At 29.2% G+C, this 200,088-nt stretch carries 183 protein-coding genes and 1 tRNA gene; 67 read left to right on the top strand and 117 right to left on the bottom strand.

Annotated features, from left to right (window positions below):
• Positions 1-248: 248 nt before the first annotated feature.
• The 24 genes from KI686_RS12715 to nadC all read right to left on the bottom strand — a co-directional run bounded on the left by KI686_RS12715 (position 249) and on the right by nadC (position 22,373).
• Positions 249-515, bottom strand: a complete 267-nt coding sequence (locus KI686_RS12715) for a hypothetical protein (protein WP_237589701.1) — start codon at positions 513-515, stop codon at positions 249-251.
• A gap of 203 nt (positions 516-718) precedes the next feature.
• On the bottom strand, positions 719-1,000 hold the full coding sequence (locus KI686_RS12710) for a hypothetical protein (RefSeq protein WP_237589700.1): 282 nt from the start codon (positions 998-1,000) through the stop codon (positions 719-721).
• A gap of 315 nt (positions 1,001-1,315) precedes the next feature.
• The gene (locus KI686_RS12705; protein WP_237589699.1) at positions 1,316-2,038 is read right to left on the bottom strand and encodes a LytR/AlgR family response regulator transcription factor; all 723 of its coding nucleotides are present in this window, start codon (positions 2,036-2,038) and stop codon (positions 1,316-1,318) included.
• 5 nt (positions 2,039-2,043) lie between these two features.
• Positions 2,044-2,361: an Hpt domain-containing protein gene (locus tag KI686_RS12700; RefSeq protein ID WP_237589698.1), complete on the bottom strand. Its 318-nt coding sequence runs from the start codon at positions 2,359-2,361 to the stop codon at positions 2,044-2,046.
• Positions 2,343-3,407, bottom strand: coding sequence for a sensor histidine kinase (locus KI686_RS12695; protein ID WP_237589697.1), 1,065 nt, complete (start codon positions 3,405-3,407; stop codon positions 2,343-2,345). The genes KI686_RS12700 and KI686_RS12695 overlap by 19 nt, the downstream gene beginning before the upstream one ends.
• Positions 3,407-4,540 carry an FIST signal transduction protein gene (locus KI686_RS12690; RefSeq protein ID WP_237589696.1) on the bottom strand — a complete coding sequence of 378 codons (1,134 nt, stop codon included), beginning with the start codon at positions 4,538-4,540 and terminating at the stop codon, positions 3,407-3,409. Before KI686_RS12690 ends, KI686_RS12695 begins: the two co-directional genes overlap by 1 nt.
• Before the next feature lie 8 nt (positions 4,541-4,548).
• Entirely contained in the window at positions 4,549-6,894 is a 2,346-nt protein-coding gene (locus KI686_RS12685) for a PAS domain-containing sensor histidine kinase (RefSeq protein WP_237589695.1), read from the bottom strand.
• Entirely contained in the window at positions 6,894-7,433 is a 540-nt protein-coding gene (locus tag KI686_RS12680; RefSeq protein WP_237589694.1) for a heme NO-binding domain-containing protein, read from the bottom strand. Before KI686_RS12680 ends, KI686_RS12685 begins: the two co-directional genes overlap by 1 nt.
• 18 nt (positions 7,434-7,451) lie before the next feature.
• The gene (locus KI686_RS12675) at positions 7,452-7,865 is read right to left on the bottom strand and encodes a response regulator (RefSeq protein WP_237589693.1); all 414 of its coding nucleotides are present in this window, start codon (positions 7,863-7,865) and stop codon (positions 7,452-7,454) included.
• A 149-nt stretch (positions 7,866-8,014) separates the two neighbouring features.
• Positions 8,015-8,485, bottom strand: a complete 471-nt coding sequence (locus KI686_RS12670; protein WP_237589692.1) for a DUF6495 family protein — start codon at positions 8,483-8,485, stop codon at positions 8,015-8,017.
• Between the two features lie 68 nt (positions 8,486-8,553).
• Positions 8,554-11,703 (bottom strand): TonB-dependent receptor, encoded by a 3,150-nt coding sequence (locus tag KI686_RS12665; RefSeq protein WP_237589691.1) that lies wholly within the window; start codon positions 11,701-11,703, stop codon positions 8,554-8,556.
• Between the two features lie 99 nt (positions 11,704-11,802).
• Positions 11,803-12,249: a 50S ribosomal protein L9 gene (gene rplI, locus KI686_RS12660; RefSeq protein WP_237589690.1), complete on the bottom strand. Its 447-nt coding sequence runs from the start codon at positions 12,247-12,249 to the stop codon at positions 11,803-11,805.
• A 15-nt stretch (positions 12,250-12,264) separates the two neighbouring features.
• On the bottom strand, positions 12,265-12,561 hold the full coding sequence (rpsR, locus tag KI686_RS12655; protein ID WP_237589689.1) for a 30S ribosomal protein S18: 297 nt from the start codon (positions 12,559-12,561) through the stop codon (positions 12,265-12,267).
• 3 nt (positions 12,562-12,564) lie between these two features.
• Positions 12,565-12,906: a 30S ribosomal protein S6 gene (gene rpsF, locus KI686_RS12650; RefSeq protein ID WP_237589688.1), complete on the bottom strand. Its 342-nt coding sequence runs from the start codon at positions 12,904-12,906 to the stop codon at positions 12,565-12,567.
• Between the two features lie 218 nt (positions 12,907-13,124).
• Positions 13,125-14,207, bottom strand: coding sequence for an alanine dehydrogenase (gene ald / locus KI686_RS12645; RefSeq protein WP_237589687.1), 1,083 nt, complete (start codon positions 14,205-14,207; stop codon positions 13,125-13,127).
• 215 nt (positions 14,208-14,422) lie between these two features.
• Complete coding sequence (locus tag KI686_RS12640; protein WP_237589686.1) at positions 14,423-15,547, bottom strand: hypothetical protein; 1,125 nt, start codon at positions 15,545-15,547, stop codon at positions 14,423-14,425.
• A 55-nt stretch (positions 15,548-15,602) separates the two neighbouring features.
• Positions 15,603-16,412, bottom strand: a complete 810-nt coding sequence (locus tag KI686_RS12635) for a hypothetical protein (protein WP_237589685.1) — start codon at positions 16,410-16,412, stop codon at positions 15,603-15,605.
• Positions 16,399-16,959 (bottom strand): RNA polymerase sigma factor, encoded by a 561-nt coding sequence (locus KI686_RS12630; RefSeq protein ID WP_237589684.1) that lies wholly within the window; start codon positions 16,957-16,959, stop codon positions 16,399-16,401. Before KI686_RS12630 ends, KI686_RS12635 begins: the two co-directional genes overlap by 14 nt.
• A 277-nt stretch (positions 16,960-17,236) precedes the next feature.
• A complete protein-coding gene (gene folE, locus KI686_RS12625) occupies positions 17,237-17,926 on the bottom strand; it encodes a GTP cyclohydrolase I FolE (protein ID WP_237589705.1) in 690 nt (229 codons plus the stop codon).
• A gap of 88 nt (positions 17,927-18,014) precedes the next feature.
• On the bottom strand, positions 18,015-19,382 hold the full coding sequence (gene hisS / locus KI686_RS12620; protein WP_237589683.1) for a histidine--tRNA ligase: 1,368 nt from the start codon (positions 19,380-19,382) through the stop codon (positions 18,015-18,017).
• 105 nt (positions 19,383-19,487) lie between these two features.
• Positions 19,488-20,432, bottom strand: a complete 945-nt coding sequence (locus KI686_RS12615) for a YihY/virulence factor BrkB family protein (RefSeq protein WP_237589682.1) — start codon at positions 20,430-20,432, stop codon at positions 19,488-19,490.
• Between the two features lie 133 nt (positions 20,433-20,565).
• Entirely contained in the window at positions 20,566-21,138 is a 573-nt protein-coding gene (locus KI686_RS12610) for a pentapeptide repeat-containing protein (protein ID WP_237589681.1), read from the bottom strand.
• Between the two features lie 11 nt (positions 21,139-21,149).
• Entirely contained in the window at positions 21,150-21,515 is a 366-nt protein-coding gene (locus KI686_RS12605; RefSeq protein ID WP_237589680.1) for a copper resistance protein NlpE, read from the bottom strand.
• Entirely contained in the window at positions 21,516-22,373 is an 858-nt protein-coding gene (gene nadC, locus KI686_RS12600) for a carboxylating nicotinate-nucleotide diphosphorylase (protein WP_237589679.1), read from the bottom strand.
• A 60-nt stretch (positions 22,374-22,433) separates the two neighbouring features.
• Between nadC and rlmH the strand changes: the two genes are divergently transcribed.
• Positions 22,434-22,907, top strand: coding sequence for a 23S rRNA (pseudouridine(1915)-N(3))-methyltransferase RlmH (gene rlmH / locus KI686_RS12595; RefSeq protein ID WP_237589678.1), 474 nt, complete (start codon positions 22,434-22,436; stop codon positions 22,905-22,907).
• A 24-nt stretch (positions 22,908-22,931) separates the two neighbouring features.
• On the opposite strand, the gene KI686_RS12590 is transcribed toward rlmH, so the two are convergent.
• The gene (locus tag KI686_RS12590; RefSeq protein WP_237589677.1) at positions 22,932-23,753 is read right to left on the bottom strand and encodes a helix-turn-helix domain-containing protein; all 822 of its coding nucleotides are present in this window, start codon (positions 23,751-23,753) and stop codon (positions 22,932-22,934) included.
• A gap of 202 nt (positions 23,754-23,955) precedes the next feature.
• Between KI686_RS12590 and KI686_RS12585 the strand changes: the two genes are divergently transcribed.
• The 7 genes from KI686_RS12585 (at position 23,956) to KI686_RS12555 (ending at position 29,978) form a co-directional block, all read left to right on the top strand.
• A complete protein-coding gene (locus tag KI686_RS12585; RefSeq protein WP_237589676.1) occupies positions 23,956-24,537 on the top strand; it encodes a non-canonical purine NTP diphosphatase in 582 nt (193 codons plus the stop codon).
• A 30-nt stretch (positions 24,538-24,567) separates the two neighbouring features.
• Entirely contained in the window at positions 24,568-25,596 is a 1,029-nt protein-coding gene (locus KI686_RS12580) for a FecCD family ABC transporter permease (protein WP_237589675.1), read from the top strand.
• A complete protein-coding gene (locus tag KI686_RS12575) occupies positions 25,597-26,394 on the top strand; it encodes an ABC transporter ATP-binding protein (protein WP_237589674.1) in 798 nt (265 codons plus the stop codon).
• 71 nt (positions 26,395-26,465) lie between these two features.
• Positions 26,466-27,515 carry a M28 family metallopeptidase gene (locus KI686_RS12570; protein WP_237589673.1) on the top strand — a complete coding sequence of 350 codons (1,050 nt, stop codon included), beginning with the start codon at positions 26,466-26,468 and terminating at the stop codon, positions 27,513-27,515.
• A 146-nt stretch (positions 27,516-27,661) separates the two neighbouring features.
• Positions 27,662-28,480 carry an ion transporter gene (locus KI686_RS12565; protein ID WP_237589672.1) on the top strand — a complete coding sequence of 273 codons (819 nt, stop codon included), beginning with the start codon at positions 27,662-27,664 and terminating at the stop codon, positions 28,478-28,480.
• Positions 28,481-29,404 (top strand): tRNA (adenosine(37)-N6)-dimethylallyltransferase MiaA, encoded by a 924-nt coding sequence (miaA, locus tag KI686_RS12560; protein WP_237589671.1) that lies wholly within the window; start codon positions 28,481-28,483, stop codon positions 29,402-29,404.
• Between the two features lie 55 nt (positions 29,405-29,459).
• Complete coding sequence (locus KI686_RS12555) at positions 29,460-29,978, top strand: OmpH/Skp family outer membrane protein (protein ID WP_237589670.1); 519 nt, start codon at positions 29,460-29,462, stop codon at positions 29,976-29,978.
• A 79-nt stretch (positions 29,979-30,057) separates the two neighbouring features.
• Here KI686_RS12555 and KI686_RS12550 read toward each other — a convergent pair whose 3' ends face one another.
• The 12 genes from KI686_RS12550 to hemA all read right to left on the bottom strand — a co-directional run bounded on the left by KI686_RS12550 (position 30,058) and on the right by hemA (position 44,304).
• A complete protein-coding gene (locus tag KI686_RS12550; protein WP_237589669.1) occupies positions 30,058-30,792 on the bottom strand; it encodes a DUF6263 family protein in 735 nt (244 codons plus the stop codon).
• Between the two features lie 96 nt (positions 30,793-30,888).
• Positions 30,889-32,184 carry a dihydrolipoamide acetyltransferase family protein gene (locus tag KI686_RS12545; protein WP_237589668.1) on the bottom strand — a complete coding sequence of 432 codons (1,296 nt, stop codon included), beginning with the start codon at positions 32,182-32,184 and terminating at the stop codon, positions 30,889-30,891.
• A gap of 425 nt (positions 32,185-32,609) precedes the next feature.
• Entirely contained in the window at positions 32,610-33,830 is a 1,221-nt protein-coding gene (locus tag KI686_RS12540; RefSeq protein ID WP_237589667.1) for a S41 family peptidase, read from the bottom strand.
• 302 nt (positions 33,831-34,132) lie between these two features.
• Positions 34,133-35,767 (bottom strand): tetratricopeptide repeat protein, encoded by a 1,635-nt coding sequence (locus KI686_RS12535; protein ID WP_237589666.1) that lies wholly within the window; start codon positions 35,765-35,767, stop codon positions 34,133-34,135.
• Between the two features lie 130 nt (positions 35,768-35,897).
• Positions 35,898-36,803 carry an oxygen-dependent coproporphyrinogen oxidase gene (hemF, locus tag KI686_RS12530; RefSeq protein ID WP_237589665.1) on the bottom strand — a complete coding sequence of 302 codons (906 nt, stop codon included), beginning with the start codon at positions 36,801-36,803 and terminating at the stop codon, positions 35,898-35,900.
• Positions 36,793-37,539 carry an EI24 domain-containing protein gene (locus tag KI686_RS12525; protein ID WP_237589664.1) on the bottom strand — a complete coding sequence of 249 codons (747 nt, stop codon included), beginning with the start codon at positions 37,537-37,539 and terminating at the stop codon, positions 36,793-36,795. Before KI686_RS12525 ends, hemF begins: the two co-directional genes overlap by 11 nt.
• Before the next feature lie 106 nt (positions 37,540-37,645).
• Complete coding sequence (gene hemE / locus KI686_RS12520) at positions 37,646-38,674, bottom strand: uroporphyrinogen decarboxylase (RefSeq protein WP_237589663.1); 1,029 nt, start codon at positions 38,672-38,674, stop codon at positions 37,646-37,648.
• Entirely contained in the window at positions 38,671-39,090 is a 420-nt protein-coding gene (locus KI686_RS12515) for a hypothetical protein (protein WP_237589662.1), read from the bottom strand. Before KI686_RS12515 ends, hemE begins: the two co-directional genes overlap by 4 nt.
• A gap of 2 nt (positions 39,091-39,092) precedes the next feature.
• The gene (hemL, locus tag KI686_RS12510; protein ID WP_237589661.1) at positions 39,093-40,382 is read right to left on the bottom strand and encodes a glutamate-1-semialdehyde 2,1-aminomutase; all 1,290 of its coding nucleotides are present in this window, start codon (positions 40,380-40,382) and stop codon (positions 39,093-39,095) included.
• Positions 40,383-40,462: 80 nt separating this feature from the next.
• Complete coding sequence (gene hemB / locus KI686_RS12505; protein ID WP_237589660.1) at positions 40,463-41,428, bottom strand: porphobilinogen synthase; 966 nt, start codon at positions 41,426-41,428, stop codon at positions 40,463-40,465.
• Positions 41,429-41,465: 37 nt separating this feature from the next.
• Complete coding sequence (hemC, locus tag KI686_RS12500; RefSeq protein ID WP_237589659.1) at positions 41,466-43,058, bottom strand: hydroxymethylbilane synthase; 1,593 nt, start codon at positions 43,056-43,058, stop codon at positions 41,466-41,468.
• 10 nt (positions 43,059-43,068) lie between these two features.
• A complete protein-coding gene (hemA, locus tag KI686_RS12495; RefSeq protein WP_237589658.1) occupies positions 43,069-44,304 on the bottom strand; it encodes a glutamyl-tRNA reductase in 1,236 nt (411 codons plus the stop codon).
• Between the two features lie 205 nt (positions 44,305-44,509).
• Between hemA and KI686_RS12490 the strand changes: the two genes are divergently transcribed.
• The 4 genes from KI686_RS12490 to KI686_RS12475 all read left to right on the top strand — a co-directional run bounded on the left by KI686_RS12490 (position 44,510) and on the right by KI686_RS12475 (position 47,710).
• The gene (locus tag KI686_RS12490; protein ID WP_237589657.1) at positions 44,510-45,394 is read left to right on the top strand and encodes a helix-turn-helix transcriptional regulator; all 885 of its coding nucleotides are present in this window, start codon (positions 44,510-44,512) and stop codon (positions 45,392-45,394) included.
• A gap of 12 nt (positions 45,395-45,406) precedes the next feature.
• Positions 45,407-45,910 carry a TrmH family RNA methyltransferase gene (locus tag KI686_RS12485; RefSeq protein WP_237589656.1) on the top strand — a complete coding sequence of 168 codons (504 nt, stop codon included), beginning with the start codon at positions 45,407-45,409 and terminating at the stop codon, positions 45,908-45,910.
• A 43-nt stretch (positions 45,911-45,953) separates the two neighbouring features.
• Positions 45,954-46,970: a ferrochelatase gene (gene hemH, locus KI686_RS12480; protein ID WP_237589655.1), complete on the top strand. Its 1,017-nt coding sequence runs from the start codon at positions 45,954-45,956 to the stop codon at positions 46,968-46,970.
• Positions 46,971-47,125: 155 nt separating this feature from the next.
• A complete protein-coding gene (locus KI686_RS12475; protein ID WP_237589654.1) occupies positions 47,126-47,710 on the top strand; it encodes a CopD family protein in 585 nt (194 codons plus the stop codon).
• A gap of 52 nt (positions 47,711-47,762) precedes the next feature.
• Here KI686_RS12475 and recR read toward each other — a convergent pair whose 3' ends face one another.
• On the bottom strand, positions 47,763-48,380 hold the full coding sequence (gene recR / locus KI686_RS12470; protein ID WP_237589653.1) for a recombination mediator RecR: 618 nt from the start codon (positions 48,378-48,380) through the stop codon (positions 47,763-47,765).
• 105 nt (positions 48,381-48,485) lie between these two features.
• On the opposite strand from recR, the gene KI686_RS12465 reads away from it, so the two are divergent.
• The 6 genes from KI686_RS12465 to KI686_RS12440 all read left to right on the top strand — a co-directional run bounded on the left by KI686_RS12465 (position 48,486) and on the right by KI686_RS12440 (position 57,078).
• Complete coding sequence (locus tag KI686_RS12465) at positions 48,486-49,934, top strand: sodium:solute symporter (RefSeq protein WP_237589652.1); 1,449 nt, start codon at positions 48,486-48,488, stop codon at positions 49,932-49,934.
• A 173-nt stretch (positions 49,935-50,107) separates the two neighbouring features.
• Positions 50,108-53,677 carry a choice-of-anchor I family protein gene (locus KI686_RS12460; protein WP_237589651.1) on the top strand — a complete coding sequence of 1,190 codons (3,570 nt, stop codon included), beginning with the start codon at positions 50,108-50,110 and terminating at the stop codon, positions 53,675-53,677.
• A 105-nt stretch (positions 53,678-53,782) separates the two neighbouring features.
• Positions 53,783-54,430, top strand: a complete 648-nt coding sequence (gene pdxH / locus KI686_RS12455; RefSeq protein WP_237589650.1) for a pyridoxamine 5'-phosphate oxidase — start codon at positions 53,783-53,785, stop codon at positions 54,428-54,430.
• Positions 54,431-54,464: 34 nt separating this feature from the next.
• A complete protein-coding gene (locus tag KI686_RS12450; protein WP_237589649.1) occupies positions 54,465-54,953 on the top strand; it encodes a SixA phosphatase family protein in 489 nt (162 codons plus the stop codon).
• A gap of 5 nt (positions 54,954-54,958) precedes the next feature.
• On the top strand, positions 54,959-55,858 hold the full coding sequence (locus tag KI686_RS12445) for a Ppx/GppA phosphatase family protein (protein ID WP_237589648.1): 900 nt from the start codon (positions 54,959-54,961) through the stop codon (positions 55,856-55,858).
• 122 nt (positions 55,859-55,980) lie between these two features.
• Positions 55,981-57,078 (top strand): OmpA family protein, encoded by a 1,098-nt coding sequence (locus KI686_RS12440; protein ID WP_237589647.1) that lies wholly within the window; start codon positions 55,981-55,983, stop codon positions 57,076-57,078.
• A gap of 69 nt (positions 57,079-57,147) precedes the next feature.
• Here the strand turns inward: KI686_RS12440 and KI686_RS12435 are convergent, their stop codons facing one another.
• Both KI686_RS12435 and lpxK read right to left on the bottom strand, forming a co-directional pair.
• Entirely contained in the window at positions 57,148-57,618 is a 471-nt protein-coding gene (locus KI686_RS12435; RefSeq protein ID WP_237589646.1) for a thioredoxin family protein, read from the bottom strand.
• A gap of 100 nt (positions 57,619-57,718) precedes the next feature.
• Positions 57,719-58,750 carry a tetraacyldisaccharide 4'-kinase gene (lpxK, locus tag KI686_RS12430; RefSeq protein WP_237589645.1) on the bottom strand — a complete coding sequence of 344 codons (1,032 nt, stop codon included), beginning with the start codon at positions 58,748-58,750 and terminating at the stop codon, positions 57,719-57,721.
• 51 nt (positions 58,751-58,801) lie between these two features.
• Between lpxK and KI686_RS12425 the strand changes: the two genes are divergently transcribed.
• Together KI686_RS12425 and KI686_RS12420 are read left to right on the top strand one after the other, a co-directional pair.
• Positions 58,802-59,896, top strand: a complete 1,095-nt coding sequence (locus KI686_RS12425) for a Nif3-like dinuclear metal center hexameric protein (protein WP_237589704.1) — start codon at positions 58,802-58,804, stop codon at positions 59,894-59,896.
• Positions 59,897-59,898: 2 nt separating this feature from the next.
• Entirely contained in the window at positions 59,899-60,672 is a 774-nt protein-coding gene (locus KI686_RS12420; protein WP_237589644.1) for a zinc ribbon domain-containing protein, read from the top strand.
• A 70-nt stretch (positions 60,673-60,742) separates the two neighbouring features.
• Here the strand turns inward: KI686_RS12420 and KI686_RS12415 are convergent, their stop codons facing one another.
• The 13 genes from KI686_RS12415 to sucC all read right to left on the bottom strand — a co-directional run bounded on the left by KI686_RS12415 (position 60,743) and on the right by sucC (position 74,406).
• Positions 60,743-62,629 (bottom strand): DUF349 domain-containing protein, encoded by a 1,887-nt coding sequence (locus KI686_RS12415; RefSeq protein WP_237589643.1) that lies wholly within the window; start codon positions 62,627-62,629, stop codon positions 60,743-60,745.
• Positions 62,630-62,727: 98 nt separating this feature from the next.
• Positions 62,728-63,480, bottom strand: a complete 753-nt coding sequence (locus tag KI686_RS12410; protein ID WP_237589642.1) for a shikimate dehydrogenase family protein — start codon at positions 63,478-63,480, stop codon at positions 62,728-62,730.
• Positions 63,461-64,468, bottom strand: a complete 1,008-nt coding sequence (locus tag KI686_RS12405) for a DUF368 domain-containing protein (RefSeq protein ID WP_237589641.1) — start codon at positions 64,466-64,468, stop codon at positions 63,461-63,463. The genes KI686_RS12410 and KI686_RS12405 overlap by 20 nt, the downstream gene beginning before the upstream one ends.
• Entirely contained in the window at positions 64,469-65,392 is a 924-nt protein-coding gene (locus KI686_RS12400) for a polyprenyl-phosphate transporter (protein WP_237589640.1), read from the bottom strand.
• Between the two features lie 105 nt (positions 65,393-65,497).
• On the bottom strand, positions 65,498-66,706 hold the full coding sequence (locus KI686_RS12395) for an ABC transporter permease (protein WP_237589639.1): 1,209 nt from the start codon (positions 66,704-66,706) through the stop codon (positions 65,498-65,500).
• A gap of 5 nt (positions 66,707-66,711) precedes the next feature.
• Positions 66,712-67,890: an ABC transporter permease gene (locus KI686_RS12390; RefSeq protein ID WP_237589638.1), complete on the bottom strand. Its 1,179-nt coding sequence runs from the start codon at positions 67,888-67,890 to the stop codon at positions 66,712-66,714.
• Positions 67,883-68,875: an HlyD family secretion protein gene (locus KI686_RS12385; protein ID WP_237589637.1), complete on the bottom strand. Its 993-nt coding sequence runs from the start codon at positions 68,873-68,875 to the stop codon at positions 67,883-67,885. Before KI686_RS12385 ends, KI686_RS12390 begins: the two co-directional genes overlap by 8 nt.
• Before the next feature lie 7 nt (positions 68,876-68,882).
• Entirely contained in the window at positions 68,883-70,238 is a 1,356-nt protein-coding gene (locus KI686_RS12380) for a TolC family protein (protein WP_237589636.1), read from the bottom strand.
• Positions 70,239-70,265: 27 nt separating this feature from the next.
• Positions 70,266-70,850 carry a TetR/AcrR family transcriptional regulator gene (locus KI686_RS12375; protein WP_237589635.1) on the bottom strand — a complete coding sequence of 195 codons (585 nt, stop codon included), beginning with the start codon at positions 70,848-70,850 and terminating at the stop codon, positions 70,266-70,268.
• 160 nt (positions 70,851-71,010) lie between these two features.
• Complete coding sequence (gene hpf, locus KI686_RS12370; RefSeq protein ID WP_237589634.1) at positions 71,011-71,316, bottom strand: ribosome hibernation-promoting factor, HPF/YfiA family; 306 nt, start codon at positions 71,314-71,316, stop codon at positions 71,011-71,013.
• A gap of 41 nt (positions 71,317-71,357) precedes the next feature.
• Entirely contained in the window at positions 71,358-71,867 is a 510-nt protein-coding gene (locus KI686_RS12365) for a peroxiredoxin-like family protein (protein WP_237589633.1), read from the bottom strand.
• A 66-nt stretch (positions 71,868-71,933) separates the two neighbouring features.
• The gene (locus KI686_RS12360) at positions 71,934-73,043 is read right to left on the bottom strand and encodes an alkene reductase (protein WP_237589632.1); all 1,110 of its coding nucleotides are present in this window, start codon (positions 73,041-73,043) and stop codon (positions 71,934-71,936) included.
• A 166-nt stretch (positions 73,044-73,209) separates the two neighbouring features.
• Positions 73,210-74,406: an ADP-forming succinate--CoA ligase subunit beta gene (gene sucC, locus KI686_RS12355; RefSeq protein WP_237589631.1), complete on the bottom strand. Its 1,197-nt coding sequence runs from the start codon at positions 74,404-74,406 to the stop codon at positions 73,210-73,212.
• Between the two features lie 224 nt (positions 74,407-74,630).
• Between sucC and KI686_RS12350 the strand changes: the two genes are divergently transcribed.
• From KI686_RS12350 to KI686_RS12310, 9 genes are all read left to right on the top strand, one after another.
• Positions 74,631-77,054 (top strand): DUF5916 domain-containing protein, encoded by a 2,424-nt coding sequence (locus KI686_RS12350; protein ID WP_237589630.1) that lies wholly within the window; start codon positions 74,631-74,633, stop codon positions 77,052-77,054.
• A gap of 92 nt (positions 77,055-77,146) precedes the next feature.
• Complete coding sequence (locus KI686_RS12345) at positions 77,147-77,809, top strand: ABC transporter ATP-binding protein (protein ID WP_237589629.1); 663 nt, start codon at positions 77,147-77,149, stop codon at positions 77,807-77,809.
• Positions 77,810-77,846: 37 nt separating this feature from the next.
• On the top strand, positions 77,847-78,392 hold the full coding sequence (locus KI686_RS12340) for a CPBP family intramembrane glutamic endopeptidase (protein WP_237589628.1): 546 nt from the start codon (positions 77,847-77,849) through the stop codon (positions 78,390-78,392).
• 6 nt (positions 78,393-78,398) lie between these two features.
• Positions 78,399-79,163 carry a TIGR02757 family protein gene (locus KI686_RS12335; RefSeq protein WP_237589627.1) on the top strand — a complete coding sequence of 255 codons (765 nt, stop codon included), beginning with the start codon at positions 78,399-78,401 and terminating at the stop codon, positions 79,161-79,163.
• Positions 79,164-79,239: 76 nt separating this feature from the next.
• A complete protein-coding gene (locus tag KI686_RS12330; protein ID WP_237589626.1) occupies positions 79,240-81,189 on the top strand; it encodes a BatA domain-containing protein in 1,950 nt (649 codons plus the stop codon).
• The gene (locus tag KI686_RS12325) at positions 81,186-82,442 is read left to right on the top strand and encodes a dihydroorotase (RefSeq protein ID WP_237589625.1); all 1,257 of its coding nucleotides are present in this window, start codon (positions 81,186-81,188) and stop codon (positions 82,440-82,442) included. The genes KI686_RS12330 and KI686_RS12325 overlap by 4 nt, the downstream gene beginning before the upstream one ends.
• Positions 82,443-82,447: 5 nt before the next feature.
• Positions 82,448-82,777, top strand: coding sequence for a hypothetical protein (locus KI686_RS12320; protein WP_237589624.1), 330 nt, complete (start codon positions 82,448-82,450; stop codon positions 82,775-82,777).
• A 21-nt stretch (positions 82,778-82,798) separates the two neighbouring features.
• Positions 82,799-83,440, top strand: a complete 642-nt coding sequence (locus KI686_RS12315) for an alpha/beta hydrolase (protein WP_237589623.1) — start codon at positions 82,799-82,801, stop codon at positions 83,438-83,440.
• 117 nt (positions 83,441-83,557) lie between these two features.
• Positions 83,558-84,481 carry a septum formation inhibitor Maf gene (locus tag KI686_RS12310; protein WP_237589622.1) on the top strand — a complete coding sequence of 308 codons (924 nt, stop codon included), beginning with the start codon at positions 83,558-83,560 and terminating at the stop codon, positions 84,479-84,481.
• Between the two features lie 109 nt (positions 84,482-84,590).
• On the opposite strand, the gene KI686_RS12305 is transcribed toward KI686_RS12310, so the two are convergent.
• Positions 84,591-87,341: an outer membrane beta-barrel protein gene (locus KI686_RS12305; protein WP_237589621.1), complete on the bottom strand. Its 2,751-nt coding sequence runs from the start codon at positions 87,339-87,341 to the stop codon at positions 84,591-84,593.
• Between the two features lie 157 nt (positions 87,342-87,498).
• Between KI686_RS12305 and KI686_RS12300 the strand changes: the two genes are divergently transcribed.
• Entirely contained in the window at positions 87,499-88,734 is a 1,236-nt protein-coding gene (locus KI686_RS12300; RefSeq protein WP_237589620.1) for a DEAD/DEAH box helicase, read from the top strand.
• Positions 88,735-88,756: 22 nt separating this feature from the next.
• Here KI686_RS12300 and KI686_RS12295 read toward each other — a convergent pair whose 3' ends face one another.
• The 4 genes from KI686_RS12295 to KI686_RS12280 form a co-directional block, all read right to left on the bottom strand.
• Complete coding sequence (locus KI686_RS12295; RefSeq protein ID WP_237589619.1) at positions 88,757-89,209, bottom strand: DUF1569 domain-containing protein; 453 nt, start codon at positions 89,207-89,209, stop codon at positions 88,757-88,759.
• An 89-nt stretch (positions 89,210-89,298) separates the two neighbouring features.
• Complete coding sequence (locus KI686_RS12290) at positions 89,299-89,874, bottom strand: Crp/Fnr family transcriptional regulator (protein ID WP_237589618.1); 576 nt, start codon at positions 89,872-89,874, stop codon at positions 89,299-89,301.
• A gap of 1 nt (position 89,875) precedes the next feature.
• Complete coding sequence (gene holA, locus KI686_RS12285) at positions 89,876-90,877, bottom strand: DNA polymerase III subunit delta (RefSeq protein WP_237589617.1); 1,002 nt, start codon at positions 90,875-90,877, stop codon at positions 89,876-89,878.
• Entirely contained in the window at positions 90,878-91,399 is a 522-nt protein-coding gene (locus KI686_RS12280; protein WP_262913993.1) for a P-loop nucleotide/nucleoside kinase family protein, read from the bottom strand.
• Between KI686_RS12280 and KI686_RS12275 the strand changes: the two genes are divergently transcribed.
• Positions 91,394-91,837, top strand: coding sequence for a type I restriction enzyme HsdR N-terminal domain-containing protein (locus KI686_RS12275; protein WP_237589615.1), 444 nt, complete (start codon positions 91,394-91,396; stop codon positions 91,835-91,837). The genes KI686_RS12280 and KI686_RS12275 overlap by 6 nt on opposite strands.
• 66 nt (positions 91,838-91,903) lie before the next feature.
• A complete protein-coding gene (locus tag KI686_RS12270) occupies positions 91,904-92,902 on the top strand; it encodes a glycosyltransferase family 2 protein (protein ID WP_237589614.1) in 999 nt (332 codons plus the stop codon).
• Between the two features lies 1 nt (position 92,903).
• Here KI686_RS12270 and KI686_RS12265 read toward each other — a convergent pair whose 3' ends face one another.
• The 5 genes from KI686_RS12265 to KI686_RS12245 form a co-directional block, all read right to left on the bottom strand.
• On the bottom strand, positions 92,904-93,611 hold the full coding sequence (locus KI686_RS12265) for a DUF4294 domain-containing protein (RefSeq protein ID WP_237589613.1): 708 nt from the start codon (positions 93,609-93,611) through the stop codon (positions 92,904-92,906).
• A 73-nt stretch (positions 93,612-93,684) separates the two neighbouring features.
• Complete coding sequence (gene ligA / locus KI686_RS12260) at positions 93,685-95,682, bottom strand: NAD-dependent DNA ligase LigA (RefSeq protein WP_237589612.1); 1,998 nt, start codon at positions 95,680-95,682, stop codon at positions 93,685-93,687.
• A gap of 16 nt (positions 95,683-95,698) precedes the next feature.
• Complete coding sequence (locus KI686_RS12255; RefSeq protein WP_237589611.1) at positions 95,699-96,214, bottom strand: DinB family protein; 516 nt, start codon at positions 96,212-96,214, stop codon at positions 95,699-95,701.
• Positions 96,215-96,518: 304 nt separating this feature from the next.
• On the bottom strand, positions 96,519-97,961 hold the full coding sequence (locus tag KI686_RS12250; RefSeq protein WP_237589610.1) for a glyceraldehyde-3-phosphate dehydrogenase: 1,443 nt from the start codon (positions 97,959-97,961) through the stop codon (positions 96,519-96,521).
• A gap of 133 nt (positions 97,962-98,094) precedes the next feature.
• Positions 98,095-99,483 (bottom strand): trypsin-like peptidase domain-containing protein, encoded by a 1,389-nt coding sequence (locus KI686_RS12245; protein ID WP_237589609.1) that lies wholly within the window; start codon positions 99,481-99,483, stop codon positions 98,095-98,097.
• A gap of 138 nt (positions 99,484-99,621) precedes the next feature.
• Here KI686_RS12245 and dapF point away from each other — a divergent pair, with 138 nt between their 5' ends.
• From dapF to KI686_RS12220, 5 genes are all read left to right on the top strand, one after another.
• Positions 99,622-100,395 carry a diaminopimelate epimerase gene (gene dapF, locus KI686_RS12240; RefSeq protein WP_237589608.1) on the top strand — a complete coding sequence of 258 codons (774 nt, stop codon included), beginning with the start codon at positions 99,622-99,624 and terminating at the stop codon, positions 100,393-100,395.
• Positions 100,396-100,491: 96 nt separating this feature from the next.
• Complete coding sequence (locus KI686_RS12235) at positions 100,492-101,013, top strand: GNAT family N-acetyltransferase (RefSeq protein ID WP_237589607.1); 522 nt, start codon at positions 100,492-100,494, stop codon at positions 101,011-101,013.
• A gap of 27 nt (positions 101,014-101,040) precedes the next feature.
• A complete protein-coding gene (gene mltG / locus KI686_RS12230; RefSeq protein ID WP_237589606.1) occupies positions 101,041-102,069 on the top strand; it encodes an endolytic transglycosylase MltG in 1,029 nt (342 codons plus the stop codon).
• 2 nt (positions 102,070-102,071) lie between these two features.
• Positions 102,072-102,965, top strand: a complete 894-nt coding sequence (locus tag KI686_RS12225) for a DUF2279 domain-containing protein (RefSeq protein ID WP_237589605.1) — start codon at positions 102,072-102,074, stop codon at positions 102,963-102,965.
• 37 nt (positions 102,966-103,002) lie between these two features.
• On the top strand, positions 103,003-103,623 hold the full coding sequence (locus KI686_RS12220; RefSeq protein WP_237589604.1) for a peptidoglycan-binding protein LysM: 621 nt from the start codon (positions 103,003-103,005) through the stop codon (positions 103,621-103,623).
• Between the two features lie 101 nt (positions 103,624-103,724).
• On the opposite strand, the gene KI686_RS12215 is transcribed toward KI686_RS12220, so the two are convergent.
• From KI686_RS12215 to dnaA, 3 genes are all read right to left on the bottom strand, one after another.
• The gene (locus KI686_RS12215; protein WP_237589703.1) at positions 103,725-104,429 is read right to left on the bottom strand and encodes an SAM-dependent methyltransferase; all 705 of its coding nucleotides are present in this window, start codon (positions 104,427-104,429) and stop codon (positions 103,725-103,727) included.
• 1 nt (position 104,430) lies between these two features.
• Complete coding sequence (locus KI686_RS12210; protein ID WP_237589603.1) at positions 104,431-104,880, bottom strand: low molecular weight protein-tyrosine-phosphatase; 450 nt, start codon at positions 104,878-104,880, stop codon at positions 104,431-104,433.
• A gap of 141 nt (positions 104,881-105,021) precedes the next feature.
• Positions 105,022-106,449 (bottom strand): chromosomal replication initiator protein DnaA, encoded by a 1,428-nt coding sequence (gene dnaA / locus KI686_RS12205; protein ID WP_237589602.1) that lies wholly within the window; start codon positions 106,447-106,449, stop codon positions 105,022-105,024.
• Positions 106,450-106,619: 170 nt separating this feature from the next.
• On the opposite strand from dnaA, the gene KI686_RS12200 reads away from it, so the two are divergent.
• The gene (locus KI686_RS12200) at positions 106,620-107,018 is read left to right on the top strand and encodes an acyl-CoA thioesterase (RefSeq protein WP_237589601.1); all 399 of its coding nucleotides are present in this window, start codon (positions 106,620-106,622) and stop codon (positions 107,016-107,018) included.
• A gap of 1 nt (position 107,019) precedes the next feature.
• Here KI686_RS12200 and KI686_RS12195 read toward each other — a convergent pair whose 3' ends face one another.
• From KI686_RS12195 to KI686_RS12175, 5 genes are read right to left on the bottom strand one after another with little or no spacing between them, the layout of a single operon-like run.
• A complete protein-coding gene (locus tag KI686_RS12195; RefSeq protein ID WP_237589600.1) occupies positions 107,020-107,628 on the bottom strand; it encodes an IMPACT family protein in 609 nt (202 codons plus the stop codon).
• Between the two features lies 1 nt (position 107,629).
• Positions 107,630-108,496, bottom strand: a complete 867-nt coding sequence (locus tag KI686_RS12190; RefSeq protein WP_237589599.1) for an EamA family transporter — start codon at positions 108,494-108,496, stop codon at positions 107,630-107,632.
• Positions 108,493-109,101 carry an HAD-IA family hydrolase gene (locus KI686_RS12185; protein ID WP_237589598.1) on the bottom strand — a complete coding sequence of 203 codons (609 nt, stop codon included), beginning with the start codon at positions 109,099-109,101 and terminating at the stop codon, positions 108,493-108,495. The genes KI686_RS12190 and KI686_RS12185 overlap by 4 nt, the downstream gene beginning before the upstream one ends.
• Positions 109,094-110,131, bottom strand: coding sequence for a bifunctional diaminohydroxyphosphoribosylaminopyrimidine deaminase/5-amino-6-(5-phosphoribosylamino)uracil reductase RibD (gene ribD, locus KI686_RS12180; protein ID WP_368735871.1), 1,038 nt, complete (start codon positions 110,129-110,131; stop codon positions 109,094-109,096). Before ribD ends, KI686_RS12185 begins: the two co-directional genes overlap by 8 nt.
• A 3-nt stretch (positions 110,132-110,134) precedes the next feature.
• Positions 110,135-110,599 carry an LEA/WHy family protein gene (locus tag KI686_RS12175; protein WP_237589596.1) on the bottom strand — a complete coding sequence of 155 codons (465 nt, stop codon included), beginning with the start codon at positions 110,597-110,599 and terminating at the stop codon, positions 110,135-110,137.
• A gap of 52 nt (positions 110,600-110,651) precedes the next feature.
• Here KI686_RS12175 and KI686_RS12170 point away from each other — a divergent pair, with 52 nt between their 5' ends.
• The 3 genes from KI686_RS12170 to prmC are packed head-to-tail and all read left to right on the top strand — an operon-like array spanning position 110,652 to position 113,440.
• Positions 110,652-111,143 carry a GNAT family N-acetyltransferase gene (locus KI686_RS12170; RefSeq protein WP_237589595.1) on the top strand — a complete coding sequence of 164 codons (492 nt, stop codon included), beginning with the start codon at positions 110,652-110,654 and terminating at the stop codon, positions 111,141-111,143.
• A 3-nt stretch (positions 111,144-111,146) separates the two neighbouring features.
• Positions 111,147-112,571 (top strand): cardiolipin synthase, encoded by a 1,425-nt coding sequence (gene cls / locus KI686_RS12165; protein ID WP_237589594.1) that lies wholly within the window; start codon positions 111,147-111,149, stop codon positions 112,569-112,571.
• Positions 112,572-112,579: 8 nt separating this feature from the next.
• Positions 112,580-113,440, top strand: a complete 861-nt coding sequence (gene prmC / locus KI686_RS12160) for a peptide chain release factor N(5)-glutamine methyltransferase (RefSeq protein ID WP_237589593.1) — start codon at positions 112,580-112,582, stop codon at positions 113,438-113,440.
• Positions 113,441-113,506: 66 nt separating this feature from the next.
• Here prmC and KI686_RS12155 read toward each other — a convergent pair whose 3' ends face one another.
• Positions 113,507-114,838, bottom strand: a complete 1,332-nt coding sequence (locus KI686_RS12155) for a sugar MFS transporter (RefSeq protein ID WP_237589592.1) — start codon at positions 114,836-114,838, stop codon at positions 113,507-113,509.
• A 405-nt stretch (positions 114,839-115,243) separates the two neighbouring features.
• Here KI686_RS12155 and KI686_RS12150 point away from each other — a divergent pair, with 405 nt between their 5' ends.
• The gene (locus KI686_RS12150) at positions 115,244-116,107 is read left to right on the top strand and encodes an N-acetylglucosamine kinase (protein WP_237589591.1); all 864 of its coding nucleotides are present in this window, start codon (positions 115,244-115,246) and stop codon (positions 116,105-116,107) included.
• Positions 116,108-116,118: 11 nt separating this feature from the next.
• On the top strand, positions 116,119-116,439 hold the full coding sequence (locus KI686_RS12145; protein WP_237589590.1) for a hypothetical protein: 321 nt from the start codon (positions 116,119-116,121) through the stop codon (positions 116,437-116,439).
• 90 nt (positions 116,440-116,529) lie between these two features.
• Here the strand turns inward: KI686_RS12145 and KI686_RS12140 are convergent, their stop codons facing one another.
• Positions 116,530-117,312, bottom strand: coding sequence for a S1/P1 nuclease (locus KI686_RS12140; protein ID WP_237589589.1), 783 nt, complete (start codon positions 117,310-117,312; stop codon positions 116,530-116,532).
• Positions 117,313-117,433: 121 nt separating this feature from the next.
• Between KI686_RS12140 and KI686_RS12135 the strand changes: the two genes are divergently transcribed.
• From KI686_RS12135 to KI686_RS12110, 6 genes are read left to right on the top strand one after another with little or no spacing between them, the layout of a single operon-like run.
• Positions 117,434-118,294 carry an SPFH domain-containing protein gene (locus KI686_RS12135; RefSeq protein ID WP_237589588.1) on the top strand — a complete coding sequence of 287 codons (861 nt, stop codon included), beginning with the start codon at positions 117,434-117,436 and terminating at the stop codon, positions 118,292-118,294.
• A 1-nt stretch (position 118,295) separates the two neighbouring features.
• The gene (locus KI686_RS12130; RefSeq protein ID WP_237589587.1) at positions 118,296-118,457 is read left to right on the top strand and encodes a glycine zipper domain-containing protein; all 162 of its coding nucleotides are present in this window, start codon (positions 118,296-118,298) and stop codon (positions 118,455-118,457) included.
• The gene (locus tag KI686_RS12125; RefSeq protein ID WP_237589586.1) at positions 118,457-118,615 is read left to right on the top strand and encodes a DUF4177 domain-containing protein; all 159 of its coding nucleotides are present in this window, start codon (positions 118,457-118,459) and stop codon (positions 118,613-118,615) included. Before KI686_RS12130 ends, KI686_RS12125 begins: the two co-directional genes overlap by 1 nt.
• A 2-nt stretch (positions 118,616-118,617) precedes the next feature.
• Positions 118,618-119,118 (top strand): hypothetical protein, encoded by a 501-nt coding sequence (locus KI686_RS12120; RefSeq protein WP_237589585.1) that lies wholly within the window; start codon positions 118,618-118,620, stop codon positions 119,116-119,118.
• Entirely contained in the window at positions 119,115-120,038 is a 924-nt protein-coding gene (locus KI686_RS12115; protein WP_237589584.1) for an alpha/beta hydrolase, read from the top strand. Before KI686_RS12120 ends, KI686_RS12115 begins: the two co-directional genes overlap by 4 nt.
• Before the next feature lie 2 nt (positions 120,039-120,040).
• The gene (locus KI686_RS12110) at positions 120,041-120,205 is read left to right on the top strand and encodes a type II toxin-antitoxin system antitoxin (RefSeq protein WP_237589583.1); all 165 of its coding nucleotides are present in this window, start codon (positions 120,041-120,043) and stop codon (positions 120,203-120,205) included.
• A gap of 144 nt (positions 120,206-120,349) precedes the next feature.
• Here the strand turns inward: KI686_RS12110 and KI686_RS12105 are convergent, their stop codons facing one another.
• Together KI686_RS12105 and KI686_RS12100 are read right to left on the bottom strand one after the other, a co-directional pair.
• Positions 120,350-121,366: a hypothetical protein gene (locus KI686_RS12105; protein WP_237589582.1), complete on the bottom strand. Its 1,017-nt coding sequence runs from the start codon at positions 121,364-121,366 to the stop codon at positions 120,350-120,352.
• A 66-nt stretch (positions 121,367-121,432) separates the two neighbouring features.
• Positions 121,433-122,002, bottom strand: a complete 570-nt coding sequence (locus KI686_RS12100; RefSeq protein ID WP_237589581.1) for a TetR/AcrR family transcriptional regulator — start codon at positions 122,000-122,002, stop codon at positions 121,433-121,435.
• Between the two features lie 176 nt (positions 122,003-122,178).
• On the opposite strand from KI686_RS12100, the gene KI686_RS12095 reads away from it, so the two are divergent.
• The 3 genes from KI686_RS12095 to KI686_RS12085 all read left to right on the top strand — a co-directional run bounded on the left by KI686_RS12095 (position 122,179) and on the right by KI686_RS12085 (position 127,488).
• Positions 122,179-125,319, top strand: a complete 3,141-nt coding sequence (locus tag KI686_RS12095; RefSeq protein ID WP_237589580.1) for a VPS10 domain-containing protein — start codon at positions 122,179-122,181, stop codon at positions 125,317-125,319.
• A gap of 123 nt (positions 125,320-125,442) precedes the next feature.
• On the top strand, positions 125,443-126,750 hold the full coding sequence (locus tag KI686_RS12090; protein WP_237589579.1) for a DUF819 family protein: 1,308 nt from the start codon (positions 125,443-125,445) through the stop codon (positions 126,748-126,750).
• 36 nt (positions 126,751-126,786) lie between these two features.
• Positions 126,787-127,488 (top strand): DUF4369 domain-containing protein, encoded by a 702-nt coding sequence (locus KI686_RS12085; RefSeq protein ID WP_237589578.1) that lies wholly within the window; start codon positions 126,787-126,789, stop codon positions 127,486-127,488.
• Between the two features lie 85 nt (positions 127,489-127,573).
• Here KI686_RS12085 and KI686_RS12080 read toward each other — a convergent pair whose 3' ends face one another.
• The gene (locus tag KI686_RS12080) at positions 127,574-128,407 is read right to left on the bottom strand and encodes a TIGR00266 family protein (protein ID WP_237589577.1); all 834 of its coding nucleotides are present in this window, start codon (positions 128,405-128,407) and stop codon (positions 127,574-127,576) included.
• 199 nt (positions 128,408-128,606) lie between these two features.
• Here KI686_RS12080 and KI686_RS12075 point away from each other — a divergent pair, with 199 nt between their 5' ends.
• Positions 128,607-128,762, top strand: coding sequence for a hypothetical protein (locus tag KI686_RS12075; RefSeq protein ID WP_237589576.1), 156 nt, complete (start codon positions 128,607-128,609; stop codon positions 128,760-128,762).
• On the opposite strand, the gene KI686_RS12070 is transcribed toward KI686_RS12075, so the two are convergent.
• Entirely contained in the window at positions 128,757-129,212 is a 456-nt protein-coding gene (locus tag KI686_RS12070) for a DUF4442 domain-containing protein (protein ID WP_237589575.1), read from the bottom strand. The genes KI686_RS12075 and KI686_RS12070 overlap by 6 nt on opposite strands.
• Positions 129,213-129,365: 153 nt before the next feature.
• Here KI686_RS12070 and KI686_RS12065 point away from each other — a divergent pair, with 153 nt between their 5' ends.
• From KI686_RS12065 to KI686_RS12035, 7 genes are all read left to right on the top strand, one after another.
• Positions 129,366-129,812 (top strand): DUF4870 domain-containing protein, encoded by a 447-nt coding sequence (locus KI686_RS12065; RefSeq protein WP_237589574.1) that lies wholly within the window; start codon positions 129,366-129,368, stop codon positions 129,810-129,812.
• Between the two features lie 16 nt (positions 129,813-129,828).
• Positions 129,829-130,173 carry a PadR family transcriptional regulator gene (locus KI686_RS12060; RefSeq protein WP_237589573.1) on the top strand — a complete coding sequence of 115 codons (345 nt, stop codon included), beginning with the start codon at positions 129,829-129,831 and terminating at the stop codon, positions 130,171-130,173.
• Positions 130,166-131,851: a PspC domain-containing protein gene (locus KI686_RS12055; protein ID WP_237589572.1), complete on the top strand. Its 1,686-nt coding sequence runs from the start codon at positions 130,166-130,168 to the stop codon at positions 131,849-131,851. The genes KI686_RS12060 and KI686_RS12055 overlap by 8 nt, the downstream gene beginning before the upstream one ends.
• Before the next feature lie 97 nt (positions 131,852-131,948).
• Positions 131,949-132,674, top strand: coding sequence for a head GIN domain-containing protein (locus KI686_RS12050; RefSeq protein ID WP_237589571.1), 726 nt, complete (start codon positions 131,949-131,951; stop codon positions 132,672-132,674).
• Between the two features lie 72 nt (positions 132,675-132,746).
• The gene (locus tag KI686_RS12045) at positions 132,747-133,271 is read left to right on the top strand and encodes a nuclear transport factor 2 family protein (RefSeq protein ID WP_237589570.1); all 525 of its coding nucleotides are present in this window, start codon (positions 132,747-132,749) and stop codon (positions 133,269-133,271) included.
• 212 nt (positions 133,272-133,483) lie between these two features.
• Entirely contained in the window at positions 133,484-133,633 is a 150-nt protein-coding gene (locus KI686_RS12040) for a hypothetical protein (RefSeq protein ID WP_237589569.1), read from the top strand.
• 52 nt (positions 133,634-133,685) lie between these two features.
• Entirely contained in the window at positions 133,686-134,372 is a 687-nt protein-coding gene (locus tag KI686_RS12035) for a GNAT family N-acetyltransferase (RefSeq protein ID WP_237589568.1), read from the top strand.
• A gap of 74 nt (positions 134,373-134,446) precedes the next feature.
• Here the strand turns inward: KI686_RS12035 and KI686_RS12030 are convergent, their stop codons facing one another.
• From KI686_RS12030 to KI686_RS12000, 7 genes are all read right to left on the bottom strand, one after another.
• Positions 134,447-134,704, bottom strand: coding sequence for a DUF6952 family protein (locus KI686_RS12030; protein ID WP_237589567.1), 258 nt, complete (start codon positions 134,702-134,704; stop codon positions 134,447-134,449).
• A gap of 2 nt (positions 134,705-134,706) precedes the next feature.
• Entirely contained in the window at positions 134,707-135,015 is a 309-nt protein-coding gene (locus KI686_RS12025) for a thioredoxin family protein (protein ID WP_237589566.1), read from the bottom strand.
• A gap of 73 nt (positions 135,016-135,088) precedes the next feature.
• Positions 135,089-135,730 (bottom strand): peroxiredoxin, encoded by a 642-nt coding sequence (locus KI686_RS12020; protein ID WP_237589565.1) that lies wholly within the window; start codon positions 135,728-135,730, stop codon positions 135,089-135,091.
• 148 nt (positions 135,731-135,878) lie between these two features.
• Positions 135,879-137,042 (bottom strand): sigma-54-dependent transcriptional regulator, encoded by a 1,164-nt coding sequence (locus tag KI686_RS12015; RefSeq protein WP_237589564.1) that lies wholly within the window; start codon positions 137,040-137,042, stop codon positions 135,879-135,881.
• A gap of 3 nt (positions 137,043-137,045) precedes the next feature.
• Entirely contained in the window at positions 137,046-137,873 is an 828-nt protein-coding gene (locus KI686_RS12010) for a mechanosensitive ion channel family protein (RefSeq protein WP_237589563.1), read from the bottom strand.
• A gap of 5 nt (positions 137,874-137,878) precedes the next feature.
• Positions 137,879-139,204 carry an ABC transporter permease gene (locus KI686_RS12005; RefSeq protein WP_237589562.1) on the bottom strand — a complete coding sequence of 442 codons (1,326 nt, stop codon included), beginning with the start codon at positions 139,202-139,204 and terminating at the stop codon, positions 137,879-137,881.
• Between the two features lie 4 nt (positions 139,205-139,208).
• On the bottom strand, positions 139,209-140,138 hold the full coding sequence (locus KI686_RS12000) for an ABC transporter ATP-binding protein (RefSeq protein ID WP_237589561.1): 930 nt from the start codon (positions 140,136-140,138) through the stop codon (positions 139,209-139,211).
• 179 nt (positions 140,139-140,317) lie between these two features.
• On the opposite strand from KI686_RS12000, the gene KI686_RS11995 reads away from it, so the two are divergent.
• The 6 genes from KI686_RS11995 to KI686_RS11970 all read left to right on the top strand — a co-directional run bounded on the left by KI686_RS11995 (position 140,318) and on the right by KI686_RS11970 (position 147,956).
• The gene (locus tag KI686_RS11995; RefSeq protein ID WP_237589560.1) at positions 140,318-140,797 is read left to right on the top strand and encodes a MarR family winged helix-turn-helix transcriptional regulator; all 480 of its coding nucleotides are present in this window, start codon (positions 140,318-140,320) and stop codon (positions 140,795-140,797) included.
• Positions 140,790-143,195 carry a 3-hydroxyacyl-CoA dehydrogenase/enoyl-CoA hydratase family protein gene (locus KI686_RS11990; RefSeq protein WP_237589559.1) on the top strand — a complete coding sequence of 802 codons (2,406 nt, stop codon included), beginning with the start codon at positions 140,790-140,792 and terminating at the stop codon, positions 143,193-143,195. Before KI686_RS11995 ends, KI686_RS11990 begins: the two co-directional genes overlap by 8 nt.
• Before the next feature lie 77 nt (positions 143,196-143,272).
• On the top strand, positions 143,273-144,463 hold the full coding sequence (locus tag KI686_RS11985) for an acetyl-CoA C-acyltransferase (protein WP_237589558.1): 1,191 nt from the start codon (positions 143,273-143,275) through the stop codon (positions 144,461-144,463).
• A gap of 24 nt (positions 144,464-144,487) precedes the next feature.
• The gene (locus KI686_RS11980; protein ID WP_237589557.1) at positions 144,488-146,284 is read left to right on the top strand and encodes an acyl-CoA dehydrogenase FadE; all 1,797 of its coding nucleotides are present in this window, start codon (positions 144,488-144,490) and stop codon (positions 146,282-146,284) included.
• Between the two features lie 182 nt (positions 146,285-146,466).
• Positions 146,467-147,426, top strand: coding sequence for a M28 family peptidase (locus KI686_RS11975; protein ID WP_237589556.1), 960 nt, complete (start codon positions 146,467-146,469; stop codon positions 147,424-147,426).
• 83 nt (positions 147,427-147,509) lie between these two features.
• Positions 147,510-147,956, top strand: a complete 447-nt coding sequence (locus KI686_RS11970; RefSeq protein ID WP_237589555.1) for a KTSC domain-containing protein — start codon at positions 147,510-147,512, stop codon at positions 147,954-147,956.
• A 71-nt stretch (positions 147,957-148,027) separates the two neighbouring features.
• Here the strand turns inward: KI686_RS11970 and KI686_RS11965 are convergent, their stop codons facing one another.
• The 5 genes from KI686_RS11965 to KI686_RS11945 all read right to left on the bottom strand — a co-directional run bounded on the left by KI686_RS11965 (position 148,028) and on the right by KI686_RS11945 (position 152,939).
• On the bottom strand, positions 148,028-148,609 hold the full coding sequence (locus KI686_RS11965) for a YceI family protein (RefSeq protein WP_237589554.1): 582 nt from the start codon (positions 148,607-148,609) through the stop codon (positions 148,028-148,030).
• Between the two features lie 109 nt (positions 148,610-148,718).
• Complete coding sequence (locus KI686_RS11960; RefSeq protein WP_237589553.1) at positions 148,719-150,017, bottom strand: hypothetical protein; 1,299 nt, start codon at positions 150,015-150,017, stop codon at positions 148,719-148,721.
• A 28-nt stretch (positions 150,018-150,045) separates the two neighbouring features.
• Complete coding sequence (locus tag KI686_RS11955; protein WP_237589552.1) at positions 150,046-150,630, bottom strand: YceI family protein; 585 nt, start codon at positions 150,628-150,630, stop codon at positions 150,046-150,048.
• A 145-nt stretch (positions 150,631-150,775) separates the two neighbouring features.
• Positions 150,776-151,723: a thioredoxin-disulfide reductase gene (gene trxB, locus KI686_RS11950; protein ID WP_237589702.1), complete on the bottom strand. Its 948-nt coding sequence runs from the start codon at positions 151,721-151,723 to the stop codon at positions 150,776-150,778.
• Between the two features lie 130 nt (positions 151,724-151,853).
• The gene (locus tag KI686_RS11945) at positions 151,854-152,939 is read right to left on the bottom strand and encodes a PQQ-dependent sugar dehydrogenase (RefSeq protein ID WP_237589551.1); all 1,086 of its coding nucleotides are present in this window, start codon (positions 152,937-152,939) and stop codon (positions 151,854-151,856) included.
• Positions 152,940-153,077: 138 nt separating this feature from the next.
• Between KI686_RS11945 and KI686_RS11940 the strand changes: the two genes are divergently transcribed.
• A tRNA-Pro gene (locus tag KI686_RS11940) sits at positions 153,078-153,152 on the top strand.
• Positions 153,153-153,332: 180 nt separating this feature from the next.
• On the opposite strand, the gene KI686_RS11935 is transcribed toward KI686_RS11940, so the two are convergent.
• The 28 genes from KI686_RS11935 to KI686_RS11800 all read right to left on the bottom strand — a co-directional run.
• On the bottom strand, positions 153,333-154,997 hold the full coding sequence (locus KI686_RS11935; RefSeq protein ID WP_237589550.1) for a hypothetical protein: 1,665 nt from the start codon (positions 154,995-154,997) through the stop codon (positions 153,333-153,335).
• Between the two features lie 18 nt (positions 154,998-155,015).
• The gene (locus KI686_RS11930) at positions 155,016-157,154 is read right to left on the bottom strand and encodes an alpha-L-rhamnosidase-related protein (protein WP_237589549.1); all 2,139 of its coding nucleotides are present in this window, start codon (positions 157,152-157,154) and stop codon (positions 155,016-155,018) included.
• Between the two features lie 74 nt (positions 157,155-157,228).
• Positions 157,229-158,155 carry a family 43 glycosylhydrolase gene (locus KI686_RS11925; RefSeq protein ID WP_237589548.1) on the bottom strand — a complete coding sequence of 309 codons (927 nt, stop codon included), beginning with the start codon at positions 158,153-158,155 and terminating at the stop codon, positions 157,229-157,231.
• Positions 158,156-158,381: 226 nt separating this feature from the next.
• Positions 158,382-159,605 (bottom strand): porin family protein, encoded by a 1,224-nt coding sequence (locus KI686_RS11920; protein ID WP_237589547.1) that lies wholly within the window; start codon positions 159,603-159,605, stop codon positions 158,382-158,384.
• 131 nt (positions 159,606-159,736) lie between these two features.
• Positions 159,737-162,037, bottom strand: a complete 2,301-nt coding sequence (locus KI686_RS11915) for a family 20 glycosylhydrolase (protein ID WP_237589546.1) — start codon at positions 162,035-162,037, stop codon at positions 159,737-159,739.
• 50 nt (positions 162,038-162,087) lie between these two features.
• Positions 162,088-164,199 carry a right-handed parallel beta-helix repeat-containing protein gene (locus tag KI686_RS11910; RefSeq protein ID WP_237589545.1) on the bottom strand — a complete coding sequence of 704 codons (2,112 nt, stop codon included), beginning with the start codon at positions 164,197-164,199 and terminating at the stop codon, positions 162,088-162,090.
• Positions 164,199-165,695 (bottom strand): sulfatase family protein, encoded by a 1,497-nt coding sequence (locus KI686_RS11905; RefSeq protein ID WP_237589544.1) that lies wholly within the window; start codon positions 165,693-165,695, stop codon positions 164,199-164,201. The genes KI686_RS11910 and KI686_RS11905 overlap by 1 nt, the downstream gene beginning before the upstream one ends.
• Before the next feature lie 35 nt (positions 165,696-165,730).
• Entirely contained in the window at positions 165,731-167,029 is a 1,299-nt protein-coding gene (locus KI686_RS11900) for an alpha-L-fucosidase (protein WP_237589543.1), read from the bottom strand.
• A 48-nt stretch (positions 167,030-167,077) separates the two neighbouring features.
• Positions 167,078-168,727, bottom strand: coding sequence for a glycoside hydrolase family 172 protein (locus KI686_RS11895; protein WP_237589542.1), 1,650 nt, complete (start codon positions 168,725-168,727; stop codon positions 167,078-167,080).
• Between the two features lie 21 nt (positions 168,728-168,748).
• Complete coding sequence (locus tag KI686_RS11890) at positions 168,749-171,085, bottom strand: GH92 family glycosyl hydrolase (RefSeq protein ID WP_237589541.1); 2,337 nt, start codon at positions 171,083-171,085, stop codon at positions 168,749-168,751.
• A gap of 19 nt (positions 171,086-171,104) precedes the next feature.
• Positions 171,105-172,592, bottom strand: coding sequence for a sulfatase family protein (locus KI686_RS11885; protein WP_237589540.1), 1,488 nt, complete (start codon positions 172,590-172,592; stop codon positions 171,105-171,107).
• 1 nt (position 172,593) lies between these two features.
• On the bottom strand, positions 172,594-174,444 hold the full coding sequence (locus tag KI686_RS11880; RefSeq protein ID WP_237589539.1) for a beta-N-acetylhexosaminidase: 1,851 nt from the start codon (positions 174,442-174,444) through the stop codon (positions 172,594-172,596).
• A 3-nt stretch (positions 174,445-174,447) separates the two neighbouring features.
• Positions 174,448-175,236, bottom strand: a complete 789-nt coding sequence (locus KI686_RS11875; RefSeq protein WP_237589538.1) for an SGNH/GDSL hydrolase family protein — start codon at positions 175,234-175,236, stop codon at positions 174,448-174,450.
• Positions 175,237-175,239: 3 nt separating this feature from the next.
• Complete coding sequence (locus KI686_RS11870) at positions 175,240-176,676, bottom strand: glycoside hydrolase family 30 protein (protein WP_237589537.1); 1,437 nt, start codon at positions 176,674-176,676, stop codon at positions 175,240-175,242.
• A gap of 21 nt (positions 176,677-176,697) precedes the next feature.
• Positions 176,698-179,388 (bottom strand): glycoside hydrolase family 3 protein, encoded by a 2,691-nt coding sequence (locus KI686_RS11865; protein ID WP_237589536.1) that lies wholly within the window; start codon positions 179,386-179,388, stop codon positions 176,698-176,700.
• Between the two features lie 11 nt (positions 179,389-179,399).
• Positions 179,400-180,974: a sulfatase family protein gene (locus KI686_RS11860; protein WP_237589535.1), complete on the bottom strand. Its 1,575-nt coding sequence runs from the start codon at positions 180,972-180,974 to the stop codon at positions 179,400-179,402.
• On the bottom strand, positions 180,974-182,365 hold the full coding sequence (locus KI686_RS11855) for a sulfatase family protein (protein WP_237589534.1): 1,392 nt from the start codon (positions 182,363-182,365) through the stop codon (positions 180,974-180,976). Before KI686_RS11855 ends, KI686_RS11860 begins: the two co-directional genes overlap by 1 nt.
• On the bottom strand, positions 182,365-184,698 hold the full coding sequence (locus KI686_RS11850; protein WP_237589533.1) for a glycoside hydrolase family 95 protein: 2,334 nt from the start codon (positions 184,696-184,698) through the stop codon (positions 182,365-182,367). Before KI686_RS11850 ends, KI686_RS11855 begins: the two co-directional genes overlap by 1 nt.
• 14 nt (positions 184,699-184,712) lie before the next feature.
• A complete protein-coding gene (locus KI686_RS11845; protein WP_237589532.1) occupies positions 184,713-186,485 on the bottom strand; it encodes an arylsulfatase in 1,773 nt (590 codons plus the stop codon).
• A 9-nt stretch (positions 186,486-186,494) separates the two neighbouring features.
• Positions 186,495-187,820 (bottom strand): sulfatase, encoded by a 1,326-nt coding sequence (locus KI686_RS11840; protein ID WP_237589531.1) that lies wholly within the window; start codon positions 187,818-187,820, stop codon positions 186,495-186,497.
• 24 nt (positions 187,821-187,844) lie between these two features.
• The gene (locus tag KI686_RS11835) at positions 187,845-189,419 is read right to left on the bottom strand and encodes a sulfatase family protein (RefSeq protein WP_237589530.1); all 1,575 of its coding nucleotides are present in this window, start codon (positions 189,417-189,419) and stop codon (positions 187,845-187,847) included.
• 12 nt (positions 189,420-189,431) lie between these two features.
• Positions 189,432-192,026 carry a glycoside hydrolase family 3 C-terminal domain-containing protein gene (locus KI686_RS11830; RefSeq protein WP_237589529.1) on the bottom strand — a complete coding sequence of 865 codons (2,595 nt, stop codon included), beginning with the start codon at positions 192,024-192,026 and terminating at the stop codon, positions 189,432-189,434.
• A gap of 18 nt (positions 192,027-192,044) precedes the next feature.
• The gene (locus tag KI686_RS11825) at positions 192,045-193,439 is read right to left on the bottom strand and encodes a glycoside hydrolase family 30 protein (protein ID WP_237589528.1); all 1,395 of its coding nucleotides are present in this window, start codon (positions 193,437-193,439) and stop codon (positions 192,045-192,047) included.
• 7 nt (positions 193,440-193,446) lie between these two features.
• On the bottom strand, positions 193,447-195,045 hold the full coding sequence (locus KI686_RS11820; protein WP_237589527.1) for an alpha-L-fucosidase: 1,599 nt from the start codon (positions 195,043-195,045) through the stop codon (positions 193,447-193,449).
• Positions 195,046-195,068: 23 nt separating this feature from the next.
• Positions 195,069-196,589: a sulfatase family protein gene (locus tag KI686_RS11815; RefSeq protein WP_237589526.1), complete on the bottom strand. Its 1,521-nt coding sequence runs from the start codon at positions 196,587-196,589 to the stop codon at positions 195,069-195,071.
• Position 196,590: 1 nt separating this feature from the next.
• Positions 196,591-197,643, bottom strand: coding sequence for an alpha-L-fucosidase (locus KI686_RS11810; protein WP_237589525.1), 1,053 nt, complete (start codon positions 197,641-197,643; stop codon positions 196,591-196,593).
• A gap of 17 nt (positions 197,644-197,660) precedes the next feature.
• Positions 197,661-199,259: a sulfatase family protein gene (locus KI686_RS11805; protein ID WP_237589524.1), complete on the bottom strand. Its 1,599-nt coding sequence runs from the start codon at positions 199,257-199,259 to the stop codon at positions 197,661-197,663.
• 32 nt (positions 199,260-199,291) lie between these two features.
• On the bottom strand, positions 199,292-200,088 hold a 797-nt coding region (locus KI686_RS11800), incomplete at its 5' end, for a PIG-L family deacetylase (RefSeq protein WP_368735870.1).

The raw sequence follows: 200,088 nt of genomic DNA, 5'->3' as shown, positions 1-200,088 counted from the left end.
GCTGAGATAGAGAATGTAATAACTAAAAGAAGAAGTATTTTTTTCATAATATTTGTTTTACACTTCAAAGGTAATTATCATTCTAAGTGATTTGCTGCCTTTTTCGTTATATGCACTCTAACTGTAGATGAGTTGTAATATATTATTAGATAAAGTAGTTTGCCTAAATTTTATAAAAATAGAATTCATAAAAAAAGGTAAAAGAAAAATCTTTTACCTTTAAATGTGTATAAATCAAATTTAAACTATTAACAGTACATTAATTTAGATCTTCTAGAAAGTAACTTTTTATAAACATTATAAGCTACAGTATCTATAACTAAAGATCTTTTATTTTCTTCTTCTTTTGTAACCTCTTCTTTTTCATCTTCAGAAACTTCTAAAAGAGATTTTAAAGACACTTCTTGTTTTAACAATTCTACTTTACTATCCTTTACCAAACTAGAACTTGTTTGTGCATTAACTGTTGCTGAGATAGAGAATGTAATAACTAAAAGAAGAAGTATTTTTTTCATAATATTTGTTTTACACTTCAAAGGTAATTATCATTCTAAGTGATTTGCTGCCTTTTTCGTTATATGCACTCTAACTGTAGATGAGTTGTAATATATTATTAGATAAAGTAGTTTACCTAAGTTTTATAAAAATAGAATCCATAAAAAAAGGCAAAAGAAAAATCTTTTACCTTTTTTATAAAATATAAAACTTTAATTATTTATTAGCAGTACATTAATTTCACTCGTTTAGAAAGAATTTTCTTATATGCACTCCTATAAATAGCTATTTCAATAACTGTGTTTTTCCTTTTTTTATTTAAATTGTTAAATTCTGTATTTTCTACAAAATTTGTTTCACCTACTTCTAGTAGAATAGAATCTAAATCTAATTGTTTTTTTGTTATAATCTCAATTTTCTTTTCTTTTATTGTACTTGAAGTAGTTTGTGCACTAATAACGGCAGGAGTAATAAGTAGTAATAACAGCAAGAATATTTTTCTCATAAGTAGTAAAAATTTCGATGCTAATTTAGTCAACAAATAGACAAATAATCATTTTTCATCGTTGAAATGCATCTAACTGTCGTTAAGCTGCGTTTTTACGTAGTTAAATAAAATTTAGGTTTAAGTTTTTTATCATAAATAACAAATATTTAACGTAAAAAATATACTGAAAAAACATAAATTCTGAAGTAATGACATGTTTTTTCACAAAAAGTAAAGTAATTGTTAATATAAAATTGTATTGGTTGAAAATTTCTTCATTATATAAATAAAAACACTTTAACTGTAGTAGTTAAAGTGTTTTTATTTATATAATTATAGTAAATCTAAACGTTTCATTAATAGAGGTCTTTTTGATCGACTAACAGGAACTACATCTTTTTTTATCAATACACTATTATCTTCTATATCAATAATCTTTTTAATATTAATAATATAAGAACGATGTATTTTTAGAAATAATGATTCTGGTAATTTTTCTTCAACCTTTTTAAGCGTAGAATGAACAATGTAATCTTTATCTTCTGTTTTAATTTTAATATAATCTCCCTTTGCTTCAACTAAATAAATACTAGGAACGTCTATTTTAATTAATCTTCGATCTATATTTACATAAAAATCATTTTCTTCTACCTTTTTAGACGCAACAGGAGTTGTTGTATTTTGTGCAGGTAAATCTGTTGAAATTACTTTCTTTTTTGCCTTTTCTATGGCCAATTGAAAACGAGATAATTCTATAGGCTTTAATAAGTAGTCTACAATAAAATCGTATTCAAAAGCTTCTAGAGCAAATTTAGGGTCTGAAGTTGTAAATATTATTTTTGGTGGTGATTTTAAGGCTTTTATAAAATCTACACCCGAAAATCCAGGCATGTGTATATCTAAGAATATTAAATCTACTTTAACATCTATTAAATATTTTATAGCATCTATTGCATTAGAAAATTCTTCTAATATATTTAAAGATTCTATCTGATTACACAGGGATTTGATGATAACCCTTGCCATTTTTTCATCATCAATAATAATACAATTCATAAAACTTATATAGTTTCTATATAGTCTGAAATTACTATTAAGATTTTATCAAAATCTTCTTGTCTGTGTAAACTTAGGTTTCGAAGATTATGTTCAAACTCATTAGCTATTCCGTAGCTGTTTTCAAGGCCCAAAATACTAATTTTATGTTTAATTTTATGAACATTTTCTTCAATTTTTTTAAACTCTTTGTTTTTTAAGAAATTGTAGTACTCTTCTTTTTCTATTGGGAATTCAGATTTTATTACACTAATTAACTCATTTTTAATAGATTCATCTCCATTTGCCAATTGATTTATGTAATCTAAGTTAGGTTTTTCCATTTTATTTTTTTTATGCTAAAATAAAAAGTTGTTTCCACATTTGGTATAGATTCTAAGTAAATTTCACCTTTATATAGTGTAATTATTTTTTTTACAATAGATAATCCTATTCCTGATGATAAATAATCATCTTCTAACTTTTGAAAGGCTACAAAAATTTTGTCAAAATATCTTTCTTTTATTCCTTTTCCGTTATCTTTTATATAAAACTTCCAAAAACCGGATTCTTCTTTAAATCCAATTTCAATAATAATCTCCTTTTTATCGTTAAATTTAATTGCATTATTAATTAAATGTGAAAATAATTTTTCTAATCTAAATTTATCTCCCCTTACAATAGGTAATTTTTTATCAATTTTAAGTTGTAAATTATCTGTTTTGTCTAAATCTGTTGTAATTTGATGAACTAAATCATCTAAATCAACATCACATAAATCACCAAAATTACTTCCTATTTTAGAATACTCTAATATACCTTTAACCAGTATATCCATTCTTTCTACGTTTTGCCTAATTAGCTCTAACTTTTCGTTACCGCTTTCATCTATTAAATCTAAATAATCTTCTTGTAACCAAGTAGTTAAAGCTTCTACACTTTGTAATGGAGATCTTAAGTCGTGAGAAAACATATGTGTGTAATCTTTTAACTCTTCATTTTGACGTTCTAAATTCTTTAAAAGTCTATCTTTTTGTTGATTTATACGTATGATTTCTTTTGTTTGATTATCAATAAAATCTACTAACTTTAAAGAATCTGTACTCTCTATAGGACGATCTTCTTTTAAATCATAAATCTGTAATCTATCTATAACGCTCTCTAGCTTTTGAATTACCTTTTTTTGAGATTCTGTTTCCTTTTTTAATTGTTTATTAGCTTTATAAAGTTCATCAGAACTAATTGCTGTAGCTCGTTGTAACATTATAAATTGTTCTTCTGATGTTGTATAAGAGCTATCTATTGCCTTAAAAAAATCATCTAAACGATCATCAGATTGTAAATCTTCTGGTAAAAACTTTCTTATTTGTCTTTTTAAAAGAGAATTCATTATTCGCTAATTAATGTAATTGTCATAGTTTGATTATGCAATTGACAGTTATTTTCTCCTATAAAAGGAGCTATTTCTCCATAAGAATATAGACCAGTAATTGTTGCGGTATCACCTATAACATCTATTACTTCTTCTACTTCTTCTTCTACTCTTTGGTCTAAAACTAGTTTTCTACCAATACAACTAACCAAAATAGCTAATTCTGGTTCTTTTTCTCTATACTCTGATGCATTTATTGCTGCTTTTTCTGCTGCGTTTACAATATTATCTACATTAGTCATCATTAATTGAACTCTTGACTCTTCAAAAATATCACCAGCCAAAATCATAGAGTTTTCTTCTTCATCAATATTTAATATAGTTCTTACTATTGAGTTATTTTCTTCTTTTGTTTTTACATTTAATGGATATAACAATGCTGCTCCTGGTAATTCTTTAGATTTTTCTCCTAAATATTTTTTATACAAATCTAATGCTGGTAAATCATCTAATTCATATAATACATTACCTTTAGATTTAGTTACAATTCTTTCTGGTCCAAAAGGAGTCCAACCACCGTTAATCGAAAAAGTAACCTCTAAAGATTCTCCGTATAGACCAATTGCAATTACCTCACCTGGTTTAGGGTTTTCATTATATGAAGAAATTGTTTTTTCAAACCTTGCAGAATCTCCACATAAAGCACCAGTTATAAGTAAATTATCTTTGGTAGCAGCATTCATACCTTTTGTTAACTGACTACCATTTATAAAACTACCTTCAGAAATTATAAAAACATGTTTTAATCCTTCTTCTGGTAATTGACTAATTATATTTTTACCAATAGAAAAACTATCTACATCTTCATTTAAAACACTGGTTGTCTTTATAATATATTTACTTTTTTCAAACTCTATAGCTGTAATAGTAACACTTTCATCATCTACAGAATGAGAAGTAATGTCTCCTGATGTAGAACCAAAAACTATATGACCATCTTTAAAGATAGATTTAACATCTTTGTATATATTCTTGTCTTCTAATAAAAATCTATTACCAAAAACAAGAACTAGAGGTTCTTTTAACTCTATATTCTTTGATAAATATTGCCAATCAGAATTTTTATATTTTTTTAATTGTACTGTTTTCATAATAGTTTTTATTGCTTTTTTATGGTAAAATAAAAAGTTGTTCCTACTGTTGGCTCACTTTCTAGCCAAATTTTACCACCATATAAATCAATAATTTTTTTAATTATAGACAAACCTATACCTGTAGAATCTTCTCTTTTATTTAACGAATGAAATACCTTAAAAATTTTATCGTGATACTTTTTTTCTATACCTATACCATTATCTTTAATGTAAAATTGATAATGTTCTTCTTTTTCTAATGAACCAACCTCTATAATACCCTCTTCTTTATCACAAAATTTAATAGCATTACTAATAAAATTTTGAAATACTTGTTGCAACTTTGTTTTGTCTCCAAGAACAACAGGTAAGGTATTTTTAATGTTTATAGAAATATTACTTGGTAAGTATAAAAACTGTTTTAAATCTTTTACCAATTCATTTAAATCTACATCTACAACTTCTATTTCACCTGCTCCTATACTAGAATATTCTAAAACATTAGATATTAAGGTTTCCATAGTTTCTATTGTAGAGTCTATAAGATCGAAGTTTTGATTTGTCATTTCATCAAATCCATCTTGGTTGTCGGTTTTAATCCAAGATACCAAAGCTTGAATACTTCTTAATGGAGATTTTAAATCATGAGAAACAATATGTGCGTATTCATATAATTCTTCATTTTTTTCTTTTAATTCATTTAGAATTATCTCTTTTTGCAGTTGTAGCTTTTTAAACTCTGTAATATCATAAACAATAGCTATTGTACCAATAATGTCTCCTAATAAATTATAATTAGAAGCAGCACTAAGCATCCAATATTTAGTTTCTCCTTTTCTATTTTTTACTTCTACTTCAAAAGACCCTGGGTTTCCATTAAGTCTTTTTTCTCTTTCTTTTTCTAATTTTTCTTTTGATTCTCCTTCTGTGAAAACATCTGATCCTACTTTACCAATTAATTCACTTTCTTTATAGCCAGACATATCACTAAAACTTTGATTAATCATCAAAATCTTACTATCGTTGTCTAGCTCAACCAAACCTAAGTTCATATTAGCAATAATGCTACTATATTTTGTTCTTTGAACTTCTAAACTAATTTTATAATTTTTCTCAAGAGTGATATCATTAAATTTCCATAAGAAACCTTTAATATTACCCTTTACAATTACAGGAGTATAGCTTCTCGATAAAGTTTTACCATCAACCATTTCTAATTCTTCATCAAAAACAGCTGTTTTATTTTTAACTATCTCATCCATTCTTTGAACAAAAGTAGATGACGTTTTAAAAAGTGATTTGTTTTGTTCTGCAAACAATTTACTATCAATACCAATTAAATCATTTGGATTTTCATTAATATTTAATAATTCACAAAACTTTCTATTACTTAAAATTATTTTTCTATTCTCATCTTCTAAAACAATACCACTATTAAGGTTTAACACTAAGGCAGATAACCTATTTTCTGATTCTATAAGTTTTTCTTTATCTAATATTTCCTTGTGTATATCTTCTATAGTAGCTAAGTGATATTTGATAATATTATTTTTATCTTTAACTGCAGTAACGGTAGTTTTTGCCCATAGTATATCTCCATTTTTTTTCAGATATCTTTTCTCTAAATTAAAAGTATTTATTTTACCGCTATTTAGTTTGTTTGATAATTCTTTAGATTTCTCTATATCGTCTGGGTGAGTTAAACTATCTACTTTAATATTGTCAAAATCTTCTGAGTTGTACCCCAACATATTCACCAAAGAGTTATTTACTAATAAAACCCCATCTTCACTTACCTTAGAAAGGGTAATACCTATTGGTGAGTTATTAATAATGATACTTAATTGGTTTTTTTGCTCTTCTAACAACTCTTTCATTGTTACCCACTCTGTAATATCTCTAATAATACCCTGGGCAGCAATAGGTTTATTTTCTTTATCGTAGATTATTGAAGAATTAACTTCAATCCATTTTATATTATTATGTTTATCTACAATTCTGGCAGTATAATCTTTAAAAAAACCTTTGTCATAAAGTTCTTTAAAAGCTTCTACTGTATATTCTACATCTTCTTTGTAAACAAGTTCTGAAACATTAAATGATTCTTCTTTTATATCAAAACCAAAAACCTCTACAGCAACATCATTCATTTTTAAAACATTACCAAACAAATCCATAACAATATATGCATCGTTAATGTTTTTAAAAACACTGTTTAAAGTATTTGTTTTTTCTTCTAAATGTTCTTTTAATTGTTTAGATATGGAATATAATTCTCTAGATTTATCTTCTAGAATTTTTTCGGCTGCTTTACGTGCAGCTCTTTCTCGCTTTAGAGCTCTCTGTAGTATTTCTATATCTTCTTGGCTCATTAGTTTTTCTTAACAATAAACTTAACTTCTGTGCCATCTTCTTTAATTTTTTCTAAAACAATTGATGCTGAGCTATTAAAATGTTCAAAAGTTTTATTCATTAAACCTAAACCAAAATGATGCATTGCTCTGCTAGATTTGTAGATCATTATTAGAGAGTTTTCTGTTTTCTCTTCTATAATAAAAGTAGGTAACTCTGCGTCTGGATAAATTTTTTGTACCTCTATATGAATATGATTTTCAATTGAGGCTAGCATTTCTATTGGATCGTTGTAAGTAGCTAAAAGGCCTGGATAACTAGACTCTATAACAGAAAAGAAGTGTTCTGCATATACTAGCAGTAAATCATCTGTAGAAATACCTGTATTATTACTTAAATTTGTTACTAATTGTAACATTTCGGAAAAACTATAAGTACCTATCGAAGTATATACTCCTTCTGATTCTAACTTAGATTGAGAAATAATTTTATCAACCATTTCTAATCCAAATTTTTCTTCTACTAAATCTAAAAATTCTGTAAAAACAATACCTTTCATTTTTCTTCTTTATTTCATTTATAACTGCTTTAATTCATTTGTACTCCAATAAGTTAAAACTGCTTCAATTTTTTTAACGTAGTCATCATACTTTAATGGCTTTAAGATATAACCAGAAATTCCTATTTTATAACATTCAAACAAATCTTTTTGATTGTCTGATGTAGTTAAAATAACAGTAGGAATATGTTTAAAATCATCCGTCTTTTTTATTATATCTAAAAACTCTATACCACTCATTTTTGGCATATTTAAATCTAATAAAATTAAATCAGGAAAATTACTTTTATCTTCTAAGACCTTTAAAGCTTCTTCACCGTTCTTAGCTTCTTGAATTGTATGTTCTAATTTTAATAATGAAATAGTTCTCTTCATCTTCATTATTTCAATTAGATTATCTTCAATTAACAAAATTTTTAATTTTCTATCCATCTTATCAGATTTTTATTTTAAGAACAAATGTATTTTTTTTTTCATTGTTGGTTAAATAATTTTGTTCACCTTTTATTAAGTATAGTTTAAATACATAAAACCATAGATGATTTGTTAAAAAGATGATTTTTGTAAAGAATTCCTTTTTTTTAAACAGTTATTAATTGATTAAAATATTCAAAAATTTCGCCTTTAGAGATAACACTTCCTTTTTCAATTAAATCAAAAATTTCTGTATTTCTTTCTAAACTATACTCTTTAGTGCCTCTAAAAATTTCTACAGAATTATCTAAAGGATTTTTCATTAACCACTCAAAACCTTCTTGTTCTAATAAATTAATATCCCAATTAATCTTAATTGCAATCCTTAAAATTACACTATTCTCAAATTTAAACAAATTTATTGAAGATTTAGAAAAATGTTCTAAATATTTTGTTTTTGATAAAACATCATCCCAAACAACATCAGAAAAAACATTCATTTCTTCTTCTGCTATTTGTGGTTTTTCTTTTTTTATTTGATTCCATTCTTTTACATCTATACTTTGTGATGCCAAAAAACGTGCAAATTCTTCGTGTAAACCTTCAAATTGTTCTTTAGTAAGTTGTCTGTATTTCATAACTATATTATAAGAAAAACCGCTCAAAAAAAAATTGAGCGGCTCAAATATCTAATTTTTAAAATGATTTAGAAAATATAACGCAAACCTATTTGTGCTTGCCAACGAGATCTTAAATCTGAAACTGGCGTAAATGTTTCTGTTAAATCTGTATTAAAAGTATAAGTAGGTGTATTAGTTGTTGGATCTACCGTTACAGATAATGGTTGTAAGTCTCTAGGTTCTTGCACAACTCCCCAATCTGAGTTAATTAAATTTCCAATATTTAAAACATCTAAACTAATCTGAACAGTATGTTCTTTACTTTCTGAAACTTTAAAATTAATATCTTGTAATACTTTAAAATCCCAACGAGATCTCCATGGAGATAAAGCTCCGTAACGCTCTACATACTCTCCTCTTCTTTCACTTAAATAATCATCTTGATTAATATATGCTTCAAATGCTTCTGCTTGTCCTGCTCCTGTAAATTGCATTTGGTTTAATTCTGTTGCAGTTGGCACATATAATAAATCATTGTTTTGAAAAGAAGAATCTCCATTTATATTACCAGCATAAGTATAATTAAATCTTCCTCCTCTTGCATACTCAAAGAAAGTAGAAAAAGTTGTTGGAGAATTTTCTCCGAAGAAATTAAACTTTTTAGAAGCTACACCAATAAATCTGTGTGTATCTCCATATTTAGAATATGATAATACATCTTCATTTGCATCTCCTAAATTTGGGTTAAAATCAAACGCATCTCCTGTAATCTCTGCTTCAATTGAATTTACATCTTTAGCATTTAAATAATTATATGCTACGCTTGTATATAAACCATTATCAAAAGTTTTTTGCAATTTTAAAGAAGCATTCCAAACTCTACCTTTATCAGAATTTGTAAATACGTAAGCATTATTTCCTTTATCTGAATCTAAATAAATTGGTCTATTATCTCCTGGCGCATTTAAAGTTCCTGAAGGGTTTCTTAATCCCCAGTTTTGAACATGAGCTCCATTAATATCTTTAGTATAAGATATATCTGTAGTAACAATTAATCCATTTTCTAATCTGTGATCTACACCTAAATTGGTTCTCCACACTTGTGGCCATTTAAATTCTGGGTCTACAATTTGATAGAAAAAACTATCTAAACCTTGTACTTGATTACCCAACCATACAAAAGGGAAACGTCCTGTAAAAACACCACTTCCTCCTCTAACTTGCGTTGTACCATCTCCATTAGCATCCCAATTAAAACCAAATCTCGGTGAGAATAGAAAACTATTATCTGGTAATTGTCTAGAGTCTAATGTAGTTGTTTCATTTGTATTTGGGTTATAATACTCTATACTAGGATCAAAAGTAAATGGCTTTCTAGCAATATTTTCATCAATTTTATCTTGAGTATCAAAATATAAAGGTTTATCAAAACGAATACCATAAGTCAATTTAAAATTGTCATTTACATTCCATTCATCTTGAACATAAAATGCAACTTGCCCAACATTTGTTTCTGCTAAAGCCCAACCTTCCCCGGTTGGTAAATTATTATTTGTATTGTAAAGAGATTCTGCATTTGCTATTGCATCTGCAAGAAAACCGTTATTTACAGCAGCTTCAAAATCTGCAATACTAGCATAAGAACCAAAAGCACCAATATATCCTCTAGCGTCTCCATACCCATAAGCTCCTAAATTAAAAGAATTATCAAACTGAAATTTTTCAAAAGATACACCTGCTGTTATGGTGTGATTTTCTAATAAGAAATTAGTATTATTTGTTATTTGAAATACTTTTTGATCTAATTTATTATTGATAGAAAATGGTTCGTGACCAGTTATAATATAATTACTTCCGCTTCCGTCTTGAATTGTAATCGCAGGAATTGGAGTTGATAATGGTGTTCTAAAATCATCAAAATGAGTATAACCTGTCTGAAATTTATTAGTAATTTTATCTGAAAAAGTAGAATTTAATTCTAGTTGAAAAGAATTTATATTGTTATTAATTTCATAACCAGAATTTTCGAATTGTAAAGTTTGAAAATTAGGACCTCTAGTTCCTAAAGCTGTTGGATGCGCAGGATTTTCTTTAGAAGCATTTAAAAAGTTATAAATTAAAGACAACCTATGATCTTGATTGATATTTAAATCTAATTTAAAAATACCTTTAGATGATTTAGAACCATAGTTAAAACCTTGGTATCTACCAGTGTCATAACCTAAACTAGAAAGTGCATTTTGTACAGTTATTAAATCTGATTCTAAAACACTAGACTCATTAATAGAAAGTGTTCCATCATTATTATTAGGTATCCAACCAGCAGTACCTAAATCTGTTCTATCATCTTTCTCATAGTTTGCAAAGAAAAATAATTTGTTTTTTATGATAGGTCCACCAATACTAAAACCAAATTGTTTTTGACTTAAATCTGGCTTTATAACATCTTCTCCTTTAATTTTACCTCCTGTTAAATCTTCATTTCTAAAAAATCCATAAACAGTTCCTTTAAATTCATTTGTTCCACTTTTGGTAACTGCATTAACAGAAGCGCCAGTAAAACCAGATTGAGTTACATCATAAGGAGCAATAGAGACAGATATTTGTTCTATTGCATCTAAAGATATTGGTTGAGCTCCTGTTTGTCCACCTGGTGTTGGAGAATCCAATCCAAAAGGATTATTAAATATTGCTCCATCTAAAGAGAAATTATTAAACTGATCATTTCTACCTCCAAAAGAGTTTCCACTTGCAGAAGGTTCTAGTCTTGTAAAATCTGATGCTGCTCTAGAAATTGTTGGTAATGTTTTTAATTGTACAGCAGAAACACTAGTTTGCGCACCTGTTCTATCGCTATTAAAAGTTGAATTTTTAGATGATGAAATTACTATTTCTTCTAATGATTCTCCTTCTTCAGATAATTTACCATTTACATTAAAGGTTTTACCTAATGATAAAAAAACATCATTTACTTCTTGAGATTTAAAACCCAAATAACTAAAAGTAATTTTATAAGGACCACCAACTCTTAAATTTAAAACAGTAAACCTACCATTTTCTTGAGCTGTTGTACCTGTTAAAGTTCCTGTAGGTGTGTGTAATACAGAAATAGTTGCACCAAACAAAGGTTCTCCTGCAACATCTGTTACTATTCCTTTAATTTTTGACGTTGTAACTTGTGCCTTTACTATACTAAAAACAAAGAACAGTAGTAATAAAAGTAATTTTCTTTTCATTTTTTTTGATTTACGGTTAAGTAAATCAAAAATAGAGCAAAAAAAAACATCTACTATAAAAGTAGATGTTCTTTTTTTAACAATTAGTTAACAATAATATTACTCAGCAATAACTTCAAAAGTAATATCTGCTACTACAGCTCTGTGTAATCTTACAGATGCTTCGTATTTTCCTAATCTTTTTACAGAACCACCAACAACTTTAATAAATTTCTTGTCTAATTCTGTACCTGCTTTTGCAAGTGCTGCAGCTAAATCTATATTGTTTACAGAACCAAATAATTTGTCTCCTGAACCAGTTTTAGATGCTATTTTAATTTCATATCCTTTAATTGTTTCTGCAATTGCATTTGCATCTTCAATTAATTTAGCTTCTTTAAAAGCTCTTTGTTTTAAATTCTCTGCTAAAACTTTCTTTGCAGATGAAGTAGCTAAAATCGCTTGTCCTGTAGGGATTAAAAAGTTTCTACCATATCCGTTTTTAACGTCTACGATATCGTCTTTAAATCCTAAATTTTCTACGTCTTGTCTTAATATCAATTCCATGTCTCTACTTCTTTATTATTTTAACATATCTCCAACGTAAGGCATTAGCGCTAAATGACGTGCTCTTTTAATTGCTTGTGCAACTTTACGTTGATATTTTAATGAAGTTCCTGTTAAACGTCTTGGTAAAATTTTACCTTGTTCGTTTACTAAATACATTAAGAAATCTGCATCTTTATAATCGATATACTTAATACCTTTCTTTTTAAATCTACAGTATTTTGCTTCTTTCTTAGTGTCTATATCTAATGGCGTTAAATATCTAACGTCAGCAGATTTACCTCCTTTTGCTTGTTGTTCTATTGATGCCATTTCTTATTTTTTTGTAGATTTAACACGTTCGCTTCTTACTTTAGCCCAAGCTGCAGCATGTTTGTCTAATTTAACAGAAAGGTAACGCATAACGCTATCATCTCTTCTAAACTCTAATTCAAACGCAGCAATTTCTTCTCCAGCTACTTTGTACTCTAGTAAGTGGTAAAATCCACTTTTTTTCTTTTGAATTGGGTAAGCTAATTTTTTTAAGCCCCAATCTTCTTTAGAAATCATTTCGGCACCTTTAGAAACCAAATAGTCCTCAAACTTTTGTACTGTTTCCTTTATCTGAGTATCAGATAAAACGGGATTCAAAATGAAAACAGTTTCGTAATGATTCATAATTAAATATTTATTGTTTATTTTTGAGGGTGCAAATATACATACTTTTTTTTATATAATAGCATCTTTTCTGTTTTATCATTTTTAATATTTTATTTGTACTTAAAACGTATACTATAAATATGTATTAAACAATTACTTTTAAGGTAGTAAAAACAAAAAAAGAGTGAAATTGAAAAAAAAACAATTTCACTCTAATTAATATTAAAAATTAAAACTTAATCGAAAAGTCCTTCTAGCTCTTTATAAACAATTTCTCCTTTTACAATATTTAATCCTTTAGCTAAACTTTTGTCACTTTCACAAGCTTTTTCATAACCTAAATTAGCTAACTTTAAAATATAATTAAGTGTAACATTTGTAAGTGCAATAGTTGATGTGTAAGGTACAGCACCTGGCATATTAGCAACACAATAATGTACTACATCATCAATAATATATGTTGGGTCTTGATGCGTTGTTGCTTTTGTGGTTTCAAAACATCCTCCTTGATCTACTGCTACATCTACAATAACTGTACCTGGTCTCATATCTTTTAGCATATCTTTAGTTATTAGTTTTGGAGCTTTACCTCCTTTTACTAAAACTCCACCAACAATTAAATCATGTGTTTGTATTAGTTGTCTTATGCTATATTCACTAGAAAAAGCAGTTGTAACATGGTTTGGTAAAACATCATTTACATAACGTAAACGTTTCATATTAATATCCATAATAGTTACATGAGCTCCTAAACCTGCAGCCATTTTAGCTGCTTGCACACCTACAACTCCTGCTCCTAAAATTAGAACTTTCCCTGGTTGTACACCTGGTACTCCTCCTAATAAAATACCTCGTCCTCTAATTGGTTTTTCTAAATACTTTGCTCCTTGCTGAATTGCCATTCTACCTGCAACTTCTGACATTGGAGTTAATAACGGTAAAGTACCATCTGCATCTTCTACAGTTTCATAAGCAATACAAATTGCTTTACTTGCAATCATTGCTTTTGTTAGTGCCTCACTAGATGCAAAATGAAAATAAGTAAACACTATTTGATTTTCTTTTATCAAAGGGTATTCCTCTTCAATAGGCTCTTTAACTTTTACAATCATTTCACTCTGACTGTAAACATCTTCTATAGTTGGTAAAATAGTTGCACCAACTTTAATGTAATCTGCATCAAAAAAACCACTACCCTCACCTGCAGTAGATTGAATAAAAACAGTATGATTTCTTTTTGTTAGGGCAAAAACACCTGCCGGTGTCATACCTACTCTACTTTCGTTGTTTTTGATTTCTTTAGGAATTCCGATTTTCATTGTACTTAATTGATTTATTAAGCACGTAAATTTAAAAGCTTTTTTTTATGATTTATGAATAAAAATTGACGTTTTTAATTTTTATGAATAACCCAAAAATATTTTTAAAAAAAAATATAATTCTTAAGTTTAAACTTACTTTTTAAATAATAAAGAATATATAATCACAAAAAATTGACATTTAACATTATATTTTAATGTTAAATGTTAATTTTTTAATCTAAATCTAAACGAACTCCTAAAGAAATGTTTCTTGTTTCTGTATTTTTAAACAAAGAATTTAAATCGTACTTTACGTAAAAACTTGTAGATCTATAACCTAAATATGCACTTACACCGTAATTAATAGTATTCATATTAAAATTATCAAACTGAACTTCTTCCACATCTACTCTATCTGTATCTTTATATTCTAAATATTGTCTAGTTCCTAGTTTAAAACCTAAAAAACCACCAACACCTAAACGAACAGATCTATTTGTTCTATCAGAAACATCTCCATCTGAATACACTCTGTTTTTAGATAAATCCCACTCTAAATGCACAGGAAAATTCATTTGTACATGACGTAATCTACTTTCTGATAAATCGTTAGAAAATGTTTCTATTTCGGTAAATTCTCCGTTTTTAACATGAATTCTATTCCCTTTTAAACGTAAATTATTCCAAAGAAAAGACATTCCGTATTTTACATATAATTGAGATGGCTTATTACTTAAACGTGTTTTCCATGTCCAACCCAATTCATAAAAATGAGATTGCCAAAACTTATACTCAGAATCATTTAAAGAGTTTAAATTATTACTATTTAAAACATTATTTACTCCCATTACAAATACAAATTGAGATGTAGTCTTTCTATTTCTTATTACTTTATGGTCTCTTTCTGCTCTCCTATTATCATATCCATCTGCTCCGTCCTCACCATCTTTTCCGTCTTTTGCATCAAAATCAAAACGAAACGTTGTATTACCAATTGTAAACACATTATCATCTTCACCTAATTCTCCTTCGTCTGAACTTGCGATCTTTCCGTTTGTTTTATCTTGTACTAACAATTGCAATAAACGTTCTTGTTCACTAACTAACGCCTCTATTCTTCTTGCATGATATGCAGCAACTTCCTTTTTTAAACCTGTAGATGTTTCTGCAGTAATTTCTCCTTTTTCAAGTCTTTTATCAATATCTATCACTTTTTCTTTTAGAGAATCTTTTTGTTGTTTTGTAATAATCTCTATTCTTTTAGAAATTTTAATTACTTCTTTTTCAAACGTTTTTTTCTCTTGAGATAAGGCAATAGTTGTGCTAAACAACACTAAAATTAGTAGTATTCTTTTCATCTTTAATATTTTAAAATTTTATTATTCTTGTTTTTTTAGAAATGATTTTTAACTTTTAATCATTTCTACTTGCAATGGCAGTAGCAATATCAGACACTTTAATTTTTAAGGTTTTTATAAAGTTATTCTGAAAAGCTTCATCATCAATTGTGCGCTCTACTTCTGCTAAAATAGTGTTTGGGTTGATTTTTAAATTCGATTTTTTGAGCTCACTTTTAATCGTCTTTAAAACATCTTCTCTACTTACATTGTATTTAGCATAATAAGCTTTTACTTCTTTAGGAGTATGTGTAACAGCATACAATAAATCATCACTATTTATTTTTATGCTACTATTTGGGTTCTGTTGTAAAATTTCTTTTGTAAATTTTATTTCATTACTCATTGACGAATCTTTATCGTTTTTAGATTCATTTTCATCAACTTTTGCTATAATAATTTTTTCTTCTTTTTTTTCAATATTGATTTTTTTATTTTGATTGTTTTTTAGTTCTTTTGATGATATAACACTTGGTTTTATAAGTTTCTCCGTTTCTATTTCATTATTTTTAACTAGTGCTTTCTTAACTGGAATTTCATTTATAAATTGATCTAATTTTTTATTAATTGTAAGCGTATCAATTACGGTTTCTACAATAATTTCTAATGGTTTTACTTTTTCATTTTTATTAAAAACCATGTAACCAACACTAATTAAAAGTAAAATACTTGCTGCTGCGCCTATATAAAAAAACCACCCTTTTTTCTTTTGTTGGGGTTGATCATCTAACTGAACAGACAAACGTTCCCAAGCAGATGCTGAAGGTTGAAAAGTTCTATTTGCTAACTTTTCTTTTATATTTTTATCTAAATTATTTGTCTTCATTAATAAACTTATTCGTTTTAATATAATTCTGTTGCAATAATTTACGTGCTTTAAATAATTGCGATTTTGATGTACTTTCTGAAATACCTAATTGTAAAGCAATTTCTGAGTGTTTGTAACCTTCTATTGCAAATAAATTAAATACCATTTTATAACCTTCTGGTAATTGATCTATTAATAATTGAATGTCTTCTACAGTTGTATTTTCTAAACTTTCTGTAGCTGCATCATTAAAAACAAAATCTTCATCAGACAGATCAACTATATTTTTTTTTCGTAAATAAGAAATACACGTATTTACCATAATTCTACGAATCCATCCTTCAAAACTACCTTCATGTTTAAACTTATGTAAGTTGGTAAAAACTTTTAAAAAGCCTTGTAATAATAAATCTTCTGCATGATGTAAATCTTTTACATACTGCCTACAAACACCCAACATTTTAGGAGAAAATTGCTCAAACAATTGTTGTTGCGCTTCTCTATTATTATCAATCGCTTTTTTTATGAGCGATTTTTCTTTGTTATGCAATTTTATAATTTTCAAGCCTCTTGGTTCTGTTTTTACTGCCTTACAAATATATAGACTACACAACTTTTAAAAAGGTTGCTTTTAATAAAAAAAAATTAATTAAAATTCTATTTTAAACAACAACAACAACAAGATTAAGCATCTATTTATCAACAATATAAATTAATGATAAATTTAAAAATTTTATCCATAAAAAAACTCATCAAAATCTAAATTAATAGATTCTGATGAGTTTTTAATTATTATTATAAAAATGTTTAATTTTATTTAAACAACAATAGTATATTGTATTTTACTCGAAACTTGTATTCATTTTTAGATATCCTAAAAACTCTCTTTTTGTTTCTTTTTCTTTAAATTTACCACCAAATTCTGCAGTAACGGTAGAGCTTTCTATATCTTTAATTCCTCTAGAATTTACACATAAATGCTTTGCATCTATAACACATGCAACATCTTCTACACCTAAAGCCTCTTGCATTGCTTGTACAATTTGCATTGTTAAACGCTCTTGTACTTGAGGTCTTTTAGAGAAATACTCAACAATTCTATTCATTTTAGAAAGGCCAATTACCTTACCGCCAGATATGTAAGCAACATGTGCTCTACCCACTATTGGTAATAAATGATGTTCGCAAGTAGAGTAAACTACGATGTTTCTCTCTACTAACATTTCACCATAATTATAGTTATTATCAAATGTAGAAGCCTTTGGCATATTTTTAGGATCTAATCCCATAAATAATTCTTTTACAAAAGCTTTTGCTACTCTTTTAGGAGTTCCTTGCAAACTATCATCTGTTAAATCCATTCCTAAAGTTTCTAAAATATCTTTTACACTTTCTTGGATTTTATAAATTTTTTCTTCATCAGAAATATCAAAAGCATCTGCTCTTAAAGGTGTTGTTGCTGATGTTCCGATATGATTTTCTCCTATTTCGTCTATTCTTTCGTCATTCATTTTGCTGCTTAATTCAAACATTTCAATCTTATTTAAGGCTGCAAATTTACGTGTTTGCAACGTATTATTTTAATTTACTAATCAATAAAAACTATAAAAGTATAGTTTTTTATACTTTTAACGTATTTATTAAGTCTACTAATGTGCAATTTGTTTGCTCACCAGAACTCATATTTTTTAAAGTAAAAACATCATTTTCTACTTTAGAAACTACAAATTCTATTGCTCTATTAGTTATATATTTCCATTGTCGTTTCTGCGCCTTATTACTTTCTGCTAAATCTGGATAAAATTCAGATTTAACACCGTTTTCTCTTAATTCTTTTATTGCTTTTAGCTTTATAATGTCTGTATTTGCATCAAAATTTAAGAAAACAACTTTAGGTTTAGGTAACTCTACTGTTTTAAATAAGTTTAACTCTTCTAAAACTAAATAAATTCTATCTAATCCAAAAGAAACACCAACACCAGACACATCTTTTAAACCAAAAATACCTGTTAAATCATCATATCTTCCACCACCACCGATAGAGCCCATTTTTACACCTTCTGGTGCTGCAACTTCAAAAATTGCACCTGTATAATAGTTTAAACCTCTAGCCAAAGTAACATCTACTTCTAAATTAGTTGTTTCTAAACCTAACTCTTCTATTGTGTTAATTACAAAACGTAATTCTTCTACTCCTTTTTTTCCTTCTTCTGATGTTGATAACATATTTTCTAATGAAGATAATTTATCTAAATTAGATCCTGTAAAATCAAACAAAGGTTGTACTTTTTCTATAGCTTCTTCGGTAATTTCTTTAGATAACATTTCTTTTACAACACCATCTTTACCTATTTTATCTAACTTATCTAAAGCAACTGTAAAATCTATTAATTTATCTGATGCGCCAATAACTTCTGCTATACCAGATAAAATTTTTCTATTGTTGATTTTAATTGTTGTGCCTGCTAAACCTAATTTAGTAAAAACAGCATCATAAAGTTGAATAAATTCTACTTCTTGACAAAGTGATTTGCTACCTACAACATCTGCATCGCACTGAAAAAACTCTCTAAAACGTCCTTTTTGTGGTCTGTCTGCTCTCCAAACTGGTTGTATTTGATATCTTTTAAACGGAAAAGTAATCTCGTTTTGATGTTGTACTACGTAACGTGCAAAAGGCACTGTTAAATCGTAACGCAATGCTTTTTCTGAAATTTGAGAAGTAACTTTTAAACTATTTTTTTCTGATAATAATTTATCTTCTGCTTTCTTTAAAAAGTCTCCAGAATTTAAAATCTTAAAAATCAAACGATCTCCTTCTTCACCATATTTACCCATTAACGTTGATGAGTTTTCAAAACTTGGTGTTTCTATTGGTGCAAAGCCAAAGGTTTCAAAAGCAGATTTTATTGTATTTATTATATACGTTCTGTTTGCTACTTCTGTTGGCGAAAAATCTCTTGTTCCTTTTGGGATACTTGGTTTCATATAAATTAATTATCAATATTTTGTAACCATTTATTAATAAATCAGAAAATTGACAATAGATAAATGATAATTACTTTTTTTGCGAGTGCAAATATCGTGAAAAAGTTATAATTTTTTGGGTGTTGTAAAGGTTTTATTTCTTCTTCTTAAAGAGTAAATAGATGCATTTAACTCAAAACCCAACAATAAAATAATTGCATTTAGCCAAATAAATAACATTAAGATTAAAAGTGTACCTATAGAACCGTATAGCTCGTTATATTTAGCAAATTCATTTACATAATAACCAAATAAATAAAAAGTTAAAATAGATAAAATGGTTGTAAAAACAGCTCCTGGAGAAAAAAAGCGAGAATGTTTACCCTCTTTTACTCCGTAATGATATAGCATAGATACTGTTAAAAATATCATAGATAAAAATATAAAGCCTCTACCCAATTGCAGCCAAATTAAATTATCTTCTAACCAACCCATAGACACTAAATTCTTTAAAAAAAGCTCAAAAAAGATAATTAAAACAACTGTTATTAAAAGAAAAAATACAATAACAATAGAAACTAACATTGCAATAAAATAGCCTCTAAAAACATTTCTAACAATTTTTACGTGATAAGAATGCTCAAAACCTCCAAAAATTGCATTTACACCGTTTGTCATTAAAAAAATAGACCCTACAAAACCAAAAGAAAGTAAACCTCCATACTGATTTTTAATAATATCTACTAAAACAGAATCTACAGCTTCAAATGTTTTTGGTGGTAAAACATCTGCAATAATAGATAACAAACCTTCTTGCGCACCATCTATTGGTAAAAAAGGAATTAACGTTAGTATAAATAATAAAAAAGGAAAAATAGACATAAAAAAACTATAAGCAATACCACCAGCTCTTGTGGTTAAAGCTCCTTTTATAATGCCTATAAAATACATTTCTAAAATATCATACAAAGACATACCTTCTAAACCCGGAATTTTAATGTTTTTTCCGAGTTTTACCAAAAGATTTACAATTGGTATTTTATCTAGTTTGTCTTCTATTTCTTTTGTCATTAATTAAAGTTGCAAAGTTAAATTAGCTTTTTAAAAATAATTTCGATTTCAATTTTTGATAATGTTTCTCTTATATTATATATAATTTCTAACTCTTTTTATGTGAATCTATTTCAATACTAAATGGTAATTTTTAGTCGACAATAATTTTATAAACAGATAGTAAACCTTCTAAATTCTCTCTACTAAACTTTGCGCTTTTTAAACTATTTTGTTCTGGGTTGATATTAAAATTAAAAGCACTTGTAAAATCTGCCTTTTCTAAATTTGTTCTATCAAAAACAGTTAATTTTAAATCGCAATTATCAAAAATTGAACTTGATAAATTAGTTTCTGTAAAATCTACTTCTTGTAAATTACAATTTTTAAAACTTGTTTTTGGTATTTTAAGTTGATAAAAAGAAGCATAATTTAAAAAACAATCTTTAAAAGAAAACTGTAATAAAAAAGTATCGCAACCATTAAATTTTACACCAATCATTTTACAGTTAATAAAATTTACATCTTTAAAAGCGGTATTTTTTACATTGGTATTACTAAAATTACAATCTATAAACTCGCATTCTATAAACTGAATATTTGTTGCCTCAACATTCTCGAAATTGCAATTTAAAAATGTGCAATTATCATATTCTCCTTTTTTAATTTTTGTTTTGGTAAAATCTATTTTAGAAAAATCTTCGCTATCAAAATAATTATCAGTCATAAACGTAAAATCTACTTTTGCTTAATCAATTTATAATTTAATTGACTTTCTATTTTGTTACCAGCAATATCTAAAAGCTCTAAATAATCATCATTTATTTGATATTTAAAACCACTTTTAGTCAATAATTCTAGTTGATTATTCTCTACTTTATAAGTTCCTGTTTTTGTAAAAGGTTTTTCTTCTCCTTTCCCCAAATAAACAGTTTGTAATTTAAATGTTTTGTCTTTATTTAATGTTAATTCATTATCAATACCGCTGCAACTAGCACAAGGCAAAACCCCTTTATAAAAACCAACAACATCTATTTTTTTACTTGTACAAGAAGCAAAAATTATAAGAAATAAACTTACGGTAATAACTACTTTTTTTATCATTTAAATGGCTTTTAAACTCAAATCCATATTATAAACAGAATGTGTTAAAGCGCCAGAAGAAATAAAATCTACACCACACTCGGCATATTTTCTTATAGTTTCTTCATTAATTCCACCAGAAGATTCTGTTAAACATTTATCACCAATTAAAGCAACTGCTTTGCGTGTATCTTCATAATTAAAATTGTCTATTAAAATTCTGTAAACACCATCAACAGATAAAATTTCTTCAATTTCTCCCAAACTTCTAGCTTCTACAATAATTTTAATATCAATATTATTATCGGCTAAATATTTTTTTGTTTTAGTAATTGCAGCAGTAATTCCGCCAGCAAAATCTATATGATTGTCTTTAATCATTACCATATCATACAAAGCAAATCTGTGGTTTTCTCCACCACCAATTTTTACTGCCCATTTTTCTAAAGCTCTAATTCCTGGCGTAGTTTTTCTTGTATCTAAAACTTTAGTTTTTGTACCTTTTAATAAATCTGCAAAAAATGCTGTTTTAGTAGCAATTGCACTCATTCTTTGCATTGCATTTAACACCAAACGTTCTGCCATTAAAATGGATTGAGATTTCCCTGAAACATGAAAAACTACGTCTCCAAATTTTACTTTTTCTCCATCATTTATAAAAGTTTCTACTTCTAAATCTGCATCAACATAAGAAAAAACTTGTTTTGCAAAAGCTACTCCGGCAATTATTCCATCATCTTTTACCAATAATTTTGCTTTTCCTTTCGCATCCGAAGGTATGCAAGAAAGTGATGTATGGTCTCCATCGCCAATATCTTCGCGAATTGCATTTGTAATTATAAGCTCTAATTCTTTTTCAAACTGTTCTTTTGATATCATAATTCTTTAATTCTGATGTAAAAATAGTAATTCGTAATACATAATTCATAATTTTGCGGCATGAAAATTAAATTACTCGCTATTGGTAAAACGGATAATAAACAACTTATCCAATTGATTGATGAATATCAAAATCGATTAAAACATTATATAAAATTCGAATTAGAAATTATTCCGGATATTAAAAATGTAAAGAATTTAAGTGAACTTCAGCAAAAAGAAAAAGAAGGGAATTTAATTTTATCAAAACTGCAAAACACAGACCAACTAGTTTTGTTAGATGATAAGGGCAAGCACTTTACTTCTATTGAATTTAGCCAATATTTACAGAAAAAAATGAATTCTGGTATTAAACAATTGGTGTTAGTAATTGGCGGACCTTACGGTTTTTCTGAGGCTGTTTACAAAAAATCTACAGGAAAAATTTCTTTATCTAAAATGACGTTTTCTCATCAAATGATTCGTCTTTTTATTGTTGAACAATTGTACAGAGGTTTTACTATTTTAAAGAATGAGCCTTATCATCATGAATAATTCTGTAATTGTTTTTTAGAATTTTTAAATTGTTTTCTTTAATTCCGATCCTATTCTATAAATTAAAATTATTTCAAAAATTTCTACAACAGCTTGTGTTACAACTCCAATAGGAGATAGAATAATTGCTAAAAAACAAATTCCTGTTATAATTTCTAAGATTCCTGTCCATTTTGCCAAACCTCCAAAATCTAATAACCTTTTAATTCCAATACCTATTAAAATACTTAAAACACCATAAGAAATTAGTTTTGATACGCCAAAAACACCTATAAAATCTTTAAAAACAAACAAAGATGTAACATCTAAAATTGAGAAGAAAAAGGTAAATACAATAACTAAAAATGCACTTATTTGTAACAAATAATTATTAAAAAAACTACCAACTATTACAAATCCTCTAAAAAAGAAAAATAACGCAACTAAAGAAATTGTTTTAATGATAATGTAAATGCTTTTAAAGAGTAAATTTTCTTTTTCTAGATCTATAAATTCTACACCTATTTCAAAAAAACCTGCAATAAAATAAATGATTCCAAAAATCATTGCAATATTTAATTGCTTGTAAATTTTATTTTGATCTATTGCTAAAACAGCATCAAACTTTCCTGGAGTATATTTTTTATCAAAAACTTCTTCATAATCAAAACCTAAAACTTCTAAAATAGCTTTTATAGTATAACTTCTAGGAGACACATCTCCTGCCTCTATTCTTTGAATTGTACGTACATTAATATTACATTGTTCTACCAATTCTTCTTGGGTAAAACCTTTTTGTTTTCTTAGCTCTAAAATTTTCTTACCTAATTCTGGTTGTTTCATAATATGTTGTTTTTTAAATTCCATACAATGTTAATTCAGTTAAATAAGATTACAAATTTTTAAAGGCATTTTCAACCCGACATTTTCACGACAATTCAACAATATCAGTAGTTACAGCGTTTTTTTGTTTTTGCAATTTACAGCATATTTTTTTAATTAATATTGCCAAAGTCAATAAACTTACATTTTTAAATTGTTTACATTTGCTTAAAATCAATATATTTTAATGAAACTAGTATTTGCTACAAACAATCTTAACAAACTTGCTGAAGTTCAAAAAATGTTACCAAGTTCAATTGAATTATTGAGTTTAAAAGACATTAATTGTTTTGATGAAATTGAAGAAACAGAAACTACTTTACAAGGCAATGCAAAATTAAAAGCAGATTATATTACCAATAAATTTGGTTTTAATTGCTTTGCAGATGATACAGGTTTAGAAGTAGAAAGTTTAAATGGCAAACCCGGAGTTTATTCTGCTCGTTTTGCAGGAGAACCAAGTAATTCTGAAAATAATATGCAAAAATTATTGACAGACTTAAGTAATAAAACAAACAGAAAAGCACAATTTAGAACTGCTGTAGCTTTAAATATAAATGATGATAATTTTCTTTTTGAAGGTATTTGTAAAGGAGAAATTTTAACTAAAAAACATGGCGAAAAAGGTTTTGGTTACGATCCTATTTTTAAACCAAAAGGATATAATTTATCTTTTGCAGAAATGAGTTCTGAAGAAAAAAATAAAATTTCTCACAGAGGAATCGCTATTGAAAAATTAGTTAATTTTTTATCTAATTATAAAATATAGTTTTCTATTAAAACCAACCAAAAACATTAAATGGAAAACAAATCTTACACAAAACACTTTATTTTATTATTAATTTTACTGATAATTTTGTTTTTTATAAACATAAGTTTTGGCTCTGTAAGTATTCCTTTTAAAGATATTTTTAATAGCCTTTTTAATGGTAATGTTACTAAAGAAAGTTGGCAAACAATTATTGTAAATTTTAGATTACCAAAAGCAATAACTGCTATTTTAGTTGGTTCTGGTTTATCTGTATGTGGTTTATTAATGCAAACATTATTTAGAAATCCGTTAGCTGGTCCTTTTGTTTTAGGTATTTCATCAGGAGCAAGCTTAGGTGTTGCTATTTTACTTTTAGGCTCATCTATTTTTGGTGGATTTTTATTAACAACTTCTGTGTCTAATTGGTCTTTGCCAATTGCCGCAAGTTTGGGTTCTTTTTTAGTTTTATCTGCAGTAATTATAGCTGCAAATAGAGTTAAAAACACCATGTCTATTTTAATTATTGGCTTAATGTTTGGCTCTTTTACTGCTGCAATTATTAGTGTTTTAGCTTACTTTTCTGAAGCAGATCAAATTCAACAATATTTATTTTGGAGCTTTGGTAGTTTAGGTAATCTTTCTTGGGCAGAATTATCTGTTTTTATTATTATTTATGCAATAGCAATGCTAGCTACTTTAACTATTTTAAAGCCTTTAAACAGTTTTTTATTAGGCGAAAATTATGCAAAAAGTTTAGGTATTAATATTAAAAAAAGTAGAAATATTACGTTATTAATTACAAGTGTTTTAACAGGTGTAATTACTGCTTTTTCTGGTCCTATTGCATTTGTTGGCTTAGCAGTACCACATATTGCAAGAATGCTATTTTTTAGCTCTAACCATAAAATACTTTTACCAGCTGTTGCTACTATAGGAGCTATAGTTTTATTAATTTGTGATACAATTGCACAACTACCAACTAGCGAATTTACGCTACCAATAAATGCAATAACATCATTATTTGGTGCACCTATTGTTATTTGGTTATTGGTAAGAAAAAAGAGAATATTTGTATAAATGAGTAGTTCTAAAAAACATATTATTCTAAAGGCAGAAAATCTAACAATTGGTTATCAGCAAAAAAAGACATCTAAAGTTGTCGCAGAAAATATCAATTTTGAAATTGAAAAAGGACAATTAATTACTGTTTTAGGTAAAAACGGAATTGGAAAATCTACACTTTTAAGAACAATTTCTAAAGTACAAAAGCCAATTTCAGGTAATATATTTATCAATCAAAAAAATATAGAACAAATAACAGAAAAAGAGCTTTCTACTCAATTAAGTTTAGTTTTAACAGAAAGACTACCCGAAAGTCAATTAACTGTTTATGAACTAATTGCTTTAGGAAGACAACCTTACACTAATTGGCTTGACAAACTTTCTAGTAAAGATGTAGAAAAAATAGAAACAGCAATAAAGCAAACAGAAATTGAAGATCTTAAAGATAATCGATTTTATGAATTAAGCGACGGCCAATTACAAAGAGTTTTAATTGCCAGAGCTTTAGCCCAAGACACAGAAATAATTATTCTTGATGAACCAACAGCTCATTTAGATTTACATCATACTATTAAGATTTTTTCTTTGTTAAAAAAACTGGTAGAAACTACATCAAAAACAATAATTTTATCTTCTCATGAAATAAATTTATCTATTAACTTTGCTAATGAAATAATCTTATTTACAGATAATACTATTTTTACAGGTAACTTACCTTATTTAATAGACAACAATGCTTTTGACAATTTATTCCCTAAAGAAATTGTTAATTTTAACAGAAATTTACAACAGTTTATCATAAACAAAAAGTAATTTTGAGGAAATTGTAATAACCATTACTTTTAAACTCTTAATCAAAATTAATTTAAACACTTTTCTAATCAATGAAAAAAATACTTTATGTTGCTGGTGCATTAGCTTTTATGGCTTGTGGTTCTAGCAAAAATTCTTCTAAAGAAGATGCAAATGTAGACCAAGCTGCTAAATATGCAGCCTCTATTACCGCAGAAGATTTAAGTAAACATTTATACACTTATGCTTCTGACGAATTTGAAGGAAGAAACACAGGTGAACCTGGACAAAAAAAAGCTGTAGAATATTTAAAGAATTTTTATGTTTCTCAAAACATTTCTTCTCCTTTAGGTGATGATGATTATTTTCAAGAAGTACCAGCAGAGTTTTTAAATAAACGTAAAAGAAGAACACCTTTAAAAGACTCTGAAAATGTAGTTGCTTTTATAAAAGGTTCTGAAAAACCAGATGAAATTGTAGTTATTTCTGCTCACTTAGATCACGAAGGAATAAAAAATGGTGAAATTTATAATGGTGCAGATGATGATGGATCTGGAACTGTTGCTATTTTAGAAATAGCTGAAGCTTTTAAAATGGCTGAAAAAGAAGGAAAAGGGCCAAAAAGATCTATTTTATTTTTACATGTTACGGGAGAAGAAAAAGGATTATTAGGTTCTAAATACTATACAGAAAACCCTATTTTTCCTATTGCAAATACTGTTTGTGATTTAAATATTGATATGGTTGGTAGAATTGATGAAAGACATACAGAAGATCCTAATTATGTATATTTAATTGGTTCTGATAAATTAAGTACAGAATTACATAATATATCTGAAGCTGTAAACACAAAATACATGAACATTAACTTAGATTATAAGTATAATGATGAAAACGACCCAAATCGTTTTTACTACAGATCTGACCATTACAACTTTGCAAAACATAATGTGCCAATTATTTTCTACTTTAATGGTACACATGCAGATTACCACAAACCAACAGATACACCAGACAAAATTAGTTACGATTTACTAGAAAATAGAACTCGTTTAGTTTTTCATACTGCTTGGGTAGTTGCAAATCAAGAAACAAGAATAATTGCTGATAAAGCAGTAACTAAAGAAGAAAAATCTAAATAATTTTTCCTTTTTATAAAAATATAAAAACCTCACTTTTGTGAGGTTTTTTTTATTTAAGCAATACTTACATTAAAGAGAAAATCTCTCTAAAAAATTAAAAATTCATTAAATAATTGTAGTATTGTATAAGATTAATTTTTAAAAATTTGAATAAAACAAATAATAAAACTTCTTGGAAAGAAAAACTTCATGAAATAATTTATGAAGCAGATACAAAACAAGGTAAACTATTTGATATTATATTACTTTTTGCAATTATAACAAGTGTTATATTGGTAATGTTAGAAAGTGTTAAAAGTTTTGATCAAAAATATCATACTTTTTTAAATATTGCCGAATGGTTTATTACTATATTATTTTCTGCAGAATATATTTTAAGAGTTTTTACCATAAGAAAACCGTTTAAATATATTTTCAGTTTTTACGGAATTATAGATTTACTTTCTACAATCCCTAAATATTTATCATTTGTTTTTATTGGCTCTCATCACTTAATTGCATTAAGAGCTTTGCGTTTATTAAGAGTATTTAGAGTATTAAAACTTGCAAGATATATTGGCGCATCAAACAAATTAATGGTGGCATTAAAAGCTAGTAGAGTAAAAATTTCTGTTTTTCTTTATTTTGTAGTTATCATTTGCCTAATATTAGGTACACTTATGTACATGATAGAAGGCGAAGAAAATGGTTTTACAAGCATACCAAGAAGTGTATATTGGGCAATTGTAACACTAACAACTGTTGGTTACGGAGATATTGCGCCTCAAACTGCTTTTGGTCAATTAGTAGCAAGTGCTATTATGATTTTAGGTTATGGTGTTATTGCAATACCAACAGGAATTGTAACTGCAGAAATGGCTAAAACCAATTTAGATATTAACACACAAACCTGCCCTTGTTGTGCAGCAGAAAAACATAAAGATAAAGCAAAGTATTGCTATAATTGTGGTTGTAAATTAAACTAAATGATTCCGAAAAATATTTTAATAACCATTGTTGGTCCTACTGCAATTGGTAAAACTGCATTAAGTATACAATTAGCAAATCATTTTAAAAGTGATATTATTTCTTGTGATTCTCGTCAGTTTTATAAAGAAATGAAAATAGGAACTGCTGTACCAGAAGATGATGAACTTGCAGCTGCTAAACATCATTTTATTCAAAACAGAAGTATTTTTGATGATTACAATGTAGGTTCTTTTGAAAGAGATGCACTTGCAAAATTAGATGTGCTTTTTAAAGAAAATCCAATTCAGATAATGGTTGGCGGAAGCGGTTTGTATGTTGATGCTGTTTTAAAAGGTTTAGATTATTTTCCTAAAGTTCCTCTAGAAATTAGAAATAATCTAATTTCTAAATTAGAAACAGAAGGTTTAGATGTTTTAAAAAAACAACTTAAAGAATTAGATTTAGAAACTTACAACGTTATAGAATTAGAAAACCCAAACAGAGTTTTAAGAGCTTTAGAAGTCTGTATTGCTTCTGGGGTTCCATTTTCTACTTTTAAAAACAAACCAAAATCACCAAGGAATTTTCATTCAATTAAAATTGGATTAAAAGCCGAAAGGGAGATTATTTATGACCGAATAAATAAGCGTGTAGAAATTATGATTGAAAATGGTTTACTAGAAGAAGCAAAAAAATTATATCCTAATAAAAAATTAAATGCATTACAAACAGTAGGGTATAGAGAGTTATTCTCTTATTTTGAAGGAGATTTCACTCAAGAATTTGCAATTTCTGAAATCAAAAAAAACACAAGAAGATTTGCAAAAAGACAATTAACTTGGTTTAAAAAAGACGAAGAAACTCTTTGGTTTGATTATCAAACAGACATAAAAACAATTATTTCTAAAGTTTCTGATAAAATTAACTTTTTAAATAGCTAACCATCTTTTGTAATTAATCCACTTTTATATATTTGTAAAAATCTAAAACAAACACATGAAATCTAGAATTATATTTATTTTAATTGCTTTTTTAAGCACAATTTCTTTTGCACAAACAAAAGTAGGTACAATAGATACTGATTATATTATTGGTTTAATGCCAGAGTCTAAAATTGTATTAGAAAGAACACAAGATTATGGTGCTAAATTAGACTCTACTTTTAACATAAAACTAGCAGAATACAAAACAAAAGTAGACGATTATAAAAAAAATGAAGAAACTCTTGGTGTATTAGCTAAAAAAACAACTATACAAGAACTTACAGAAATGGAGGCAGATATTAATAGATATCAGCAAAACGGACAAAAATTACTACAATTAAAACAAGAAGAGTTAATGAGACCGTTGTATAAAAAATTAAATGATGTAATACAAGAAGTTGCAAAAGCAGAAAAATACACTCAAATATTAACAATTTCTGGAAATCAATTTGCTTACATTGATAGTAAATTTGACCTTACAGAATTAGTAATGTCTAAATTAGGTATTGAAATTCCGAAAGAAACTAAATAAGTTTTTTTACTCTTTAATAAATAAAAAGCCTCACAATAAATGTGAGGCTTTTTATTTATATTTATATTATTGACTATGATTAACTTTTTGTAAAGCTCATAGAAACTGTAGTAAGCATTTCTTGACCTTGTACTGACATTTTCATATCTATTTTTGATTTAGTAGGAACACCAGATTTTACATCAATAGTCATTTCTCCTGTAATCTTACCAGCTCCCATTCCAGATACATCACCACTAACATCTAACACAACTATATCTTTAGATATCGATTTTACAGTATAAGTATAATCCATTTTCATCCCTTTTTGCTCTTGGCTCATTGTCCAAGTTTCACCAACTTTTACAGCTTCTTTAGGATAAACAACACTACTGTACTGTTTTGCCATATCTTCTACTCCAGGTACAGATGGCGTAACACTAACATTATTAACTTCACCCAAATTATTACCTTCTAGCACTATTGTAGCTTTTAACATCGGATCCATTTGAGCTTTCATCATTTTACCTGTTTCATCTAGCTCATCTGCACTTTTAGAAGAATCAAAAGACATAGAAACACCACCTTGTAACATATTCATTGTTAATTTGGTAAATTTCATTTGACTAGTAAAATTATCTCCACTAACCTCTGTTATATCCATATTTAAATCTACATTCATAGCCATAGACATAATTGATCCCATATCTTGGTTCATAGACATTTTACCTGTATAAACCTCTCCTTTTTTATAGTTTAACCTAAGTAATACAGATTCTTGACTAAAAGTAATAGTAGAAGAAACTACTAAAAACAGTACTAACAATTTTTTCATTATATTATATTTAATTATTATACTACGAATATAATAGTTTAAAATAAAAAACGCTTAGAAAATTCTAAGCGTTTTAATTATTTATAAGAAATCTTTTTAATAATCTTGATTCACATCCCAAGATTCTAAAATATCTTTTAATGTTTTTATAAACATACCACCTAAAGCACCATTTACAACTCTATGATCATAAGAATGAGAAACTATCATTTTATGTCTTATTCCTATAAAATCTCCTTCTGGTGTTTCTATTACAGATGGTAGTTTTCTAATTGCACCTAATGCTAAAATAGCTACTTGTGGTTGATTTATTATTGGTGTACCTGTAATAGAACCAAAACTACCTACATTTGTAACCGTATAAGTACCACCTTGTATTTCATCTGGTTTTAAATTATTGCCTCTTGCTCTGTTAGCTAAATCATTTACAGATTTAGTAATACCAACTAAACTTAGTTGATCTGCATTTTTAATAACAGGTACAATTAAATTTCCGTCTGGTAGCGCCGCAGCCATACCTAAATTTATATTTTTCTTTTTTATAATTTTATCTCCGTTTACAGAAATATTAATTAATGGATATTTTTTAATAGTACTAGCAATTGCTTGCATAAAAATTGGTGTAAAAGTTAACTTTTCTCCCTCTCTCTTTAAGAAAGCATCTTTAACTTTATTTCTCCATTTTACGATATTTGTAACATCTATTTCTATAAAAGATTGTACATGAGCAGATGTTTGCAAAGAATCTATCATATGCTTAGAAACTAGTTTACCCATTCTACTAATCTCTATAATTTCATCTCCGTCTTTTGTGTTAACAGGTATTACTACTTTATCAGCAACTTTTTGTTGTACATTTTTAGGAGTCTCTATTTTTATAGATTCTTTACCTCTATTTTCTACATAACTAAGAATATCTTCTTTTGTTACTCTAGAATCTTTACCTGTACCAACAATTGTTTCTAGTTCATCCATAGAAACGCCTTCAGTTTGAGCAATATTTCTTACCAAAGGAGAGTAAAATTTACCAGATTCTGATGTTTTAAGAATTGGTGTATCAATTACTTCTTTTGCTTTTTCAATTGTTTTGTTTACTTCTTCTACTTCTGGTTGTAAAGTTTTTGTTTCTAAAACAGGTACCTCATTTGATCCTTCTGTTTCAATTACAGCAATTACTTCTCCAACAGCTACAACATCATCTTTTTTGTAAAGTATTTCAATTAAAGTTCCTTCTACTTCAGATGGCACTTCAGAATCTACCTTATCAGTAGCTATTTCTACTACAGCCTCATCTAACTCAATGGTATCACCAACTTCTTTTAACCAAGAAGTTATCGTTGCTTCTGCAACACTTTCTCCCATTTTTGGTAACTTCAATTCAAATTTTGCCATTTTTTTATCTCTTTTTTCAGAAACAAAAATAGTAAAAATGGTTGAGTTTTCTATATTTTTAACTATTAAAAAAAATTAAAAATAAAAACCTTTTTACATTATCATCAACAAAACAGGATTAATTTATAAAAATTATAAATAAAATTCAATAAAAAAATAATTTTGATAACATTTATATAAAATAATTTTAATTGTAGTATTATTAACTTATATACTCTTGAGTTTATTTAACTTAACAAATAACCTGATTAACAATTTATTTATTTTAAATATTAAAAACACATGTAATTTGTGCAATAAATTTTAACTACAATAAGAATAGTTGCTTTGCAACTTTTCTCATAAAAACGGTAAAATATCATACACATTAAAAGAAAATGAATTAAGATCTAAAAAAATCTGTTTGAAGTAATTATAAGAGAGTACTAATCTAACAATTGAAGCGCTTTTGATAAAACATCATCTTTAAACTTACTGTTTTGTTGCTTAACGTAATACCATGGAATATAATTTTCTCTTACAATACCATTTACATGAAACAATTTATCGATAGCAATTCTGTATCCATAATTTCTATTTTTAAAATAAAAACTTTTCATAGACCCTGCCAATCTTTCCATTTCTGTACCTACAATTTTTGCTCTTTGCATACCATCTAAACCAATTGCTAAACCCTCTCCCATACTACCTGTCCATCTGCCAACTATAACAATAATTGGTTTTTTATATTGTTTTCCTCTTGGCGATACAAACTCTAACCAACTTTGTACAATTGTTGGGTTATTACCATACTGCTCTTTAGACACATGTTTTTGATAAGGCAATTCTTTATCAATAAACCTACCCATTATTGCTCTTGCTACATATGTATTTCCTCCATCAACTGTATTTCTTAAATCTAAAATTAAAGCTTTCGTATTAAATAATTTATCCAACTCTATGTCAAAAGCATTAATTAAGTTATTGTTACCTAAAGAATTATTTATTTTGATAACACCTATGTTATTTACAGTATAACTAGATAAAAGATTAGTTTCTTTCCTTATTTTTATTTTATCAACATCAAGTGTAATAATTTTATCATTCTTTAACTTTAAAGTTAAAATTCTTGGTTGATTATAACGACCAGAGATAATTTTATTCGCAATCCATTCTTTAACTTCTTTTTGGTTTTTATTATTACATTCCGTTGGAAAATTATTGATTGCGTTTTTAAAATTAATACCGTTTAACTTTAAAATTTCTGCTCCTATGATATTTGTATCAGCATTTTCTATTTGTGAAACCCATACGTTTTCCACAAATACTTTATTATCTTTTATAGTAACATACAAAGGAGAATGTAATCGATAAGAATTGTTTGTAGAAATATTTAATATTAAATGACTGTCATAAAACTCATCTAATAAATATTCAAAAAAAAGAGTTTTTTCTAAATTATTTTTAAGTTGATGTATTTTTTTAGAGTACCTATTTTTAATACAATCAAAATCTACATTTTTGTCGTTTAAGTAAATATAGTAACGGGATAAATCTTGAATTATCTTGTTATAATCTTCTTTAATTTGATAATAACTATGAGCGTTATTTTGAGAACAACAATAAAAACTAAAACAAAATGTAATAAGTATGAAGCTAATTTTCATTCTAAAAAAATTATTTATTTACAATTTAAAAAAATAATCATTTTTAAAATAATAAAAGTAGCCTTATTAAAGCTACTTTTATTAATGCTTATTGAAAAAACATTTTGGGGGACTAATTAAACACTTTGAGGAAAGCACTTATTTTATAATTTTAAACAAAAATACATTTTTAAACACTTTACCCTGTAAAATTACTGGTAACAAAAGGTAACAATTAATAAAAATAAACCGAAATTAAGTAACAAACACAACTTTAAATCACTAAAAACAAATTATTTAACACTAGACAATAGATAACTATGTTAAAAAGTTAAGTTTTGAATAAATATCTCTAATTTTTCACCTTTAGGTACATTCATTTTTTTTCTAATCCTATAACGAGTTACTTTTATTGCATCTGAACTTGAGTTTCTAATTGATGCAATTTCTTTAATTGATAAATTTAACCTTAACAAAGCACATACTTCTCTTTCTGTTTTTGTAAGATCATTATAATTACTAATTAACATTTTATCGAAACCAATGTTAACTGAATCTATTTTTTTATTGAGAAATGTTAATTTACTATCGGTTACTATTTGTTGTTGAATCTTAAAAATTAAATCTTTAATATAATTTTTAACCTCGGTTGATTTAATTGAATTTCTATGGCTTTTTAGTTGTATTAAAAGTTGTTTTAAGAACTCTAATTTCATAGAGTTTTCTGCCACTAAACTTTTTATTTCTGTTTCAGATCTTTTTATTTGTTGTGATAAAGCTTCCTTTTTAATTTTTTCTTTTTCTAAATTTCCTTGAATTATTTTGTTTTTATTAATTGAGTTTCTATAAAATAAAATAACAAGAGGAATACCTAATAATAAAATAACGATAATTGTAATTAAATATAATTTCTTTTCAAAAGCTCTTTCGTTATTTAAGATTTCTAGATTTTTATCTTTTATTTTAAGATTATTTTCTAGCTCTCTTTCTTTAATTGTATTTTTTGTTTGTGATGTAAAAATTGAATCTGAATAAATTTTATGCTTTTGTAAATTTAAATAAGACTCTTTATAATTTTTTAAGTCGAACTCTACCTTAGCAAGTGAATTATAAGATTTAGACAACCTTAGCTTTAAATTCTCTTTTTTTGCTACCATTATTGCAGAATCTAAATATTTTTTAGCAAGTTTAAATTGCCTCATTTTAACATATGCAGCAGCTATATTATGGTAATTAACTGTAATTAATAATTGTTTTTTTTCTCTTTTTGCATATTTTAAAACTAAACTTCTTAAATCTATAATTTTTTGATATTCACCTTGTTTATAATAAGTGTTTGCTAAATTATTATAAACATTATGAACCCTATCATCTCTATTTAATATTTTAAAAATATCTAAGGCTTTTTCATAAAAATAAATTGAAGAGTCTAATTTTTTAAGTCTTGTATAATAATTACCTAAATATAAATAACCTTTAGCTAAATTTTTTTTATCTTCCTTTTTAGTAAGTTTAAATGCCTCTTTATAATATTCAAACTCTTTTTCTTCTTGATTTTTGTATCTATAAACAGAAGCAATATCATAAGTAATAGACGCTAACCTCTCTGAATCATTTGTCTGTTTAAATATATCTTTGGCATTATTTAAATATCTTAAACTAGTGCTTAAATTTCCTTTTTTCTTTTCTATCAAGCCTAATTTAAACAAAGCTCTACCTTTCATAGTTTTATCTTTACCGTTATTTAAAGACAAAGCCTCACTATAAAAATATTCTGATTTAGACACACTTTTTGTGTAAAAGTACTCTCCGCAATCGTACAAAAACAGAACTTTATTTTCATCTGTTTCTATTGTTTTAACAATTTCTTTTTTTGCTGCAAAAATAGAGTCTATATCCTGAGCATTAATGATAAAGGAAGTAAGAAGTAAAAAAAGTGTTATAAATTTATAATACATTATTTAAAAAATTCATTTTTAATGGAAAACAGGTCCATAAAAAACTAATTTACTAAAATTTTGGCGCAAAGTATAATTAATATAAAAACAAAAAAGGCAAAACGAATTGTTTTGCCTTTTTTGTTGATTTTTAAGAAACCCATTCTTTAGGATTTTCTAATATCTTAATTAATCTTTCTTCTTCTGAGTTTTCTTCTGCTTGATGGTTGTATTTCCATTGTACAATTGGCGGTAAACTCATTAAAATACTCTCTATCCTTCCGTTTGTTTTTAAACCAAATAAAGTGCCTCTATCATGTACTAAATTAAACTCTACATAACGACCACGCCTTACTTCTTGCCAATCTTTGTTTTCTTTTGTAAACTGAATTTCTTTTCTCTTTTCTACAATTGGCACATAACTTTCTAAAAAGCTATTACCAACTTCTGTTACAAAATTGTATCTATCTTCTACAGAAAATTCTTCTGTTTCTTTTAAATAATCGAAAAATAAACCTCCAATTCCACGAGCTTCATTTCTGTGAGCATTCCAAAAATACTCATCACATACTTTTTTAAACTTCGGATAAAATTCTAAATTATGTTTATCGCAAGCGGACTTACACACAGTATGAAAATGAATTGCATCTTCATCAAACAAATAATAAGGTGTTAAATCTTGTCCGCCACCAAACCATTGAGTAACAATATTTCCTGCATCATCATACATTTCAAAATAACGCCAATTTGCATGTACAGTTGGTACAAAAGGATTTTTTGGATGCAAAACCAAACTTAAACCACAAGCAAAAAAATTACCTTCTTTTACTTTAAATTGTTTTCTTAACGCTTCTGGTAATTCTCCAAAAACTTTAGAAATATTTACACCTCCTTTTTCAAAAACAGCACCATTTTCTATAACACGCGTTCTTCCGCCACCACCTTCTTTACGCTGCCAAAGATCTTCTTTAAACTTAGCACCTCCATCTACTTCTTCTAATTTAGCTGTAATTGTATTTTGTAAATTCTCTATATATTTATAAAACTTATCTTTCATTTTCTTTATTTAATAAGGCTACTGTATTTACAGAGGCTGCAGTTACAGAAAGTGGTAAAACAATAACAATTCCGATTACAGGAATTAATAAACACAACATAAAAACAATTCCGTTTCCTATAGAAAAACCTTTGTTTTCACCTACAAAATCAACACTTTCTCTATAATTAAAATGCCTTTCTAAAGTATAATCCATATTACCAAAACCGGCATAATAAGATTGTACTAAAAATAATAAAACAGTAGAAAAAATGTTAACTATAGGTATAAACTTTAATAATAAAATAGGAATTGTTATTAATAATTCTTTTGATAAATTTCTGATATTAATTCTAATTCCTCTCCATAATTGTTCTTGAAAAGAGGTTTTTCTATGTTGATGTTTTAAATTACCATTAATATGTGCTTCTATCTTTTCGGAAACAGGACTCATAAATGGCGATGATAGTGCTAAAATAATATGTTTATACAAAATTAAACCAATTACTAAAACAAAGATGGCTCCTATAACTGATGTAAATGTTGTAAATGCTTCTTTACCCCAATCCCAAATCCAGATTTTAGCTAAAAAAACACCAATATTGTCTGACAAACCATATGCCACAGAACCAATAATTATTGCTGTAACAACACTAATTAGCATAGGAATTGCAAAATATTTCCAGAGTTTTAATTGTGAAATTAAACGTAAAGAGCCAGAATAGGCTTTTATTGCTGAAAATATATTTTTAATCATTAGCGTTGGCTTGCGTTAGCGATTGAAATGACATCCTTTTTGCTTTTTCTGCAAAAAGATATAATGGAAAGCGCGACCTTTAGGTAACGCCCAAATTCTTCTTTTTTTAATTGGCTTTGTATTCTTTTACAGCATCTATAAATGCTTTTGCATTTTCTAATGGAATGTTTGGTAAAATACCATGACCAAGGTTTACAACTAATTTGTCTTTTCCAAATTCGTTAATCATTTGGGTAACCATTTTTTTGATAACTGCTGGTGGAGAAAATAATCTTGTAGGATCGAAATTACCTTGTAAAGTAATATTTCCGCCAGATAAATAACGTGCATTTCTTGGAGAACACGTCCAATCTACACCTAAGGCAGAAGCGCCAGATTTAGACATTTCGTTTAAAGCAAACCAACAACCTTTACCAAATGCAATTACAGGAATTTCTTCTTTTAAAGCATCTATAATTTGCTGAATGTATTGCCAAGAAAATTCTTGATAATCTACCGGAGACAACATTCCTCCCCAAGAATCAAAAACTTGTACTGCATTTACACCAGCGGCAACTTTTGCTTTTAAATATGCAATTGTTGTATCTGTAATTTTTTGTAATAAACTATGTGCTACAATAGGGTTTGTAAAGCATAATTCTTTGGCTTTGTCAAAGTTTTTAGAACCTTGCCCTTGTACACAATAACACAAAATAGTCCAAGGTGAACCTGCAAAACCTATTAACGGAATTTCATCATTCAACTTTTCTTTGGTTGCTTTAATTGCATCCATTACATAACCTAAAGAGTCTTGAATATCTGGAATAATTACAGAATCTAAATCTTTTTGTGTACGAATAGGATTTGGCAAATATGGGCCAAAATTAGGTTTCATTTGCACCTCAATATTCATTGCTTGTGGAATTACCAAAATGTCTGAAAATAAAATGGCCGCATCCATACCATATCTACGGATTGGTTGTACTGTTATTTCTGATGCCAATTCTGGTGTTTGACAACGTGTAAAGAAATCGTATTTCTTTTTTATTTCTTGAAATTCTGGTAAATAACGTCCTGCTTGGCGCATCATCCAAACTGGTGGACGTTCTACAGCTTCTCCTTTTAATGCTCTTAAAAATAAATCGTTTTTTATCATTGGTAAATAATTGTAATAATTTGTAGGAAAAAACCTAGAGTAAATAAAATTGCAGCAAACCTTAATAACGTAAACCTAAAACTATCGTTTATAATTAGCTTATTTAAAATTGGCTTTGATATTTTTTGATCTAACCAAACTTTTATTTTTTTATAAAAGATAATTATTAATATAAAAAATAATATAATCGGAATTAATAATTTTAAATTTAAACTACCAACACCTTCATCTAATAAAAAGCCTATAATCATTCCTATTATTCCAAGTATTATGGAAGGAATAACCATTATTCCTGATCTTATAAAACTTTCAGTCTTCTTTAACCATTCGCCACCTAAAATTTCTGGAGCTGCTAACCAAAAAGAAAGAAATTGCAATGATATTGATAGAATACTTAAAATTTTAATCGTTTTCATACTTACATTTTAGAAACAGCTAACATTCCTGCTTCAATTGCTTTTGCAACTTTTTTGATGTCTTTATCTTTTAATGCTGATGATAAAAACCAAGCTTCAAATTGACTTGGAGGTAAAAACACTCCATTTTTTATCATTTCCCAAAAGAAAACTGCAAACTTTTCTGTATCTGATGTTTGTGCTTCTTCAAAATTGGTAACTTTAGTTTTTGTAAAAAACGGATTTAACATAGATCCAAATCTGTTTACCGTAATATCTACATTGTATTTTTTAGCAGTTTCTAATAAAATTACTTCTAAAATGCTTCCTGTTTCTTCAAATTGATCATACGGATTTTGTTTTTTCAACTCTGTTAAAGTAGCAATTCCACCAGCCATTGCAATAGGATTTCCGCTTAAAGTTCCTGCTTGATACATTCCGCCCAAAGGCGCAACGTTTTCCATAATTTCATTTCTTGCTCCGTAAGCTCCTACCGGGAAACCACCACCAATTACTTTTCCTAAACAAGTAATATCTGCAGTAACACCTAACAATTCTTGTGCACCACCAAATTTAGAACGGAAACCTGTCATTACCTCATCTACAATTAATAACGCTCCTTTAGATTCTAAATAAGCTTTTAACTCTACCAAGAAATTATTCTGCGGAATTACAACTCCCATATTACCACCAACTGGCTCTATAATTACACCTGCAATATCATTATGCGTTTCAAAATGTTTTTTTACGCTTTCTAAATTATTATACTCTGCAATTAATGTGTTTTTTACAGCACCTTCTGGTACACCTTTAGAACCTGGTAAACTTAATGTTGCCAAACCAGAACCAGCAGCTACTAATAATGCATCTTGATGCCCATGATAACAACCAGAAAATTTTATAATTTTATCTTTACCTGTATATGCTCTTGCTAAACGAATTCCGCTTAAAACAGCTTCTGTACCAGAGTTTACAAAACGAACTTTATCCATCTCAGGAAAAGCGTCACAAACTATTTTTGCTAGTTTTATTTCGTTTTCTGTTGATGCTCCAAAAGAATATCCATTTTCTAAGGCTTTTTCTACTGCTTTTTGTACTTTTTTATGTCTGTGCCCCAATATCATTGGACCATAAGAAAGTACTAAATCTACATATTCATTATCATCAACATCTGTAATTTTAGTTCCCTTTGCTTTTTTAATAAACAGCGGATTACCACCTACTGATGAAAAGGCTCTTACAGGAGAGTTTACTGCCCCAACTAAGTTTTTTAAACCTTTTTTATATAATTTTTCTGATTTTTTGAATTTCATTTCTTTGGCTTTTTTGTTCGTTTGATCTCAGTTGAGAACCACTATAACCTCTCGATTGCGCTCGAGGAAACATTTTAATTTTATTTTTTTAATAAAACTTTCGCTGCTTCTTTTGCAAAATAAGTAATTATAATATCTGCTCCTGCTCTTTTCATAGAAAGTAAGCTTTCCATCATTACTCTTTCTCCATCAATCCAACCTTTTTCTGCTGCAGCTTTTACCATAGCATATTCTCCACTTACATTATAGCAAGCAATTGGTCTGTCAAAATTATTTTTTAAATCTCTAATAATATCTAAATAAGACAAAGCTGGTTTTACCATTAAAATATCAGCTCCTTCTTGGTCATCAAAAGTAGCTTCTCTCATTCCTTCATCTCTATTTGATGGATCCATTTGATAAGTTCTTCTATCTCCAAAAGTTGGTGCAGAGTCTGCCGCATCTCTAAATGGACCGTAAAATGCAGAGGCATATTTTACTGAATAACCCATAATTGGTAAATTTGGAAATCCTGAATTATCTAATGCTTGACGCATCATATCAATCGTCCCGTCCATCATACCAGATGGCGCTACCATATCTACTCCTGCTTTTGCATGAGAAATAGTTTGCTTTGCAATATTTACTAAAGTAGCATCATTATCAACATCATTATCACAGATAATTCCACAATGTCCGTGAGAAGTGTATTCGCAAAAACAAACATCAGTAATTACATATAAACTCGGATAGTTTTTTTTGATAAAACGAATTGCTTGTTGCATAATTCCGTTATCATTCCAAGTTTCTGTTCCTTCATCATCTTTTTCTGATGGAATTCCGAATAATAAAACCGCAGGAATCTTTAACGCTACAACCTCATCTAATTCTTTAGAAATAGTATCTAAAGAAAAACGTTTAATACCTGGCATAGAAACAATTTCTGTTTCTATATTTTCTCCTTCTTCAATAAAAAGAGGGTAAACAAAATCGTCTACAGACAATTTAGTTTCTCTTACTAATCTTCTTATTCCTTCGTGTTTTCTTAATCTTCTTGTACGAAACATAAATTTTAGTTTATGTCATTATAAGGAATAATGACTTTTATTCTTCTGAGTAATATTCTTTAACCAATTCTAAAACGCTGTCTACACTTGGTAAGTTTGCAACTTCTACTTTATCAAAATGTTTTCTTGCTTCTTTTGCAGTAGTTTCTCCAATACAAAATGCAATTTTATCTGTATTATTTTTTTGTAAATAACTTTCTATACCAGAAGGACTGTAAAAAATAACTGCACTAACAGCATCATCTAATTTTTCTGGACTTAGCATTGTTTTATAAGCTTCTACTTCATTTACAACAACTTCATGTGCTTTTAAAAATGCTGGCAAAACATCTAACCTTACATCACTACAAAAATAAGTTACTTCTTTTACAGCTATTTCTTTTGCTAAGTAATCTGCTAATTTTTTAGCATTTTTAGCTACATGTGTAACTTTACCAATTCTGTTTTCTATTAATTTTTTTGTTCTTCTACCAACGCAATAAATGTTTTTAAAATTCATTTCGTTTTTAGTAAAAGAGTTTAAAAGTGCCTCTACTCCATTTTGACTGGTAATGACTACGTTTTCAATTTCGTTTTTCATCACCTTTGGCGCAATTCTATTAAAACGAATTTTAATAAAATCGCTATCTGTTATACCAAATGTATGAGGTAAAATTTTCTTTTGTGCTTCGGATAATTTTTTTGTTGAATAAATTGAATGTCTTACTAAAGAAATTTCTTCATCTTCTAACATCAATTCTTTACCACCTCTATTTATTATATAATCTGCACAATCTTTAGCTAAATATCTATGACTACCCATTTTTGCAGTTTTTTTAACTGTAATTTTTTTAGAACCGTCTTTTTTTAATAAAACTCCTTGAAAATTAATTTCTTCTGTTTTATCATCAACGTAAGCCAAAGCACCAATTGGCGCTGTACAACCACCTTCTAAAAGGTTTAAAAATTCGCGTTCTATACCAACACAAACCTTTGTTTGATAATGGTTAATCTGATCACAAGCATCTAAAACATAATCATCTTTTTCTAAAGCTGTAACCATAATTGCACCTTGTGCAGGTGCAGGAGTCATCCAAGTTAAAGGTATTGCACCTTTATCTCTTATACCTAATCGCTCTAAACCTGCTGCTGCAAAAATTGCTCCATCCCAAGTTTCGCTATCTTCTAATTTTTGTAGACGTGTATTTACATTACCTCGTAAATCTTCTACTTTATGAGTAGGATAACGATTTAACCACATGGCTTTTCTACGCAAACTACCCGTTGCTATAATTCCTTCTGGTTGTCCAAAAAATTCTTCGTTGTTTTTTAAAACTAACAAATCTGTATAATTAGCACGTTTTAAAACTGCAGCTTGTACAATACCTTTAGGTAAAACAGTTGGTACATCTTTTAAAGAATGTACAGCAATATCAATATCGCCATTTAGCATAGCAACATCTAAATTTTTAGTAAATACACCTGTTACACCTAACTCATATAAAGGTTTATCTAAAACAATATCTCCTAAAGATTTTATAGGAACCAAAACAGACTCATAGCCTAATTCCATTAATTCTTTGCGCACTTTGTTTGCTTGCCAAAGCGCTAATTGGCTATCGCGAGTTCCTATTCTTATTACTTTTTGCATGGAGTTTATTTTAAGATTGAAAAACCTTATTAATTACTTGTAGACTTTGCGAAACAGATGTGTTTTCATCTTTTAAATGTTTCACAAATTGTGTGGTTATCTTTTGTATAAAACGAGAAGTTAAGATTTCTGCTTGATTTTCATCAAAATCTGAAATCTTTTTCTTTTGAAAATTAATTTCGTCGTTTTTTATATTTTCTAATGATTTTTTTAAAGCCGCAATAGCTGGTGTAAATCTTCTATGGTTTAACCATTCGTTAAACTCTGCTTTATGAGTTTCTATAATTGCTTCTGCTAAAGGAATTTCTTGTTGTCTTACAGCTAAAGTTTCGTCTGTAATTTTAGATAATTTATCAACATTTACTATTGATATACCTTTGTAATCTGTTACGTTTTTAGCAACATTTTCTGGCATTGATAAATCTAAAATTAATAAATCTTTATTTTCTTTAACGTGCTCTTTTGTTATTGTAGGTTTATCTGCACCTGTAGAAACAATTAAAACATCTGCATTTTTAATTTCTTCTTTTAAGTTTTCTATTTTAGAGTTTCTTATAGAAGTATGTTCTTTTACAAAGTTAATTGCTTTTTCTTCTGTTCTGTTAATTAAACACACAGATTTATTTTGGGTATACTCTGCTAAATTTTTACAAGTATGTTTACCCATTTTACCCAAACCAAAAACTAAAATATTTTTAGAATTGTAATTTGGTAAATTCTTAACAATATATTGTACCGCAGCATAAGAAACAGAAGTTGTACCAGAACTTAATCTTGTTTCGTTTTTTACACGTTTGCTTGCTTGTAAAACACTGTTTATTAATCTTTCTAAATACGCATTGGTTGTATTTAAAGATTTTGCTAATTTAAATGATTGTCTTAATTGACCTACAATCTCATAATCGCCTAAAATCTGACTTTCTAAACCTGTACCAATTCTAAATAATTGTTGAATTGCTTCTTGGTTTTTATAAACATTAGAAACCTTTGCAAATTCTTGTATGGTTCCTTCTGAAAACTCACATAATAATTCTATTAATTGACATGGTCGTTCTGCAAAACCGCTAATCTCGGTTCTGTTACATGTAGAAATAATAAAAACTCCGCTAAAACCTTTTTCTTTAGAAAGTTTTAACAACGCAGTTTGATTTTCTTTGGATAAAGAAAATTTTCCACGTGTTTTAGCATCAGCTTTTTTATAACTAACCCCAATATTGTAAAAGTGCTCTTGCCTGTCCTCTTGCATCTTGTTGTAAAAAGTGGGTCAAAAGTAAAAACTTCAGTTAAAAAAAAGTATCGCTAAAAGTATTTTTAATAACGATATCAGTTTTTTACTTGTTTTTATCCTTAAAAAGGTACAAAAACCTTATTTTTGCAGCAATATAAAGGCTTTACAATTAAGCAATATAGAATCATTCTAAATAAAAACATCTTAATTAACAAGAATGCATATGATTAAAAATGTCGGAGAAAGTACTTTTGAAGAAATTTCTTTAGGTAAAGGTTTTTATGTACTTCATTTTCAGAACGAAAGCTTAGATATGCAAAATTTTGAAAGAGAAATAAATAGTACATTTATACAAATTCATTTCTGTTTACGCGGTAAAGCTAAATTTCTATTTAATAACGGCTCTTATTCTTTTGATGTTTTAGACAACAGATCTATACTTTTATATAATCCGCAAAGAGTTTTGCCTATCAATTTAGAAATTCAACCAAAAACTACATTGGTTTCTTTATTGATTTCTATTGAAAAATTTCATTCTTTATTCTCTAAAGAATCTGGTTATATTCCTTTTTTAAGTGATGAAAACAGCAACAAAAAATATTATGACGATACAGAGATTAAACCAACTGTATTAATTGTTTTACAGCAAATTATAAACTCTACCATCAATAGTTCTATTAGAGAATTGTACGTAAAAGGTAAAGTTTACGAGTTGTTAAGCTTACATTTTCAGCAAGAAGAAAGCACAAACGGAGAATATTGTCCGTTTTTAGTAGATGAACAAAATGTATTAAAGATTAGAAAAGCCAAAGAAATTATAATTGCAAGAATGGCAGAACCGCCAAGTTTACAAGAATTATCTAATGAAATTGGCTTAAATCTAAAAAAACTAAAAGAAGGATTTAAACAAATTTATGGTGACACCGTTTATAGTTTTTTGTTAGATTATAAAATGGAACATGCAAGAAGATTACTAGAAAGCAATCAATTTAATGTTAATGAAGTTGGTGTAAAAATTGGTTACAGCACAGCAAGTCATTTTATAGCTGCTTTTAAAAAGAAGTTTGGTACTACACCAAAAAAATATGTTATGAGTTTGAATCAGTAATCAAAATTAAAATTGGAACAACTTACACATTACAACATAGAAAACAAGCAACAAAAGTTTCCGATAACTATTGTTTGCGATGCCATTAGAACGCCAGAAAATATTGGTATGTGTTTTCGTATTTCTGAAAGTTTTGGTGTTGAAAAAATTTATTTTCATGAAAACTCTCCTTCTCTAGAAAACCGAAAAGTAATTAAAACAGCCAGAAACACTATCAACCAAATAGAACATGATTTTTATAGTGATTTTTCTACAACAATCAATAAATTAAAAAGTGAAGGAAATACAATTATAGGCATAGAAATTACTGATAAAAGTATCAATATTCAAGATTTTAATTTTAAAAATCATGAGAAAATCGTACTACTTTTGGGTAGTGAAAGAAACGGAATTGAAAATGTAGATTTAGTAGATTATACGGTTGCAATACCAATGTTTGGCAGAAACTCTTCTATGAATGTAATACATAGTTTAGCCATTACACTCTACGAAACCACAAATCAATTAGCAAAATAACAATAGTTTTTAAAGACATTTTTACAATTAAGACAAGACAATAATGAAAGGAATTTTACTTATTAACCTAGGTTCTCCAGACTCTACAGAAACAAAAGATGTAAAAAAATATTTAGGAGAATTTTTAATGGACGAACGCGTTATAGACATACCGTATTGGAAACGTTTTTTGTTAATTAAAGGAATAATATTAAGAACAAGACCTAAAAAATCTGCCGCCGCTTACAAAAAAATCTGGTGGAAAGAAGGTTCTCCTTTAGAAGTAATTTCAGAAAGATTTACCGAAAAAGTGAGTAAAAAAATAGATAATCCTGTTGCATTAGCAATGCGTTACGGATCTAGAACTATTAAAAAAGGTTTTGAGCAACTTGCAAAACAAGGCGTAGATGAAGTTTTATTAGTGCCTTTATACCCGCATTTTGCCATGTCTTCTACAGAAACTGTTTTAGTAAAAGCAGAAGAAGTTAGAGCAAAACATTTTCCGAATATCAAAACATCTCAAATAGATTCTTTTTATAACAATGAAGATTATATAAAAGCGATGAGTGATAATCTAAAAAATCATTTAGATGGTTTTGATTACGATCATATTTTATTTTCATATCACGGAATTCCAGAACGTCACATCAAAAAATCTGACCCAACAAAATCTCATTGTAAAATAGATGGTTCTTGTTGCGAAACTGCTTCTATTGCTCATAAAACTTGTTATCGTCATCAATGTTTTGAAACCACTAAAGAAATTGCAAAATCGTTAAATTTAAAAGAAGGAACATATAGCAATTCTTTTCAATCTCGTTTATTAAAGGATCCTTGGTTAAAACCTTATACAGATTTTGAACTAGAAAAATTTCCATCAGAAGGAAAGAAAAAAATAGCTGTTATTACACCTGCTTTTGTTGCTGATTGTTTAGAAACTTTAGAGGAGATTGCCATGGAAGGTAAAGACGAGTTTTTAAAATTTGGTGGTACAGATTACAAACACATTCCTTGTATGAATGACAATGATGACTGGGTAGATGTAATGGTAAAATGGATTAATAATTGGAAAAATAATTAAAAGTTATTTCCTATATTTTCGCAATATTTTTTTCTTCTATTCTCGATACAAATTTGTTAAAAGCAAATTCACTCGAACTGACAGAAAAAATGCGCTTCAATAAAGGGTAAGCTTATTTGCAAACGAATAGTACAATATAAAAACTTATACAAATTATGGATTTTTTATACATAAAAGCATTACACATTATTTTTGTAATTACCTGGTTTGCTGGTTTATTTTATATTATTCGTTTGTTTATTTACCATGTAGAAGCAGAAAAAAAACCAGAACCTGCAAAAGAAATCTTACAAACTCAATACAAATTAATGAGCAAAAGATTATGGTACATAATTACTTGGCCTTCTGCTATTTTAGCTAGTTTTTTTGCTATATGGATGCTTGTAAAAAATCCTTATTATTTAGAAATGCCTTGGATGCATGTAAAACTTACATTTGTTCTTGCTTTGTATTTTTACCATTATTCTTGTCAAAGAATTTTTTCTCAACTGCAAAAAGACATCATAAAATATTCTGCTCTAAAACTTAGAATTTGGAATGAAGTAGCTACAATTATTTTATTCGCAATTGTTTTTTTAGTAACACTACAAAGCGCTATCAATTGGATTTGGGGAGTTGTTGGTATTATACTTTTTGGAATTTTACTAATGCTAGGTATTAGACTCTACAAAAAAATTAGAGAAAAAAGAAGTTGGGAAAAAGCTGAAAAAGAAGCTTTAGAAGATAAAAAAGTAAAATAAAAAAACTTACAGGTTTATAAATTTTAATCAACAAGTAAAGTACTGTAAACAATTACCTACTTATACTTTGTTCAAAAGGAATTCTATTAACTATAGATCTTCCTAAAGTAACTTCATCTGCATATTCTAGCTCATCTCCAACAGAAATTCCGCGCGCTATTGTACTTGTTTTTATTTCAAACTTTTCTATTTGTTTAAAAATATAAAAGTTAGTCGTATCACCTTCCATAGTAGAACTTAGCGCAAAAATTAATTCTTTTACCTCACCTTCATCTACTTTACGTACTAGAGAATCTATTTGTAAGTTTTGAGGACCAATCCCTTCTATTGGCGATATTTTACCACCTAATACATGGTACAATCCATTAAATTGCGATGTACTTTCTATTGCCATTACATCTCTAATATCTTCTACAACACAAACAATTTCTGAATTTCTTTTAGGATTATTACAAATATCACATAAAACAGTATCAGAAATATTATGGCATTTTTCACAAGTTTTTACATCATTTCTTAAATGCAACAAAGCTTCTGTTAAAAACTTAGTATTATCAGAAGGTTGTTTTAATAAATGTAAGACCAAACGTAATGCAGTTCTTTTACCAATTCCTGGTAATCGAGAAACTTCGTTTACTGCATTTTCTAAAAGTTTTGATGAAAAATCCATAGTTTGCAAAATTACTAATTATCAATTTTGAATTACGAATTAATCTATTAAAATTTTTAAAAAGTATATCTTCGTATTTCAAAATTATTAATCCTTAATTACTACATGCAACCACTACATATATTATTATTAATTATCGCTTACTTTACAGTACTAATTCTTATTTCATATATCACAGGAAAATCTGCAAACAACAAAACATTTTTTAAAGCAAACAACTCATCACCTTGGTATTTAGTGGCTTTTGGTATGATTGGCGCTTCGCTATCTGGCGTTACATTTATTTCTGTACCGGGTTGGGTAGAAGCCCAAAATATGAGTTATTTTCAAATGGTTTTAGGCTATGTAGTTGGTTATGCTGTTATTGGTTTGGTGCTACTGCCACTCTATTACAAACTAAATTTAACATCAATTTACACCTATTTACAAGACCGATTTGGTAATTACTCATACAAAACAGGTGCTAGTTTTTTCTTACTATCTAGAGTAGTTGGTGCGGCTTTTAGATTGTTTTTAGTTGCCAATGTATTGCAAGCTATTTTGTTTGATGCATACGGAATTCCGTTTTGGGCTACCGTTTCTATAACCATTTTATTAATTTGGTTATACACATTTAAAGGTGGAATAAAAACAATAGTTTGGACAGATACTTTACAAACTTTATTTATGTTAATTGCCGTTGGAGTTTGTATTTATACAATTTCTGATAAAATGGAAATAGACAATTTATTTACTTATGTTGCAGATAGTAAACTCTCTAAAACATTCTTTTTTGATGATATAAATGCAGGAAATTACTTCTGGAAACAATTTTTATCTGGTGCTTTTATTGCTGTTGTAATGACTGGTTTAGACCAAGATATGATGCAAAAAAACTTAACCTGTAGAAATTTAAAAGATGCACAAAAAAACATGTTTTGGTTTACTATTGTATTAGTTTTTGTAAACTTTTTCTTTTTAGCTTTAGGTGTTTTATTAACAGATTTTGCACAACAAAACGGTATAGACGCTCACAAAGACGAACTTTTTCCTATTATTGCTACACAAGGTAATTTAGGTTTAGCAACCGCTTTATTTTTTCTTTTAGGATTAATTGCTGCTGCTTATTCTAGTGCAGATTCTGCTTTAACCTCTTTAACCACTTCTTTTAGCATAGATATATTAGAAATTGATAAAAAGAAAGATGTTGTAGAACAAGAAAAGATAAGAAAGAAAATTCATGTTATTTTTTCTTTAGTATTAATTGCTACCATTTTAGTTTTTAAATATTTTATTGCAGACGCAAGTGTAATTGCCAAAATATTCACCTTTGCGGGTTATACTTATGGTCCTTTATTAGGTTTATATGCTTTTGGCTTATTTACTAAATTAAAAGTAAAAGACAAGTTAGTACCTTATTTGTGTATTGCTTCACCAATTTTAACTTATTTAATTAGTTTTTACTCTAAAGAAAAATTAGGCTTCGATTTTGGTTTTTTCGTCTTAATTTTAAACGGATTTCTAACCTTTATAGGTTTACACTTACTTAAAATAAAGAAATCTACTAAATTATAAAGCAATTGTTTATAAAACCACTCTTAATTGTTAAGTATTTTAAAAATTTAACATCAATATTTGTCTTTTTTATAAAAATTAAAAACCTTTAATTAACATTTAAACAATTCTAATTTAATCCAATAAAACACCTTAGATTGTAATTTCATGCATTTAAAAAACTAATTTAAATCATGAAAAAAACACTACTTTTAATTTATTTTACATTATTCACTTTTATCTTGTCTGCTCAGATTACTACAGGAGACATGGCATTTATTGCATTTAATGCAGATGCAGATGATGATTTTGCAATGGTTACTTTTGTAGAAATCCCTGCAAATACAACAATTTATTTTACAGATTCTGAATGGAACGGAACATCTTTTGGTGATGATGAAAATGATTTTTCTTGGAACTCTGGCAACGATGTAATTGCTGCAGGAACAGTAATTACATTTAATACAATTAGCGCAGATGTTCCTTCTGTTTCTATTGGTACAATTACAGGAGAACCTGGTGGAGCATCGGCAACTTCTGAAGCTATTTTTGCTTTTTTAGGTACAGCACCTAGAACTCCTACTACTTTTATTGCGGCAGTTGCAAACTCATCTTCTGCTTATGGAGATTTAACAGGAACAGGTTTGGTAGATGGTTCTACGGCTATTACGTATCCTTCTAGTACAGATATTGCTCAATATAATGGCGTTAAAACAGGTTTAGATGCTAACGGATATTTAGCCGCATTAAATAACATGGATAACTACAATTTACAATCTGGTAGTGGAGACCAAAGTGCAGACGGTATAGTACCAGATTTACCTTTTAATACAACTGCTTTTGTTATTTCTACTAATGATCTTAGTGCTCCTTCTGTATCTAATGCAATTGTAACTTCTCAAAATACGATACAAGTTACTTTTTCTGAAGAAATTACTCAAGCATCAGCAGAAAACATAGCAAACTACATTTTAGATAACGGTTTAACTATTTCTGAAATTAATTATGATAATGCTACAAAAACATCAACAATAACACATAGCGGATTTACAGTAGGTACAGCTTACACAATTACTGTAAATAATAGCGTAGATTTAGCAAACAACACACAAGAAACTACTTTTGTTAGTGATACTCTTTTTTACAACAACACTACTTCTGGTTTAATAATTACAGAAATAATGTATAATGCTCCTTCTGATGATTCTGATGCTTTAGAATTTTTAGAAATTTATAACAACTCAGATTCTTCTATAGAATTAGGTGGAATTCAGGTTTTAGATGAAGGTGATTTTACATTTACATTTCCTCAACAAACTTTAGCTTCTAAAGAAATTGTTTTATTAGCTACAGATAAAACTACCGCAGATGCTTTTTACGGTGTTACATTTTTAGACATGCCTCAAGAAATTTCTAATGCTTTAGGTAACGGTGGTGAATTAATAAAAATCATCAATTCTGATGCAACTTCTATTTTTGAAGTAGAATATGACGATAAAGATAACGGTTGGACAACTGCAGCTGATGGTGATGGACCTTCAATTGAATTATTAAATCCTGATGCAGATGTAAATGATGGAAATAACTGGGTTGCTTCAACAAATTTAGTAGGACAATCTTTAGGTGATAATGTATATGCTTCTCCTGGTATTTACACTCCTATAACTACTGTAACACCTAATTTAGGTTTTAAAAATACTGTTTACAATGTTTCTGAAGAAAACGACTCTGTAACCATAACTTTAGAAACTTCTTCTATTACAACTTCTGATGTTACTGTAGATGTAAATTTAATTTCTAGCCTTTTAACAGCAACAGAAGGTTCAGATTTTACTTTTACCAACCAAACAGCTACAATTACTGCTGGTTCTACATCAACAGAAATTACAATTACAATTAGTAATGATAGTGATGCAGAAGCAGATGAAATGTTTATTTTAGAATTGGTAAACCCAACAAATGCCGTTTTAGATGATAACACAAATGCAGCAGTTTATATTTTAGATAATGATACCGCAATACCAACAGCAACAAATGAGTTAGGTATTTCTTTCTTAACAAGCTATCTTGTAGATGCAAGTGGTTCTGCAGAAATTTCTGCTTATGCAGAAGACGTAAAGCGTTTATATGTTTTAAACTCTATTGCTAAAAAAATAAACATCTTAGATTTTTCTAATCCAAATGCAATTTCAGAAATTTCTTCTATAGACCTTTCTTCTTATGGTACAGAAGGTCCTACAAGCGTTGCTACTTTTGGTGATTTTGTTGTTGCTGCTGTTTCTAACGGTCCAGAAGCCGATGGTGTTGTTGTTTTTATGGATAAAAATGGTAACAACATTTCTTCTGTTACTGTTGGTAATTTACCTGATAATGCAAGTTTTACTCCAGACGGAACAAAGGTAGTTGTTGCAAATGAAGGTCAACCAAACTCTGATTATTCAATTGACCCAGAAGGAAGTATTTCTATAATAGATGTAACAGCTGGTTTTGGTAATGTTACTCAAAGTGATGTAATAAACATTAACTTTAATGCTTTTGATGCAGATATTGATGCAATGAGAGCTTCTAATATTAGAATTTTTGGTCCTGGTTCTTCTGTATCTCAAGATTTAGAACCAGAATACATTACTTATTCAGAAGATTCTAAAACAGCTTGGGTTTCTTTACAAGAAAACAATGCAATTGCAGAAATAGATTTAACAAACAACACAATTACTAGTGTTTTTCCTTTAGGATTAAAAGACCATACTTTACCTAATAATACAATTGATACATCTAACGATACAGATTTTATTTTTCATGCAAATTGGCCAATAAAAGGTATGTTTATGCCAGATGCAATTGCTTCTTACACAGTAAACGGAACTACTTATATTGTTACAGCTAACGAAGGTGATGCAAGAGAATATGATGCTTTAGAAGAAGAAGTTAGCGTTGGCGATTCTGATTACGAATTAGACCCTACGGTTTTTCCAAATGCAGCGTATTTAAAATTAGACAGTAATTTAGGTAAATTATCTATTACAAACCAAAGTGGTGATATTGATAATGATGGTGATTTTGATGAAATTCATGTTTTTGGAGGAAGATCTTTCAGTATTTTTAATGCTACAACACAAACTCTAGTTTATGATAGTGGAGACGATTTTGAAAGAATTACAGCAAACGATCCTACTTATGCTTCTTTATTTAACGCTAGTAATAGTAACAATACTCTTAAGAACAGAAGTGATAACAAAGGTCCAGAGCCAGAAGGAGTAACAATTGCTACTATTAATAATAAAGTATATGCTTTTATTACTTTAGAAAGAGTTGGTGGATTTATGACTTATGACATTACAGATCCTACAAATCCTGTTTTCGAAAAATATATTAATAATAGAACTTTAGGCGATGATGAAGGTGGAGATTTAGGGCCAGAAGGTATTATTTATATATCAGCAGACAAAAGCCCTACAGAAAAAGGTTTAGTTGTATTATCTAACGAAGTTAGTGCTACAATAAGTGTATATTCTTTAGACAATGTTTTAGATACAGATGATTTTTCTACCGTTAAAAAAACAATTTCTATGTACCCAAACCCTGTAAAAGCAAATCAAACAGTATTTTTTAACGAAAAAATAAATGCTATTTTATTTGACATAAGAGGAAGAAAAATCTTAGAAAAAAGTGATGTAAAATCATTACAAATTCCTAATTTATCTAAAGGAACTTATATTTTTAAGATTAACAATTCTATTTCTAAAAAGGTTGTTATAGAGTAATAAAAACCTCCTTTTTTAAAATAAAAAAAGACTGCTAAAAAGCAGTCTTTTTTGTTGGATAATATTCAATTAACATTTGTATTTTTACACAATCAAATTAGCTATATGTCTAAAGACTTAAGTAACTATAGAAAATCTTACGAAAAGCAAGAACTTTTAGAAAGTACTTGCCCAGAAAATCCGTTAGAATTATTTCAAACATGGTTTTTAAATGCAGATAATTCTAATATGGTAGATGAAAGTAATGCCATGACAATTTCATCTATAGGATTAGATGGTTTTCCTAAAAGTAGAGTTGTTCTTTTAAAAAAATACACTTGGGAAGGTTTTGTTTTTTATACCAATTATAATTCTGAAAAAGGAAAAGCAATAGAAGCAAATAATAATATTTGTTTATCTTTCTTTTGGCCAGCTTTAGAACAACAAATTATTATTAAAGGTAAAGCAGAAAAATTACCAGAAAATTTATCTGATGGTTATTTTGAATCTAGACCAGACGGTAGCAAATTAGGTGCTTGGGCGTCTAACCAAAGTTCTATAGTTGCATCAAGAAAAGAATTAGACAAAAATTTATTATCTTTTGAAAAAAAATTTGAAGGTAAAGAGATAACAAGACCAAAACATTGGGGTGGTTATTTAGTAAAACCTATTTCTTTAGAATTTTGGCAAGGTAGGCCAAATAGAATGCATGATAGAATAAGATATACACTAGAAAGTGATTTTTCTTGGAAAATAGAACGATTAGCTCCATAAATTTTTATATTTACAAAACAACATTTAAATTTAAATGAAAACTTTATACATTGTTAGACATGCAAAATCTTCTTGGGAATACTCTGGTATTGAAGATATTGACAGACCTTTAAAAAAGCGTGGAATTAAAGATTCTCATATTATGTCTAAATATTTATCTAAAAAAATAGATAGACCAGACGTATTTGTATCTAGTAGTGCTAACAGAGCTTTACATACTGCTGTCATTTTTTGCGAAAATTTCGAGTATCCTTTATCAAACCTAAAAATAAAAAGACAACTTTATAGTTTTAGTGATGGATATTTAGTAAAAACAGTAAATGCTTTAGACGATGGTTTTAATTCTGCCATTATTTTTAGTCACGATCATGGTATAAATACCTTTGTAAACAAATTTGGTAACAAACCAATTTCTCATGTACCAACTTGTGGAGTTATAGGTATTCAATTTGAAGAAAAACACTGGAAAAACATCAAAAAAGGAAAAACTTTTATTGTAGACTTTCCTAAAAATCATAAATAATAAGTTTGTTAGAAATTAAAAAATACGGAGCAATAGATATTGGATCAAATGCAATTAGACTTCTAATATCTAATGTAATTGTTTCAGAAGATAAAGATCCTCAATTTAAAAAATCTTCTTTAGTTCGTGTTCCTATTCGTTTAGGAGCAGATGCTTTTGTTGGACAAGGAATAATAAGTGAGCAAAACGTTGCTAGAATGATAAATGCCATGGAAGCATTTAAATTGCTTATGAATGTCCACAATGTAGAAAGGTACAAAGCTTGTGCAACTTCAGCTATGCGAGAAGCAAAAAACGGACAAGAAGTTGTAAAACAAATTTTAGACAAAACAGGTGTTAAAATTGATATTATTGGGGGTAAAGAAGAAGCTGCAATAATATCATCAACAGATTTAAACCAATTAATAGAAGGTAATAACTCTTATTTATACGTTGATGTTGGTGGAGGTAGTACAGAATTTACTTTATTTTCTGAAGGTAAAATAATTACATCAAAATCTTTTAAGATGGGTACTGTTCGTTTACTAAACAACAAAAAATCTAAAAACAAAGAAATTTTTGCCGATGTAGAAAAATGGATTAAAAAGAATACAAGTAACCTAAAAAACATTTCTTTAATTGGTTCTGGTGGTAACATTAACAAGTTATTTAAAATGTCTGGCAGAACAGAAGGCAAACCTATTTCTTACATCTATTTAAATGCTCAATATCAATTCTTAAAACAAATGTCTTTTAATGATAGAGTTTCTGAATTAAGTTTAAACCCAGATAGAGCCGACGTAATTATACCTGCAACTAAAATTTATATTTCTGCCATGAAATGGAGTGGAGCAAAAAAAATATATGTTCCAAAAATTGGTCTTTCCGATGGTATTATTAAAAGCTTATTTTACAACAAATTATAATCATAACATTAATTTAATTTTCTCTTTTTAACTTTTTTTTAACTTTTTTGTAGATTGCTTGTGACTTGCAGAATAATACTGTGTCTTAAAATTAGTTAACAAAGACTAAAAATAGATTAATTATGAAAAAAATTTTATTTAGCGGAATGCTTTTAATGTTTGGTGCAGTAGCCTTTGCCCAAGATTTACCACAAAACCCAGAGCCAGGAAAATGTTATGTACGTTGTACTACTCCTGAAGTTTGGAAAAACGAAGATGTAACTATCGAAATTGCACCTGCATACAAAAAAATTATAACTCATCCTGCAGAATACAAAACTGTAACCGAAAGAGTTTTAACTAAAGAAGCTGGTCAACAATTAGTAATTGTACCTGCTGTATGGGAAAACAAAGAAGTATCTTATACTGCAAAAGAAGACGCTAACAAATTAAGCGTTATTGCTGCTACATTTAGTCAAGATTCTAAAACAATAGAAACTAAAGCTGCTTCTGCAAACTGGCAAATGAGTGAAAAAGCACCTGATTGTGAATCTAGCGATCCTAACGATTGTAGATACTGGTGTTTTGTTCCTGTACCTGCACAATTTGTAACTGTACCTTTAACTAAGTTAAATGCAGATGCTTCTACTACTTCTACACCAGTTCCTGGTTACGAAAAAACTTACACTAAAAGAGTAATGGTAACGCCACCAACTACAAAAACTATTGAAATTCCTGCTGTTTATGGTAGTGTTAAAAAAACAGTTTTAGTTAAAGATGCTTGGCAAGAAGAAGTTACTGTACCTGCACAATACAAAACTGTTACTAAAGAAATTTTAGTAAGTAAAGGTGGATTAACTACTTGGAAAGAAGTTGAATGTGAATTAACTGTAAGTACTCCATTACCAATAAACTGGAATTTAGGAAGTGCTACTTTAACTGCTGGAGCTAAAAAAATTATAGATGCTAGATTGTTACCAGTTTTAAAAACAGGTGTAGCTATTGCTATTGAGTCTCACACAGATTCTAGAGGAACTAAAGCTAACAACCAAGATTTATCTGAAAGAAGAGCTTTAGCTGTAACTAACTATTTAATTTCTAAAGGAGTTAATGCTAGTAAATTAACAGGTAATGGTTACGGAGAAACTAAATTAACAAACAGATGTTCTGATGGAGTTTCTTGTACAGAAGCAGAGCATAGAGCTAATAGAAGAACAACTTTTAGAGTAATTAATCAATAAGAATATTCTTCTAACAAAAAATCAATAAAAAAAGAACCGAAGCAAATTTGCTTCGGTTCTTTTTTTATTTTAATAACTATCTATTACAGATTGTATAAAAGGATAATAATACTCCGTTAAAATTAAGCCTTTTTTGTAAGCTAACATTTTACCTTTATGATTTACAAAAACTAATGTAGGAAAAGATTTAATTTTAAACTTTTTTATTAAATCGTTATTATCTTCTAATTGATTTGGTAATAATATATCTTTATTTCTTGGCATATCTGCCTGATATAAAACCAAATCCTTATCGGCTATTTCTTTAAACTTTGTAGAATGAAATAGTTTTTTATCTAAAACAATGCAAGGTCCACACCAATCGGATCCTGTAAAATAAATTAAAACAGGTTTATTTTCTTCTTTTGCTTTTTTTAAAGCTCCTTTATAAGTTGGTTCCCAATTTGGCAAAACATTATTATCTGTATCTGCTAATTCTTGAGAAAACGTAGAACCAATCAATAAAAAACAAGATATAATAGTTATTATATTTTTTTTCATGTAAACTAATTTATTCAAAAATATCAAAAATAATACCAAACAAAAATCTATTATTTAATTTATAAAAAAGTATTTATTTATGATAAAGAGATAATAATACCTAAAAACGTTGGTTTTGTTTTATATGAGATTTAATTATTGAATTAAATTCTAATTCTTGCTTATCAAAAAACAAAGTTTTTATTCCTAAAAAAGAAATGTTATCAAGTCTACTCTCTAGCCTAACAAAATCTTTTTCTGTAGTTAAAATAATTTTCTTAGTAGATTTTAATTTAGCATATTCCTCTTTAATAAGATCTATCTCTTTACTTGAAAAATTATGATGATCAGAAAATTTTAAATGCTTAAAATTAACTTCATTATTTTTTAAAAATGAAAGAAATGGGTTTGGATTTGCAATACCAGTTATTAATAAAACTTCATATAATTTTAAATCAGCTACAGGTATATTTTTTTTACCAGAAACTTTTTCATCATAAGAAATAGTGGTAAAGAATATTTTTTTGTTATACTTTTCTAATTTTTTAGTGATTTTTTCCCTAGAGATTTCATCTAAACCTACAGGACATTTTGTAACCACAATAACATCAGATCTTTTTGCTCCTCTTCTACTCTCTCTTAAATTTCCTGTTGGTAACAAAAAATCATCTGTAAATAAGTCATCATATTTTGTAAGTAAAATATAAAAACTTCCTTTTACTTTTCTATGTTGATACGCATCATCTAAAAGAATAACGTCTAAACTTTTATCTGTAAGTAACTTAGTAATTCCGTTTACCCTATTTGCATCAACAGCAATATTAATATTAGAAAATTTTTTATGATACTGTAAAGGTTCATCGCCAACATCTAAAGCAGAATGAGAGTCGTTTAAAAGCACAAAACCTTCTGTTTGACGTTTATAACCTCTACTTAAAACAGCCGTCTTAAAAGTGTCTTTTAAAAGTCTAATTAAATATTCTATTTGCGGGGTTTTCCCTGTACCACCAACACTTAAATTACCAACAACTATTATAGGAGTTTTAAAAGAGGTTTCTTTAAAGATACCTATATTAAAGAAAAAATTACGAATTGAAGTTATCAAATCATAAATAATAGCAAAGGGAAAAAATAAAAATCTTACTAATTTCATCTGTGTAAAAATACATTAAAATTGTTAACTTTGAATTTCAATAAATTTAAAATGACAATTAAAAACATTACTAATTATATAGAAGAATTAGCACCTTTAAATTATGCTGAAGATTTTGATAATGTAGGTTTATTGGTAGGTAATTATCAAACAGAAGTAACAAATATATTAGTTACTTTAGATACTTTAGAAGAAACTGTAGACGAAGCTATTTCTAAAAACTGTAATTTAATTGTTAGTTTTCATCCTATTATTTTTGGTGGTTTAAAAAAGCTAAACGGTAACTCTTATGTAGAGCGTGTTGTATTAAAAGCGATAAAAAATGATATTGCTATTTACGCAACTCATACTGCTTTAGACAATTCTAAAAATGGCGTTTCTGCAAAAATGTGTGAAGTTTTAGGCTTAATAAACTCTAAAATTTTAATTCCTAAAAAAGGAATCATCAAAAAACTGACTACTTATGTACCTAATAAAAATGCAGAACAATTAAGATATGCTTTGTTTTCTGCTAACGCAGGAAATATAGGTAATTATGATAATTGCTCTTTTAATATTTTAGGAGAAGGAACTTTTAAAGGTAACTCTAGTTCTAATCCTACTTTAGGAGAAAAAAACAAAAATCATACAGAAAAAGAAACGCAAATTTCTGTTATTTTTGAAAGTAAAGATGAAGGAAATATTTTAAAAGCTTTAAAAGAAAATCATCCGTATGAAGAAGTTTCTTTTGAAGTTGTAACATTAGAAAATATTCATCAAGATATTGGAATGGGAATGATTGGTGAATTTCCTTTAGAGATGGAAGAAAAAGAGTTTCTTTTATACTTAAAAAAAACAATGAAAACAGATTGTGTTAGACATTCTAAATTAATTAATAAAAAAATTAAAAAAGTAGCTGTTTTAGGTGGCTCTGGAAGTTTTGCAATTTCTAATGCAAAAAGAGCAGGTGCAGACGCATATATTAGTGCAGATTTTAAATATCACGAGTTTTTTAAGGCAGAAAACAGTATTCTTTTAGCAGATATTGGCCATTATGAAAGCGAACAGTTTACAAAAAACCTTTTGGTTGATTATCTTAAGAAAAAATTTAGTAATTTTGCAATCATTTTATCAGAAAAAAGTACAAATCCTATATATTATATATAATCATGGCAAAGAAGAAAGAAATTTCGGTTGAAGAAAAATTAAGAGCTTTATACGATTTACAATTAATTGACTCTAGAATTGACGAAATTAGAAACGTAAGAGGAGAATTACCTCTAGAGGTTGAAGATTTAGAAGATGAAGTTGCCGGATTAAACACACGTATTGGTAAACTTAACCAAGATGTTACTAATTTAGAAACTGACATTAGCAATAAAAAATTAGCTATTGAAGAGTCTAATTCTTTAATGAAAAAGTATGAGGAGCAACAAAAGAAAGTTAGAAATAACAGAGAATTTGACTCTTTATCTAAAGAAATTGAATACCAAGATTTAGAAATTCAATTATCAGAAAAAAGAATTAATGAGTACAAAGCTAAAATTGCTCAAAAAATGCAAGTTATTGATGCTACAAAAGAAAAGTTAGCAAAACAAGAACAACATTTAGCTCATAAAAAAGCAGAATTAGATGCTATTTTAAAAGAAACAGAAAAAGAAGAAGAATTATTAATTAAAAAATCTGCTGAATTTTCTGAATCTTTAGATCCACATTTATTTGCTGCTTACACAAGAATTAGAACTAAAGTTAAAAATGGTTTAGCTGTTGTTGCTATAGAGCGTGGAGCTTCTGGTGGTTCTTATTTCACAATTCCGCCACAGGTGCAATTAGAGATAGCTAATAGAAAGAAAATTACTATTGATGAGCACAGTGGACGTATATTAGTTGATAGTGCTTTAGCTGAAGAAGAAAAAGAAAAAATGAATAAGTTATTTTCTTAGTATTTTTTAAAAACATAAAAAAAAGCGAAACTTAATAAGTTTCGCTTTTTTTTATGTTGTAATTTTTATTCTAGTAATCTAATTTCTTAATGTAACTTAGTTTCTCTTTCCAAATAGATAAATCTTCTTTAAACTTAGCTACTTGTTTTTTTACATTTAAAACTAGAGGATTATCTGCTTTTGCATTAGAGAAAAATCCTAAATTATTTTCTAATTGTTGTATTTCTCTAACAATTTCATCAATTTTCTTTCTAACAAACATTTGCTCAGAATCTAATTTTCTAACATCATTTTCTGCATATAAACCGTCTACAACATTTGTAAATTTTAACATTGCAACTTCGTTCTTATCCAAAGATAATCCCTCTAACAAACGATCTATCTGTTTATTAAATTTACCTTCTAAATGACGTGCATTTCTTGGCAAACTACCTAACTCTCTCCATTTATCAATAGCACCTAAAACAAACTCTTTTGTAGGTGTTTTTAATTCTTTTAAAGAATCTAAATATTCTTTTTTCTTGTCTACAACAACTTGTTGCTCTTTATTTAAAGAATTTTTTTGTTGATGATATCTATCAAAATAATGGTTACAAGCATTTTTAAAACGTTTCCAAATATCATCAGAAAATTTACGCGGAACATGACCTATTTTTTTCCAATCTGCTTGTACTTTTTTCATTGTATTTGTTGCAGATTCCCAATCATCACTTTCTTTTAAAGATTCTGCTAATTCTATTAAAGCAATTTTCTTTTTTAAATTATCTTGTTGTTCGCTTTTTTCTTGCTTATAAAAAACGTTTTTAGCTGTATTAAATTTCTTTGTAGCTTGTTTAAATTTTTGCCAAACTTCTTCGCTTTTAGCGTAAGGTAATTTACCAGCTTCAAAATATTTTTGCCTTAAAGCTTCTATTTCTTTAATACTTTTTTGCCAATCATTATGTGTTTTATTCCCAGAAGTATCAAAAGCATTAATTTCTGCAACAACGGCTAATTTAACATCAATAATTTCTTGAAACTTAGAACGTAACTCTCTAAAATGCTCGTGTCTTTTATCATGAATTTTTTTAGTTACTACACTAAATCTTTTCCATACTTCTTCTCTCATTTCTTGAGAAACAGGACCAATATCTTCTTTCCAGATTTTATGTAAATCTTGTAATTCTTTAAAAGCAAAATTTACATCATTGTGTTCTGCTAAAGCTTCTGCTTTTTCAATAATTTTTAATTTTTCTTCTAAATTATGTTTAAAATCTAAGTCTCTAAAATCATTGCTTAGGTGTAATAAATCATAAAAACGCTCTACATGATGATGGTATGTTTTCCAAGTATCATTATAATATGTTTTAGACACAGGACCAATTGCTCGCCAATCATCTTGTAAACTTTTAAATTCTTTATACATAGTAGCCGTATCTGCTTCTTGTATTAAGTTTTTTAAGTTTTCTATAACTAACAACCTTTTTTCTAAATTTAGTTTTAATTGTTTTTCTAAATCTGCATAATAAGCATCTCTTTGCTTTTTATACTCAGAAAGTAACTTGTTATATTCTGATTTTATTGGGCTAGAAAATTGAAAATCTATTGAGTTACCACCAGCTTCTAAAAAGGCTGCTTTTTTTTCTGCTAATAGCTCTCCAAATTTTTGATTGAAAGCATTTTTAATGCCATCTACCTGTGGTTTAACCTTTTGTATAGCGTTGCTAGTTAATGTTTTTTTAAGCTCTTTAACTAACTCTTCTAATGATAAAGTAGAATAATCTACACTATTTTCTTCATCTTTGTTTTCGTCATTTGCTTCTTCCGCATTTTCTGCTACAGATTTCTCTATTTCATTAACAGCTTCTGTAGTTTCATCAACTGTATTATTAGAAGTTTCTTGTATCTCTACAGTGTTTGTAACTTCTGTTTCACTTTTTTTAACGTCTTCAGCGTTCACTTCATTTTTATCTAACATATCTACAATGTTTAAGGGCCTTATAATTTGCTTATAAAGATACAGACAACTATTTAAAGCTACAAATCTAAAACATTAAATAAAAAAAGAATCTCAATTTACTCATTCCAAATTCTCCAAGATTCTTCTGCTTGCAGTTCTAGCATTTCGTATCCGTTTTTAATAATGGCTCCTTTTTCTTTACCTTTAGCTAAAAAAGCGGTTATTTCTGGGTTGTAAATTAAATCATACAAAAGATGCTTATTTGTAATGTATTGGTAAGGAATATTTGGTGATTGATCTACATTAGGCGAAGTACCAACTGGTGTTGAGTTAATAATAATAAGGTACTTTTCCATTATTTCTTGTGATAAATCTTGATAAGAAATTTCTTTTTTCCCTTTAGGATTTCTAGAAACAAACTTAAACTTAATGCCATTCTTTTTTAAAGCATAAGCAATAGCTTTAGATGCGCCACCTGTACCTAATATTAAAGCTTTTTTATGGTGTTTTTTTATCAACGGAAAAATTGAATTTTCAAAACCTACTACATCAGAATTATAACCTTTAAGATTTCCTCTTTTTGTAATTTTAATAGTATTTACGGCTCCTATTTCTTTAGCGGTTTTGTCAATTTTATCTAAATATTGCATTACTACTTCTTTGTACGGAATAGTAACATTTATACCACTAACGTCTTTATTATCTTCTACAATAGAAGGAAAATCTTCTATTTTTGGAATATCAAAATTAACATACTTAAAATTTTTAAGTCCTATTTTTTTAAATTTCTCTGTAAAATATCCACGAGAAAATGAATAAGAAATATCTTTTCCTAAAAGACCAAAAACTTTATTTTTTCTTTCTTTCATAATAATCTATCATCAAAATTAAACCAATACCTATAGAAATAAATAAAATAGCAACCCAAGTTTCTAGACTAGAAAAGTCTGGAATAAATCGTTCGTAATTTTCTATAATTTTATTTCCTTCATTATCTATTAAAAAACTTGAATCTTCTTTAATATAAATTTCTTTTTTCCAAGGCCAAACAATACCCAAAGAACCTGTTATAAAACCAATAATAACAGCATTTACTATTTGATACCATCTTTTTAAAACATAGCCTAAAACATGGCTTATAGAAACCAAGCCAAAGGCAGAACCAAATGTAAAAACACCAATTATTTTTAAATATCTTATTTTAATTGGATCTGATAAAACTTTAAAATCTCCCGAAAAAAGGCTTGTAATTACATTAAATAATATGTTTACAGAATCTACTAATAACAGAACATAATTACCTAAAAGTATTAAAATAAAAGATCCAGAAAGCCCAGGAAGCGTCATACCAGAAACACCAATAATACCACAAATAAAAACAAACCAAAGATTATCATTTTCTTTTGCTGGTGTTAAAAAACTAATTCCTACTCCAATAGAAACACCTATCATTAAAGAAACTACATTCTTTGTATTCCAATCACCAAAATCTTTACTAATATAATAGATAGAGCCAATTATCATCCCAAAAAACCAACTCCAAACATAAAGTTCAAAGTTTTCTAGAAAATAATCTAAAACCAAAGAAATACTAAAGTAGCTAAAGATACTTCCTCCCATAATTAAAAGAAGAAAACTACCATTTATATATTGATAAAAGCTTTTAAAACGACCTCTAAAAAGAAGTTTAAAAGCCTTTAAATTAACTTTTCTAAAAGAATAAATTAATTCTTCGTAAAAACCCAAAACAAAAGAAACTGTTCCTCCAGAAACTCCAGGAACTTTATTTGCAGCTCCCATTGCTAATCCTTTAAAAAAAAGGCTAAGTTTTTGTAAAAAAGTTCTTTCTAATTGCATTTATTTTTTTTGACTCGCAAATTTTTCCATTCCTAAAATAACTACAAAACCAACAACAGACAATATAATTGCCATTGTTAACTGAGCATCTCCATCAAAAGAAAAAGGACTTACACTTTGTTGATTAAAAGGAACTTCTATTCCGTGAGAATTTGTACGCCAAGTTAAAGTTTCTTTCCAAGGCCAAATTTTATTTAAAGAACCAATTATAAAGCCTGTTAAACCTGCTAATGTTAGGTTTTTATAGTGTTTAAATAACCATTTTAATACGCGAGAAAAAGTTAATAAACCAACAACTGCACCAACTAAAAACACTAAAATTGTTTTAAAATCTTTATTATTTACAGCATCTAAAACAGGTTTATAAGCACCTAATAATACTAAGATAAAAGATCCAGAAATACCTGGTAAAATCATTGCACAAATTGCAATTGCACCCGCTATTAAAATAAAAAATGGAGAAGAATTTTCTGTTACAAGAGGGTTTAATGTAGTTATATAATAAGCTAAAAAAGCACCTAATATTAAAATTATTACAGAAGCAAAATTCCATTTAGTAATTTGTTTAGCTATGTAAATAATACTTGCCAACACCAAACCAAAAAAGAAAGACCACAATAAAATTGGTTGATTTTCTAAAAGATATTTTATTGCTTTTGCTAAAGAAATAACGCTAGTAAAAATACCTATAAATAAAGCCGCTAAAAAACCACCATTTAATTCTTGCCAAGCAGCTTTAAAACCTTGCTCTTTTAAAGTTTTAAATAACCCTAATTTTATATTACTTATAGAACCTAACAATTCTTCGTAAATACCAGATATAAAAGCTATTGTACCACCAGAAACTCCCGGAACAACATCTGCTGCTCCCATTGCCATACCTTTTAAACCAATAACAACGTAATCTTTAATTGTTCTTTTCATTCTTCTATTTTATTTTAAAAAACGAAGATAAAATAATTTTAAAGAAAAAAGGATTTGTTATTTTTATAAATAAGGATTTTAAAAACTAATAAGTTTTAAATATTTTTATGCTTTCTTTAATTTAAATTCTTTTTTTGCTCTAATTTTTAGTGATATAGCAGCAATTATAAAATAAATAAAAGTCAATATCCATAAGTGGTTCCATTGATTTAAAACTTCTAAAAATGATGCTTCCATTTGTGTTAACTTAACAAAACCTAGAATACCTGGTGTTGATGGTATTAACTCTGATATAAAATTGTAAAATAACGTAAATCCTTCTACCGGAAAAGACAATCCACTTAACATTAATGATGGAATTGAGAGCAACACTAAAAAAACAATAGAATCTTCTCTTCTCTTAAAAAATGAACTAATTGAGATTCCTAAAAACACTACAGAAAATACATAAGGAATGATAAATATATATATTGAAAGCAAAGAAGAACGAACAGGAATACCAAATAAAGCATATATTACACCTACTTGAACAGGAATAATAATCATGTAAATTAAAGTATAAAGACAAGCTTTTGCTAGTAAAACAGATATTACTCCGCCTTTATGTAATATTCTAGGAAACTCTGTATGTGTAGAAATTACTTCTCTTCTAGATCCACTTAAAAGCCCAATTCCCATCAACAAAACTAATTGAATAATTAAAGCTGTTAACATGGGTATTAAATACGTTGCGTAACCAGATGTGGTGTTAAATAAACTATTAGAAATTGTTTTTATAGGAGAATAATTCTTTTGAGCCTGATCATAAGAAATACCTTTAGCTAATTCTTTTTTTATAGAAATACCTGCACTAAAATATCCGTTAACAACGCTTACATCACCTAAAACACGTTTATAAAACAACATATTTGCTGCATCTGCAAAAGTGGTAATTGTGGTTTGTTTACCTCTTCTAATATTTTTTTCGAAATTCTTTGGCACTATAACAATACCCTCTACTTCTTTAGAGTAATAAGCTTTTTTTGCTTCTTTTAAATCTGTAAAAGAAGTAATCGTTTTGGTACCTTCGGTAGATTCTAGCATAGCAATATAATCTCTACTCATTTTTGTACCGTCTTGATTTACAATAGCAACAGGTACTTCTTTTATTACTTGATTAGAATATATGTATGTATAAACAATTAAAATAATAAATGTAACCGATAAGAAAGTACTAGAAACTGCTTTATCAGATTTAATAGAATTCCATTCTGTAATAAAGGCATTTTTAAAAGAAATTGTTCCTCTATAAAATAGTTTAAATAAATTCTTCATCTTTTTTAAATATTATGATTAAAACTCCCTTTTAAAAACAATCTTTTTAATTTAAACCAACTTAACGATATAGATACAATACTTAAAACAACTAAAATAATAATAGATTTAAGAGAATAAAATACAGGAAATCCTCTTTGAGATTGATCTAACAATAATTCAAAAAAATGTGTGAAAGGAAAAATTTGACTCAACCATTGCAATACAGTTGGCATTCCAAAAATTGGATATGTTACTCCAGAAAAAGACAAACTAACAGCTGCAAAACCAGAACCAAAAGTTAATGCTTCTCTAAAACTATTACTAACAGAAACAAAATACAAAGCATAACATTGGTTGGCTACAATTAATAAAAGTAAACCGGCTAAAACGGTTAATTTACTTCCAAAAAAAGGAAAATCTTGCCACACATACATACTTAATAATGTAACAATACCTACTAGAAAAAACCAAACTGTATATGGTAAAACTTTACCTAAAATAATTGTTAGTAAACTACCTTTTGTAATATTTAATAATTTACCTCCTTTACTATATTTTAAATCTGCACCAAAACAATAAATAGTAGTTAACATTACAAATAATTGCAAAAACATGGTTAAAAATCCTGTATTTAAATAGTATGAATAATTTGTATAAGGATTTGATAACGTATGATTATTTGCTATAATTGGTACATAATTAATAATAGCTTGTTGCTTAGAAACGCCTTGCTTACGCTGTTTTTCTATATTTATACCCGCAGAAATTGTACCAATAACTTTTCTAAAAGCTTTGTTTTCTAAACCACCTGCCAACAATAAATTACTATTATATTGATTAACAATGGTTACTTGCTTTCCACTTTTTAAATCTGCCTCTATATTTTTAGGAATTGTAACCAATCCATAAACTTTACCTAAACGAATTAACTCTTCTCCTTTTTGTTGATTCACAGGAAAAAAACCAATTTCTATTTCTGGAGCCGCATCTAATTGAGCAATTATATTTCTTGATGTAGCCGATTGATCTAAATCTACCACAGCAACGGGCAAATCTCTTGCAACTCCCTTACTTAATAGCGAGTTGAAAAACAATATAAATACAAACGGTAAAATAATTGCAAGCACAAAAGTAGACTTTGTATTAAATAACAAAGCAATCTCTCTTTTTGCAATTCTTAAAGAAGGTTTCATTTTACTCATTAAATTGAGAATAATCGATTAGAATACTCATTCCTGGTCTTAATTCTACATCTTTTGTTACTGGTGATGCTTTAATTTCAAAAGTTCTAATATCAAAATCTCCGGTGGCTTTTGCAGCATTCCAAGTAGCATAATCACCTAAAGCAGCTATATAATAAATTTTAAATTCTACTTCTTTATTATTTAAAGCCGGAATTGTAGCCATAAAAGTTTGATCCTTTTTAAAATTAAAAAGACTTGTTTCTTTTACATTTATAATAGCATAGCTATTAGATAAATCTACCAAGTGTGCCACTGGATAACCAGCACCAATTAACTCTCCTTCTTCTGGTAAAAAATTAAGAACCTCAGCATCAATTGGTGCAATAATATTTCTTTCGTTTTTATAACCTTCTAGTTCTATTAGAGCTCCATCTGCTTGTTTAACCATTGCTGTTGCTGCTTCTATATCTTCGTTTCTAGCACCTTTTTTAGCCATTTGATAAACACTTAATGCAGCTTCTTGGTCTTTTAATGCAACTTCTCTTTTTGCAAAAACCTCATCTCTTTTTTGTTCTGAAACTACACCATCTTTATATAAATTTTCTATTCTTGTGTAAGTCTTATTCATAACATTTACAGCTGCAGTTGCTTTTTCGTAAACACTTTTTGCTCCTCTAATCTCTTCTGCTCTTGCACCATTTTGTGCTTTATTTTTTTGAGCATTTGCAGCCTCTCTTAAAGCCAAAGCTTGTTGCTCTTTTGCCATTATTTCTGGACTAGAGAGTGTTGCTAATAATTGTCCTTTTTTTACACTTTCTCCTTCTTTTACTTCAAAAGAATTAATACGTGTAGGCAATTTAGAAGACAAGTAAATTTCTTTGGCCTCTATTCTACCTTGTAAAATAATTGCTTTATGCTTTGTTATAAACCATATACCTGTAAGTACTAAAGTTGCAATAATTACAATACCTATTAATGATTTTATAAATTTTGGATTTCTCATTTTTATATTAATTTTGATTTAAGAAAGATCTTGTTTTACCTGTAAGTACCATTAACTCTCCGTAAGCTATATTATACTCACACAAAGCTTTTATTTTATGAATTTTAATTTCTGATAGTTTTAAAGTTGCATCTACTACTTCTAAAGAAGTTCCGGTTCCTTCTTCAAAAGCACGCGTTCTCATAAACTTTAATTTCTTTGCAAATTCTTCATCAGCATTTAAACTTTCGTACTGTTCTAGTTCTTTTTGCATTGTATTGTACAATTTTTCTGTATAAGTACTTAAATTTAATCGTGCTTGTTTATCAAATTGTTCTACTTGAGAAATTTTATATTTAGATGCTTTTATCTTATGCTCTCTTTGAAAACCATTAAAAATTTCCCACTCTACACCAAGACCAACAAACCATTTTGTATCTACAAGTGGTAAATTATCTGTACCTAATATATAAGTACCAGAAATACCTACTTTCGGAAAATAATCGCTCTTTTCTACTTTTAAACCTATACCTGCTAATTCTTGATTCTTTTCAATTGTTTTTAACTGATTGTTTTCGGTTAACATTTCTTCTTTAAATTCTTCTACAGACTTTACAATTGTTGGTTTATTAAAATTGCTTTTTAATCCTTCTAAAGAGTTTATGCCTATTAAATTTTTAACAGCAGTTTTAGCTAATTCTACATCTTTTTCTGCACCTAACAATTCTCTTTTGGCATTAGACAAAGCCACTTTGGCATTTAAAGTTTCTACTTCCGGAATTAATCCGTTTTTAAAAAGTTTATTTGCTTGATCATTATGTAGCAAAATAACGTTATAAACATCTTGTCTTAACTTAACAGCTTCTTGCGCTAATTTTAATTTAAAAAAGTAGTTGATTAGGTTTATAGTTAATTCATCCTCTTTAATTTTATGTTTTGTTTCTGTTATTGCTAATTTTATTTCTGATGCTTTTGTTGCTGCATTAATTTTTCCTCCAGCAAAAATTGGCATCGATATATCTGCTGTTGCAAACCCTAAGTTTTTTTCTTGTAACTCAAAATTCCAATCACCTAAAACATCTGCCGGATTTGTAATACTTAATAAACCACCAACCATGTTTCTTTCTTCATTTAAATCTACTGTAATATCATTATCTAAATGCATATATGTACCAGAAACCCCAATAGTTGGTAAGCGTAAACCTTTTGTTGCTTTATGTTCTTCTTCCATTGCTTTTACCTCAAAACTAGAAGCTTTTGCTTCTCCATTTTTAGACAACATCAAATTATAAGCTTCTTTTAAAGTTATGTTTTGTGCATTAGAAAGCGTTGTTATAAAACATAAAAACAAGAATATTTTTATATTTACCTTGTTCAATTTCATCGAATTAAAATTTAAATTGATTTTCATTTATTTTAAAATATTTAAAATATTTTCGGTTAACTTCTTAACATCATTTATAGTTACTTCTTGTTCTTCAAAAATATTTCTTCTTGTAAAGTTTATATAGTCTACAGCGTATACCAAAATGTGATAATGTAGTTGATAAACAGTAGTATCTTTTGATATTTCACCAGATTTAACTCCAATACTTTTAATACTCTGCATCAACTCAGCACTTTTTACTTTAATTTCTTCTGATGCAAAAAAATTCTCATTGTGTAGTAATTGATAAAAAAACTTAGAAGCATTTGGATTATCTAAAAAATAAGTAATTCTATTTTTTATAAATGTTTCTATTAATGGTTTTATGCTAGTTTTATTTAAAGACAACAAATTTTCTAATTCTTTGTAAACAGAATTTACTTTATCATGATACATTTCATTAATTAACTCTTGTTTACCAGCATAAGTTCTGTACAAATAACCACCGCTTACATTGGCATTTTTGGCAATCATTGCTATTGTTGTAGATTCTATACCTTTTTCTACAATTGTTTGCATTGTTGCTTCTTTAATTCTTGCTATTTTATCTTCATCAATTTTACGAGCCATCTATTATTATTTTGGAATACAAATTTATGAATAAATATTCATTCATTTATTTTTTGAACAAAAAATCTTATAAATTGAAATGTTATTCATATCTATTATTCTTAAATAATTATAGCCTTTCAAAAAAAAAACCATCAAATAAATGATGGCTTCTTTTTTGTTAATAATGTGATAATAATTTACTTTTCTTTTTCTTGAGCTGCGGCTCTAATTGATGAACAGTTTCTGATACCGCATTTTCAAAATTATCTTTATTAGATTCTGCAAAAAAGGTAATTCCGTTTCCATAAATACGGATACCGCAAATCAATCCTGTTTCATCTGAAGTTGTATTTTCTGTTTTAAAATAAACATCTGCACTAATTAAAAAATTATATTTTTTGTCTAAATCATTTAATTTTTCAATTGTATATAGTTCTAAAAGATCACTTACCGTTACATCTTTGTATTCAAAATTAATTTCCATAATACTAAATTTTAAAGTTTATAAATAGACTAAGTATTTTATTAAGCTCCTCCTCTTGCTGGGTAACCTTCTTTTAAAATATAATCTATTCCTTTTAAAACATCTTTAAATTCTGGTCTACCAAATGGCATAGATTGTATAGATTCCCAATAAATCTTACCTTCTTTATCTAATATAAATAAGCCTGGTTCTACAAACTGTTCTGGTTCTTTATCAGAAATAGCATTACTTACTAATAATCCCCATTTTCTACCTTCATCAATAGATAATCCGTATCCTAAAGGTACATTTTTTATATCCCATTTTTCATGAGTTTCTTTAGCAACTTCTTCCGTATTTACACTTACTGCAATTACATTTACTCCTCTTTCTGAAAAGTCTTTCATTTTCTTTTCTAAATCTTCTAATTGCATTTTACAAACAGGACAGTGTTTTCCTCTGTAAAATAAAACTAAAGTGAAATTTTCTGGATTTTGGTCTTCTAAATTCCATACTTTTCCGTTTACTAAATTTATCTTTAAATTGGGTGCTTTCTGTGTTGGTTTAATCATTTTATGATTTTTTTTAATTGTTAATAATAATTACAAAATTGTTTTTTAAGACTATTTGCAACAAGTTTATACAGGTACTATTTTTGATTTTGAATAATCTACATATCCTTTTTTTCCTGGAGTGTAAAAAGTTTCTTCATTCCATTCGGTTAATGCTACATTATATTTAAAACGCTTTACTAAATCCGGATTAGAAATATAAGGTTTACCAAAAGCTACTAAATCTGCATTACCTTCTTTTATAACTTTATTTGCAGATTCTTTATCAAAACCTGAATTAATAATTATTGTACCGTTATAGATTGGTCTAAAATGCTCTGCAATATTGGTTACGGCATAAGGTATATCTGAAACATCATTAAAAGGTTCTGATAAATGAATGTAAGCCAAGTTATAATCGTTTAATTTTTTGATGATATATTCAAATGTTGGTATGGTTTCTTCATCCATTTCCATCCCAAAAATATTATTTAGAGACGGGTTAAACCTTGCTCCTATTTTCTGCTCTGGTAAAACTTCTTTTACAGCATCTAAAACTTCAAAGAAAAAGCGAGCTCTATTTTCTATACTTCCTCCATATTTATCGGTTCTTTTATTAGAGGTTCTATTAAAAAACTGATGAAATAAATATCCGTTAGAAGAATGAATTTCTACTCCATCAAAACCAGCTTCTATTGCATTTTTAGCTGCATTTTTAAAATCTAATATTGTTTGATTAATCTCTTCTTGAGTCATTGCTTTAGGCGTAACAGTATTTTTACGACCTTCTGCAGTATATACTTCTGTATTTGGGTTTAATGCAGAAGGTGCAAGTGGTAACTCTCCGTTATGAAAATCTGGATGAGAAATTCTACCTACATGCCATAATTGTATAAAAATTTTACCTCCTTGCTCATGCACGTTTTCAGTTACTTTTTTCCAACCTTCTACCTGAGCTTTAGAATGTATTCCTGGTGTATTTATATATCCAATAGCTTTTTTAGAAACTTGAGATCCTTCTGTAATAATTAATCCAGCCGAAGCTCTTTGCTTATAATACAATGCTTCTAATTCTTCTGTTGGTTTTCTCTCTTCATTATTAGCTCTACTTCTTGTCATAGGCGCCATTACTACTCTATTACTTAAATGCAATCCATCTATATTATTAAATGGTTGCAAAATAAAATCTGTATCCATTGTATTTTGTTTTTTTGATTTACACAAAACTACAGGATAAGAAACGTTGTTATTAACGCATAACATTAAAAAGTGAACGCAAATGCTAATCTTACTTAAAAACTAGAAACAAAAAAAGCCTCGCAAATTGCGAGGCTTTTAATATAATGTAATTGTAAGTTACAAATTAAGCACTTAAAACTTCTTGTACTTTATCTGCAGCTTCTTGAAATTCTGTAGCAGAAATAATTTCCATACCAGAATTGTCAATTAACTCTTTTGCTTCTTTTGCATTAGTACCTTGTAATCTACAAATAATAGGCACAGTAATTTTGTCTCCCATATTTTTGTATGCATCTACAACACCTTGTGCAACTCTATCACAACGTACAATACCACCAAAGATATTTACCAAAATAGCTTTAACTTCTGGATCTTTTAAAATAATACCAAAAGCAGTTTCTACTCTAGCAGCATCTGCAGTACCACCAACATCTAAAAAGTTAGCTGGCTCTCCTCCAGATTCTTTAATTAAATCCATAGTTCCCATTGCTAATCCAGCTCCGTTTACCATACATCCAACGTTTCCATCTAAATCTACATAGTTTAATCCAGCAGCTTTAGCTTCAACTTCAATTGGGTTTTCTTCTCTTAAATCACGCATTGCTGCATAATCTTTATGTCTGTATAATGCATTTTCATCTAAAGATACTTTAGCATCAACAGCCATTATTTTAGAATCTGATGTTTTTAATACTGGGTTAATTTCAAACATAGAAGAGTCTGATTTAATGTAAGCTGTATATAAAGCAGTAACAAATTTTGTCATTTCTTTAAAAGCTACACCAGATAAACCTAAGTTAAAAGCAACTTTACGTGCTTGAAAAGGCATTAACCCTAATAAAGGATCTATTTCTTCTGTAAAAATTAAGTGTGGAGTTTCTTCTGCAACAGTTTCAATATCCATTCCACCTTCTGTAGAATACATAATCATGTTTTTACCAGTTGCTCTGTTTAATAAAACAGACATATAATATTCATCTGGTTCAGAATCACCAGGATAATATACATCCTCAGCAATTAATACCTGATTTACTAATTTTCCTTCTGCAGATGTTTGAGGCGTAACTAACATCATTCCTAAAATATCATCAGAAATAGATTTTACTTCGTCTAAGTTTTTTGCCAACTTAACACCACCACCTTTTCCACGACCACCTGCGTGTACTTGAGCTTTAATTACATGCCAACCTGTTCCAGTTTCTTCTGTAAGCTTTTTTGCAGCATCAACTGCCTCAGCAGGAGTACTTGCAACAATTCCTCGTTGAATTCTAACTCCAAAACTGTTTAAAATTTCTTTTCCTTGATATTCGTGTAAATTCATTTGTAAAATTTTATTAACGGATTCAAAAATACAAATTCATATATAAAATTTCGCATAGTTTTCATTAAAAATTTATTAATACATTTTATTTATCATTTTAACATAAAAAGTTTAATTTTTTAAAAAGTGTAACATTTTAATTCTACCAAAGTCTTTGTAGGTGTATTAACTAACTTAAACAAGTTAACACAAACAACATCTTACTATTAATCAACCAAAATTACATGTTTAAAAAAGCCTTTTTATTAATTGTTGTTTTTTTATCAATTAAACAAACAAATGCACAGAGTAAAAAAAATAGAAGAGTAATTAAAACCACTAGAATAACTAAACCTCCAAAAATTGACGGATATCTAAACGATGAGTCTTGGAAAAATGCAGAGTTAATTACAGATTTTATTGAACTTAGACCATCTAATGGTAAAGTAGTTAGTAAAGAATATCAAACTACCGTAAAAGTAGTTTATGATGATAATGCAATCTATATTTCTGCTCAAATGAATGATCCTGATCCTGAAGGAATACCCAAAGAATTTTCTACAAGAGATAATTTTAGTATTGCAGATTTCTTTTTAGTTACTATAAACCCTAATGATGATGGCCAAAACCCATTTGAATTTATAGTACAAGCTACAGGAAACCAAGGTGATGCTAAAGTTTCTAACGGTAATGAAGATTTTGACTGGAGTGCTGTTTGGGAAAGTGCTGTTTCTACTGATGAAAAAGGTTGGAATGCAGAAATAAAAATTCCTTACAGAGCTTTGCGTTTTGCAAACAGACCCATACAATCTTGGGGATTTAATTTTCATAGAAGGTTAGAAAAATTAAATGCACAACATACCTGGACACATATTGACAACTCTGTAGGTAGATGGACACAATACGATGGTTTAATTACCGGTTTTAAAAACATAAAACCTCCTACTCGCTTAAATTTATACCCTTACGCTTCTGCAACAGCAACTACTTTTGATGGAAATACAGATTATGATTGGAGTGTTGGTATGGACATAAAATATGGTTTAACAGATAACTTTACATTAGATGCTACATTAATCCCTGATTTTAGCCAAGTTGGTTTTGATGATGTAGAACTAAATCTAGGTCCGTTTGAACAACAGTTTACAGAGCAAAGACAATTTTTTACAGAAGGAACCGAGCTATTTAATATTGCCAACCTTTTTTATTCTAGAAGAATCGGCTCTAACCCTATAGATCAATTTAATGTTTCATCAACACTAAATAGTAACGAAGAAATTACAGATTACCCTAGCAAAGTAAATATGTTAAACGCCATAAAAGTATCTGGTAGAACAAAAAGTGGTTTGGGTATTGGTATTTTTAATGCAATTACAGAAAAAACAGAAGCTACAATTATTAATAATGAAACTGGTGATATTAGAAAAGAGGTAATCTCGCCTTTTACTAATTATAACATTTTAGTATTAGATCAACAATTTAACCAAAACTCTACAATTTCTCTTATAAATACAAATGTTACTAGAAACGGACGTTTTAGAGACGCTAATGTTACCGCTTTAGATTGGCATATAGAAACTAAAAACAGTAAGTATAATGCAGATGGTTCAGTAAAAATGAGTAATATTTCTGATGATATTAATAACCCAAATACAGGTTATACTTTTGATAATAGTTTTGGATATAATTCTGGTCATTGGAACTGGGAAATAGGTTATTATCTAGAAAATAAAGATTTTAACCCTAACGATTTAGGTATCTTATTTAGTAATAACGAACAAGCTATTTATGGTAGCGCAGGCTGGACAACATTACAACCTACAAAAAAATTTAACAGTTATAATTTTTATTTTTATAATGATGCAGAGTTTCAACATTATTCTGGTATTTACACAGGTTATCAAGCTAGTTTTGGAGCAAGCGCACAAACAATAAATCGTTTTTATTTTGGTGGAAATTTAAATTACGAAACAGAAAGCAAAGACTTTTTTGAACCTAGGCAAGGTTCTACAAGCGGCATTTATTTTTTACAACCAGAACGAAAAAACATTAATGGCTGGATTTCTACAAACTCTCAAAAAAAGTTTCAATTAGATGCAGATATCTGGTATACTGCTTACTCTAAAAACCCTAAAGTGGGTTATGGTTTTGGCGTAGCACCTCGTTATCGTTTTACCAATAAGTTTTCTTTACAGTATAATTTAAATTTCAATAAATTTAATAACGATCAAGGTTATGTAGATCAAACTAATAACAACATTATTTTTGGTATTAGAGATCGAAAAAATTACACAAACACTATTGCTGGTAAATATAGTTTTAGCACAAATTCTTCTCTATCTTTAAGCTTTAGACATTATTGGGGAGACGTAAATTATAATAGTTATCATAATTTAAACTCTAATGGAACTTTAACAGAAAACAACGCTTATACCGGAGAAAACTTAAACTTTAACAGCTGGAATTTAGATTTAAATTACATTTGGCAATTTGCACCTGGTAGTCAATTAATTGCTTTTTATAGAAATTCTATTTTTAACGAAAACAACCAAGCAAACCAAACTTTCTTTAAAAACTTAGATAATTTATTTGATCAATCTCAAAATCATACATTTTCTATGAGATTGGTTTACTTTATAGATTACAATAAATTAAAAAACATTTTTTAATCAATTATCTACTTAATATCAATTTAAGAAATCAGAAAAGCTTAACAGTTTTTCTGATTTCTTTTTTATACATTCGTTACAAAGTTATAAGTATGATAATTGGTAAAAACATTCACAAATATTATGGGGATGTAGAAGTTTTAAAGGGTGTAGATTTAGATATTAAAAAAGGAGAAATAGTTGCTATTGTTGGCCCATCTGGAGCAGGAAAAACAACTTTACTTCAAATTTTAGGTACTTTAGATAAACCTTTAAAAGAAAAAAACTTCGAGCTAAAACTTAACAATACTTCTTTAAAAAACTTAGCAGATAAAGAGCTTTCTTCTTTTAGAAACAATCATATTGGTTTTATTTTTCAGTTTCATCAACTTTTACCAGAATTTACTGCTTTAGAAAACGTTTGTATACCTGCTTATATTGCTAAAAAATCTAAAAAAGAAACCGAAAAAAGAGCTAAAGAGCTGTTAGATTTTTTAGGATTATCGCATAGAATAAACCACAAACCCAACGAACTTTCTGGTGGAGAACAACAAAGAGTTGCAGTAGCAAGAGCTCTAATAAACAACCCTTCTGTTATTTTAGCTGATGAACCTAGTGGAAATTTAGACAGTGAATCTGCCAAAAATTTACATGAGTTGTTTTTTAAACTTCGTGATCAATTTGGGCAAACTTTTGTTATTATAACTCATAATGAAGATTTGGCAAATATGGCAGATAGAAAACTAACAATGAAAGACGGTATTATTGCTCATTAAATTTTACTCTTTTAAAAAAAAATAAATAAAAATTAATATGAAAGAAACCTTTTTCCTTTTAATTAATTATTTAAAAAATCCTGTTTTACAAAAAGAGACTTCTAAAAAAACTTCATATAAGCTTAAAATATTATTTCAATTATTAATCATTTCAATTTTAACAAGTTTATTCTTAACTCCAATATACTCTGTTATAGAAGAACTACAGCTTGTAGATTTTAATACACATAAATTAGAAGAAATGTTTAAGAACATGGGCGTTCTTGAAACTTTGTTAATAACCGCTGTTGTTGGCCCAATTATAGAAGAACTTCTTTTTAGAGCACCTATGACGTTGTTTAAAAAACCAATTTTATTTAAGTATGGTTTTTATTTTTTTTCTATAATTTTTGGTTTTATACATATTACTAATTATCAAATTACTACAAACGTACTTTTACTTTCTCCTATATTAATTTTACCACAATTACTTGTCGGTTTTTATTTTGGATACATTAGAATTAAGTTCGGTTTAATTTGGTCTATCTATTTACATGGTGCTTATAACTGCACTTTATATTTAATGAGTTTTATCTTAGAATAACAAATAATGAAAAAATCTGAGCTTAAAGAATTTTTAGATGAAAAGGTAATTTTATACAACAATCCTAAATTTATAGAATCTGACCCCATACAAATTCCTCATCTATTTTCTATAAAAGAAGATATTGAAATTGCTGGTTTTTTAACCGCTACCATTTCTTGGGGAAACAGAAAAATGATTATTAAAAATGCATCTAAAATGATGGGTTTACTAGATAATTCTCCTTACGATTTTGTGTTGAATCACTCTGAAAAAGAATTAAAATCACTCGAAAATTTTGTGCATAGAACATTTAATTCTGTCGATTTACAGCAATTTATTAGCTCTTTAAAACATATTTATACGCAACATAAAGGGTTAGAAAATGTTTTAAAAGTTGATGAAAAAGAGACCGATTATAAGAACTCAATTCACCATTTTAAAGAAGTTTTTTTTGAAATTCCTCATCAACAAAGAACACAAAAACACGTGTCTGATCCGTTAAAAAATTCTGCTGCAAAACGTATAAATATGTTTTTAAGATGGATGGTCAGAAATGATAATTTTGGAGTAGATTTTGGCATTTGGAAAACACATAAAGCAGCCAATTTATCTTGTCCTTTAGATGTACATTCTGGTAATGTAGCACGAAAATTAAAACTACTTTTAAGAAAACAAAACGACTGGAAAGCACTTTCTGAACTCGATAATAACTTACGAAAATTAGATAAAAAAGATCCTGTAAAATACGATTTTGCTTTGTTTGGTTTAGGTGTTTTCGAAAAGTTTTAATTAGTAATTAACAACCTCTTTTCTATTTCTAATTTTTGTAATAAATTAGTTATAAATAAATCTCTAAAAAAAATAAATGCAATTTAAAAATCCTGAAATTTTATATTTTTTAGCACTACTAATTATACCAATTTTAGTACACCTTTTTCAGTTACAAAAGTTTGTAAAAACACCTTTTACAAACGTTGCATTTTTAAAAAAAATAACACAACAAAACCGTAAGAGTTCTACTATAAAAAAATGGTTAATTTTAGCAACAAGACTACTATTATTTTTAGCGATACTTTTTGCTTTTTCTCAACCATATATTAGTAATAAAAACATTAATAAAAAACAACATAATTTTATTTATTTAGACAATTCTTTAAGTACAAACACTAAAGGAGAGAAAGGAAATTTATTACAAAATACTATACAAGAAATTATAGAATACACATCAGAAAAAGATGTATATTCGCTGCAAACAAATTCTGATTTTTATTCTGAAATTACAAAAAGTGAGTTAAAAAATATTCTACTAAACACTAAAGAAACTTCAAAAAAAGTAGATTTATCAAATGTTTTACTCAATTTTAACACAAAGAAAAATAATAAAACTATTAGTTTATATAAAACTATATTAATTTCTGATTTTCAGAATACTTACAAAAGTGAGTTTACAAATGTAACACCCACTTTTTCCTTTATAAAACTAAAAAGTACTTTAAAAAACAACTTATCTATAGACAGTGTATTTACCACAAATAAAAACGGTCTTAATTTTACGCTAAATATTGTTGTTAAAAACCAAGGAGAACAAAAAAAGAACATTCCGTTAGCTATTTACAACAACACAAAATTGGTTAACAAACTCTCATCTTCTTTTGAGAAAGACTCTACTAAAACAATTGAAGTCACCATTCAAAGTCAAGAAGAATTTAACGGGAAAATAGAAATAATTTTTAGCGACATTTTTAGTTTTGACAATACCTTTTATTTCAGTATAAAAAACAATCAAAAAACAAACATTTTATCAATAGGAAACAGGTCTGATTTTCTACCAAAAATCTACACAAAAAACGAGTTTAACTTTACTCATAATTTTGTAAAAAACATCAATTATAACATCATAGATAAACAACAATTAATAATATTAAATGAGCTTGAAAACATACCTGAAATTTTAATAAATAAAATTATTGACTTCTCTAATAATGGTGGAAATGTAATTATTATTCCGGCTGAAAATTCAAAAAAAGACACTTATAATTTACTTTTAAATAAGTTAGATTTAGGTAAAATAATTTCTAAAAAAACAGATAGTTTAAAAATTACAGACATCAATTTTAGTCATCCAATTTTTAAAAATGTTTTCTCTAAAAAAATTACAAATTTTCAATATCCTTTTGTAAAAAGTTACTTTGCAATTTCATCAAAAAATGAAAGTAAAATAATTTCTTTAGAAAATAATATTGCTTTCATTTCTGAAATAAAAAACGAAAAAAATAAGGTTTATTGGGTAGCAAGTCCGCTAAATAAAAACAGCAGTAATTTTACAAATTCTCCTCTTATAGTTCCTGTTTTTTACAACATCGGAAAATGGAGTTTTCAACAATCAAAATTATTTTACAGAATTGGTTTAGAAAACAAAATTGATGTAGAAACAAATCTAAAAAAAGACAATGTTCTAAAAATTACCAATCATCAAAATTCATTTATTCCGATGCAACAAAAATTTAAAAATAAAGTTAGCATCACCACAAATGATCAACCTTTAAAATCTGGTTTTTATAACATCGTAAAAAATGTAGATACAATTCAAAAATTAGCTTACAATTATCCAAAAGAAGAAAGCTTACTTAACTTTTTAGACCTAAACGAAATTAAAAAAACCAATAAAAATGTTACAATTTCTAACTCTGTAAAAAATGTTTTTAAAGAAATAAACAAAAAAAACGAAGTTCATTCACTTTGGAAATGGTTTTTAACGTTGGCAATTGTATCTTTGTTTTTAGAAATTTTGATTTTAAAATTCTTAAAAAAATGACCACTCTTATAAAATCGGCAACGATTATAGACTCTTCAAGTCCTTATCACAATCAACAAAAAGACATATTAATTACTAACGGAATCATCGATAAAATAGAAGATTCTATAGAAACAAAAGAAAACTATACAATTGTAGAGTTAGATAATTTACATGTTTCTTGCGGTTGGTTTGATACAAGTGTTTCTTTTGGCGAACCTGGTTACGAGGAAAGAGAAACAATAAAAAAAGGATTAGACGTTGCTGCAAAAAGCGGTTTTACTGCTGTTGCTGTTAATGCAAACTCTAACCCTGTAATTGATAATAAATCTTCGGTAGAGTTTTTAATAAACAAAGCTAACGGATTTGCAACCAACTTATACCCTATTGCGGCTTTAACTCAAAATAGCGAAGGTGTAGAAATGGCAGAATTATTTGACATGAAACAATCTGGTGCAATTGCTTTTGCGGACTACAACAAACCTGTTGCCAATGATAATTTGATGAAAATTGCACTTTTATACGCTCAAAACTTTGATGGTTTGGTTTTTAGTTTTCCTAAAAATAAAGCGATTGCGGGAGAAGGAATTGTAAATGAAGGTATAAACAGCACAAAACTTGGTTTAAAAGGAGTACCTGATTTAGCAGAACACATACAAATTGCAAGAGATTTATTTTTATTAGAATATACTGGCGGAAAACTACACATACCTACTATATCTACCGCAAAATCTTTAACTTTAATAGAAGAAGCAAAAAAGAAAGGTTTACAAGTAACTTGTAGCGTTGCTGTGCATCATTTAACGCTTTCTGATGACGAATTACACGGGTTTGATAGTAACTTTAAAGTAACACCTCCTTTAAGAACAAAAACAGATATAGAAGCTTTACAAAAAGGAATAAAATCTGGAGTAATAGATATTATTACATCTGACCACAACCCTATTGATATAGAAAATAAAAAACTAGAATTTAGTGAAGCTAAAGATGGAACCATTGGTTTAGAAAGTGCTTTTGGCGCAATTAACACGGTTTTAAATATAAATGACTTTATAGATAATTTAACAAGCAAACCTAAAGCTATTTTTGGTTTAGAAAACCATACAATTAAAGAAAATAACAAAGCAGAAATTACCTTATTTAATCCTGATGAAAAATATGTCTTTACAAAATCTCATATTTTATCAACTTCTAAAAACAGTGCTTTTTTAGATAAAAAATTAAAAGGAATTGTATACGGAATTTTTGCGAACAACCAACTTGTTATAAACTAAATCTAATGGAAAATTACACAGTTAAAGAAGGTAAAACAGCAGCAATTATTAGTCATTTTTGGGTTATTGGTTTGCTAGTTGCTTTTGTTATGAATAACAGTAAAAAGAATTATTTTACCAGTTTTTACATTAGACAAATGGTTGGTTTAAATATTTTTCAATTTTTAAATGGATTGATAATTTATAAATTCTTTGGTTCTACTGCTGGTAGTATTGTAAGTTTTCTTCTATTTATTTTATGGATTATTTCTTTAATTGGTGCTTTTAAAGGCGAAGAAAAATTGGCTCCAGTTGTAGGAGAACAATTTCAAGAGTGGTTTAAAAATATTTCATAAAATTTAAAACAAAGTACAAAAATGAGCGATTTACAATATTTAGTTAGAAAACCTAAAAAAACAATAGAAAATCCACCTTTATTAATTTTATTACACGGATACGGAAGTAATGAACAAGATTTGTTTTCTTTTGCAGAAGAATTACCAGATGATTTTTTAATTGTAAGTGCACAAGCACCTCATTCTTTAGGTTTTAATAGTTACGCTTGGTTTGCTATTAATTTTGATGAAATAAATGGTAAATTTTCTGATTTAAAACAAGCAAAAGAATCTTTAGATATGATTGCTCTTTTTATTGATGAAATAAAAGAAAAGTACAAAACCGATCCTGATAAAACATTTTTATTAGGTTTTAGCCAAGGTGCTATTTTAAGTTACTCTCTAAGCTTTTTCTATCCTAATAAAGTACAAAATGTAATTGCTTTAAGCGGTTATATTAATGATGAATTGCTACCAGAATCAATTTCTAAAGAAATTAAAACTAATTATTATTCTTCTCACGGAACTGTAGACCAAGTTTTACCGATAGAATGGGCAAGAAAAAGCAAACCTTTTTTAGATAATTTAGGTTTTAACAGCACGTATTCTGAGTATCCTGTAGGTCATGGAGTTGCACCACAAAACTTTTTCAGTTTTAAAAAATGGATTGAAGAACGCTTATAAAGCTCTCTTAAATCTTCTCATTTTTTAATTATAACATAAGTAAGTACTATCTATTTAATACGACGAAAAAATTGAAGTTTTGTAAAAGTTTTATCTATTAAATAAATCTAAAAAATTATGAATTCAATTTTAAAAATATTTATTTTTCCATACATATGTTTCATCATTGCTTGTAAATCTGACAAAGAACCTCAAAAAACAGAAACAACATCTATTAAAAAAACCGAAGTTTTTACTAAAGAAAAACAATTTAATGATTATTGGTATTCTGGAAAAGCAGAATTAAATAGTTACGAACTAAAACAATCTAGATACGGAGAAATCCGTAAAGGTGAAGTAGTTTTAGTATTTGTAACAGAACCTTTTTCTTTAAGCAAACAAGTTAAATTAGACAATGCTAAAAAAGCAGGAAACGATAATGTTTCTGTAATGAAATTGAATAATGTTAGAAAATTTACAACAGGTATTTACGATTACTCTATTGTAAGCTCTACTTTTACACCTGTTAACACAGATAAACATCCTTATACTTTAAAATTAAACACTAGTATTCAAGAATGGTGTGGTCATACTTTTACACAATTAAACTTAAAAGAAAATAACTATCAATTTCAACAATTTTCTTATTTTGAAAAAGACGGAGACACAAAAAAGAATATTTCTAAAGCTCTTTTAGAAGATGAACTTATGACACGTATTCGTTTAAATAAAGGACAATTACCTTTAGGTGAAATCGATTTAATTTTCTCTACAATATACAGCCGTTTTGCTTATAAAGATTTACAAGCTACAAAAGCTAAAATTAGCAAAACAGAAACTAATACTACATTAAATTATAAAATTGATTATTTAAAATACAATAGAACTCTTACAATTAATGTAGAAAAAGAATTTCCTTATAAAATATTATCTTGGACAGAAGATAATGGAGATGGATTGATAACCGAAGCTATTCTTAAAAAAAGTTTAAAAGAACCTTATTGGAACCAGAAAAAAGTATCTGATGAAATTAAAAGAAAAGAATTAAAATTGATGAATTAAATCTTTCTAAAAAATAAAAAAACCTAATTACTGAGCTTTATAACAACTCATTAATTAGGTTTTGTTTTTTAACTTTAATAAGTAAAAAATATTTAATAAAGTTTTATCATTAATTTCTTCTAGAACGGCCTCTACCGCCACCTATTCTATTAGCAGGAACATTCATTTTTTGACCAGCAAAACTTCCGAATTTATATACAAATGTTGCCATAAAATATTGTTCTAAAATTCTATTTTCTACATCTTGTATATATGTTTCTGTTACTGTTCTTCTATAACCATTATTTTTACCTAACATATCATAAGCAACTATAGAAAACGTAGCTTGATTATTCCAAAGCTCTACACCTAAACCTGCATTCCAAAAAACAGCATCTCCATCAAATTCATCTCCTACTCTACTATTGTAACGATAAGCTACTTTATTAGATAAAAAAGCATTCTTTAGAAAAAATACATTTGTATCTACATTTAAGTTTTGTACAAAATAATTATTATCATTAAAAGCATCTGTATCATAAATACTTTTGTTTTTAGAATAACTATAAGCCGTACTTATATCAATCTTATTATCATAAGAATATCTAAAAGAAACCGATGGTTTTAAAACTGTTGTTTTTGCTGTAAATTTTACGTTATTCTGAATAGACAAACTATTACTATAACTTCCGTTAAAACCAGCATTTAAGTTGATGTTTGTTTTTCTATTATAAAAAGATTTAGAAACCGCTAAATTACCCGAATAAGAATAATCACCATCTATGTTACTATAAGTTGTGTATCTATTTAAATTTGAATCTGTAATTGTTGAATTGATAATTTTATCTTGAACAAATTGAGCTCTTGCGTTTCCTGAAATATTAATGTTATTATAAGCTAAATTATTTTGATATTGAAAACGTATATTATGGCTAACACCTGGCTCTAATAAAGGATTACCAACAATTACATGAGTAATATCACTTACATCTTCTACTGGCTGTAATTGACTTACAGACGGTAAATCTACATTTTGATTATAGTTTAAAGTGATATTTTTATATCCGTTTTCATCTCTATAACGTATTCTACCAGAATAAGTTAAATAATCAAAATCTGCCTTAAAATTTCTTTCTGTAACCAACTTATCTTCGTAGTCTCTAGATGTGTTTATATAAGCACCTTCAAACTCAAAACGAAAATCTTTATATTGATATCTTAATTTTAAAGCTGGTTTTAATGTAGTTGTTAAGTATTTACTTTTTAAACTTAAAACATCATTAAAGCTATCATACTCTTCTGTTTCACTATTAAAATCATAAATATCTTTTTGATTTTTTTCTGAGTAAAACGTTGCGCTATAACTAGGCATCAATCTAAAATTTTCAAATAATTCTTTGCTCCAAAAAGCATTTAAATTAATGTTACTACTATTACTGTCTGCTGTATTTATTTGATCTTGTACTATTGTTTCATCATTGTTAAAAAGCGTATTTTCTGAATAATTTTTACTATCAGACTCTTCTTTAGTAAAATCTGTAGTTAATCTTACTCTTAAATAATCGCTTTTGTTATTTAAAACAGAAGTTATACCAATTACGTTATTAAACTCGCTATTAGAAGATGAAGAATCGTTGTTAGAATTATAATCGCTCACTAAATCTCCGTTGTCATAAAAAGACTCTCTTTCTACCATAGAACCAGACTCTTCATTAGAACTTTTAAAATTTGCTTCGTTAGAAATTTCTATTTTCTTTTTAGATCTTTTTTCTTTAGAATCTATAATAAATTTTAAATCTGCACCTGCTGTATGGTTCTCAGAATCTGTAAAACTATCACTATTAGAATCTGTTATATAATTAAAATCTGGTAAAAAAGTTTCTTTATGGCTTTCTTGATCAAAATCTCTATTTTGAGAACTATACCTATAATTACCATTTACTCTTGTTTCATTCCATTTACCTTTTGTGTAATTAGCACCAACAAAATCAGACTCTATATACCCATTACTTGTATCTGTATCTGGCAAAGCATTAAAACCTCTAGATAAATTTATATTGTTAGTTCCTGCAATAAGACCTATTTGTTTACCATCTATCAATTTAAAAATGTTTGCATTTACTTGATATTTATCATCAGTACCATAACCTAATTTAACATCTCCAAAACTAGCTCTATTTTTTCCTTTTTTAATTTTTAAATTAATTTCTTTAGTACCAGAATCAGATTCTTCACCAGTAAATTTTTGATTATCTGTCTTATAATCTGTAACCTGTACTTTACTAATAACATTACTTGGCAAGTTTTTTAAAGCAATATCACCACTTTTTTCTCCAAAAAATTTCATACCATCAACATTTATGGCTTCTACTTCTATACCATTTACAGTTATGTTTCCATCTATATCTATATCTACACCTGGTAATTTTTTTAATAAGTCTTCGGCTTTATCATTGGGTAAAGTTTTAAAACTATCTGCATTATATTCTACAGTATCTTTTTTAATTAAAACAGGCGGAGCACGTGCTATAATTGTAACAACATCTAACTGTTCTGTAAGGTTTTTTAAAACAATATAACCCATATTTAATTTACCGGTAGATGGTACATTTATGTCTTTCATATAAGGCTCATAACCCAAAGACGCAATATTAAATATAACTTTAGAGTCTGTTCCAGGGTTTACTTTTAAAGAAAAATGTCCATTGTCATTAGTAATTCCGTAAGCAATAGGAACACTATCTTTTATACTTTGTAAATACACAGTGGCTCCATTTAATAAAATAGAATCTTGGTCTTTTAAAATACCTTCTACAGTAAATACTTGAGAGAATAATGATGTAGAAATAAATAACGAGAGTAATAGTAAAATTCTTTTCAATTTCTTTTAAGTTTGGGTTTGAGTATGTTGGACATAAAATATTTTATGTAGTTTAAAATAAATACGTTAAATAAAAGTTAAAATCGCTTTTTTTATAAAAAGTAAATTCAGTAAAAACTATAATTTCTTTTCAACTACCTTTGTAAAAAAATAACTAATGCAATTTTCTGATTTACCTTTAGACTTAAACATATTAAAAGCTGTTGCCGAAGCAAGGTTTCATAGACCAACTTTAGTACAAGAAAAAGCAATACCTTTAGTTTTAGCTAAAAAAAATGTAATTGTTTCTGCACAAACTGGTACAGGTAAAACAGCTTCTTTTGCCTTACCTATTATTCAACTTTTGTTAGATAGACAAAATACTGAAGAAGAAAACAAAAAAATAAAATCTTTAATTGTTACACCAACCAGAGAGTTAGCCATACAAATTTTAGAAAACTTTTCTAATTACAGTAAATACACAAATTTAAAAACTACTGCTGTTTTTGGTGGTGTTTCTTTAGAACCACAAAAAGAAATTTTAGCAAAAGGTGTAGATGTTTTAATTGCAACTCCTGGTAGATTGATTGATTTACAATTACAAGGTAATATTGATTTAAGTGCTATAGAAATTTTTGTTTTAGATGAAGCTGATTTAATGTTAGATATGGGTTTTATTGCTGATGTAAAAAAAATAGAAGCGCTTTGCCCAAAGAAAAAACAAACCTTACTTTTTTCTGCAACTATACCAGAAAAGATTAATGATTTGGCAAAAAGCATTATAAGAAATCCTACAAAAGTAGAAATTAATCCAGAAGAAACTACAGCAAAAAACATTGGTCAGTTATTGTATTATTTACCTAAAAAAAACAAAACCGATTTATGTTTACATTTATTAAGAAATACAATAAATGGTAAGATTATAATTTTTAGACGCACAAAATTTGGTGTTGATAAACTAGAACAAACCTTAATTAAAAACGGCTATAAAGTAACTAGTATTCATGGTGATAAAACACAAGCGATAAGAAATAAAGCTATTGAAAGTTTTAAAGATAAAAAAGCAAATATTTTAATTGCTACAGATGTTGCTGCACGTGGTATAGATATTACAAATGTAGATGCAATTATTAATTTTGATATACCTAATATACCAGAAACTTATGTGCATAGAATTGGTAGAACCGGTAGAGCTGGTAAATCTGGAATAGCATTTTCTTTCTGTTCTCCAGACGAAAATGCTTACATTAAGTTAATTGAAAATTTAATTGAAAAACAAATTAAAGTTATTACAGAACATCCTTATCCTATTAGTAAACCAAAACATAAGAAAAAACAACCAAATACTATTAGCAAACATAGTAAAGGTAGAAAATCTGAAGCTTCTAAAAAGAATAAAAAACGTTGGTATTAAGTTATTTTAGCAAATAAAAAAATTAAACTCCAAACTGAGTTAAATGATGATCTAAGTGCTTGTAAAAAGAATTATTCCATTCTTTAATAGTTAATTTACCAAAAGAATGAGACTCTTTACCATCAAAATAAGACTCACCTAATTCTTGGGTTTTTACAATGTAAGCTACTAATTGTTGTTTTTCTTTTTCAAAATCTCTTTCATCAGAAATTATAAATTGTGGTGCTGTTTTTCCGTTTTTAGCATACGGTTTTTCTGATACAACAATATTTTTAACAAATGTTTTTAAAATCCATCTTGTAAAAGCATTAGGTTTTACATGTTTGTCTGTATAAACCATCTCGTAAGTTACCGAACAGTGAGCCAACATTTGCGACACAGACATTTTACCCCAACTGGCTTGAGATGTTGTAGATAAATTATTAATTCTTGCTATTACCTCTTCTGTAACTTCTTTTTTAAAAATGTTTTTCATTTTAATGTAATGCTTTAAATATTAATTATTTTCGATAAAAATACTATTCATTTATATTCTTATTCTTGTCATAAGACAAGAAAATACAATTATGAAATTTCTTTTCTAATTCTACTTAGAGATGTATCTGTAATTCCTAAAAAAGAAGCAATGTGTTTTAATGATGCTTTCTTTATAATTTCTGGATTATTTTTAATCAACTTTTTATATCTAGAAGAAGCCTTATCTGTAATCATACTTAAAGTTCTTTCTTTTAAGCTAAAAAAATCACTTGCTAAACGAGATCTTCCCCAATCTCTATACTCTTTGTACAAATTAAAATCTTTATTAAAAGTTTCTAGTTTTTTTACCCATAACTCACAATCTTCAACAGCTTGTATGTCTTCTTTTGTTGGTATTTGCATAAAAAAAGAATGTCCTTCTAAAATTAAAGCATCTTTACCATAAAAATTTGTTGTTACCTCATTACCTTCAAAATCAATGATAAAAGAACGTAAAAAACCACTGATCACAAAATAATACCCTTTAACTACTGTACCGCTTTTTATTAAAAGATCTCCTTTTTTAATTGTTATTTTTTGATATCCTTTTATAAGGTTTTCAAATTCATCAGTTGTTAAACCAATTGTACCCAATTCTTCAAACAAGACCTTTCTATCATCCATTTTAATGTAAAATTTTAAATAATAATTCTTTTAAAATATCTTTATCTGATTGATTAGCGCCAACTCCCTTACTTTTAACATCTGCATCTCTTAAAGTAGCTATTACTTGCGATACTTTACGCATTGGATAATTTCTTGCTGCAGCAAAATATTCGTCTACAAAATACGGACTTACACCTAAGTTTTTTGCTACAGAACCTTTAGATTTATCTTTTAAACCATGAAATAAAAGCAATTGCGTAAAAAAACTATTTAACAAAGAAACTGTTAATACTAAAGGATTGTTTTTAGGGTTTTCTGCAAAATAATTAATAATTCTATTTGCTTTAACTATATTTTTTTCTCCTACAGCTTTCTTTAATTCAAAATTATTAAAATCTTTAGATATACCAATATTCTCTTCTATATGAGTATCATTTATAATTGTTTCTTTAGGTAAAATAAGCGTTAATTTATCTAATTCTTTAGATATTTTACTTAAATCTGTACCTAAAAACTCTACCAACATTAAAGCTGCTTTTGGTTCTATTTGATATTTTTTACCACTTAAAACTCTACGAATCCAATCAGAAACTTGGTTTTCATACAGTTTTTTGCTTTCAAAAACCAATCCAGATTTAGAAATTACTTTATGTAGTTTTTTCCTTTTATCTAATTTTTTATACTTATAATTTATAACTAAAACGGTTGTTGGCTGCGGATTTTCTGCATAAGAAACCAATTTTTCTATGGTTCTACTTAAATCTTGTGCTTCTTTTACAATGATAACCTGTTTTTCTGCCATCATTGGGTAACGCTTTGCTGAAGAAACAATATCTTCTATACTTGTATCTCTACCGTAAATAATTTGCTGATTAAATCCTTTCTCTGATTCATCCAAGATATTATTTTCTATAAAGTCAGAAAGTTTATCTATATAATAAGGCTCATCACCCATTAAAAAATAAACTGGTTTTATATCTCCGTTTTTAATATTTGCAACAATGCTTCTAATCTCGTTCATTTACTCTTTTATAACTATTGCATTTTCTAATTCTGATTTTGTAGGTTTTTCAAACCATTTTTCCATAAATTCAAAATCATTTTCACTTACTTCAAACTCAAAAGTTTTACCTTTTTCTAAATTTCTTTTTAAAACTCTTTCTTTTCTTATTTTTTTAGGAATATCTAAAAAATGAATTTTAACTTCTAAATTATTATCTAATGCAAATTTTCTATATTTTTCTCTATGAGAATATTTAGAAAGCCCAACATCTAAAATACTATCTACTTTAGAGCTTTCTAATTGTAAAATTAAATCTTGCATTAAAGTTTCTGCTCTTTCTATTCTTTCTAAAAACCAATCTAAACCATCATTTTCTGTTTTATCTGCAAAAAACAATACTTTATTCCATTTATCTAAAGTAAAAATAATTCCGTTATTATCAGATTTTAAACTATTTGCATAGGTAGATTTTCCCGCTCCAGTATTACCCACTATTAAATGTATCATATCTGATTTTTTATTTACTTTTGATTGATGCAAAAACTGAATCTACCTAACTATAATTTTAAGCTCAAAAGTAGCGAAAATAAGACGCTTATTTTTGATAAACTAAGAAAAAAATATTTGGTTTTAACACCAGAAGAATGGGTTAGACAGCATTATGTTTACTTTTTAATTGAAGAAAAAAAATATCCAATCTCTTTAATTGCTTTAGAAAAACAACTAACAATAAATAACAGAAAAAAAAGAACTGATATCTTGGTTTTTAATGCAAACGGAAAACCAGATATTATTGTAGAATGCAAAGCACCTTCTATTAAAATTACTCAAGACACTTTTGATCAAATTGCGCGTTATAATTTAAAATTAAAAGCTAATTTTTTAATTGTTACCAACGGATTACAACATTTTTATTGCAAAATGGATTTTGAGAATGAAACCTACATTTTCTTAAGAGAAATACCTAATTACAAATAACAAAAACATCTTTTATTAGCTACACTTTTAGGTGTTAAGTAATTTATTAAATGTAAATTTGCCAACTTGAAAATAGCAATCGTCATATTAAATTGGAATGGGCAAAAACTTTTACAACAGTTTTTACCATCTGTAGTAGAATTTAGTACTACACAGGCAGATATTTATATTGCAGACAACGCCTCTACAGATGACTCAATTAAATATGTGCAAGAATATTTTCCGTCTGTTAAAATCATAAAAAACACCACAAATGGTGGATATGCAAAAGGTTATAATGATGCTTTAAAAAACTTAGATACAGATATTTATTGTTTATTAAATTCTGATGTTGAAGTTACTAAAAATTGGTTAAACCCAATTATTGATGTTTTTAAAAAGAATAAAAACACCGCAATTATACAACCTAAATTATTAGATTTTAAAGACAAAACAAAGTTTGAATATGCTGGCGCAGGTGGTGGTTATGTAGATTTATATGGATATCCTTATTGTAGAGGACGTGTTTTTAATAATTTAGAAACTGATAAAGGGCAATTTAATGACACAACTGATATTTTTTGGGCCTCTGGAGCTTGTTTATTTATCCGTTCTAAAATTTATCACCAACTAGGTGGTTTTGATGAAGATTACTTTGCGCATCAAGAAGAAATAGATTTATGTTGGCGTGTTCAAAACAACAATTATTCTATTAAATATGTTGGTGCATCTACGGTTTACCATGTTGGTGGCGCTACTTTACAAGAAACAAACCCACATAAAACTTTTTTAAATTTTAGAAACAGTTTATTAAATGTTGTAAAAAACATCCCAAAAAAATGGTTTCTTTTTGTTGTTTTTTCTCGTTTAATCTTAGACGGAATTGCAGGTTTAAAGTTCTTAATAGAATTAAGACCAATACATACTTTTGCTATTATAAAAGCTCATTTTAGTTTTTATAGAAATTTTTTAAAATTCTTAAAAAAACGAAAAAAACTTAAAAAGAAATTAGATTATAATAAACACACTAGTGTTGTTTGGCAGTATTTTGTTTTAGGCAGAAAACGTTTTAAAGAATTAAAGTAACTTATTTTTTATCTTTTTTCTTCTTATTTTTCTTACTGTTTTTTGCAAACATTAATTTATATTCTTCAACATCAATCATAGATTTTCTTTCTACTAAAATTTTAGTAAAATCGAAATCTAATCTTGTTGGTTGGTGTTTTAATTTATTATTCTGAAAAGCTGTTTGCAAAATATTTTCAATTAAAAAATCTTCGTTAACAGATTCTGGATGATATTCTGTTTTTAATGAAAGTTTAAAAACATTTGCGGTTGTGTTGTACCAAAAAGCTTTCCAACCACTTCTTAAAACTTTTATATTATCAAAGGCTGTTTGCCCTGTTTGTCTATGAATTAGTTTTATTAAAATACGCCCTTCTGTAGTCGTCATTTTTTTTATTTGCTCTGTAAACTCTCCTTCAATATATTTCTGAACTAATTTAATATACTTTTTTCGTTTACTTTTAGATTCAATTTTCTCTATTCTGGCATCTAAAGAATCTAACCTTTCTGAAGCTAATTGCGCATAAGGATAAGCCTTAAAAACTTTTCTTCTAAACCATAAATAATAACGAATATCGTTTCTAGATTTAAATTTAGGTTTTGGTATTAAAGAAAACTCATTAAGATTTACGGTTAATGTATCGCCAGGTTTTACAAACACATAATCATCTATATTTACAGGTAGAGAATCTGTTTCTTTCTTTTGAGAAAAAGAAAGAAAAGAACTCATTATAAAATATATGTAAATTAGTTTTTTCAAATCTTAAAATAATAATCATTAATTAAGCCAAATATTGCCCTTTTTAAGAAATTTTATCAATAAAATCTTGTTCAGAAATTATTGCAATTCCTAAATTTTCTGCTTTTGCTAATTTTGATGGGCCCATATTATCACCAGCAACAATAAAGTTTGTCTTTTTAGAAATTGAAGAACTTACTTTTCCGCCATTATCTTCAATTGCTTTTTTTAATTCGTTTCTAGACATTTGATGAAAAACACCTGAAACTACAAAAATTTGCCCTTCTAATTTATTAGTTTGATTTTCTAAACTTTCTGCAGAAACCTCTAATTGAACTCCAGATGCTTTTAAGCGATTAATAAGCTGAATGTTACCCAAATTTGATGAAAAATCGATAATACTTTGCGCTATTCTGTCTCCTATTTCATCTACAGCAATTAAGGTTTCAAAATCTGCTACCATTAAATTGTCTATCGATTTAAAATGCTTGGCTAGTTTTTTAGCAACTGTTTCTCCTACAAAACGAATACCAAGTGCAAATAATACTTTTTCAAACGGAATTTCTTTTGATTTTTCTATTCCTTCAATCATATTTTGAGCAGATTTTTCTGCCATTCTTTCTAACGGAATAACTTGCTCAACTTTTAAATCGTACAAATCTGCATAATTGGTAATCAATCCTTCTTTACGTAATAAATCTACTGTTTCTCCTCCTAAACCATCAATATCCATGGCTTTTCTAGAAATAAAATGCTGAATTCTTCCGGTAATTTGTGGTGCACATCCAAATTCATTTGGACAATAATGTTTTGCATCTCCTTCTGTTCTTACCAATTCTGTATTACATTCTGGGCAATGAGTTGCGTAAATTGTATGTTCGGAGTTTTTTGGACGCTTAGCAAAATCTACTGCAATAATTTTAGGAATAATTTCGCCACCTTTTTCTACAAAAACAGTATCGCCAACTCTAATATCTAATTTTGCAATTTGATCTGCATTGTGTAAAGATGCTCTTTTTACAGTTGTACCTGCTAATTGCACAGGTTCTAAATTTGCAACAGGCGTAATTGCACCTGTTCTACCTACTTGATATGTAATTTCGTTTAGTTTTGTTGAAACTTGCTCTGCTTTAAACTTATAAGCAATTGCCCATCTTGGTGCTTTAGATGTGTAACCTAATTCTTCTTGTTGCTGAAGATTATTTACTTTTATTACAATTCCGTCTGTTTCGTAAGGCAAATCATGTCTATGAGTATCCCAATGATTTACAAACTCAAAAACTTCATCAATAGATTTTGCTAACGTAATTGTTTCTGGCACTTTAAAACCAACTTTTCTAGCATTTTCTAAACTTTCAAAATGTGTTTTGTACTTACGTTCTTCTGTAACAACTTGATATAATAAACAATCTAAAGGACGTTTTGCTACTTCTGTGCTGTCTTGTAATTTTAAACTTCCGCTTGCGGTATTTCTTGGATTTCTGTATGCTTCTTCTCCATTTTCTACTCGCTCTTCATTCATTTTATTAAACCCATCAATTGGCAAAATAATTTCTCCTCGCATCTCAAAATTAGAAACAAAGTCTTCTTTTATACTTAACGGAATTGAACGAATTGTTTTAATATTATTAGTTACTTCATCTCCTTGAAAACCATCACCACGAGTAACAGCTTTAACAAACTGACCGTTTTGATAAGTTAAATTAATAGAAGCTCCATCAAATTTTAACTCACAAGTATATTCGGTTTCTGTTGTGCCTAATACTTTTTGAACTCTTTTTTCCCAATCTAACAAATCTTCTTTAGAATAAGAATTATCTAAAGAATACATTCTATTTTTATGTACTACGGTTTCAAAATTTTTGGTAATGCTACCTCCTACTCTTTGTGTTGGCGAGTTTGGATCGAAAAATTCTGGATTTTCTTTCTCTAACTTTTCTAATTCTTTAAGTTTTACATCAAAATCGTAATCTGAAATTGAAGCATTATCTAATACATAATAATTATAATTATGCGTATTTAACTCATCACGTAGTGATTGTATTTTTTGTTGATTTGTCATTTCTTAATTAGAAAAATTAATCTTGTTTTGTACCTGTTAAAACACTAACTCCTTTTGGAAAAGGATTACCAGATGACCTTCTAAACGATACTAATTGACCTACGTGCCAAATAGCATCTGCTATTGGCCCATTAATTACACACCAAAAAGAAAATTCTTTTTCTGGAAATATAATTTTGTATTTAGAAACGTCTTTACTTTCTCTAAGAATAGTACTGGCTTGCAATAAGTTTTCTAATGTTTTTTTTCTTTTTTCTGCAAAAGTCATACTTGGTTCTTTAGATCCATTTACTTTTATCAATGTTGCGTTTAAAATTCTTATTGATAAATGATAAATATGATCTATTGTTTCTTCTGTTGTTCTTGCTTCTGCATTTGGCTTAAATGCCAAATCTAATTCTGATAAACCTTCTGTTGCCCAATAATATCTAAAACCTAAACCATCTACCATTCTGCTAGTGCTTGTACCTGCTGTATATTCTGTTGATGGTTCTGGTATTTGATAATATGGTAGTTTTTCTTGTGAATTCATCTTAAAAAAAAGGACTTATTTGCAATTGTAAAAATACTAAAAACAGTACATGAAACAATTGTTTTCTATAATTTTAAGTTGTCTAAAAGCAGGCAAATAGGTTTAGCCCTGATTGAACGGCGTGTTTGAGCTCTTTTTTAGATTGGTTTTATAAAAAGATATTTTTTATGAAACCAATCTAGCGAAGCGAAAAAAAAGCGAGTAGTGAAAGCAGGAAATAGCTTCTAAAAAATAAACCTCGAAATATAAATATTCCGAGGTTTTTACACTCAATTTGTATTGAATGAATTTGCACTAAGAGATTTTAATAATAAGTATATCGTCTAACTTTTGCAATGTATTTTGCCAATCTAATTACTTGATGAGAATAACCATATTCATTATCATACCAAACATAAATGACAATAGTTTCTTTATCTACAATTGTAGATTTACTATCAAAAATTGATGGTGCTGTTGTACCAACAATATCTGAAGAAACCAACTCACTATCTAAAGAATATTTAATTTGCTCTACCAAATTGCCTTCTATAGCATACTTTTTTATTGTAGAGTTTATAGCTTCTTTTGATACCGGTGTGTTTAATTGTAAGTTTAAAATTGCCAAAGAACCATTTGGTACCGGAACTCTAATTGCATTAGATGTTAACTTGCCTTCTAATGCCGGAATTGCTTTGGAAACAGCTTTACCTGCGCCAGTTTCTGTAATTACCATGTTTAAAGCTGCAGCTCTACCACGTCTGTTTTTGCTATGCATATTGTCTACCAAATTTTGATCGTTCGTGTATGCATGAATGGTTTCTAAATGACCTTTTTTAATTCCGAAATTGTCTTCTAAAACCTTTAAAATTGGTGTAATTGCATTTGTTGTACAAGATGCTGCAGAAAAAATATCTACATTATCTGGGTTATTTTGTTTATGATTAACACCGTGTACAATATTAGGAACACCTTTACCTGGCGCCGTTAATAAAACTTTGCTTGCACCTTTTGCTTTTAAATGTCTTGCCAAAGCAACATTGTCTCTAAAAGCACCTGTATTGTCTATTATTAAGGCATCCGAAATTCCGTATTCTGTATAATCAATATCTTCTGGTTGTTTAGCAGAAATCATGTAAACAGTTGTTCCGTTAATAATTAGTGCATTATTATCTATATCTGTTTCTACAGTTCCTAAAAAATCGCCATGTACAGAATCTATTCTTAGTAATGAAGCTCTTTTTTCTAAAACATTTTCTGTAATTTCTCCACGAGTTACAATTGCTCTTAATCTTAATTGAGAACCTTTACCCATTTTAGTCATTAATTCTCTAGCTAATAAACGACCTATTCTACCAAAACCATATAAAACAACATCTTTAGGTTTTATATTTTTAGATGTTGTTGCATCCTTTAATTTACCTTTAACAAAAGCTAATTTATCGTTACATTTTGTAATATTTAATTGACACTCATAAGCCAATTTACCAATATCTAGTTTAGATGAAGGCAAATCTAATTGCTGTATTGCTTTAGCTATTTCTAAAGTATCTGCTATAGTAATTTTTTTACCAACAAACTCTTTTGCGTAATTTATTAAATTTAAAATTTCGCTTGCTCTTTTATTTACTAAAGAGTTTCTAAACAAAACCAACTCTATAGATTTATCGTACCATAAATCATTAACAATGTTTATAAACTCTACAACTACTCTTTTATTTTTAGCCTGTGCTAATACCTCTTCTTCGTAATTTACGTTTTTTAACATAACCTATTTTAAAATTTTGAGTAAAAGTATTTCTTTTTTTAGAATTACGAAATCGATTTCGTAGAATTTTCGTAAATAAAAAAATCCTGATATTTCTATCAGGATCTTCATTATTAACAATATTAACTACTATTTATCTATAGATATATCTTTCTATCTCTCCATCTAGGTTTATCATTTCTATTGCCACTCTATATCTATTGCTTACTAAATTATCTAAAAGTTGTGCTGTTTCTTTAGCACTGCCAACTTCTTTATTATTTATTTTAGTAATAATGTAGTTTTTTAAATTCTCTTCATCTTCATCTTTACCAGTTCTAATAATTTTTACACCTTTAGAAATGTCTTTCTTCTTAATTTCATCTTTAGATAAATCTTTTAATTCCCATTGAAAAACAGAAGAAATATATCTTTCTATAGATTTTGATAATTCTACTTTTTTAACCAATGTTTCGCCATCTCTATCTATAGTTACATTTACAAACTCCCCTGGTCTTTTTGCTGTTAACTGCCCTTTTAAATCAGAAAACTTAGTAATTTTTACACTATTTACTTTTTTAATAATATCACCAGCCTTTAAACCAGATTTTTTTGCTCCTTCTACTTCTTCTGTTACTCCTGCAACTTTTACACCTTCTTCTTGGTATCTTGTATCAACAGTAATACCTAAAATTGCTTGTTGCACTTTACCAAACTCTATTAAATCGTCTACAATTTTTTTAGCAATATTAGATGGTACTGCAAAAGAATATCCTACAAAAGAACCTGTTTTAGAGCTAATAGCAGTATTAATACCTACTAACTCTCCTTTAGAGTTTACTAAAGCTCCACCACTATTACCTGGGTTTACAGCTGCATCTGTTTGAATAAAAGAATCTATTGCTGTATTACCTTCTAAATCTCTACCTTTTGCGCTTACAATACCTGCAGTTACAGTAGACGTTAAATTGTATGGGTTACCAACGGCCAAAACCCATTCTCCTATTTTTATATTATCAGAATCTGCAAATGGTATGTATGGTAAATCTATATCTGTATCTATTTTTAATAAAGCAATATCATTTTCTGTATCTGTACCTATTAATTCTGCTTTTAATTTATGTTGATTATTTAATGTTACTTCTAATTCTGATGCTCCATCAATTACATGATTATTAGTTACAATGTAACCATCTGGCGAAATAATTACACCACTCCCTGTACCTACTTGTTCATACTTTCTTGTTCCACTTCCGCCTCCGTAAAATAACTCTGCCCAAGGATTAGTTTGTGTCCTTATTGCTGTATTTTTAACATGTACAACTGCATGTACAGAATTTTCTGCAGCTACAGTAAAATCTATAGAATTTGCAACTGAATTTACTTTATCTAAAACTGGGTTATAATTTGCTGTAATTGTTTTTATTGGTTGAGAAATTGTTCTCTCTACAACCACTTCATTATTAAATAGCATTTTATAGCCACCTAATGTAAGAACTCCACCTAGTGCAGCCATTCCTACTAAACCAAAAAATTTCTTCATGTTTCTAAATTTTTAATTTAACTACTCAAATATACAATTTTAACATTTTTAAAAAATCTGTTTAACTTGTTTTTAACTGACTTTAACCGGTTTTTAACAGACTTTTTTTATTACATAAATTGTTACCTTTGCCCTTATATGAATATAACTTTTTATAAATATCAAGGAACTGGAAACGATTTTGTAATGATAGATAACAGAACAAAAATCTTTCCAAAAGAAAATACTGACATTATTTCTTATTTGGCTGACAGACATTTTGGTATTGGTGCAGATGGTGTTATTTTAATTGAAAATGATGATGACTACGATTTTAAAATGATTTATTTTAATGCAGATGGAAGCCAAACTTTTTGTGGTAATGGTGGTAGATGTGCCGTAGCGTTTGCTAAACAGTTAAAAATTATAGATACAAAAACTAATTTTATTGCTGTTGATGGACCTCATTTTGCAGAAATAGAAAACGGAATTGTTTCTTTAAAAATGATTGATGTTAATGATATAGAAGTAAAAGAAAATTCTGTTTTTGCTTATACAGGTACTCAACATCATGTAGAATTGGTAGACAATCTAGATAATTTTCCTGTTTATAAAAAAGGTAAAGAAATTAGATATTCTTATTCAGACCCTGGTAGTAATGTAAATTTTGCACAGCAAATAGATTCTAATACATTTAGAGTTAGAACTTATGAAAAAGGTGTTGAAGATGAAACTCTAGCTTGTGGTACTGGTGTAACTGCTGTTGCAATAGCTATGCATAAAACAAAAAAAACAACAAGCAATTTAATTGCTTTACCAGTAGAAGGTGGTAATTTAGAGGTTTCTTTTACAGAAGAAAATGGTGTTTACACAAATGTATTTTTAAAAGGACCTGCAAAATTTGTTTTTAACGGAGAAATTTCAGTTGACTAAGTACCTATAAAAGCTATCAAAAAAGAAGCTATACAGTACTTTTCTAACACCTGGATATCAAAAAAATAAAATCAATTTAAAACAACTATACTTCCTATGTCTCTATCTGGCCAATTAATTAATTTAAGAGCTCTAGAACCAGAAGATTTACAATTTTTGTATCAGATAGAAAATAATGAATCTTTTTGGGAAATAAGTCATACTCAAGCTCCGTTTTCTAAATATCTTTTAAAACAATATTTAGAAAATGCGCACTTAGATATTTATGAGGCAAAACAATTGCGTTTACTTATCGAAGAAAAATCAACAGAAAAACAAGTTGGTATGATTGATTTATTTGATTTTAATCCGCAACATAAACGTGCAGGAATTGGTATATTAATTCATCCAGATTTTCAAAAAAACGGATATGCTTCAGAAGCTTTATCACTTTTAATTAATTATTCTTTTTCTCATTTAAATTTACATCAACTTTTTGCTAACATTACTTCAGATAATCTTAAAAGTATTTCTCTTTTTACTAAACATCAATTTAAACAAATAGGAATAAAAAAAGATTGGATTTTTTCTGAAGGAAAATTTAAAGATGAAATTTTATTTCAGTTAATAAAAGATTAATTTTGCTATTCTTAAAAAACAATTACATTGAGTAAAAAATTTATATATGCAGTTATTGCTACCATTTTATTTGTTATTGGAATAATTGGTTTTAATTTCTACAAAAAAATATTTGGCGAATCAATTACAACAGAAAGTGTACTTTATGTATACTCTACAGATACATTATTAGATGTAAAAGACAAAATTTCTGAAATTTCTAAAAACCCAAATTCATTTTTATTTGTTGCCGCCAGAAAAAGTTTTTCTAAACCAAAAGCTGGTAGATACCTATTAAAAAAAGGGATGTCTAATAACGATGTTATAAATCTTTTAAGAAGCGGTAATCAAAACCCAATAACTGTTTCTTTTAACAATCAAGATACTTTAGAAAAATTAGCTGGTAGAATTGCAGAGCAAATAGAAACAGACTCTTTATCTCTTTTAAATTCTTTTAAAAACGAAGAGTTTTTATCTAAAAACAATTTAACAGAAAAATCTGTTCTACAAATATTTATACCTAATAGTTACGAGTTTTATTGGACAACTTCTGCAGATAATTTTAGAAATAAAATTCTTAGAGAATACAATCGTTTTTGGAATAAAAATAGACTTAGTAAAGCAGAAGCTTTAAATTTAACAAAAAGCGAAGTAATTACTTTAGCTTCTATTGTACAAAAAGAAACGGCTAAAACTACAGAAAGACCAATTGTTGCAGGTTTATATTTAAATCGATTAAAAAAAGGTTGGCCTTTACAAGCAGACCCAACAATTATATATTGTATCAAAGAAAATAAAGGACAAGATTATGTTGTAAAAAGAGTTTTAACAGTAGATTTAGAAATAAACTCGCCTTATAACACATATAAAAATACTGGTTTACCTCCTACTTTAATTTCTATGCCAGATATTTCTGCAATTGATGCTGTTTTAAATGCACAAGAACACAATTACTATTATATGTGTGCTAATGTAGAAAAATTAGGTTATCATGTTTTTGCTAAAACTTTGGCACAACATAATAGAAATGCTGCCAAATATCACCAATGGATAAATAAACAGAGAATAAATAGATAAGAATGCAAAAATTATTTTTATTCATATTTTCTCTTTTTACAATAACAAACTACGCGCAGACTTCCTCTTTTTATAAAAAATCTGATACTCTAAATTTAAAAAGAAGAAATGCTGTTATAATCTCTGAAAGTATTTTAGCTGGTGGTGCTTTATTAGCTTTAAATCAACTTTGGTATGCAGATTATCCTCAATCTAGTTTTCATTTAAAAAATGATAATAATGATTGGAATCAAATGGATAAAGCGGGTCATTTTATGACTTCTTACTACATAGGTAAAGTTGGTATGGAAGTTTTAGATTGGACAGGTGTTTCTAAAAAAAATCAATTAATTTACGGAGCAACTTTAGGTTTTTCTTTTTTAACTGCAGTAGAAATTTTTGATGGTTTTTCTAAAGAATGGGGGGCTTCCCCTGGAGATATTCTTGCAAATGCAACCGGAACAGGATTGTTAGTCGGTCAAGAATTATTGTGGAATGAACAAAGAATTACCGTAAAGTATTCTTTTCATCAAACTCACTTTGCAAAAGAGCGACCTAATACTTTAGGTGAGAATTTTTTACAACAGACTTTAAAAGATTATAACGGACAAACTTATTGGTTATCTGCCAATATTTGGTCTTTTAACAAAAAAAGTTCGTTTCCTAAGTGGTTAAATGTAGCTTTGGGTTATGGAGCAGAAGGCATGCTTTTTGGAAACCAAAACGCAGCAAACTCAACAATACAAGAGCCTTACAGACAATTTTACCTTAGTTTAGATGTAGATTTAACAAAAATTAGAACAAATTCGGAATTCTTAAAATCTGTCTTTTCTGTTATAAATTTCGTAAAGATTCCTGCTCCTGCTCTAGAAATTAATACCAAAAATGGGATATCGCTTCATTATCTATATTTTTAATAAATTTTAACACACTGATTATCAGTATATTTAAAATTTGATTATACATTTGCACCCGCTAAACAGAAAAATTAAATTTATCAAAAAGTTTTTATTTTTAAGTATTTTATTTTTAGGGTTTATTAATGCTACAAGTATTGATAAAAAAATAGATACTAACAACAAGATTACTTTTCCGAAATTTGTAGACTTTAACATTCCTTATTTACAAAAAGATTTTGTAGGTTTTAAAGAAGCGTTAGCGTTTAAAGAATCTCAAGGGAAATACACTGTTGTAAACACATTAGGTTATTTAGGAAAATATCAATTTGGTAAAACTACTTTACATAGATTAGATATTTATAACACAGAAGACTTTCTTAAAAATCCAGAATTACAAGAAAAAGCCTTTGTAGCTTTATGCAAAGTTAATAAATGGATTTTAAGAAAAGACATTAGACGTTCTGTAGGTAAAACTATAAACGGAATTAAAATTACAGAATCTGGGATATTAGCAGCAGCACATTTAAGTGGAGCTGGAAATGTAAAAAAATTCTTGAGAAGTAATGGTACTGTTCGCTTTTCTGATGCTTATGGATCTACAATTCAGTCTTACTTAAAAAAGTTTGCTGGTTACGATCTTTCTAACATAGAAGCAGAAAAGAATGCTACTGTTTAAAGTTTGATTTATTATTAAAATTAGTCGTTAATTTACAAAAAGGCTTCATTTATTAAATAAATGAAGCCTTTTTTATATTATAAATATTTCTACAAATAAATTTATTTGTGAATAATAAAAATAGCTGGTTTTTTATGTAAATCTGGTTGTTGATGTTTCCAATCTTTAACCATAAATGTTTTTATATATTCGCTTGGTAAAGTAATATCTGCAGCAATACATAAATTTGTAGTTGGAGATAAAGTTGCCTTTAAATCTGCTAACATCTTCTCATTTCTATAAGGTGTTTCTATAAAAATTTGAGATTGATTTTTATCCTTAGATATTTTTTCTAATTCTTTTATTGTTTTTTTTCTTTCAGATTTATCTATTGGTAAATAACCATTAAAAGCAAAATTCTGTCCGTTCATTCCAGAACTCATCATTGCCATTAAAATAGAAGAAGGACCTACTAAAGGCACCACTCTAATATTTTTTTCGTGCGCTAATTTAGCAATACTTGCACCTGGATCTGCTATTGCAGGAACTCCTGCTTCTGATAATAAACCAACATTAATACCCTCTTTACAAACATCTAAATATTTTGTTGTTTCTATTTCTTCTGCATATTTATCTAACAACATCAACTGTAAAGACGGTTGTGGTTTTTTAGGAGCAATTTTTTTTATAAATTTTCTTGCAGATTTTTCATTTTCTACAATATAATAATCAATTTCTTCAATTACTTTTTTTACAGACAAAGGCATTACCTCTAAAGGTTCTGTGTCTCCTAATGTGGTAGGTATTAAATAAAGTTTACCAATCATTTTATATTTTTTTACTGATGAAATTGCAAGCTTCATCTAACATTTTATATACATCTTCAAAACCCTGATCACCACCATAATATGGATCTGGAACATTTAGATTTTTATTAGGATGCGCTTCATTTAAAATTAATTTCACTTTTTCTTCATCAGCCTTATTTCTAGCTAATAAAAGTATGTTCTGATAATTGCTATCATCCATCACATAAATAACATCAAACTCATCAAAATCTTTTACTACAAACTTTCTGGCTTTTTGATCTGTTATATTAATACCATGTTTAGCAGCAACATCTATAGAACGAGGATCTGGCAAATTACCAACATGATATGCACCTGTACCTGCAGAATCTACAAAAACATCTGCTTTATTTACTTTAGATTTTAAAATACCTTCTGCTAAAGGAGATCTGCAAATATTACCCAAACAAACCATTAATACTTTATACATACACAATAATTTTTGCTAAAAATATCAAACAATAACTCTCTTAAAAAATTAAGAGAGTTAAAATTTATTTTTTAAAAGTTTTTATTAGATCTCTTTTTAAAGAGAAAAATAATCTTAGAATTTGTAAGCTAAAATAAATATTTAGAAAGTTAACTTTTTAGTTAAATCTTCTACATATTTTTTAAACTGTTTATCTGTTTCCGTTAAATTATCTACGGTTTTACAAGCATGTAATACTGTTGCATGGTCTCTTTGCCCAATTTGGCTACCAATACTTGCTAAAGAAGACTTGGTTAACCTTTTTGCAAAATACATTGCCAACTGTCTTGCTTGTACTATATGACGCTTACGTGTTTTAGATTGTAAAGTAGCAACATCCATATCAAAGTATTTAGATACTTCTTTCTGTATATAATCTATAGAAACTTCTTTTTTGGTATTCTTTACAAACTTATCAACAATTTGCTTTGCTAATTCTATAGAAAATTCTTTTCTGTTAAAAGAAGCTTGTGCAATCATAGAAATAATAACACCCTCTAATTCTCTAACATTAGATTTTATATGTTTAGCAATATATTCTATAATTTCTTCTGGCATTTCTACACCATCTCTATACAATTTATTTTGTAAAATAGAAATTCTAGTTTCGTAATCTGGCGCTTGTAATTCTGCTGATAATCCCCATTTAAAACGAGACAATAAACGTTGTTCTATGTCTTGCATATCTACAGGTGCTTTATCAGAAGTTAAAATTACCTGTTTACCATTTTGATGTAAATGATTGAATATATGGAAGAAAACATCTTGCGTACCTGCTTTACCAGATAAGAATTGTACATCATCAATAATTAATACATCAACCATTTGATAAAAATGGATAAAATCGTTTCTTGTATTCGATTTTACAGAGTCTATAAATTGTTGAGTAAATTTCTCTGAAGAAATGTATAAAACTGTTTTATCTTGATATTTATCTTTTATATCTACACCAATAGCGTGTGCAATATGTGTTTTACCTAAACCAACACCACCATAAATTAGTAATGGGTTAAAAGAAGTACCTCCTGGTTTATTTGCTACTGCCATTCCTGCAGAACGTGCTAACCTATTAGAGTCTCCTTCTATAAAGTTTGCAAAACTATAATTAGGGTTTAATTGAGATTCTATCTTAACTTTTTGTAACCCAGGTATTACAAACGGATTTCTTAATTCTCGTTTATCAGACTCTAAAGAAACACTAACTTTTTGAGGCTTTAGAGGATTTCTATTAGAACTAGGAATTTTAACTATTTGCGGTCTATTACTGCTATAATTATTTTCCATTTTAACGTCATAAATCAATTTGGCATCATTACCTAATTGTCTTACTAAAGCAACTCTTAATAATTTAATATAATGTTCTTCTAACCATTCGTAAAAAAATTTACTAGGTACTTGTATAGTTAAAGCTTCTCCTGATAACTTTACCGGCTTTATTGGCTCGAACCAAGTCTTATAGGCTTGTGGCTTTATATTGTCCTTTATGAAAGCCAAGCATTCATTCCAAACTGAGTCAGCAGTTATAGTCATTTATTTTTAAGCAGTTTTTTGGTTATTAAATTAAATAAAAAAAGGTAACTCCGCATCCCTTTTTGAGTGGTACAAAAGTGTGAATAAAATTCAGTATAAAAAAATGGAATTCCTATTGATTATTAATTATTTTTTACGTAGAATGCTAAAATTTTAAACATCAACATCTTTTGAAAAGCTCTTTAACAAAAACAAGAATACGATACTCTGAAACCGACCAAATGGGGGTTGTTTACCACGGAAATTACTCTCAATTCTTCGAATTAGGAAGAACCGAGTGGTTACGTTCTTTAGGCGTTACATACAAAGATATGGAAACCAAAGGGATAATGCTACCGGTAATTTCTTTAAACTGTATTTTTATTAAATCTGCATTTTATGACGACGTTTTAACCATAAAAACAATTTTGAAAAAGGAGCCAATGGTAAAAATTGAATTTGATTACGAAATTACAAATCAAAATGATGAATTAATCTGCACAGGAAGCACTGCTTTGGTTTTTGTTAATAGCAAAACAATGAAACCTACACGTTGCCCAGATTATTTGTTAAAAGGTTTAGGGTTTTAAACTACTCTAATTTTACAATATCAACTTTGTACAAATTATCAAAGATTTTAAAAATTGATGCTGCATTTTTTTTTCTTACAGAAATTACATACTCGCAATTCATTTCTAATTTCTGATTGATAATGTCTATATTTTTTTCTTTGATAATTCTTTGTACAGAATTCATTAACTCATAATCAAAAGTTAATTTAAAATGAATATCAATTGTTTTTTCTATAATATCTGACGCTTCTAAGACCAATTGTGCCGATGTTTTATAAGCTGAAATTAAACCACCAACGCCTAATTTTGTTCCTCCAAAATAACGTACAGATACAATTAAAATGTTAGTAACTCCAAAAGACTGTATTTGTCCGTAAATTGGCAAGCCTGCAGAATTGTTAGGTTCTCCATCATCATTTACTCTAAATTTAATTTTTTCAATACCTAATTGATACGCATAACACCAATGTCTTGCAGAATGATGTTGCTTCTTTAATGCTTCTAAATATTCCTTTACATCTTCTTCTGATAAAACCGGAAAAGCATAACCAAAAAATTTAGATCCTTTTTCTTTAAATAAGGTTTCTTCTGATGGTTTTTCTATTGTTTTATATACGTCCTCTAACATATTATGATGCTATGGTTACTAAAATAATACCTACAATAGCTAAAAATACACCTATTTTATTTTTTAAACTAAACTGTTCTTTAAATAAAATTAAACCAACAATTGTAGATACAATAACGACAGCTACATTATTTATGGTAAAAATTGTAGAGCTTTCAAAACCTTTTGTTTGTAGAGCTTTTATAATAAAAACAATGGTAAAATAATTAGGAATACCTAACACGATACCTCCTATTATATTTTTACAACCAAACGATTCTCTTTTTTTAATGGTTTTTATTAGTAAAACAATCAATCCAAATAAAGCTGCAAAACCAAATAAACTTCCAGAAAAAAGTGATACTTCATTTTCTGGCACAAAATTAACTTCTACATATTTTAAAATTGTATCTATTGCACCAGAACCAAAAAAAAGTAATATTGGAAATAATAAACTGGCTTTTTCTACATTACTATTCTGGTCTTTAACCGATGCTAAATAAACAGCCAACAAAGCAATAATAATACCTAAAACTTTAAAAAAATTTACAGATTCATCGTATAAAAAAACACCAAAAACAATAGGAATTACTACAGACATTTTTCCTGCAACAGAAGCTACAGAAACTCCATTTTTTTGAGCAGTATTTGCCATCACAAAAAAAATAGAAACAAATAAAGCTCCTAAAATCATTGCTCCAAAAAACCAAGGCTTTTGTGGTATTTCTACAAAAGAAAATTCTACTTCAGATAAACCTATACCAAAAGAAAAAGCAACTAAATAATTAATAATAATTGCCTTTAATGTATCTATTTTAAAAACTTCAAAATATTTAAATATTACAAATAATGAAGTTGCAAAAAGAACACTTAATACTAAATAAATCAATCCATTTTATTTTTTAAAAATAACTCTACCACCTCTTCTTCTCCCGGAATCAAATTCCAGGTATAAATTCCTAATTTATTTGCAGAATCTGTATTTTCTTTTAAATCATCTACAAACAAAGTTTCTTCTGCAATTAATTTATTTTCTTTTAAAACAAACTCATAAATTTCTTTATTTGGTTTTCTAAAATTAATTTCATGTGATAAATAAAATTGCTCAAAACAATCTTTAAATTCATTAAAAAAAGTATCACCTAAAGATTTTTTAATCCAACTTATATGTAAATCATTTGTATTACTTAATAAAAATAATCTGTATTTTTTACTTGCTGCTAGTTCTTTTAAAAACTCTAAACGTTTTACCGGAAAATCTAATAAAACCGCATTCCAAGCGTTAACTAAATCTTCTTTTTTTAAGTCAAATTTATTATGATAAAAATTTACAAAATCATCGGTTGTAATAAATCCTTGTTCATATTGATGATAAACATCAACCATTTCTTCTGTAATTTTGGTAACACCTAAAGCCGCCATTTCTCTGTAAGTAGCAGGTTTATCTAAGTTGATAAAAATATCTCCAAAATCAAAAATAATATTCTTAATCATTTTTATATATTTTTAAAACATCTGTTTGGATGTTTTGTTGTTGCTTAATTTGTTTATTTAAAAGAGGTGCTTTTACACCATTTACAAAATTTACGTTACCAACAAAAACAAAGGCTTCGTCCCACAAATTTTCATCAATAAAAGTCTGTATGGTTTGCGTACCTCCTTCTATTATTACAGATTGAATTTGATATGTATTTAAAACATTACAAATTTGTTTTGCAATCTCTTTAGAAAAATCAATTGTTTCAAAAAAAAGATTTTTAGTATTCTCTTTATTTTCATTTTCTGTAAAAACAATTGTTTTTACACTTTTATCAAAAACATTTGCTTTTTTATCAATTCTAAAATTTTTATCTAGAACAATTCTTATAGGGTTTTGGCCAAACCAACTTCTAACATTTAATTTAGGATTGTCTGCAATTACCGTATTTGTACCTACTAAAATAGCATGTTCTTCGCTTCTAAACTTATGCACTAATTGTTGCGAATATTTATTAGAAATCCAAACAGGTTTCTGTTCATCTTTTTCTTTAGGCGCTATAAATCCGTCTAAAGTTTCTGCCCATTTTAAAATGATATAAGGTCTTTTCTTTTCTTGAACTGTAAAAAAACGTTTGTGATGCTTTCTACATTCTTCTTCTAAAACACCTACAGTTACATTAATACCCGCATTTATTAACCTTTCTATACCTTTACCAGCAACCAAACTATTAGAATCTACACAACCAATTACTACATTTTTAAATCGGTTTTTTACAATTAAATCTGCACAAGGCGGCGTTTTTCCGTAATGAGAACAAGGTTCTAAGGTTACGTATATTGTAGCTTCTTTTAAAAGCGATTTATCTTTTACGGCATTAATTGCATTAACTTCTGCATGACTTCCGCCGTAAGGCGATGTAAAACCTTCTGCTATAATTTTACCTTTATAAACAATAACAGCACCTACAGAAGGATTTGGCCTTGTAAAACCAATGCCTTTTTGCGCTATTTGCAAACAACGTTTTATGTAATCTTTATGAGTAATAACTTAAAATTTAATTTTTATTTCTTCAATTTCATCAATTAAAAATTCACTTTTAAAACCAAATACAGCGTATTTTAAACTGCCTTTAAACCTTACATTAATTTTATTTGTTAGTAGAGATCCTAATAAACCACCTAAAGCATCATTTTTATTTGCTTCAAAAATTTTCTTAGTTGGTATTACTGCTTTTAAAGGAATTGTAAAATTATTTTTGGCTGGTACATCAAACTCTTCAGAAGAAACTTGTGCAACTTCTATATCGTTTACAAATATTGCAATTTCATCTGTAGATATTTTTCCTCCAACATCATTTGGGTTCTCAAAAAGAGCATTTGCCTTTAAGTTAACTTCTCCTCCTGTAAAACTAACTACTTCTACATTATCTACTTTTATAAAAATTGGTTGTTCGTTAACAGAACAACTAGTTAACAACAGAAATATAAATGTAAAATATAAAAAGTTTTTCATCTTAATTCTTTAAAATAATAATTAAATTGCTCTTGCAAAAATACAGTAATAAATGACAAGTAAAGATTTTATAATAAGAGAAATTAAACCTAAAGACAATGCAGAAATGGCAATTGTTATTAGAGAAGTAATTTTAGAAATGGGAGCTCCTAAAATAGGAACTGCTTATGAAGACAAAGCTACAGATTTAATGTTTGAAAACTTTAATAAACCAACTTCTTTTTATTACGTAATAGAACACAAAAACAAAGTTGTTGGTGGTGCAGGTATTGCAAAATTAGATAACTTTGATGGAAATATTTGCGAACTACAAAAAATGTATTTTTTGCCTGTTATTAGAGGAAAAGGTTTAGGATCTAAACTAATAGAAACCTGTTTACAACAAGCAAAAACATTAGGTTATAAAAGCTGTTATTTAGAAACAATGCCTTATATGGAAGCCGCAAAAACATTGTATAAAAAAAATGGTTTTACAAACCTAGACAAACCAATGGGAAATACAGGTCATTATTCTTGTAGTGTTTGGATGATAAAAAAATTATAAAGATTGATTTACACAATACTCTTATCTATTCATTTATTATTATTTAGTTGGGCTTTTTACAATATTTTATATTTTGGCGTTAAACCTTCTAAATCTTTAAGTTGGATTTTAATAACCTTTATGTTTCCTTACGTAGGGGTTTTTACTTTTATTTTATTTGGTATTAATAGAAGAAAAATAAAATATTTTGAACTTAAAGAAACTAAAAAAAGAAAAAAATATATAGAAAAAAACTTTACAAATACAACCAATAAAAACGTTACAGAACTGCAAAATATTAAAGCAACCAAAATATCTAATTTAGTTTTTAATAATACAAATTTACCTTTACAATTAAACAATGATGTAGTTGTTTTAAAAAACGGAAAAGAAACTTTTAAAGCGCTTTATAAGGCTATAAAAAACGCCAAATCTTTTATCCATTTACAATATTACATTTTTGAAGACGGAGAAATTTTATCGAATATTATTACTCTTTTAGAAGAAAAAAGAAAAGAAAATGTAGAGGTACGTGTTTTATATGATTCTATTGGAAGTTTTAGTTTAAAAAAATCAACTAAACAAAAGCTGAAAGAAATTGGTGTAGAAATTTATCCAGAAACACCTTTTAAATTTGGTAGTTTTATTTTTTCTTTAAATTACAGAAATCATAGAAAAATTGCAATTATAGATAACAAAATTGGTTTTACTGGTGGTGTTAATATTTCTGATCAATACATTACAAAAAATACCAATTTAGGTATTTGGCAAGATACACACGTACAAATTACAGGTTGTGCTGTAAAAGATTTACATGATACTTTTTTAAAAGATTTCTATTATGCATCAGATATTAATTTAAGTCAAAAAGAAAAATACAATACCGTTTCTAATATCTCTAGTAACAAAAAAATTCAAATTGTTTCTAGCGGCCCAGATTACAACCAAGCTGTTGTTATGCAACAATATTTAAGTCTTATTAACTTAGCCGAAAAAAGTATTTGTGTTTTAAATCCGTATTTTATACCTACCGCAGCAATTTTAGAAGCATTTAAAATTGCAGCTTTAAGTGGTGTAAAAGTAACTTTATTATTACCTAAAGTTACAGACTCTAAAATAGCAACTTATGGCATGTATTCTTATTTTGAAGATTTATTAAAAGCCGGTGTAAACATTTATTTAAGAAACGATTTTTCTCATAGTAAAGTTATATATATTGATGATGAAATTATTTCTATAGGTTCTACAAATTTTGATTGCAGAAGTTTTGAACACAATTACGAGTTAAATGCATTAATTTTTGATAAAGAAATAACTTCAGAAATTTCTGATGAATTTAATGAAAGAAAAAAATTAGCTACCAAATTAAATTTAGAACATTTTTTAAATAGATCTAACAAACAAAAAACATCAGAACGTTTAGCTCGATTTTTAAGCCCTTTACTATAAAATTATTTATGACACTTAAAGATTTTCGTATTTTTTTTAACGATGCCTTATCCAACTTTTATCCAAAAACAGAAATAGATTCATTTTTCTTTATTTTGATAAATGATAAACTAAACCTACAAAGAATAGACACTGTTTTAAAACCAGATTTTTTAATTACTGATGAAATTTTATCAGAATTAAAAAACATTATTAATCGATTAAAAAAAGAAGAACCAATACAATATATATTAGGTAATACCGAGTTTTACAGCTTGCCTTTTTTGGTGAATAAAAACACATTAATACCTAGACCAGAAACCGAAGAATTAGTAGAATGGATAATTTTTGAAGTTGAAAAATTGCAAAAAACAAATCTAGAAAAATTAGCAATTCTTGATATTGGTACCGGAACAGGTTGTATACCAATTGCATTAGCAAAAAACTTAAATGCAGTTACTATTTCTGCAATTGATGTTTCTATAGAAGCTTTAAAAATAGCTAAACAAAATGCTACATTAAACAAGGTTGATATCAATTTTATAGAAAAAGACATTTTAAAAACTACAGAATTACCTCAACAATTTAATGTTATCATTTCTAATCCTCCATATGTTAGAGAATTAGAAAAAGTAGAAATAAAAAATAATGTTTTACAAAACGAACCTCATCTTGCTTTGTTTGTAGATGATGATAACCCATTAATATTTTACTCAAAAATTGCAGATTTAGCTAAAAATCATCTTACTAAAAACGGAATTTTATTTTTTGAGATCAATCAATATTTGGGCAAAGAAACGGTAGAAATGTTAGAACAAAAAGGGTTTAAAAACATCAACCTAAAAAAAGATTTATTTGGCAATGATAGAATGATAAAAGCTAGTTTATAAAAGCAAAAATCATTAATAATCGTAATGATTATTAATGATTTTCTATTCAAAAAACACTAAAAGAAGTTAAGCTTTCTTTTTTCCAACTTTATGCCCTAAAAAGGCATAATATAAAATGATTAAATAACAAGGTAGTAAAATCCAATATCCAAAAGAAGAAGCTTCTGCCAAAGCACTTATTTCATTTACTCCCGCAGAAAGTAAGGTTTCTTTTTTACTATCTACCAAAGCACCATATAATGGAGGAATAATTGCTCCTCCTGAAATTGCCATAATTAATAATGCAGATGCTGTTTTTGTAAATTTACCCAAACCATCTAGTGCTAAAGGCCAAATTGCTGGCCAAACCAATGCGTTTGCAATACCTAAAGCAGCAACAAAAAGTACCGATGTAAACCCTGTTGTGTACACAATACATACAGAAAGTACAATACCTAAAATAGCACTTGCTTTTAAGGCAAAAGATTGACTCATGTATTTCGGAATTAAAATAGCTCCTAAAATATACGTAGCAACCATAGCCATTAAAGTAAATAATGTAAAAAACTTAGCATCTTCTACTGGTATATTTAATGATATCCCGTAAGAAATAATCGTATCTCCAGCAACTACCTCTACACCAACATATAAAAACAACGCTAAAACACCTAACCACAAATGTGGAAATTGAAAAATACTTGTTTTAGCTTTTTCATCAGAATCATTAACTTCTACTTCTTCTGCTTCTACATTTGGTAATGGCGCTTTTCTAATTAAAATACCTAACAAAAATAAAACAACAGCCATTACAATATAAGGTGTAACAACACTATCTGCCATGGTATTTAAAAGGCTTTCTTTTTCTGCATCATCAACAACACTTAATTTTTCTTTTATATCGCCTATACCAGATAAAAGGATTGCACCAAAGATTACAGAACCTAAAGACCCTGCTACTTTATTAGCAATTCCCATAATAGAAATACGTTTTGCAGCACTTTCTATTGGACCAATAATTGTTATATAAGGGTTAGATGCTGTTTGTAACAACGTCATACCGGCACCTTGTATAAATATAGCAACTAAAAATAACCAATATGTTCTTGCTTCTGCTGCAGGAATAAAAATTAAAGCACCAATTGCCATAATTACCAAACCTAAAGACATACCTTGTTTGTAACCTACTTTATTAATAATATAAGATGCTGGCAATGCCATTACCACAAAAGAGATATAAGATGCAGATGCTACTAAATAAGACTGAGCATCTGTAAGTTCGTTTATTGTTTTCATAAAAGGAATTAAAGCTCCGTTAATCCAAGTTACAAACCCGAAGATAAAAAATAACCCTGCAATAATAATTATAGGTATAAGCGTATTTTTTTCCGCTTTTGGTGATTGCTCAAGTGTAGTAGACATAAATATTAGATTAAGTTTTTAATTAGTTTAAAAGTCTTGGGAAATGTACAGAATGTACTAACTATATCCAAAATAAATTCTACCAATAACATCTAATAAGTCCTAAACAGGTTTATTTTAAAAACTAAAACAATAGTATACACTTTATTTAACAGCCATAATACTACTCTAATAAACATTATAATAAACTTAATTTACGCAACTTAAAAACAAATAAATTAAACATAAATTCTTAATTAACTAATTAAACCTAAAAAACATCAAATATTCTATTTTATAAAAAGACTTTTTAATTAAAGCTATATAAATTTATGAATGCTTTATATGTCTTTTTCTTTGTCTTTGGTCGAATAAATTATACCCAACATTTGGTCTATACTATTTTTATAAAAAAAAATAAAACAAATGATTCTAATTGCAGAAAGTGGTTCTACAAAATGTGATTGGGTACTTTTAGATACCTTAAATGATAAAAAATTAAACACAAAAACAAAAGGATTAAATCCTGCAATCCTAAAAAAGAAGGAGTTAAAAAGCATTATATCTGATAATGACATATTACTTAAATATAAAAAAGATATAAAAAAAGTCTACTTTTTTGGTGCTGGTTGTAATACTTCTAAAACTAAAAATAATGTTCATTCTGTTTTAAATTCGTTCTTTGAAAACGCAATTTCTGTTGTAGAAGAAGACACAATGGCTGCTGTTTATGCCACAACCTCTAAACCCGCCGTTGTTTGTATTTTAGGTACTGGTTCTAATTGTTGTTATTACGATGGAAAATCAATTATAAACAAATCTACTTCTTTAGGATATATTGTAATGGATGAAGGAAGTGGAAATCATTTTGGTAAAGAGCTTTTAAAGTCTTATTACAATAAACAAATGCCTAAAGAGCTTAGAACTCTATTTGAAAACAATTATGATTTAAGTGGAAAAACAGTAATTAAAAAACTTTATCAATCTAAAACACCTAATAAATACTTAGCTAGTTTTGCTCCGTTTGTTTTTGAAAATAAAGAGCATTCTTTTATTGAAACTTTAATAAATAATGTAATTAATCTTTTTATTAAAAATCACATCTTACAATATACTGACGAGTTAAAAACTGTGCCTCTTCATTTTGTAGGTTCAATAGCTTTTTATGGACAAGAATACATTTCTAATCAATTAAAAAAACAAGGTTTAAATGCTGGTAAGTTTATACAAAAACCTATAGATGGTTTAATTGAGTTTATAAAAAAAGAAAACGCTATTACGCAGTATTAAACTACTAAAACATGTCATTTAATATCAACACAGAAAACAAAAACAATTTTTCTAATAAAACTCAGCTAATTAAATTAGAATCTATTAAATCTATAGATAATTATAATCAGTTTATTAATTGGATTTCTTCAGAATTTGATCTTTATCTACAAGAAAAGACTACTTTTTTAACTGTATACTTCCCTAACGGATATTTTAATATAAAAATAGCTGATTATAACAATTTAACCCTTGCCATAGAGGTTAATGCAAAAACCTCTATTCTTTGTAAGAAAATAATGACTAAAATAGAAACACTCTATAACAGAATGTTATTTTGTAAAGTTTCTTAAAAAAATATGTAATCAATTCCCCCAATTTATTACATTAAAAAACCTCATAAAAAATTTTATGAGGTTTTACTTTTTTTTAAAAAAGCTATATTATCCGTATATTTCGTTTAAAACTTTAGCCAAACGGATACCTCCTTTTTGTAACTGTGTTCTTACAGTCTCAAAATGATCGTAATTGTATCTGTAACTTAATTTTTCTCCAATTTTTGCAGATTTATAAACTTCAATAGAAATTTGATGTACTTCATTTACCCAATCTACTATTGAACCTTGTTCTATTAATTCTATTTGTTTTTTTGATAAATCTTTAGCATTATCAGCTAAATCAGAATAACTCATACCATAATCATCAATCATTTTACTATCCCAAACACTGTGTAAGTTTGTTCCTTTTCCAAACCATTGTACTTGCACATCATTACCACCTTTATCCTCTTTTCTACCAATGTGTAAAGGTTGGTGTAAATCTCCTATAAAATGAACTAACATTTTTAAATGAAAAACCTTGTCTTCTTCACTACTATTTTCATCCTTTAAAACTTTAATACAAGTATCAATACCTGTTACTAAATCTCCTTGCGGATTTTTTTCAGACTCTTCATACGTCTGATCTAAATCCATATTTACATAATGCCAAGGAGAATATTCTCTATAAGCTCTATCCGATTTTATTTCGTCTGCAAACGTAGACACAAAAGCTAAACTCTGGCCTTTTAAAATTTTATCAATTTTTTTCTTTGCCTTTTTTGTTAAAAAACTTTCTGCAATTTGCCCCGTTGCTCTATGACCATTTTTACCCCAAAATGCCACTTTTTCTTCTGATGTGTTAGAAAAAAACAACATTGTAATCATTAAAAATAATTTAATTTTCATCTATAAATAATAATATTAATTCTGAGCGAAAATATAAAATAATTATCTAAATGTTTGGAAATTAACACAAAAATAATATATCTTTGTGATATCATTTTAATATCAATATAAATAAATCACGATGAAATCAGAAAAAATAATTAAACCTGCCAATGGTTATCTAATGTTATTAATTGTTTTACTTTTATTTTTTGGCAGTATCGCACTCGCTTTTATTCAAAAAAATGCCATTTACATACTTCCTGCAATTATAAGTTTCTTTGGTTTTTTTGGTTTTATTTTAGTAAACCCTAATACCTCTAAAGTTATTTTGCTTTTTGGTAAATATGTTGGTACCATTAAAGACAACGGGTTGTATTGGGCAAATCCATTATTTAGAAAAAAGACAATTTCTTTACGTGCAAGTAATTTTGATAGCGAGCGTTTAAAAGTAAACGACAAACTAGGTAACCCTGTTATGATTTCTACTATTCTAGTTTGGCGTGTAACAAATACTTACAAAGCAGCTTTTGATGTTGATAATTATGAGAATTTTGTACGAGTACAAACAGATGCTGCTGTTAGAAAATTAGCAAGCATGTATCCGTATGATAATTTTGCTGATGAAGGACATGATGAAGATATAACTTTACGCTCTAGTGTAAACGAAGTTTCTGAAGCTTTAGAAAAAGAAATTGATGAGCGTTTAACAATTGCCGGAATTGAAGTTCTAGAAGCTAGAATTGGTTATTTAGCTTACGCAAATGAAATTGCTTCTGCCATGTTAAAAAGACAACAAGCTACCGCAATTGTTGCTGCAAGACATAAAATTGTACAAGGTGCTGTAGAAATGGTAGAAATGGCTTTAGATGAATTAAATAAAAAAGATATTGTTGAGTTAGATGAAGAACGCAAAGCTGCTATGGTTAGTAATTTATTAGTTATTTTATGTGGTGATAAAGAAGCTTCTCCTGTTGTAAATGCAGGTACTCTAAGTCATTAAAATGAGTAAAGAAAAATCATACAAAAAAGGAAGAGGAATTGCAATAGGCATAGCTATTGGTGTAGCTCTTGGAACGGCATTAAATAACATTGCAATCGGAATTAGTTTAGGACTGGTATTTGGAATTTTATACGATTCTAATAAAAGTAAAAAAGCAGAATAATGAAAGAGTATAAAGTAGTTACGTTAAAATTAGGTTTTAGAAATAGAACTCAAAACTTTGAAGATTTGTTAAACCAATATGCTAGAGAAGGTTGGGTTTTAAAAGAAGTTCCTAATGGTTGGAATTCTATTATCTTAGAAAGAGATAAAAATCGTTAAAAATGAAAATTTTTAAAGAAGAACAACGTTTTACACAAACTTGGCTAATTGTACTTTTAGCAGTAAGTGTTATTGTACCAATTACTCTAGTTGTAAAAGAATACTTAGAGGAAAACTCTAAAATGACAACCAATAATTTAATTATAACTTTAGTGGGTGTTTTAGGTTCTGTATCAATTATTTTCTTCTTTAAATTGATAACAAGAATTGATGAATTTGGCATTCATTATCAGTTTTTTCCTTTTCATTTTTCATTAAAAACTATTACATGGAAAGAGATTGATGCTGTAAAAGTTAGAACCTACGATCCTATAGGAGAATATGGTGGTTGGGGATTAAAAGGAGCTTCTTTTTGGAATAGCGAAAAAGGAAAAGCAATAAATGTTTCTGGTGATGTTGGTATTCAACTTCATTTAAAAAATGGAGAAAAACTATTAATAGGTACACAGAAAAAAACGGAAGCAATAAATGTTCTAAAAACTTACGAAAATAAATTACTATGATTAAAATTATAATTTACGTTACATTTTATGCTTTAAATATTGCGCTTGCAACTGCACAGGTAAAAACAGAAGAAGTTACTTTACACAATAATAAAATTCAATTACCAGGAACCTTAACTTTTATTGAAGAAAAATCGCCTTTAATTATTTGGGTTCACGGCTCTGGCCCTGTAGATAGAAACGGAAATCAACCAGCGCAAAATGTAAACGCTAATTATGTTAAACAAATTAGAGATGCAGTAAATAAAGAAAATATTGCTTTTTTTAGTTTTGATAAAAGAACAGCAAATAAAACTAATTGGGCGTTTTCTAAAAACATAAAATTTACTGATTTTGGTAAAGATTTAGATACTGTAATATCTCATTTTAAAAATGATAAACGTTTTACAGAAATTACTTTAATTGGTCATAGTCAAGGTTCTTTAGTTGCTATGTTAGCATCAAAAAATATTGACAAATATATTTCTCTTGCCGGCGCAGGAGAAACAATAGATAAAACAATTGTAAAACAAGTTGGTAAAAATAATCCTACTTTAGGTGAAGCTGCTCAACAACAATTTGATACTCTAAAAGCTAAAGGTAAAATTGAAACAGTAAACCCTTTTTTAATGAGTGTTTTTGCAAAACAAAATCAACCTTTTTTATATTCTTGGATGCAAATTAACCCAACAGAAAAAATTAAGGAATTAACTATTCCTATTTTAATTATTAATGGTGATAAAGATTTACAAGTAAAAGTTGAAGATGCAAAATTATTGCATGCTGCAAATCCTAAATCAGAATTGGTTATTATAGAAAATATGAACCATGTATTAAAAAACATAGAAAAAGACGCAGACAACATGGCTTCTTATTTTTCTGCAGATTATCCTATATCAGAAAAACTAATAGAAACCATTATAAAATTTGTAAAAAAATAAAAATGGCAAAGAAAAAAGCTTTTGCACTTCGTATAAATGAAGACATGATAAAAGCCATTGAAAAATGGGCTTCAGACGAATTTCGTTCTACAAACGGACAAATCGAATGGATGCTTATGCAAAAATTAAAAGAAGCAAAAAGAGAACCTAAAAATAAGGATGAGTAAAGTTAAGCCGCATTTCAATCTTTTAAAGCTTTTTATTATTGAGTAAATGCGTGCTTTTTTTGCTATGCTTAATATTACTGTTTTTTATAAGATCTAAAATTTTCCTTTTTTAAATATTAAGCATAACAATTTTTATACAATTACCTATTGGCAATAATTATAAGAATCATCTAAAATAGCATCTAGAGAATCATTCGTATTAATTTCTATAGTATTCCCATCTAGATCTATTAAATTTATAGGATACACAAACTCTAACTCATCATCTTGTATACTAAAAACAGCTAATAAATCTTCATCATTTTCTATCGTTATAGTTTCATTTAACTGTAAATTGGCACGTTTTATTTCTAATGGATATACAAAGTTTAAACAATCATTTATAGAAGCATCTCTAGAAAGCATGCAGTTTTCAAAATAATTTATCAAATATTTTGTCTCATAAAGTTCTACCTCTTCTCCATTAGGAGTAAGATATGGAATACTATATATTTTTAGATTTTCTAAGTCGTAGTTTGTGTTATTTTGTAAATTGTAATTAGCTAATAAATTCTCTACAGAAAATAAACTTGTTGTAGTAAAATTATCAACAGAACCACCTGTACCACTTATATTATCGTATATAAAAACAGTTACGTCTCCTGTATTTATATCACAATTAGAAGGAATATCAGAAAAAGCCAAACCATATTCAGAGGTGTCGCCAAAACCATATTCACAATTTTCAAAGTAATCTAACATAGACTCTCGTTTTGATAGACCGCTAAACCCAGTAGGGTTACTTATATAGCTTATAAAAAAGTCATCATTAGAAAAGGTTACTCCTGTTTCATTAAAGGCTTGTAATTTAGCTTCATTATATTGTGTATGCCACATATTTAATGATTCTGTACCCGAAAAAATAAAAGAAAAATAATCTCCTTCCGGATTGTTAAAATACCCACTAGTAATAGATAATAAATTACAGTTAGTTTTTGCTGCATTACTTACAAAGAAATTATAATCGTTAATAAAAGTTGCAGAAGCAATTATTTTTTCGGTTAAATCTGCAGATATTGTTTGAGTTTCTTCTACTTTTTCTACTTGAGATTCATCTGTACAAGATTGATATAGAATAGCTATTGATAATAAAAGTATAGTTGTTTTAAAAATAAATTTCATTTTATTTATTTGATTGTTTTATTTATTATGATTTAATTTACAATGTGATTCTTAGTTAGATAAGCTTTATAATTGCCCTCTTAAATATTTTAATTCAATATTTTTTAAAGTTTTTGCAAATACACTTATATCGTTTAATCCTTTTGCTACAATAAGACTACCTTGAATCTCTATTAAGGTTTCTAAAGCATATTCTTTTGATTCTTTACTAGGTATGTTTAAGGCAAGGCCTATTTCTGTAAAAGAATTAATCCATTCTATCATACTATTCTTAATACTCTGTTCAAATAAAGACAAGCCCGTTTGTGTTGAAAACGAATTAAAAACACAGGTTTCCTTTCCTTCATCATAAAGTATTTTAATGTTAGTTAACCCATCTTTTAGTCTTTTTTCTGGAGTGTTAGATTCATTTTTTAGAGTTAAAAATATATTTTCTTCAACCCAATGATCAATATGGGTAAAAACAGCTTTAGCCATTTCGTATTTTCCTTTTGGAAATCTATGATATAAACTTGCTTTTTTTAATCCTGTAGCTTCTGCTAACTCCTGTAAGCTAGCTCCTTCGTAACCTTTATCTCTAAAAACTTTGCTTAGACTAATTAGTATTTCTTTATCTAAAACTTTTTGTGGCCTCATATTGCAAAATTATAATAAAAATATCATTTACCAAACGATCGGTAAAATACTTTAAACATATAAAAATAAGCCTCTTTTATTAATACATATCAATTGTTAAAAAAAACATTCACTTATAATGGATATCTTCAATTTTGTATATTGTTGGCTTCAAATTCAAATAAATTTACTCTATTATGAAAAAACTCTACTTTTTTGTCTTTTTATTTACTTCTTCCCTACTCTTTTCTCAAGAGTTTTCTATGGATTTAGTAAAAAACATGAAACCTAGAAACATTGGTCCTGGAGGAATGTCTGGCCGTGTAACTGCTATTGATGTCGTAGAAAACAACCCAGAAATTATGTACGTTGGTACAGCTTCTGGTGGTGTTTGGAAATCTACTTCTGGCGGAATTAAATGGGAACCAATTTTTGAAAAAGAAGTTACTGCTTCTATTGGTGCAGTTAAAATACAACAATCTAACCCGAGCGTTATTTGGGCAGGAACTGGTGAAGGAAACCCAAGAAATAGTTTAAATGGTGGTTACGGAATCTACAAATCTTTAGATGCTGGTAAAACTTGGACATCTATGGGGTTAGAAAAAACAAGACACATACACAGAATATTAATAGACCCTACAAATCCGGATATAGTTTACGCTGGCGCGATAGGATCTCCATGGGGAGAACATCAAGAACGTGGTGTTTACAAAACAACAGATGGTGGTAAAACTTGGAAACAAATTTTATTTACAAATAATAAATCTGGTACTGCAGATTTAATTATGGACCCTAAAAATCCTAATAAAATAATTGCCGCAATGTGGGAACACAAACGCGATCCATGGTTTTTTAAATCTGGAGGTACAGGAAGTGGTTTATATATTACACATGACGGTGGAGATAATTGGAAAAAAATTACAGAAAAAGAAGGTTTACCTAAAGGAGAATTAGGTAGAATTGGTGTAGCAATTGCACCTAGTAATCCAGAAATAGTTTATGCCTTGGTAGAAGCTAAAAAAAATGCTTTATATAAAAGTACAGATGGCGGTTTTACATGGAAAAAAATAAACGACAAACCAGGCATTGGTAATCGACCTTTTTATTATTCAGAAATTTACGTAGCTCCAGATAACGAAAACAGATTATATACTGTTTTTACATATGTAAATGTTTCTGAAGATGGTGGTAAAAACTTTAGCCAACTAATGCCTGCTTATGGTGCTAATAATGGTATTCACCCAGATCATCATGCTTGGTGGATTCATCCTAAAAATGGTAAATTTATGATGGATGGAAATGACGGTGGTTTAAACATTACTAAAGATGGTGGTAAAACTTGGCGCTTTATAGAAAACATTCCCGTTGCTCAATTTTATCACATAAATGTAGATAACGAATATCCTTATAACGTTTATGGTGGTTTACAAGATAATGGTTCTTGGAGAGGGCCAGCTTATGTTTGGAAAGCACAAGGAATTAGAAATTCTTATTGGCAAGAAATTAGTTTTGGTGATGGTTTTGATGTAGTACCAGATAAAGATGATTCGCGTTACGGATGGACCATGAGCCAACAAGGTTCTGTTTCTAGGTTTGATTACCTAACAGGAAACAACTACTCTGTAAAACCAACACACAAAGACCCAAATGTTAAATTACGTTTTAACTGGAACTCTGCAATTAATATAGATCCTTTTGATAATTCTACCTTATATTTTGGTAGCCAATTTGTACATAAATCTACAGACAAAGGTTTAACTTGGTCTGTTATTTCTCCTGATTTATCAACTAATAATCCAGAAAAATTAAAACAATCAGAAAGTGGTGGTTTAACTTTAGATGCAACTGGTGCAGAAAACCACTGTACTATTTTAGTTATAGAACCTACTGTTTTAGAAAAAGATGTTTTATGGGCAGCCACAGATGATGGACAAGTACACATTACAAAAAATGGGGGAAAAGAATGGACAAATGTTTCTAAAAACATAAAAGGTTTACCAGAAAACAGTTGGATTACTCAAATAAAAGCATCGAACAAAAATAAAGGAGAAGCTCTTTTAGTTGCTAATGATTACAGACGTTTTAATTATACTCCGTATGCATACAGAACTAAAAACTACGGAAAAACTTGGGAACGTATTGTTGATGAAAATGATGTAGAAAGTTTTACTTTAAGTATTATTGAAGATCCAGAAAATAAAAATTTACTTTTTTTAGGTACAGATGATGGTTTATACATTTCTATTGATGCTGGTAACAAATGGACTAAATGGACAAATAGTTTCCCTACAGTTCCTGTAAAAGACTTGGTAATTCATCCAAGAGAAAATGATTTAGTTATTGGTACTTTTGGTAGAGCAGTTTGGGTTTTAGATGATATTCGTCCGCTAAGAGCTATTGCAAACGGAGATATTAATGACAAAAAATTAGAATTATTTACACCTCCAACTGCTTACCAAGCAGCAACACAACAACCAACTGCAAGCAGGTTTGGAGCAGATGCTTTGTATCAAGGAGAAAATAAAAGAGGCGGTGCAATTATTTCTTATTATATTAATAAACCAAAAGTTGATAAAAAAGCTAAAATTAAATACGATTCTATTCAACTAGAAGTTTTTGATGGAGCTAGATTGATAAGAACTTTAAAAATGAAAGCGCCTAAAGAAAACGGAATTCATAAAACTTCTTGGGGATTAAGAGAAAAAGGTGTTGCAAGAGCATCTAGATCTACTAGACCGTCTAGAAGAGAGCCAAGAGGTGTTTCTGTAAAACCAGGAACTTATAAACTAAAAATGACTTTTGGTGATGTAATTTCTGAGCAAGATATAAAAGTAGAATTTGATCCTAGATTACAAATTTCTGATGAAGCTATCAATCAAAAATATACTGCTAGTAAAGAGCTTGAAACTTATCAAGAAAAAATGGCTAACATTGTAAAACAGTTAGTAGAAAGTAAAAATACAGCTACTTCTATAAAAACCGATTTATCTAAAGAAGACAAAAAGAAATACAAAGCAGAAATTAAAGCATCAACAGAAATTATTAAGAAAATAGATGATTTAATAGCTATTTATTTAGGTAAAATAGATAAAAGACAAGGTATTATTAGAAATGCAGAAGTTACAGTTAGCCAAAGACTTAGTTCTGCAAGCAGATATATTAGTTCTCGTTTTGGTAACCAAACAACTACCGAAAAACAATTAACAAATCAATTTAAAGAAGCTTTTAATAAGGCTGTTTTAGAAACAAATTCTTTCTTTAAAAATGATTGGAGTACTTATAAATCTTCTACAGAAAGTATTAAAATATCTCCTTTTAAAGAAGTAAAATTTTATTAAATAAAAACTTAAAACTACTTTAATAAAACCATTATAATAATTGACACTCAATTTTTATAATGGTTTTATTACATTTATCATATTATAAATATCATCATAAAAATTACACAAAATTAATATCTAATGACAGAACCATTTTTGACAAACGATGCCATCGTTTTTGGACTTTTAATGATTTCTTTAGGATTTGTTTTCTACACAGAATCTAAAACAACTGGTTTTTGGCCTAAATTTTATAAAATTGTTCCAGGTTTGTTTATGGCATATTTTATACCTGCTTTATTTACAACTTTTGGTATTATTTCTCCAGAATGGGAAACTACAAATGCTGTTGGAGAAACTGTAAAAAACAGTTCTCAATTGTATTATGTTTCTAGTCGTTTTTTATTACCAGCAGCTTTGGTGTTAATGACATTAAGTATCGATTTAAAAGCAATATTTAACTTAGGTTCTAAAGCCTTAATCATGTTTTTTACAGGAACTGTTGGTGTAATTATTGGTGGGCCAATAGCCATATTATTAATTTCTATTTTTTCGCCAGAAACTGTTGGCGGATCTGATTTTGATGCTGTTTGGCGAGGTCTTTCTACACTTGCTGGTAGTTGGATTGGTGGTGGAGCAAACCAAACTGCTATGTTAGAAATTTATCAATATAATCCTAAGAAATACGGAGGAATGGTTTTTGTTGATATTGTAATTGCTAATATCTGGATGGCCGTTTTATTAATAGGTATTGGTAAGAAAGATAAAATAGACAAATGGCTAGGTGCAGATACAACTGCTATAGAAGAGTTAAAAGAAAAAGTGTCTACTTTCTCTTTAAAAGTAAAAAGAAATCCTAGTTTAACAGACTTTATGATTATGCTAGCTATTGCTTTTGGTACAGTTGGTTTTGGCCATTTTGTATCTTCTTACTTGGCTTCTTTTTTTGATAATTTAGTATCTGGTATAAACTCTGAAACATGGAGAAATATATTTACTTTTTTAACTTCATCTTTCTTTTGGTTAATTAGTATTTCTACAATTGTTGCCATTATTTTATCTTTTACAAAAGCTAAAAATTACGAAGGAGCCGGAGCAAGTAAATTAGGTAGTATTTTTATTTATGTTTTGGTAGCTACAATAGGTATGAAAATGGATTTAGCAATGATTTTTGATAATTTAGGCTTAATTGCAATAGGTCTTGTTTGGATGTCTATACACGCTGGGTTATTAATATTAGTCGCTAAATTAATAAAAGCACCTTATTTCTTTTTATCTGTTGGTAGCCAAGCAAATGTTGGTGGCGCTGCTTCTGCACCAATTGTTGCACAAGCTTTTCATCCATCTTTAGCAACTGTTGGTGTTTTATTAGCTGTTTTTGGATATGCTATTGGCACAGTAGGTGCAATTTTATGTACTATTTTAATGGAATTATCAGCAACTTTATAAAAAAATCAGCATATTTGCAGACGAAAATTTAGATTTATGAAGAAAATTATTACTCTTTTAGTAGTATCAATTTTAATTAGCGCATGTTCTTCTAAAAAAGAAGGAAACATGATTGTACAAGGCCAAATTAAAGGTCTTAAAAAAGGAACTTTATATCTTCAAAAAATGCAAGATACCATTTTAGTTTCTGTAGATTCTGTAAAATTATTAGGTAGTGATAAGTTTACTTTAACCGATAACATAGAATCTTCTGTTGTATATTTTTTAACTTTTGATGGTAATACAACTAATAAAAGCATTCTTTTCTTTGGTGAAGAAGGTACAATTACCATTAATGATAAAATAGAACAATTTGGTTATAAACCAGAAATTACGGGTTCTAAAAATCAGGAAATTTTAGAAAGTTTTAATAAAGTTAAAAGTAAATTTCAGAATGAGCGTTTAGAGTTTATAAAAAAAGATTTTGATGCCAAACAAGCTAATGATTTAGAATTAGTTGCTCAATTAGAAAAAGATTATTTAAAATTAACTAAAAGAAGAGTTTTGTTTACTACCAATTTTGCCATTTCTAATCCAGATTCTGAAGTAGCACCTTATATTGGTTTAACAGAAATGTATGACGCTAGTATAAAAATGTTAGATACCTTAAACAACTCTTTAACCGAAAGAGTAAAAACAACAGATTACGGTAAACGTTTTCAAGAATTTGTAGAAAACATAAAAGAAAACGAACAATAATTAAATTTATTTATAAAACTTAAAAAGCCTTCATTAAATTAAAATGAAGGCTTTTTTTATGTTTTTTAAGTGTATTTTTTAAATATTAAAAACGATTATCTCCATCTAATAAATCACCTATTCCTCCTAAAATACTTCCTTCTCCTTTTGTTCCACTTCCTGTTCTTGGTGCCATTGCAAGAACTCTACCTGCCAACCTACTAAACGGTAAAGATTGTATATAAACAGTACCTGGCCCTCTTAAAGTAGCAAAAAACATTCCTTCTCCACCAAACACAGTATTTTTTATTCCACCAACAAACTCTATATCATAATCTACTCCTTGTGTAAAACCAACAATACAACCGGTATCTACTCTTAAAACCTCTCCTGGTTGCAATACTTTTTTAGCTAAAGTTCCTCCTGCATGAATAAATCCTAAACCATCACCTTCCATCTTTTGCATAATAAATCCTTCTCCACCAAACAAGCCTCTACCTAATTTTTTAGAAAATTCAATTCCGATAGAAACTCCTTTAGCTGCACATAAAAAAGCGTCTTTCTGACAAATAAATTTTCCGTCAAATGCTGTTAAATCAATAGGTACAATTTTACCAGGATAAGGCGATGCAAAAGAAATTTGTTTTTTACCAACTCCTGCATTTGTAAAAACGGTCATAAACAAACTCTCTCCCGTTAAAATTCTTTTTCCTGCAGAAAAAATCTTACCTAAAATACCTGTTTCTTGGTTAGATCCATCACCTAAAATTGTATTCATTTTAATATTGTCATCCATCATCATAAAAGTTCCTGCTTCTGCAACAACTCCTTCTTCTGGATCTAGTTCTATCTCTACAAACTGCATTTCTTCACCAAATATTTTATAATCTATTTCGTGTGCATTTCTATTTGATGAATTTGGTATCTTATCTTGAAACATAATTTTTTTTTATGGTTATATTTATTAGATGATTTAGTTTGTGTTTTGTTACAAAAAACAATGAAGTTAATTTTAAAAAACACTTTTAATAAAACTAATTTAACTTTTAATTATAGTACATTATTTCTAAAAACAATTACTTTTGACGTGTTTGTAAGTAAACACTTAATTAAAAGACTAATTAAAAAAACAATTGATTATGAAATACTTATCTCCAGAGATAGAAGCTTTATCTAAAAAATTTGAGTCTACAAAATCTTTAGCACGTACAAATGTATCTTGCGGTATTTTTCAAGAATGTGATTATAACGAAGAAAGACCTAAGGTATTTAACAAAAATAAAACGGAGTTATAGTTTTACTTTTACACTCCATTGAAATTTAAATCTAGAAACAACAACACCTTCTTCATTTTTTCCTTCAGAGGTTAAAACAATAGTTTGGCCTTCTTTTGTTTCTATAGATTTTTTAATAATTGCTGATATTTCATCTCCTTCACTACAAGTAAATACAATTTTACCTTTTGCTTTTTTATAAAAATCGCTTTCTTGATGTGTAACTAACATAGAGATTTTTCTATTCGATTTTTCTATTGCTTTCATCACCAAAACAGCTGTACACATTTCTGCTGCCATACCTTGTGCTGCCCAAAACATACTTTTAAACGGATTTTGATTAATCCATTTATATTTAATTTTTACACTAGAAAAAGTATCTGTAACTTCTTTAACCCTCATTCCGCTTAAAAAACCCAACGGTAATTTAAACATCATAAACATATTTATATTTCTTGGTGTAATCTGCATATCTATCCTATTTCTTCACAATTTAACACTTTTTTATCAAAATAATTAACAAATACAAAATGTTAAAAAAATGTTAATTATAGTACTATGTATTGCATAATACCTTTTTTAGAACATATATTTGCATAAGAAAGTATTATACATTTAATAATTATGAAAAAAAATAACGAAAACACCAACGCTTTTTTAATACATATTTGTGCTTTTGCTGGTTTTATATTTCCTTTTGGTAATATTATAACACCATTAATTGCATGGCAAACTTTAAAGGATAGAAGTATATTTTTAGATGAGCAAGGTAAAGAAGCTGTAAACTTTAATATTAGCTACACACTTTATGTTTTTCTTTTATCAATTGCTTTTATTCCGTTTGCAATAGGTTCTATATTTAATAATCATAATCATTTTTTTAATGGTAACCACATTAATTTTGATTTTGACTTTAATTTAAATTTCGATAATATTTTTGGTTTTATAGGCTTAGGTTCTATTACCGGATTAATCTATTTAATAGGAATGGCATTAGTAATAATAGCATCTATAAAAGCAAGAGATGGAGAAAATTACAAATATCCTTTTACAATAAAATTTATAAAATAATTATAAACCACAATAAATGAAGATAGAAAACACAAAAGCACAAATGCGAAAAGGTGTTTTAGAATATTGCATTTTATCCATCTTAAAACATGGTGATGCTTATACTTCTGAAATACTATCTACGCTAAAAGGTGCAGAAATGATTGTGGTTGAAGGTACCATATATCCGTTATTAACTCGTTTAAAAAACGCAGGATTATTAACATATAGATGGGAAGAATCAACCTCTGGACCACCAAGAAAATACTATGTATTAACAGAAAACGGCAGCATGTTTTTAAAAGAATTAGATAAAACATGGAGTAATTTAGTAAACGCAGTAAACCAAGTAATTAGCACAAAATCAACTACCAATGAATAAGACTATTAATATAAATTTAGGCGGATTTTTCTTCCATATAGATGAAATTGCCTATCAAAAATTAAAACGATATTTAGAATCTATTTCTAAATCGTTAAGCGATGATCCTCAAGGTAAAAACGAAATAATTGCAGATATAGAAGCTAGAATTAGCGAGCTTTTATCTGAAAAAATTACCGATGCAAGACAGGTAGTTAATGAAGGTGATATTGATGATATCATTAAAATTATGGGACAACCAGAAGATTATGCAGAAGCAGAAGAAAGCTATAACGAATCTGCTTATTCTTACAAAAGAAATAGTGCTTCTGGAAAAAAATTATTTAGAGATGGTGATGATAAGTTTTTAGGTGGTGTTGCCTCTGGTATTGCTCATTATTTTGATATTGATACAATTTGGGTTCGTCTTGGTTTATTAGCTCTTTTCTTTGGTGCTGGTTTTGGTATTTTTCTTTATATAATCTTATGGATCTTATTACCAGAAGCTAAAACAACTGCAGAAAAATTACAGATGGAAGGAGAACCTGTAAATATTGATAACATAGAAAAAAAGATTAGAGAAGAATTTAATAATGTATCAGAAAACGTATCGGAGTTTGCCAATAAAGCATCAGAAAAAATAAAAGGTGGTGCTAGTGAGTTTTCAGAAAAAATGAATCAGACTTTTACGGGAAAGTCAAAAAAAAATAACGGATTACAAGATTTTATAGACACCTTGGGTAAAATAATACTTGCTATTTTTAGAATAATAGGTAAATTTATTGGTGTAATTATAATTTTTATTTCTGCTGCTGTTATTTTATCTCTAATTATTGGAGGGTTTTCTTTAGGTAGTTTAGAATGGTTAAATGTTGAAGGAGATTTTTTACAGTATCCACAATTTTTCTACGACTCTGTTATACCTATTTGGTTACTTACTTTATGTGGCTTTTTTCTAATTGGTATTCCGTTTTTAATCCTTTTTATTTTAGGTTTAAGAATCTTATCTAGTAACATTAAAAAAATAAGCAAACCTACTTCATTAACTTTATTAGGTATCTGGATTGTTTGTTTATTGGTAATGATTTTTACAGGTTTAGAGTACGGTACATCTCACTCTACACACGGTCAATCATCAGATAGAAACAGTATAGATATTGTTAAAAATGATACGCTTAACTTAAAAATTGTAAATGATGATGAAATTTTTTACAGACATAATTTAAGATCAACTTCTAAAAAAGAAGAAGTTTATATAGACGGCAAACAAATGGTTTACAGTAATAATGTAAATATTAAAGTTAAAAAAAGTAACTCTGATGAAAGCTACATGGTTATTGTAAAAGAATCTAGAGGTCAAAACAAAAGCAATGCTAGTTTTAATGCAGAAAAAATAAATTACAAGTATAAAATTGAAGATAATACATTGGTTTTAGATGCTTATTATTTATCAAATTTTAAAAATATGTGGAGAAATGAAGAGGTAAATATTACTGTTTTTATTCCAGAAGATGTAACTATTTATTTTGATAATTCTGTAAAATACTTTTTAGATGATGTTAAAAATGAAGGAAATATTTATGATAAAGACATGGTAAATCATCATTTTATAATGACAGATGAAACTTTAAAATGTACAGATTGTTTTGATGAAGTTGAGGAAGAAATAGAAGAAGAAATGCAAGAAACAACTATATAAAACACAACTCAACATAAAAATGTAACAACTCGGTAACCAAAGTTTCATTTTATGCGTCTATTAAAAGACATTTGAATCAAATAAAAAATCAACTATTATGAAAACAGCTACTAAAAAAATTATCACATTATTACTTGTAACAGTACTTTTAAGTTCTTGTGCTGCAGAAATGTTTAACAGCGTTAGCGGCAACAAAAATGTTGTAAACCAAGACAGAACAACAAAAGAAGTTTTTACAGAAATTAAAATTAGTAATGGTTTAGACCTTTACATTTCTCAAGGATCAAAAAGTGAAATTATTGTAGAAGCCGATGAAAATTTACAAGAAATTATTAAAACTGAAGTTAATAATGGAGTTTTAAAAATTTATGCAGAAAAAAATATCTGGAAAGCTAAAGCTAGAAAAGTCTTTGTAACCGTAAAAGATTTAGAATCTTTAAGTGCTACAAGTGGTGCAGAAGTTTATACAGAAGATACTTTAAAACTAAATAATCTTATAGTTGGCGCAACTAGTGGTGCTGATATTGATATTAATGTTGATGTAAAAACGATAGAAACAAGTGCAACTAGCGGTGCAGATATAAAGGTTTCTGGTATTGCTACCAATCATATTACTAATGCAACTAGTGGTGCGTCTATAGAAGCTTATAATTTAAAAAGTATAAATGTTACCGCAAAAGTAACAAGTGGCGCAGATATTAATGTATTTGCTTCAGGAACAATTAATGCAAAAGCAACTAGTGGTGGAGACATCGATTTTAGAGGAAATCCTAAAAAAGTAGATAAAACCTCTTCTTCTGGCGGAAGTATTTCTGTTAAATAATTTGAATTAATTAATCAACCAAACCTAAAACCTTGAGGTTTAAAAACCTCAGGGTTTTCTAAAAAATTATTTATGGAAGACTTTTTAACTCCTTTTAAAGAATCTTATTTAATAAAAATAGTAATAGCAATTATTATATTCTTTTACAGTTTGTTTAGCAATGCTCAGGTAAATGAAAGCTCAGATTTATATAAGGTTCTAAAATATAAAGACAGTATTCTTTTTAACAATGCATTTAATAAATGTAAAATAGAAAAAGTAATACCTATGATTTCTGAAGATTTTGAGTTTTACCATGATATTGGTGGAATACAAAATAAAGAAGAATTTATAACTGCAATAAAGGTAAACATCTGTTCTAAACCAGAACAAAATAAAAGACAACTTGTTAACAACTCATTGAGTGTTTTCCCTATGAAAAACAACAACCAATTATATGGAGCTGTACAAAAAGGGAAGCATACATTTCTACAAAAAATTGATGGAGAAATGAAAACTGTTGGTATTGCAGATTTTACACATCTTTGGATTTTAGAAAACAATCATTGGAAATTAAAAAGGGTTTTAAGTTACAACCATAAACCTTTTTCCGAATAAAAACTTATTAGAAAGCTAACTTCTAATAATTAGTACTAATACTTGGTTTTATTAGTTTACTTGGTAAGTCGTCGTTTTACACAAAACGACGCTTACTTTTTTTAATTAATTTTAATCCTAAAATTAATAACCCAAAATCTTTATTAGCTTACAAACAGATAACAATTTATACGTCATTAAATTTTGTTAATTTTGCAAAATAATCTAATCTAATGGCTAAAAAAGGAAAAGAAAAAAACACTTTAAATAAAACAAAACATACCAAATTAATGAATAGAAAAATTAAGAAGGTTAAATTAGAAAAGTTGCAGAATAAAATGCGTTTAAAAGCAATTATAAAAAAAGCAAACGAAACCAAGTAACACACTTTTGCTTTTATATTGCAATTAAAATAATGTTTATAATTTTATTTAAATGAAAAACTTAGAACAGAAGTTAAAAAACCCTGTTTGGTTTTCTTTACAAGAAACTCATAATAAACACCTTATAGAAATTGATGGTGTTCTTTTTTACAATCCAGAAATTAATAATTTTGGTGCTTTTTTTAATACAGATAAAACTAAGAATGCTTTAAACGAATACTCTAAACTAACAGATCGTTTTTTTTTAGTATCAGAAAATCAAATACCAAAAATTGATGACAATAAAATTCTATTAGAAAAAAAAATAGATGGATGTCAAATGGTTTTAGAAAACTTTGTAGATATTAAACCTACAGAAGAAATTGTTTTATTAACTGAAGAAAATATTGATGAAGTTTATAATTTAATTTGGCTAGTAATGCCTGGTTTTTATCAAAAAAGAGGTTTTGAAATGGGCAAATTCTTTGGTATTTTTAAAGATGATAAACTAGTTGCTATTTCTGGTCAGAGAATGCAAACTGATGATTTTATTGAAGTAAGCTCTGTAGTTACACATCCAGATTATACTAAAAGAGGCTTTGCAAAACAGCTAATTTCTTATACTACTAAAGAAATTATAAATGAAAATAAATTACCAATTTTACACACTAATAAAGGAAATAAAGCAATACCTCTTTATCAAAAATTAGGCTATAAGTTAACCCGAGATATGAATTGGTGGTTATTTAAAAGAAAATAAAAAGATGTATTTATACCAACGCAAAAAAATCCTAAGTAAAAACTTGGGATTTTTTATTATAAATAATGCAATAATTATTTATCAATAGAACCTAAAACACGTTTCATAAAATTATTTAACGCTTCTTTTTTAGGTGTGCCTTCTTTTATCATTTTATCTACTTCTACAGCACCGTACATATTAGAAATTAGCTCGCCAATAACATCTAATTCTTCATCTTTTAAAGAAGGAACTTCTGTTAAAGCCTCTAAAGTTTCTATTGTTTCTAAAACATAATCTTGATCGTTTTCTTCGATAAAATTAGTTAAGTGTTTTATTACAGGTAGTTTCATAATTAAAGAACTTCGTTTACTAGATCTTTTAATACATCAAACTTGTTTGTTTGTGTTTGATTTACAATTTTACCATCTACAAAAGTTGCGAAAGTTGGTAAATTACTTACATCTGCTAATTGTCTACTTTCTGGAAACTTTTCTGCATCTGCAATTACAAATGCTACGTTTTCATTTTCTGTAGATAATTTTTTAAACTTAGGTTTCATTATTCTACAGTTTCCACACCAAGTTGCAGAATATTGTACAACTACTTTTTGGTTATCAGCAACTATTTCTGATAAATTGTCTTGACTTAATTCTTGTAACATAATATTATTTTTTGATAAAGAGATCGAATAAAAATTTTACAATTTTTACCCGAACTCTTTATTTATAATTTTATTAATGAGATGCTAAATATTCTTTAGTTCCTTTTGCGTTTGCAGACATTGCATCTTTACCTTCTTCCCAGTTTGCAGGACAAACCTCTCCATGAGATTGTACGTGAGAGTAAGCATCAATTAAACGTAAAAATTCATTTACATTTCTACCTACTGGCATGTGGTTAATTCCTTCATGAAAAACAGTACCTTCTTCATCAATTAAATAAGTAGCTCTATAAGTTACGTTATCTCCTTCTACTTGTATAGTTTGTGTAGCTTCATCAAAAGTTTCATTAGTAATATCTAAAATACCTAATATAGATGATAAGTTTCTGTTAGAGTCAGCTAAAATTGGGTAAGTAACACCTTCTATACCACCGTTATCTTTAGATGTGCTTAACCATGCAAAATGTACTTCTGGTGTATCGCAAGAAGCACCAATTACAATTGTATTTCTTTTTTCGAACTCACCTAAAGCTGCTTGAAAAGCGTGTAATTCTGTTGGACAAACAAATGTAAAATCTTTTGGATACCAGAATAATAACACTTTCTTTTTGTTATTAACTGCTTCTTCTAATACATTTAATTTAAATGTATCACCCATTTCATTCATTGCGTCTACATTTAAATCTGGAAATTTTTTCCCTACTGCTGTTGCCATAGTTTTTTATCTTTTGTTATTTATATTTATTTTTTTTGACACCACAAATATAGAATTCAATGTTATAAAAAGCAGAAAAAGTTGATGGTAACTTCTTATATTTCCATCAACTTTATTTATAGTTTTTAATAATCAAAATAGTTTAACCCTATTTTGATGCAAAGAGTTTTATATCATTTGCAGATACTTCTTTTTCTCCTAAAATAATTAGTCTTTCTACTACATTTCTTAACTCTCTTATGTTACCTGTCCAATCATATTTTTTTAGTAATTTAATTGCTTCTGCAGAAAACTCTTTTTTTAGAGTGCCTTGTTCTTGAGATATTTTAGTTGTAAAAAAATCTACTAACAAAGGTATATCTTCTCTTCTATCATTTAATGCAGGTACTTTAATTAAAATAACAGCTAATCTATGGTATAAGTCTTCTCTAAATCTACCTTCCTTAATTTCTGTTTTTAAATCTTTGTTTGTTGCAGCTATAATACGTACGTTTACTTTTATGTCTTTATCTGAACCAACACGCTGAATTTTATTTTCTTGTAAAGCACGTAGTACTTTTGCTTGTGCAGACAAACTCATATCACCAATTTCATCTAAAAAAATGGTTCCTCCGTTTGCTGCCTCAAACTTACCTGCTCTATCTTTATTTGCTCCTGTAAAAGAACCTTTTACATGACCAAAAAGTTCGCTTTCTATTAATTCTGATGGTATTGCAGCACAATTTACTTCTATTAATGGAGCTTTAGATCTTTCAGATTTTTCGTGTATCCAATGAGCAACTAACTCTTTTCCTGTTCCGTTTGGTCCTGTAATTAAAACTCTTGCATCTGTTGTTGCCACTTTTTCTATAATTTCTTTTATATGAGTAATAGCATCACTCTCACCAATCATTTCGTAATTTTTGCTTACTTTTTTCTTTAGCCTTTTATTTTCTACAACAAGTGTTTTTCTATCTAAAGCATTTCTTACTGTATTTAAAAGTCTGTTTAAATCTGGCGGTTTAGAAATATAATCAAAGGCACCTAAACGCATTGTATTTACTGCTGTATCTAAATCTCCATGACCAGAAATCATTACAATTGGTACTTCTGGTTTTATTTTTTTTGCTTTTTCTAACACCTCAACACCATCCATTTTTGGCATTTTAATATCACATAAAACCAAATCGTAATCATTTTTTTTTATCAATTCTATTCCTAATAAACCATCTTCTGCTTCTTCTACATTATAAGTATCGTTTTCTTCTGAAATAATTTTTGTTAAAACTCTTCTAATAGCAGCTTCGTCTTCTATAATTAGTATTTTTGACATACTTTATTCTTGTTTTATAAGGTGAATATCTCTTTGTGGAAATGGAATTGAAATATTGTTTTCTCTAAATTTTTTATCAATCTCAAAACGCAAATCGCTTTTTATTTGATTATGAGCATAACTGTTGCTGATAACAAAAAGTAATTTAAATTGTAATGCACTATCTCCAAAATCTGTAAACAAAACCTTAGGTTCTGGATTTTGTATAATTAATGCATGTTTTTTTGCTGCTTCAATTAATAGTTTTTTTACTAATTGAACGTCTGATCCGTATGCTACACCTACTTCTACTCCTTCTGTTGTTTGTATACCATTTTGTGTCCAATTAAATAAACTTTGAGTTAAAAATTTATGATTTGGTATAATTAGTACTTTATCATCTATAGTAACTGCTCTAGTTGTTCTTAACTTTATTTCAAGAACCTTGCCAATTTTTCCATCAACTTCTACAATATCATTTACAGTAAGTGTTTTATCTAATAAAATAAAAACGCCAGAAATAATATCTTGAAATAAGGTTTGTAATCCTAAACCAATACCAACTAATAAAGCTGCAGAACCAGCTAACAAAACACTTACATCTACACCAGAAGATTCTAATGCTATTATTAAAACTATGGTATAAATAAAATATTGTAGAAAAGAAAAAATGGCTTTAAACTTACCTTTATCTTCTTCATTTAGTTTTCTGTTTACTATTTTTTTTACAAATTTTAATATATAGCTTGTAATTAATATTACAATAATTAAAAACAATATAGTTTTTACATCTAAATGAATATTATCACTTAAATTAAAAGAATAGTTTAAAAAATCCTTTATATCATTCATAAAGTTTACCCTTTATATTTTAACCATTTGTATAAATCTTTATAGGTTGGTTTTTTACCGTACATTAATATACCAACTCTATAAATTTTTGCTGCTAACCATACCATAAATATAAATGTTGCTAATAATATTGCCATAGAAATAGCCAACTCGTACCAAGCAACACCAAACGGAACTCTCATTAACATTACAATTGGACTTGTAAACGGAATGTAAGAAAATAGTACTGCAATAGAACCATGAGGATCATTCATTACAGTAGCAAAACCTACATAAATACCCAACATTAAAGGCATCATAATAGGCAACATAAACTGTTGTGTATCTGTTTCATTATCTACCGCTGCACCAACAGCTGCAAAAAGAGAACTATATAACATAAAACCACCTAAAAAGTAAAATATAAATAATATAAACATTTTTAAAATAGGTAATCTTAAAATTTCTTGAATTAAAACTTGCATTTTATCTGGTTCTATAGCCTGCTTTGCAGCTTCTACTTGTTCTGATGGAACTCTTGCTGCTTGCATTTCTACAATATCTACTCCAAAAACAGCAGAAGCTATTGTTGTTATTATCAATAATAAAATACCCCAAATAAAGAACTGTAATAAACCTGCAGATGCGTTACCTATAATTTTACCCATCATTAATTGAAAAGGTTTTACAGACGATACAATTACTTCTATAATTCTACTCGTTTTTTCTTCTATAACACTACGCATTACAGAGTTACCATAAATAATAACAAACATCATTAACAAATAACCTGCAATAGAACCTAAACCAATTTTTAATCCATTTATTAATTTTGATGATTCTTCTCCAGAAAAATTAAACATTTTTATATCTGTATTAATTTTAGATGCTTCTATTTTATCTAAATCCATACCAAAATTAGTTAACTTAGAGTTTCTAATTTTTTGTTCAATTTTATTTTCTAAAGCTTCCATTAAAGACATTCCTGGAGAGTCTTTAGAATAAAACTCTATCGATTTTGCTAAAAGCTCTAAACTATCTTGTTTTGGTATAATTAAAGCTCCGTAATAATTACCGTCTTCTACTTTCTTTTTGGTTTCTTCTGCTCCTAAAGCTGTATAATCTTCATAATGTATCGTTTTTGTGTCTTTAAAATCTTCTTTAGAAAACATACCAGAATTGTCTACATAAACAATATCTTTAATTTTTTCATCGTTTTTTTTCATCAAAAAGACAACTAAAAATCCCATACCAATCATTAAAATAGGACTTAAAAAAGTCATCATTATAAACGATTTATTACGAACCTTTGCAATAAACTCTCTTTGTATAATTAGTTTTAACTTGCTCATCTTCTTAAATGTTTTTATTTATTGCCTGAATAAAAATATCGTTTGCACTTGGTATTAACTCTACAAAATGTTGCACCTCTCCTCTACTTGTTAAAAATGATAATAAATTGTTTGCAGTATTACCTTCTGTTAATTTAACATTCATTGTTAAACTATCGTTTAATAACTTAAAGTTAGAAGGATAAACTTCAAAATTTTCTTTTAATTTATTTTTTACTTCTGTAGGATTATCTGTGTTTAATCCTACTTGAAATGTATGTGTTTTAAATTGACGCTTAATGTCATCTAATTTTCCATCAAGAATCTTATTAGACTTGTTTATCAATGCAATTTCATCACACATTTCTTCTACAGACTCCATTCTATGTGTAGAAAATATAATGGTTGCTCCTTCATCTCTTAATTGTAAAATCTCTTTTGCTATTAATTGTGCGTTTATAGGATCGAATCCAGAAAAAGGTTCATCAAAAATTAATAATTTAGGATTGTGCATAACAGTAACTATAAACTGTACTTTTTGTGCCATTCCTTTAGAAAGTTCTTCAATTTTTTTATTCCACCAAGCAGAAATATCAAACTTATCAAACCAATATTTTAAACGTTTTTTAGCTTCTGCTTTAGACAAACCTTTTAATTGTGCTAAGTACAAAGCTTGTTCTCCAACTTTCATAGACTTGTAAAGGCCACGTTCTTCTGGTAAATACCCAATTTGTGCAGTATGATGTGGTGCTAAAGCTTCTCCATCTAAAATAATAGAGCCGCTATCTGGCATGGTAATTTGGTTAACTATTCTAATTAATGATGTTTTACCTGCTCCGTTTGGTCCTAATAAACCAAAAACACTTCCTTTTGGTATGTTTAAAGAAACGTCATTTAACGCAGTAAAATCTCCATATTTTTTTACAACATTATTAATTTCTAATAGATTTTTCATTTAGTTTTAAAAGTTTTTCTGAAAGTTTACAGTAATCACAAACTTACATATTTTATAAGTATTAGTAATAAAATGTATAAAAACGTTACAATATAATTTTATGTTAATTTTACTATGCACGCATAACTTTTTTGTATTTTACTATGCGTGCATAGTAAAAATTTTATATATTTGATGTAATGAGCAAAGAAATATCTATAGACCATCAATTAAGAGCAACATGGCAAGCCGTTGCAAAGATGTATAATGAACAAGCCACAAAATATAATACAACAATGGCAACTGCTTTTGTTTTATTAAATATTGATAAACAAAACGGAACACCCTCTACAGCATTGGGTCCTTTAATGGGAATGGAACCTACAAGTCTGTCTAGAATTTTAAAAAACATGGAAGACAAAGGTGTTATTTCTAGAGAAAAAAACCCAAAAGATGGTAGAAGTGTTTTAATTAAACTGACCGATTATGGCATAGAAAAACGTAAAGTTTCTAAAGCTTATGTTATACAATTTAATGAAATTGTAAAAGAAAATGTTTCTGAAGAAGAGTTAGCAGGCTTTTTTAAAGTTACATCTACAATTAACAAATTAATTGCTGATAGGCATATTTATGGCACTGTTAGTAATAAAACAGTAAAAAACAAATTAACTAATGATTAGAAGAATTAAAAAAGTAGCAATAGTTGGCTCCGGAATTATGGGAAGCGGAATTGCATGTCATTTCGCAAACATTGGTGTAGAAGTTCTATTGTTGGACATTGTTCCAAGAGAATTAAACGACAAAGAAGTTGCAAAAGGTTTAACTTTAAAAGATAAAGCAGTAAGAAATCGTTTGGTAAATGATGCACTTGCAGCTTCTTTAAAATCTAAACCTTCGCCAATTTATAATCAAAAATTTGCAAACAGAATTACCACTGGTAATTTAGAAGATGATATTGCAAAAGTTGCTGATGTAGATTGGATTATGGAAGTTGTTGTAGAACGACTAGATATTAAAAAAATAGTTTTTGAAAAATTAGAAAAATATAGAACTCCTGGTACTATTATTTCTTCTAATACTTCTGGTATTCCTATTAAATTTATGAATGAAGGAAGAAGTGAAGATTTTCAAAAGCACTTTGCCGTTACTCACTTTTTTAATCCACCAAGATATTTAAAACTTTTCGAGGTTGTTCCTGGTCCAGATTGTAAACAAGAGGTTACAGATTTCTTAATGATGTATGGTGAAAAATTTTTAGGTAAAACATCGGTTTTAGCAAAAGATACTCCTGCATTTATTGGTAATAGAATTGGTATTTTCGGAATCCAATCTTTATTTCACCAAGTAAAAGAATTAGGATTAACTGTAGAAGAAGTTGATAAATTAACGGGTCCTGTAATTGGACGTCCTAAATCTGCAACTTTTAGAACTGTAGATGTAGTTGGTTTAGATACTTTGGTACATGTTGCTAATGGTATTTATGAAAACTGCCCTAATGATGAAGCTCATAAGCTTTTTAAACTACCAGATTTCATTAACACAATGATGGAAAACAAATGGTTAGGAAGCAAAACAGGACAAGGTTTTTACAAAAAAATTAAAAATGAAGCTGGTAAAAGCGAAATCTTAACTTTAGATTTAAATACTTTAGAATATCGTGCTAATAAACGTGCAAAATTCGCAACATTAGAACTTACGAAAACGATTGATAAGCCAATTGACCGTTTTAAAATTTTAGTTGGTGGTAAGGATAAAGCTGGTGAGTTTTATAGAAAAAACTTTGCCGCAATGTTCGCATACGTACAAAATAGAATTCCAGAAATTTCTGACGAACTATACAAGATTGATGATGCAATGAAAGCTGGTTTTGGTTGGGAAAATGGACCTTTTGAAATTTGGGATGCTGTTGGTGTAGAAAAAGGAATTGAATTAATGAAAGCCGAAGGTTTAGAACCTGCAACTTGGGTAACAGAAATGTTAACTAGTGGTGTTTCATCTTTTTACTCTGTTAAAGAAGGTGCAACTTACTTTTATGATATTACCTCTAAATCTCCAACAAAAAAACCTGGTCAAGAATCATTTATAATTTTAGATAACATCAGAAAATCAAACGAAGTATTTAAAAATTCTGGTGTTGTAATAGAAGATATAGGAGACGGAATTTTAAATGTAGAATTTCAATCTAAAATGAATACAATTGGTGGAGATGTTTTAGCCGGAATTAATAAAGGTATTGATTTAGCAGAAAAAGATTTTCAAGGTTTAGTTATTGGTAACCAAGCTGCAAACTTTTCTGTAGGTGCAAATATTGGTATGATTTTTATGATGGCTGTTGAGCAAGAATATGATGAATTAAATTATGCTATTAAACACTTTCAAGACACCATGATGCGTATGCGTTACTCATCTATACCTACTATTTCTGCTCCGCACGGAATGGCTTTAGGTGGTGGTTGTGAGTTATCTTTACATGCAGACAAAGTTGTAGCTGCTGCAGAAACCTATATGGGATTGGTTGAGTTTGGAGTTGGTGTTATTCCTGGTGGTGGTGGATCTAAAGAAATGGCTTTAAGAGCATCAGATTCTTTTAGTAAAGGAGATGTAGAATTAAACGTTTTACAAGAATATTTCTTAACTATTGGTATGGCAAAAGTATCTACTTCTGCTTATGAAGCTTTTGATTTAGGTTTACTTCAAAAAGGAAAAGATGTAGTTGTTGTTAATAAAGACAGACAAATTGCGACTGCTAAAGCACATGCTAAATTAATGGCAGAAAGTGGTTACACACAACCTGTTAAACGTAAAGATGTAAAAGTTTTAGGAAAACAAGCTTTAGGTATGTTTTTAGTTGGTACAGACTCTATGGAACACTCTAAATACATTTCTGAACATGATATGAAAATAGCCAATAAATTAGCTAATGTTATGGCTGGTGGAGATTTATCTGAACCAACATTGGTAACAGAACAATATCTGTTAGATTTAGAAAGAGAAGCATTTTTATCTCTTTGTACAGAGCGTAAAACGCTAGAAAGAATTCAACACATGTTAAAAACAGGTAAACCACTTCGTAATTAGATTCTTAGAAAACTGGATTTCTATAATTATAGGCTTCCAAAAATCTTAAAATCAAATTATCTAAAAATCTTAAAAAAATGAAAACAGCATATATAGTAAAAGCATATAGAACTGCAGTAGCAAAAGCCCCAAAAGGTGTTTTTCGCTTTAAACGTGCAGACGAGTTGGGAGCAGAAACTATCCAACACATGATGAAAGAGTTACCTAATTTAGACGTAAAACGTATAGACGATGTTATTGTTGGTAACGCAATGCCAGAAGGATCACAAGGATTAAACATGGCAAGATTTATTTCTTTAATAGGTTTAAATTCTGTAGATGTACCTGGTGTTACTGTAAACAGGTTTTGCTCTTCGGGATTAGAAACAATAGCAATGGCAGCAGCCAAAATTAGTTCTGGAATGGCAGATTGTATTATTGCCGGTGGAGCAGAAAGTATGAGTTCTGTACCAATGACAGGTTTTAAACCAGAATTAAATTACGACACTATAAAATCTGGTCATGCAGATTATTATTGGGGAATGGGAAATACTGCAGAAGCAGTAGCCAATCAATTTAAAGTTTCTAGAGAAGACCAAGATGAATTTGCTTTTAATTCTCACATGAAAGCTTTAAAAGCACAAGCAGAAAATCGTTTTCAAGACCAAATTGTTCCTATTGAAGTAGAACAAACCTATTTAGATGAAAACGGAAAAAAAGCAACAAAAAAATATACCGTAACCAAAGATGAAGGTCCAAGAGCAGGAACTTCTGTAGCTGTATTAAATAAATTACGTCCGGTTTTTGCTGCTGGCGGAAGCGTAACTGCAGGTAACTCATCTCAAATGAGTGACGGGGCAGCTTTTGTAATGGTTATGAGCGAAGAAATGGTTAAAGAATTAAATATAGAACCAATTGCAAGAGTAGTAAATTACGCTGCTGCTGGTGTAGAGCCAAGAATTATGGGTATTGGTCCTGTTGCAGCAATACCAAAAGTTTTAAAACAAGCAGGTTTGCAACAAAACGATATTGATTTAATTGAATTAAACGAAGCTTTTGCCTCTCAATCTTTAGCAGTAATAAGAGAACTAAACTTAAATCAAGAAATTGTAAATGTAAATGGAGGTGCTATTGCATTAGGACATCCTTTAGGTTGTACAGGTGCAAAATTATCTGTGCAATTATTTGATGAAATGCGTAAACGCAATATGAAAAATAAATATGGAATGGTAACCATGTGTGTGGGTACAGGACAAGGTGCAGCTGGTGTATTTGAATTCCTTAATTAATAACAAATTAAACAATTAACTAAAATGGCAGATTTATTAAGAGGTGGACAATTCCTTATTAAGGAAACAAACTGTGAAGATATATTTACTCCAGAAGATTTTTCTGAGGAGCAACAAATGATGAAAGAAGCGGTAACAGAATTTAATGACCGAGAAATTATACCGCACAAAGCTCGTTTTGAAGCAAAAGATTATGCACTTACAGAAGAAGTAATGCGTAAAGCAGGTGAGCTAGGTTTTTTAGGAGTTGCGGTTCCTGAAGCTTATGATGGTTTAGGAATGGGATTTGTTTCTACTGTTTTAACTTGCGATTATATTTCTTCTGGTACTGGATCTTTTAGTACCGCTTTTGGGGCTCATACAGGTATTGGTACCATGCCAATTACTTTGTACGGTACAGAAGAACAAAAACAAAAATATGTACCAAAATTAGCTACAGGAGAATGGTTTGGCGCTTATTGTTTAACAGAACCTGGTGCTGGTTCTGATGCAAATTCTGGTAAAACAACTGCAGAGTTGTCTGCAGATGGAAAATCATACAAAATTAACGGACAAAAAATGTGGATTTCTAATGCAGGTTTTTGTCGTTTAATGATTGTTTTTGCACGTATAGAAGATGATAAAAATATTACCGGTTTTATTGTAGAATATGACAAAGAAAACCCAAACGGAATTACTTTAGGTGAAGAAGAACATAAATTAGGTATTAAAGCTTCTTCTACTAGACAAGTATTTTTTAATGATACAATTGTACCCGTAGAAAATATGTTGGCAAACCGTGGTGAAGGTTTTAAAATTGCCATGAATGCTTTAAATGTAGGGCGCATAAAATTAGCCGCTGCTTGTTTAGATTCTGAAAGAAGAATTGTAACTTATGCTGTAAAATATGCTAATGAACGTAAACAATTTAAAACACCGATTTCAGATTTTGGTGCAATTAAAGTTAAATTAGCAGAAATGGCGACGAACGCTTATGTAGGTGAATCTGCTACTTATAGAGCTTCTAAAAACATAGAAGATAGAATTGCATTAAGAGTAGAAGCAGGTAACACACACCAAGAAGCAGAATTAAAAGGTGTAGAAGAATATGCTATAGAATGTTCTATTTTAAAAGTAGCAGTTTCTGAAGATGTGCAAAATTGTGCTGATGAAGGAATTCAAATTTTTGGTGGAATGGGCTTTTCTGAAGAAACACCTATGGAATCTGCTTGGAGAGATGCTAGAATTGCGCGTATTTACGAAGGAACTAATGAGATTAACAGAATGCTTTCTGTTGGTATGTTAGTAAAAAAGGCTATGAAAGGTCATCTAGATCTATTAGGGCCAGCAATGCAAGTACAAGAAGATTTAATGGGAATTCCTTCTTTTGAAACACCAGATTTTTCTGAATTATTTTCTGAAGAAAAAGTGATGATTTCTAAAATGAAAAAAACCTTTTTAATGGTAGCTGGTGCTGCAATTCAAAAATTTGGTACAGAATTAGAACAACATCAACAATTACTAATTGCTGCCGCAGATATTTTAATTGAAATTTATATGGCAGAATCTGCAATTTTAAGAACAGAAAAAAATGCCAAACATTTTGGTAAAGATGCACAATCTGTACAAATTGCAATGTCTAAATTATATTTATATCACGCAGTAGATATTATTGAAGAAAAAGGAAAAGAAAGTATCATTTCTTTTGCCGAAGGCGATGAACAACGTATGTTATTAATGGGATTAAAGCGTTTTACTAAATATGTTAATTACCCTGATATTGTAGATTTACGTAACGAAATTGCAGAAAAAGTAAAAGCAGAAAATAAATACTGTTTCTAAAAATATTTTGATGTCTATTTAATTTTTTCACTTTAAAAGTATTATCACATTTTATAGATAATCAAAATAATATTGAAATTTAACTACAAAAAACCATCTATAATAGATGGTTTTTTATGTTTAAAATTATGTAATAGAACTGAATTAAATAAAAAAGTTTAATTTAGTAAAAAACAAATAGTATGAAAATTAAGATTCTATTTCTCCTATCAATAATTTTAATATCAATTAGTTGTAATTCTAAAAAGACAATAAAAATTGATGATAAAATTCTTTTAGAAAGTATCAAAATATTATCTCATGATTCTTTAGAAGGTAGAGGTTTCTCTAAAGAAGGGAATTATAAAGCTCAAAAATTTATAGCAAATCAATTTGAAAAAATTGGTTTAGAAAAAATGGATGGAGAAGAATTTATTCAAAAATTTCCGTATACATTTTCTGGTAAAAAAAGATTAAGAATGTTTCCTATAAAAGGATTAAAAAAAACAGATACAATTATACCAGATACTACCGCTATTGGTGGTAATGTGATAGGAAAAATTTCTGGAAAAATAGAAAAAAGTTTTGTTATTACAGGTCATTTAGATCATTTAGGTATAAGAAAAGGATTAATTTATAACGGTGCAGATGATGATGCTTCTGGTACTGCTGCGTTATTTGCAATTGCAGATTACTTTAAAAAGAACCCTACAAAACATACTTTAATTTTTGCTGCTGTAGATGCCGAAGAAATTGGCTCTTTAGGTGCAAATTATTGGTTAAAAAACTATAAACAAAAAGAGAATATTGTACTAAATATTAATATGGATATGATTGCACACAATGATTCTTTACAATTATATGCTTCCGGACTTTATCATTATCCGCAATTAAAAAAACCTTTAGAAAACATAGAATCTCCTATTACTTTGTTATTCGGACACGATAATCCTAATGATAAAACAAAAGATGATTGGACAAATTCTTCTGATCATAGAGTTTTTCATAAAGAAGGTATTCCGTTTATTTACTTTGGTGTAGAAGATCATAAAGATTATCACAAAGCAACAGATACTTTTAACAATATTAATCAAGAATTTTATATAAAAGCTGTAGAATTAATTATTAAATCAATAGAAAATTACGATACTTATCTACAATAAATATTTAACGTTTTTTACCTATAAAAAATATATTTTAATCAATTAAATATCAGTAGTTTTGCACGCAATTTGAAAATAATAAAATGAAACGTATTAAACAATATAAAAAACTTTTTAACGTAGAAGGAGCTATCGATTTAAAAGAGTTGAAAAAATCTTATAGAAATTTAGTTAAAGAATGGCATCCTGATAAGTTTCAAGACGAAGCAGAAAAAGAGTTAGCAGAAATAAAAAGTACAGAAATTATAGATGGTTATCATTTTTTGGTAAGTATTGCTCCTGAAACTAAAGAAGCTAATTTAGAAGCTTACAAAAAAACAATAACAGAATTTCAAGTAGCAGATTGGCATCACAAAGGAATGCTTTTAGAAGTTACTTTTACAGATGGTAATAAATATGAATATTTTGGAGTAAGTAAAATACTTTTCGGAAAATTTATAAATGCTAGATCTATGAATAATTTTGGTAAAAGAAATATTTTTAATTCTTTTATTTACAGAAAATCTATGAAAGCATCTACTACAGCTTAGTAATATTTACTACTTGGTTAAACTACTTATAAAAAAGAGATTACAATATTGTAATCTCTTTTATTTTATATTTAGCTTTCTTTTAAAATTAAATTAAAATGAATATTTATCATTTCTGAAACAACAACTAAACCTAACATTTTTTTTGGTGCTTCTAAATGATAATCTTCTATATTTAAATTTAATTTTCCAGAAACTAAAAGCTCTGTATTATCATTTTCTGTAATTACCGGAATTTTATAGGTTTTAGAGACACCTGCAATTGTCATTTCTACTAAAGCCTCTGTAGTAGTTTCTTTTTTTTCTACTTCTTTTAAATTTAATAATATTTGAGGAAATTTTTCTGATTTTAATAATTTATAAAAATCTTTATTCATCATTTTATTTCCACAATCAAAACAAGAGTTTTTTAATTTTAAAATAGCATCTTTAAAATAAATCTTATTATCCTTTGTTTGAAAAGATAAAGGAATCGTTTTATCAAAATCTAAGAAATTAAAATTACAATTAAATTTATTTAAATTAGTGGTACCAATAATTTCTAACTTACTTTCTTTACCAATCTTTATAACTGTATCTTTTTTTAACAGATTTCTTTTAGTAAAGGAAAATAAGGTTAACAAAACTATTATTAAAACAAATATTTTTTTCATAGTTTTTCTTTTTATACAATATAACTTTTTTAAATAAATAAACCTCTTATTTTTAACTTATAAGAGGTTTATTTTACTAAAATACTAGCAAATTTACTATTTTACTGTATTAAAAACTAATTGCTGCTTCTAATATAACTCCGTTAAATTTACCATCGTTTAAAGTACTTGTTGTTGCAAAACCTTCATATTTTTGGTTTACATATTCCATTTTCATTAAAATGTTTTTTGTCATGAACCAACCTGCAACTAATTGAGATCTTTTTATAGTAATGTCTTCTCCTGTCATTTCTTCAGAATCTACAGTATTATAACGTCCACCAATGTATAAGTTTTCATTTTTACCAAATCTGTATAAAAGTTCTCCTGCAAATTGATTTGCTGTTCTATCATCTACCTCTGCTGTTGCTTTACCAGAAGCTGTTTCAATTGTTCCAAAAAACTCTAATCCTTTGTATTTTACAAATGGGTTAAACATTATTGCGGTAATACTGTTTTTTAAATTAGGATTGTATCTACCTGATCTAAAATTATCAGAAGTTGCAGACTCTGCAATCATAACTCCATAATATCTAGAACCAGCTCTGTCTGCAGAATACAAGTAAGAATTTGGCACATAACCTGTATTATACATAGATCCTGTAAATCTTACTCTTAAATCTTCATTAATTTGTTTATCATATCCTAGTTTAGCCAAAAAAGAAGCTCCACCACTTTTACCATCTTCTGCAGGCTCATCTCCGATAGCAGATTTTTCTACAGATTGGTTTAATTTACCATTTGTAACACCTACCATTCCTAAAAAACCATTTTTTCTTAAAAGTAACTCTGCACCTACTTCTGTTGTGTAAGAATCCATAATTAAATTTCCTACAAAAGGGTTGTGAACTGTTTGTGCATTATCACTTCTTCTAAAATGAGCATCTCCATAGTTGTTTTCCATGTGTCCAACTCTAATTGTAGCATACTGCATAAAATCTTCCATAAAACCTTCTTTTACAAAATCTAACTTATCTACTTGTAAATATCCACCTTTTACATAAGTTTCATTATGATGACGAGAAGATAAAAAAGTTCTTAAATGCATATTAACACCATCATACAAAGCTACATCTATATCTAAATTTGCAGTTGCTAAATTAAAATTAGATCCGATTGCTTGTAATTCTATACCAGATAAATCTGAATTTTCGTGGCTTATTCCTTGAAATTGAAGAGCAAAAGAACCACCAAGTCTTACTTTTAATCCATCAAAAGTAGTAGTTGTTGTTTTTGGTGTTTCAAAAACACTTATACCTCTTTTATCTGTATATCTAAAATTGTCTAAATCTCTATCTTGTTGAGCAAAAATCCCCATCCCCGCCAGGGTTAACGCTACTATTAATGTTCTTTTTAATATTGTTTTCATATCCTTTTTGTATTTATATAGTTTCTAATTAGTTTAAAATTGTATTGAATTTAATTGTTACCGTATCGCCAGTTTTTATGGTACCTAACAATGCTGTTGGAGGATCTACTTTATAATCTGTCATTTTTATTGATTTTTCTCCTACAAGTTTTATAGTTTCTCCATTTACATTTAAATTAAAATCTAATGAAATTTCTTTTGTAACACCTGCAATTGTTAAATTTCCTTTTGCTTTAATTTTAAAATTTCCATCTTTTAAATCTGTAATTTTTTCTGATTTTACAAATTGAAACTTAATAGTTTTAAATTCTTTTGTGTTTAAAGCTTTGTAAGTGTTTTTATCCATTCCGCTTTTTCCACTTTTTAAACTTTCTGCTTCAACTGTAAAATTGAGTTTTTTAATTTGAAATTCATCAGCAGTTTCTATAGAGATAACTCCTGTTTGATTTTCAGTTTCAATTTCCCAGTCATGGATGTTTGAAGTACCATATACTAATAATGAAGAATTTTTAGTATCTACATTATATTCTTGAGAGTAAAATTTACTTGAAGTAAATAAAAACATTGCAAAGACTCCCAAAATTGCAATATTCTTTCTTTTCTGATAAAACATATTTATAATATTTTAATTATGCTACAAATGTCAATAATTTAGTAATTTTAAATTATGATGAATATCATATCTGTAAATTTTTATTCAAAAAAAAAGAGATTACATAAATGTAATCTCTTTTTTTAACAATATTATAATCAAAAAATTATTCTAAAGCGCCCAAATAACGTTCTGCATCTAAAGCTGCCATACAACCAGAACCAGCTGCTGTAACTGCTTGTCTATATTCTTTATCTTGAATATCACCAGCAGCAAAAACTCCTGGTAAATTAGTTTTAGATGATTTACCTTTAGTAATTAAATATCCTGTTTCATCCATATCTAAAACACCTTTAAATAAGTCTGAATTTGGTTTATGACCAATTGCTATAAATACACCTGTTACAGGTATGTTTGTAGTTTCTTTGGTTTTATTATTAATTGCTCTTACACCTTCTACAACATTATCTCCTAAAACCTCATCTATTTCTGTATTATATAAAACTTCTATATTTTCAGTTTTATTAACTCTGTGTTGCATTGCCTTAGAAGCTCTCATATAATCTTTACGAACTAATAATGTTACTTTTTTACAAATATTAGCCAAATAAGTTGCTTCTTCTGCCGCTGTATCTCCTGCTCCAACAACAATTACATCTTGTCCTTTATAGAAAAAACCATCACAAGTTGCACAAGCAGAAACTCCACCACCTATTAAACGTTGTTCGCTTTCTAATCCTAAATATTTTGCAGTTGCACCTGTAGATATAATTACTGTTTCTGCTTCAATTTCTTTAGATTCATCAACAATAATTTTATGAATACCACCAACCTCTTTACTTAAATCTACTTTTGTTACCATACCAAAACGAACTTCGGTACCAAAACGTTCTGCTTGTTTTTGTAAATCTGTCATCATTGCAGTACCATCTGTACCTTCTGCATAACCAGGAAAATTATCAACTTCTGTTGTTGTTGTTAATTGACCTCCCATTTGCATTCCTGTATACATAACTGGTTTCATATCTGCCCTTGCTGCATAAATTGCTGCTGTATAACCTGCAGGTCCAGATCCAATTATTAAACATTTTATTTTTTCTATAGTATCTGACATTTTTTCTAAAATTGTTTGTAACAAAAATATTGTTTTTTTCAACTTTAAAGTATTAAAGTTTATAAATTTTTGTTATCAGAAAATAGGAATAAAAAATTGCTAAATAGTACTAATCTTTTATTTGTAACAATTATTGTTTTGGTAATAATTTTACAATTCCTAAATTTTCTACACCAATATAAATATAACCGTCTAAACCTTGTTCTACAGAACGTACTCTACCAATATCTTTAAGTAATTTTACCTCTTTAAAAACTTTATTATCTTTTAAAATACACCTACTTAAATACTGAAATTTTAAAGAACCTACTAGTAAGTTTCCTTTCCATTTACCATATTTATCACTGCTAATAAAAGCCATTCCGCTTGGTGCTATAGAAGGTGTCCAATAATGAATTGGATTTTCCATACCTGGTATTGATGTTTTATCTGTAAATTTTGTGCCACTATAATTTACACCAAAACTTGCTTTAGGCCAACCATAGTTTTTCCCTTTTTTAATAATATTTATTTCATCACCTCCTTTTGGTCCATGTTCATGAGACCAAATTTCGTTAGTAAATGGATTTATTTCCATTCCTTGTGGATTTCTATGTCCGTAGCTATAAATAGCTTTTTTGGCATATTTATTATTTACAAAAGGATTATCTTTTGGTATGGTTCCATCATCATTTAATCTATAAATTTTACCACAATCTTTAGTTATATCTTGCGGATTAACATCTCTGTTTCCTCTATCTCCAATACTAAAATAAACATGGTTTTCTTTATCAAAAGTAATTCTAGATCCAAAATGATAAGTTGTTGTTGTATTAGGGCTTGCTTTGTACAAAACTTGCTTATCAATTAATTGATTGTTTTTTAACTTAGCTCTCATTAGAGCAGTATTTCCGCCATTACCTTTTCCTTCTGATGATGTGTATGTAAAATAAATCCATCCGTTTTCTTTATAATTAGGATGCAATTCTACATCTAAAAAACCACCTTGTCCTCTGTAATAAACTTTTGGAACATTAGCTATTTCTATCTTTTTACCCTCTTTAAAATGAATCAATTTCCCTTCCTTTTCTGTTATTAACATAGAATTATCTGGTAAAAAAGTAAATCCCCACGGAATTGTTAAATCTGATACAATTAACTCATATTCATCATTTTGACAAAAAAATGACAAAGGCATTAAAATCAAAAAAAATAATACAGAAATACAAAGTTTCATATCATTAAAAATTAATTAAAAAAAGTAATACAATATATAAATATTATTCTATATTTGCACTCCTTAAATGAACAATCATTTTCGGGATGTAGCCTCTCGACTTCGCTCGAGATAAACTACACTAAATTTTTACATTTTCGGGGTGTAGCGTAGCCCGGTCATCGCGCCTCGTTTGGGACGAGGAGGTCGCAGGTTCGAATCCTGCCACCCCGACTAAGTAATAAAAATTAAAGCCTTAAAATCATATGATTTTAAGGCTTTTTTACTTTTCAGATTTTGATAAGAATTGATGTTCTATATAAACACCAGTAGTTTTTAACCCCAAAAAAAAATCAAGATTAGAATTTAATCTTGATTTTTTAAAAAACACTTACAAACAAATAATCTAAACTATTATTTTTCTTTTCTTAACTTATTTACTTTTAAACCTGCATTATTAGCAATATGCCTCTTATAATCTTCTGTATATAAAGTTGCAATTGTGCTATATTCTTTTGCTAATTTGTTATAATCTGCCCAAGCTTTATCGTATACTTTAATCCATTTTTTAACATCAGCAGTATTTCCGTTATCATCAGCATATTTCATATACACAAGTGCTCTATATATTTGATACAATCTTAAACCATATTCCGAAGAACCAATAGCATGATTTTTAGTTTCTTCGTTGGGCCAATCTATAGATTTAGCAATCTTAACAATCGTTTTCCATTTTGCTATTGATTCATCTTTTTGTGCCAAGTTTCTTAATTGTTCTGTCTTACCTTTTACAACCATTGGCCAAGCAATACCTTGGTCTCTTGTCCACCAAGGATTCATATCTCTATAAGTACTATTTCTACCTCTAACTACAGCTTCTGCAGACAGTAAACACAGCCTTCTAAACTTGGCAATATCATTACCTTTTAAACCTAAACGCTCTGTTGCATATCTATTAAAAATAAATTCTTCGGTTTGGTCTGTGTTTTGTCCCCATTGTGCCATAACCCAAGAATTTAAATCACACCATAATTCATCTTTAATATAAGGTCCATCCCAACCTCCTCCACGAGACCATGTCCAAATACCAGCATATAATTCTGGTTTTGTATTTACAAATTCTTTAATGCTATTAATTCTTTCTTCTGGCATTCTATTATGCTCTTCAAATCCATCAATAACACCATTAGCAATATAATTAGGATATGCTCCTTTCCCTTCGTACTCACGAGCTGATTGTACTTCGATAATTTGACGATGACGTCCTTGACCAATTACTTTACTAAATGCATTAGATCTATGGAAATCTCCCTCACAATGTTTAATACTAATAATTAAGTTTTTATGAGGTTCTATAGCATTACTTACCTTCATATAATTTTCTAAATTAGTATCAAAAGCTCCCCATGTACGAAAAATAAGTTGCTTGTCTCTTTTTTCACAAATCTCTTGTTTTAGTATATTGATTAAAGGAATAATTGTTTTTTCTGGATTTTTTTTATCCTTAATTGCTCCTAAATGATATGGAGCATCGTGCAAATAAGTTTCTCCAATACGAACCACTAAACCATCCAAATCTGGAAATTGATCAAACATTTCATTTATTTGTGCCCTAATTAATTTTTCTGTTAGTGCATTATTAGGGTCTCCAAAAGTATCTTGAATGTTATATTTTTCAATCAACCTTTTTGGAAACAAAACCAAATCAGACATGGCATAAATTGCCATATTTTCTTCTTTACAAGCTGCATGCATTTTTTTAATTTGTGCAGCCTTATCATCTACCCATTTACGATCCTCGGTTCCTTTAGGTAAAATATCTGTACCTACAGACTCCCAATTAATAGCCAGTGCAGGAGATTCAAACAAAAAATAAACTTTTCCGTTGTATCCCATTTCCTTAATCACTTGGGGATTGTTGTATTTAGAATCGTATGGTGTTTCACCTGGGTTATGATGTACCATATCTAAAATTAATGGTACTTCTTTTTTCTCTTGAGCGTTTAATTTTGAAACAAAAAACATAAGAGTAACAAAAATAAATGCTACCATTGTTTTTACGGATTTTACAATATTCATATCTCTTATTTTATCTTTTTAATTAAAAATTTCTATAATATTATTACCCGGTTCTAAAATAATAGAACTTCTATTTTCTACTAAAAGTGTATTATTTACTTTTATACCTACTGTTGATTTTACCTTAAATTCTGCCTTCATATTAGATGGTATAAAAATGGTAAACCGTTTTGTTTTATCATCTTTTAAAATATAGTCTGCTTTAATCTGTCCTCTTAAAGTTGGTACAATAATAGAACTCGTCTTTAAACTTCCTAATTGAGGATTTATGGTAGCAATACTATATCCTGGAGTTTTAGGTGTAATTCCCCACATACCTCTTGGTATTGCATTTGCTGGTACAGCTCCCCAAGCATGGTTCCAGTCTAAATTATTTTTATACTTATAGCCCCAAGCTTCCATTGTTATAGTTGCTCCTTCCCTCATCATATTATACCAACTTCTATCTCCTTTACTCGTAATTAATTCTAAAGCATATTCTGCTTCTTCTGCATTGTACAAAGCATCCATTAAATATTGTGCACCATATACACTACAAGCCATACCACGAGACTTTATAAAATTAACTACAGATTTTTTATGCTTTTCTGGTACCAAATTAAAAGCTAAAGGCAACATATTAGCATGCAAAGACGCGTGAGTTGTACCAACTCCATCTATATAAATTCCTCTTTTTTCATCGAACAATTCTTCTTGAATTGCTTTTTTAGATTTTTCTGCTCTTAATTTAAAATCTTCTATATCTTTTTGTTTATTTAGAATCGTAGCAAACTCGGTCATAATTTTCATATTCTGATAATAAAAAGCATTTACTACCGTATTGTATTTTTTAAATACATAACCATCTCGTTCTCCTAAATTATTAGGATCTCCTCCCCAACCAGCAGAAGGCCAATCTACAATATCTGTTAATAGTTTATTATAATTTTCTTTAAAACCAAGCTTTAACATTAACTCATCTGTAATATTTTCTGAAGTAATTAAACCTTGTTCATCTGCCAATTCATATAAAGTTTTATGTTTTAATTTATTGTAATATTTTTCTATCAATTCTGTATTGCCTGTATACATATAATCTGCATAAAACATTAAAGCAACATGTAATTGCCATTCTGTTGGCCAAGTAGGTTGCTCCATAAAATATTCTATGGTTTGTCTTGCCATAGCGTACTCATTATCTGTTGTGTAATGGCTTAATTGATTTAAATAGGCATCGGCTTCATAAGGAATACGTTCTCTATCTCCATCTACATACAAACCTGCAAATGTTGTGGCTTTAATAGAGTATTTACAAAAATCCCAAATTTGATTTAAAACAGGATTAGAACTTTTAAAATGACTACTATTATCATTCCAATAACTAAAATATGCTTTTTGATAAACATTTTTTGCTTGTAACAATTCACTTACATTTTCTATTTCTGCATATCTAAAAGGCATAATAACAGGAAAAGAATCTGGCAATTTAACTGCCATAGATTTTGTATTTCTTTTGTCTGGTTTTATAGAAATTGAATAACTACTTTGTTCTGGTTTTACAGCTACTTTTATTTTTTGGTAACGAATGGTACCTTTTGGTTTTCTATTGATTTTACCCTTTAAAAGTTGTTCTCCAATATGTACAATTAAAGTATCTTTTATACTGCTTTTGTAATTAAACTCTAGTGTAGCAAAAGCATCTTTTCCGAAATCTAAGAAATAAGAATTATCACTTAATTTTTCAAATTTTACAGGATTTACCTTTTCAATCTGAAATTTATTTGCACTTGTAATAAAACTCTTTTGAGTTCCTATTTTAAAACTTTGATATTCTGAATAATTACTTTCATTATTATTTTCATCCCAAATCTTTACTCTCCAAAAATAGGTTTTGCCAACTTCTAATGGCAAGCCTTTAAATTCTATGTCTATAGATTTACTTTCTGATATTTTACCAGAATTCCAGATATTGCCATTATAGTCTTTTATATTATCTACGGATGATGATACAATTAACTGATATGCAGATTGTTTTTTAACTGTATTTGGTAATTGCCAAGCAAACTCAGGTTTTTTATCAACAATTAAAACACTTTCTGGTTCTCTAATATATTCTATAGATAATCCTTCTGGAGATTTCGAATTTTTATTTATTATATTTTTTGTTTTACAACTCACAATAAATATTATGCAACATAAAAACACATAAACAATTGAATTACGAAACCTTTGTTGTTTTAGTTTAAGCATAATTATTTTTTTGCTAATGTATATTCAATAGGGATAATTGTACCATCTTCTCTAAAAGTCATTTTATCAAAACAAGCAGATCTTTTATGAAAAGAACCATCATTTACATCTCCTCTATGATAAAATAAATACCATTCGTTATTAAATTCTATTGCAGAAGTATGGTTTGGAGCTTTTGGTGCATCTCCTGCTAATTTACCTTTTAAAGTTGCATATTGTGGTAAAGGATTATCGGCCATCCAATATTTTGTTGTAGGACCAACTCTTGCACTAAAATAATAAATACCATTTCTTTTAAACACATGTACAGCTTCACTTACGGTTTCTTCACTTAACCGAATCCATGGTCCATCAAGCTCAGTCATATTATCTTTTAACTTTGCCCCCATAATGTGGGCTCCTTTTTCTCCAATATTTACTTTATGATCATTTCCATAAATATAAGCTTGCCCATCATCGTCTACAAAAACTGTTGGATCAAATATTGTAGTTATTTTTTCTGTAACCGCTTCTTGCCAAGGACCAATTGGTGTTTTACTTTTTGATACACCAATATGTGTTTTATCAAATGGAAAATAAAAATAATACCACTCATTTTTATAAGCAACATCGGGTGCATTCATTTGACCATTTGCCCAACTATATTTCCTTGGTTCTAAAACTACTCCATGGTTAATCCATGTTTTTAAATCTGATGATTCTAAAACCACATAATCTTGCATTGTTTTAAACGAAACAGCATCTTCTACATCTCTAGAACAATATACATAAACCTTACCATTAAAAACTTCTGCAGCAGGATCTGCAGCATAAACAAATCCATTCTCATTTTTACTTAAAATCGGATTTTGAGCGGTTAACTTTAATGCAAAAACTAAAAAAAACACTAAAAACAATAATGGAGAACGTTTGTTTAAATTTATTTTCATAATGGTTGTTTAAATATTAATTTACATAAACTTATATCTTTAACTAAAAATAAGAATGATTATTTCGACCAACAACTTTTAGACTCAGATAATCAACCCTTGGGTTGAAAACTGTTAGCTTAATTTTAAAATACAGGTCTAACCACTCTTTTTATTTCCTTATAAAAGATACTCTAGGTTATAGTTAAAAATAAAACAATCAACTTTAATGACGAGATAAAACCTTTTAAAAAATAGTGTATCCAAATATTATTGAAAACATTTTATAAGAAGTTGAATGACTTATTAAATGGTTTATAACATTCCTATTTGTATAATACCTTGCTTCTACACTATACCTGTTTTTAAACTTATAACCTGCTCCAAAAGCAAAATTTGCAGAACCTGAAATTTCGAATTCATCTATTGAAACATTAGATTCAGAAACTTCAAACTTTCTCTCTATGTTACTTTTTGCTAAAGGGAAATCAAAAACCAAAGAAGTATTCAAGAAAATTTTTGAAGATTTATTGATATTAAAATAATGCCTTAAACTTAATGGCATTTCAATCGATTTATATTCAACATTAACAACTTCATTAACACTTTCAATATTGTTAATTATTAATTCTGAATTAAATTGATGATATGTAGGCTCAATAGAAAAGGTCCATTTACTATTCAAAAAAGAGAATAAAATTTCAGCTTCAATACCTACACCAAAAAGAGTAGCATTTCTGAAATCGAATGATTCTGGATTAATATCTCCTCCTGTTTCGTCTAAAACTAATGATACATTACTTACTCTTGGCCTTAAATTAATATTAAATATTTTGGCTTTTTTATAATAGACAATATTGCTTGAGTTTTTACATTTATTAAACTTTATAAAATAATCAACTAAATATTTATTTTCATACTGTAAGTTCATGGCTGTATCAAAAGTTATCGTTTTACAAACTAAACTATTAAACAACTGTTTTTTATATTTGATATTTTCACTTTCAGTATTACCCTTTTTACTTTTGTATTTCTTATAAACTAATTGTTTAATTTCTGTATCGTTAGTCTTAAAAAAGAAGATTTCTATTCCTTTCTCGTTATATGAATAAAGACTTGCTTCACCTTCAATTAGAACTTTTAAAAATAGCTTTTCCTTGTTAAAAATATAATCTCGATTGTTTTCATTGATTTTATTAGATCGACCAATATCAACGGTACTTTTAATAAATTTATTGGAATCGTATAATACAATCTCTTTGATACTGCTTAAACTCGTAGTTTCTGTTTTAGATTTTTCTGATAATCTATATTTTATATCATCATTAACATTAGAATAATTAATGTTTTTAATAAAGCATTCCACTTTATTATCAGTACTATCTATAAAATATCCTTTACTAAAAATATTTTGAGCATAGCATGCTGAGGTTAAAATAAAAATTAGACATAAAGTAAATAGTTTTTTCATTTTATTAATGTTTTAAATTTATAGATTACTAGTAATTATACAAGTTTGTATGTATACAAACCTGTATAATTTTAAATCTGTAAACTACATAAAATCAATAAAAAAACATTTATTAAAATACTTTATTTTATTTAAAAACCTGTAACTGCTGAACTAATAGGCTCTAAATCTTCTCCTTGCAAACCAAACTTAGCTTCTATAACTCTTGGTTTATCGCTTGGTCTGTATTTAATAGTTATAGGGTGTAAACCTTTTTTTAGAGCTATTTTTCCGTAACGCTTTCTTGGTCCATGCCAACCACTATTGTCAACTACCAATTCTTCTCCTATAAATAATTCATCTCCACCATCAGAACGTGTTTCAAACTCGTAAACACCATCTTTTTCTGCTTTAATAAATCCTTGGTATACAACCGAAAATCTTTTTTTATCTTTTAAATTACCTAAAACAATGCTATCTACTTTTGTGAAATTTGTAGTTTTAGGTATTTTAACATCTGATACTTCTTTACGCTTACCCTTTAAAACCCATTGTTTTAATCCTTTTTCTTTAAGGGTTACATTTACAGGTTCTGTATATTCTTTATGAACTATTTTTGTTGATTTTAAATCATTATAAATATTACCTCTGTAAGCCCTTGCTTTAATTTCGATAGTATCTTTTACTATAAACGGAGCATCATATTTTAAAGATTCTTTTGTTGGTACAGTTCCGTCTAATGTGTAATATATTTCTGTTCCTTTTAACTCATAAGCTAAATCTAAGGTTACAGATGTTTCATTTACAAAAGCAATTTCTTTATCTAATCCTTTTACAGCTGGCACGTAATAATAAACACCCAAAGCATCTAATCTGTTATATTGTTTTTCTACGTTATTATTAAAAATTTCGAAATCTTTATTTTCTTTAGATGCCCAAGCATTTTCTGCTACGGCTAACATTCTTGGGAATGCTTGGTATTGCAAACGCTTGTAACTAGGAATTCTTTCTGCCCATAAATTTGCTTGAATTCCTAATACATTATCTTCTTCTTCTTTTGTAAAATCGGCAGGAATTGGTTCGTAATTATAAACTTTTTCTAAAGTTGTTCCTTCATTTAAATAATCAAAATAATATGCAGCTGTGGTAGTTACCACTACTCCATTACCATTTTCTGCAGCTATTTTTGGTGATTTTGGAAACCAGTTTCTCCACCACATAACGTTCGCACTTTTGGTTAATCCACCTGTTACAATTTCATCCCAACCCATAAATTTCTTTCCTTTAGATTGTAAAAATTGTTCTATATCTCTGTTAAAGTAAGATTGTAATTCGTGTTCATCTTTTAAACCGTGTTCTTTAATGGCTTTTTGACAATGAGGGCATACTTCCCATGAAGCAATATTTACCTCATCTCCTCCGATATGAACATATTCTGCTGGAAATAATTCTACAACCTCAGCTAAAATATTTTTCATAAACTCGTAGGTTGTTTCTTTTCCTAAACAAGTAGGATATGTAAAAACTGTATCCCAACCAGATTCTTCGTTACAAGATAAAAACGGATAATTATCAATGGCTGATTTAAAGTGACCTGGCATGTCTATTTCTGGAATTACCGTAATACATCTATCATTTGCATACGCCACTATTTCTTTAATTTGCTCTTGTGTAAAGAAACCTCCGTACTTGCGCTCTCCGTCTATTTCTTTAAAGTTAGACTCATCAATAGTAAATAATTTATTTTCTACAGATTTATTCATGCAAATTGTATCTTGATTGTTTGGTGTTCGCCAAGCTCCTTTTTCTGTCAATAAAGGATATTTTTTAATTTCTATTCTCCATCCTTGGTCGTCTGTTAAATGCATGTGATACGTATTTAACTTATACAATGCCATGTTGTCTAAAAAGTCTTTTACTTCATCCATTTTAAAGAAATGACGACTAAAATCCATATGCATTCCTCTCCACTCAAAACGTGGTTCATCTTCAATAGTTACAGAAGGTACAAACCAATCTTCTGATACTTTTTCTTTACTTTCTATAGCTGTTGGTAATAACTGACGGATGCTTTGTACTGCATTAAAAAAACCACTTTCTTCTGATGCTTTTGCATGAATATACGTTGGACTTACCTCTAACTTATACGCTCCTTCTTTTAAGCCTTCTATTTTTTCAAATACAATAGCATTTTCTATTTCACTTTCTACTACTTCTAAATTAAAACCAGCTGCCTTACTAAACAAACCTTTTAAATAATTTACAGCTTTTTCTTGTGTTCTGTCTTGTAATACAACTTTAGTATCTTCTTCTATTTTAAAAGACCCTTTATTTATTTGAAAGCTAGACGGTTTAGGAAGTATTGATATTTCTTCTTGTTTAAAAGATGGATTTGGTTGTATACAAGATATTAAAAGTCTTGTTAACAATAGTAAAGCAATGTATTTTTTCATTATCTATTAAATAGTTTAATTATATTTATCTTCTAATTATCAGTTATTTACTAACCTCTTTCTGGGTCTAACTCTAGATTTTTATTTACAGTTTTATCAAAATTTTCAAGAATTAAATCTGATAATTTTGCTTTTTCTTTCCATTCATTATTACCTAAAACTCCTGCTTTAGTATAATCAAACGGTTTAAAATTTATTTTTTTATAACTGCTTTGGTTCTTAAATTTAAAGTTTCCTTTTAAAGGATTTTTAAATTCTGGATTAATTAAAAAACTATGTTTATCTAATCCTAGTTTTTTCCAATCTTTAAAATTATGCTTATTAAAATTATACTCATCTCCTTTTTCATTCCAATAGATATTGTAATCAACATCTGCAATAATTTTATCCCAAGCTCCTTTAGCAACCATACCTTTATTAAACAAAACTATATTGTTTGTAAACGTAAATGATTTATGTTTTTCTGCAACAGTACACTGCATTTGGTACTTTTTTGCATAGGCTAATATATTATTTGTTGCAATATTAGCTTTACCATAATTTTGCTGAAAACCACCTGTTTTTGTGTTGTAAACTAAGTTGTTTTTAAACACAATTCCGGTAGAACCTTCATCTGCATACATTCCCCAGCCACCGTAAGAAAATGAATGTATATGATGAATTAAATTATTTTCGACCACCGTACCTTCAGAAGCTCCCAAAGTATAAATTGCTGCCATATCACTTAACAAATCCCAACCAATATGATGAATGTGATTGTATGCAATTCTGTTTCTTTTTGCCAAACTAGGCTTGTAACCCCAAGTCCAACCTACAGATATTCCTGTATAATAAAAATTACCAATATTGTTGTGTGTAATGTTAGAGTCTGAGCTATGTCCTACCCAAATTCCAACGGCTGCAGGAAATTCTTGTCCACCTGATTGAATAATATTGTTATGAACGGTTAAGTGATGTGCATGTTCTTTTCCTTTTAACGCTTTAAAATCTCCCAAGTAAACTCCACCACCACCAAGATTATACATATAGGTATTCTCTACAGCTGAATTGCTAACTCCTTTACCAAACCACAAAGCATGTTGCCCTGTTTTAGAAATTTCTCCATTAGAAAAAATAATATTTTTAGCTCCTTCTACCTCAATAGCAGCATTTAACTTGGCTGCTGCTTGGTTAGGTTCTGATCCGGATGCTGGAATTTTATAATGACAATATTCAAAATGGAGTCCTTTAAACTGAATATGTTCTACATACTTATTTTTGGAAGCATTTCCTTTAATTGACATCAATTGTTCTAATACAGGAACCACAACAGTTGTGTTTTCTGGAGTTTCTCCTTTTCTTGGGATGTAATACAACATTCCTTTTTTACTTAAAAACCATTCTCCTGGAGTATCTAAAGCGGCTTTGTAATTTTCTACAACCACTCTTGTTCCTTTTTTTAAAGGATTCCAAGGTTTCATTCCTTTTCCTGAAGTAGTGATGGATAAACTATCTTTATTTATCCCATCAATATGCCTTAATGTATAATCCCATTTATGATAGGTTTTAAACCTTACCTGAGGAATTTCTTCCTCTTCTATACTTAACAAAGGTTTAAAAATTTCTTTGTTAAAAAACAACTCTTGTTCCGCTTTAAGTGCTACTTTTCCACTTCCTTGTTTCCAAATATCCTGATTTACTTTCTCTAATTCTAAAAACCCTTTGTTTGGAGTTCTAGCCAAAGTGGCTCGTTTACCATTTACATATAGTTGATCAAATTGCCATTTATAATAAACACTTTCTGGTATTTTAACCTGCCATATTCCTTGTGTATTTACCGTAATTCCTTTAATAGTTTTTCCACCACTAAATACTGGTTTAGCACCTTTTTCTGCTTTGTAAATAATTGGATACTCTTCTGTACCACTATCTTCTGCTGTTAACTCAAAAGGCTCGTCCATTAAATAAGTTCCATCTTTTACAATAACCGTGTACGATTGTTGTTTTGTAGCTGTTTTCTTATGATTTCTAATAGCATTACGAGCGTTTAGCAAACTAGCAAAAGGCTGTTCTTTAGCACCTGTGTTTGTATTCTTTCCTTGGGGTGATACATAAAATTTTGTTTGTGCATTTAAGGGTAAACAACAAATCAAAAAAATAAGTATAAGGTATAAATTCCTCATTAATGATTGTTAGCTTTTATGAGTTTTAAAAATTGTTCTTCAGTTGCCAAAGGCATCATATTATTTTTTCTATTTTTTAAACGCTCTACAGCTCTGTCTAAAAACTCAGGTTTTACATCTGTAGGCAATCCTTTTGTTTTTGTGTATTTAGGATTTTCATCAAGGTTTGGTAATTGATCTACTTTTGATTTAAAAGTCTTTAAAACTTGTTCAATTTCAACATTTCCATATAAATTATTTTCCTCGTAAGGATCATTTTCTAAATCATACAATCTATGAATCTGCTTTAGAGTATCTACATAGACTTTGTATTTTTCATTACGGAGCACTCTGTCTCTAAACCCAAGCGCATTTACTACCCAACCTTCTTTATTAGTATGCGCTGGCAAACCTCCCATAGAAAGAATATAGTCTCTATTACTTTTGGTAGAATTATTGGTTAGCACCTTTGCGAATGAATGTCCATCTAACTTACTATTAGTATTGTGTACACCTGCTAATTCTAAAAATGTTGGAAAGATATCTGTAAAATCAACCAAAGCATTTGTTTCAAAATGTTTGCTGTCTGGTGTTTTTACTAAAAACGGAGCATTAATACCATTTTCTGTTAAAAAAGCTTTTCCTCCTCTTACGTAAACACCATTTCTTTTTCCAATAATAGATGGAGAAGTTCCGTTGTCTGTTGTTAGTACCACATAGGTGTTTTTAGACAATCCTGAGGATTCTAAATGCTGTAGAATTTTACCAATTATATAATCCGTATAACGTACCATCGCTTGATGCTTTTGGTACTTTGTTTTTACATTAGGTTCGTGTGGAGTATGCACAAAAGGTGAATGTGTTAACACCATGGGATAATAAACAAAAAACGGATTGTCTTTGTTTTTACTCATAAAATCAATCACAAAATCTGAAAAAATATCAGGTCCAAATTTACCTTGGTATGTTTTACTTCCTTCTTTGGTAAAAATATAAGGGTCCCAATAACGCTTATCGCTAGGTTGATTACCAGACTCGTATCCTGTCCACATACAAAACTCATCAAACCCTGCTTTTGTCATTGCATCTGGTTCAATTCTAAAATCATTTATTTGCCATTTTCCTGCAACTCCTGTTTTATAACCTGCATTCTGTAAAGCTTTTGCAAAACTTGGATTTTTATCAGCATCAAAATTTGCTCCTAAACCCCAACGTGGCACATCATAATGGTTTACCCAACCGTTGTTGTATGGATATTGCCCAGTAATTAACACTATACGGCTTGGTGTACACTGAGGCATGGAATAGGCATTGTTAAACATTATTCCCTTTTTTGCAAAAGCATCAATATTTGGGGTTAAAATTTCTGTAGCTCCGTAACTAGAAAACCATTCTTTACCTAAATCATCAACCATAATAAAGATAAAATTAGGCTTAGTATTCCTTTCTTGCTTTGTCTTACAAGAAACCAATATTACTACTAAAACTAAAAAAAATATGCCTTTTATTTTCCCCATACAATTTATTAACTACTAAAAATTAAAGTACTTTTTTATTTTATAGTTAATTTTAAAATTTCATCTATCTCGTTTATATTTTTACTATCTAAATAAACAAATACACCTTCTTTAGATTGCTTAAATTTTATAGATTTCCCTTTAAAAGTAGTAACAGATTTCACTTTTTCTTTTAACTGAGGTATAAAGAAAAATGGTTCTGAAGAAGGGTTTAATATATGCATATACAAAGTTTTACCTTTTCTTGTCATTGTTCCCCAATTTTGAGCATTAATAACATTACCTCTTGTACCATAAATACTTTCTCCATAAGTACTTGTCCACTCTCCTATTTCGCCTAAAGTTTTTACAAATTCTGGTTGAATTTTACCATTTGGCATCGGACCAACATTTAATAATAAGTTTCCGTTTTTACCGGCTGCATTTACCAAAAAGTGAATTAATTTTTCTGTACTCTTAAACTTTTTATCATAGATACTATAACCCCATTTACCAGCCATAGTTGCACAAGACTCTAATGGTAATTGACTTACTTGAACTCCATCACTATATCCACCATGATTTTCTCCAGGTAAATCTCTCTCAAAAGTCTGAATATCATCTCCTGGAATTGGTTGTATATGATGATTGTTGGCTATTAATGTATTTGGACTTAACTCGTGAATTAAAGAATAAATTTCATCATATTGCCAGTTACCTTGTTTCTGATCCCAATGACCATCAAACCAAATACAACCTATTTCTCCATAATTTGTTAATAATTCGGTTAATTGGGCTTTCATAAAATCTACATATTTATCCCATTGTTCCGCATCGCCTTTTTTACCTTGTTTATAATCTTCACGTTTCCAATCTAATAAAGAATAATAGAAATTTAATTTAATCCCTTCTTTTTTACAAGCTTCTGCTAATTCTTTCATAGGATCTTTACCATATGGTGTAGCATCTACAATATTAAAATCACTAGCATCCGTATCGAACATACTAAAACTATCGTGATGACGAGAAGTAATTGTAATGTATTTCATACCAGCCTTTTTAGCTAACTTTACCCATTCTTCTGCATTGAATTCTTGTGGATTAAAAAAGTCTGCTAATCTTGAGTAATTATCAGGTTTTATTTTCTTTAAAAACATAACCCATTCTCCATCTGCCAATACACTGTAAATTCCCCAATGAATAAACATACCAAATTTCATATCCTGAAATTCTTTTCGTGCTTCTAAATTTCCTTGAGTTGGAGTGTATTCTGGCATTGGGAAATCATAATGTTTTTGAGCACTTGTAACAGTTATTATTAAACTAAAAACTGTAATTAAAATTGATTTTTTCATCATCTTCTCTTTATCTTTTGATATTATTTGTTATTAAATTGAATTTATTTACTCAACTATTATTTTCTTTATATTTATTGATCGTTTAATTCCTTCTGAGTCTGGCGTTCTGTTTGATGTTGTATTAGCATCACCATACCAATATACACCTACACCATATTCCATATCACATTTAGTCCAACTCCAAATTTCCATATCTAATTGTAAAGAAGAACCAAAAGGCATACCATCTAAAGCACGTGTACGTGTTTCTGTACTATATTTTTGGGTGTTTCGTGTACCAAATTCGGCTTCAGGTTTTCTATTATTTTTATTGTAAACATTACTAACAGGTTGCGCATGAAATGGATGTTCGTAAAAATCGTTACTCATGCCACCCCAAGAATAACCGTAGTAATCTTCAGTTCCGGTACCAAAAATGGATGGAAAATCTTCACCATCAACCCAAATTTTTTCATCACCTTCGCCCCACCATCTTTTTACAGGGTTCCAAATGGTTAAAGCATCACCAACATACACGCCTTTACCTTTTATGGTAACATAATTCCAATCGGAAAATGGTCTGGTTGAAACTGGATATTCACCTCTCCAAGCTGCATTAAAATACATGCTGCTTTCATCCCAATTATAAGCGCTAATTGTAGTTTTTAGCTGTAAATCAATAGCCTTTTCTCCTAAATTGAGTATCGCTATTTTGGCATTTTTTTGATAAGGCATTACCCATCTGCTTGTCATAGTTCCATCTTTACCTACCGTTCTATACCAACCTTGAAACGGATTTAAGCCTACTCCACTACCAAAAAAGTCTCCTACGGGACACCAAACGGTTTCTTGTCCATCGAACTGAATTTTTAAAACCACAGAACGTGTAACTGTAGAGTCTTTATAACTCCCTAATTTTAACGATAAATCTCTAATGGCTTTTGTGCCTTCAGGTAAGTTTAGAAACTTTTCTTCACCTTGTTTTAAAGTTTCATTTAATTGCAATGTTTCGCCTTGCTCTGTTACTTTAGGTGCTAACAAAGTTTCTCCTACTGTTTTTATTAATTCGGTTTGTTTCTTAAAGTCTTCAACTGTAAACGTTTTTATTTGTGTTCCTTCTGTATATTCTCTATAAGTGAATTGATAGAAGAAAGGTTTTTCAGTCACCGTAATTTTACAGCTTTTAGCATAAGGAATTGGAAAAAAGGACACTGCAGAACGTATAGATTTATGTGAGAAAGGAAACGGAAACAGTCCTGTTCCGTTTAAAAGCCCTAGCATATTTCCTTCTAGAGTGGGTTCTTCTGCTCCATCCAAATATATTTTAATAATGCTAGTTGTTGTTGGCTTTTTGGCGTTTAAAAACGGCATCCAAGTACGTACAATTGCACCTGCGCCTTGATGATCCATTAAAACCCATTCTTTTTCTCCGTTATTTTCTTCTACACGAATAAAATTTTTGTCGCTTTCTTTAGAGTTAAAATCATGATTTATAAACCAACCAATAGTATCATTTGGTGTTTTTGATGCTCTATTGTAACTACTTTCTTGTTTTAAACGAAACTCATTTTTTGGAAATTTACATATAGCTTCTCGATCTATCATTTCATTCAATAATGATGTGATATCTATACTTGATTCCTTAGTCTCTACTTTAGCACACGAAACCAAAAAAAGAAATATCCCTAAAACATAAAAACATCTACTATTTTTCATTTAATTTTCTTTTAGTTAAGCTTATATTTTTGGTTCTGCCCCCATTTCAAACTCTAAAACACCACCGTTTACAATTTCATCGTGTGTAATATAATATCTGTCTAAAGTTTTGCCGTTTAATCTTATAGATTGGATATAAATATTTTCTTCTGAATTATTATGAGCTATAATTTTGAAAGTTTTTCCTGAATAATAATTCTTATCCAATTTTATTTCAACTTCTGAAAATACTGGACTTGTAATTTGATATTTATTATCTCCAGGATTTATAGGGTGAATTCCTATAGACGCTAAAACATACCATGCCGACATTTGCCCAACATCTTCGTTACCACATAATCCAAAAGCATCTGTACCATAAGCGTTTTCACAAATTTTACGCGTATACTTTTGTGTTAAATGTGGCGCATCAGCTTCGTTTAACATAAATGGCACATGATGTACTGGCTCGTTTGGATGATTGTAATAGTTATTCCAAAGAAAATCTTCTGGTGTATTTTCAAAGAAAGAAATCAACTCGTTCTTAAATGCCGCTTCGCCTCCCATAAGTTCTTTTAAACCAGCGATATCATGTGGTACAAACCAACCTTGTTGATACGGATTACTTTCTATACAACCTTGACCGTGTTTTGTTTTTCCCTCCCATGGTAACCAAGTTCCTGTGCTATCTTTTGCTCTAAACCAATTTACCTCATCGTTCCAAATATTTTTATAATTTTTACTTCGTTTAAAATATTCTTTTGCAACATCTGCTTTTCCTAAAGATTCTGCCATGGTTGCTAAAGCCCAATCGGAATACGCATATTCTAAGGTTTTAGAAATGTGTTTATGGGAATAACCAAGTGTTCCATTACCAGTATTGTTTACTGTGTTTAACGAATAGGTAAACGCTTTTTCAACATCGTAATTTCGGATGCCTTTTTGGTACGCATCGTTAATAACTGAAACTGCAGGATTACCTAACATAACACCTGAATAGGAATTTAACATTTCCCAACGTGGTAAATATTCGCGACCGCTTAATTCTGCCATTTGAATTAGCGAATTAATTTCATCGTTTACTAAACTTGGATTAATTATGGTTTGTAGCGGAAATTGTGAACGAAATACATCCCAACCACTAAATATGGTGCGGTATGTAAAATCATTAGTTTGATGTATTTTTTTATCTGCTCCAACATAATTTCCGTTGACATCTGAAAAAGCACGAGGATCGATTAACGTATGATACAACGACGTATAAAAAATAGTTTTTTCTGCATCTGTACCGCCTTCAACCGAAATATTAGAAATAGCATCACTCCACAAATCCTTAGCTTCTTGTCTGGTTTTATCAAAATCCCAGTGATTAATGTCGTGCTCTAAATTTTCTTTAGCACCAGCAATACTTACAAATGAAATACCACTTTTCACTAAAACTTCTTCGCCTGCTTTAGTATTAAAATTGGTATAAAAGCCTAAATGCTCGCCTTGTAATTCCGTTTTATCAGTATAAATTTTAGCATTTTTAATAGCGCTTTGGTAATTGTCTTTACGTATCCAACGCATTTTACGTTTTACATCTGGTAAATCGGCACTCCAAATGCCGTAATCTTTTAAAGGTTTGCTAAACTGACAATAAAAATATACCACATAATCGGCGTTTCCGGCACCAGCGCCCCAACCACCACCTTCTGGCGGACATTTCATCCAACCTTGAATGGTGTTTTCATTTACTATTTTTATGTATTGTTCGGTTGATGTTCCGCCTACTCTACGCGCTAAATCCATTTGCACACGAGAACTATCGCTTTCTGGATAAGTAAAACGAATAATTCCTGCTCTTGGCGATGATGTTAGCTCTGTTCGAACCTTATAATCCTCCATTGTTACCGCATAATATCCGGCTTCTGTAATTTCGGTATCATGTGAATATCGCGAACGGTAACCACTTTCTGGTTTTTTTTCAACGCCTCTATTCGTTTGTAATTTTCCTACTGTTGGCGTTACTAAAAAGTTTCCTAAATCGCCAAACCAACCAATACCACTCATGTGTGTAAAGCTAAAACCTTCTATAGTAGAATGCTCGTAGGAATATCCAGGGCCGTTATCGCCATCGGAAACCGTATCTGGGCTTAATTGTACTAAACCAAAAGGTGTTGCCGAACCTGGGAATGTTTTACCAAAACCGTGAGCATCTTTAGATTTTTTACCGTAGGTAACTGCGCCAATTATTGGGTCGATATAATCTACCGGCTCTTTTATATTTTTATCAGCTTCAACCGTTTTGGCAGTTTTTGTTGTAGAACATGCAATAGCCAACAACACACTTAAAACTAAAGTGAAATAGACCGATATTTTTAACCTTTTAATTTTCATGTAAACGTATTCTATTTTGTTAGTGTGCCGATGCTTTTTTTGTAAGACCCGATTTAAAAATGTCTACTTCTACATCGTTTTTCTGAATTTCTCCTGAAGTTGTTCTTCCGTTTTCTACAATTTCAACGAGCTGTGATGTTAGTTTTTTAACCACTTTTGGATACTTATCATAAACATTTGTAGTTTCTTCCACATCCTTCTTCATATTATACAATTGAATATCTGGATAGTTTTCCTTAATAGCTTTATTATCGGTAGGTCCAGACCATCCGCCAGAACCTGGAGTTAATTCTAATTTCCATTTTTTATTACGAATAGAAAATTTTCCGTTTATAGAATGATGCACCACTAAATTATAATCGGTTTTCGCTTTTTTGTTTTTAAGCATCGGAAGAATGCTGTATGAATCTACACCGGTAGTTTCATTTAAATCTGCACCAACAATTTCAGCACAAGTAGCCATTAAACTAGTTTGGCAAATTAATTTATCGTTCTCTGAACCCGCTTCAATAACTCCTGGCCATTTTACAATAAACGGAATACGATGACCGCCTTCCCAAATATCAGACTTATAACCTCTAAAATTAGCACTTGGGTAATGCCCAAATTCTTTTTCTAATTTTCCTGCTTTTGAAACTGGAGCAGAACACCCATTATCGCTAGTAAAAAATACAAGCGTATTGTCTTCTATACCATTTTCTTTTAAAGCATCTAAAACACGGCCAACCACAAAATCGGTTTCCATTACAAAATCTGCATACGCACCCATACCGCTTTTACCTTGCCAATCTTCAGACGGAACAACCGGACTGTGCGGAGAATTTAAAGCCAAATACATAAAAAACGGCTCATCGCCATCGGCTTCTTTTGCAATATATTCTGTAGCATGATCACCTAAAAATTGAAGCATTTTAATGGGCTCCATTTTATCGATTACCTTATCATCTTTAATTACGGTTTTCATAACTCTAGAGTGGTGAAACCCAATATAAGAATCAAATCCGCGTGATAATGGCCCGTTAGGAACGGTAGAACCAATTGCAGGACCAATTACTTTTTTACCATCGTAAACTTCGGCAGGATTGCCTTCATCATCAACAAACTTAAATCCTAAATGCCATTTACCAATTGCGGTAGTTTTATAGCCTGCTGTTTTAAGCATTTTTGGAACGGTTGTAATATCGTCTGCAATTAAAGGATCTAGCTCATCGCCGCCACTTAAAACCCCTTTTTGTAGTCTTGAACGCCATGAGTAACGTCCTGTAAGCACCGCATATCTGGATGGTGTACAAACCGCCGATGCCGAATGCGCGTCGGTAAACGTCATGCCTTCTTTAGCTAAAGCATCAACTTCTGGCGTTAGTATTTTTCCTTTTTCTGGGTTTAAGGCTTGTATATCGCCATAGCCTAAATCGTCACAAATAATGTAAACAATATTAGGTTTTTGTTGTGCCGATACTAAACTTGAAATGAATAGCGCTACAAAAAGTATTTTATTTAGTTTCATATTATTTTAATCTTATCTCTGTTATTTCTCCCAACAGTTCGCCTTTTTTATTGAATAATCCTGCTTTTAATAAAGACTTAGGTACTGCTTTAAAATTTTCGGTATACTTAGTAGCTTCAATTGTTGGGTCGCTACCATCTAGTGTATAGTAAATATCGTAACCAACTGCTTCGGTTTCTAAATACACAATAGCTTTATTATGCAATTGATCTATACCGAAAGCCGGATACACTGTAAACAAACTTTTTGCAACGTTTACACCTTCTTTTTTTAATCTATTAAAGTGTTTAAACTCTAATGCATTTTGAAAACGCTCCCAGTTTTTCACTTCTGGGTTACTCCAAGATACTTCTGCACTTGCTAAAGTTCTTGGGTACAACATATACTCAAAATGTTCTCCTGTTGGCGTAAACTCTCCCCATAAACTAGCTTGGTTTCCTAGTACTCTAGCAGCTTCTTCTTGGGTTAATTCTGCAGGAACAGGTTCGTGATTGTACACTACAGATAAAGGTAATACCGAATTAGGACCTTCTGGCTCCATAAAAGTTGGGCCTTGTACTCTACTTATATAGGAATGTAAATAAGAGGTCATAATAGTTGGATAACCTTCTCTTGGCGCTTGTACTTCTGGGTTATATTTACCTCTACGCCATGCCATAATAGTTGCTCCAGGAACACCGTTACCACTTAAAACTTCATCCCAACCAATCATGGTTTTGTTTTGTTTTTCTACAATTTTATGAATACGTTGAATAAAATAACTCTGTAATTCTTCGTAATCTTTTAAACCGTTTTCTTCCATAAGTGCAGCACACATGGCACTTTTTTTCCAATCTTTTTTGCTACACTCATCGCCACCAATATGTAGATATTTTGACGGAAATAAATCGGCTATTTCTTCAATAACCCCTTCTAAAAATTCATAGGTAAATTCACTTGCCGGACAAACCGTATTGTTAGGCGCTTTACCACCAACGGCAACTTCAAAATTTACGCCAGTAGTATCAATATCCGAGCAAAATAATTCTGGGTACGAAGCTACCAAAGCTTTACTATGACCAGGAACATCTATTTCTGGAATAATTTCTACATTTCTCGTTTTTGCAAATGCAATAATTTCTTTTAAATCCTCTTGCGTATAAAAACCACCAACCGTTTTAGGCTCGCTGGCAGTTGCCGGTTTTCTGCTCCACCAATGATCGTCTCTTTCGGCTCTCCAAGCACCTTTTTCTGTTAACTTAGGATATTTTTTAATTTCTACTCTCCAACCTTGATCGTCGGTTAAATGCAAGTGGAACACATTTATTTTGTAAGACGATAATAAATCAATCTGTTTCATTACAAACTCTTTAGAATGAAAATGACGCGACACATCCATTAAAACACCACGCCAACCGAATCTTGGATTATCTGTAATTGTTACATTTGGAAGCTTTATTTTGGGTGTTTTTTCGATAGGAATTAATTGTCGTAAAGTTTGAAATCCATTGAAAAATCCTGAAAAACCTTTTGCTTTCACTATAATTTTTGAATCTGAAACGTCTAAAATATAACCTTCTTCTTTTACCGATTTATCTTTCGTTTTTTGAAATTCAATATAATTCGATTTCGCTTTAACTTTTCCTGTTTCTACAACAAAATCTAAACCTGTTTCAAACTTTAATTTTTCTAAAACGTAAGGTTTAAAGCTTGATGCCACTTGCTTTGGCATGTAAATTTTAGTGGTATTCGATAAATTAAACACACCTTCTTTAAACACCACAGATTCTGGTTGCGGAATGAATGTATTTTCTTGTGCTTTTCCTGTTACAGAAAGCAACATAATGGTTATAAAAATTACTATTCTTTTCATAAACTATAAGTTTTGGGCTATTATTTTAGCCACTTCTTTTCCTTGAGCTGTTTTACCAAGCTCGTTATAATGTACATTATGCGGTTTTATGTACCACTCCTTTTCGTGTGGTTTTGTAAAGGCGTACAAATCGTTAATTTGTATTTCAGGATAATTTGCTAAAACCTCTAATGCCGCTTTATTGTATTTTACACTATCGCCAGCTACTCTACCATCGGCACCTTCTTCTGGCACTGCAGTTGTAGTTGCAAAAATTAATTTTGCTTTAGGGTATTCCTTCATTAAATATTTACAGATTTCATGCAAATTTTCTTTGTACTTTTCTATGCTATTTACTTGCTTGCCGTTTTCTAAATCGAGCTTTCCTCCTTTAACATATTTTAAATCGTGTAAGCCTACATTAAAATGAATAACATCCCAAGTAAAATCCCAACCGCCTTTTAAATACGGCTGAAACATGGTGGTTTTCATTTTTTCTGTGAACGGAATAAACTTGTTACTTGACTGTCCGTTTTTATGAAACCTGAACACATTGGCTTTGCCTTCTAACTCTTTTCTAACTGTAGTTGTATACCCAATAGAAATAGAATCACCATAAATAAATACGTTTGGTAATTTTTTATTAGGGCTTACATAAGCAAAAGCAGCTTCTTTATTTGCTAAGTTTTTCCAAGCTTCTCGTGCTACTTCTTCATCATATGTATCTCCAAATAAATTTAAAGAGGCACACGATGACGCACTAATACAAATTCCTGTAGCTCCTAAATATTTTACAAAACTTCTTCTATCCATGTTTTATAAGTTTACAGTTAAGGTGTTAAATGACTTGGCATCTAAACTTGCTTTAACTTCTTTATCGTTTATATTAAATTGAACGGTTTTATTTTCGCTAGCGTCGTTATACGCTAAAATCACTACATTATTTTCTGCTTTGTTATAGAAAACTACTGCGTTTTCATCGTCTCCAGCAGTATCAATTTTTACTGAACCTGGCATAACAAAAGCACTTAAATGCTTCATTAAATAAAACTCTGGGTTGTAGGTAATGGCTTTTGTTTTACTATCAATAGAAATCATAGAATTTTGTTTCCAACCCCATTGACTTTTTCCAGTTTCATCTAAAACCATGTTCCAATACATGTATGAATTTGCGCCGTTTTCAAAATAATGCTTCATTAAATTAAATGTGTATTCGGCAGCCTTCCAATCGTTAGAGCCATCGCCACATTCAGTTTCAGTTTGCATTAAACGCATGTCTGGATATGTAGCATGAACCCCTTCAATAGCACCTTTACCAGCCCATTGAAAACCAATACCATCAACATATTTTTTGGCATCTCCATATTCAACAACATCTGTTACACGCTCTAATTGCGGACGCTCTACCGTTCCTAACCAAATTTCGGCATCAATATTTTCAGCTTCAAATTTTGGTCCTAAATAATCTGAAATAAGAATTCCTAAATCTTCTGGTTTCCAAACACAAGATGGAAAGTTTTGTGCTGAATTATATTCGTTTTGTACGTGAACAGCGCTAATATCTATACCTGCTTCTTTGTAAGCTTGAACAAACTTTGCAAAGTATAAGGCGTAAGCCTCAAAATACTCTGGTTCTGTAATAAAACGTGAAACTAATTCTTCTGTATTACTCCACTCTTCTGGTAAATCGTTAAATTCCGGATTAGCTTTACAAGCATAATGTTTACTGTGTTTCATCCATGACGGCGGACACCAAGGCGATGCCCAAACAGCTACATTTGGATTAATTTTTTGTGCTTCTTTTATGTAAGGAATTAGTCGTTTTTTATCGCGATCTATAGAAAAATTTTCCATTGCAAAATCGCCTTCGGTTTCGTTATGGCTATACCAATCTACCGCATAATCGTTAGCACCAATTGGCATTCTGCACAATGTAAATTTACAGCCTGTTTCTTGACTAAATAAATCGTTTAAAATTTGTTGCTTTTCTTCAGGTGTAACCATAGCTAAAGCGTCCCAACCTAACTCGTTAAAACAGCCACCAAAACCATCAATTGTTTGTTGTTGGTTTTTTGTATTTACAACTATAGTTGTTTCTGGAGTTACTTCTACAGGTTGTTGTTGATAGGTTTTATCAGTCCAAACACTTTGTTCTGTACTACTTTTCCAAGATACATCAAGTCCTTTTTCTTCTTGTTTACACGATGAAAAAGCTACTAATGCAACTAAAATTAATCCTTGTATATGTTTCATTTTGATGTTGGTTATTTTTGGTTATTTTACGGTTAAAATTTTTCTTAAACGGATATCTTTTGATGATGCACCAATCATAATTCTAAAATCTCCAGGTTCAACAACACGCTTTAAATTAATATCTAACATAGATAAAGCTTCACTATCTAAAGTAAAAGTAACGGTTTTAGATTCACCTGCTTTTAAGGCAATACGCTGAAATCCTTTAAGTGATTTAATAGGTTGTGCTACTGATGATAACTCATCACGAATGTAAAGTTGCACCACTTCTTCGCCATCTAATTTACCAGAATTGGTGATGGTACAAGTTACTTCAATTGATTCGTTTGGCGCTATATTATTTTTACTGAATGCTATATTTGAATACTCAAATGAGGTGTAACTTAAGCCGTAACCAAATGGAAATAAAGGTTGCCCTGTTAAATTATGGTAGTTATCGCCACGACCTGTTGGTTTGTTATTGTAGTATAACGGACATTGGGCTTCATCAACCGGAAATGTAATTGGTAAACGTCCCGCAGGATTTTCATCACCAAATAAAATATCGGCAAAACCATTACCTCCGTTTTCACCAGCATACCAAGCCATGATAATACCATCTACATCGTTTTTCCATTTGGCCATAGTAATCGCACTACCACCAACTAACACAACCACAGTTGGTTTACCTGTTGCAGCAACGGCTTTTATTAATGCTTCTTGATGTCCTGGTAAAGCTAATAAAGCACGATCTCTAAATTCACCTTCGTGAATACCAGCGAATACAACGGCAACATCACTTTTTTCTGCAGCTGTAACCGCATCTTTAATTTGCTGTTCCCATTCTTGGGTTACATCGGCATCCCAAATAAATTTGAATTTAGCATTTCCTGCAGATTCGTAAAATTCAATTTTTACATCGTATTCTTTGCCTTCAACAAAATAAAATTCTTTTAAAATGGTATTATACGATTGCTTTTGCCAATTATCAATTAATAATTTACCATCTAAATACAAACGATATCCATCGTTACCTTCAATACCAATTTTTGAAATTCCTGTTTTAGGTGCTTTAACTTTTCCTGTCCAACGCACAGAATACCAATCGTAAGGTAAATCTTTATGAGGTGAAAATAAGGTCCAACCAAAACCGATTTTCTTATCTACACGTTCCACTTTTGGCGAACCGCTTAATGTTATGTTATCGAAATAATCGCCTTTTAAACCTTCAACTTTTTTACCATCTTTAGTTGACGATAAATATTTTGGTGCAATAACGGTGTAATTTTCTTCTTTAAGCGAAACGCCTTCGGCATAACTAATATTAGCTTCTCCAATTTTAGCAGCTACACCATTGTAAAACGAAACTTTATCGTTACCAGGACCGCTATAACCACCTAAACGCACTGTTTTAGCATCGTGACCAATTAAGGCTACTTTTTTATTTGATTTGCTTACAGGTAAAACCGAATTGTTATTTTGAAGCAACACCATAGATTTTGAAGCTGCTTTTCTAGCTAACTCACGGTGTGTTTGGTGTCCGTTCCATTTGTCGGCTTCTTTAGCATCAACATAAGGATCTTCAAATAAACCTAATTCAAATTTTATTTTTAAAATACGGCTAACCGCTTCATCAATAGCTTTAATATCAACCATACCTTTTTCGTAAGCTTCCCAGAATAATGGAAAGTGGTTATAGTTGGTTTGAAACATCACATCTAAACCGCCTTCAACGGCATCTTCTGTAGCTTCAGCATAATTTGCTGCAGTAAAATGTAATACATTGGCGCCACCAGTTGCACCAGCATCTGAAATTACAAAACCATCGAATCCCCATTCGCCTTTTAATTTATCTCTTAGTAACCAAGCGTTTGATGTACAAGGTGTTCCATCTAAAGAATTATAAGCCGTCATTACCGAACGTGCACCTGCTTTTTGAAAAACAGCTTTAAAAGCTGGAAAATAAATTTCTTCTAATAAGCGTTCGTTAAAACTAATTGGGTAACTATCGCGACCACCAGCACCTACATTGGCAACAAAGTGTTTTGGCGTAGTTATAACGCCTTCGTTTTCAAACTCACTAATAAAAGATAAGCCCATTTGCGTTGTTAAATATGGGTCTTCGCCGTAAGTTTCCTCTACACGTCCCCAACGCACATCGCGCGCAATATTTAAAACTGGCGATAAAATTTGACGAATACCACGTGTTTTAGTTTCTTTAGTTATTGCCTTTGCAACATCTCCAACTAAATTAGTATCCCAAGTAGCGGCTAAACCAATAGCTTGTGGGTACACCGTAGCGCCATCGCGCGCTAAACCATGTAACGCTTCATTAAACGGAATGATAGGAATACCTAAACGTGTTTCTTCTAAAAAGTACTTTTGCAGCTTGTTAATTTCGTTTGCCATATCTTGAGCACTTCCGGTAGAACCGTAATCCATAATTTGCTCTGCGGCATTATCATTTTTTCCTTTTGATGAAATTTGAAAACCAAAAATACCGTGTTTCAATTTGTCTTTACCAATGCTTAAATCGCCAGGAATCATAAACATTTGCCAGAACTTTTCTTCTAAAGTCATTCGGCTTAACAAATCTTGTACACGCTCTTCAACAGGAAGTTTAGGGTTTTTATAAGGCGGATCTTTTTTATCTGTAAACGATAAAGAAATTGTAATAATTCCTCCTAAAAGCAAACACGTAAATACCTGTTTTATGTTTAATTTATATTTCATCTTTTTGTTAACTATAATTTTGTGTTCTTCAGTTTTTCTAATTGTGGCCAATCGCTTGTACCATCGTTTTCTTGTTTTGCACCAACAGTACTTCTGCCATCATTTATAATTTTTAATAAATCTGCTTTAAATTCCTTTACAATTTCAGGATGTTCTGCTTGTAAATTTTTGGTTTCGGCAGCATCGGTTTTAACATTATACAATTGAACCATTGGAAGTGTATCGTAAATTGCTTTTTTAGTGTTGATATTTGGATAACTCCATCCGCCAGAACCTTTACAGAAATTAACTTTGTAATCGCCTTTACGATAGGCAAACTCACCTCGAACAGAATGATGAATGATGCTTTCGCGTTTTGGAGCTTCAGAATTTGTTAAATGGCTGAAGCTGTCTTCTGCTACATTATCTTCTAAATCAATATTTAAAACATCGGCTACAGTTGCAAAAAAGTCAGTAGTACAAACCAATTGTTCTGTTTTTGTTGGCTGAATGTTATTTTTCCATGTCATGATGTATGGCACACGGTGTCCGCCTTCAAAAATATCAGATTTTGTGCCTCTATAAACGTAACTTGGATTGTGATCTTTAGATTTTAATTGTTTGAAATTAGCTGTTGGTGAACATCCATTATCGCTAGTAAAAACAATTAATGTGTTTTCTGAAATACCGTTAGCTTCTAAAGCTTTTGTAACTTCTCCAACAACCCAATCGACCATAATAACAAAATCGGCATACGGATTTTCTAAACCACTTTTACCTTTAAAAGCATCGGTTGGTAAAATTGGCGTGTGTGGTGCAGGCAGCGGCATATACACAAAAAACGGATCGTCTTTTTTTGCATTATCTTTAATATAACTTACGGTACGTTTTGTAATTTCTGGTAATGCCTGTTCGTGCTCAAAATTATCGGCCGTTAAGCCATAACGCCAAGTACCTTGTTTGGTTTTACCTTTGGTATATTTTGTTGGTACGCTGGTTGGCATATCGTTTTCTACCCAAACGTATGGTGGCATGTCTAAAGAACCACAAAATCCATAGCTATAATCAAAACCATGTGTATTTGGGCCATTTTTAATAGGTATTGTAAAATCTACCTCTGGTCTTGCTTTTAAGTTATCGATATCTAAACCTAAAGAATCTGGTTTTGTAATATCCCAGTCCCAGCCCATGTGCCATTTACCTATAAAAGCAGTGTTGTAACCGTTGTTTTTTAATAAATCGGCAACGGTTGAACGTTCTGGCTGAATTAATGATTTTGAATAACCACTAACCACACCTTGTTTTAACGAGGTACGCCAATTATAACGCCCTGTTAAAATGCTATAACGTGTTGGCGTACAAACTGCAGAACTTGTGTGGGCATCGGTGTACATTACGCCGTTATTCGCCAAGGCATCGATATTTGGTGTTTCAATTTTAGAGTTCTCATTGTAAATAGATACATCGCCAATACCTAAATCATCAGCAAGAATGTAAATGATGTTGGGTTTTGTTGCATTTGTAGTGCTCTTTTTCTCTTCTTTTTCTTTACAAGAAAAGAAAACGATACTCATTAAAGTAATTTGTAAGATGTTTTTAATTGACATTATTTGCTGCGTAAATGTTGTTGGTTTCTTTTGTTTTGTTGTAATTCTTCATCAAAATTTAGCATCAATTTTTTAAGTTTTTTAACCTTTTTAGGATATGTTGACGCTAAATTATGTTGTTCTGATATATCGTCTTTTAAATTATAAAGTGCTACATCGTCTTCTATTATTCTTAATTTCCAATCTCCCTGTCTTACTGCTTCAAGGTTAAAATCTTTGTAATAAAAGAAGCCTTCTTTTTTATGAGGTGATTTTTTATTTTGTTTACCTGAAAGTATAGGCCAAATGTTTTTTCCGTCTATTTTTTTCTCTGGTAAATCTGCTCCTGTTAAATAGGCTACAGTTGGTAAAACATCGATAGTAGAAATCACTTTATCGCTTACTGAAGCTGGTTTAATTTTTCCATTCCATTGCGCTATCATTGGTACGCGAAAACCACCTTCAAAAGTTTCATTTTTATGCCCTCTTAACGGTAAAGCACTTCCACCATGTTCTCCTCTTGAAGTCCAAGGCCCGTTATCTGATGTGAAAATAACTAAGGTATTTTCATCAAGCCCTTGTTCTTTTAAAGTTTTTAAAATTTCTCCAACACTCCAATCTATTTCTTCTACAGCATCGCCATAGAGCCCTCTTTTACTTTTTTCTTTAAAATTAGCCGATGCATAAAGCGGTACGTGTGGCATTGAATGTGCCAAGTATAAAAAGAAATGTTCGTTTTTATTATCTTTAATAAACTGTATTGCTTGTTCGGTATAGCGTTGTGTTATGGTAGATTGATCTACGGGATACTCTATAACTTCATCTTGCTTTAATAATGGGACTCTGCTTGCTCTCCATTTATTGTCACGCAAACTATCTAAAGTCATACCTTCTCTAAACACAATATTTTTTGAAATTTTAGATTTTGGATTAACCGACATATCGTTACTAAACGGAATGCCATAATACATATCGAAACCTTGTGATGTTGGTAAATATTCTTGCTTGTCGCCCAAATGCCATTTACCAATACAAGCCGTGGCATAATTTTGAGATTTTAGCATGTTGGCAATGGTAGTTTCTTCATTACTTAAACCTCCTTTAAGGTTTGACCATAATACCTGAGGTACTCCAACACGATTTGGATAAGACCCTGTTAATAGAGCAGCTCTTGATGGCGAACATACCGATGATGCAGAATAAAAATCGGTGAATTTTATACCGTTTTTAGCCATATTATCTAAGTTTGGTGTACTAATTAATGGCGAGCCAAATACACCAACATCTTGATAGCCTTGATCGTCTGTAAAAACAATAACAATATTGGGTTTGGAGTTTTTAGCCTGAGCGCATACTGCTTTAGGACTGAAAAAAGCCGTTATAAAAAGTAATATGAATGTTAATTTCTGCATTACGATTTTTTGTTTAATAAACCATCAAAATTGTAGGTTTTACCTGCTTCGGTTTCAAACTCGATAGATTTGTCTCCATATTTTAACACACAAGGCATGCCGCTTTTTGATAAAACTGACACGTTTTTAAGTGTACCTGCTTCCCATGAAAATGCTAACTCAAATCCGCCACGTGCTAAAATTCCAGAAACATGTCCTTCTGACAACGTGCTTGGTAATGCTGGTAATAATTCGATGTAGTTTAACTGACTTTGTAAAAGCATTTCTAAAATACCTGAAGCACCTCCAAAATTACCATCTATTTGAAATGGTGGATGCGCATCAAATAAATTAGGATAAGAACCACCGCCAACTTTTCCATTTGGTCTTTCGGCAGGACTTAATAATTTATGCAATAATTTATAAGCGTGATCGCCATCTTTAAAACGCGACCAAAAATTAATTTTCCATGCTAAACTCCAACCTGTACCATTGTCTCCTCTATATTCTAAAGATTGTTTTGCAGCTTGCATTAAATCTGGAGTCTCATCAAAATTAATTTCGTTTCCTGGGTGAACTGCCCAAAGATGCGATACATGCCTGTGATGATTTTCTGGGTTATCTTTATCTTCCATCCATTCTTGTAATTGCCCGTGTTTACCAATTTGGTTTGGCGCAATTTTATTAATCATGGGTTGAAGGGTTGATGTAAATTCTGCATCTTGATCTAGAATTTTTGAAGCTTCAATAGTGGTTTTAAATAAAGCTCGAATTAATTGATGATCCATAGTTGGGCCAGCAACTAAACCTCCTATTTCTGGTGAATTTGAAGGCGAACTAATTAAATATCCTGTATTTGGATCTTCATACAAAAACTGACTATAGAATAAAGCCGCATTACGAAGTAACGGATAACGTTTTTTTAAGAATTCTTTGTCTTGCGTAAATAAGTAATGCTCCCAAATATGTGATGATAACCAAGCGGCACCACCTAACCAAATACCGTGATGCGATGCATTTACAGGAGCAGCACCTCGCCAAATATCAACATTATGGTGTACAATCCAACCATCGGCGTTATAATGTGTTTTTGCAACTTTGGCTCCTGTTATAGATAAATCTTCAATTAAATCGAAAAGTGGCTCGTGGCATTCACTTAAATTATACATTTCTACCGGCCAATAATTCATTTCTAAATTAATATTGGTGGTATAACTACTAAACCAAGGCGGCGTTAATTTATCGTTCCAGATGCCTTGTAATGTTGCTGGTTTAGTTCCTGGTCTGCTACTTGCAATGGTTAAATAGCGTGCGTATTCCACGTAAAGAGCCACCAATTGCGGATCGTTAGGTGTTTCGCTAAAATCGGCAATACGTTTATCGGTTGCGTTTTTAGATTTTCCATTATCGCCAAAACTAATTTGAAAACGGTTGTAAAGCGATTGATAATCGGAGATATGTCTTTCTTTTACAAACTCAAAACTTTGATCTTGTACATTTACTAAAGTTTCTGGAACTATTTTTTCTGGTGTTCCGGTTACATCGTTAAAATCGACATAATTTGTGGCTGCAGATAAGTATACCGTAGCGTTTGAAGCATCGGTAATTTGTAATTTACCATCGGTAGTAGTTACCGTTCCATCGGTTTTAATTTTCAAGGTTGAAACTCCCCACAATACACCGTCTTTTACTTTAACTACAAGGGTTTGTGTATTGTTTGAAGTAACAACCGATTTATCTTCATGTATGGCATCTAACCATAAATCGAAATTTAAAGCTTTCTCTTTACTTGCCGATACATTAATTGCTATAATTTGATCTAGAAAACTAGATAGTACTTCGCGTTTATATTCTACATCCTCTACTGTATAAGAAACCGAACTTACGGCATTATTTAAATTAAGCTCACGTTTATAGTTTTTATAGTTTTCGTGATTTTTAAAGTCGAAATAAATATCTCCAAAAGGCTGATAGTGAATTTGTTTTATAGGATCGCTCATAAAATGCTCTTGAGCTAATTTTTGAGCCTCTAACTGCTTTCCTGTAGCCAACAAGTTTCTTATTTCACCCAAATATTCACCAGCGCCTTCGTGCGAATAATCGTGAGGTTGACCACGCCATAAGGTTTCTTCATTAAACTGAATGTGTTCTTGTGAAACACCACCATAAATCATGCCGCCTAAACTACCATTACCCACAGGTAAAGCTTCTGTCCATTTTTCAGCAGGCTCATCATATTGTAATTTAAACGTTTCTTTTTGTTGATCGCTTTTAACGTTGTTACAACTTGAAATTGTAATTGCTAAAGCAATAATACTTAGCTTTTTTATGGTATGTATTATATGTTTCTTCATTTAAATCCTCCTGATTATCCTTTTATTTCAATGTAAAATGGATAGGCATATTTTAACTCGCCTTTTCTTTTTAAATAAGTTTTAGGCATTATGGTTACTTTGCCTTTTGGTAATTCTATATTATTAAAACTGAAACTTGTTTGTCCGTTAGCTTCAATTTTTACTGTTTTTGTTTGCGAACCTAAATCTAGTTCTAACGCGCCAGTTGTAGCTATTGGCGCATCAAAATGCACTGTGATATTGAACGTTTTTACTTCATCTACAATAACATCCCAATAAATAAATTCTTTTTTAACACCTTCTTTCTTTAAGAAAAGAGCATCATTCTGATTTAGCATTACAGGATTTTCATGAACCGTTCCAATTATTGGCATTGGTGAATTTACAATATGTTCTGAAGTTTCCATGGTATTTAACCAAGTATCCATTTCGGCTTTTAATTCTTCAACTAAAGCAGGATGTTCTGCTGAAATATCGTTTTGTTCGTAAGGATCTTCATTTAAATTAAATAATTCAAATTTATCGTTACCATCTTCATCTTTACCAACACCAACTAATTTCATTTCGCCTTTTCTTGTAGATACATTTTTGTAATGCACTGGCGCTGTTCTTGCCCAATAACGGTTAATGATGCGTTCTGGTAAAGCCTCTTCTGTTTTGGTTAATAATGGTAATAAACTTTCGCCTTCAATTTTTAAACCTTCTGGTAATGAAGCTCCTGTAAGTTCGGCTAATGTTGGTAAAATATCGTAATGAGCGGCTGGCGTTTTTATATCTCTGGCTTCTTTAAACGCTTTTGGATAATACCAGAAACTTGGTACACGTACGCCGCCTTGAAAAACAGAACCTTTTTTACCGCGCATCCCTGCAATGTATCTTGGATGTTGCGGCCCATTGTCTGTCATGAAAATAACTAGTGTATTTTCATCTATGCCTAAATCTTCTAACTTTTTAAATAATAATCTTAAGTTATCATCAATATTAGTAACCATTCCGTAGACTTTTCTGGAATTTTCTCTACTATGCTCGGTAACATTTGGATATGGTTTTCCTTGATTAATTAAACCCGCATCGATATCTACATCTTTGTACATATCGTAATATTTTTGTGGTAATTGCAATGGCCCGTGAGGCGCATTATATGATAAATATAGGAAGAATGGATTGTCTTTGTTGTCTTCAACATAATCCATTGCTGCTTCGGTTAAAACATCGGTACAATATCCTTGAGTTTGCACTTGTTTACCGTTTTTCCATAAAATAGGATTGAAGTAACTGCTGTCTCTTTTCAACGTATTTGGCCAATCGCCGTATTGCCCAATTCCCCCAGATAAATGATTTAGTGTATACTCGAAACCTTGGTCTTGTGGACGCATTGGGTAATTATCACCTAAATGCCATTTACCAATCATTCCGGTTTTATAACCTGCTTCTTTTAAAATTTCGGCAATGGTAACTTCACTTGGCGCCATCATTGCACCACCTCTGTAAGTATCGTGCACACCTGTTGCCATGGAGTACTTTCCTGTCATGATTGCCGAACGTGTTGGCGCACACACTGGGTTTACCGAAAAATCGTCGAAACGTACACTTTTACTGGCTAAACTATCTAAAACTGGGGTTTTAATATGCGGATTTCCATAATATCCAATATCGCCAAAACCTTGATCGTCTGTGATAACCAAAAGCACGTTAGGTCTTTTTGGTTTATCTGTCGTTTTAGTTTCAGAACAACTATTAAAACATAAAATAGCTATACTTAAAGCGATATAAATTGAATATTTCATTAATGGTTATTATTTAGTTGTTGCATAAACATCGTCGCCCCAAGCTTCTAGTTTTTTAGTTAAACTTTTAACTAGTTCTGGGTGTTGTTGAGCGAGGTTATTATTTTCTCTTATATCTTCTTTTAAATTAAACAATAAAGGTTCTGCTGTTTTGTTTCGAAGAATAAGTTTCCAATCGCCTTGACGAATGGCTTTTCTTCCAGCATAGCCCCAAAACAAATCTCTTTCTGCTAAGGGCTCGCCTTTAATTAAATTATCTTTTAAACTTACACCATCTAGGTTTTCTGGTTGTTCCGCACCTACTAAATCCATGATCGTAGGAAATAAATCCATGGTTAAAACCGTTTCGTTATTTACTTGGTTTGGTTGAATTGTTCCCGGGTACCAAGCCATTGCAGATACACGATGACCACCTTCCCATAAGGTAGATTTATACCCTCTTAAACCACCATTGCTACCTACTTTTTTTGATGCACCGTTATCTGAACAAAAGAATATAATCGTGTTTTTATCTATATTCAGTTCTTTTAAGGTTTTCATTACTTCACCAACACCTTCATCCATAACTTCAACCATTTCTTTATAAATGTTGTTGAGTTCTTCATCAGACATTTTATCTTTTTGCTTAGCGCCATTTTTCCAACCTACGTAACGTTCTGCAGCAGATTTACGGCCTTGAAATGGCCCGTGAGGCGCTTCGTGCGGAATGTAAAGTAAAAAAGGTTCGTCTTTATGTCGCTTAATGAAATCTACAGAATGTTCGGTAATTAAATCTGTAGAATAACCTTTTTCATTTTTAATAGTATCGCCAACCCACCAATCTTCGTAGCCTTCTTGATCGATGTGTGAGTGATAATCTACATTACCAGAAACATAACCAATGTACTCATCGAACCCTTGGTTAATTGGGTTAAATTCTTTTTTGTAACCCACGTGCCACTTGCCAAACATTCCGGTTACATAACCTGCTTTTTTAATAGCATCGGCAAAGGTTTTTTCGCTAACAGCTAAACCTTTATCACGATGATGTTTGGCTGTAACCACACCATCAATACCAACGCGTTGTTGATATTTACCTGTTAAAATAGCAGCTCTGGTAGGGCTACAAACGGGACCGTTGGCATGAAAATCTGTAAACTTAATACCTTCTGAAGCCATTTTATCGAGGTTAGGCGTATTTATTAATGTACTGCCGTAACACGATAAATCGCCGTAACCCATATCGTCTGCCATAATGATGATAATGTTAGGCTTAGTTTCTTTTTGTGCTTTACAACTTAGTGTTATTATGCTTAAAAAGATTAGGCTAAAAAGTGTATTAAGTTTACTATGCATTTTGTTACTTACTTTTGTTGAATATTAATTCCAGTGTTTTTTAATAATCTCAAGAATTTCTGGATTATCTGCATCTGTATCACCAATAGCCTCGCGTTGTTTTAAAATTTCAGCTTTCATATCGGCAATAATATCTTTGTATTTTGGGTCGTTGTATGCGTTGTGTAATTCGTGCGGATCTTCTTGTAAATCGTAAAAATCCCAGAATTGATTTTGAGCAGCTCCTTTGAATCCGTTGCCGTAAAAGAACGCTAATTTATAACGTTGTCCGCGAATACCAAAATGTCCAGGACGATCTGTGGAATGATCCCAGTAACGATAGTAGCCGTAATCTCTCCAATCGTTAGGTGTGTTTCCTTTTAAGTTTTCACGGAAACTGCGCCCTTGCATATCGTTTGGATAATCGATTCCGGCATAATCTGCGAATAATGCTGAAAAATCTACATTTTCGATTAAATCTTTATTTCTTGCGCCTGCTCTTACTTCTTTTGGATAACGAATAACGAACGGCATGTGAATAGATTCTTCGAAAATTAAACGCTTATCGAACCAACCGTGTTCACCCAAAAAATAACCTTGATCTGCAGTGTAAATTACTACAGTATTTTCTGCAAGTCCGTTGGCTTCTAAATAATCTAAAAGTTTACCAATATTATCATCTACCGCGGCACCAGAACGCATAAAATCTTTCACCATTTTTTGGTAGGTTTTGTAACGTGCTTCCTCGTTAGTTAATCCATCAACCGAAAATGGTAACCCTGGATAATTCATGAAATCATGTCTTAAAGAAGGATCTGCCGTAGCATCTAAATAACGTTGCTTTAAATTATCCATAGATTGTCCTAAAAACGAACGCCCTGTTACAGATGCACTGCTGTCGTAAAACGAATCTGGCACTGGAATTTCTTCATCTTTATAAAGATGCGCAAAACGCTCTGGGTAATCGTAAGGTTCGTGTGTTGCTTTAAAATGACACATAGCCATAAATGGTTTATCCTTATCTCTATTTTCAATCCAATCGATAGTCATATCAGCAATAACATCCGAACTATAACCTTTGTATTGTTTACCACCTTCGTAATAATCTTTCCAATTATCAGCAGTTTTAATTACTGGATCGTGATATTCTCCTTGACCAGGAAGCACTGCATAATGATCGAAACCTGCTGGTTCTTGTTTTAAATGCCATTTACCAATAATTGACGTTTGATAACCACCTTTTTGCATTTCTTTAGCAATGTTATTGTATTGTGGCGATAAACCAGCATCTAAAATTTTAACGCCATTTACATGACTGTATTGCCCTGTTAAAATAGTTGCTCTACTTGGTGTACAAATAGAGTTTGAAACTAAACAATTTTCTAGAACAGTACCTTCATCTGCCAATCTAGAAATATTTGGTGTGTGTGCGTAATTTTCTAATATACCACCATAAATTCCCCATGCTTGAGAAGTATGATCATCAGACATAATAAATAATATATTAGGTCTTTTTGAAGTAGCTTCTTTTTGCTCTTCTTTAGGTTTATTTTTACAACTAGTTATAAATAACGCAAAAACTAAAACTATAATAATATCTAACTGCAGTAACTTCTTCATTTATATAAAAATTTAATTTATAACTTCTAGATTTACTGTCTCAAAATTATTTGACGCAGCACCAATACCAATTTCAAAAATTCCTGATTCAACAATTTTTTCACGTTTTATTGTATCAAAAAATTCTAAATCTTCTGGTGTAATCTCAAAAGTGACTGTTGTTGATTTTCCTGGTTTTAATCTAATTATTTTTATTCCTCTTAAACTTTTTAAAGGTCTTTTTACAGAGCTTTTAACATCTTTTACATATAATTGTACAACTTCATTTCCTTCTAAATCGCCTATATTTTTAACTTTAACAGAAACCTGAGTTGTACCTGTTTTGGTGATTTTGGTTTTTGATAATTTTAATTTATCATACTTAAAATTAGTATAACTTAAACCATGACCAAAAGGATATAAAGCTTCGCCTTTATAATATCTATAAGTTCTACCTTTCATACTATAATTAACAAACGGTGATAATTCTTTGTGTGATGTGTAAAAAGTTACTGGTAATCTACCAGAAGGGTTATAATCACCAAACAACACATCTGCAATGGCTTTACCACCTAGCTCACCAGGATACCACGCCTCTACAATAGATGGCAAATTATCATTTTCCCAATTAATAGCCAAAGCACTACCATTTAATAAAACTAAAATTACTGGTGTACCCGTTTTATGAAGTGCTTTAAGCAACTCTGTTTGTACTTCTGGCAAATCAATATTTGTTTTATCTCCACCATCAAAACCTTTTGAGTTTACAGGCATTTGCTCTCCTTCAACACCAGGAGAAATTCCTCCTACAAATACTACAACTTCAGATTTTTTTGCTAATTCTATGGCTTTATCAAAAGATGATTTTTGTTTAGAAGCCCACATGAATTTTAATTTTGCAGGATAACCTTCGTGATAATATTTAATGTTTACTTTGTAAGACTTTCCTTTTTCTAAGTAAACAGTTTCTTTAAGCACTCTTCTTTTTGGTCTATCTGAATTGTCTACAATTACTTTTCCATCAATTTCTAAAGTATATGCTTTATGATGACTTTGTAATCCTAAATCATAATCACCAGAAATTTCTACTTTAATATTTCCTATATATTCTACTGCAAATTTAGCTTCATCTAATCCTTTAACAGGGCTTAAGTTCCAATTAGAGTTAATAACTTCTTCTACTCTGGTTGCAACTGGTTTTCCTGAAAAATCATGATTATTATAATAAGTTGCTTGTAACCCTGTTTCATCTCCAAAACTTAAAAATTCTGCAGAAACTAAAGACATTGTAGGTTCTTTAGAAATTAATTCTGTACCAGCTTCATAATATACTTTTGTATCTTTTGAAACCTTATTTTTAATACCGTCTAAAGGAGTAAAATATTGCGATGGAAACCCATTATAATTACCTAAAAGCACTTCTAAATCATTTGCATTAGGCCCAATAACTGCTATAGATTTTAAATCTTTTTTTAACGGTAAAGTTTTATTTTCATTTTTTAATAATACTATAGATTTTTGAGCAGTTTCTAATGCTAAATCTCTGTGCTTTTTAGAACTTACCACATCCATAGGAATACTTGCATAAGGTACAATTTCTGCAGGATCGAACATTCCTAATTTAAAACGAGCTTTTAGTATTCTTTTTAAAGATACATTAATTTCTGCCTCAGTAATATCTCCAACTGCAACTGCATTAATTAAAAACTCGTAACGAGAACCACAGTTTAAATCGCAACCAGCTTTTACAGCTACAGCGGCAGCTTCTTCTTTAGAATCTACATAATTATGATAATCATGAATATCTCTAATTGCATTACAGTCTGAAACAACAAACCCATCAAACCCCCAATCTTTACGCAAAATTTCATCTAATAACTGATGACTTGCACAACATGGTGTACCCATATATCTGTTATAAGCTGCCATAATAGAGTATGCTTTACCTTCTTTTACAGTAGCTTCAAAAGCAGGCAAATAAGTATCATATAAATCTCTTTCTGTAGTAGCTGCATCAAAAAAATGTCTTTCTGGCTCTGGACCACTGTGTACTGCAAAGTGTTTTGGCGTTGCAACTAATTTTAAGTATTTGTCATCATCTCCTTGTAAACCTTTTACAAAACTAATTCCCATACGAGATGTTAAATAAGGATCTTCTCCATAAGTTTCTTGTCCACGACCCCAACGCGGATCACGAAATATATTTACGTTTGGTGTCCAATAAGTTAAGCCTTCATATCTTTCAAAAGAATTATTACGCAAAGCTTCGTGATGTTTTGCTCTTGCTTCATCAGAAATTACAGTAGCAGATTCTAAAATCAACTCTTCATCAAAGGTAGCACCTAAACCTATTGCTTGAGGAAATACTGTGGCTTTACCTGCACGCGCTACACCGTGTAAAGCTTCATTCCAATATTCATGAGCAGGAATATTTAAACGAGGAATTGCAGGTGCATCATTCATCATTTGACCTACTTTTTCTTCAAGAGTCATTCTAGATACTAAATCGTCTACACGTTCATCAAAAGATAATGATGTATCTAAATATGGTAATTTTTCTTGTGCTTTAACTAATGTTATTGCTATTAAAGCTAAAACTAATAATATATGTTTTTTATTTTTTATCACTTTAAATTTTTCTTAGGGTTATTTATAATTTACTTCTACTACCGAAATAGAATTTGCCGGAATATCTACAATTTGAGCTTGATTATCTTTTAACCAAATGTCAAAAGTTTTTGTTTTATCTGATTCATTTTTAATAAAAAGGTAAACGTTATTATCATCTTTAAGTGTAATTGTATCGCCATACCAAGATGCAGAAGCTACACGTTTCATACCTGGTTTCATAAACCTTCCAAAAAGTGCCATAGTAGCATAATCTGGATTATACGTTACTGTTTTATCTTTTCTGTTGATTTTAATTAAACTGTTTTGTTTCCATCCCCATCCACTTGAAGAGTCTTCATTTAAAATCATGTTCCAATAACAAAAATTTGGCACACCATGATTGATAAAACTGGCAACCTCATTAAATCTAGAAAATGCTTGATTTACACTATTTTTACCACCGTAGCAATTACCTTCGGTATGTAAAAATTTAATATCTGGGTAAACTGCTTCCATATTTTCTACTTGTCTAGCATTCATGTATTGTACACCAATACCATCAACCGCTTCTCTCCATGTTTTGTTTGATACAAACTCTAAACCATCTAAACGTTTTGCTGTACGGAAAGAACCTGCCCAAATTTCTGCTGGTATATTATCTTTTTCGAACTGTGGACGTAAATAATTAATTACGAACTCTCCCATTTGCTCTGGTGGCATGTGGCAAGACGGGTATTTTGTTGAAATATCCTGTTCGTTTTGAATAACAATTTTATTGACTGTAATACCTTCTTTAGCGTAAGCATCAACATACTTAGAAAAATATGTAGCGTAAGCTTTGTAAATTTTCGGATCGTCTTTTAAAACGTTTTTCTCAGGAAATTCTTCACCTCTATCCATTAACCCCGATTCTTTCATCCAACCTGGAGGACTCCAAGGCGATGCAAATAATTGCATGTCTGGATTGTACTTATAAGCCATTTGAATAAAAGGAATAACGCTTGTACGTTCTCTTTCTATAGAAAAGTTTTTCATTTTAAAGTCGTTTGCAACCTCACTATAACTATAAGCATCTATACCAAAATCACTAGCACCAATAGCTGTTCTGCACACTGTAAAATTTGCACCATTAACATCAAAAAGATTTTTCATAATCTCATTTTGCTGTGCTTCACTTAAAGACATTAATGCTTCTCCTCCTATTTCATTGAAAGCACCACCAATTCCTGTTATGGTTTGAAAAGATATATCTGGATAAATTCTAACAGAAATACCTTTACCTTCTGATTTTGCTTCTTGAGTTTTTATTGGATTAGAAGCTATTTTTTCACCTTCAACTAATTTCACATAATGCACTTTAGCATTACGCTGTGCGTTTATTGAAAAGGTAATTGATAGAACAGTAATTAATGTTAAAACGATCTTTTTCATTTCTTCTTTACTTTTTAAATTTCGCTTTTAAAACTACAGGATAACTATCTCCATTTACAGCAGGCATATTTATAGTTAAACCGTTATTTGTTTGTTTAAATGCTACTTTTCTACCATCGTATAGTTGTGTTAAACCTTTTAAAATTCCTGGGTTTACTTCGCTCGATTTTGCAAAAGAAGGAATGACAAACTCGCCTCCTTTAGGATTCATTACTATAATGTAAAAATCGTCTCCTTTTGTAGTAAATCTAACTTCATCATTAGCAAAAGCTGGAGTTGCTGTAGTACGTTGATTAAAGTGCTCGCCATGTTTTTGGTTTGCGGTAGCATTTCTTAATTCTCCTTCAACAGTTTCAACTTCTTCTCCTCTTACACTTTTTCCGTCTCCAAAAACTTTCCAAGGACGTGTGCCGTAAATGGCTTCACCATTAATTTTTAACCAATCACCAACAATAACAACACTCTTTTTAATTTCGTGAGGAATCGTTCCATCAGGATTTAATTCCATACTTAATAGTAAGTTTCCGTTTTTACTAACCGCTTCAATTAACATTTCAAGAATAGTACGCGCATTGTGTGTTAAATGACGATCTTTTTTGTAAAACCAATCTGTAAATGTAATTTCAGACTGCCAAGGATATTCACGTAAAGTATTACTTCCACCAGATTCTACTTCGTTTACAGTACCTTTTGCTTTACGTTTTAAAAGCATTACAGCATCAATTTTACCGTTTTCGCTTAAACTATTATTATAAAGTTTACGTGTTACTTCTTTGCCGTAATCACCGTAAGTAAAGTTAAATCCGTCGTTGTATAATAAATCTGGTTTGTATTTATCAACTAATTCTATGTGACGTTTTAGCCAGTTTTTCTTAATATCTTCAATAATTTCTGGTGTACGATCTTCAGGAGCTGGGCCGTATAAATCTTTTGGATCTAGACCTTCCCACCATTTGCCTTTGCCGTCTGCTTTAGTTAAACGTGCATCGTAAGGTACACCAGCGTATTTCCCGTCTTTATCTGAACCAAAAGCGGGTTTCCACCAATTTAAAAAACGATCGTCGTGACTGGTAACTCCAAATTTTAAACCTGCATTACGCGTTGCTTTTTCAAACTCACCAATAATATCCTTTTTAGGACCAACATTTACAGAATTCCAAGGGTGATAAGAAGAATCAAACAAATCAAAATGATCATGATGATTTGCTAACGCTACAATATATTTTGCGCCGTTTTCTTTTGAAAAATTGATTAGAGCTTCAGCATTAAAATTTTCTGCTTTCCACTCATTTATAACATCTTTAAAGCCAAATTCTGAAGGATGACCATATGTTTGCAAATGATATGGATTGGCCATTTTACCAAATTTCTGACGCCCAACGTCTTGCATATACATATGACGCGCGTACCAACCACCACCTTGTTCAGGTTGAGATTGCGGTCCCCAATGGAACCAAATACCAAACTTAGCATCTCTAAACCACTCTGGGCATTCATATTGCTCTGACAACTCTTCCCAGGATAATACTTTTTCTTGTGCTGTTAGCGAACTAGCTATTAACACACAAAAAAACGTACAACATATTAATTTACTAAGTTTAGGCATCAACTTTATCTTATTTAAAAAGGTTATTTTTTAGTCTTAAAATTATAGTCTTCAGGGTGATCAAAAATTCCAAATTCTTTTTTAGACAAATCTGCTGGATCACCAACTTCTTTTATTAATTTTTTTAACTCTAATGTTAAATCTTCTTTTACATCATTATAATTTTTATCATCATAAAGATTTACTAGCTCTAAAGAATCTTTTTTAAGATTGAATAATTGATAGTTATATGTATCTTTCTTAGAACTTACAATCAATTTAAAATCACCTTTACGAACCGCTCTGTGACCACCATGATTATTTACTTTTGGTTTATAAGCTTCTCCTGGCCAAGAATTATAAGCATAAAACATACTATTTCTAACTTCTTTTTTATCACCTTTAATTACAGCTGTTAAATCTTCTGTTTGTACAGATTCTGGAATATCTAAACCTGTTAAACCACATAATGTTGGAAAAATATCATGCAAATATGCTAATGCATTGTTCTTTTCATTTTTAGGAATATTTGGACCTACAAAAACCATTGGTACACTTACACTATGTTCGTAAACATTTTGCTTACCTAAAAGGCCGTGTTGGCCAAGTGCCAATCCATTATCACCTGCTAAAACAATAATTGTGTTATCTGCCTCACCCGAAGCTTCCAATGCTTTTAATATTCTACCTATTTGATTATCGGTAGCAGTAATCATTGCATAATAATCTGAAATTTCTTTTTGAACAATAGCTTCTGTTCTTGGAAACGGTGCTAAAACCTCGTCTCTAATATGATCATCTGCAATTTCAAAAGGATGTTGTGCCATAAAGTTTTCTGGCACAGTAATATCTTGTGCCGGATACATATTATGATATTCTTGTGGTGCTGTTCTCGGATCATGAGGTGCTGTAAAGGCAACATACATTAAAAATGGTTTTTCTTCTTTATAAGAATCTAAAAAACTAACTGCAGCATCAGCAAAAACTTCGCTACTAAATTTTTCATCATCTTTATACCCTTCAGACCAACCTGTTTCTGGTGTATAATCTTTTACTTTTGTACCAAAATGTCTTGTCATTCCGCCTAAAAAAGCAGATTTAACTTTAGTAAAACCTCTTTCTATCCAAGGTTCTCCATTGTGTTGTTTTCCTGTTGCAAAAGTGGTATAACCATTGGCTTTAAAGTATTCTGGAAATGTTAGTTTATCACTTTTACCTTTGTCTTCTTTGTTAAAAGCAAATTGTGCGTATACATTTGGTTCTATATTAAAATAATGTCTACCAGTCATTAACATTGCTCTACTAGGCGAACAAACAGCTGCTGTTGTAGCTCCTAAAATATAAGAATTTGTAAATGATGTACCGTTTTTTACAAGTTGATCCATATTTGGGGTTTGAACATTGTACTTATCCATAGCACCAATTGTTCCTCCTCTTTGATCATCTGTAAACAAAAAAAGTATGTTTGGTTGTTTTACTTTTTCTTCTTTTGTTTTTGCTTCTTTACAACCAAATGATACTAAAGATAAAAATAGAAGACTAAAAATTACTTTTTTTGATATCATCTTAATTCTCTTTTTTTTCTTTTTTTAACATCTTACCAACTTTCTTTAAGATTTTTACAGACTCTTTTGGTACATTTCCGTTACCATCAGGCCCAATATTTAATAAAAAATTACCTCCTTTACCATTAATATCTTTTAATTTCTCGTAAATTTCTTCTGGACTTTTCCAATCGGTATCTTTAATTTTAAATCCCCAAGAATCATTCATTGTATAACAAGCTTCCCAATAATAATCTACTTTATTTTCTAAATGAAATTGCTCTGGTGTACCAAAATCTTTTTTAAATATTTTTCTTTTAGCAACTCTATTGTTAATAATGATACTTGGTTTTAGCTCTCTTATATATTGATATAAATCTTTACCATCTTCTAAAGTCCACCAATCTACCCAATCTGCATCGAACCAAATAATATTAGAATCGTAGTTTACAATTAATTCTTTTATCTGATTTTTTAGATACTGAACATATTCTTCTTTTCTACCTTCATGCATTTTCATCATTCCCCAACCTTTGCCTTCTTCTACATATTGAGATCCTTGATGCCAATCTGTTATGCTATAATAAGTACCAAAAACAATACCTTCTTTTTTACAAGCATCTGCTAATTCTTTAACTAAGTCGCGTCCTTTCATCGGTGAATTTGCAATATCAAAATCTGTATATTCAGAATCCCACAAACAAAAACCTTCGTGATGTTTTGTTGTAATTACCAAATATTTCATTCCAGATTTTTTAGCTAATTTTACTATTTTACGAGCATCAAAATCTTCAGGATACCAAGTATTAATTAGTTTAGCATACTCTTCTGATGGTATGTTTTGATTTCCTTGAATCCACTCTGCATAACGCCCTTTATCATTTCCTTTATAAATACCACCTAATTGACTGTATAAACCAAAATGAATGAACATACCGTATTTTGCATCGGAAAACCATTGCATTCTTTGTTTAAAATCTTCTTTAGATTCTTCTAAATAATTCACCTTATTTTGAGCATAACTCAAATTAATTATAAGTAAGAATGATAAAGAAAGTATATGTCTTTTTTTCATTTAATTGATATTTTATATTAGTGTTTAATATTTTTTGCTTCTAAATAATTGTTTAGATTCTTTTGATTTAACTCGTCGCTATCACCATATTTAGTTCTCATTTTTTCTAATTGTTGATGCATTTCTTCTTTTATTGAAGCATATTTAGAATCTTCATACACATTATTCATTTCTGTTGGATCTTTTTCTAAATCATACAACTCCCATTTATCTACATCATAATAAAAATGAATCAATTTAAACTTATCTGTTCTAACACCGTAATGACGTTTTACTTTATGCTCTGCAGGATATTCGTAAAAAGTATAATAAATAGCATCTCTCCATTCACTTGCTTCACCTTTTACTAATTTTCTTAAAGATTCTCCCTGTATAGATTCATCAATTTTAACACCAGCATAATCTAAAAATGTAGGTGCAAAATCTATATTTTGTACTAACTCATCAATTACAGTACCTGCTTTAATTTCTTTAGGATACTTCATTAAAATAGGAGTTCTAAAAGATTCTTCGTACATAAAACGCTTATCGAACCAACCGTGTTCTCCTAAATAAAAACCTTGATCTGATGTATAAACAACTATCGTATTTTCTTCTAAACCATTTTCTTTTAAATAATCTAAAACTTCACCAACTCCATCATCTACAGACTGAATAGTTCTAAGATAATCATGCATATATCTATTATATTTCCAAACTGCTAATTCTTTCCCTTTTAAATTTTTAGATTTAAAATCTGCAATAATAGGATCGTAATAAGCATCCCAAGCGGCTTTTTGTTCATCAGTCATTCTATGATACTTTCTTTGAAACATGCCTCGGTACTTCGTTTTAAGCTCACCTTCCTTATCAAGCATTTTTAAATCATAAACTAAATCCATGTCTTTGTAAATACTCATTTCTTGACCCGCAGCAGCTGGTCTACCTTCATAATCATCAAAGAAATTTGCAGGTGGATCAAAAGTGATACTATCCATTAAAGTCAAATATTTTTCTTCTGGCATCCATGTTCTATGTGGCGCTTTTTGGTGATACATTAATAAAAATGGTTTTTCTTTATCTCGTTTTGTTTCTAACCAATTTAAAGCAATATCTGTAGTAACATTTGTAATATAACCAGGGTATGTTTTCTTTTCTCCGTTCTCTATAAAGTCTGGAGAATAATACTGACCTTGACCCGGTAACACATTAGAATAATCAAACCCCTGTGGTAAGCCATCTAAATGAATTTTACCTACCAAAGCAGTTTGATATCCGTTTTTTTGTAAATCTTTAGCAAAATTATCTTGATCCCAATTAAACGGACGAATATTGTCTACTTTTCCGTTTTTAAAACTGTGTTTTCCTGTAAGCATTGCTGCTCTACTTGGTGCACAGATTGAGTTATTTACAAACCCTTTATTAAAAATTACTCCTTCGTTTGCTATTCTATCAATATTTGGCGTATTGTTTAAACCATGACCGTAAGCACTAATTGCTTGATAAGCATGATCATCACTCATAATAAATATGATATTCGGTTTTTTAGCTGCAACTTCCTTTTCTTCTTTACAGCCAACTAACATAAATATTGCTAAAAAGCTAAACTTTATAAAGTTCTTTTTATTTAGAATCATTTTTTATTTTTTTTACTAAAGTTACTTTATTATTAATAATGCCATCTTACAAAAGCTTCCATTGCAGCGTAATGAGACAATCCTAATTGATCATACAAATCTGCTGTTTCTTTGTTTCTGTCTTCTGCTCGTTGCCAAAATTCTCTACTATCTGTTCCCTGAAATACAACGCCGTCTTTTTGAGATTGATGTTTAAAAATAGCTTTTCGTTTTTCTAAAACTTGATCTGGTCCCATTGGTACCGCCATTTCTATTTCATCAACTCCCCATTCTTGCCATGCACCTCTGTATAACCAAACCCAACAATCTTTCATAAAATCTTTTGATTTCAACTCTTTTACTGCTGCAAAAATAGCGTCTAAACAAACCTTATGTGTACCATGTGGATCTGCTAAATCTCCTGCTGCATAAATTTGATGTGGTTTTATCTTTTCGATTAATTTTTTAGTAATTTCTACATCTGCAATCCCTATCGGATTCTTTTTAATCGCTCCAGTTTCATAAAATGGCAATTCCATAAAATGGATTTGTTCATCTGGTAAACCTATATAATGGCATCCGGCTCTTGCTTCTCCTTGTCTTATTAATCCTTTTATCTTTCTTACCTCTAAAGAATCTATTTCGCTTGTTTTTTTATTCTTTAAAAAAGTAACTGCTTTTTTAAAGATGTCTTCTGCTTCTGGACTTTCTATTCCAAATTTTTCGTTGTAATCACATACAAAACTGGCAAATCTTAAAGCTTCATCATCTGCAACAGCAATATTTCCTGAGGTTTGATATCCTAAATGAACTTCATGACCTTGTTCATGCAATCTTTTAAAGGTTCCTC

Source organism: Polaribacter sargassicola (assembly GCF_021991835.1).
GTDB classification, from domain to species: domain Bacteria; phylum Bacteroidota; class Bacteroidia; order Flavobacteriales; family Flavobacteriaceae; genus Polaribacter; species Polaribacter sargassicola.
Note: the sequence above shows the minus strand (reverse complement) of the source record. Positions and strands in the feature narration are given on the sequence as shown.

Bases quoted from the DNA above. Each gene is read 5' to 3' on its own strand.
- KI686_RS12715 (WP_237589701.1), bottom strand. From the start codon at position 515: ATGAAAAAAATACTTCTTCTTTTAGTTATTACATTCTCTATCTCAGCA.
- KI686_RS12710 (WP_237589700.1), bottom strand. From the start codon at position 1,000: ATGAGAAAAATATTCTTGCTGTTATTACTACTTATTACTCCTGCCGTT.
- KI686_RS12705 (WP_237589699.1), bottom strand. From the start codon at position 2,038: ATGAATTGTATTATTATTGATGATGAAAAAATGGCAAGGGTTATCATC.
- KI686_RS12700 (WP_237589698.1), bottom strand. From the start codon at position 2,361: ATGGAAAAACCTAACTTAGATTACATAAATCAATTGGCAAATGGAGAT.
- KI686_RS12695 (WP_237589697.1), bottom strand. From the start codon at position 3,407: ATGAATTCTCTTTTAAAAAGACAAATAAGAAAGTTTTTACCAGAAGAT.
- KI686_RS12690 (WP_237589696.1), bottom strand. From the start codon at position 4,540: ATGAAAACAGTACAATTAAAAAAATATAAAAATTCTGATTGGCAATAT.
- KI686_RS12685 (WP_237589695.1), bottom strand. From the start codon at position 6,894: ATGAGCCAAGAAGATATAGAAATACTACAGAGAGCTCTAAAGCGAGAA.
- KI686_RS12680 (WP_237589694.1), bottom strand. From the start codon at position 7,433: ATGAAAGGTATTGTTTTTACAGAATTTTTAGATTTAGTAGAAGAAAAA.
- KI686_RS12675 (WP_237589693.1), bottom strand. From the start codon at position 7,865: ATGGATAGAAAATTAAAAATTTTGTTAATTGAAGATAATCTAATTGAA.
- KI686_RS12670 (WP_237589692.1), bottom strand. From the start codon at position 8,485: ATGAAATACAGACAACTTACTAAAGAACAATTTGAAGGTTTACACGAA.
- KI686_RS12665 (WP_237589691.1), bottom strand. From the start codon at position 11,703: ATGAAAAGAAAATTACTTTTATTACTACTGTTCTTTGTTTTTAGTATA.
- rplI (WP_237589690.1), bottom strand. From the start codon at position 12,249: ATGGAATTGATATTAAGACAAGACGTAGAAAATTTAGGATTTAAAGAC.
- rpsR (WP_237589689.1), bottom strand. From the start codon at position 12,561: ATGGCATCAATAGAACAACAAGCAAAAGGAGGTAAATCTGCTGACGTT.
- rpsF (WP_237589688.1), bottom strand. From the start codon at position 12,906: ATGAATCATTACGAAACTGTTTTCATTTTGAATCCCGTTTTATCTGAT.
- ald (WP_237589687.1), bottom strand. From the start codon at position 14,207: ATGAAAATCGGAATTCCTAAAGAAATCAAAAACAACGAAAGTAGAGTA.
- KI686_RS12640 (WP_237589686.1), bottom strand. From the start codon at position 15,547: ATGAAAAGAATACTACTAATTTTAGTGTTGTTTAGCACAACTATTGCC.
- KI686_RS12635 (WP_237589685.1), bottom strand. From the start codon at position 16,412: ATGAAGACAAATAATTTAGATAAAAATATAAAAGAAAAGTTAGCAAAT.
- folE (WP_237589705.1), bottom strand. From the start codon at position 17,926: ATGTTTGAATTAAGCAGCAAAATGAATGACGAAAGAATAGACGAAATA.
- hisS (WP_237589683.1), bottom strand. From the start codon at position 19,382: ATGAAACCAAGTATCCCAAAAGGAACAAGAGATTTTTCGCCAACAGAA.
- KI686_RS12615 (WP_237589682.1), bottom strand. From the start codon at position 20,432: ATGACAAAAGAAATAGAAGACAAACTAGATAAAATACCAATTGTAAAT.
- KI686_RS12610 (WP_237589681.1), bottom strand. From the start codon at position 21,138: ATGACTGATAATTATTTTGATAGCGAAGATTTTTCTAAAATAGATTTT.
- KI686_RS12605 (WP_237589680.1), bottom strand. From the start codon at position 21,515: ATGATAAAAAAAGTAGTTATTACCGTAAGTTTATTTCTTATAATTTTT.
- nadC (WP_237589679.1), bottom strand. From the start codon at position 22,373: ATGATATCAAAAGAACAGTTTGAAAAAGAATTAGAGCTTATAATTACA.
- rlmH (WP_237589678.1), top strand. From the start codon at position 22,434: ATGAAAATTAAATTACTCGCTATTGGTAAAACGGATAATAAACAACTT.
- KI686_RS12590 (WP_237589677.1), bottom strand. From the start codon at position 23,753: ATGGAATTTAAAAAACAACATATTATGAAACAACCAGAATTAGGTAAG.
- KI686_RS12585 (WP_237589676.1), top strand. From the start codon at position 23,956: ATGAAACTAGTATTTGCTACAAACAATCTTAACAAACTTGCTGAAGTT.
- KI686_RS12580 (WP_237589675.1), top strand. From the start codon at position 24,568: ATGGAAAACAAATCTTACACAAAACACTTTATTTTATTATTAATTTTA.
- KI686_RS12575 (WP_237589674.1), top strand. From the start codon at position 25,597: ATGAGTAGTTCTAAAAAACATATTATTCTAAAGGCAGAAAATCTAACA.
- KI686_RS12570 (WP_237589673.1), top strand. From the start codon at position 26,466: ATGAAAAAAATACTTTATGTTGCTGGTGCATTAGCTTTTATGGCTTGT.
- miaA (WP_237589671.1), top strand. From the start codon at position 28,481: ATGATTCCGAAAAATATTTTAATAACCATTGTTGGTCCTACTGCAATT.
- KI686_RS12555 (WP_237589670.1), top strand. From the start codon at position 29,460: ATGAAATCTAGAATTATATTTATTTTAATTGCTTTTTTAAGCACAATT.
- KI686_RS12550 (WP_237589669.1), bottom strand. From the start codon at position 30,792: ATGAAAAAATTGTTAGTACTGTTTTTAGTAGTTTCTTCTACTATTACT.
- KI686_RS12545 (WP_237589668.1), bottom strand. From the start codon at position 32,184: ATGGCAAAATTTGAATTGAAGTTACCAAAAATGGGAGAAAGTGTTGCA.
- KI686_RS12540 (WP_237589667.1), bottom strand. From the start codon at position 33,830: ATGAAAATTAGCTTCATACTTATTACATTTTGTTTTAGTTTTTATTGT.
- KI686_RS12535 (WP_237589666.1), bottom strand. From the start codon at position 35,767: ATGTATTATAAATTTATAACACTTTTTTTACTTCTTACTTCCTTTATC.
- hemF (WP_237589665.1), bottom strand. From the start codon at position 36,803: ATGAAAGATAAGTTTTATAAATATATAGAGAATTTACAAAATACAATT.
- KI686_RS12525 (WP_237589664.1), bottom strand. From the start codon at position 37,539: ATGATTAAAAATATATTTTCAGCAATAAAAGCCTATTCTGGCTCTTTA.
- hemE (WP_237589663.1), bottom strand. From the start codon at position 38,674: ATGATAAAAAACGATTTATTTTTAAGAGCATTAAAAGGAGAAGCTGTA.
- KI686_RS12515 (WP_237589662.1), bottom strand. From the start codon at position 39,090: ATGAAAACGATTAAAATTTTAAGTATTCTATCAATATCATTGCAATTT.
- hemL (WP_237589661.1), bottom strand. From the start codon at position 40,382: ATGAAATTCAAAAAATCAGAAAAATTATATAAAAAAGGTTTAAAAAAC.
- hemB (WP_237589660.1), bottom strand. From the start codon at position 41,428: ATGTTTCGTACAAGAAGATTAAGAAAACACGAAGGAATAAGAAGATTA.
- hemC (WP_237589659.1), bottom strand. From the start codon at position 43,058: ATGCAAAAAGTAATAAGAATAGGAACTCGCGATAGCCAATTAGCGCTT.
- hemA (WP_237589658.1), bottom strand. From the start codon at position 44,304: ATGCAAGAGGACAGGCAAGAGCACTTTTACAATATTGGGGTTAGTTAT.
- KI686_RS12490 (WP_237589657.1), top strand. From the start codon at position 44,510: ATGATTAAAAATGTCGGAGAAAGTACTTTTGAAGAAATTTCTTTAGGT.
- hemH (WP_237589655.1), top strand. From the start codon at position 45,954: ATGAAAGGAATTTTACTTATTAACCTAGGTTCTCCAGACTCTACAGAA.
- KI686_RS12475 (WP_237589654.1), top strand. From the start codon at position 47,126: ATGGATTTTTTATACATAAAAGCATTACACATTATTTTTGTAATTACC.
- recR (WP_237589653.1), bottom strand. From the start codon at position 48,380: ATGGATTTTTCATCAAAACTTTTAGAAAATGCAGTAAACGAAGTTTCT.
- KI686_RS12465 (WP_237589652.1), top strand. From the start codon at position 48,486: ATGCAACCACTACATATATTATTATTAATTATCGCTTACTTTACAGTA.
- KI686_RS12460 (WP_237589651.1), top strand. From the start codon at position 50,108: ATGAAAAAAACACTACTTTTAATTTATTTTACATTATTCACTTTTATC.
- pdxH (WP_237589650.1), top strand. From the start codon at position 53,783: ATGTCTAAAGACTTAAGTAACTATAGAAAATCTTACGAAAAGCAAGAA.
- KI686_RS12450 (WP_237589649.1), top strand. From the start codon at position 54,465: ATGAAAACTTTATACATTGTTAGACATGCAAAATCTTCTTGGGAATAC.
- KI686_RS12440 (WP_237589647.1), top strand. From the start codon at position 55,981: ATGAAAAAAATTTTATTTAGCGGAATGCTTTTAATGTTTGGTGCAGTA.
- KI686_RS12435 (WP_237589646.1), bottom strand. From the start codon at position 57,618: ATGAAAAAAAATATAATAACTATTATATCTTGTTTTTTATTGATTGGT.
- lpxK (WP_237589645.1), bottom strand. From the start codon at position 58,750: ATGAAATTAGTAAGATTTTTATTTTTTCCCTTTGCTATTATTTATGAT.
- KI686_RS12425 (WP_237589704.1), top strand. From the start codon at position 58,802: ATGACAATTAAAAACATTACTAATTATATAGAAGAATTAGCACCTTTA.
- KI686_RS12420 (WP_237589644.1), top strand. From the start codon at position 59,899: ATGGCAAAGAAGAAAGAAATTTCGGTTGAAGAAAAATTAAGAGCTTTA.
- KI686_RS12415 (WP_237589643.1), bottom strand. From the start codon at position 62,629: ATGTTAGATAAAAATGAAGTGAACGCTGAAGACGTTAAAAAAAGTGAA.
- KI686_RS12410 (WP_237589642.1), bottom strand. From the start codon at position 63,480: ATGAAAGAAAGAAAAAATAAAGTTTTTGGTCTTTTAGGAAAAGATATT.
- KI686_RS12405 (WP_237589641.1), bottom strand. From the start codon at position 64,468: ATGCAATTAGAAAGAACTTTTTTACAAAAACTTAGCCTTTTTTTTAAA.
- KI686_RS12400 (WP_237589640.1), bottom strand. From the start codon at position 65,392: ATGAAAAGAACAATTAAAGATTACGTTGTTATTGGTTTAAAAGGTATG.
- KI686_RS12395 (WP_237589639.1), bottom strand. From the start codon at position 66,706: ATGAAGAATTTATTTAAACTATTTTATAGAGGAACAATTTCTTTTAAA.
- KI686_RS12390 (WP_237589638.1), bottom strand. From the start codon at position 67,890: ATGAGTAAAATGAAACCTTCTTTAAGAATTGCAAAAAGAGAGATTGCT.
- KI686_RS12385 (WP_237589637.1), bottom strand. From the start codon at position 68,875: ATGAGAAATCCAAAATTTATAAAATCATTAATAGGTATTGTAATTATT.
- KI686_RS12380 (WP_237589636.1), bottom strand. From the start codon at position 70,238: ATGAAATTGAACAAGGTAAATATAAAAATATTCTTGTTTTTATGTTTT.
- KI686_RS12375 (WP_237589635.1), bottom strand. From the start codon at position 70,850: ATGGCTCGTAAAATTGATGAAGATAAAATAGCAAGAATTAAAGAAGCA.
- hpf (WP_237589634.1), bottom strand. From the start codon at position 71,316: ATGGAAATTAATTTTGAATACAAAGATGTAACGGTAAGTGATCTTTTA.
- KI686_RS12365 (WP_237589633.1), bottom strand. From the start codon at position 71,867: ATGATTAAACCAACACAGAAAGCACCCAATTTAAAGATAAATTTAGTA.
- KI686_RS12360 (WP_237589632.1), bottom strand. From the start codon at position 73,043: ATGGATACAGATTTTATTTTGCAACCATTTAATAATATAGATGGATTG.
- sucC (WP_237589631.1), bottom strand. From the start codon at position 74,406: ATGAATTTACACGAATATCAAGGAAAAGAAATTTTAAACAGTTTTGGA.
- KI686_RS12350 (WP_237589630.1), top strand. From the start codon at position 74,631: ATGTTTAAAAAAGCCTTTTTATTAATTGTTGTTTTTTTATCAATTAAA.
- KI686_RS12345 (WP_237589629.1), top strand. From the start codon at position 77,147: ATGATAATTGGTAAAAACATTCACAAATATTATGGGGATGTAGAAGTT.
- KI686_RS12340 (WP_237589628.1), top strand. From the start codon at position 77,847: ATGAAAGAAACCTTTTTCCTTTTAATTAATTATTTAAAAAATCCTGTT.
- KI686_RS12335 (WP_237589627.1), top strand. From the start codon at position 78,399: ATGAAAAAATCTGAGCTTAAAGAATTTTTAGATGAAAAGGTAATTTTA.
- KI686_RS12330 (WP_237589626.1), top strand. From the start codon at position 79,240: ATGCAATTTAAAAATCCTGAAATTTTATATTTTTTAGCACTACTAATT.
- KI686_RS12325 (WP_237589625.1), top strand. From the start codon at position 81,186: ATGACCACTCTTATAAAATCGGCAACGATTATAGACTCTTCAAGTCCT.
- KI686_RS12320 (WP_237589624.1), top strand. From the start codon at position 82,448: ATGGAAAATTACACAGTTAAAGAAGGTAAAACAGCAGCAATTATTAGT.
- KI686_RS12315 (WP_237589623.1), top strand. From the start codon at position 82,799: ATGAGCGATTTACAATATTTAGTTAGAAAACCTAAAAAAACAATAGAA.
- KI686_RS12310 (WP_237589622.1), top strand. From the start codon at position 83,558: ATGAATTCAATTTTAAAAATATTTATTTTTCCATACATATGTTTCATC.
- KI686_RS12300 (WP_237589620.1), top strand. From the start codon at position 87,499: ATGCAATTTTCTGATTTACCTTTAGACTTAAACATATTAAAAGCTGTT.
- KI686_RS12295 (WP_237589619.1), bottom strand. From the start codon at position 89,209: ATGAAAAACATTTTTAAAAAAGAAGTTACAGAAGAGGTAATAGCAAGA.
- KI686_RS12290 (WP_237589618.1), bottom strand. From the start codon at position 89,874: ATGGATGATAGAAAGGTCTTGTTTGAAGAATTGGGTACAATTGGTTTA.
- holA (WP_237589617.1), bottom strand. From the start codon at position 90,877: ATGAACGAGATTAGAAGCATTGTTGCAAATATTAAAAACGGAGATATA.
- KI686_RS12275 (WP_237589615.1), top strand. From the start codon at position 91,394: ATGCAAAAACTGAATCTACCTAACTATAATTTTAAGCTCAAAAGTAGC.
- KI686_RS12265 (WP_237589613.1), bottom strand. From the start codon at position 93,611: ATGAGTTCTTTTCTTTCTTTTTCTCAAAAGAAAGAAACAGATTCTCTA.
- ligA (WP_237589612.1), bottom strand. From the start codon at position 95,682: ATGACAAATCAACAAAAAATACAATCACTACGTGATGAGTTAAATACG.
- KI686_RS12255 (WP_237589611.1), bottom strand. From the start codon at position 96,214: ATGAATTCACAAGAAAAACTACCATATTATCAAATACCAGAACCATCA.
- KI686_RS12250 (WP_237589610.1), bottom strand. From the start codon at position 97,961: ATGTTAAAAAACGTAAATTACGAAGAAGAGGTATTAGCACAGGCTAAA.
- KI686_RS12245 (WP_237589609.1), bottom strand. From the start codon at position 99,483: ATGAAGAAATTTTTTGGTTTAGTAGGAATGGCTGCACTAGGTGGAGTT.
- dapF (WP_237589608.1), top strand. From the start codon at position 99,622: ATGAATATAACTTTTTATAAATATCAAGGAACTGGAAACGATTTTGTA.
- KI686_RS12235 (WP_237589607.1), top strand. From the start codon at position 100,492: ATGTCTCTATCTGGCCAATTAATTAATTTAAGAGCTCTAGAACCAGAA.
- KI686_RS12225 (WP_237589605.1), top strand. From the start codon at position 102,072: ATGCAAAAATTATTTTTATTCATATTTTCTCTTTTTACAATAACAAAC.
- KI686_RS12215 (WP_237589703.1), bottom strand. From the start codon at position 104,429: ATGATTGGTAAACTTTATTTAATACCTACCACATTAGGAGACACAGAA.
- KI686_RS12210 (WP_237589603.1), bottom strand. From the start codon at position 104,880: ATGTATAAAGTATTAATGGTTTGTTTGGGTAATATTTGCAGATCTCCT.
- dnaA (WP_237589602.1), bottom strand. From the start codon at position 106,449: ATGACTATAACTGCTGACTCAGTTTGGAATGAATGCTTGGCTTTCATA.
- KI686_RS12195 (WP_237589600.1), bottom strand. From the start codon at position 107,628: ATGTTAGAGGACGTATATAAAACAATAGAAAAACCATCAGAAGAAACC.
- KI686_RS12185 (WP_237589598.1), bottom strand. From the start codon at position 109,101: ATGATTAAGAATATTATTTTTGATTTTGGAGATATTTTTATCAACTTA.
- KI686_RS12175 (WP_237589596.1), bottom strand. From the start codon at position 110,599: ATGAAAAACTTTTTATATTTTACATTTATATTTCTGTTGTTAACTAGT.
- KI686_RS12170 (WP_237589595.1), top strand. From the start codon at position 110,652: ATGACAAGTAAAGATTTTATAATAAGAGAAATTAAACCTAAAGACAAT.
- prmC (WP_237589593.1), top strand. From the start codon at position 112,580: ATGACACTTAAAGATTTTCGTATTTTTTTTAACGATGCCTTATCCAAC.
- KI686_RS12155 (WP_237589592.1), bottom strand. From the start codon at position 114,838: ATGTCTACTACACTTGAGCAATCACCAAAAGCGGAAAAAAATACGCTT.
- KI686_RS12150 (WP_237589591.1), top strand. From the start codon at position 115,244: ATGATTCTAATTGCAGAAAGTGGTTCTACAAAATGTGATTGGGTACTT.
- KI686_RS12145 (WP_237589590.1), top strand. From the start codon at position 116,119: ATGTCATTTAATATCAACACAGAAAACAAAAACAATTTTTCTAATAAA.
- KI686_RS12140 (WP_237589589.1), bottom strand. From the start codon at position 117,312: ATGAAAATTAAATTATTTTTAATGATTACAATGTTGTTTTTTTCTAAC.
- KI686_RS12135 (WP_237589588.1), top strand. From the start codon at position 117,434: ATGAAATCAGAAAAAATAATTAAACCTGCCAATGGTTATCTAATGTTA.
- KI686_RS12130 (WP_237589587.1), top strand. From the start codon at position 118,296: ATGAGTAAAGAAAAATCATACAAAAAAGGAAGAGGAATTGCAATAGGC.
- KI686_RS12125 (WP_237589586.1), top strand. From the start codon at position 118,457: ATGAAAGAGTATAAAGTAGTTACGTTAAAATTAGGTTTTAGAAATAGA.
- KI686_RS12120 (WP_237589585.1), top strand. From the start codon at position 118,618: ATGAAAATTTTTAAAGAAGAACAACGTTTTACACAAACTTGGCTAATT.
- KI686_RS12115 (WP_237589584.1), top strand. From the start codon at position 119,115: ATGATTAAAATTATAATTTACGTTACATTTTATGCTTTAAATATTGCG.
- KI686_RS12110 (WP_237589583.1), top strand. From the start codon at position 120,041: ATGGCAAAGAAAAAAGCTTTTGCACTTCGTATAAATGAAGACATGATA.
- KI686_RS12105 (WP_237589582.1), bottom strand. From the start codon at position 121,366: ATGAAATTTATTTTTAAAACAACTATACTTTTATTATCAATAGCTATT.
- KI686_RS12100 (WP_237589581.1), bottom strand. From the start codon at position 122,002: ATGAGGCCACAAAAAGTTTTAGATAAAGAAATACTAATTAGTCTAAGC.
- KI686_RS12095 (WP_237589580.1), top strand. From the start codon at position 122,179: ATGAAAAAACTCTACTTTTTTGTCTTTTTATTTACTTCTTCCCTACTC.
- KI686_RS12090 (WP_237589579.1), top strand. From the start codon at position 125,443: ATGACAGAACCATTTTTGACAAACGATGCCATCGTTTTTGGACTTTTA.
- KI686_RS12085 (WP_237589578.1), top strand. From the start codon at position 126,787: ATGAAGAAAATTATTACTCTTTTAGTAGTATCAATTTTAATTAGCGCA.
- KI686_RS12080 (WP_237589577.1), bottom strand. From the start codon at position 128,407: ATGTTTCAAGATAAGATACCAAATTCATCAAATAGAAATGCACACGAA.
- KI686_RS12075 (WP_237589576.1), top strand. From the start codon at position 128,607: ATGAAATACTTATCTCCAGAGATAGAAGCTTTATCTAAAAAATTTGAG.
- KI686_RS12070 (WP_237589575.1), bottom strand. From the start codon at position 129,212: ATGCAGATTACACCAAGAAATATAAATATGTTTATGATGTTTAAATTA.
- KI686_RS12065 (WP_237589574.1), top strand. From the start codon at position 129,366: ATGAAAAAAAATAACGAAAACACCAACGCTTTTTTAATACATATTTGT.
- KI686_RS12060 (WP_237589573.1), top strand. From the start codon at position 129,829: ATGAAGATAGAAAACACAAAAGCACAAATGCGAAAAGGTGTTTTAGAA.
- KI686_RS12055 (WP_237589572.1), top strand. From the start codon at position 130,166: ATGAATAAGACTATTAATATAAATTTAGGCGGATTTTTCTTCCATATA.
- KI686_RS12050 (WP_237589571.1), top strand. From the start codon at position 131,949: ATGAAAACAGCTACTAAAAAAATTATCACATTATTACTTGTAACAGTA.
- KI686_RS12045 (WP_237589570.1), top strand. From the start codon at position 132,747: ATGGAAGACTTTTTAACTCCTTTTAAAGAATCTTATTTAATAAAAATA.
- KI686_RS12040 (WP_237589569.1), top strand. From the start codon at position 133,484: ATGGCTAAAAAAGGAAAAGAAAAAAACACTTTAAATAAAACAAAACAT.
- KI686_RS12035 (WP_237589568.1), top strand. From the start codon at position 133,686: ATGAAAAACTTAGAACAGAAGTTAAAAAACCCTGTTTGGTTTTCTTTA.
- KI686_RS12030 (WP_237589567.1), bottom strand. From the start codon at position 134,704: ATGAAACTACCTGTAATAAAACACTTAACTAATTTTATCGAAGAAAAC.
- KI686_RS12025 (WP_237589566.1), bottom strand. From the start codon at position 135,015: ATGTTACAAGAATTAAGTCAAGACAATTTATCAGAAATAGTTGCTGAT.
- KI686_RS12020 (WP_237589565.1), bottom strand. From the start codon at position 135,730: ATGGCAACAGCAGTAGGGAAAAAATTTCCAGATTTAAATGTAGACGCA.
- KI686_RS12015 (WP_237589564.1), bottom strand. From the start codon at position 137,042: ATGTCAAAAATACTAATTATAGAAGACGAAGCTGCTATTAGAAGAGTT.
- KI686_RS12010 (WP_237589563.1), bottom strand. From the start codon at position 137,873: ATGAATGATATAAAGGATTTTTTAAACTATTCTTTTAATTTAAGTGAT.
- KI686_RS12005 (WP_237589562.1), bottom strand. From the start codon at position 139,204: ATGAGCAAGTTAAAACTAATTATACAAAGAGAGTTTATTGCAAAGGTT.
- KI686_RS12000 (WP_237589561.1), bottom strand. From the start codon at position 140,138: ATGAAAAATCTATTAGAAATTAATAATGTTGTAAAAAAATATGGAGAT.
- KI686_RS11995 (WP_237589560.1), top strand. From the start codon at position 140,318: ATGAGCAAAGAAATATCTATAGACCATCAATTAAGAGCAACATGGCAA.
- KI686_RS11990 (WP_237589559.1), top strand. From the start codon at position 140,790: ATGATTAGAAGAATTAAAAAAGTAGCAATAGTTGGCTCCGGAATTATG.
- KI686_RS11985 (WP_237589558.1), top strand. From the start codon at position 143,273: ATGAAAACAGCATATATAGTAAAAGCATATAGAACTGCAGTAGCAAAA.
- KI686_RS11980 (WP_237589557.1), top strand. From the start codon at position 144,488: ATGGCAGATTTATTAAGAGGTGGACAATTCCTTATTAAGGAAACAAAC.
- KI686_RS11975 (WP_237589556.1), top strand. From the start codon at position 146,467: ATGAAAATTAAGATTCTATTTCTCCTATCAATAATTTTAATATCAATT.
- KI686_RS11970 (WP_237589555.1), top strand. From the start codon at position 147,510: ATGAAACGTATTAAACAATATAAAAAACTTTTTAACGTAGAAGGAGCT.
- KI686_RS11965 (WP_237589554.1), bottom strand. From the start codon at position 148,609: ATGAAAAAAATATTTGTTTTAATAATAGTTTTGTTAACCTTATTTTCC.
- KI686_RS11960 (WP_237589553.1), bottom strand. From the start codon at position 150,017: ATGAAAACAATATTAAAAAGAACATTAATAGTAGCGTTAACCCTGGCG.
- KI686_RS11955 (WP_237589552.1), bottom strand. From the start codon at position 150,630: ATGTTTTATCAGAAAAGAAAGAATATTGCAATTTTGGGAGTCTTTGCA.
- trxB (WP_237589702.1), bottom strand. From the start codon at position 151,723: ATGTCAGATACTATAGAAAAAATAAAATGTTTAATAATTGGATCTGGA.
- KI686_RS11945 (WP_237589551.1), bottom strand. From the start codon at position 152,939: ATGAAACTTTGTATTTCTGTATTATTTTTTTTGATTTTAATGCCTTTG.
- KI686_RS11935 (WP_237589550.1), bottom strand. From the start codon at position 154,997: ATGAATATTGTAAAATCCGTAAAAACAATGGTAGCATTTATTTTTGTT.
- KI686_RS11925 (WP_237589548.1), bottom strand. From the start codon at position 158,155: ATGAAAATAAATTTAAACAAACGTTCTCCATTATTGTTTTTAGTGTTT.
- KI686_RS11920 (WP_237589547.1), bottom strand. From the start codon at position 159,605: ATGAAAAAACTATTTACTTTATGTCTAATTTTTATTTTAACCTCAGCA.
- KI686_RS11915 (WP_237589546.1), bottom strand. From the start codon at position 162,037: ATGAAAAAATACATTGCTTTACTATTGTTAACAAGACTTTTAATATCT.
- KI686_RS11910 (WP_237589545.1), bottom strand. From the start codon at position 164,199: ATGAGGAATTTATACCTTATACTTATTTTTTTGATTTGTTGTTTACCC.
- KI686_RS11905 (WP_237589544.1), bottom strand. From the start codon at position 165,695: ATGGGGAAAATAAAAGGCATATTTTTTTTAGTTTTAGTAGTAATATTG.
- KI686_RS11900 (WP_237589543.1), bottom strand. From the start codon at position 167,029: ATGAAAAAATCAATTTTAATTACAGTTTTTAGTTTAATAATAACTGTT.
- KI686_RS11895 (WP_237589542.1), bottom strand. From the start codon at position 168,727: ATGAAAAATAGTAGATGTTTTTATGTTTTAGGGATATTTCTTTTTTTG.
- KI686_RS11890 (WP_237589541.1), bottom strand. From the start codon at position 171,085: ATGAAAATTAAAAGGTTAAAAATATCGGTCTATTTCACTTTAGTTTTA.
- KI686_RS11885 (WP_237589540.1), bottom strand. From the start codon at position 172,592: ATGAAACTAAATAAAATACTTTTTGTAGCGCTATTCATTTCAAGTTTA.
- KI686_RS11880 (WP_237589539.1), bottom strand. From the start codon at position 174,444: ATGAAAAGAATAGTAATTTTTATAACCATTATGTTGCTTTCTGTAACA.
- KI686_RS11875 (WP_237589538.1), bottom strand. From the start codon at position 175,236: ATGGATAGAAGAAGTTTTGTAAAATATTTAGGAGCTACAGGAATTTGT.
- KI686_RS11870 (WP_237589537.1), bottom strand. From the start codon at position 176,676: ATGAAACATATACAAGGATTAATTTTAGTTGCATTAGTAGCTTTTTCA.
- KI686_RS11865 (WP_237589536.1), bottom strand. From the start codon at position 179,388: ATGAAATATAAATTAAACATAAAACAGGTATTTACGTGTTTGCTTTTA.
- KI686_RS11860 (WP_237589535.1), bottom strand. From the start codon at position 180,974: ATGTCAATTAAAAACATCTTACAAATTACTTTAATGAGTATCGTTTTC.
- KI686_RS11855 (WP_237589534.1), bottom strand. From the start codon at position 182,365: ATGCAGAAATTAACATTCATATTACTTTTTATAACGGCTTTTTTCAGT.
- KI686_RS11850 (WP_237589533.1), bottom strand. From the start codon at position 184,698: ATGAAGAAACATATAATACATACCATAAAAAAGCTAAGTATTATTGCT.
- KI686_RS11845 (WP_237589532.1), bottom strand. From the start codon at position 186,485: ATGAAATATTCAATTTATATCGCTTTAAGTATAGCTATTTTATGTTTT.
- KI686_RS11840 (WP_237589531.1), bottom strand. From the start codon at position 187,820: ATGCATAGTAAACTTAATACACTTTTTAGCCTAATCTTTTTAAGCATA.
- KI686_RS11835 (WP_237589530.1), bottom strand. From the start codon at position 189,419: ATGAAGAAGTTACTGCAGTTAGATATTATTATAGTTTTAGTTTTTGCG.
- KI686_RS11825 (WP_237589528.1), bottom strand. From the start codon at position 193,439: ATGAAAAAGATCGTTTTAACATTAATTACTGTTCTATCAATTACCTTT.
- KI686_RS11820 (WP_237589527.1), bottom strand. From the start codon at position 195,045: ATGCCTAAACTTAGTAAATTAATATGTTGTACGTTTTTTTGTGTGTTA.
- KI686_RS11815 (WP_237589526.1), bottom strand. From the start codon at position 196,589: ATGATATCAAAAAAAGTAATTTTTAGTCTTCTATTTTTATCTTTAGTA.
- KI686_RS11810 (WP_237589525.1), bottom strand. From the start codon at position 197,643: ATGAAAAAAAGACATATACTTTCTTTATCATTCTTACTTATAATTAAT.
- KI686_RS11805 (WP_237589524.1), bottom strand. From the start codon at position 199,259: ATGATTCTAAATAAAAAGAACTTTATAAAGTTTAGCTTTTTAGCAATA.